181 protein-coding genes, 12 tRNA genes, 3 rRNA genes, 1 other RNA gene and 2 other annotated features (2 of these 199 running past the window's edge) are annotated in these 230,686 nt (G+C 45.5%); of the genes, 127 read left to right on the top strand and 70 right to left on the bottom strand.

What is annotated here, in order from left to right; genetic code table 11:
• Positions 1–742, bottom strand: partial view of a two-component sensor histidine kinase BarA gene (barA, locus tag L9Q39_RS12160; protein WP_237485302.1) — the start only. The gene continues 2,054 nt to the left of window position 1, outside the view; 742 of the gene's 2,796 nt are visible here — the first part of the coding sequence; the start codon lies at positions 740–742; its stop codon lies off the left edge, out of view.
• A 192-nt stretch (positions 743–934) separates the two neighbouring features.
• Here barA and rlmD point away from each other — a divergent pair, with 192 nt between their 5' ends.
• The 5 genes from rlmD to eno all read left to right on the top strand — a co-directional run bounded on the left by rlmD (position 935) and on the right by eno (position 8,717).
• Entirely contained in the window at positions 935–2,251 is a 1,317-nt protein-coding gene (rlmD, locus tag L9Q39_RS12155) for a 23S rRNA (uracil(1939)-C(5))-methyltransferase RlmD (protein ID WP_237485301.1), read from the top strand.
• Positions 2,252–2,431: 180 nt separating this feature from the next.
• A complete protein-coding gene (gene relA / locus L9Q39_RS12150; RefSeq protein ID WP_237485300.1) occupies positions 2,432–4,654 on the top strand; it encodes a GTP diphosphokinase in 2,223 nt (740 codons plus the stop codon).
• Positions 4,655–4,725: 71 nt separating this feature from the next.
• Positions 4,726–5,532: a nucleoside triphosphate pyrophosphohydrolase gene (mazG, locus tag L9Q39_RS12145; RefSeq protein WP_237485299.1), complete on the top strand. Its 807-nt coding sequence runs from the start codon at positions 4,726–4,728 to the stop codon at positions 5,530–5,532.
• A gap of 163 nt (positions 5,533–5,695) precedes the next feature.
• On the top strand, positions 5,696–7,336 hold the full coding sequence (gene pyrG, locus L9Q39_RS12140) for a CTP synthase (protein ID WP_237485298.1): 1,641 nt from the start codon (positions 5,696–5,698) through the stop codon (positions 7,334–7,336).
• A 79-nt stretch (positions 7,337–7,415) separates the two neighbouring features.
• A complete protein-coding gene (gene eno, locus L9Q39_RS12135) occupies positions 7,416–8,717 on the top strand; it encodes a phosphopyruvate hydratase (RefSeq protein ID WP_237485297.1) in 1,302 nt (433 codons plus the stop codon).
• 490 nt (positions 8,718–9,207) lie between these two features.
• Here eno and L9Q39_RS12130 read toward each other — a convergent pair whose 3' ends face one another.
• A complete protein-coding gene (locus L9Q39_RS12130) occupies positions 9,208–9,891 on the bottom strand; it encodes a GntR family transcriptional regulator (protein ID WP_237485574.1) in 684 nt (227 codons plus the stop codon).
• A 165-nt stretch (positions 9,892–10,056) separates the two neighbouring features.
• Positions 10,057–11,469, bottom strand: coding sequence for a pyruvate kinase PykF (gene pykF, locus L9Q39_RS12125; protein ID WP_237485296.1), 1,413 nt, complete (start codon positions 11,467–11,469; stop codon positions 10,057–10,059).
• Positions 11,470–11,995: 526 nt separating this feature from the next.
• Here pykF and L9Q39_RS12120 point away from each other — a divergent pair.
• The gene (locus tag L9Q39_RS12120; protein ID WP_237485295.1) at positions 11,996–12,673 is read left to right on the top strand and encodes an HAD family hydrolase; all 678 of its coding nucleotides are present in this window, start codon (positions 11,996–11,998) and stop codon (positions 12,671–12,673) included.
• 60 nt (positions 12,674–12,733) lie between these two features.
• Here the strand turns inward: L9Q39_RS12120 and L9Q39_RS12115 are convergent, their stop codons facing one another.
• On the bottom strand, positions 12,734–13,480 hold the full coding sequence (locus tag L9Q39_RS12115; RefSeq protein WP_237485294.1) for a metalloregulator ArsR/SmtB family transcription factor: 747 nt from the start codon (positions 13,478–13,480) through the stop codon (positions 12,734–12,736).
• A 266-nt stretch (positions 13,481–13,746) separates the two neighbouring features.
• On the opposite strand from L9Q39_RS12115, the gene L9Q39_RS12110 reads away from it, so the two are divergent.
• The 6 genes from L9Q39_RS12110 to arsB all read left to right on the top strand — a co-directional run bounded on the left by L9Q39_RS12110 (position 13,747) and on the right by arsB (position 18,529).
• On the top strand, positions 13,747–14,091 hold the full coding sequence (locus L9Q39_RS12110) for an ArsR/SmtB family transcription factor (protein WP_237485293.1): 345 nt from the start codon (positions 13,747–13,749) through the stop codon (positions 14,089–14,091).
• A 12-nt stretch (positions 14,092–14,103) separates the two neighbouring features.
• Entirely contained in the window at positions 14,104–15,108 is a 1,005-nt protein-coding gene (locus L9Q39_RS12105) for an ArsJ-associated glyceraldehyde-3-phosphate dehydrogenase (protein ID WP_237485292.1), read from the top strand.
• Entirely contained in the window at positions 15,108–15,605 is a 498-nt protein-coding gene (locus L9Q39_RS12100) for a phosphatase domain-containing putative toxin (RefSeq protein WP_237485291.1), read from the top strand. Before L9Q39_RS12105 ends, L9Q39_RS12100 begins: the two co-directional genes overlap by 1 nt.
• Before the next feature lie 98 nt (positions 15,606–15,703).
• Positions 15,704–16,927: an organoarsenical effux MFS transporter ArsJ gene (arsJ, locus tag L9Q39_RS12095; protein ID WP_237485290.1), complete on the top strand. Its 1,224-nt coding sequence runs from the start codon at positions 15,704–15,706 to the stop codon at positions 16,925–16,927.
• 132 nt (positions 16,928–17,059) lie between these two features.
• The gene (locus L9Q39_RS12090; protein ID WP_237485289.1) at positions 17,060–17,398 is read left to right on the top strand and encodes an ArsR/SmtB family transcription factor; all 339 of its coding nucleotides are present in this window, start codon (positions 17,060–17,062) and stop codon (positions 17,396–17,398) included.
• A gap of 81 nt (positions 17,399–17,479) precedes the next feature.
• On the top strand, positions 17,480–18,529 hold the full coding sequence (gene arsB, locus L9Q39_RS12085; protein ID WP_237485288.1) for an ACR3 family arsenite efflux transporter: 1,050 nt from the start codon (positions 17,480–17,482) through the stop codon (positions 18,527–18,529).
• On the opposite strand, the gene L9Q39_RS12080 is transcribed toward arsB, so the two are convergent.
• Entirely contained in the window at positions 18,501–20,303 is a 1,803-nt protein-coding gene (locus L9Q39_RS12080) for a bifunctional lysophospholipid acyltransferase family protein/GNAT family N-acetyltransferase (RefSeq protein ID WP_237485287.1), read from the bottom strand. The two genes, arsB and L9Q39_RS12080, sit on opposite strands and share 29 nt — an antisense overlap.
• A 335-nt stretch (positions 20,304–20,638) precedes the next feature.
• Between L9Q39_RS12080 and ftsB the strand changes: the two genes are divergently transcribed.
• From ftsB to rpoS, 8 genes are all read left to right on the top strand, one after another.
• On the top strand, positions 20,639–20,920 hold the full coding sequence (gene ftsB, locus L9Q39_RS12075; RefSeq protein ID WP_237485286.1) for a cell division protein FtsB: 282 nt from the start codon (positions 20,639–20,641) through the stop codon (positions 20,918–20,920).
• Positions 20,917–21,627, top strand: a complete 711-nt coding sequence (gene ispD, locus L9Q39_RS12070; protein ID WP_237485285.1) for a 2-C-methyl-D-erythritol 4-phosphate cytidylyltransferase — start codon at positions 20,917–20,919, stop codon at positions 21,625–21,627. The genes ftsB and ispD overlap by 4 nt, the downstream gene beginning before the upstream one ends.
• Positions 21,624–22,103 (top strand): 2-C-methyl-D-erythritol 2,4-cyclodiphosphate synthase, encoded by a 480-nt coding sequence (gene ispF, locus L9Q39_RS12065; RefSeq protein ID WP_237485284.1) that lies wholly within the window; start codon positions 21,624–21,626, stop codon positions 22,101–22,103. The genes ispD and ispF overlap by 4 nt, the downstream gene beginning before the upstream one ends.
• Positions 22,104–22,115: 12 nt before the next feature.
• Complete coding sequence (gene truD / locus L9Q39_RS12060) at positions 22,116–23,141, top strand: tRNA pseudouridine(13) synthase TruD (protein ID WP_237485283.1); 1,026 nt, start codon at positions 22,116–22,118, stop codon at positions 23,139–23,141.
• A gap of 5 nt (positions 23,142–23,146) precedes the next feature.
• Positions 23,147–23,914, top strand: coding sequence for a 5'/3'-nucleotidase SurE (surE, locus tag L9Q39_RS12055; RefSeq protein WP_435532838.1), 768 nt, complete (start codon positions 23,147–23,149; stop codon positions 23,912–23,914).
• A complete protein-coding gene (locus tag L9Q39_RS12050; protein WP_237485281.1) occupies positions 23,911–24,534 on the top strand; it encodes a protein-L-isoaspartate(D-aspartate) O-methyltransferase in 624 nt (207 codons plus the stop codon). The genes surE and L9Q39_RS12050 overlap by 4 nt, the downstream gene beginning before the upstream one ends.
• The gene (gene nlpD / locus L9Q39_RS12045; protein ID WP_237485280.1) at positions 24,535–25,461 is read left to right on the top strand and encodes a murein hydrolase activator NlpD; all 927 of its coding nucleotides are present in this window, start codon (positions 24,535–24,537) and stop codon (positions 25,459–25,461) included.
• A 91-nt stretch (positions 25,462–25,552) separates the two neighbouring features.
• Positions 25,553–26,494 carry an RNA polymerase sigma factor RpoS gene (rpoS, locus tag L9Q39_RS12040; protein ID WP_237485279.1) on the top strand — a complete coding sequence of 314 codons (942 nt, stop codon included), beginning with the start codon at positions 25,553–25,555 and terminating at the stop codon, positions 26,492–26,494.
• 158 nt (positions 26,495–26,652) lie between these two features.
• Here rpoS and L9Q39_RS12035 read toward each other — a convergent pair whose 3' ends face one another.
• The 3 genes from L9Q39_RS12035 to L9Q39_RS12025 all read right to left on the bottom strand — a co-directional run bounded on the left by L9Q39_RS12035 (position 26,653) and on the right by L9Q39_RS12025 (position 29,486).
• Positions 26,653–27,264, bottom strand: a complete 612-nt coding sequence (locus tag L9Q39_RS12035) for a TIGR04211 family SH3 domain-containing protein (RefSeq protein ID WP_237485278.1) — start codon at positions 27,262–27,264, stop codon at positions 26,653–26,655.
• Between the two features lie 149 nt (positions 27,265–27,413).
• Positions 27,414–28,676 carry an inorganic phosphate transporter gene (locus L9Q39_RS12030; RefSeq protein WP_237485277.1) on the bottom strand — a complete coding sequence of 421 codons (1,263 nt, stop codon included), beginning with the start codon at positions 28,674–28,676 and terminating at the stop codon, positions 27,414–27,416.
• 129 nt (positions 28,677–28,805) lie between these two features.
• Positions 28,806–29,486, bottom strand: a complete 681-nt coding sequence (locus tag L9Q39_RS12025; protein WP_237485276.1) for a TIGR00153 family protein — start codon at positions 29,484–29,486, stop codon at positions 28,806–28,808.
• Positions 29,487–29,701: 215 nt separating this feature from the next.
• On the opposite strand from L9Q39_RS12025, the gene L9Q39_RS12020 reads away from it, so the two are divergent.
• Both L9Q39_RS12020 and L9Q39_RS12015 read left to right on the top strand, forming a co-directional pair.
• Positions 29,702–31,225, top strand: coding sequence for a CYTH and CHAD domain-containing protein (locus L9Q39_RS12020; protein WP_237485275.1), 1,524 nt, complete (start codon positions 29,702–29,704; stop codon positions 31,223–31,225).
• A gap of 414 nt (positions 31,226–31,639) precedes the next feature.
• Positions 31,640–32,896 (top strand): methyl-accepting chemotaxis protein, encoded by a 1,257-nt coding sequence (locus tag L9Q39_RS12015; RefSeq protein WP_237485274.1) that lies wholly within the window; start codon positions 31,640–31,642, stop codon positions 32,894–32,896.
• An 88-nt stretch (positions 32,897–32,984) separates the two neighbouring features.
• Here the strand turns inward: L9Q39_RS12015 and panC are convergent, their stop codons facing one another.
• The 7 genes from panC to sfsA form a co-directional block, all read right to left on the bottom strand.
• A complete protein-coding gene (panC, locus tag L9Q39_RS12010) occupies positions 32,985–33,878 on the bottom strand; it encodes a pantoate--beta-alanine ligase (protein ID WP_237485273.1) in 894 nt (297 codons plus the stop codon).
• A gap of 8 nt (positions 33,879–33,886) precedes the next feature.
• Positions 33,887–34,681 (bottom strand): 3-methyl-2-oxobutanoate hydroxymethyltransferase, encoded by a 795-nt coding sequence (gene panB / locus L9Q39_RS12005; protein ID WP_237485272.1) that lies wholly within the window; start codon positions 34,679–34,681, stop codon positions 33,887–33,889.
• Positions 34,682–34,706: 25 nt separating this feature from the next.
• Positions 34,707–35,192, bottom strand: coding sequence for a 2-amino-4-hydroxy-6-hydroxymethyldihydropteridine diphosphokinase (folK, locus tag L9Q39_RS12000; protein WP_237485271.1), 486 nt, complete (start codon positions 35,190–35,192; stop codon positions 34,707–34,709).
• Positions 35,192–36,556 carry a polynucleotide adenylyltransferase PcnB gene (pcnB, locus tag L9Q39_RS11995; protein ID WP_237485270.1) on the bottom strand — a complete coding sequence of 455 codons (1,365 nt, stop codon included), beginning with the start codon at positions 36,554–36,556 and terminating at the stop codon, positions 35,192–35,194. The genes folK and pcnB overlap by 1 nt, the downstream gene beginning before the upstream one ends.
• An 87-nt stretch (positions 36,557–36,643) precedes the next feature.
• Positions 36,644–37,531: a tRNA glutamyl-Q(34) synthetase GluQRS gene (gene gluQRS / locus L9Q39_RS11990; RefSeq protein WP_237485269.1), complete on the bottom strand. Its 888-nt coding sequence runs from the start codon at positions 37,529–37,531 to the stop codon at positions 36,644–36,646.
• Positions 37,532–37,660: 129 nt separating this feature from the next.
• Positions 37,661–38,107 carry an RNA polymerase-binding protein DksA gene (gene dksA / locus L9Q39_RS11985; RefSeq protein WP_237485268.1) on the bottom strand — a complete coding sequence of 149 codons (447 nt, stop codon included), beginning with the start codon at positions 38,105–38,107 and terminating at the stop codon, positions 37,661–37,663.
• 128 nt (positions 38,108–38,235) lie between these two features.
• Positions 38,236–38,952, bottom strand: a complete 717-nt coding sequence (sfsA, locus tag L9Q39_RS11980) for a DNA/RNA nuclease SfsA (protein ID WP_237485267.1) — start codon at positions 38,950–38,952, stop codon at positions 38,236–38,238.
• Between the two features lie 55 nt (positions 38,953–39,007).
• On the opposite strand from sfsA, the gene hrpB reads away from it, so the two are divergent.
• From hrpB to acnB, 4 genes are all read left to right on the top strand, one after another.
• A complete protein-coding gene (hrpB, locus tag L9Q39_RS11975) occupies positions 39,008–41,518 on the top strand; it encodes an ATP-dependent helicase HrpB (protein ID WP_237485266.1) in 2,511 nt (836 codons plus the stop codon).
• Entirely contained in the window at positions 41,518–43,914 is a 2,397-nt protein-coding gene (gene mrcB / locus L9Q39_RS11970; protein ID WP_237485573.1) for a penicillin-binding protein 1B, read from the top strand. Before hrpB ends, mrcB begins: the two co-directional genes overlap by 1 nt.
• A 196-nt stretch (positions 43,915–44,110) precedes the next feature.
• A complete protein-coding gene (locus L9Q39_RS11965; protein WP_237485265.1) occupies positions 44,111–46,426 on the top strand; it encodes a patatin-like phospholipase family protein in 2,316 nt (771 codons plus the stop codon).
• Between the two features lie 309 nt (positions 46,427–46,735).
• Complete coding sequence (acnB, locus tag L9Q39_RS11960) at positions 46,736–49,333, top strand: bifunctional aconitate hydratase 2/2-methylisocitrate dehydratase (RefSeq protein WP_237485264.1); 2,598 nt, start codon at positions 46,736–46,738, stop codon at positions 49,331–49,333.
• Positions 49,334–49,428: 95 nt separating this feature from the next.
• On the opposite strand, the gene L9Q39_RS20665 is transcribed toward acnB, so the two are convergent.
• The 3 genes from L9Q39_RS20665 to L9Q39_RS11945 all read right to left on the bottom strand — a co-directional run bounded on the left by L9Q39_RS20665 (position 49,429) and on the right by L9Q39_RS11945 (position 52,493).
• On the bottom strand, positions 49,429–50,124 hold the full coding sequence (locus L9Q39_RS20665) for a hypothetical protein (protein ID WP_290369147.1): 696 nt from the start codon (positions 50,122–50,124) through the stop codon (positions 49,429–49,431).
• Positions 50,125–50,311: 187 nt separating this feature from the next.
• A complete protein-coding gene (gene rsmC / locus L9Q39_RS11950; RefSeq protein WP_237485572.1) occupies positions 50,312–51,334 on the bottom strand; it encodes a 16S rRNA (guanine(1207)-N(2))-methyltransferase RsmC in 1,023 nt (340 codons plus the stop codon).
• Between the two features lie 73 nt (positions 51,335–51,407).
• Positions 51,408–52,493: an AI-2E family transporter gene (locus L9Q39_RS11945; RefSeq protein WP_237485263.1), complete on the bottom strand. Its 1,086-nt coding sequence runs from the start codon at positions 52,491–52,493 to the stop codon at positions 51,408–51,410.
• Between the two features lie 140 nt (positions 52,494–52,633).
• Between L9Q39_RS11945 and L9Q39_RS20660 the strand changes: the two genes are divergently transcribed.
• A complete protein-coding gene (locus L9Q39_RS20660; RefSeq protein WP_290369146.1) occupies positions 52,634–52,756 on the top strand; it encodes a hypothetical protein in 123 nt (40 codons plus the stop codon).
• Positions 52,757–52,994: 238 nt separating this feature from the next.
• On the opposite strand, the gene hemL is transcribed toward L9Q39_RS20660, so the two are convergent.
• Positions 52,995–54,287, bottom strand: coding sequence for a glutamate-1-semialdehyde 2,1-aminomutase (gene hemL, locus L9Q39_RS11940; RefSeq protein ID WP_237485262.1), 1,293 nt, complete (start codon positions 54,285–54,287; stop codon positions 52,995–52,997).
• A 293-nt stretch (positions 54,288–54,580) separates the two neighbouring features.
• Here hemL and erpA point away from each other — a divergent pair, with 293 nt between their 5' ends.
• The 5 genes from erpA (at position 54,581) to ilvN (ending at position 61,881) form a co-directional block, all read left to right on the top strand.
• The gene (erpA, locus tag L9Q39_RS11935; RefSeq protein ID WP_237485261.1) at positions 54,581–54,922 is read left to right on the top strand and encodes an iron-sulfur cluster insertion protein ErpA; all 342 of its coding nucleotides are present in this window, start codon (positions 54,581–54,583) and stop codon (positions 54,920–54,922) included.
• Positions 54,923–55,080: 158 nt separating this feature from the next.
• A complete protein-coding gene (locus L9Q39_RS11930; protein WP_237485260.1) occupies positions 55,081–56,217 on the top strand; it encodes an efflux RND transporter periplasmic adaptor subunit in 1,137 nt (378 codons plus the stop codon).
• 15 nt (positions 56,218–56,232) lie between these two features.
• Positions 56,233–59,331 carry an efflux RND transporter permease subunit gene (locus tag L9Q39_RS11925; protein ID WP_237485259.1) on the top strand — a complete coding sequence of 1,033 codons (3,099 nt, stop codon included), beginning with the start codon at positions 56,233–56,235 and terminating at the stop codon, positions 59,329–59,331.
• A gap of 302 nt (positions 59,332–59,633) precedes the next feature.
• Complete coding sequence (locus L9Q39_RS11920; RefSeq protein ID WP_237485258.1) at positions 59,634–61,385, top strand: acetolactate synthase 3 large subunit; 1,752 nt, start codon at positions 59,634–59,636, stop codon at positions 61,383–61,385.
• A gap of 1 nt (position 61,386) precedes the next feature.
• Positions 61,387–61,881 (top strand): acetolactate synthase small subunit, encoded by a 495-nt coding sequence (gene ilvN / locus L9Q39_RS11915; RefSeq protein WP_237485257.1) that lies wholly within the window; start codon positions 61,387–61,389, stop codon positions 61,879–61,881.
• A gap of 104 nt (positions 61,882–61,985) precedes the next feature.
• Here the strand turns inward: ilvN and L9Q39_RS11910 are convergent, their stop codons facing one another.
• Genes L9Q39_RS11910 through L9Q39_RS11895 form a run of 4 tightly spaced genes read right to left on the bottom strand, consistent with a single transcriptional unit; the run spans position 61,986 to position 65,574 of the window.
• Positions 61,986–62,717, bottom strand: a complete 732-nt coding sequence (locus L9Q39_RS11910) for a BON domain-containing protein (RefSeq protein WP_435532819.1) — start codon at positions 62,715–62,717, stop codon at positions 61,986–61,988.
• Positions 62,707–63,297, bottom strand: coding sequence for a phosphoheptose isomerase (locus L9Q39_RS11905; protein WP_237485255.1), 591 nt, complete (start codon positions 63,295–63,297; stop codon positions 62,707–62,709). Before L9Q39_RS11905 ends, L9Q39_RS11910 begins: the two co-directional genes overlap by 11 nt.
• Positions 63,298–63,299: 2 nt before the next feature.
• Complete coding sequence (locus L9Q39_RS11900) at positions 63,300–63,689, bottom strand: YraN family protein (RefSeq protein WP_237485254.1); 390 nt, start codon at positions 63,687–63,689, stop codon at positions 63,300–63,302.
• Positions 63,652–65,574, bottom strand: a complete 1,923-nt coding sequence (locus tag L9Q39_RS11895) for a penicillin-binding protein activator (RefSeq protein WP_237485253.1) — start codon at positions 65,572–65,574, stop codon at positions 63,652–63,654. Before L9Q39_RS11895 ends, L9Q39_RS11900 begins: the two co-directional genes overlap by 38 nt.
• A 68-nt stretch (positions 65,575–65,642) precedes the next feature.
• Here L9Q39_RS11895 and rsmI point away from each other — a divergent pair, with 68 nt between their 5' ends.
• The 21 genes from rsmI (at position 65,643) to carB (ending at position 93,572) form a co-directional block, all read left to right on the top strand.
• Positions 65,643–66,506: a 16S rRNA (cytidine(1402)-2'-O)-methyltransferase gene (rsmI, locus tag L9Q39_RS11890; protein WP_237485252.1), complete on the top strand. Its 864-nt coding sequence runs from the start codon at positions 65,643–65,645 to the stop codon at positions 66,504–66,506.
• A 29-nt stretch (positions 66,507–66,535) separates the two neighbouring features.
• Positions 66,536–66,926: RNase P RNA component class A (gene rnpB / locus L9Q39_RS11885), an RNA gene on the top strand.
• A gap of 371 nt (positions 66,927–67,297) precedes the next feature.
• Positions 67,298–68,248: a 16S rRNA (cytosine(1402)-N(4))-methyltransferase RsmH gene (rsmH, locus tag L9Q39_RS11880; RefSeq protein WP_237485251.1), complete on the top strand. Its 951-nt coding sequence runs from the start codon at positions 67,298–67,300 to the stop codon at positions 68,246–68,248.
• 29 nt (positions 68,249–68,277) lie between these two features.
• Entirely contained in the window at positions 68,278–68,598 is a 321-nt protein-coding gene (gene ftsL / locus L9Q39_RS11875; protein ID WP_237485250.1) for a cell division protein FtsL, read from the top strand.
• On the top strand, positions 68,595–70,325 hold the full coding sequence (locus tag L9Q39_RS11870) for a penicillin-binding transpeptidase domain-containing protein (RefSeq protein ID WP_237485249.1): 1,731 nt from the start codon (positions 68,595–68,597) through the stop codon (positions 70,323–70,325). The genes ftsL and L9Q39_RS11870 overlap by 4 nt, the downstream gene beginning before the upstream one ends.
• Before the next feature lie 10 nt (positions 70,326–70,335).
• Positions 70,336–71,820, top strand: coding sequence for a UDP-N-acetylmuramoyl-L-alanyl-D-glutamate--2,6-diaminopimelate ligase (murE, locus tag L9Q39_RS11865; protein ID WP_237485248.1), 1,485 nt, complete (start codon positions 70,336–70,338; stop codon positions 71,818–71,820).
• Complete coding sequence (locus L9Q39_RS11860) at positions 71,817–73,178, top strand: UDP-N-acetylmuramoyl-tripeptide--D-alanyl-D-alanine ligase (RefSeq protein WP_237485247.1); 1,362 nt, start codon at positions 71,817–71,819, stop codon at positions 73,176–73,178. Before murE ends, L9Q39_RS11860 begins: the two co-directional genes overlap by 4 nt.
• Positions 73,175–74,257, top strand: a complete 1,083-nt coding sequence (gene mraY, locus L9Q39_RS11855) for a phospho-N-acetylmuramoyl-pentapeptide-transferase (RefSeq protein ID WP_237485246.1) — start codon at positions 73,175–73,177, stop codon at positions 74,255–74,257. Before L9Q39_RS11860 ends, mraY begins: the two co-directional genes overlap by 4 nt.
• A gap of 23 nt (positions 74,258–74,280) precedes the next feature.
• Positions 74,281–75,633 carry a UDP-N-acetylmuramoyl-L-alanine--D-glutamate ligase gene (gene murD / locus L9Q39_RS11850; protein ID WP_237485245.1) on the top strand — a complete coding sequence of 451 codons (1,353 nt, stop codon included), beginning with the start codon at positions 74,281–74,283 and terminating at the stop codon, positions 75,631–75,633.
• Between the two features lie 9 nt (positions 75,634–75,642).
• Positions 75,643–76,872, top strand: coding sequence for a cell division protein FtsW (ftsW, locus tag L9Q39_RS11845; protein ID WP_237485244.1), 1,230 nt, complete (start codon positions 75,643–75,645; stop codon positions 76,870–76,872).
• Positions 76,859–77,920, top strand: coding sequence for an undecaprenyldiphospho-muramoylpentapeptide beta-N-acetylglucosaminyltransferase (murG, locus tag L9Q39_RS11840; protein ID WP_237485243.1), 1,062 nt, complete (start codon positions 76,859–76,861; stop codon positions 77,918–77,920). The genes ftsW and murG overlap by 14 nt, the downstream gene beginning before the upstream one ends.
• A gap of 18 nt (positions 77,921–77,938) precedes the next feature.
• Positions 77,939–79,399, top strand: a complete 1,461-nt coding sequence (murC, locus tag L9Q39_RS11835) for a UDP-N-acetylmuramate--L-alanine ligase (protein WP_237485242.1) — start codon at positions 77,939–77,941, stop codon at positions 79,397–79,399.
• 250 nt (positions 79,400–79,649) lie between these two features.
• Positions 79,650–80,438 (top strand): cell division protein FtsQ/DivIB, encoded by a 789-nt coding sequence (locus tag L9Q39_RS11830; RefSeq protein ID WP_237485241.1) that lies wholly within the window; start codon positions 79,650–79,652, stop codon positions 80,436–80,438.
• An 87-nt stretch (positions 80,439–80,525) separates the two neighbouring features.
• Positions 80,526–81,788 (top strand): cell division protein FtsA, encoded by a 1,263-nt coding sequence (gene ftsA / locus L9Q39_RS11825; protein WP_237485240.1) that lies wholly within the window; start codon positions 80,526–80,528, stop codon positions 81,786–81,788.
• Between the two features lie 29 nt (positions 81,789–81,817).
• Positions 81,818–83,050, top strand: coding sequence for a cell division protein FtsZ (gene ftsZ, locus L9Q39_RS11820; RefSeq protein ID WP_237485239.1), 1,233 nt, complete (start codon positions 81,818–81,820; stop codon positions 83,048–83,050).
• Positions 83,051–83,151: 101 nt separating this feature from the next.
• Positions 83,152–84,069: a UDP-3-O-acyl-N-acetylglucosamine deacetylase gene (gene lpxC, locus L9Q39_RS11815; protein ID WP_237485238.1), complete on the top strand. Its 918-nt coding sequence runs from the start codon at positions 83,152–83,154 to the stop codon at positions 84,067–84,069.
• A gap of 441 nt (positions 84,070–84,510) precedes the next feature.
• Positions 84,511–87,237, top strand: coding sequence for a preprotein translocase subunit SecA (gene secA / locus L9Q39_RS11810; protein ID WP_237485237.1), 2,727 nt, complete (start codon positions 84,511–84,513; stop codon positions 87,235–87,237).
• A gap of 121 nt (positions 87,238–87,358) precedes the next feature.
• Positions 87,359–87,757: an 8-oxo-dGTP diphosphatase MutT gene (gene mutT / locus L9Q39_RS11805; RefSeq protein WP_237485236.1), complete on the top strand. Its 399-nt coding sequence runs from the start codon at positions 87,359–87,361 to the stop codon at positions 87,755–87,757.
• A 73-nt stretch (positions 87,758–87,830) separates the two neighbouring features.
• Positions 87,831–88,640 (top strand): 4-hydroxy-tetrahydrodipicolinate reductase, encoded by an 810-nt coding sequence (dapB, locus tag L9Q39_RS11800; RefSeq protein WP_237485235.1) that lies wholly within the window; start codon positions 87,831–87,833, stop codon positions 88,638–88,640.
• 551 nt (positions 88,641–89,191) lie between these two features.
• Complete coding sequence (gene carA / locus L9Q39_RS11795; protein ID WP_237485234.1) at positions 89,192–90,331, top strand: glutamine-hydrolyzing carbamoyl-phosphate synthase small subunit; 1,140 nt, start codon at positions 89,192–89,194, stop codon at positions 90,329–90,331.
• 16 nt (positions 90,332–90,347) lie between these two features.
• Positions 90,348–93,572, top strand: coding sequence for a carbamoyl-phosphate synthase large subunit (gene carB / locus L9Q39_RS11790; RefSeq protein ID WP_237485233.1), 3,225 nt, complete (start codon positions 90,348–90,350; stop codon positions 93,570–93,572).
• 69 nt (positions 93,573–93,641) lie between these two features.
• On the opposite strand, the gene L9Q39_RS11785 is transcribed toward carB, so the two are convergent.
• The 10 genes from L9Q39_RS11785 to gltB (L9Q39_RS11740) all read right to left on the bottom strand — a co-directional run bounded on the left by L9Q39_RS11785 (position 93,642) and on the right by gltB (L9Q39_RS11740) (position 111,530).
• Complete coding sequence (locus L9Q39_RS11785) at positions 93,642–95,111, bottom strand: ATP-binding cassette domain-containing protein (RefSeq protein ID WP_237485232.1); 1,470 nt, start codon at positions 95,109–95,111, stop codon at positions 93,642–93,644.
• A gap of 334 nt (positions 95,112–95,445) precedes the next feature.
• The gene (locus tag L9Q39_RS11780) at positions 95,446–96,063 is read right to left on the bottom strand and encodes a TRIC cation channel family protein (protein ID WP_237485231.1); all 618 of its coding nucleotides are present in this window, start codon (positions 96,061–96,063) and stop codon (positions 95,446–95,448) included.
• 134 nt (positions 96,064–96,197) lie between these two features.
• A complete protein-coding gene (btuF, locus tag L9Q39_RS11775; protein ID WP_237485230.1) occupies positions 96,198–97,031 on the bottom strand; it encodes a vitamin B12 ABC transporter substrate-binding protein BtuF in 834 nt (277 codons plus the stop codon).
• A 1-nt stretch (position 97,032) separates the two neighbouring features.
• Positions 97,033–97,986: a cobalamin biosynthesis family protein gene (locus L9Q39_RS11770; protein ID WP_237485229.1), complete on the bottom strand. Its 954-nt coding sequence runs from the start codon at positions 97,984–97,986 to the stop codon at positions 97,033–97,035.
• A 27-nt stretch (positions 97,987–98,013) separates the two neighbouring features.
• Positions 98,014–98,718 (bottom strand): 5'-methylthioadenosine/S-adenosylhomocysteine nucleosidase, encoded by a 705-nt coding sequence (gene mtnN, locus L9Q39_RS11765; RefSeq protein ID WP_237485228.1) that lies wholly within the window; start codon positions 98,716–98,718, stop codon positions 98,014–98,016.
• A gap of 113 nt (positions 98,719–98,831) precedes the next feature.
• Positions 98,832–99,290 carry a DUF1499 domain-containing protein gene (locus L9Q39_RS11760; RefSeq protein WP_435532818.1) on the bottom strand — a complete coding sequence of 153 codons (459 nt, stop codon included), beginning with the start codon at positions 99,288–99,290 and terminating at the stop codon, positions 98,832–98,834.
• Between the two features lie 49 nt (positions 99,291–99,339).
• Positions 99,340–100,752, bottom strand: coding sequence for an FAD-dependent oxidoreductase (locus L9Q39_RS11755; RefSeq protein WP_237485227.1), 1,413 nt, complete (start codon positions 100,750–100,752; stop codon positions 99,340–99,342).
• A gap of 18 nt (positions 100,753–100,770) precedes the next feature.
• Positions 100,771–105,234 carry a glutamate synthase large subunit gene (gltB, locus tag L9Q39_RS11750; RefSeq protein WP_237485226.1) on the bottom strand — a complete coding sequence of 1,488 codons (4,464 nt, stop codon included), beginning with the start codon at positions 105,232–105,234 and terminating at the stop codon, positions 100,771–100,773.
• A gap of 289 nt (positions 105,235–105,523) precedes the next feature.
• Positions 105,524–106,993, bottom strand: a complete 1,470-nt coding sequence (locus L9Q39_RS11745) for a glutamate synthase subunit beta (RefSeq protein ID WP_237485225.1) — start codon at positions 106,991–106,993, stop codon at positions 105,524–105,526.
• 1 nt (position 106,994) lies between these two features.
• Positions 106,995–111,530, bottom strand: a complete 4,536-nt coding sequence (gene gltB, locus L9Q39_RS11740) for a glutamate synthase large subunit (RefSeq protein ID WP_237485224.1) — start codon at positions 111,528–111,530, stop codon at positions 106,995–106,997.
• A 544-nt stretch (positions 111,531–112,074) separates the two neighbouring features.
• On the opposite strand from gltB (L9Q39_RS11740), the gene mnmL reads away from it, so the two are divergent.
• The 4 genes from mnmL (at position 112,075) to L9Q39_RS11720 (ending at position 117,175) form a co-directional block, all read left to right on the top strand.
• A complete protein-coding gene (gene mnmL / locus L9Q39_RS11735) occupies positions 112,075–113,013 on the top strand; it encodes a tRNA modification radical SAM protein MnmL/YtqA (protein ID WP_237485223.1) in 939 nt (312 codons plus the stop codon).
• 67 nt (positions 113,014–113,080) lie between these two features.
• Positions 113,081–115,438 (top strand): aerobic respiration two-component sensor histidine kinase ArcB, encoded by a 2,358-nt coding sequence (gene arcB / locus L9Q39_RS11730; RefSeq protein ID WP_237485222.1) that lies wholly within the window; start codon positions 113,081–113,083, stop codon positions 115,436–115,438.
• The gene (locus L9Q39_RS11725) at positions 115,435–115,899 is read left to right on the top strand and encodes a hypothetical protein (protein ID WP_237485221.1); all 465 of its coding nucleotides are present in this window, start codon (positions 115,435–115,437) and stop codon (positions 115,897–115,899) included. Before arcB ends, L9Q39_RS11725 begins: the two co-directional genes overlap by 4 nt.
• A gap of 334 nt (positions 115,900–116,233) precedes the next feature.
• Positions 116,234–117,175: a polysaccharide lyase family 7 protein gene (locus tag L9Q39_RS11720; protein ID WP_237485220.1), complete on the top strand. Its 942-nt coding sequence runs from the start codon at positions 116,234–116,236 to the stop codon at positions 117,173–117,175.
• Between the two features lie 373 nt (positions 117,176–117,548).
• On the opposite strand, the gene arcA is transcribed toward L9Q39_RS11720, so the two are convergent.
• Complete coding sequence (gene arcA / locus L9Q39_RS11715; RefSeq protein ID WP_237485219.1) at positions 117,549–118,265, bottom strand: two-component system response regulator ArcA; 717 nt, start codon at positions 118,263–118,265, stop codon at positions 117,549–117,551.
• Positions 118,266–118,762: 497 nt separating this feature from the next.
• On the opposite strand from arcA, the gene L9Q39_RS11710 reads away from it, so the two are divergent.
• The gene (locus L9Q39_RS11710; protein WP_237485218.1) at positions 118,763–119,245 is read left to right on the top strand and encodes a putative 4-hydroxy-4-methyl-2-oxoglutarate aldolase; all 483 of its coding nucleotides are present in this window, start codon (positions 118,763–118,765) and stop codon (positions 119,243–119,245) included.
• Between the two features lie 23 nt (positions 119,246–119,268).
• Here the strand turns inward: L9Q39_RS11710 and L9Q39_RS11705 are convergent, their stop codons facing one another.
• Positions 119,269–119,754 carry an outer membrane protein gene (locus tag L9Q39_RS11705; RefSeq protein ID WP_237485217.1) on the bottom strand — a complete coding sequence of 162 codons (486 nt, stop codon included), beginning with the start codon at positions 119,752–119,754 and terminating at the stop codon, positions 119,269–119,271.
• A 474-nt stretch (positions 119,755–120,228) separates the two neighbouring features.
• Positions 120,229–120,344 (top strand) — a sequence feature (Thr leader region).
• Positions 120,345–120,371: 27 nt separating this feature from the next.
• On the opposite strand from L9Q39_RS11705, the gene thrA reads away from it, so the two are divergent.
• Genes thrA through thrC form a run of 3 tightly spaced genes read left to right on the top strand, consistent with a single transcriptional unit; the run spans position 120,372 to position 125,075 of the window.
• The gene (thrA, locus tag L9Q39_RS11700; protein ID WP_237485216.1) at positions 120,372–122,831 is read left to right on the top strand and encodes a bifunctional aspartate kinase/homoserine dehydrogenase I; all 2,460 of its coding nucleotides are present in this window, start codon (positions 120,372–120,374) and stop codon (positions 122,829–122,831) included.
• A 1-nt stretch (position 122,832) separates the two neighbouring features.
• The gene (gene thrB / locus L9Q39_RS11695; protein ID WP_237485215.1) at positions 122,833–123,795 is read left to right on the top strand and encodes a homoserine kinase; all 963 of its coding nucleotides are present in this window, start codon (positions 122,833–122,835) and stop codon (positions 123,793–123,795) included.
• Positions 123,792–125,075, top strand: coding sequence for a threonine synthase (thrC, locus tag L9Q39_RS11690; protein ID WP_237485214.1), 1,284 nt, complete (start codon positions 123,792–123,794; stop codon positions 125,073–125,075). The genes thrB and thrC overlap by 4 nt, the downstream gene beginning before the upstream one ends.
• 115 nt (positions 125,076–125,190) lie before the next feature.
• Here the strand turns inward: thrC and L9Q39_RS11685 are convergent, their stop codons facing one another.
• Positions 125,191–126,681 carry a carbon starvation CstA family protein gene (locus L9Q39_RS11685; RefSeq protein ID WP_237485213.1) on the bottom strand — a complete coding sequence of 497 codons (1,491 nt, stop codon included), beginning with the start codon at positions 126,679–126,681 and terminating at the stop codon, positions 125,191–125,193.
• A 285-nt stretch (positions 126,682–126,966) separates the two neighbouring features.
• Between L9Q39_RS11685 and L9Q39_RS11680 the strand changes: the two genes are divergently transcribed.
• Positions 126,967–127,311: a DUF2799 domain-containing protein gene (locus L9Q39_RS11680; RefSeq protein WP_237485212.1), complete on the top strand. Its 345-nt coding sequence runs from the start codon at positions 126,967–126,969 to the stop codon at positions 127,309–127,311.
• Between the two features lie 107 nt (positions 127,312–127,418).
• Here L9Q39_RS11680 and murQ read toward each other — a convergent pair whose 3' ends face one another.
• Entirely contained in the window at positions 127,419–128,333 is a 915-nt protein-coding gene (murQ, locus tag L9Q39_RS11675) for an N-acetylmuramic acid 6-phosphate etherase (RefSeq protein WP_237485211.1), read from the bottom strand.
• Between the two features lie 8 nt (positions 128,334–128,341).
• Positions 128,342–129,463, bottom strand: a complete 1,122-nt coding sequence (locus L9Q39_RS11670; RefSeq protein WP_237485210.1) for an anhydro-N-acetylmuramic acid kinase — start codon at positions 129,461–129,463, stop codon at positions 128,342–128,344.
• A gap of 96 nt (positions 129,464–129,559) precedes the next feature.
• Here L9Q39_RS11670 and nagZ point away from each other — a divergent pair, with 96 nt between their 5' ends.
• Complete coding sequence (gene nagZ, locus L9Q39_RS11665; protein WP_237485209.1) at positions 129,560–130,543, top strand: beta-N-acetylhexosaminidase; 984 nt, start codon at positions 129,560–129,562, stop codon at positions 130,541–130,543.
• Positions 130,544–130,629: 86 nt separating this feature from the next.
• Here the strand turns inward: nagZ and btsR are convergent, their stop codons facing one another.
• Positions 130,630–131,352: a two-component system response regulator BtsR gene (gene btsR / locus L9Q39_RS11660; protein ID WP_237485570.1), complete on the bottom strand. Its 723-nt coding sequence runs from the start codon at positions 131,350–131,352 to the stop codon at positions 130,630–130,632.
• 5 nt (positions 131,353–131,357) lie between these two features.
• Positions 131,358–133,052: a sensor histidine kinase gene (locus tag L9Q39_RS11655; RefSeq protein ID WP_237485208.1), complete on the bottom strand. Its 1,695-nt coding sequence runs from the start codon at positions 133,050–133,052 to the stop codon at positions 131,358–131,360.
• A gap of 231 nt (positions 133,053–133,283) precedes the next feature.
• On the opposite strand from L9Q39_RS11655, the gene L9Q39_RS11650 reads away from it, so the two are divergent.
• Together L9Q39_RS11650 and tyrA are read left to right on the top strand one after the other, a co-directional pair.
• Positions 133,284–134,357, top strand: coding sequence for a 3-deoxy-7-phosphoheptulonate synthase (locus tag L9Q39_RS11650; protein ID WP_237485207.1), 1,074 nt, complete (start codon positions 133,284–133,286; stop codon positions 134,355–134,357).
• Positions 134,358–134,365: 8 nt separating this feature from the next.
• Positions 134,366–135,493: a bifunctional chorismate mutase/prephenate dehydrogenase gene (gene tyrA / locus L9Q39_RS11645; RefSeq protein ID WP_237485206.1), complete on the top strand. Its 1,128-nt coding sequence runs from the start codon at positions 134,366–134,368 to the stop codon at positions 135,491–135,493.
• 76 nt (positions 135,494–135,569) lie between these two features.
• Here the strand turns inward: tyrA and L9Q39_RS11640 are convergent, their stop codons facing one another.
• Both L9Q39_RS11640 and ettA read right to left on the bottom strand, forming a co-directional pair.
• The gene (locus L9Q39_RS11640) at positions 135,570–136,565 is read right to left on the bottom strand and encodes a M23 family metallopeptidase (RefSeq protein WP_237485205.1); all 996 of its coding nucleotides are present in this window, start codon (positions 136,563–136,565) and stop codon (positions 135,570–135,572) included.
• Between the two features lie 116 nt (positions 136,566–136,681).
• Positions 136,682–138,349 carry an energy-dependent translational throttle protein EttA gene (ettA, locus tag L9Q39_RS11635; protein WP_237485204.1) on the bottom strand — a complete coding sequence of 556 codons (1,668 nt, stop codon included), beginning with the start codon at positions 138,347–138,349 and terminating at the stop codon, positions 136,682–136,684.
• 249 nt (positions 138,350–138,598) lie between these two features.
• Here ettA and sltY point away from each other — a divergent pair, with 249 nt between their 5' ends.
• Together sltY and trpR are read left to right on the top strand one after the other, a co-directional pair.
• Positions 138,599–140,536: a murein transglycosylase gene (gene sltY / locus L9Q39_RS11630; protein ID WP_237485203.1), complete on the top strand. Its 1,938-nt coding sequence runs from the start codon at positions 138,599–138,601 to the stop codon at positions 140,534–140,536.
• 65 nt (positions 140,537–140,601) lie between these two features.
• Complete coding sequence (trpR, locus tag L9Q39_RS11625) at positions 140,602–140,895, top strand: trp operon repressor (protein ID WP_237485202.1); 294 nt, start codon at positions 140,602–140,604, stop codon at positions 140,893–140,895.
• Between the two features lie 7 nt (positions 140,896–140,902).
• On the opposite strand, the gene yjjX is transcribed toward trpR, so the two are convergent.
• The 5 genes from yjjX to bamD all read right to left on the bottom strand — a co-directional run bounded on the left by yjjX (position 140,903) and on the right by bamD (position 145,794).
• On the bottom strand, positions 140,903–141,415 hold the full coding sequence (gene yjjX / locus L9Q39_RS11620; RefSeq protein WP_237485201.1) for an inosine/xanthosine triphosphatase: 513 nt from the start codon (positions 141,413–141,415) through the stop codon (positions 140,903–140,905).
• A gap of 37 nt (positions 141,416–141,452) precedes the next feature.
• On the bottom strand, positions 141,453–142,634 hold the full coding sequence (gene pheA, locus L9Q39_RS11615) for a prephenate dehydratase (protein WP_237485200.1): 1,182 nt from the start codon (positions 142,632–142,634) through the stop codon (positions 141,453–141,455).
• A gap of 11 nt (positions 142,635–142,645) precedes the next feature.
• Positions 142,646–142,766 (bottom strand) — a sequence feature (Phe leader region).
• Positions 142,767–142,877: 111 nt separating this feature from the next.
• Positions 142,878–143,204, bottom strand: coding sequence for a ribosome hibernation-promoting factor, HPF/YfiA family (gene hpf / locus L9Q39_RS11610; protein ID WP_237485199.1), 327 nt, complete (start codon positions 143,202–143,204; stop codon positions 142,878–142,880).
• 295 nt (positions 143,205–143,499) lie between these two features.
• The gene (locus L9Q39_RS11605) at positions 143,500–144,963 is read right to left on the bottom strand and encodes an MltF family protein (protein ID WP_237485198.1); all 1,464 of its coding nucleotides are present in this window, start codon (positions 144,961–144,963) and stop codon (positions 143,500–143,502) included.
• Positions 144,964–145,068: 105 nt separating this feature from the next.
• Positions 145,069–145,794: an outer membrane protein assembly factor BamD gene (gene bamD / locus L9Q39_RS11600; RefSeq protein ID WP_237485197.1), complete on the bottom strand. Its 726-nt coding sequence runs from the start codon at positions 145,792–145,794 to the stop codon at positions 145,069–145,071.
• A gap of 130 nt (positions 145,795–145,924) precedes the next feature.
• Between bamD and rluD the strand changes: the two genes are divergently transcribed.
• The 14 genes from rluD to L9Q39_RS11530 all read left to right on the top strand — a co-directional run bounded on the left by rluD (position 145,925) and on the right by L9Q39_RS11530 (position 157,512).
• Positions 145,925–146,899 carry a 23S rRNA pseudouridine(1911/1915/1917) synthase RluD gene (rluD, locus tag L9Q39_RS11595; protein ID WP_237485196.1) on the top strand — a complete coding sequence of 325 codons (975 nt, stop codon included), beginning with the start codon at positions 145,925–145,927 and terminating at the stop codon, positions 146,897–146,899.
• Positions 146,899–147,630, top strand: coding sequence for a peptidoglycan editing factor PgeF (gene pgeF / locus L9Q39_RS11590; protein ID WP_237485195.1), 732 nt, complete (start codon positions 146,899–146,901; stop codon positions 147,628–147,630). The genes rluD and pgeF overlap by 1 nt, the downstream gene beginning before the upstream one ends.
• 83 nt (positions 147,631–147,713) lie before the next feature.
• A complete protein-coding gene (clpB, locus tag L9Q39_RS11585) occupies positions 147,714–150,287 on the top strand; it encodes an ATP-dependent chaperone ClpB (RefSeq protein ID WP_237485194.1) in 2,574 nt (857 codons plus the stop codon).
• Between the two features lie 554 nt (positions 150,288–150,841).
• Positions 150,842–152,394, top strand: a 16S ribosomal RNA gene (locus tag L9Q39_RS11580).
• Between the two features lie 63 nt (positions 152,395–152,457).
• Positions 152,458–152,534 (top strand) — tRNA-Ile (locus L9Q39_RS11575).
• Between the two features lie 41 nt (positions 152,535–152,575).
• Positions 152,576–152,651: transfer RNA gene (locus L9Q39_RS11570), tRNA-Ala, on the top strand.
• 398 nt (positions 152,652–153,049) lie between these two features.
• A 23S ribosomal RNA gene (locus L9Q39_RS11565) occupies positions 153,050–155,938 on the top strand.
• A 120-nt stretch (positions 155,939–156,058) separates the two neighbouring features.
• Positions 156,059–156,174: ribosomal RNA gene (rrf, locus tag L9Q39_RS11560) — 5S ribosomal RNA — on the top strand.
• The 16S, 23S and 5S rRNA genes sit together here with 3 tRNA genes alongside, the layout of an rRNA operon.
• Before the next feature lie 57 nt (positions 156,175–156,231).
• Positions 156,232–156,308: transfer RNA gene (locus L9Q39_RS11555), tRNA-Asp, on the top strand.
• Positions 156,309–157,024: 716 nt separating this feature from the next.
• Positions 157,025–157,100: transfer RNA gene (locus tag L9Q39_RS11550), tRNA-Phe, on the top strand.
• A 56-nt stretch (positions 157,101–157,156) separates the two neighbouring features.
• Positions 157,157–157,232, top strand: a tRNA-Thr gene (locus tag L9Q39_RS11545).
• A 10-nt stretch (positions 157,233–157,242) separates the two neighbouring features.
• Positions 157,243–157,318, top strand: a tRNA-Asn gene (locus L9Q39_RS11540).
• Between the two features lie 32 nt (positions 157,319–157,350).
• A tRNA-Thr gene (locus L9Q39_RS11535) sits at positions 157,351–157,426 on the top strand.
• Positions 157,427–157,436: 10 nt separating this feature from the next.
• A tRNA-Asn gene (locus L9Q39_RS11530) sits at positions 157,437–157,512 on the top strand.
• 69 nt (positions 157,513–157,581) lie between these two features.
• Here L9Q39_RS11530 and L9Q39_RS11525 read toward each other — a convergent pair.
• Positions 157,582–158,694, bottom strand: a complete 1,113-nt coding sequence (locus L9Q39_RS11525; RefSeq protein WP_237485193.1) for a PilT/PilU family type 4a pilus ATPase — start codon at positions 158,692–158,694, stop codon at positions 157,582–157,584.
• A 15-nt stretch (positions 158,695–158,709) separates the two neighbouring features.
• Positions 158,710–159,747: a type IV pilus twitching motility protein PilT gene (locus L9Q39_RS11520; RefSeq protein WP_237485192.1), complete on the bottom strand. Its 1,038-nt coding sequence runs from the start codon at positions 159,745–159,747 to the stop codon at positions 158,710–158,712.
• A 25-nt stretch (positions 159,748–159,772) separates the two neighbouring features.
• Here L9Q39_RS11520 and L9Q39_RS11515 point away from each other — a divergent pair, with 25 nt between their 5' ends.
• The 7 genes from L9Q39_RS11515 to hemW are packed head-to-tail and all read left to right on the top strand — an operon-like array spanning position 159,773 to position 164,455.
• Positions 159,773–160,483, top strand: a complete 711-nt coding sequence (locus tag L9Q39_RS11515) for a YggS family pyridoxal phosphate-dependent enzyme (protein ID WP_237485191.1) — start codon at positions 159,773–159,775, stop codon at positions 160,481–160,483.
• 48 nt (positions 160,484–160,531) lie between these two features.
• On the top strand, positions 160,532–161,350 hold the full coding sequence (proC, locus tag L9Q39_RS11510; RefSeq protein ID WP_237485190.1) for a pyrroline-5-carboxylate reductase: 819 nt from the start codon (positions 160,532–160,534) through the stop codon (positions 161,348–161,350).
• A gap of 31 nt (positions 161,351–161,381) precedes the next feature.
• Positions 161,382–161,939 (top strand): YggT family protein, encoded by a 558-nt coding sequence (locus tag L9Q39_RS11505; protein ID WP_237485189.1) that lies wholly within the window; start codon positions 161,382–161,384, stop codon positions 161,937–161,939.
• Positions 161,939–162,226 carry a DUF167 family protein YggU gene (gene yggU, locus L9Q39_RS11500; RefSeq protein WP_237485188.1) on the top strand — a complete coding sequence of 96 codons (288 nt, stop codon included), beginning with the start codon at positions 161,939–161,941 and terminating at the stop codon, positions 162,224–162,226. The genes L9Q39_RS11505 and yggU overlap by 1 nt, the downstream gene beginning before the upstream one ends.
• Before the next feature lie 24 nt (positions 162,227–162,250).
• The gene (locus L9Q39_RS11495) at positions 162,251–162,679 is read left to right on the top strand and encodes a DUF4426 domain-containing protein (protein WP_237485569.1); all 429 of its coding nucleotides are present in this window, start codon (positions 162,251–162,253) and stop codon (positions 162,677–162,679) included.
• A 24-nt stretch (positions 162,680–162,703) separates the two neighbouring features.
• Complete coding sequence (locus L9Q39_RS11490) at positions 162,704–163,306, top strand: XTP/dITP diphosphatase (RefSeq protein WP_237485187.1); 603 nt, start codon at positions 162,704–162,706, stop codon at positions 163,304–163,306.
• A gap of 3 nt (positions 163,307–163,309) precedes the next feature.
• On the top strand, positions 163,310–164,455 hold the full coding sequence (gene hemW / locus L9Q39_RS11485) for a radical SAM family heme chaperone HemW (protein WP_237485186.1): 1,146 nt from the start codon (positions 163,310–163,312) through the stop codon (positions 164,453–164,455).
• Positions 164,456–164,533: 78 nt separating this feature from the next.
• Here the strand turns inward: hemW and glsB are convergent, their stop codons facing one another.
• Both glsB and trmB read right to left on the bottom strand, forming a co-directional pair.
• Positions 164,534–165,454: a glutaminase B gene (gene glsB / locus L9Q39_RS11480; RefSeq protein ID WP_237485185.1), complete on the bottom strand. Its 921-nt coding sequence runs from the start codon at positions 165,452–165,454 to the stop codon at positions 164,534–164,536.
• An 89-nt stretch (positions 165,455–165,543) separates the two neighbouring features.
• Positions 165,544–166,263, bottom strand: a complete 720-nt coding sequence (gene trmB / locus L9Q39_RS11475) for a tRNA (guanosine(46)-N7)-methyltransferase TrmB (RefSeq protein ID WP_237485184.1) — start codon at positions 166,261–166,263, stop codon at positions 165,544–165,546.
• Between the two features lie 155 nt (positions 166,264–166,418).
• Here trmB and mutY point away from each other — a divergent pair, with 155 nt between their 5' ends.
• From mutY to L9Q39_RS11440, 7 genes are all read left to right on the top strand, one after another.
• A complete protein-coding gene (gene mutY, locus L9Q39_RS11470) occupies positions 166,419–167,465 on the top strand; it encodes an A/G-specific adenine glycosylase (protein WP_237485183.1) in 1,047 nt (348 codons plus the stop codon).
• Positions 167,466–167,479: 14 nt separating this feature from the next.
• Complete coding sequence (locus tag L9Q39_RS11465; protein WP_237485182.1) at positions 167,480–167,752, top strand: oxidative damage protection protein; 273 nt, start codon at positions 167,480–167,482, stop codon at positions 167,750–167,752.
• A 52-nt stretch (positions 167,753–167,804) separates the two neighbouring features.
• Positions 167,805–168,938: a membrane-bound lytic murein transglycosylase MltC gene (mltC, locus tag L9Q39_RS11460; RefSeq protein WP_237485181.1), complete on the top strand. Its 1,134-nt coding sequence runs from the start codon at positions 167,805–167,807 to the stop codon at positions 168,936–168,938.
• 103 nt (positions 168,939–169,041) lie between these two features.
• Positions 169,042–169,117, top strand: a tRNA-Phe gene (locus L9Q39_RS11455).
• Between the two features lie 56 nt (positions 169,118–169,173).
• A tRNA-Thr gene (locus tag L9Q39_RS11450) sits at positions 169,174–169,249 on the top strand.
• Between the two features lie 7 nt (positions 169,250–169,256).
• Positions 169,257–169,332 (top strand) — tRNA-Phe (locus L9Q39_RS11445).
• A 56-nt stretch (positions 169,333–169,388) separates the two neighbouring features.
• Positions 169,389–169,464: transfer RNA gene (locus tag L9Q39_RS11440), tRNA-Asn, on the top strand.
• Positions 169,465–169,572: 108 nt separating this feature from the next.
• On the opposite strand, the gene L9Q39_RS11435 is transcribed toward L9Q39_RS11440, so the two are convergent.
• The gene (locus L9Q39_RS11435) at positions 169,573–170,847 is read right to left on the bottom strand and encodes a cation:proton antiporter (protein WP_237485180.1); all 1,275 of its coding nucleotides are present in this window, start codon (positions 170,845–170,847) and stop codon (positions 169,573–169,575) included.
• A 294-nt stretch (positions 170,848–171,141) separates the two neighbouring features.
• On the opposite strand from L9Q39_RS11435, the gene metH reads away from it, so the two are divergent.
• The 3 genes from metH to L9Q39_RS11420 all read left to right on the top strand — a co-directional run bounded on the left by metH (position 171,142) and on the right by L9Q39_RS11420 (position 179,162).
• Entirely contained in the window at positions 171,142–174,819 is a 3,678-nt protein-coding gene (gene metH, locus L9Q39_RS11430) for a methionine synthase (RefSeq protein ID WP_237485179.1), read from the top strand.
• A gap of 199 nt (positions 174,820–175,018) precedes the next feature.
• Positions 175,019–176,263, top strand: a complete 1,245-nt coding sequence (locus L9Q39_RS11425) for an acyl-homoserine-lactone synthase (protein ID WP_237485178.1) — start codon at positions 175,019–175,021, stop codon at positions 176,261–176,263.
• Positions 176,256–179,162: a hybrid sensor histidine kinase/response regulator gene (locus L9Q39_RS11420; protein WP_237485177.1), complete on the top strand. Its 2,907-nt coding sequence runs from the start codon at positions 176,256–176,258 to the stop codon at positions 179,160–179,162. The genes L9Q39_RS11425 and L9Q39_RS11420 overlap by 8 nt, the downstream gene beginning before the upstream one ends.
• A gap of 6 nt (positions 179,163–179,168) precedes the next feature.
• Here L9Q39_RS11420 and L9Q39_RS11415 read toward each other — a convergent pair whose 3' ends face one another.
• Together L9Q39_RS11415 and L9Q39_RS11410 are read right to left on the bottom strand one after the other, a co-directional pair.
• Entirely contained in the window at positions 179,169–180,440 is a 1,272-nt protein-coding gene (locus tag L9Q39_RS11415; protein WP_237485176.1) for an HlyC/CorC family transporter, read from the bottom strand.
• Between the two features lie 110 nt (positions 180,441–180,550).
• Complete coding sequence (locus L9Q39_RS11410) at positions 180,551–181,345, bottom strand: cytochrome C assembly family protein (RefSeq protein WP_237485175.1); 795 nt, start codon at positions 181,343–181,345, stop codon at positions 180,551–180,553.
• Between the two features lie 211 nt (positions 181,346–181,556).
• Between L9Q39_RS11410 and ffh the strand changes: the two genes are divergently transcribed.
• From ffh to rplS, 5 genes are all read left to right on the top strand, one after another.
• Complete coding sequence (gene ffh, locus L9Q39_RS11405; protein ID WP_237485174.1) at positions 181,557–182,951, top strand: signal recognition particle protein; 1,395 nt, start codon at positions 181,557–181,559, stop codon at positions 182,949–182,951.
• 200 nt (positions 182,952–183,151) lie between these two features.
• Positions 183,152–183,400 carry a 30S ribosomal protein S16 gene (gene rpsP / locus L9Q39_RS11400; RefSeq protein WP_117233716.1) on the top strand — a complete coding sequence of 83 codons (249 nt, stop codon included), beginning with the start codon at positions 183,152–183,154 and terminating at the stop codon, positions 183,398–183,400.
• 22 nt (positions 183,401–183,422) lie between these two features.
• Positions 183,423–183,977: a ribosome maturation factor RimM gene (gene rimM / locus L9Q39_RS11395; protein ID WP_237485173.1), complete on the top strand. Its 555-nt coding sequence runs from the start codon at positions 183,423–183,425 to the stop codon at positions 183,975–183,977.
• A gap of 35 nt (positions 183,978–184,012) precedes the next feature.
• A complete protein-coding gene (gene trmD / locus L9Q39_RS11390; RefSeq protein ID WP_237485172.1) occupies positions 184,013–184,762 on the top strand; it encodes a tRNA (guanosine(37)-N1)-methyltransferase TrmD in 750 nt (249 codons plus the stop codon).
• Positions 184,763–184,804: 42 nt separating this feature from the next.
• On the top strand, positions 184,805–185,158 hold the full coding sequence (rplS, locus tag L9Q39_RS11385; protein ID WP_237485171.1) for a 50S ribosomal protein L19: 354 nt from the start codon (positions 184,805–184,807) through the stop codon (positions 185,156–185,158).
• A gap of 89 nt (positions 185,159–185,247) precedes the next feature.
• Here the strand turns inward: rplS and yacG are convergent, their stop codons facing one another.
• The 8 genes from yacG to nadC form a co-directional block, all read right to left on the bottom strand.
• Positions 185,248–185,442 (bottom strand): DNA gyrase inhibitor YacG, encoded by a 195-nt coding sequence (gene yacG, locus L9Q39_RS11380; protein WP_237485170.1) that lies wholly within the window; start codon positions 185,440–185,442, stop codon positions 185,248–185,250.
• Between the two features lie 50 nt (positions 185,443–185,492).
• On the bottom strand, positions 185,493–186,233 hold the full coding sequence (zapD, locus tag L9Q39_RS11375) for a cell division protein ZapD (RefSeq protein WP_237485169.1): 741 nt from the start codon (positions 186,231–186,233) through the stop codon (positions 185,493–185,495).
• 32 nt (positions 186,234–186,265) lie between these two features.
• Positions 186,266–186,874: a dephospho-CoA kinase gene (gene coaE, locus L9Q39_RS11370; RefSeq protein ID WP_237485168.1), complete on the bottom strand. Its 609-nt coding sequence runs from the start codon at positions 186,872–186,874 to the stop codon at positions 186,266–186,268.
• Between the two features lie 2 nt (positions 186,875–186,876).
• A complete protein-coding gene (locus tag L9Q39_RS11365; protein ID WP_290369145.1) occupies positions 186,877–187,746 on the bottom strand; it encodes a prepilin peptidase in 870 nt (289 codons plus the stop codon).
• A 40-nt stretch (positions 187,747–187,786) separates the two neighbouring features.
• Positions 187,787–189,013 (bottom strand): type II secretion system F family protein, encoded by a 1,227-nt coding sequence (locus tag L9Q39_RS11360; RefSeq protein ID WP_237485166.1) that lies wholly within the window; start codon positions 189,011–189,013, stop codon positions 187,787–187,789.
• 8 nt (positions 189,014–189,021) lie between these two features.
• Positions 189,022–190,740, bottom strand: a complete 1,719-nt coding sequence (locus tag L9Q39_RS11355) for a GspE/PulE family protein (RefSeq protein ID WP_237485568.1) — start codon at positions 190,738–190,740, stop codon at positions 189,022–189,024.
• 13 nt (positions 190,741–190,753) lie between these two features.
• Positions 190,754–191,176, bottom strand: coding sequence for a pilin (locus L9Q39_RS11350; RefSeq protein WP_237485165.1), 423 nt, complete (start codon positions 191,174–191,176; stop codon positions 190,754–190,756).
• Between the two features lie 260 nt (positions 191,177–191,436).
• Positions 191,437–192,327 (bottom strand): carboxylating nicotinate-nucleotide diphosphorylase, encoded by an 891-nt coding sequence (nadC, locus tag L9Q39_RS11345; RefSeq protein WP_237485567.1) that lies wholly within the window; start codon positions 192,325–192,327, stop codon positions 191,437–191,439.
• Positions 192,328–192,466: 139 nt separating this feature from the next.
• Between nadC and ampD the strand changes: the two genes are divergently transcribed.
• The 5 genes from ampD (at position 192,467) to lpdA (ending at position 200,753) form a co-directional block, all read left to right on the top strand.
• Positions 192,467–193,066, top strand: a complete 600-nt coding sequence (gene ampD, locus L9Q39_RS11340) for a 1,6-anhydro-N-acetylmuramyl-L-alanine amidase AmpD (protein ID WP_237485164.1) — start codon at positions 192,467–192,469, stop codon at positions 193,064–193,066.
• Positions 193,067–193,682: 616 nt separating this feature from the next.
• The gene (pdhR, locus tag L9Q39_RS11335) at positions 193,683–194,453 is read left to right on the top strand and encodes a pyruvate dehydrogenase complex transcriptional repressor PdhR (protein ID WP_237485163.1); all 771 of its coding nucleotides are present in this window, start codon (positions 193,683–193,685) and stop codon (positions 194,451–194,453) included.
• Positions 194,454–194,502: 49 nt separating this feature from the next.
• Positions 194,503–197,169 carry a pyruvate dehydrogenase (acetyl-transferring), homodimeric type gene (aceE, locus tag L9Q39_RS11330; RefSeq protein ID WP_237485162.1) on the top strand — a complete coding sequence of 889 codons (2,667 nt, stop codon included), beginning with the start codon at positions 194,503–194,505 and terminating at the stop codon, positions 197,167–197,169.
• A 19-nt stretch (positions 197,170–197,188) separates the two neighbouring features.
• Positions 197,189–199,078, top strand: a complete 1,890-nt coding sequence (gene aceF, locus L9Q39_RS11325; protein ID WP_237485161.1) for a pyruvate dehydrogenase complex dihydrolipoyllysine-residue acetyltransferase — start codon at positions 197,189–197,191, stop codon at positions 199,076–199,078.
• Positions 199,079–199,325: 247 nt separating this feature from the next.
• Positions 199,326–200,753 (top strand): dihydrolipoyl dehydrogenase, encoded by a 1,428-nt coding sequence (gene lpdA, locus L9Q39_RS11320; RefSeq protein ID WP_237485160.1) that lies wholly within the window; start codon positions 199,326–199,328, stop codon positions 200,751–200,753.
• Positions 200,754–200,944: 191 nt separating this feature from the next.
• On the opposite strand, the gene L9Q39_RS11315 is transcribed toward lpdA, so the two are convergent.
• Positions 200,945–201,553: a TetR/AcrR family transcriptional regulator gene (locus L9Q39_RS11315; RefSeq protein WP_237485159.1), complete on the bottom strand. Its 609-nt coding sequence runs from the start codon at positions 201,551–201,553 to the stop codon at positions 200,945–200,947.
• A gap of 585 nt (positions 201,554–202,138) precedes the next feature.
• On the opposite strand from L9Q39_RS11315, the gene hpt reads away from it, so the two are divergent.
• Complete coding sequence (hpt, locus tag L9Q39_RS11310; RefSeq protein WP_237485158.1) at positions 202,139–202,669, top strand: hypoxanthine phosphoribosyltransferase; 531 nt, start codon at positions 202,139–202,141, stop codon at positions 202,667–202,669.
• A 108-nt stretch (positions 202,670–202,777) separates the two neighbouring features.
• Here the strand turns inward: hpt and can are convergent, their stop codons facing one another.
• Positions 202,778–203,437, bottom strand: coding sequence for a carbonate dehydratase (can, locus tag L9Q39_RS11305; RefSeq protein ID WP_237485157.1), 660 nt, complete (start codon positions 203,435–203,437; stop codon positions 202,778–202,780).
• Between the two features lie 295 nt (positions 203,438–203,732).
• Here can and L9Q39_RS11300 point away from each other — a divergent pair, with 295 nt between their 5' ends.
• From L9Q39_RS11300 to hldE, 4 genes are all read left to right on the top strand, one after another.
• Positions 203,733–204,653 carry an ABC transporter ATP-binding protein gene (locus L9Q39_RS11300; RefSeq protein ID WP_237485156.1) on the top strand — a complete coding sequence of 307 codons (921 nt, stop codon included), beginning with the start codon at positions 203,733–203,735 and terminating at the stop codon, positions 204,651–204,653.
• Between the two features lie 7 nt (positions 204,654–204,660).
• The gene (locus L9Q39_RS11295; protein WP_237485566.1) at positions 204,661–205,431 is read left to right on the top strand and encodes an ABC transporter permease; all 771 of its coding nucleotides are present in this window, start codon (positions 204,661–204,663) and stop codon (positions 205,429–205,431) included.
• Between the two features lie 104 nt (positions 205,432–205,535).
• Positions 205,536–208,397 (top strand): bifunctional [glutamate--ammonia ligase]-adenylyl-L-tyrosine phosphorylase/[glutamate--ammonia-ligase] adenylyltransferase, encoded by a 2,862-nt coding sequence (gene glnE / locus L9Q39_RS11290; RefSeq protein ID WP_237485155.1) that lies wholly within the window; start codon positions 205,536–205,538, stop codon positions 208,395–208,397.
• A 94-nt stretch (positions 208,398–208,491) separates the two neighbouring features.
• Complete coding sequence (gene hldE, locus L9Q39_RS11285; protein ID WP_237485154.1) at positions 208,492–209,922, top strand: bifunctional D-glycero-beta-D-manno-heptose-7-phosphate kinase/D-glycero-beta-D-manno-heptose 1-phosphate adenylyltransferase HldE; 1,431 nt, start codon at positions 208,492–208,494, stop codon at positions 209,920–209,922.
• Between the two features lie 168 nt (positions 209,923–210,090).
• Here the strand turns inward: hldE and tolC are convergent, their stop codons facing one another.
• Positions 210,091–211,404: an outer membrane channel protein TolC gene (gene tolC / locus L9Q39_RS11280; RefSeq protein WP_237485153.1), complete on the bottom strand. Its 1,314-nt coding sequence runs from the start codon at positions 211,402–211,404 to the stop codon at positions 210,091–210,093.
• A 238-nt stretch (positions 211,405–211,642) separates the two neighbouring features.
• Between tolC and nudF the strand changes: the two genes are divergently transcribed.
• The 6 genes from nudF to parC all read left to right on the top strand — a co-directional run bounded on the left by nudF (position 211,643) and on the right by parC (position 218,559).
• Positions 211,643–212,272 carry an ADP-ribose diphosphatase gene (gene nudF, locus L9Q39_RS11275; RefSeq protein WP_237485152.1) on the top strand — a complete coding sequence of 210 codons (630 nt, stop codon included), beginning with the start codon at positions 211,643–211,645 and terminating at the stop codon, positions 212,270–212,272.
• A 14-nt stretch (positions 212,273–212,286) separates the two neighbouring features.
• Positions 212,287–212,724 carry a DUF1249 family protein gene (locus L9Q39_RS11270; protein WP_435532837.1) on the top strand — a complete coding sequence of 146 codons (438 nt, stop codon included), beginning with the start codon at positions 212,287–212,289 and terminating at the stop codon, positions 212,722–212,724.
• A 27-nt stretch (positions 212,725–212,751) separates the two neighbouring features.
• A complete protein-coding gene (gene cpdA, locus L9Q39_RS11265; RefSeq protein WP_237485151.1) occupies positions 212,752–213,576 on the top strand; it encodes a 3',5'-cyclic-AMP phosphodiesterase in 825 nt (274 codons plus the stop codon).
• On the top strand, positions 213,577–214,164 hold the full coding sequence (gene yqiA, locus L9Q39_RS11260) for an esterase YqiA (RefSeq protein WP_237485150.1): 588 nt from the start codon (positions 213,577–213,579) through the stop codon (positions 214,162–214,164).
• Between the two features lie 234 nt (positions 214,165–214,398).
• The gene (gene parE, locus L9Q39_RS11255; RefSeq protein ID WP_237485149.1) at positions 214,399–216,279 is read left to right on the top strand and encodes a DNA topoisomerase IV subunit B; all 1,881 of its coding nucleotides are present in this window, start codon (positions 214,399–214,401) and stop codon (positions 216,277–216,279) included.
• A gap of 3 nt (positions 216,280–216,282) precedes the next feature.
• A complete protein-coding gene (gene parC, locus L9Q39_RS11250) occupies positions 216,283–218,559 on the top strand; it encodes a DNA topoisomerase IV subunit A (protein WP_237485148.1) in 2,277 nt (758 codons plus the stop codon).
• A 99-nt stretch (positions 218,560–218,658) separates the two neighbouring features.
• Here the strand turns inward: parC and degS are convergent, their stop codons facing one another.
• The 3 genes from degS to zapG form a co-directional block, all read right to left on the bottom strand.
• Entirely contained in the window at positions 218,659–219,714 is a 1,056-nt protein-coding gene (degS, locus tag L9Q39_RS11245; RefSeq protein ID WP_237485147.1) for an outer membrane-stress sensor serine endopeptidase DegS, read from the bottom strand.
• A 226-nt stretch (positions 219,715–219,940) separates the two neighbouring features.
• Entirely contained in the window at positions 219,941–221,308 is a 1,368-nt protein-coding gene (locus L9Q39_RS11240) for a Do family serine endopeptidase (RefSeq protein WP_237485146.1), read from the bottom strand.
• 118 nt (positions 221,309–221,426) lie between these two features.
• On the bottom strand, positions 221,427–221,915 hold the full coding sequence (gene zapG, locus L9Q39_RS11235; protein ID WP_237485145.1) for a Z-ring associated protein ZapG: 489 nt from the start codon (positions 221,913–221,915) through the stop codon (positions 221,427–221,429).
• 141 nt (positions 221,916–222,056) lie between these two features.
• Between zapG and zapE the strand changes: the two genes are divergently transcribed.
• The 8 genes from zapE (at position 222,057) to sspB (ending at position 228,493) form a co-directional block, all read left to right on the top strand.
• Complete coding sequence (gene zapE, locus L9Q39_RS11230) at positions 222,057–223,160, top strand: cell division protein ZapE (protein WP_237485144.1); 1,104 nt, start codon at positions 222,057–222,059, stop codon at positions 223,158–223,160.
• Positions 223,161–223,373: 213 nt separating this feature from the next.
• Positions 223,374–223,802, top strand: coding sequence for a 50S ribosomal protein L13 (gene rplM / locus L9Q39_RS11225; protein WP_006075739.1), 429 nt, complete (start codon positions 223,374–223,376; stop codon positions 223,800–223,802).
• A gap of 15 nt (positions 223,803–223,817) precedes the next feature.
• Positions 223,818–224,210 carry a 30S ribosomal protein S9 gene (gene rpsI / locus L9Q39_RS11220; RefSeq protein ID WP_237485143.1) on the top strand — a complete coding sequence of 131 codons (393 nt, stop codon included), beginning with the start codon at positions 223,818–223,820 and terminating at the stop codon, positions 224,208–224,210.
• Positions 224,211–224,671: 461 nt separating this feature from the next.
• Complete coding sequence (gene petA, locus L9Q39_RS11215; RefSeq protein ID WP_237485142.1) at positions 224,672–225,262, top strand: ubiquinol-cytochrome c reductase iron-sulfur subunit; 591 nt, start codon at positions 224,672–224,674, stop codon at positions 225,260–225,262.
• Positions 225,262–226,527: a cytochrome b gene (locus L9Q39_RS11210; protein WP_237485141.1), complete on the top strand. Its 1,266-nt coding sequence runs from the start codon at positions 225,262–225,264 to the stop codon at positions 226,525–226,527. The genes petA and L9Q39_RS11210 overlap by 1 nt, the downstream gene beginning before the upstream one ends.
• On the top strand, positions 226,524–227,261 hold the full coding sequence (locus tag L9Q39_RS11205; RefSeq protein ID WP_237485140.1) for a cytochrome c1: 738 nt from the start codon (positions 226,524–226,526) through the stop codon (positions 227,259–227,261). Before L9Q39_RS11210 ends, L9Q39_RS11205 begins: the two co-directional genes overlap by 4 nt.
• 88 nt (positions 227,262–227,349) lie before the next feature.
• A complete protein-coding gene (sspA, locus tag L9Q39_RS11200) occupies positions 227,350–227,985 on the top strand; it encodes a stringent starvation protein SspA (RefSeq protein WP_237485139.1) in 636 nt (211 codons plus the stop codon).
• Positions 227,986–227,998: 13 nt separating this feature from the next.
• On the top strand, positions 227,999–228,493 hold the full coding sequence (sspB, locus tag L9Q39_RS11195) for a ClpXP protease specificity-enhancing factor (protein WP_237485138.1): 495 nt from the start codon (positions 227,999–228,001) through the stop codon (positions 228,491–228,493).
• 101 nt (positions 228,494–228,594) lie between these two features.
• On the opposite strand, the gene L9Q39_RS11190 is transcribed toward sspB, so the two are convergent.
• A complete protein-coding gene (locus tag L9Q39_RS11190) occupies positions 228,595–229,737 on the bottom strand; it encodes a glycerate kinase (RefSeq protein WP_237485137.1) in 1,143 nt (380 codons plus the stop codon).
• Positions 229,738–229,747: 10 nt separating this feature from the next.
• Positions 229,748–230,686, bottom strand: the 3' portion of a protein-coding gene (locus tag L9Q39_RS11185; RefSeq protein WP_237485136.1) for a GntP family permease. The gene runs 327 nt beyond the window's last position; 939 of the gene's 1,266 nt are visible here — the last part of the coding sequence; its start codon lies beyond the right edge, outside the window; it ends in the stop codon at positions 229,748–229,750.

Raw genomic sequence — 230,686 nt, 5'->3', positions numbered from 1 at the left:
ATTCAGACAGAGACACCGCCATCGCATTGATACCTTTTTTGAGTGAGTCCAACTCACCGTGCATCTTGCCTTCAATACGCACATCTAAGTGACCGCGACGAATGCGATCCACCATGTTCTGCATGTGTGAAATAGGGCGTGTCACATCATGCATTAATTGATAGGCGAAGAAGCCCGCCAACACCAATCCAAAGACTAACACCAAAAAGGCGAAGAAGACTTCTTGATATTGCTGCAAGCGTAGTGATGAAAGATCGAGTTCAACCGCAACATAACCAAGGGTCTTGCTGCTAGAGGTGATCTCCGTACTGCCGGAGACTAACTGGCTTTCTGCGATAATCGGTGTACGAAGGATCAGCGTGTTGGCGTTGAGTTCTGAGGAGCTAAGAAAAGGAATCGGCTTTTCTTTGGGAAAGGTCAGCGCATCAAAATTAGGGTGAAAGTTGGACGTGACAAACAGCTCATGGTTGGCATCAAACACCGCAATGCTGCGTACCACTTTGGAATTTTTGCGATGCGCGTAGCTTATCAAGCGGCGAACCGATTCCCGACTATGATTAATGAGTCCCTGTTCACTTGCAATGGCAAGTGGTTCAATGATCCCGGCACCGGCATTGACGACTTGTGTTTCAAGATCGTGGTAGCGGTTGTAGGAAAAGAATGCACTAAGCACAAGACCAATAATTAGGGTCGGTGCCAGCGTTAATGTCATTACTCGAGCGCGGAGGCCGTATCTTGTCATTTTAGTTTGAAGTCATTATTTGTCTGGAATGATTATGTGGATATGGGACAATACCCAACACTGCATCACTTGGATGACGTAAGCTTAATCAAAGCGAGTCTGTTCGACAATCTCTGTTCGACAGAATAGTGAGACATAGACACATTTTTACGCTTTGAATTAACACTCCTTTTTTAGCACCGGATAATAGATATGGCACGTTTTTTTAAACCCACCAAGAAAACCTCTTTTTCTAGTAAGCATCAAGAAATGATGATTGAGCGTATGGATCATCAAGGAGCAGGCATCGCTTATCAGAATAAAAAGCCAGTTTTTATTGAAGGGGCAATAGAAGGTGAGAAGGTACTTGCGCAGTTAACCGAGAGTAAAAGTAAATTTGCCAAAGCGCAGTTGATTAAGGTGCTTCAAGCATCGGAGACGCGCGTTGAGCCATTTTGCCCTCATTACGAACAGTGTGGAGGCTGTAACCAGCAACACTTGAATAATGACGCTCAACGGGAGTATAAGCAGCAGGCGCTGAGTCAGTTGATGAGCAAGTTTGCTAACCAAACGCTGACGTTGTCCCCTTCAATTGAGTCCCAAGACAAAGCCTATCGCCGTCGTGCTCGTTTAAGTATCAAATTGAACAAGAAAAACCGTCAATTGGTAATGGGATTCCGTCGTAAACGCAGTAACGAGTTGGTGGACATTAATCACTGCCCAGTGTTACTTGATTCATTAAATGCGCGCATCCCTGAATTGCGAGAGATACTCACTCAATTCTCTAATCCAGCCGCTTTGGGGCACATAGAGCTAGTTCAAGCCGACAACACATCGGTTGTGGTGCTGAGACATACGCAAAAACTGTCAGAAAAAGACCTGCAATCGCTGACCTCATATTCTGAAAAGAATCAGATCTGCTTGTATTTGATGCCTGAGGCAGGTCAGTTGCAGCATGTTACCGGTGAGCAGCCTTATTATTCGGAATTAGGGTTGGCGTTGCCATTTCTACCCTCACACTTTATTCAAGTGAATCAAGAGATTAATAAGAAGATGGTGGCGCAGGCGATGGCGTGGCTTAGCCCACAATCGCAAGATAGAGTGCTAGATTTATTCTGCGGACTTGGTAATTTCACCTTGCCATTGGCACAGGTTTGTCAAAAAGTGGTCGGTGTTGAAGGTGTGCAAGACATGGTCGATTGGGCAAGTCATAATGCGCTTCACAACCAACTGTTTAACGTCGAGTTTTATCAAGCGAACCTTGAACAAGATTGGCAAGATCTCGTTTGGACCCGCGAACAATTCGATAAAATACTGCTCGATCCCGCCCGTGCAGGGGCAAGCGGTATTATTGACAAAGTCTCACAGTTGGGAGCCTCAAGAGTGCTTTATGTTTCTTGTAATCCTGCTACTCTAGCCAGAGACAGTCAAAGCCTGATTGAACAAGGTTATCAATTGGTGAAACTGGGAATGTTAGATATGTTTCCACACACCAGTCACTTAGAATCTATGGCGCTGTTTGAGAAATAACAGCCCATGCTCCGATGCCCAAAAGCGAACACTCCCTAGAGGTTGAGTTGGCTTGGGTAGTCGCAAGAACAATTAACGGAATAACAACAATTCACGCGCCGCAATACGCAAAAATAAGTAAAGATATATCAAGCGTAAAGTGGTGGGTGGGTGAATAAATAGGATTGGGAAGATTAGACGATGGTTGCGGTTAGAAGCGCACATTTAAATCCGGATGAAAAGTTCGATTTAGACAAGTGGATAGCATCTCTGAAGCAGGAAAAGGGCACAGCGAAAAGGCTCAAAGAAGTTTACCAGCGGTGTGCTCAGGTTCTCGACGGGAATGAACAAGGCAATTTACTGCTTTGGCGTGGTCGGGAGATGATAGAAATCCTAGTCACTCTGTCTATGGACAAAGCAACGTTGGTGGCGGCGTTACTTTATCCGCTGGTGGCTGAGGGCGCGTATCCACAAGAACAGCTAGAAGAAGATCACGGTAAAGCTATCATCAAGATGATTGATGGTGTAGCAGAAATGGCGGCTATCGGGCAGTTGAACGTGACCCTCGATGGTTCAGAGGCTTCAGGGCAAGTGGATAATGTGCGTCGCATGTTATTGGCGATGGTGGATGATTTTCGCTGTGTGGTCATTAAGTTGGCTGAGCGCATAAGTAATCTGCGAGAAGTCAAAGATGAATCGGATGAAGTGCGCAGAGCCGCAGCGAAAGAGTGTGCCAATATCTACGCACCGCTCGCGAACCGTCTTGGTATCGGTCAGTTAAAGTGGGAAATTGAAGACTACGCTTTTCGCTACCAACACCCGCAAACCTACAAGCAGATTGCGAAACAACTTTCCGAACGTCGAATCGTCCGTGAACAGTACATTAAAGATTTTGTCGATGACTTAACTGCCGAAATGCAAGCTTCAAGCATTCTTGCCGAAGTGAGTGGTCGACCTAAGCACATCTACAGCATCTGGCGCAAAATGCAGAAAAAAGGTCTCGCCTTTGATGAACTATTTGATGTGCGCGCAGTACGAATTATTGCTGAGCGACTTCAGGATTGTTACGCCGCACTAGGGATAGTTCATACCAAATATAAGCACTTACCTAGTGAGTTTGACGACTACGTTGCCAACCCAAAACCTAACGGCTATCAATCGATCCATACTGTGATCCTTGGTCCAGAAGGTAAAACCATTGAGATCCAGATCCGCACCAAACAGATGCACGAAGACTCTGAATTAGGGGTGGCCGCGCACTGGAAATATAAAGAAGGTGCGAGCTCTGGTCGCAGCGGCTACGACGAGAAAATTACTTGGCTGCGTAAACTGCTTGATTGGCAAGAAGAGATGTCAGACTCGGGCGAAATGCTCGATGAACTTCGTAGTCAGGTATTTGATGATCGAGTTTATGCCTTCACCCCGCGTGGTGATGTCGTTGATTTACCAATGGGCGCAACACCGCTTGATTTTGCTTACCATATTCACTCAGAAGTCGGACATCGCTGTATTGGAGCCAAAGTGGCAGGACGTATCGTGCCCTTTACTCACAAACTGACCATGGGTGATCAGGTAGAGATTATTACCGCCAAAGAACCAAACCCGTCTCGCGACTGGCTAAACCCCTCTTTAGGATTTGTTCACTCCGGTCGTGCCCGCGCCAAGATCAATGCGTGGTTCAGAAAGCAGAGCCGAGAGAAGAACCTAGAAGCCGGTAAAGAAATCCTCGAATCGGAACTGCATAAGATAGGGGCAACACTCAAAGATGCTGAGCAGTATGCCCTCAAGCGTTTCAACGTCAATACGCCAGATGAACTGTATGTTGGTGTGGGTAGCGGTGACCTGCGTATTAATCAGGTTATCAACCATATTAATGCGCTGGTGAATAAGCCGACGGCTGAAGAAGAAGACCAGCAAGCGTTGGAGAAACTGCAAGAATCGGGCACTAAGAATACCAGTCAAAGTCGTCCTCACAAAGATGCGGTTGTCGTAGAAGGGGTTGATAACCTGATGACTCACCTTGCGCGCTGTTGTCAGCCTATTCCTGGTGATCAGATTAAGGGTTACATTACCCAAGGGCGCGGTATTTCGGTTCACCGAGCGGATTGTGAACAGCTCGATGAACTCAGTCATCATGCGCCTGAACGTATCATTGATACTGTTTGGGGCAGTGGTTTTGTCGGTTCTTATATTCTGACGATTCGTGTAGAAGCCCTTGAACGAGGTGGCTTACTTAAAGATGTCACCACACTGCTGACGAATGAGAAAGTCAAAGTCGTGACCATGAAGAGCCGGAGTGACTACAAGCGACAGTTAACGATTATGGACTTTGATCTCGAGGTCAATAATATAGAAATTCTGTCTCGCGTGATCACTCGTGTTGAGCAAATTAAAGATGTGATGAGCGTTAAGCGCCTCGGCTAGTGGGCGACTAAAATTAATAAAGGGTTGGCGTGCCAACCCTTTTTTGTTGAATCAATTTATCGGAGTGAATAATGAGCCAAGCCGTTCACCAACTGCTGAACATCATGAGCCAACTGCGCGATCCAGAGCAAGGTTGCCCTTGGGATAAAAAACAGACTTTTGAGACGATTGTGCCTTATACGATTGAAGAGACGTTTGAGGTTGCGGATGCCATACACAATCAGGATTGGGTCAACCTGCAAGAGGAGTTAGGTGATCTATTATTCCAAGTCATTTTTTATAGTCAGATGGCGAAAGAGCAGCAGTTATTTGATTTTGAAGACGTTGTTGAGGGCTTAAATAACAAGCTGACTCGACGTCATCCACATGTATTCTCTGACGTGGAGTTTGATGACGAAGCGTCGATTCAAGCCAATTGGGAAGCGGAAAAACGGAAAGAAAAAACCGCATTAGGTAAAACCGAGCAAAGTATTCTAGACTCTATACCAAACTCTCTTCCAGCCCTCTCTAAAGCGAATAAAATCCAGAAACGTTGTGCCAAATATGGGTTTGATTGGGATACGCTGGAACCTGTGATTGATAAGGTCAAGGAAGAGTTGGAAGAGGTTCGGGTCGAAGCAATCCAATCACCAATCTCTGACGATAAAGTACAGGAAGAAGTGGGTGACTTGCTATTTGCTGCTGTGAATCTTGCGAGACACTTGGGGCAGGACCCGGAGACAGCGTTGAGTCAGGCAAATAATAAGTTTATGCGCCGCTTCAAAGGCGTCGAATGTAAAGCGGCACAACAGGGTGGAGCGTTGACGGACTATAGCTTAGCGCAGTTAGATGGTTTCTGGGATCAGGTGAAGCAAGAGGAAAAGCAGGACAAAACGTGAGTGAAATTTGAGTCTGCGACTGTTTCGGTATTGATTTGAAGCAAAAAATAAAAATCATCGATGTGATAAGTTTCACGTTGTGACAGTAGAGGGCTTCTGGTATATTTTCATCCCGTCCAGAAGAAATCCGTTTTTCCCTCATTCAACCAATTTCAGGTTAAACATGACAACAAATTACATTTTTGTTACTGGCGGGGTTGTATCCTCTCTAGGTAAAGGTATTGCAGCAGCATCATTGGCCGCAATTTTAGAAGCTCGTGGTCTTAAAGTGACCATGATGAAGCTTGACCCTTACATCAACGTTGATCCGGGTACAATGAGCCCGATTCAGCACGGAGAAGTTTTTGTTACTGAAGATGGCGCAGAGACAGACCTTGACTTAGGTCACTATGAGCGTTTCATCCGTACCAAAATGTCCAAGCGCAACAACTTCACCGCAGGTCGTGTTTATGCCGACGTTCTACGTAAAGAGCGTCGCGGTGACTACCTAGGTGCAACCATTCAGGTTATCCCTCATATCACTAACGAAATCAAAGATCGTGTTATCGATGGCGCAGAAGGTCATGATATCGCTATCGTTGAAGTTGGCGGTACAGTGGGTGATATCGAGTCATTGCCATTTATGGAAGCGATTCGTCAACTAGCCGTTGAGCTAGGCCGAGAGCGTGCGATGTTTATGCACCTGACACTCGTTCCTTATCTAGCCGCTGCGGGCGAAGTGAAAACTAAGCCAACGCAACACTCGGTAAAAGAACTGCTTTCTATCGGTATCCAGCCAGATATTCTGATTTGTCGTAGCGACCGCGTGGTCCCTGCAAACGAACGTCGCAAGATCGCACTTTTCTGTAACGTACAGGAAAAAGCGGTTATCTCAATGAAAGACGTTGATTCCATCTATAAGATCCCTCAGCTAGTGAAATCACAAGGTCTTGATGATCTTGTTTGTACTCGTTTTGGTATTAAAGCACCAGAAGCGGATCTTTCTGAGTGGGAGCAAGTTATCTATGAAGAAGCGAATCCGACTGGTGAAGTCACGATTGGTATGGTCGGTAAATACATCGAATTACCAGATGCTTACAAGTCGGTTAACGAAGCATTGAAACATGCAGGCTTGAAAAATCGCCTAAACGTTAATATTAAGTATGTAGATTCACAAGATGTGGAGTCTAAGGGCGAAGAAGCGCTTGTAGGTCTTGATGCGATTCTTGTTCCTGGTGGCTTCGGTGACCGTGGTGTTGAAGGTAAGATCCGTGCAGCACAATATGCGCGTGAAAATAAGATCCCTTACCTAGGTATCTGTCTAGGCATGCAAGTGGCACTTATTGAGTATGCTCGCAACGTTGCTGGCATGAAAGGCGCACATTCAACAGAATTTAACAAAGAGACCAAATACCCTGTGGTAGGCTTGATCACCGAATGGGTTGATGGCGAAGGTAAAGTGGAAGAGCGCACCGAAACCTCAGATCTTGGTGGTACCATGCGTCTAGGTTCGCAACTTTGCCACTTAGAGAAAGGCACTAAAGCTTACGAGATGTACGGTAGCGAGCAAATTCATGAGCGTCACCGTCACCGTTACGAAGTCAATAACGTACTTCGTCCGAAGATCGAAAAAGCAGGATTAAAAGTTTCTGGTTTGTCAGCAGACAAGAAACTGGTTGAAGTAATTGAGAACCCAGCTCACCCATTCTTTGTGGCAGCTCAGTTCCACCCTGAATTTACTTCAACACCTCGCGACGGCCACCCTCTATTTAGCGGCTTTGTTAAAGCGGCGGGTGAGTTCCAAAGCGGAAAATTAGAGAAGTAATATAAAAGGATACGGGCGGTTGCGAAGGTTGTGCAGCTGCCCTTAATTTGACATTTAAATTCAATGAGAGGAAACATTAATGTCTAAGATCGTTAAAGTTCTAGGTCGTGAAATCATCGACTCACGTGGTAACCCAACTGTAGAAGCTGAAGTACACCTAGAAGGTGGTTTCGTAGGTATGGCTGCTGCTCCATCTGGTGCATCTACTGGTTCTCGTGAGGCGCTTGAGCTACGCGACGGCGACAAAGCACGTTTCCTAGGTAAAGGTGTTCTTAAAGCTGTTGAAGCTGTTAACGGTGCAATCGCAGAAGCTCTAGTGGGTCAAGATGCGAAAGCTCAAGCTGACGTTGACCAAGTGATGATCGACCTTGACGGTACTGAGAACAAGTCAAAGTTCGGTGCTAACGCAATCCTAGCGGTATCTCTAGCGAACGCTAAAGCGGCAGCAGCGGCTAAAGGCATGCCTTTGTTCGAGCACATCGCTGAGCTAAACGGCACTGCAGGCGTATTCTCTATGCCTCTACCAATGATGAACATCATCAACGGTGGTGAGCACGCAGATAACAACGTTGATATCCAAGAGTTCATGATCCAACCTGTTGGCGCTAAGACTCTTAAAGAAGGTCTACGTATCGGTGCAGAAGTATTCCACAACCTAGCTAAAGTTCTTAAGTCTAAAGGCTACAGCACTGCAGTTGGTGACGAAGGTGGTTTCGCTCCTAACCTTAAGTCTAACGCAGAAGCTCTAGAAGTTATCGCAGAAGCGGTTGCAGCTGCTGGTTACGAACTAGGTAAAGATGTAACTCTTGCTATGGACTGTGCAGCATCTGAGTTCTTCGACAAAGAAGCTGGCATCTACAACATGAAGGGCGAAGGTAAAACTTTCACTTCTGAAGAGTTCAACCACTACCTAGCTGAGCTAGCGAGCAAGTTCCCAATCGTTTCTATCGAAGACGGTTTGGACGAGTCAGATTGGGATGGCTTCAAGCACCAAACTGAACTACTAGGCGACAAGCTTCAACTAGTTGGTGACGATCTATTCGTTACTAACACTAAGATCCTTGCAGAAGGTATCGAGAAAGGCGTAGCTAACTCTATCCTTATCAAGTTCAACCAAATCGGTTCTCTAACTGAGACTCTAGCTGCTATCAAGATGGCTAAAGACGCAGGTTACACAGCAGTAATCTCTCACCGTTCAGGCGAAACTGAAGATGCAACTATCGCTGATCTAGCGGTAGGTACTGCTGCAGGTCAAATCAAGACGGGTTCTATGAGCCGTTCTGACCGTGTTGCTAAGTACAACCAGCTAATTCGTATCGAAGAAGCGCTAGGTGCTAAAGCACCATACAATGGTCTAAAAGAAGTGAAAGGCCAAGCTTAATTCGTTACTGAATAAGTTAGTTCCAGCTTTATGCTGACAAAAACACCTCGCAAAGCGAGGTGTTTTTTTATTTGCAGCGAATTGATTTGATCTTAGACTTTAGTCTAAGACTTGGCTAATGCTTGACCGCCTTTGGCGAAAGAGTATACTGACCGACCTACAAATTCTGTCACTATCAGATGACTGATATTGACTGAGCGAGTGAATGGAATTCATCTGCTTTTAAAAAAACTCTATGGAAATTAACATATTGAGTGCAGAGGTTTACCATGTTCAATCCTTTCCTTGTCAGACTTACCGTAGGTACACTTGCGATCCTTGGTATCAAACTTAGCGCGTTATACTTTTTGCTTATGGTGCTGCTTTTAAACACTCATCACAGAGAGTTTTTCGGTTGGTAAGTAACGAATAAGAAAAGGGCCATTGATAAACAATGGCCCTTTTCTTATTCGTTTGTTTGGTACTGAAAGTCGTTGAGAGCGTGATGCACTTACGCCATTTCGATATTGTCTACCGTCGGTTCAATCTCTTTCATCATGCTTGTTAGATAACTCTCGAGTTGCTGTTTCGCACCTTCATAGTCTTTATCGAGCGTTAGTTTCATGATTTTCTCGTGCTGCTCAATTTGGAACATCTGTTCGAAGTTCATCGGTGAATAACTTAAAGAAATGCTACGATAGCGTTTGATTTGACGGATGATATCGTCAAAAAATTGCAGCATATTCTTTGAGAAACAGCCTTTGAGCAGTGACGTATAGAAGGCTTCTTGTCTCTCTTCCCAATCCTGCCAGTTGAAGTTATCGCCTTGAAATTTAAAGCGAGACAGTTTGTGGTATTCCGTCAGAATTTCAAGCTCCCAACTTTCACTGCCTTCACGAATGGATTTTTCTAGTAACACAGAAGAAACGATTTTGAGGCTCTCATATAAATCGTAGAGTTCCAACTTGGAGATTGGTGCGACCCAGCATCCTTTCTGTGGCTCAAGTTTTACGTACTTAATCCAAGATAGTTGAATGAGAGCTTCTCGAATAGGTGAGGCACCAACATCGTATTTCTCTTTAAGATCTGATACGACAAGCTTTTGATTAGGTTTGAGTTCCCCAGACAAGATGTCTTGGCAAATCTGCTTTGCTACCTTATCTGTCAATGTTGGACTTGACACAATATACCTCACAACGAAATAGAATTTGTATAAGCAAAACCAAAGGTATGCCATATTGTAAATTCATTTAATGGTACATCGTGTGGAAAAGTTGAGCAAGAGGTAATCTAGAAAGAATTGATAAAAAAAGAGGGCCGAAGCCCTCTTTTTGTAGATAAGTCTATAATTCTTGGAAAATTATAGTACGTGTACAGATGCAGTGTTTGTTGTACCAGATGCCACTAGAGCACCAGAAACCATTACTACGATGTCGCCTTTCTTACCTAGACCAGTTTCAAGAGCGATCTCTTTACCTGTTACGTAGAAAGCATCAGTGCTGTTGATTGAATCAACAACAACTGGAGTAACACCTTTAGTAAGAACAAGCTGAGCAGCTGTCTTAGTGTTAGTTGTTACAGCGATGATGTTTGCCGTTGGGAAGTACTTACGTACAGAACGTGCAGATTTACCCGCTTCAGTGGCTACAACGATCAGTGGAGCCGCTAGTTTTTCAGCTGTGTCTACAGCGCCTTTACATACTGCTTCAGTGATGCGTAGGCGTGGGCTGTCTAGACGAGAACCTAGCTCAGCTTTTAGAGCGCCATCTGTACGAGCACAGATTTGAGCCATGATAGTGACTGCTTCAACAGGGTACTTACCTTTTGCAGTTTCGCCAGAAAGCATAACTGCATCAGTACCGTCCATAACCGCGTTCGCAACGTCGCCAGCTTCAGCACGAGTTGGGCGTGGGTTTTGGATCATAGAATCTAGCATTTGAGTTGCAGTGATAACCATCTTACGAGCACGGTTACACTTCTCAATCATCATTTTCTGAGCGAAGATAACTTCTTCAGCTGGGATCTCAACACCTAGGTCACCACGAGCAACCATGATACCGTCAGAAGCTTCTAGAATAGCGTCGAAGTTATCAACACCTTCTTGGTTTTCGATCTTAGAGATGATGTGGATGTTTTCGCCACCGTTCGCATCTAGAAGAGTACGGATTTCTTTAACGTCTTCTTCTTTACGGATGAAAGAAGCAGCAACGAAGTCAACGCCTTGCTCACAACCAAATTTAAGGTCAGCTTTATCTTTTTCAGATAGCGCAGGAAGTTGAACAGAAACGCCAGGAAGGTTAACACCTTTGTTTTCACCTAGAGCACCGTTGTTAAGAACTTTACACTTAACTTCAGTTTCAGTCGTTGAGATAACTTCCATCTCGATTAGACCATCATCAACTAGGATAGTGTTGCCTGCTGTCAGGTCGTTTGCGAAACCTGTGTAAGTGACAGCAACGATATCTTTGTTACCTACAACTGAAGCGTCAGTTGTGAAAGTGAACTCTTGACCAGCCACTAGATCAACGTCGTTGCCGCCTTCTAGTTTGATAGTACGAATTTCTGGACCTTTAGTATCTAGAAGGATAGCTAGCTGCTTGCCAGTGTTAGCCATAACTTCACGGTAGTTGTCGATACGCGCAGCGTGCTCTTCAAAGTTACCGTGAGAGAAGTTAAGACGCATAACATTCATGCCAGCGTTTACAAGTTCAGTTAGCTTCTCTACAGATTCAGTTTTTGGGCCAATCGTACATACGATTTTGGTCTTTTTCATGGAAGATATTCTCCGGTGAATAATGTTAAAAATTGAAAGTTAGTATAGTCTCTAGAAGCCTAGCAGCGCCCAAAATTCATCTTCATTGAGCTTTCATTGAGTCTAGTCTTTTCTTCTAGAGTTGAAAGTCTTACGGCTAATCAGTCGTCAAATGACGCTTTTGCTTACGTAAAAGGTTAGTTTTCTGTGATATAGCCCACTTTATAACAGTAAGGTTGCAGAAAAATAACGTCTAATTCTGTAATTAATTTTCTTTTCGGGGGCGGATTCTACCATTGAATTGATCAAAATTCACGATATAGAACTTGTTTTAGAGCAATGTTTCTTCGCTTTCTATTTAATTTTTACTTCAAAATAAATACTTTTCGTTCGATTTTGTGTTTTGTAACTTTTTTTCATGTGATGAGATTTTTTCGCTCAATTCGTTATCTTTATACAACTTGTCACCGCTTAATCCTTGATGGTGTCTACGACAGAATCTTGCTAGTCTAAAACTCATTCACCTTGCTCTCAAAAGGACCTGCGAGTGACAGCAACCAATCCGATCCAGTGCGTCATCTTTGATTGTGACGGTACATTAATTGACAGTGAGCGTCTCTGTTTACAAGCGCTAGTGCAAACCCTTGCCGAGGTCGGAACCAAAATCGACTACGAAGCGCTAAAGCGTGACTACCAAGGCATCAAAATACATATTGTGTTGGGCAGTTTAGTTGAAGACAAAAACGTGATAGCAGGGGACGGGATGGAACAGTTAATCGCCCGCTATCGAGTGATAAGCAACGAACTCTTTACTCGTTACCTGACAACGATGGACGGCGTTGAAGTATTACTTGAGAGCTTGATAGCGAAAGGCATCAAGATCTGTATCGCTTCCAACGCGCCTCACGAAAAGATGCAGGTGACGCTGCCCTTGACCAACCTCGACCGTTACTTTGAAGGGACGGTATTCAGTGCATTTGATGCTCAAGCCTGGAAACCTGACCCCAAAATGCTCGAGTACGTGATGGATAAAATGCAGGTAAAAGCAGAGCAGTGCCTGTTTATTGATGATTCAATCGTGGGTGTTCAAGCTGGTGTGTCTGCTGGAATTAAGACGCTCTATTTTGCCCATGATGAAGACCCGGATAATCCCTGTACTATCGACAGTCCCAACCTGGTGAGAATTGAACACTTAGGTGAACTAGAAAATCATCTAAGCCTATAACCAAAAAGTGAACAGGGCGTTACTTATAATGTTAAGCCTTATCAAATATGTAAAGGGGCGTTATAAATGCTTATAGGGACGTTCGGCTTGGTTGAGCAATTGTATCGCCGCGACCAGCGAGGGTTTAACACTTCTCAATGATGCATCAAGAACTTCAATCGCCCAAAGCGGTAACTGTTTCGATATCGAATAAAATGCCCATTGTCCTTTTCGACGGTCAGTGACCAGTCCACAATTACGCAAAATAGCGAGCGCTCTGGATATCTTGGGTTGTGACTCCTGCAACGCTTGGCATAACTCGCCCACACTGAGTTCAACCTCACTGAATATCATTAAGGTGATCATCAAGCGCGTTCTATCACTAAGACATTTGTGCAGGGTCATGGGATCAAAGTCGAGATCTTTGCTGTCGCTGTGAACGTTAACAAACAATTCTATTCGTTTTTGTAAATCGTATAGCGAACTCTCAAAACTCGATGATGAAAGCGTGGTTGGACTTGGTAGATCCCAGAAAATGTTTTCATCGGTGTTATGAAATACCCCGCATTCTTGCTGAGCAGAAGAGCAGAGCGTGATGACATAGTCAAAATGCTCGCCAGCAAACTCATCGACGGATTTTGAGCGTAGATTATGCGTGTTATATCCGGCTTGAGTTAGCGTTTCTATGGTGCGCTTATCGACTTCACCTGGGGTGCTACCTGCACTAAATGCTTGATAAAGATCGGCATAATCTTGATTGACAATCGCTTCCGCTAGCTGTGAACGTGCCGAGTTGCCTCGACAAACAAAGAGTATTTTTTTGCCCATGTCTGTTTTCCAAGATTCCCATATTCAAGTCAATGTTGGGTTTAGCGACTATTATGGAAGTTACGCAGATGGAATGAAAGAGCTTTATCTGTAGTACGACTAGGTGTAGGGACATTTGGGAAGTGACTTGAACGGTGAGGGGGCTTTACTCGAGTAAAGTGTGCCTTAATAAAAATGAAACTTTTATGACAATCAGCGATTAGTGCTTGACGAATTAAATGTGGAAATTAATATATACGCATATCCATATATAAGGATGTGACTATATGTTGCCTCATGATTTCTTCAAACTGATGTCAGATGAAACCAGAATTCGTATTTTGCTTTGGATTCATGCCCATGAATCCGTCAGCGTAAATAGCCTCGTGGCGGCATTGAATGAGAGTCAGCCAAAAGTGTCAAGACACCTAGCGACACTGAGACAGGCTGGAGTTATCAAAGATAATAGACAGGGACAGAAAGTTTTTTACTGCTTGGCGAATGAGTTGCCAGGTTGGTTGTATCGAACCCTACAAGGACTCCAGCAATCCAATTGTTTGCAGAGTGCTTATCAATTAAATTTTAACGACGTTGTGTCATCATTAGAGACACAACACGTGACAACACAATAAAGAGATTAAGTGATGACTATTAAAGTAGGTATTAACGGTTTTGGTCGAATTGGTCGCCTAGCACTGCGTGCGGCATTTGATTGGCAAGAACTCGAATTCGTAAAAATTAATGATGTAGCAGGTGATGCAAAAACGCTCGGTCATCTACTTGAGTTCGATTCAGTTCAAGGTCGCTGGCACCATGAAGTCGCCGTAGAAGGCAACGAACTTATTATCAATGGTCAGCGTGTTGCGACGACACAAGAGCGCGAGATTGACGCGGTCGATTGGTCAGATTGTGATGTGGTCATTGAAGCTACCGGTGTTCACCGTAAGACTTCATTCCTTAACCAATATTTACAGCAAGGCGTAAAGCGTGTTGTGGTTTCGGCACCGGTAAAAGAAGAAGGCATTGCTAATATCGTTGTTGGTGTTAACGACCATATCTTTGACCCAGCGGTTCATCGTATTGTGACTGCGGCATCGTGCACCACCAACTGTATTGCGCCTGTGGTCAAAGTGATCCATGAGAAACTTGGTATTGAGCAGTCCTCATTTACCACGATTCACGATCTTACCAATACGCAGACTATTTTGGATGCGCCTCATAAAGATCTACGTCGCGCTCGCGCATGTGGTATGAGCTTGATCCCAACCACAACCGGCAGTGCAACGGCAATCGTTGAAATCTTCCCTGAGCTAAAAGGCAAGATTAATGGTCACGCCGTTCGAGTTCCTCTGGCGAATGCGTCGCTGACCGATATCATCTTTGATGTGAAAAAAGACACTACAGCAGAAGAAGTAAATGCTTTGCTAAAAGAAGCGTCTGAAGGTGAGCTCAAAGGTATTCTTGGTTTTGAAGATCGCCCATTGGTGTCTATTGATTACAAAGGTGACCAACGCTCGACCATCGTTGATGCGATGTCAACCATGGTGGTGGGTTCTCGCATGGTTAAAATCTATGCGTGGTATGACAATGAAATGGGCTATGCAACTCGCACAGCTGAATTGGTTCGTAAAGTAGGTTTAGTAGGGTAATGACAATGCATCCAACATGGGAATTAAAAGTTAATAACGCAGCGCTGGTACTGACTCCGTGTCCAGGTACCAAAGACTTGGGTCTTGATGACTCTTTAGAGCAGCTTAAGCAGCAAGGCGTGACGGTGATCGTTACTGCTCTTGATAGCCATGAGTTAACCGAAGCGGGTGTTGCTGAGCTTGGTGAAAAAACAAAAGCGCTGGGAATGAAGTGGTTTCAAACGCCGATTGAAGATGACCGTGCGCCGGGTGACGAGTTTGCTGCGCAGTGGCAAGCGATTTCACCAGAGCTTCACCAAGCGGTCGAAGCGGGTGAGAAGATTGCGATGCATTGCATGGGAGGTTCTGGTCGTACAGGCTTATTGGCAGCAAACCTGCTGCTAGAGCTTGGTTGGGAACTGGATAAGGTTCGCAGTGAAGTTCAAGCATTGCGTCCGGGTGCCTTTACCAAAGCACCGCAAATTGTTTATGTAGAACAATTGGCGAAAGGTTTTTAAACCATAATCCAGCACACTGTTTGGGGCTCACGGCTTGACTTAAGAGCCCCGTATTGAGTTCAGGCTTGATACCTCTATTCTAATCAGGCAGAAAGCGTATGTTGTCTAATCTAAGCAAAAGCGTTCGTCAGTATATGCTGGTGACGTTTAATTACTGGAATTTTACCATCACAGATGGTGCCCTCAGAATGCTGGTGGTGCTTTACTTCTATGACTTGGGGTATAGCTCACTAGAGATCGCTTCTCTTTTTCTCTTCTATGAATTTTTTGGCGTCGTGACCAACTTAGTGGGTGGCTGGCTAGGCGCTCGACTTGGCTTAAATCGCACCATGAATGTCGGCTTGGGGATGCAGATTTTTGCGTTACTCATGCTTGCTGTGCCTAACGCATGGTTGACCATACCTTGGGTCATGGCCGCTCAAGCGCTCTCCGGTATTGCTAAAGATCTGAATAAAATGAGTGCCAAGAGTGCCATTAAAACCTTGGTGCCTGATGAACAGCAAGGGGCGCTTTATAAGTGGATAGCGATCCTGACCGGTTCTAAAAACGCGCTAAAAGGGGCGGGTTTCTTTATTGGTGGTCTGCTGTTAACGGTCATGGGATTCCAATACGCCGTGGCAGCCATGGCAGGAGTTTTGACCTTAGTGTTTATTGGCAGTGTTCTGACTTTAGAAAATGATATGGGCAAGGCAAAGTCGAAGCCTAAGTTCAATCAAATTTTCTCTAAGTCGGAGAGTATTAACATTCTTTCAGCTGCGCGTATGTTCCTATTTGGCGCGCGTGATGTTTGGTTTGTTGTCGCTTTGCCTATCTATCTCGGTACCGTGTTTGGCTGGAATCACTCGTGGGTGGGTGGCTTTCTGGCGTTATGGGTTATCGCTTATGGATTTGTGCAAGGTATCGCACCTAAGATCACGGGTAAAGCCCAAGGTCGAGTTCCCGATGGTAGCGCAGCAATGTGGTGGGCATTTGCCCTTGCTATCGTCACGGGAATCATTGCCTATTGTGTACAGCAAGAATGGTATCCGCAAATCGTGATTGTGGTTGGTCTGCTGATTTTCGGTGCTATTTTTGCGGTTAACTCATCGCTGCATAGCTACCTAATTGTTAGCTATGCCAAAGGCGACGGTGTTTCTCTCGATGTTGGTTTCTACTATATGGCGAATGCGATGGGGCGTTTAATCGGCACTGTACTGTCAGGTTGGGTTTTCCAGATGGCCGGTCTTTCTGCGTGTTTATGGGTTTCGTTTGCCTTCTTGGTGTTGACGACGATCATATCGATTCGTCTACCCGGAGCGCCTAAGTCGAAGCTCGCCAACTAGCTCTGATTTCATCATTCTACTTCGCTATTAAGTGTCGTTACCAAATAGAGAAAAGAGTCAATCGTGAAAAAACGATTGACTCTTTTTTTATTCGGAGTAAATTAATCGTTAAAAGACGATAGGAGTCAGGCCGTGAACCGTTGTAATCCAAACAGCCAAGATATTTTTGCCGTCACCGAGGCTCAGCTGGCTGACGAAAAAGCTATCGCTTCACAAGCAAAAGCTTTATCCCATCCGGCAAGATTGCGAATTTTGAAAATACTATCGGATCTTGAGCGTCAGGGCGGTTGTTTAAATAGTGACCTGGTGTCGCAGCTGGGGTTAGCCCAATCAACGGTGTCGGAACACCTGAGAATTCTTAAGGTAGCAGGGTTTATTCACGCAGAAGCGATGCCGCCTAAGGTCTGTTATCGCATAGATAGAGAAGCGTTTAATCGTTTTTCACTGTTTACACAAACCTTGTTTGACTGATTTTTATACTGCCGACAGTGTCGGCATTTTTTAAACTAAAATGCATCGCTTTTCGACGATTGACGATGCCGGAGAGTTAACATGACGACCCAAATTGCAGAGGAACCTAAAAAATTAGGCTTTCTTGACCGCTTCCTCACTTTGTGGATTTTTGTCGCTATGGGTATCGGTGTTGCCTTAGGGGTGGCATTCCCGTCGCAGATCGAGTCTCTTAATGCCTCGATGACAATGGGGAATACCAATATTCCATTGGCTATTGGCTTAATTTTGATGATGTATCCGCCGTTAGCAAAAGTGAACTACGGCTTGATGGGCACCGTGCTTCAAGACAAAAAAGCGGTGACCTTATCACTGGTGATGAACTGGTTAGTCGGTCCGATTCTGATGTTTGTTTTGGCATTGGTCTTTTTGGGTGATGAACCGAGTTTGATGACCGGTGTGATTCTTATCGGTCTTGCTCGCTGTATTGCGATGGTGCTGGTTTGGAATGACATTGGTGGTGGTAATAAAGAGTATGGTGCGGCGCTGGTAGCGCTAAACAGCGTATTCCAAATTATCACATACAGTTTCTTAGCTTGGTTGTTTATCACTGTCTTGCCGCCAAAGTTGGGCTTCCAAGGTCAAGTGGTGAATATTTCCATGGGTGAGATCGCCGAAAGCGTGATGATTTACCTAGGTATACCATTCTTAGCCGGCTTCCTGAGCCGCAAGATCTTAGTCGCGAAGAAAGGCGAGCAGTGGTACAACGACAAGTTTGTACCGGCTATTTCACCGATCACTTTAGTGGCACTATTAGCGACCATCGTGCTGATGTTCAGCTTGAAGGGTGAGATGATTGTGGAACTGCCGATGCAGGTGGTGCGTGTTGCGATTCCATTGACCATCTACTTTTTCTTGATGTTCTTTATCAGTTTCTTTGTCGCAAAGAGAATGGGTGTGCCATTTGATAAGAATGCATCGATTGCTTACACAGCAACAGGCAACAACTTTGAACTCGCGATTGCTGTTGCTATTGCTGTGTTTGGTCTCAATTCTCCAGAGGCGTTTGCGGGTGTCATTGGTCCACTGATTGAGGTGCCGGTGCTTATCGCATTAGTGAACTTTACACTGAAGATGAAGTCTCGTTACTAGACTCCTCAACACCAGAGAAAGAGTGATGCGCGCAGAGATACTGCTTGGCATTCTCTGACCCCATATAGCGTGCCAAAGATTTCTGAGGCACGCTTCTTAGATCAACAACAATCAATCCATCGAGCGCATTATTAAAGTCGGGATCGACATTAAAGCTCACCAGTTTGCCATTAAGGCTCAGGTATTGGCGCAGCAGCACGGGTACTCCCTTTCCTTGATCAAGTCGAGAGATGACTCTAGAGAGCAACTGCATATCGGCCAGTGCGGTGAGTAACTGGGTATTCCAACTCGGTTGTTGCGCTAATTTAGGTGGATTGGGTGCGGTGACATAACGGGCACCGACGTTGTCGTAGTGATGCAGGGTCATGGTATCGGTCAAGAGTTGTCTCGCCACTTCACTGTAATCGCTACTAATGCTCACTGGACCAAAAAGGTGAGTATAGCTCGGGTTTCGATAGACAAACTCAGCAATGCCTTTCCATAAAAGCAGTAGCGAGGACATGCTTTTTTGATACTCTTGCGCGACAACCGAACGTCCCATCTCAATTGATTTTCCCATGGTCTCTAAGAATGGGGATCCATAATGAAATAGAGTGCGAGAATAGAGTCCTTCAGTGCCAAACCTTTCCGTTAATTCATCGACCAAACCGAGGCGGTACGCTCCGAGCAAGCATTGCTGTTGGCGATCCCACACAAATAAGTGGTGATAGGTTTTATCAAACGAATCAATATCTAACGAAAGCCCTGTGCCTTCTCCCACCTCACGAAAGTTGATTTCCCTGAGACGGCCAATTTCATGAATCACCGATGGAATATGATCCATCGTAGTACAGTAGACCTCAAAATCACCGCTCGTCAGTAGATGATGCTGTTTCGGTAGCTGCTCAATATCTTTTAATAACTCAGCAGTAGACAGCGCGGGCGCAATCTCTTGATAATCAAGCATTGCAGAGGTGGTGTGTTGTTCCTCTGTTTGGGCACGGCTAAGTAGGTAGGTATTGAGCCTGAGATAATTGACCAACTGACGATTGTCTAGCTTGCTCACTTCTTTATATTTAATGCTGTCACCAATAGAGATGGTGATCGGTTTATCTTTCTTATTCAATAGCTCTCGCCCGAGCATAGCGGTTCGTAGCATAGGGTGAACCTTGCTAGCGAGGTAGAAGTGTTTGGAGTTGAGTCCACCAATATGAATCGGCACCGAGGTGGCTTTGTTTCTTTTGATTAAGGTCGCGACTGAACGACTCCACTCTTTATCTTCTATGCGTAATGTTCTTCTATCGACCAGTTGGGAAACCTCACCCGCAGGAAACACCAACAGTAAGCCACTATTTTCAAGATGCTGATTAGCCTGTCGCAAGGCTCGGGTATTAGCACGGTGCGCGTTTTGTCCTTCAAACACATCCACACCAATAAACAGCGAAGCGATCTCGGGAACTAATTTGAGATATTCGTTGGCGAGAATCTTGACGTCTTTACGCTGTCTTAGCAGTAGTTCTGCCAATATCACACCCTCGACGCAGCCAAGAGGATGATTGGCGACCACAATCGTCGCACCAGCTTTGGGAATTGGATTGAGCGCTCCCGAGGTTATTTGGTAATCAATATTTAATACATCAAGTGCGTATCTTAGAAAGCTTTCGGTATCGCAATTGACAGGGCGCTGAGCGTAAAGCTTATCGAGCAAGGACAAGCCGGTTGCCCATTCAGCCACATTTTCGGCTAGTCCAAAAGGGGATTTCCTTGGTAAACGAAACGGACTCTTGATTTCCATAACCACCTCAAAGTCATACTATTTTTCAACGTGAAAATGGTATGACGCTGATATGTCAAATTGACGTCTTTTCGATTGAGAAAGGGTGACGAATCAGTGTCGAATTGATGACACCCTTATTGGTGTCATTAAGCGGTTGAGTTCTTTAACGGGAAAGAAAGCCGATGAGAAGTGCTCAGGGCCCAGCCTTGGGGTTATTCCAACAGGCAATTTATGCTATATATAGCAATATTGTTTACAGTTGTAACCCAAGCTGTTTTTTCGGCAAACCTCGCGTTTATTCGGAACAAATGTTGGGCGATAAACACACTCATTGGAATGGAATATCATCAACGATGCGCAAGTTGACGTTTTTACTGTTGGTTGTTTTAGGTTGGTTGCAATATACCCTTTGGTTTGGAAAAAATGGCATTGCAGACTTTAATCAAGTGAGCAGTGAAATTGAGATCCAAAATCAAGTGAACACTAACCTACAGACTCGCAACAACAATATGTTTGCGGAGATTGATGATTTAAGACAGGGACTCGATGCCATCGAAGAGAGAGCAAGGCATGAACTTGGCTTAGTGCAAGATGGTGAAACCTTCTATCGTATCATTGGGGAGGAAAACCAATGATTCCTGAACAACACCCTATTATCGCTATTGTGCCTGCTGCCGGCGTTGGCAAACGTATGCAGAGTGAGCGACCAAAGCAGTATCTAGAAATTAACCACAAAACGTTACTTCAGCATACGGTCAACAAATTACTTTCCCACCCAAGTGTGGAGTGTGTTGTCGTTGCAGTCAGTCAAGATGACCCATACTATGACCGGCAAATTTTTGATGCTGGCAAATCGGTGATTAAGGTTATCGGTGGCTCAGAGCGCGCTGACTCTGTTTTAGCTGCCGTCGATTATGTCCAGCAACGTATCCCCAATGCTTGGTGTTTAGTACACGATGCCGCACGGCCGTGTGTCACGTTGACAGACATCAGTAAACTGATTTATCAAGCTAGCACTCACCCTGTCGGTGGCATACTGGCATCGCCAGTCAAAGACACCATGAAGCGCGCCAATGATGCCCACTGTATTGACCACACGGTTGAGCGTGCTGAACTCTGGCATGCGCTCACCCCCCAAATGTTTAAAGCAGAATTACTGCAAAGTGCACTTTCTAGTGCGCTGAGTGAGGGCGCGGTGATGACAGATGAAGCCTCTGCGATTGAGTGGATGGGGTTGGCTCCTCTATTGGTAGAAGGGCGAAGCGACAATATAAAAGTAACTCGACCAGAAGATCTATCGCTAGCCGAGTTTTACCTGATTCAAGAGGAAAAAAATCAATGAGAATAGGCCACGGCTTTGATGTTCATAAGTTTGGCGGTGACGGTCCAGTGATCATTGGCGGGGTTGAAGTCCCTTATAGCCAAGGTTTGGTCGCACATTCAGATGGTGATGTTGCACTGCACGCGCTTTGCGATGCACTCCTCGGTGCCGTTGCACTGGGCGATATTGGTCGCCATTTTCCTGATACCGATGACGCTTGGAAAGGAGCGGACAGTCGTGAATTATTGAAAGATGTGTATCAAAAAGTACAGGACAAAGGCTATCAACTGGTGAATGCCGATATCACCATTATTGCGCAAGCCCCTAAAATGGCGTCTCATATCGAAGCCATGTGCCAATGCATTGCTCAAGTCCTAAATACTGATCGCGATGATATCAATGTGAAAGCGACAACCTCAGAGCGCCTTGGTTTTACTGGACGCAAAGAAGGCATTGCGACTGAAGCCGTCGTGCTTATTGAAAAAGTCTCCCGTTAACGAGCCCTATAAATGACAGATATCCTAGAAAATCTCGCTTACCTCAATGGTAAGCCTCAACTTACCGCCAATTACAAAGCACAGAATCAAGACTTCATTGTGAAAGAAGTCCTCGGTTTTCCTTTTAGCGGAGAAGGCGAACACCTTATGGTTCGCATCCGTAAAAATGGCGAGAACACCAGCTTTGTTGCCAATGAGTTGGCAAAAGTGTGCGGTGTTAAATCCAAAGATATTGGTTGGGCAGGCTTGAAAGATCGCCATGCGATTACCGAGCAGTGGTTGAGTGTCCACCTTCCTAAGAAGCAACTCCCAGATTTTGGCGCTTTTCAGCAACAATATCCAAGTATCGAAGTACTTGCGACAGATTGGCACAATAAGAAATTGCGCCCAGGTGACTTGATAGGTAATGAATTTGAAATTCGCCTTACGTCAGTGTCAGACATGGATGCGTTGGTCGCGCGCTTAGCGTTAGTGACCCGTGCTGGGGTGCCAAACTACTTTGGTGAGCAGCGTTTTGGTCATGAAGGCAATAATGTCACCGAAGCGAGACGCTGGGGACGAGACAATGTCCGTACGCGAAATCAAAACAAACGTAGTTTGTACCTCTCCGCTGCCCGCTCATGGATTTTCAATCACATTGTGTCCAAGCGATTGAATCAAGGTTGTTTTGACCAAACGATAGCGGGTGATATGATTGAATTTGATGGGCAATTTGTACTGGCTAGTGAGGTGGATTTAGCGAGTCGAGAGGACTGGAATATCACCGCGGCGATGGCGGGTGACAATGCGCTGCCCACTCAAGAGCAAGCTTTAGAATTAGAGCAGTCGATTGTCGATCAAGAACCGGATCTAATGAAACTGATTCGTGGTAATCGAATGAGACACGATCGTAGAAACATTGTGCTGTTACCACAGCAGTTTAGCTATCAAGCTGAGGAAAATAGTGTTGTTCTCAAATTCTTCTTAGATTCTGGTAGCTTTGCCACTTCAGTTCTACGAGAATTAGCGCAACTGCAACAGGTAGAAAGACAATTTTAATGGCTATGGATAAGCAAAAAACGCTTAAGATTCTTATCAGTAATGATGATGGCGTACACGCACAAGGTATTCGTGCATTGGGCAAAGCATTGAGTGACATTGCTCAGGTCACGATTGTGGCTCCTGATCGTAATCGCTCTGGGGCATCCAACTCACTGACATTGGAGCAAGCACTGCGAGTCTCTGAGATAGAGCCTAACGTCTATTCCGTTCAGGGCACACCGACAGATTGTGTCCATTTCGCACTGAATGAATTAATGAAAGATGATCTACCCGATATCGTCGTATCGGGTATTAATCATGGTGCGAACTTGGGTGATGATGTGCTGTATTCCGGCACGGTGGCAGCGGCAATGGAAGGGCACTTTCTCGGGGTTCAGTCGATCGCATTTAGCTTAGTTGGCAATCAGAACTTTGATACCGCGGCGATGATTGCGCGTCAGTTAGTTGAGCGACATTTGAGCCACCGTATTCCAACCAATCGCCTGTTAAATATTAATATTCCCGATAAAACCGAACTCAGCTTAGATGACATCGAAGTGACTCGCTTAGGTGCAAGACATCACGCGGAGAATATGATCAAGCAACTCGATCCGCGTGGACATGAAATCTATTGGCTAGGGCCTCCGGGTAAAGAGCAAGATGCTGGTGCAGGAACGGATTTTTACGCGATTGAACAAGGCAATATTTCCATTACACCTTTACAGGTTGATCTGACAGCCCATGAGTCTATTGGTGCCATGGAGCGATGGATAAGCGGGAGTGAAAAATGAATCCGCAAGCGGCGAGATTAGTTGAATTTATTCGTCAGTATGGCGTCAAGGATGAGAATGTTCTAACGGCTATCGCCAATGTGCCAAGAGAGCTGTTTGTCTCTCAAGCAATGGCTCATCAAGCTTATGATAACAATGCACTGCCGATAGGCAGCGGCCAGACGATTTCTCAGCCCTATATTGTGGCAAAAATGACTCAACTATTAGAGTTAAATCCACAAACAAAAGTGCTAGAAATTGGAACGGGTTCAGGTTATCAAACCGCGGTACTGGCACAGCTCGTTGACCATGTTTACTCAGTGGAGAGAATTAAAGCTCTACAGTGGGAAGCAAAACGTCGTCTTAAGCGTATTGACATCTATAATGTTTCCACTAAACATGGTGATGGTTGGCAAGGCTGGAGCTCTAAAGCGCCCTTTGATGCCATTATCGTTACCGCTGCAGCTGCGTCGGTACCGGAGCAATTATTGATGCAATTATCAGACAACGGTCGCTTGGTGATCCCGGTGGGTGATAATGAACAGCAGTTGTTAAAAATTACCCGAAAAGGTGATAGCTTTACTACTCAAGTGGTTGAATTAGTGAATTTTGTCCCTTTGATTGCAGGTGAGTTGGCGTAAATGAATAAGGTTTGGAGAAGAGTCGTAGGAATCACATTGTTGCCTCTAGCACTACTTGGTTGTGCTGAGCATGTGTCTGCGCCTGTCTCCGATGTCGGTGGAGGGAAATACGACAATATATCTCGCGGTAGCTATCGAGGGAATTACTATGTCGTAGAAAAAGGCGATACCCTCTATTTTATTTCTTACGTCACTAATAAAGATGTTAAAGAATTGATTAGTTTGAATAAACTGTCTCCTCCATACACGATTCATCCTGGTCAACGCCTTAACCTTTGGCGTCCCGTTTATAAAGCGCCAACCGTCGCTCCCGCAGCCAAGGCGTCAGTATCTACTGCGGCTGCAGCCACTGCCACAGCGAGTGCTCAGGCTTCCAATGCCAGCACAAAACCAAAAACGTCAAGCCAACCTAAAGCCGTAACAACCGCGAAAAAGCCTGTTGAAAAATCAACCACAAAGGGAGTTGCCAATTCCAAAACAAAGGAGTATGGTGAGGCTAAAGGTAAACAAAATGTTAATTATAAGGCGCCTGTCACACCCAAACCCACCGCTAATACAAAGGTATCGAAGTGGATTTGGCCGACAAAAGGGCGTGTCATAAAGAATTTCTCTGCAGGTAACCAAGGAAACAAGGGGATAGATATTGCTGGTCAACGTGGACAAGCAATTATCGCCACTGCAGGGGGAACCGTGGTTTATTCGGGTAACGCACTGCGGGGCTATGGCAACTTAGTCATCGTAAAACACAACGACAGTTACTTAAGTGCTTACGCCCATAACGATCGGTTATTAGTAACGGAAGGACAGAGTGTCAAAGCCGGGCAGAAAATCGCAACGATGGGAAGTTCGGGGACAAGCAGTGTTAGATTGCACTTTGAGATCCGTTACAAAGGGAAGTCCGTAAATCCTAAACGGTACTTACCTTAATTGCTTGCACATTGAATACATAATGAGAAGAAGCTAGTCATGACGTCAAGTGACGTTTAATCGTCATACTAGCTCGCCAGGGGGAGGCGCTATGAGTATCAGTAATGCAGTATCCAAAGATGAAAATTTTTCCAACAATGAAACGATTACCGAAACCGAAGACAAGGAACTGTACGATGCATCGGCGAAAAGCTTAGATGCAACACAACTTTATCTCGGTGAGATCGGTTTCTCGCCACTACTCACCGCCGAAGAAGAAGTTCTCTACGCTCGACGCGCCCTGAAAGGGGACGAGGCCGCTCGTAAGAGAATGATAGAAAGTAACCTTCGATTGGTGGTGAAGATCTCAAGACGTTATAGCAACCGTGGATTAGCACTACTGGATCTGATCGAAGAGGGTAACCTTGGTTTGATCCGCGCAGTAGAAAAATTCGATCCAGAGCGTGGCTTTAGGTTTTCAACTTATGCGACTTGGTGGATCCGCCAAACCATCGAACGAGCTTTGATGAATCAAACGCGTACCATTCGTTTGCCCATTCATGTCGTGAAAGAGCTGAATATCTACCTTAGAACCGCGAGAGAGTTATCTCAAAAGTTGGATCACGAACCGACCGCTGAAGAGATTGCGCAGCAACTTGATAAGCCAGTTGGGGATGTATCCAAGATGCTTCGTCTTAATGAGCGCATTAGTTCAGTGGACACGCCAATTGGCGGGGATGGTGAGAAAGCGTTGTTGGATATTATTCCAGATTCGACCCACTCCGATCCTGAAGTATCAACCCAAGACGATGACATTAAGAGTTCATTGATTCATTGGCTTGATGAGCTGAATCCAAAACAGAAAGAGGTACTTGCACGCCGCTTTGGATTGCTAGGCTATGAACCATCAACGCTAGAAGAAGTGGGGAGAGAGATCAGTCTGACTCGTGAACGCGTTCGACAAATTCAAGTGGAAGGTTTGCGCCGCTTAAGAGATATCTTGGTTAAGCAGGGCTTAAATATGGAGTCTCTATTTAATTTTAATGATGATTAATTATTCGTCATTGTTGGTATTTAAATACCATTAAATAAAAAAACCGCCTTGGCGGTTTTTTTTATTAGCGATAACATTCATTATATCGCGACACATTGTTTCTCGACATAATTTAGTTTCGCGACATAACTGCTTGTTTGGAATTAACTCGTTTTGTGTTAATTCCAGCCACTAGGACTCTTTTTGCGGCGTGGAATTAAGTGCGGAAGCAGTAGACCAAAAATTAGCCCCGCTCCAGCAACACCACCGCCATACATAAAGTAGCGTAATAGAAGGTCTTCTTTTTGAGTGTCCAACTTCGCTCTTAGTTCGCGAACTTCGCTTTGTGAACTATTGAGCTGATTGCTGATATCCGAATAGTTTTGCTCGAGTTCAGCAATTTGTGAATTTCTAGCATCAAGGGAAGTCAATAAGCCGCTTTTCTCGCTATCAGCGCTCTGTTGAGCATTGGCTAGCAGAGACTTAACCTCAGAAAGCTCTTTCTCAAGCTTAGGTAATCGAACCGCCATGCTTTCTTGGCGGGTTACAAATTTGGATTCTACCCAACCTTTACGACCACGAGCATCTTCAATTTGTGAAAAGCCATTCTCTTTGTTGGATGCAATAAGCTGAACTTTATCGCCTGCATTGATGCTGCCAATAATGCGGAATTGATTGCTTGGGCCAGAATGAATATAGGTGTAAAGCTTGTCAGCGATATAGTATTCCTGTGCAAATGCCATTGGCGTTGCAACAAGGGAGACTAAGATCATGCAGAGCAGTTTTTTCACGGTATGTCTCTTAAGTTCGAATTAGTGGGAAAAGCAAATAATATGAAGTTTCTTCGTCGGGTGCAACAAAGAAGGGAGGCAATGCCCCCCTTCTTTTCGATTTGCGTTAATTATGACGTCGTGTTCACAATATATTGACTTTAGTTAGTTTAGCCGCCAAAGACAGCTTGCATTGCGTAGTAGAACACCACAGCCAGTAGAGCACCGGCAGGCAGTGTAACGACCCAAGATGCCACAATGTTACGCACGACACTTAAGTTCAGAGCGGCAATACCACGAGCAAAACCAACACCTAATACCGCACCAACAAGGGTTTGAGTAGTCGAAATAGGTAAGCCAGTACCTGAAGCTAGTACCACTGTACATGCGGTCGCAAGCTGTGCAGCGAAGCCACGGCTAGGAGTTAGCTCGGTAATACCAGTGCCAACAGTCGCCATTACTTTATGACCCATGGTCGCCAGACCAACAACGATACCAAAACCGCCAAGAGGTAGAATCCACCAAGCGATAGAAGCTTTAGACGAGATCTCACCAGCGTGTTCAATCGTGCTAACCACGGCAGACAGAGGACCAATCGCGTTGGCTACATCGTTAGAACCGTGAGCAAATGCCATGGCGCAAGCCGTAATAACCATCAGTACGCTAAAGATACCTTCAACACCGTTAAAGCCATGCTCTTCTTTACGGTTAGCAAATTTACGCTGGATATAGAGATAACCACCCACCATAACAAGCGCTGATACACCCGCAGACCATACCCACGCCTCAACGTTGCTTAGGTGTAAACCAACGTGTTTAAGACCTTTCTTAATGGTAACGAGTGCGATAACCATCGTAGTAAGGAACATGTACACAGGCACAAAACGTTTGGCGTTAAATAATGGCTTTTCGGTATCGAAGATCAGGCGTTGTGCACTGATAAAGATCACGTAGGCGAATAGACCGGAGATAACGGGTGTGATGACCCAACTACCAACAATGCCTTTTACTGAACCCCAGTCAACCGCTTCTGTGCCGACAGAGACACAGGCGAAGCCAATGATGGCACCGATGATTGAGTGGGTGGTAGAAACAGGCCAGCCCATAAAAGACGCTAACAGTAGCCACGTCCCTGCCGCAAGCAGAGATGACATCATACCGAACACAAGAACATCAGGTTGATGTGCAAATAGAGAAGTCTCAATCACCCCTTTACGGATCGTGTCTGTGACTTCACCACCGGCTAAGTAAGCCCCCGCGAACTCGAAGATCATCGCGATAATGATGGCTTGTTTTACTGTTAGAGCTTTAGAGCCAACAGAAGTACCCATTGCATTGGCAACATCATTCGCACCAATACCGATAGCCATAAGGAAACCGAATACTGCTGCCGTGATAATTAGGATAGTGCCGTATTGTGCAAGAATATCCATTGTAATACCTAGTTGTTTTTCTGAACAAGCGGAGCAACACCCTACGCGAAGACGATCGCCGTCTACAACTGTAGTCGGTAATCCCTCTTTGTAAGTTTTTACTCTTTGTTACATTGTGAATGTAGTGATTTATGAACGAGACAGCATTAATTCAAGTCGCGCACCAACACGCTGAGCTTGATCGGCAATGCCACCAATCCATTCAAGAATTTTATACAAGAACATGATATCGATAGGATTGTAATCCGCTTCGATTTTCAGCAGTTGCTGACGAAGTTGGATCTGCATCGCATCGGTGTCATCTTCAATGGTATCTAGTTGATGAATCATCTCAGCAACCAACGTCACTTCACGACCTTTGAAGCCTGTTTCAAGCAACTCATCTAGCTCATTAATGACTTTTTGAGCTTGATTTGCAGCATCAAGACAGCGACTAACATAGGCAATAAAGTTAGTTTGCATTGGTTGTGGGATAATCAGCTGGCGTCCGTAAACACGGCCAGCGATATCTTTGGCAAGGTTTGCAAGCTTATCTTGCTGCGTCAGTAGCTCCAACATGTCGCTACGGTCAACAGGCAAAAACAGCCCACGCGGAAGTTTAAGGCGAATTTCACGCTTTAAAACGTCCGCTTCTTTCTCTAGGTGAGAGATCTGCGCACGAATTTCGTCCGCCTTCTCCCAATCACCTTGGAAACTGGTTTCAAAAAAGTTCACCAAGTGTGAGCAACACTCTGTTACGCACACAACGTGTCTTTGCAAAGGTTTGATTGGGGACTTTGCAAACAACCCCATAATTGTATTTACTGGCATGGTCATTCAACCTAAAGCTATAACCTAATAATTAACATTCACCCTATAAGCATAGGTCATGGTGAAATGTTGAGCGATGGCTATAAAGACGCGCATGTTAACCGAATCAAACACTGATTTAAACTGTTTTAGATCATGATTTCGGTGATATTTGTGACTTGCCGGATTAAACAATTGCTCATATCCTGTGAGAAGTGTCCTTTAAAGGTAAAACTATGGAAACCGAGATAGAACTGAAGTTTTTTGTTTCTCCTGAATTTTCAGAGATTTTGCGACAAAAAATCTTAGAGACGAAAGTCCTTCAGCACAGTTGTCGTGAGTTAGGAAACACTTACTTCGATACCCCAGACAATTGGCTTAGGCAACACGACATTGGTCTGCGTATTCGCCGTTTTGATGATGTGTTTGTACAGACCATAAAAACGGCAGGTCGGGTCGTCGCTGGATTGCATCAGCGTCCAGAATTTAATGCCGAACATTCATGCAACGAGCCACTTCTTACTCTCCACCCGGCAGAAATTTATCCTGAAGGGCGTTCTATAGAGATTTTGCAGCAGCAGCTTATCCCGCTTTTTTCTACCGATTTCACCCGTGAGCAGTGGTTGATTGGCATGCCTGATGGCAGTCAAATCGAGGTCGCTTTTGATCAAGGTTCGGTCTCTTCTGGGGATCTTTCTGATCCTATCTGCGAAGTCGAGTTAGAGTTAAAATCTGGGCAAACCGATGCCTTGTTTACGTTAGCTCGTACCTTAAGTGAGTATGGTGGCATTCGCCTGGGTAATCTTAGCAAGGCCGCGCGAGGTTATCGGTTAGCCGGAGGTTATACCGGTAGCCCAATCAAGCCGTTGTCATTGGTAGATACCCACGCGGATGATAGCGTAGAGGCTTGTTTGATCAACTCTCTAGAGCATGCGTTAGAGCATTGGCATTATCATGAGCAGATCTATATCGAGAGTGACTCGTCACTGCTTGCGCTGCATGAGATAAGCCACGCTATCAGTTTTATTCGTCAAACGTTGACCGTCTATGGTGGCATCGTTCCTCGTCGAGCGAGTGCTATCTTGCGCCAAGAGCTTAAGTGGCTAGAAGAAGAATTGGACTGGCTAAAGAGTTATGACTATCTGAAAGGTCTGTTAGAAGATAAGGGGCATGTGCTGCGTAAACTCGACGCACGCAAGTTCTTGGTATCCGAACTTACCGAGATCACGCAAGATCTTCCATCTAGAGAAGATATGCTAAAACTTATCCTTTCATCTCGCTACACTGGGTTACTTTTGGATCTGAGTCGCTGGATCCTATCCCGAGGCTGGCAGCCTTTCCTTGATGAAAAAGCACAGCAGAGAATGTCACGCCCGATCAAGCCTTTTTCGGCTAAGCAACTTGAGCGAACTTGGCTTGAGCTCTTAGCGGCGTTTCCGCCAGAAAAAGAGATCTCTCGACAAGAGTATGTTGATCAACAATATCGACTGACGCGTAATCTGTATACCGGAGTGAGTTTTGCAAGTCTGTATAGTGCCGATGAGCGAAACAGTTTTAGGCTCCCTTGGACAGATTTGTTGCAAGGTATTGATGATTTGTTGATGTTAGAGCAATTGGAATCATTGGTACCTAAGCTCGAAGGTGAGCAGCAAGATCAACTGGTTAGATGGTTGACTCGCCAAGAAAATTCGATATTACATGCCATGGAACAGACACGACAGATCAGTATTGAAGTTCAATCCTATTGGAACCAAGATTAACAATCCCTCCTTCTTAACGGGAGGCTTATGTCTCCCGTTGCTCCTATCGAATACAGCAAAAATCACCGCATTGCTTCTAGTCTTTTGGTCCCTGTGTGGGCTAGGTCACTACTTGTGAAAATTTGCCACTCCCACCTCTTCAGTTAATCAATGGTTGGTCGATATAAAAGTATCTGTCAGATTGCTGGATGAGTGGTGTTGTATTGTTATCACTAATTACATGAATAATGACAGAATTAGTGACCGAATACTCAATGAGTTAGGTTCGGTTCTGATAAAATAAACCCTTAAAGCGGTATCCCACTGTCATCCTTGTATTCTGCGAATCACTTTTTTTGACAGGTAAGATGCGATTGAGTTGTAGTAAAAGTGACGGCTAAGCCCTAGCTTAATAATAAAAATGGAGAATGGATAATGGCAACATTGGTGTTTAAACCTTGGCAAAAGGTTATCTCAGATGTTCGATTGGTGCCAAAGTTATTGATTTTAACCGTAGTGAGTGCAGTGCTACTTATCTGTAAGCAGCTTTGGGATGCCAGTACTTTCCATGATGCCTTACTGGCGGCAACTCAAAATGCACAGGTAGCGCAGCAGCATTATGATGCTTATCTTATGCATATGCTGTGGCAGACGGTGATTATGATTGGCATCGCTGTGTTTGTTTTTGTCTTCGCGGCAAAAGTGATGGCAATGCAAACCAATTATCTTAGCGATTCGATTAAGCGTATGGCTGGCAAAGATTTGACGGTTCCAGTGGTTATGGAGTCAAAAGATGAGTTTGGTGAGGTTGCCAAAGAGCTGGAAACGACACGAAGCCAACTGCAAGAAATCATTAAAACTCAGGTGACAATGTCTCAAGAGTTGATTGCGTTAACAGAAGCCATGACCATGAGCATGTCAGAGACCAAACAGTCGTCAATGGAAGAGTTCCAAGAGATTGATATGTTGGCGACCGCAATGAGCGAAATGACATCAACAGTGCAAACTGTGGCTGATCATGCAAGGAGTGCATCTGAATTAACCGAGCAAGCTTCGGGTCAGGCGCAAACTGGTCAACGCTTTGTTCAAGGCACTGTAACTAAGATGAGTGAATTGTCTACTGACATCTCAGCGTCAGCTCAAGCGGTTAATCAAGTTGAAGAGCGCGTAGAATCGATTGGTAGCGTTGTTGGCACCATCCAAGGTATCTCAGAGCAAACCAACCTTCTAGCACTTAACGCAGCGATTGAAGCGGCACGTGCTGGTGAAGCAGGTCGCGGTTTTGCGGTAGTTGCGGATGAGGTTCGTAACCTAGCGCAAAGAACGCAGCAAGCGACGGTTGAGATCCAAGATATGATTACCCAACTACAAAACAGCGCAAACTCAGCCGTCGGTCTGATGGAGAAGAGTGTTGTTGAGGCAGCGGAAGGGGTTGAATTGGTCACCAACGCAGGCACAGAGCTAGACGGCATTGTAAACCAAGTGAACCAAATCAATGATATGAACTTCCAGATTGCGACGGCTGCGGGTCAGCAGAGCAGCGTTGCGGAAGAAATGAACCAGAATCTAACCAATGTCAGAAAACTGGTAGAAGCGTCAGTGACTGTGATTACTGAACTGCTTGCAACATCAGAATCTATGCAGCGCAGTGCGCAAGATTTGGATGGCAAGCTGAATTCATACAAAGTATAACCGGCTTAGCAATCACAAAAAAACGCAGCTCAAGGGCTGCGTTTTTTTATCTCTCGACTTCCTTTTGGTATCGGGAAATCGACATGACCTAAGCTGGGGTCGTTGACTCAGAGTTTGTCTCGTTTGACGCTGGCACTAAATCCAGCACTTGGTTATCAATCAATCTTGCTTTACCTAGGTAAGCCGACATTAGGATAACCGCTTGCGACGTATCAGCGCTCACAGGCAGTAGGGTTTTGGCATCGCGAACAAAAATCTCATCAGGGACTAAGCCAGCGGCACGAAGTTGGTCACTGGCATCTTCAATAACAGAATCGAAGTCATTGCGTCCACCTCGAATCGCACTGCTGATCCAACGCATGGTTTTTGCGAGAACAGGGGCACGTTGGCGCTCATCCATCGTCAGATAACCATTGCGAGAACTCATGGCTAAGCCATCCATTTCACGGATTGTCGGTACACCAACGATCTCGATGTTCATCGCTAGGTCTGCCACCATTTGACGAATAACCGCTAACTGTTGGAAATCTTTTTCACCAAAGCAGGCGACGTCTGGCTGCACAATATTGAACAGTTTAGTGACAATGGTTGCTACGCCTCGAAAGTGCCCCGGTCTGGATGTGCCTTCAAGCATGTGTGAGATCCCAGGCACTTCAACAAACGTTTGGCTCTCAAGACCTTGTGGGTACATGATTTCTGGCGTTGGTGTAAATACTAACTCTACGTTCTCAGAAGCCAATTTATTGAGGTCATCTTCTAAAGTACGTGGGTAGTTATTGAGGTCATCTGCACGGTCAAACTGCATTGGGTTAACAAAAATGCTTACCACGACCATATCAGCGTGCTCACGAGCCTTGCGAACCAAGGTTAGGTGACCGTCATGTAGATTACCCATAGTCGGTACAAACGCGATACGTTTCTGTTCACGCTTTGCTTGGACAAGCTGTTGTCTTAACTCGGTAATATCAGCAAAAGTTTGCATGATTCCCCCTAGGCAATCGTATGAGCTTCATCTGGGAAAGCGCCGCTTTCCACATCCGAGATATATTTAGTAACGGCTTGGCGCATGTCACCGGTCTCAGCCAAGAAGTTTTTAGAAAACTTAGGCATGTAATTGGCAGAGATACCAAACATGTCATGCATGACTAGAATCTGACCATCGGTCACATTCCCCGCACCAATGCCAATAACCGGGACATCAAGTACCTCAGTAATACGTTTAGCCAACTCTTGAGGAACACATTCTAATAGGACAATCTGCGCTCCTGCGTCTTGTAGAGCAAGGGCATCACGAACCATTTGATCCGCTTGTTTCTGATCGCGACCTTGAACCTTGTAACCACCAAAAATGTTAACGCTTTGTGGCGTGAGTCCAAGGTGAGCACACACAGGAACGGCACGTTCAGTCAGGGTTTTGATGGTATCAACCAACCATTCACCACCCTCAATTTTTACCATGTTAGCGCCGGCACGCATCAGCTTAGCGGCGTTTTCACAAGCTTGTTCTGGGGTGGCATAACTCATAAACGGCATATCTGCCATTAATAAGCAATTTGGGCTACCTGCACGCACACTGCGTGTGTGGTAAGCAATCTCTTCTACAGTCACTGGCAGCGTGTCGTTTTGACCTTGAAGCACCATACCTAATGAGTCGCCAACCAGTAAAACAGGCATCTCTTGACTCTCAAATAGACCAGCAAAACTCGCATCATAAGCGGTTGAAGATGCAAATTTACGACCTTCTTGTTTGCATTTCATTAGGTCGTTAATGGTGATTTTTTTCATTTTATTTCCTTACTAGGGGGTTTGGTCAGTCTGACCAAACAGTCAGCCCGTTACGATCGACCTGTGAAATGAGGTCTTCGAGCTTAGTCCCATCAGGGAGTTGTAAATTTGGTGCGATGTCCAACAGCGGATAGAGAACAAACTCTCTCTGCTTCATTCCATAATGGGGAATGGTCAGGCGCTCGGAATCTAACACCTCATTGCCGAAAAGAATAATGTCGAGATCTAAGGTTCTAGGTCCCCAACGTTCATCTTTACGGACACGCCCTTGCTCTAACTCGATAGCTTGGGTGCAATCAAGGAGTTCAAGTGGCGTTAATTCTGTCGTAATTTCGACCACCGCGTTGATATAATCCGGTTGATCGCTCGGTCCCATAGGCTGACTACTGTAGAGGGAAGATTGGGCAGTCAGCTGACTTTTCGGCAGCATTTTGAGCGCATCAATGGCTGCTTTAGCTTGAGCTACGGGATCCGATAGGTTGCTGCCAATGGCAATAAAACAGCTTGTCATTATTTATTGCCTTTTGCGGCTTTACTTTTTGCAGGTCGCTTGCGACGGTAGTTCGATTTGGAGCCAGAACCCGCTCCACCAAGATCGTTCACCATCGCTTGACGCATATTGCGCCCCGCGGTTTGGAAAGTTCCCCACCACTTAGCTAATTCCTCGATCTCTTTGCCTTCTATTTGGGCGCGCATCTCTAGGAAGTCAAAACCCGCTCTAAACTTGTTTAGCTCCATCAAACGGTAAGCGCGTTTGCCAGTACGACGAGGCAGACGAAATTGAAGTTGCCATATCTCGCGAATGGTTGCGGTATGGCGTCTAGGAATCGCTGTCGACTTGATTTGCTGTTCAATGATGATATTACTCGCTTCCATCATTGCGTCGTAGTCAGAGAGTCCCACGGAGTCCATAAGCTGTTTAGTGAGTCCCATCATTGGGTACCAAAGCAGAGCCGCAAACATAAACGCAGGGTTGACGCGTTTGCCTTCATCAATGCGTATATCGGTTGCATCCAGAACCAGATCCAACATCTGCTCAGTGTGCGAATCATATTCCGAGGTGAAATAGGGCGCAATCACAGGGAACAACTGTTGGAATAGATTGTACTCACGCAGTAGATGGTAGGTTTCTAAACCATGACCCGCTTGCAGCAATTTAAGTGACTCTTCATAAAGACGAGCGGCTGGAATATCGACCAGCAAGGGCGCAAGATGTTCAATCGGTTCGCCGGTCTCTTCTTCAATGTCGAAGTCGAGTTTTGCCGCAAAACGTATGGCTCTGAGCATACGCACGGGATCTTCGCGGTAACGTGTTTCAGGATCGCCAATCAGACGGATAAGACGCTCTTCTAGATCTTCCACACCACCCGCGTAGTCATGCACCGCGTAATCTGAGATGTTGTAATACATCGCATTGATAGTGAAATCTCGACGTTCAGCATCTTCGTCAATAGAGCCGTAGACATTATCACGCAATAACATGCCGTCTTTGCTCTGTTGTGAAATGTTCTTTTCCGCTTCCTGATGGTGACCACGGAACGTCGCCACCTCGATGATATCGCGACCGAACATAATATGAGCCAGACGGAAGCGTCGACCAATCAGGCGACAGTTGCGAAAGAGCTTTTTGATCTGCTCTGGTGTTGCATTGGTTGCGATGTCGAAATCTTTTGGCTGCTGTTTTAGCAGTAGGTCGCGAACCCCACCGCCAACAAGATACGCGTCATAACCAGCGCCGTTCAATCGATATAGGACCTTTAAAGCGTTGTCGCTTATCTGTTTGCGAGAAATAGTATGCTCATCGCGAGTATGGATCTGCAAAGAGATATCCTCATATGATTGATGGATTATTTGATGATTTTCGTTTTTATTCATAATGTTAACGCAATTTTACTTGTCGATTAGGTGCAATTCAGTGAACCGTTTCGTGCATGTCGTATGAATTTTGCCGCTAATAATAGCCTAGAGCGCACCATTTGAGAATGGTGGCTTGATTTTGAGCGTTTTTGGCAGTTGGGATAAATGCCAATTTTTGACGCCCCAGTCGAGTATATTATCCATACTTTCGTTGCATAGAGATGGATCGATAGTAAAACCTAAGAAACGCATCGCTTCCAGCAATGTCTTTTTTGGGTTCTCTGTATCAATCGCTTTTGCATGGTTCTGTTTAGACAGTTTGTTGCCATTGTCGTCGAGCGCAAGTGGCAGATGCACATAGCTTATCGGTGTTTTATCCAATGTTTTATACAGGCTAATTTGACGTCCAGTTGGCTCAATCAAATCGGCACCTCGAACCACCTCGGTGACGCCTTGGTAGATATCGTCCAGTACCACCGCTAAGTTATACGCGAATAAACCATCACGACGTTTAATAATGAAGTCTTCATGGGCTAAATCACGATTGATAGCAAACGTTCCATAGGCTTCATCATCGAAAGATTCGACCGGATGATTCATGACCAAGCGAATCGCACACTCTTGAGCGTTAGTCAGATGTTTGTCTCGACATACCCCTTGATAAAATCCACCTGAAGCTTTGATTTGCTTACGGGTACATTGACACAAATAGGCTTGATTATGGTTCAGCCATTGATCAAGTTGCTGCTGATAAGCATCCAAACGATCACTTTGATACAGCACATCCTCATCCCAATACAGATGATAAGCTTCGAGTGTATTTAAAATGAGTTTATCCGCACCGGGCATTTCTCTGGGAGGATCGATATCCTCAATTCGAACTAGCCACTTACCTTGATTCGCTTTGGCTTGAAAGTAACTTCCAAGTGCTGCAATCAGGGAGCCAAAGTGGAGTGGACCGGATGGGGAAGGTGCGAAGCGACCTATGTACATATTGCTGTTGCGCCTTTGCCTATATTGCCTTTGCCTATATTGCCTATATTGCCTATATTGCCTATGCCTATATTGCTCAATAAGGCTGTTGATCAAAAAAGGGAGCCTTAGCTCCCTTTTCGGTTTCGGTTAGCCTTGCATCTGTCTTTCTTTAATTTCTGCGAGTGTTTTGCAGTCGATGCATAGGTCAGCCGTCGGTCTAGCTTCTAGGCGACGAATACCGATCTCGATACCGCAAGATTCACAAAAGCCGAAATCGTCTTCTTCGATCTTGTTCAGTGTCTTTTCAATCTTCTTGATTAGACGACGTTCACGATCACGGTTACGCAGTTCCAAGCTGAACTCTTCTTCTTGCGAAGCGCGGTCAACGGGATCTGGGAAGTTCGCCGCTTCATCTTGCATATGGTGTACAGTGCGATCAACTTCTTCTCTCAGTTGATTGCGCCAAGCACCTAAGATCAATTTGAAATGGTCTAACTGGGCTTGAGACATATACTCTTCGCCCGCTTTTTCTTGATAAGGCTCAACGCCTGCAATGGCTAGGATGCCTAGCGCTTTTTTCTTTGATTCTGGCATGCAGCATCTCCTACTTACACCTAGTCAACTGTGCGAACAGTTAATTTTGAGGCGGGTATCTATAGCAAAAAGAAAACACTGTGGCAATTGAAGTTTGTTAAAGTTGTTATCAATGTGAGATTTAGTCACTATTGATTGAAATCGATTCGAGACAACAGCGATATTTCATCTTTGGTGAAATTCGCCTTATAACAAATTACTTCTACCCCTGCTTCCCTTGCCTGTTCAAGTAATTGTGAATATCGTGCATCTATATGGTGTGCCGCTGAGACTTTTTCAATCCCTGAATGTAAAACAGCGAAAAATAATACTGCACGGTTACCAGATGTTACCATTTCGGTAAGCTCTCGTAGATGTTTTTGTCCCCTAACTGTGGTCGTGTCAGGAAAAAATCCCTGTCCATCACCTTGGTCAGAATCCAGCAGTGTGACACTTTTTACTTCTATATAGCAATCGCTGTTATCACTATCTTGTAGTAAAACATCGATACGGCTGTTCTCACTGCCGTATTTCACTTCCGTTCGCAATTGCTGATAACCGACGAGTTCTGGAATGCGATTCTGTTTTATTGCTTCGACAACCAACGTATTGGCTCGAGCGGTATTTACACAAATGGAATGCCCCGCTTCGGTTTGGGTCAGTTCCCAACTGTGTGGGTATTTTCTTTTTGGGTTGTCAGAAGTGGAGTAATAAACTCGAGAACCAGGCGTTGCGCAGCCGGTCATCGCACCGGTATTGGCGCAATGTATAGTGAATGTTTCACCGTCATCGGTAATGACATCAGCAAGAAAGCGTTTATAGCGTTTAATGAGCTTTGCGTATTTAAGTGGCGGATCAAACTGCATTTGTTGAGCATTTTTATTAGAATGAGTAGCTTCATTACAACACAAGGTCATTCCGTTGTCACAACTTCCCATCCAACAAGTACTTGCTGAGCTTTTTTCTGCGATAGAAGTGAGTAATCAGGTGATCCTTAAGGCCGCTACAGGGGCGGGTAAATCCACCTATTTCCCTTTGCAACTGCTGCTTGAGCGCCATATTGACGGTAAGATCATTATGTTGGAGCCAAGACGAGTGGCAGCGAAAAGTATCGCTAGTTATTTGGCGCAGTGTCTTGATGAGCCAGTAGGGCAAAGAGTGGGCTACCGAATTCGTGGTGACAACCGAGTCAGCAACGCGACCCAACTTGAAATCGTCACTGAAGGGGTTTTGACTCGAATGCTGCAGACTGACCCTGAGCTTGAAGGGGTTGGCGCCATTCTATTTGATGAGTTTCACGAGCGAAGTTTGCATGCCGATACTGCTTTGGCATTTACCTTAGAAATTCAAGAAGCCCTGCGAGATGACCTAAAAATTGTAGTTATGTCAGCCACACTTGAAGCCGATGACTTGCTGGCTATCTTGCCACAAGCGAGGTTTATCGAGTCTCAAGGACGCAGTTATCCGGTAGAGGTGCAATATCAACCTTTAGGCGCCAATGAGCATTTACCGCAAGCCATGTCAAAGCAAATACAGCGGTTGCTTCAACAACAGCAAGGCTCTTTACTTGCTTTCCTTCCTGGTGTCGGCGCAATAAAACGTATTGCGGAATTGCTTCGTGAGGCAAACATTGAGGCGGAAATTTGCCCCCTTTATGGACAGCTCGATCTTTCTAGCCAGCAAAAAGCGCTGCGACCTGCACCGACGGGTCAGCGTAAGGTGGTGCTGGCAACCAATATCGCTGAAACCTCACTCACTATTGAGGGAGTGCGTATGGTGGTCGATTCGGGATTGGAGAATCTTGCGACTTTTGATATTCGCTCAGGGATCACGAAATTAGAGCCAGCCAGAATCGCTCAATCATCAGCGATACAGCGAGCAGGTCGTGCCGGGCGTTTAGAGCCGGGGATCTGTGTTCGCCTTTATAGTGAATCTCAATTCCAATCTCAGTCTAAGCAGAGTGAACCAGAGATAGTGCGTAGCGACTTAACTCAGCTGCAATTGGAATTGATCAAATGGGGATGCAGTGATGTGAATCAACTGCATTGGATTGATGTTCCCAATGCTGCCAGCCTAGAGCGAGCGCAGCAGTTACTTACCCAACTGCAACTCATCGACAATCGTACTCAATTGACCACGCTTGGTACTCAAGCGTATGGATTAGGGGTCGATGCACGTTGGGCGAGCATTCTTTTACAGTGTCAGCTTTTACAACGTCAACTTTCACAAAGCCAACGGTCACAGTGTCAACAGCAAGGTGGGCAGCCACTTTCTACAGCGATTGCGCTGTGTGTGTTAATGGAAGAGCCAGAACGTTCCGTGATTGATTTGTCCCTTTCTCTGCATCGTTGGCAGGTGAAAACCCACCCAAGACATCAGATGTTGTCGAAACGAGCCAAAGCCTTAGCGGAGCGACTACAGCACACATTTCAACTGCAACAAGTGGATGAAAGCTTGTTGGGAATGATTGCCGCTTTAGGCTACCCCGATCGAATCGCGAATCAGCGTCATAAAGAGTCGGGTCAGTACTTACTCTCAAGTGGTCACGGTGCGTCTTTAAACATTGAAGATAAACTCTCTGAACAACGCTATTTAGTGGCGCTAAACCTGATGCGAACCAGCGTGGGTAGCAGCCAGATATTTCAGGCGCTCCCCCTCGATATTGAGCAACTTTTAACAAGCTACCCTCAGCTTTTTGTTTCGCAAGATATTGTTGAATGGGATGATAGCAAAGGTAAGTTTGTGGCTTACCATCGATGCCAGCTCGGTCGCATTACCGTACATCAAAAGAGTGTTCCGGTGCCCGAAGATGCGGATGTTGAACGTGCCTTAGTGGATTATGTTAGGCGAAAAGGTTTGGCGATCTTAAATTGGACAGCAGAGTCTAAGGCGTTTGTGGAGCGTGTCGAGTGTGCGAGACAATGGTTGCCCGAATATGGTTGGTCGTCTTTGTCTGATCAGGCTTTGCTGGACGATCTCGAGCAATGGTTAGCGCCGTATATGAGCCAAACTAAGAGCGTGAAGCAACTTCAGCAGATTCGGTTACTGGAAGCATTGCAAGCTCGATTGGGATGGGAATTGCAAACTCGACTCGATGAATGGTTACCGACACATATTCAGGTTGCCTCAGGGAACCGTCACAAGATTCGCTATCAATTTGGACAACCCCCTATGTTGTCGGTGAAGCTACAAGAAATGTTTGGAGAAAAAAGCTCGCCTATGATCGCACAGGGTCAGCAAGCCGTTGTGCTTGAACTGTTATCGCCAGCGCAACGACCATTGCAAATTACTCAAGACCTAGCTGCGTTTTGGCAAGGTGCTTATAAAGAGGTGCAAAAAGAGATGAAAGGTCGTTATCCCAAACACCCGTGGCCAGATGATCCCGTGAATCATCAAGCGACCAGTAAAACCAAAAGACAATTAAAATCATGATGAACAAAATAAAGCGAGCGGCAAGCAGTAAAAAACCGACTCCGCCAAAAGCGAAAACCAAGACTTCGTCTCGAAGCACGAGCGCAAAGCGACGTTCAAGCAACAAATCAGCGTCACCTAAGCGCACCAATAAAGCTAAGCCCTCTTGGTTAAAGCGTCTGTTTTCTATCGGTTGGAAGTTGACTCTCGTTTGCTTGGTGGCATTGGCTGCGGTCGGTTTTTATCTCGACCAATTGATCAAACAGCGCTTTGAAGGCGCGCTGTTTGAGTTGCCAACTGTGGTGTATGCAAGATCACTTAACTTGTCGATTGGAGACGCCATTTCGTTAAAAGAAGTGCGCAATGAACTGGATACCCTGAATTACCGAAAAGTGACTCAGCCGAGATACCCTGGGGAATATGCGGCTTCTTCAACTAAGATCGAGTTGATCCGCCGTCCATTTGAGTTTGCTGATGGGCCTGAGCCGGATCGCCATGTGATGCTCTATTTTGCCGACAGCAGTTTGACAAGAATCCAGTCTCTGGAGCAATCGGGTGATCTGGGCTATTTGCAGATCGAGCCGAAGATGCTGGGTATGTTGGAGAAAAAGCAGGATGAGCAACGACTGTTTTTGCGTCGAGAGCAGTTTCCAGAGTTAATGATTGATGCTTTGCTGGCGACAGAAGATCGCAATTTCTATCAACACGATGGGGTTTCCCCGACGGCGATTGCCCGTGCATTCTTTGCCAATATTCGCGCAGGAAGAACGGTTCAAGGCGGCAGTACGTTAACTCAGCAGCTAGTCAAAAACCTATTCCTGTCGAGTGAGCGAACCTTGTGGCGTAAGCTAAGAGAGGTGTATATCGCCTTGATCCTCGATTATCGCTACAGCAAAGATCAAATCTTAGAAGCCTACCTAAATGAAGTCTATTTGGGGCAGAGTGCGGGTGAAGCCATTCATGGCTTTGGCTTAGCGTCGCGCTACTATTTTGGACAACCGATCCAAGAGCTGCGCATTGATCAGTTAGCTTTGCTGGTGGGCATGGTTAAAGGTCCCTCTTACTACAATCCTATTCGTCATCCAGAGCGAGCGCAGAAACGACGTGACTTGGTCTTAAAGCTGATGATGGATCAAGGCATGCTTACCGGTGAGCAATTTAATGCGTTAGCCAGTCGCTCTCTTGATCTACAAAAAGCACCGCAGGTAGCCAGTCGTCAGCCAGCTTATTTCCAACAGCTCAAATTAGAGTTGCAGCAGAAGCTCGATGGAAAATTGCCAAAGGGTGAAGGTATCAAGGTGTTTACTTCTCTGGATCCCGTGTCACAAACCATGTTGGAAAAAGCGATACAAAAACGTTTACCACAGTTAGAAAAACAGGTGGGCAAAGGGCTTGAGGCGGCCGCCGTCGCCGTTGATCGCAATAGTGGCGAGATCCGAGCCATGGTTGGAGGCAAGCGTGCCAATTACAGCGGATTTAACCGAGCGTTGAATGCCCGACGCCCTATTGGTTCTTTGGTTAAACCTGCTGTCTATTTGACCGCGTTAGAAAAACCAGAGCAATATCAGCTGACTTCGACCTTGGATGACTCGCCTCTGACGCTAAAAGGTAGCCAAGGCAATCTGTGGAAGCCACGCAACTATGATCGAAAATTTAGAGGTCCTGTGCCTTTGTATCGCTCTTTGGCTCAGTCACTGAATGTTCCCACAGTTCGTCTAGGGATGGCATTAGGAATAGACAATGTAGCGAGCAATTTAGTGCAACTTGGTGTTGATCCCAAAGAGATCAACCCAGTCCCTTCGATGTTTTTAGGTTCAACATCATTGACTCCCTTTGAGGTGGCTCAGATGTACCAGACCATTGCTAATTCGGGACGACAGGCGCAACTCTCTGCATTACGCTCGGTTGTAACGGTAGAAGGCGAAGTCGTGTATCGCTCATTGCCTAAATCAACTCCCAAGGTTCCGCAGCAAGCGGCTTGGTTAACGATGTTTGCAATGAAAAAAGGTGTCTCTGAAGGGACGGGACGTTATCTAAATAGCCAATTTCCTCAAGCGATGCTTGCAGGGAAAACGGGAACCAGTAACGATACAAGAGACAGTTGGTTTGTTGGTGTCGATGGGCGAGAAGTGACGACAATTTGGATTGGTCGAGATGATAACAAAGCCATGAAGCTGACGGGTTCAAGCGGTGCATTGCGGGTCTATTCTGATTATCTCCATCATCGTATCCCACAGCAATTGGTCCTGCCTTGGCCGAAAAATATCACCATGCTTGGTTATACCGCGAACGCGCAAGGAGAGTGGACTATCGACTGCGGCAGTCAAACTCAGTTCCCAGTTTGGGATCCACAAGGAAAAATTAAACAACAGTGTGAAAATTCAAAGCCTTGGCTACGAGAACTTTTCAGTTGGTGATCTATCCTTGTATATAGCCAATTCTGCTCAAGCAGCTAGGTTTAGTGAGAATGCTTTGGTAGGCAATAACAAGGTTAGAGAAGGATAGCCTTAACGGAATAGTTGTGTGAATATGATGCGTCTTGAGCTTATTAAGCGATAGATGGATAATGTAACTGACTGATATTCTTTGTTAAGCGCGAGGTTAAGGATAGATATGATACGCTTTACTAATTGGGTAATCGCTGCTTTATGTATTTCGAGTGGCTTTGCTGTCAATGCCGAACAAATTCAAACGTCAGCAAAACATCAGACTGATAAGCAAAGACCCACAATAGGAGTGGTATTAGCGGGTGGTGGTGCGAAAGGTGCGGCTCATATTGGTGTTTTAAAAGCGCTCGAAGAGATGCAGATACCCGTTGATATCCTCACAGGAACCAGCATGGGCGCCTATGTCGGTGGTTTGTATGCGACGGGCATGAGTGCTGATGAAATTGAAAGTTTTATCTATACCGTTAACTGGAATGACGGCTATGTGGATCGCGTCGATCGTAGCCAAAGAAAAATCCGTGACAAAGAAAACGAAGACCGCTACCAAATCCGCACCGACCTCGGGCTTCATCTGACCTCGGTTGAAGCACCAAAAGGTGTCGTTCAGGGACAAAATATGCTGCGCATTCTGCGCCAAACCACGGGCAATCTGCCAGCATTTGATTCTTTCGACCACCTTGCCATTCCTTATCGTTCCGTCGCAACCGATATTCTTAAGCTTGAGCCAGTGGTGATCGACAAAGGTCACTTAGTTGACGCTATGATGGCGAGTATGTCGGTACCCGGTGCATTGCCACCTTATGAACTCAATGGTGATTTGTTAGTTGATGGTGGTGTCACCAATAACATGCCAGTTGAGTTAGCCAAGGCGATGGGTGCAGATATTATTATCGCGGTTGATATCAGTAGCGACTATAAGACGCGTGAAGACTTCAATAGTGTGTTTACTGTGGGTGAGCAATTGTCGAACTACTTAGTACGACGCAGCACTGAAGATCAGATGCAATCACTTAGCGATCAAGATATCTATTTGCATCCGGGGGTTGGGCAGATCTCAACCACGGATTTTCCACGTATGCCAGAAGCTTATGAGCTTGGGTATGACTTTGCGGTCAATAACGCCGATCAATTATCTCACCTGTCGGTTAATGCCGCGCAATACCAAGCCTATATCGACCATAAACAAGCGTTTCGCAGAACGTTGCAATACGGTGATGAAACCAAAGTTGATAAGATCGTCATCAATAACCAGAGCCATTATAGCGATGAGTTAATCAAAGAGCGCCTCGGGTTAACGCCAAATCAGGTGTTTAAAACCAAAGAAATAGAACAGAAAGTCGCAGAGCTTTATGCCCTAGATCGCTTTGAGTTGATTACTTATCAGTATGAGAATAAAGACGATGAGACCACACTCAACGTCAATATCGAGGAAAAGTCTTGGGGCCCGAACTATATGGACTTTCGATTCTTTCTTGAAGAAGATTTTGATACCAACAGTTTCTATGCCCTTGGTGTGACGACTAACTTTACTGATTTGAACGATCGAGGAGGGGAGTTACGCCTTAATGTGGAATTCGGTACTGACAAGCGGGTTGAGGCTGAGTTTTATTCCCCTTTCTTTCTTCACCAAGACCTGTTTTCTTTATTGGGCGTTACCTATACCAATGAAAAACGCAACGTGTTGTGTGAGTTGGATAGTGTAAAACAGTCATGCACCACGCCAGCACTTGAAGGTGGGAGTGACTACATTCCCATTTCTTACCAGAGATGGGAAGCAGAAGCCGCAGTGGGTTACCAGATTAGGCTTTGGCAGACGTTTCAAGTCGGAGCAAGGTTTAGTAAAGGTGAGTCGTTTATCACTTCGCTACCGTCAACGGGGGTGTTCGACTTTGAACGCAAAGGGGTATTTGTGAATTATAAAATTGATACCTTGGATAACTTCACGTTGCCGACCAAAGGTTGGTACTTAAATGCGGAATATCTACTATCAAAAGACACGGCGACAGACAGTATCACCAACGAATATGATTTATCTGACAACGCCAATGAGATCACTTTAGAGACGATATACGCCCATACCTTTGGACGTAATACCTTAGTTGCGTCATTAGATTATGGTATTATCGACACCGAAAACGACACTCTGCCAGTCAACCCAAGGGAATTGGGCGGCTTTTTAAATATGTCAGGGGTACCGAGAAGCAGTCTGGTAGCGCAAAATGTGGCGTATTCAAACCTAGTCTATCGTTACCGATGGTTTGACAACGATTTTGGTATGTTTAAATCACCAGTCTATCTTGGTGCTTCAGTAGAGTATGGTGGCGTATGGGATGGTGATGATAAATTACCAGGCTCAGAGCTATTTTGGGCCGGTTCACTATTTGCAGGAATAGATTCACCAATTGGTCCAATCATGTTGTCTTATGGTCGTGTAGAAACTGGATTGGATTCGGTCTACTTGATTATCGGCGCAACCTATTAAGCGTTTTTGTTCATTGTTTTTGCTTCTCTAGCCATTGATGCTAGAGGGCTTGTGTCGATAGTAAAAATCATCATTAGCAGACGATTTTGCATTAAATTTGACCACTTTTCGACAAAGTTGCAATGTTGGTCAATATGATGAGATTTTAATTTTTGGTTAAATTTGCTATCGTTCACGCCACAGTTTGGCCTATCTGGTGCTGCAGATTCTGTTCATGAAGATAATGGATAGCTAGGAAAGGCCAAGATTCCAAGGATGTCCACTCCTATTCTAACAATACAGGAGGGACCGTAATGAGAGGAAAAAGTCGTGCTTGAAGCTTATCGTAAACACGTCGAAGAGCGTGCTGCCCAAGGTGTTGTCCCTACCCCACTTAATGCTGAACAAGTTGCTCAATTAGTTGAGCTACTTAAAGTGCCACCTCAAGGTGAAGAAGAGTTTATTCTTGATCTGCTAGAAAATCGTATTCCTCCCGGTGTCGATGAAGCGGCTTATGTTAAGGCAGGTTTTCTTACCGCACTAACAAAAGGCGAAGTGAGTTCTCCACTTGTGACTCCAGCAAAAGCGGCTGAGCTACTGGGTACAATGCAAGGCGGTTACAACATTGAGCCATTGATTTCTCTGCTTGAAGATGCCGAGTTGGCACCGATTGCCGTGAATGCGCTATCTCATACCTTGCTTATGTTTGATGCTTTCTATGATGTGGAAGAGAAAGTGAAAGCGGGCAACGCCTATGCAAAACAAGTGATGACCTCTTGGGCGGAAGCCGAGTGGTTCTTATCTAAGCCTGAACTTGCCTCTAAGATCACTTTGACCGTATTTAAAGTGACTGGCGAGACTAACACCGATGATCTTTCGCCAGCACCTGATGCTTGGTCGCGTCCAGATATCCCGGTACACGCATTGGCAATGCTCAAAAATGAGCGTGAAGGTATCGTTCCGGATCAGCAAGGCAGCGTTGGTCCAATCAACCAAATTGAAGTACTAAAACAAAAAGGTCACCAATTGGTGTACGTGGGCGATGTTGTGGGTACGGGTTCTTCACGTAAATCAGCGACTAACTCTGTGCTTTGGTTTATGGGCGATGATATTCCTTATGTGCCTAACAAGCGCGCAGGGGGTTATGTTCTCGGCGGTAAAATTGCCCCAATCTTCTTCAATACCATGGAAGATGCTGGCGCACTTCCGATTGAAGTCGATGTGACCAAACTGAATATGGGTGACGTGATTGACGTGTATCCATTTGAAGGCAAAGTCTGCAACCATGAAACCGGTGAGACTCTGGCGGAATTTGCCCTTAAAACCGACGTGCTGATCGACGAAGTTCGTGCTGGTGGTCGTATTCCTTTGATTGTTGGTCGTGGTCTGACTGACCGTGCGCGTCAATCGCTTGGTCTTGCGCCTTCGGAAGTCTTCCGTCGTCCTGTGGCGGTTGAAGATACCGGTAAAGGTTACAGCCTTGCCCAGAAGATGGTCGGTAAAGCGTGTGGTGTTGAGGGTGTACGCCCAGGCACTTACTGTGAGCCTAAGATGACCACCGTGGGTTCTCAAGATACGACCGGTCCTATGACCCGTGATGAGTTAAAAGACTTAGCTTGTCTCGGTTTCTCTGCCGACTTGGTGATGCAGTCTTTCTGTCATACCTCTGCTTATCCAAAACCAGTAGACGTGAATACGCACCATACCTTGCCAGATTTCATTATGAACCGTGCGGGTGTTTCACTGCGTCCTGGTGATGGCGTGATTCACTCATGGCTAAACCGTATGTTGCTACCAGATACCGTCGGTACGGGTGGTGATTCGCATACTCGTTTCCCACTGGGGATCTCTTTCCCTGCGGGTTCGGGACTGGTTGCATTTGCAGCCGCGACAGGTGTTATGCCGTTGGATATGCCGGAGTCTATTTTGGTTCGTTTCAAAGGCGAGATGCAGCCGGGTATTACTCTGCGTGATCTTGTCCATGCGATCCCTTACTACGCTATTCAGCAAGGTCTATTGACGGTAGAGAAAGCGGGTAAGATCAATGAATTCTCTGGTCGTATTCTAGAAATTGAAGGGGTTGAACACCTGACGGTTGAGCAAGCATTTGAGCTGTCTGATGCCTCCGCAGAGCGTAGTGCTGCCGGTTGTACGGTTAAGTTGTCGCAAGCGTCAATTGAAGAGTACCTAAGCTCGAATATCACGATGCTTAAGTGGATGATTTCTGAAGGCTATGGCGACCGTCGCACGATTGAGCGTCGTATCGTGTCAATGCAAGAGTGGCTTGAGAATCCAGAACTCATGGAATCGGATAGCGATGCGGAATATGCCCATGTGATCGAGATTGATCTTGCTGATATCCATGAGCCAATTCTTTGCGCGCCCAACGATCCGGATGATGCGCGTCTGCTTTCAGAAGTGCAGGGAACCGAGATCAACGAAGTCTTTATCGGTTCATGTATGACCAACATTGGTCACTTCCGTGCCGCAGGTAAATTGCTGGATAAGTTCAATGGTCAATTGGACACGCGCCTATGGGTAGCGCCACCAACTAAGATGGATAAAGACCAACTGACCGAAGAAGGCTATTACGGTATCTTTGGTCGTGCTGGTGTTCGTATTGAAACTCCGGGATGTTCGCTGTGTATGGGTAACCAAGCGCGTGTTGCTGATAAAGCTACGGTGATGTCGACATCAACACGTAACTTCCCGAACCGTCTTGGTACCGGTGCCAATGTTTACCTGGCTTCAGCCGAACTCTCTTCTGTGGGTGCAATCCTAGGTCGTATTCCAACCAAGGAAGAGTATCTTGCTTATATGGAGCAGATTGACCCGACCGCTGCTGATACTTATCGTTACCTCAACTTCCATAGAATGGGTGAGTATACAGCGAAAGCAGAGACGGTTATTTTCCAAGAGCCAGCGTGAGTGGATTGACGGATTAACCTTGTCTAATCTTAAATAACCAAGCCGCCAGAACCTACTTGTTCTGGCGGCTTTTTATTGACTTGTGTGTGACAAAATTAGTAAAGCTGTCGCGACAGTTTTTGCTGCAACGCAATAAGCTTTTCTCGGTCTAAATTCTCGATCTGGCAGTGCTGCAAGATGTAATCAATCGAGTGTAATACGCGACGCCAGCGTGGTGACATCGGCAAAGTCTCTTGGTTGAGATACTTATCGAGTGTCCGAGTCTGTGGCGTTCCTCTATCAATGTAAACCCGCCATAAACCGCTCTTGGTGGCGAAAGTTACTTTGTTCTCTTGTGGCTGACTTTGCCAATATTTTAGCGCTAGGTTCATTGCCGAAACTAACTCTTGCCTTGTCTTTTGCTGTAACTGTTTAGGTTCCGTGTTTTGCTGTGGTTTCTGTGCATCAGCCAACCATTGTTGTTGCTCTTGGGAGAGTTTTGCCACCAGACGTTCTAACTGGTGGATTCTGTCTTTGAGCGCCAATTGCTGTTGCTGGTGCTGGTCGAGCAGAATGGTTTGTCGCTGAAGCTGTTGTTGCTGGGCGGCGAGAGCGGAGTGACTGCGTTGTAGTTCCCGAGTCAATAATACAAAGTGACCATAGATCCGTTGCGGAACGCTGCCATCAAGCCATTCTCGTCCGTTGAGAGGTAAATTTTGCCTCAAGTAGAAGCGGTCAATTTTGATCAACAGAGCGGAAAAGGGACGAGAGTGCAACGTCAGCTTTACTTGTGCAATGAGTTTAGACAGCAACACAACAACCTTATAGGGATAATAAGTCTGTCTAATGTAGGAGAGTGTTTAGAATGTGCAAATTAATCAATATTATATGAGGATAAACGCACAGATATCGCGTTGAGCTGGGTCCGAGAGTTTCATCTTAAAATCACTTGGACCAAGCCGTCAGGGTTATTCAGTCAGGGTTGTTACTCAGTCAGAGTTATTTGGTCGCAGAGTAAATAGCAAACTTGCGGTTTTTATCTAGGGTGTGACAGTGACCAAAGTGCTGCTCAATGATCGGCGGATATTTTAAGAAGCTGTTAGCAACGATGGTTAATTGACCTTGGCGGTTTAGATGATCTGGAGCCTGAGCTAACAACGTTTCTGTGGCTGAGTAGCTCGTGTCTAAACCAGAGTGAAACGGGGGATTGCTAATAATAAAGTCGAAATCAGACTCAATATCTGAGTAGACATCGGACGCAAACACGCGACCCGAAAGACCGTTGGCAATCAGCGTTTGTTTACTCGATTCAATAGCAAAGGCATTAATGTCGCACATATTAAGCTGAATATCAGGGGCGGTTTTCCCCATATAGGCGCCAATAATGCCAGCACCACAGCCAAAATCGAGAACTTTCCCGGACAGCTTTGGCAGGTTATTCAGTAGTAGTTGGCTACCAAGATCAAACTCGCCATGGCTAAAGACGCCCGGCAGACTTTTAATCGTCAGACTCTCTCCAGCCACCTCGACGTGGTAGCTCTTAAACCAATCGTCAAGCTTGAAGCTTGTGGGTGGCGTTTGGCAGACGCCCCAGTAGAAAGAGCAGCGTCTAGCTGAATCGTACTTATTGATAGGACCATAAGGCGCAAACATTTTTTCTACACTTTTTACTCCCGAGCGATTTTCACCGACCACAACGACCTCGGTCTCCTTACCTAATTTGCTCAGTACCATCTCCAACAACATTTGTGCTTCTGCTTTGGCTTTAGGCCAATAGATCATCACCAAACTGGCTTCGATATCATCCGGGAGTTGCGCGCCAAATAGGGTATCAATAGCCGATGAACGCGAGAGTTGGCGGTAGGCAATATAGTTGCTGGTGAACACGGTGACTTTGTCGCAGTGCTTGCTTAGCTCGATGGGAAATTGATCTTCAATCTCACCAATCACCAATACGGTTTGGTTAGCAAAGTATTCAAGCTGCCTTTCGGCGATTTGGCTGGGAGCGATAAAGGTCGACATGTCGCAACGGTCTCGTAGTGTAGAAAAATAGGTGGGCGATTCTCTCATAAACCCACCAAGCAAAAAAGTAGCCTTAGCTGTTATCTTGGCTGTTTAAGAAGTCTTTAAACTCTTCTTCATACATGGTGAACAGTACCATGGTGAGCGCAAAGATAAGCGGACCGTAAATCAAGCCGATAAGCCCAAACAGGTGAATACCACCAAGTAGCGAGAAAAAGATCATCAGGGTATTCATTCCTGCGCTGCCTTGCATTAACAGCGGACGCAAGATGTTGTCGATAGAACCCACCACTGCAATGCTCCATACCGCAAGGAAGATGCCCCAAGAAGTATCACCAGTGATAAACAGATAAGCCGTTGCTGGAATCCAGATCAGTGCGGTGCCGACAACTGGGATAAATGACGCAAAGCCCATCATGGTTCCCCAGAACAGTCCCGGAAAGCCAGCTAACCACATACCGAGACCACCCGCGATACCTTGAGCGATGGCCGTTAGGAATGAGCCCATCACTGCAGATTTGGAGACTTTTTCAATCTCAGACAACAGGCGATCTTCTTGACTGCGTGAGAAGGGAAGAATATGTCGTAGTGCCGAAATCAGTTTGTCGTGGTCGCGTAGCAAGAAGAACAGCACAAACAGCATGAGGAAGAAATCCATCAAGAAGTTAGTGGCATCGCCTAGTACTTTGGCGCTGATGGCAACCAGATTAGAGCCTAGACTGGTGGCAAATTCTGCGGCTTTTTGGGCAATACCTTGCGGATCAATCGTGTCAAACGGCAGATAGGTGTTAACGATAGACAAACCTTTGACCACCCAAGGATGAGCAAACATTTCTTGAATACCGCCCCCCGTCACCCATTGATACATATTCTGTGAAAACACAGACCCCTGCTGGACGATCGCGCTAAACACCAACAGCAATGGAATAACAATAATGAAAGTTAATACAAGACAAGACAGAAACGCGACGATGTTCTTGTACTTAGGGAGTTTTGCTTCAATCCATTCATGGATAGGAAACATGAGCAATGACAAGATAAATGCCATTACAATAGAGTTAATATAGGGTTCGATAAGTAAGTAACAGGCAAAAGCCGCGAACAAAAGCGCAAGTATTAACACTCTGTGGCTAGCCGTTACATTTAGGGTGTTTTTCACGTGGATTCCTTTGTTTTATAGGATCAACAGCGTGGCGCTATATCCTAGTTTCCATCAGGGAACTAGGATATATAATGGACGCAAAACATAGAGTTAGCAATTTATAATTATGAAGCTTTTATGCTAAAACAGGAGCGGCTATGGGATGTTGTGGAGAGAAAAAAACCTGTAAAAACGGCAGCAAAGCCAAGCGAAAAATCCCTTGGTTTTCACTGACGATTGCGATTCTAGTGGTTTTGGTGGTATTGAACTGGCAGGGATAACTAAGATAACGATTTGATTATTATAAAAAGCTTGGTCAATCAGCATTTGGTCAATCAATACAAGATGCCTGGGTACTTCTCCATACGCTGATACTGTGCCTATGCAGAAAACACCTTGCTTATGATTAACCAAACGCTTTTTTAGTTGAGAGTTATTTTTGGTTGAGAGCTATTTGGCTTTATCTCTCAACGGTTATTTTTTGCTCTTCATTCTCAGTTGATCAGTTGCAACGAGCAATTAAGCCTCTTGCGCCAGTACAGCGAAGCAGCGGTCAGCCGCTTCCAGCGTGGCTTCGATCTCTTTATCACCATGAGCAAGAGAGGTAAAGCTGGCTTCAAATGCCGATGGAGCAAGGTAAACACCGTGCTCAAGCATCAAGTGGAAGAAACGCTTGAAGCGCTCAACATCGCACTTAGCCACGTCTTCATAACAAGTCACAGAGGTTTGCTCGGTAAAGAAGAAACCAAACATCCCACCCACTTGGTTTACAAGTAGCGGGATGCCGTGCTTGTCGGCTGCCGCTTTGAAGCCATTAGCAAGGATCTGTGTCTTCTTCGCAAGACGCTTTTCATTGCCTTCTTGAGCGAGGACGCTCAGGCAAGCGTAGCCCGCAGCCATTGCAATCGGGTTGCCAGAAAGCGTACCCGCTTGATAAACCGGTCCTGTTGGTGCGATGTACTGCATCACTTCTTTGCGACCACCGAATGCGCCCACAGGCATACCACCACCAATAACTTTACCAAGTGTGGTTAGGTCAGGTTTGATGTTGTAGTAAGCTTGCGCGCCACCTTGAGCAACACGAAAGCCGGTCATCACTTCATCAAAGATCAGCAGAGCGCCTTCTTGATCACACAGTTCACGCAGTCCCTCATGGAAGCCTTCAACAGGAGGAATACAGTTCATATTGCCAGCAACAGGTTCAACGATGATACAGGCGATCTCATCTTTGTTGGCGGCAAACAATTCTTTCACTGAGTCTAGGTCGTTAAAGCGAGCGGTTAAGGTGTATTTGGCAAAATCAGCAGGGACACCCGGAGAGCTTGGTTGACCAAGGGTTAAGGCACCAGAACCTGCTTTAACCAGCAAGCTGTCAGCATGACCGTGGTAACAACCCTCAAACTTAATGATTTTATCGCGGTTGGTATAACCACGAGCCAAACGGATAGCACTCATCGTCGCTTCGGTACCTGAACTTACCATGCGCAGTTGTTCCATTGATGGAACAAGTTTACGCACCAATTCAGCCATGTTGATCTCCATTTCGGTTGGCGCACCGAAACTCAGACCTCTTTGCGCCGCATTGATCACGGCTTCGCGAATAGCAACGTGATTGTGACCCAGGATCATCGGACCCCAAGAGCCAACATAATCAATATAGGCTTTGCCATCGGCATCAAAAATCAACGGACCATCGGCTCGTTCAATGAAAATCGGCGAACCACCCACCCCGTTGAACGCACGTACTGGAGAGTTAACACCACCGGGAATAGTTTGCTGAGCCTTTTGATATAGCTCCGTTGATTTGGTCATGAAAAGTTCCTCTTTACTGATTTTGTTCGGACCAATTGAGGGGCATTGTAACCTCAACTTGCATTGTGTGACTAGGGATAGCCGAGCATAGTTACGGTTAGTTGGACCTAAATACTTGAACGAAGTAGTCAAGTATTAGATAATCTTCCGATTACGATACGTGTTTGTACCAATACAGACCAGACGATTTTATTCGCAGTGCCGCTTTTATAAACGACTAATAGTAGTGATAAACGACTGATAGTGCGTGTGTAGAGCGTGGGCTGTGAGCAGAAATAGCAAGAGAGGTTCCTGTGAGCGATGTAGCTATTCCGTTAAGTTTTTCTGACGCAGCAGCAACACGAGTTAAGTTGCTGATTGATGAAGAAGAAAATCCAGAACTAAAACTGCGAGTGTATATCACTGGTGGTGGCTGTAGTGGTTTCCAATATGGTTTTACCTTCGATGAAAGCGTGAACGAGGGTGATACCACGATTGAAAAGTGTGGTGTCACTTTAGTGGTTGATCCGATGAGTCTTCAATATCTTATCGGTGGTGTTGTGGATTATACCGAGGGTCTTGAAGGCTCGCGTTTCTTCGTCAACAACCCAAATGCGACCACAACCTGTGGCTGCGGCGCATCATTTAGCGTCTAGATCATTCAGTATCTAGATCATGTAGCGTCTAGACCACGATTTAGCAGATAGTGATTCCAAACCCCACCGAAACGGTGGGTTTTTTGTTTTGTTTGTAAAAAAAACGTTGTAAATTATGCTTTAACGTTGTTGTTCTAGGTTGGCGAAAGGAGTGGTAGATGCCACAGCAAAGCATAATGAAGGCAGTGAGTCAGCGCCCTTGGTTAATTTCTCTTTTTTGTATGGTATTGCTGTCGATTTGGCTGGGGTTAGGAGTATTAAAGGCTGAAGAACCGCAACCTCAAACTGTTCCTTCACAAGCGCCGCTAGCGCGTGTTGTCTACCAGAATTTTACCGCTACTCAGGTGGATAAACAGCTCGATCTTTATGGTCGCACCGCTACCGACCGTACCGCAACGTTAGGGGCGGAAGTCGCAGGAAAAATCGTCAAACTTAACATTAAGAAAGGAGATTATGTCAAAGTCGGTCAAGGGATTGCTCAGATTGACCAAGGTGATCTACCACTACAAGTTGAGCGTGCCAACGCGATGCTCAATGTCCGTCAACAAGAGTACAACGCCTCGCTGTCACTGAAAAAACGTGGTTTGCAAGGGGAAGTCGCCTATGCCACCGCCGCCGCTAACCTTGCGGAAGCAAAAGCGATGCTTCGTAGCGCTAGACTTGCACTGGCAAACTCGACGGTATTAGCGCCTTTCAGTGGCATCGTCGATCACTTGTACATTGAATTAGGGGATTTTGTCGCTGTCGGTGATCCGATTGCTAAGGCTATCGATCTAAAAGTCCTTGTGATAGAAGCCGATGTGAGTGAGCGTCATGTGCAAAAACTGACCCCTAATCAGACCGCCAATATTCGTTTTTCTGACGGAAGCTCGGCTAAAGGCGTGGTTCGCTATATCTCTAGAGTCGCATCGACCACCACCAACACTTTTCCGATAGAAATCGCCATAGACAATCCAAATCAAGGGATTCCCGCAGGCATCAGTGCTGAAGTTGAGCTCGTGATCGATACTCAAGCGGCAATTAAAGTCACGCCCGCCATGTTAGCGTTAGATGAACAGGGCGATCTCGGCGTAAAAACATTAGTGGACGACCATATCAAGTTTGTTCCTATTCAACTGGTTAAGGCTGAACAGGATGGTGTGTGGCTTACTGGCTTAGGTCAGCAAGTGGATATTGTTATTTTGGGGCAAGGCTTTGTTCGTGATGGCGATAGGGTTGAAGCCATTAGCGTCGCTGAAGCGAATAAAATTTCGACCGCCCAGCATTCAACCGCACAGAACGCGACCGAACAATAAAAAGAGGGTATCACCATGTATGGATTAATTGATGCCGCTTTGTCGCGAGCAAGAACCATGGTCAGTCTGCTGCTGTTTATCTTGGTTGCCGGTATCTTCACGTATCACTCCATTCCTAAAGAGTCGAGCCCTGATATCACTATTCCAGTGATTTATGTTTCCGTTAGTCACCAAGGTATTTCACCGACGGACAGTGAGCGGCTTTTGGTGCGTCCTTTAGAAAATGAGCTGCGTTCCATTGAAGGGGTGAAAGAGATGACCGCCATTGCGTCTGAAGGGCATGGTTCGGTCACACTGGAGTTTAACGTCGGTGTTGATCTCACTAAAGCGATGGCCGATGTGCGCGATGCCGTCGATTTAGCTAAACCTAAACTGCCTGACGATAGCGATGAGCCGACCGTCAACGAAGTCACTTTTGCCTCAATGGATTCGGTGTTATCCGTGGTGCTCTACGGCACAGTCCCTGAACGAACGATCGTTTATCTGGCTCGTCAGTTAAGAGATAAGCTGGAAAGTTATCGTCAGGTGTTAGAAGTCGATATAGCGGGTGACCGAGAGGATATTGTTGAGATCGTCGTCGATCCTTTGCTCATGGAGAGCTATGGGTTAGACCAAGGAGATATTTACAATCTGATTGCCTTGAATAATCGAGTGGTGGCAGCGGGTTTTGTTGATACCGGTTATGGACGCTTCTCGGTTAAAGTCCCCTCCGTATTTGATAGCCTCAAAGATGTGCTTGAGTTGCCCGTCAAAGTAGACGGCAAGCAGGTAATTACCTTTGGTGATGTAGCAAAAGTGCGCCGTGCATTTCGTGATCCAGAAAGCTTTGCTCGTTTGGATGGTAACTCTGCGGTGGTTCTCGATATCAAAAAGCGCGCAGGTGAAAATATTATCGAAACGGTGGAATTGGTCAAAGAAGTAATGCGTCAAGCGCAAACCCGAGACGAATGGCCAAACAACCTACAGGTTCGCTACACCAAAGATCAATCAAAAGACGTTAAGATTATGCTTAACGACCTGCAAAACAATATTTTATCCGCCATTATCTTAGTGGTGATCGTCATCATCGCGATATTGGGAGTGAGAACCGCGCTCCTCGTGGGCGTTTCGATTCCCGGCTCGTTTTTAACTGGCTTGTTAGTGTTATCCGTATTTGGTCTCACCGTTAATATCATCGTGCTATTTTCGCTGATTATGGCGGTCGGCATGCTGGTGGATGGTGCGATTGTGGTGACGGAGTTCGCGGATAGACGAATGCAGGAAGGAACCGAGCGCAAACAAGCCTACCGTGATGCCGCTAAACGTATGGCGTGGCCGATTACCGCATCGACAGCAACCACATTAGCGGCTTTTGCGCCGTTGCTGTTTTGGCCTGATATAACAGGTGAGTTTATGAAGTACTTGCCTCTTACTCTTATCGCCACCCTTATCGCTTCATTGGCGATGGCGTTACTGTTTGTGCCTGTATTAGGAGGCATATTCGGTAAGCCACAAGTGGTCTCAGTGCAGCAGCAGAAAATGATGCAGGCGCTGCAAGAAGGGGATTTCACTCAAGCAACAGGCATTACCAAGCTTTATTACCACACACTCCGTATTGCCTTGGGTCATCCGTTAAAGATATTGCTGCTGGCGATCTTAATGGCGATAGGGGTAGGATTTGCTTATAACAAAGCGGGTTTGGGCGCGGAGTTTTTCCCTGAAGTGGATCCGCCGTATTTCAATGTCAAAGTCCGCTCACATGGTGATCTTTCGATTCAAGAACAAGATCAGGTCATGCGTGTGATTGAACAAGTGATGCTAAATCATGATGAGCTTGAAAGTGTGTACACCAAAACCGGTGGACAAGATGAGATTGGAATTATCCAGATCACGCCCGTTGATTGGCAAGATCGACGTCCCGTTAATAAGATCATCGAAGAGCTCGCGCAGACGACCGATCAATTTGCCGGAGTGGAAATTGAATATAAATTCCCAGATGCCGGACCACCAGTTGAAAATGATCTGGTGATCGAGCTATCCGCTCGTTTTCCTGAGCGCTTGGATCAAGCCGCAAAAATGGTGCGGGAATGGGCAGACAGTAATGGCATGTTAATCAATGTGAGTGACACTTCAAGCAAACCGGGTATTGATTGGCAGATTGATGTGCGCAGAGATGATGCTGCGCGTTTTTCTGCTGATGCGACGCTGGTCGGTAATACGGTTCAGTTCGTGACGAACGGTCTTAAAATTGGTGATTACTTACCGGATGATTCGACCGAAGAAGTGGATATTTTGGTGCGCTATCCAAAAGAAAAACGAGACATTGGTCGTTTCGATGAATTGCGAGTGAAAACGCCCGCGGGTTTGGTGCCGATCACCAATTTTGCCGAGATTATTCCCAAACCTAAACAGGACACGATCAATCGTATGGATGGTGTCAGGGTGATCAGCGTGAAAGCCGATATGGCGGAAGGTTATAATCTGACCCTTGAATTGCCGGGATTTGAACAGGGGTTATCGGAATTAGCATTGCCTGATGGCATTGAATTTAAGATCCGAGGGCAGAACGAAGAGCAAAAAAATTCTGCCGAGTTTTTGCAGTCGGCATTTTTGGTCGCATTGGTCGTAATGGCTTTGATTCTCGTGACTCAATTTAATAGTTTTTATCAGGCCTTGCTAATACTGAGTGCGGTGATCTTTTCAACCGTTGGTGTGTTTGCGGGTCTACTGATTTTCCAACGTCCGTTTGGTGTGGTGATGTCGGGTATTGGCGTTATCGCACTGGCGGGTATTGTCGTCAACAACAACATCGTATTGATTGATACCTACAATCAATTGGTCAAACGCGGGTTGGATAAGCATGAAGCGATTTTAAGGACAGGTGTACAGCGTTTGCGTCCGGTATTACTGACGACAGTCACCACCATACTGGGTTTATTACCAATGGTGTTGGAAATGAACATCGACCTGCTTAATCAGAAAATTGAGTTCGGAGCTCCAAGCACTCAATGGTGGTCACAACTAGCAACTGCAGTGGCGGGTGGACTCGCCTTTGCCACGGTACTAACGCTGGTGTTAACGCCTTGTTTATTGATGTTGGGAAACAGAATTACCTTGAGGCGAAGTTCTAGGTAAACAAAATTATCTATCAAACTTTGTTAGATGGTAATCAAAATGACCAAGATGTGGTCAACAATTAGTGAATATGTTGTTTATTAATTTTAAATGCAGAGTTCTACGCAAATGGTCATTTTAACCAGTTCGATCTTATGAGAATAACGAGTTAAAGTGAACCTTGGAGATGGGTGGTGAGTTATGACTTGCCACGCAACATAGCCGAAAGTGAGTGATTTCGATTTAGGCTACAAATAAGACCTAACTATGTAAAACCAGTCCCTCGAATATCCTGCGAAGGGAGTGCTGGTTAAGGAGACAATATGGCAGAAACAACCCCAGAAATGCTATCTGGCGCAGAGATGATTGTGCAGTCATTGATTGATGAAGGTGTACAACAGATCTTTGGTTACCCAGGTGGTTCCGTCCTCGACATCTACGATGCGCTGCACGCCAAGACAGAATCAATCCAACACGTATTAGTGAGACATGAACAAGCGGCAACCCATATGGCGGACGGCTACGCCCGTGCCACGGGTAAGCCAGGTGTGGTGCTTGTCTGTTCTGGTCCGGGTGCGACCAACACGATTACCGGTATTGCCACTGCTTATATGGATTCAATTCCAATGGTAGTGTTATCGGGCAACGTGCCGAACAACCTGATCGGTAATGACGCATTCCAAGAGTGTGATATGGTCGGTGTTTCACGACCTGTAGTAAAACATAGCTTTTTGCTGCAGCGTGCAGAAGACATTCCAGAAACCTTGAAAAAAGCGTTCTATATCGCGTCAACAGGTCGACCGGGTCCTGTGGTGGTGGATATTCCAAAAGATGTTATGAATCCACAGATTAAGTTTCCTTACCAGTATCCTGAAAGCATCAAGATGCGTTCTTACAACCCAACAACCACTGGGCATAAAGGACAGATCAAAAAAGCTTTAAAAGCCATTCTTGAAGCCAAGAAACCCGTCTTGTATGTCGGCGGCGGCGCTGTGATCTCTGAAGCAGAGCAACAGGTGATCAAACTGGCTAAAACACTGAATTTGCCGGTCGTCAGTACTTTGATGGGGCTGGGTGCTTTCCCTGGCACCGATAAACAAGCCTTGGGTATGCTTGGGATGCACGGCACTTATGAAGCGAACTTAGCGATGCACAACGCAGATCTTATCTTTGGTGTTGGCGTTCGCTTCGATGACCGTACCACGAATAATTTAGATAAATATTGTCCAGACGCTAAAGTGGTTCACATCGATATTGATCCATCGTCTATCTCAAAAAATGTCCGTGTTGATCTGCCAATTGTTGGCTCAGCCAATGTCGTGTTGGACAGTATGCTTAAGCTATTGGAAGATAGGCTATTGGAAGATCAAAATCACGAGCGAGATCCACAATATCTGTCTGCTTGGTGGGACGATATTGCCACTTGGCGTCAACGTAACTGCTTAAGTTATGAAACATCGGAAGAGCGTATTAAGCCTCAACAAGTGATAGAAGTGCTGCACAAGTTGACGGGTGGTGATGCATTTGTGGCTTCTGATGTGGGTCAGCATCAGATGTTTGCCGCCCTGTACTATCCATTTAACAAGCCAAGACGTTGGATTAATTCTGGTGGCTTAGGCACGATGGGCTTTGGTTTCCCTGCGGCTATCGGTGTTAAGTTTGCGTACCCAGATGAAGAAGTGGTGTGTGTGACAGGGGATGGCAGTATTCAGATGAATATTCAGGAACTGTCTACGGCAATGCAGTATCAAGTGCCGGTTAAAATCATTAACCTGAACAACCGTTTCTTAGGCATGGTGAAGCAGTGGCAAGACATTATCTATCAAGGTCGTCACTCTAACTCTTACATGGACTCCGTGCCAGATTTTGCCGCGATTGCAGAGGCGTACGGTCATGTCGGTATCCGTATTTCTAAGCCAAGTGAACTAGAAGCGGGTCTGAAAAAAGCGCTGGAGATGAAAGACCGTCTGGTGTTTGTTGATATCAACGTTGACGAAACTGAGCATGTTTACCCAATGCAAATTAAAGGCGAGGGTATGGATAAGATGTGGCTAAGCAAGACGGAGAGAACCTAATATGAGACACATTATTTCGCTATTAATGGAAAACCAACCCGGTGCTTTGTCTCGAGTTGTCGGTCTATTTTCTCAACGTGGCTACAATATCGAATCTTTGAACGTTTCGCCGACGGATGATGAAACACTGTCTCGTCTGAACATCACCACGGAATCCGATAAGTTGGAGCTTGAGCAGATCCAGAAGCAACTGCATAAATTAATTGATGTGCTGAAGGTTCAGGAAGTGACGGAGTTTGAGCATATCGAGCGTGAATTGATGATGGTGAAAGTTAAGGCAGACGGCTTTGCTCGCGCTGAGGTGAAACGTACTGCAGATATCTTCCGAGGACAGATCGTCGATGTGACTGCCGGGCAATATACAGTTCAATTAGCTGGAACCAGTGAGAAGTTAGATGCCTTTGTTTCTGCGTTAACTGAAGTGACGGATGTTATTGAGGTGGCGAGAAGTGGTATTGTCGGTATCGCTCGCGGAGAAAGAGCCTTAAAACCTTAAACGGCTAAAGTTCAGCAGGATAACGCTTCAGTTGAATAAAGTGGATAGTAAAAAGCGAGCTAACAAAGCTCGCTTTTTTAGTTTCTGGTGGTTAAGTATCAAGATTAACCTTCGACTTCCAAGAATGGTGCTGGCTCTTCCACAATAGGCTGTGGCGCGTCAGAAGTAGGTTGAGGCGAACTATTAATATCATTCACCGGAGCAGGCACTGGCTCTGCTTCTTGTTGCGATTCAGTGTTTAGACGCTCTTCGTCTTCACTGTACTGAAATGCACGAACGACCTGTTTAACACCAGAGGTATTACGAGCAATGTCCGTGGCAATATCGCCATTTTCTTTTGATACATAACCGAGTAGGAAGACCTCACTGTCTTCAGTAATGACTTTAATTTTAATGCCACTTAAACGCTTGTCTGTGAGCACCGAAGACTTGATTTTAGTTGTCAACCAAGTGTCATTGCTCATTGCCGCAAGATCGATAGGTGCTTTAATACGCATCTGATTGTAGACACGTTTTACGTCGCTAATTTTCTCTACTTGTTGGGCGACTTGATTGCTCAACTCTTGGGTTTTCGCTTGTCCCATCAGTACAACTGTGCCGCGTTGTGAGCTGGCGACAACTCGAACTTGTCCAACATAAGGTTGTTTGTTGCTCAGACCCGCGACTTCAGATTCGATAGCGTTATCGACCCAAATTTCTTTACTGCTACGAGTATCAGTAACAAGGTTAACGGTTGTCGCTGCACCAGCAACAAAGACGCCGGCACAACCAGACAGTAAGCTAGCTGATAACAGCAGAGCAATAGCATAATATTTTTTCATCGTTTTACTCTTCATGAGCGGGGAATAGAACTTGATCAATAAGATCACATAAGCAGTGCAGTGTCACCATATGGACTTCATGTATTCTAGCGGTGCGATGTGACGGTATTCTGATCTCAACATCATTTTCACCCAGTAAACCTGCCATTTCACCGCCATCTTTGCCTGTGAAAGCAATGATAGTCATATCACGTGTTACGGCTGCTTCCATCGCTTTAATGACATTCTTGCTGTTACCGCTGGTGGATATGGCAAGCAAGATATCGTTGGCCTGCCCAAATGCTCTCACCTGTTTGGCAAAGATGTCGGCAAAGTTATAGTCGTTGGCGACGGCGGTCATGGTGATATTGTCGGTCGTTAGCGCAAGAGCAGGTAAGCTCGGGCGCTCAGTTTCGAAACGGTTAAGTAAACAAGAAACAAATTGCTGAGCATTAGACGCAGAACCGCCATTGCCACAGCAGAGGATCTTATTGCCATTTAGCAATGTCGCCACCATGGCTTGAGCAGCATGGGTGATGACGTCCGGCAGCGCTTCAGCAGCGGCGATTTGAATCTGAATACTCTCAGTAAAGCTTTCTTTAATGCTATCGCGCATGGTTATCCTTGAGTTATCGCGTTTTGGATCCAGTTGATATCATGGCCGTTATTGTGAATGGCAACGATATCAAAACGAAATTCTGTGGTATAGGGTGATAAACCTTGATTCATCAACCATAAAGTGGCCGTTTTTTGTAATTTTCTCGCCTTGCTGGCCGTGACCATTTCCTGTGCTAAACCGAAATGGCGGTTTTGGCGATACTTGACTTCAATAAACACAATGCACTCCAAATCACGCATGATAAGGTCGATTTCGCCACATTTAGCATTGAAGTTGTCTGCAACTTCAATTAGCCCTTGCTGCGTTAAATGGCGCTTGGCAAGGGCTTCATAATGGTTACCTATCTGGCGTTTATTGGTTGCTTTCGGTGTTGTCCAAAGTTGTTTCATTACTGCCAGTCTCCACGGTCGACTCTGCAGGGGCAGTAACCTCATTAGCTTCTGGTTCAACTATGACTGCAGGGGTAACTGGCTCTTTGCCATATTCCGCCCAAGCAACTTGTCGCTGAATAACACAGTTGTCGCCAATGGATAGATCTCCGGTTTGGCCTTGCACTTGATAGCCTTGAACCGCTTTTAGCTGCGGCAACTCTTTGGTTAAAGCATACGCGTCCATACCCAAGGCTCTTAGACGGGTTTCGACGTTAGAGCTTTTCGGCCAAAGCTCAGTCATTTGAGCGTTAAGGTTTGCAGGATCTTCAATCAACAAAGGAATATCACTATAAATGACCCCGGTAAGATCTTCATATTGACGCTTGCTCGTATGGCTATGAGAGTCAGCAAACAGCTGAGGCTGTTTCGTATCTGGGTTAATCGCCACCTCGATAAATGGCTTAATCAAGGTGAGATCGGCATTATTGGCGACGATATAAACAGAATCGATATCTCGGCGACTTCTTGGTTGATTTTCTAGTTTCATACCAACAAGAGCTTCCATTTGTGCAATACGCTGTTGGCTTTCTTGGAGACCAAACACTTGATTAACGGTTTTTTGTAGCTGAGTGCGGTTGGTGTATTGCGCTACCGCCACTTTATGATCGCTTAACGTAGCCCACTCTTGTTTAAACGCGCTCACCGCGCGATCACCTAAGCTCCCTTTCGGAACGATAATCAGTGGGTATTGATATTCTTGCTGATTAAGATGCTGAGCGGCTTGAGCGACCTCTTGTTCCGGAGAGAGTGTGAGATAGCACATCATATTTGATGCCTCTAACTCACTCGGGATATTCAGTGCGAGTGCTGGAATAGGGGTGACCGCTGTTGCTTGTGCATTTTGTAATTTTTCGACATTTTCTTTGATTAGCGGACCGACAATAAAATCGACATTATTGGTGGCTAAGCGTTGTTTGATCGCCGAAGGCGCGGTCTCATTGGTATCAACAATGGTGAACACCGCTTGTGGATCGCGTTGGTTATCATTCATCATCGCCATCATAAAACCGTCACGCACGAACTGAGCCTGCTTGGCATATTTGCCCGTTAGAGGTAACAGTAAGGCTGTGCTGTGTGGGGTTGAGATCTCAAGTTGAAGGATGTCAGTAATCGTTTGTGGTGTGTATAAAGCCGCAGGGTGGTTTGGGTTCTCTGCCAACCAATTCTTCAGACTTGTTTGTAACTGAGGCAGGCTGCCAGTCAATGCTTTCATATAGGCAGCCAGTTGTACCCAACCATCTAGCACATCTTCATCGGCTTTTACGTCGAATGAATTGAGTTGTTGAGGCGAATAGCGTTCCAAATTAGCCCAGATTTCATCATTTGCTGATTTCTGTTGGGAAAGTGGCGCATATTGGGTCATCGCGACTAACTCTCTGCTCGCTTCAAAATAGCGTTGCAATTGGGTTAGCGCGTCGGCGCGTGAACGATGGTATTGCTGCCACTGACTCGGACTTAATGGCCATGAATTCGGAAAATTAAGCTCTAAGAAAGCCGCTTCAGGGTTGTTGGTGGCAAGATTGAGCTGCGAACGAACCAGTTGCCACTCGGCTTGTTGAATAGTGGTGAGGTTCTGCTTGCTGAGCCGATTCGATAGCGATTCGGCTTTTTGATAATCTCGCTCTTCTAGAGCGGCTTTAAACGCTAAGATAAGCCATTCGTTAGCGAACCCACCTTGATTGGCATCGGCGCGCATAATGTAGGTTTCAGAAGAGGCACTAGGAGCCTGAGTAAAATCGACATAAGTAGGTGCGGGTGGCTGACTCGAACAAGCCGCAATGGTCAAAGCCAATGCGATTGGAGTCAGCAGACGTGTTACACTATTTCTCTTAGGGTTCATCATTACCGTGGGCTCTTTAATCACTATTCGTGTAAAATCATTATATTAATCGTTGAAGTGCTGGTAAACAAATGACAAGCAACAAATCCATCCATATTGAACAACCTACGCTGTTTATTGTACCGACTCCTATTGGAAATCTCGGTGATATTACACAAAGATCACTCGATGTTCTGCAAAGTGTCGACATAATTGCGGCAGAGGACACTCGTCATACAGGTAAATTATTGTCTCACTTCAATATTCAAACTAGAACCTTTGCTCTGCATGACCATAATGAACAGCAAAAAGCTCAGGTGTTAGTTGGCAAATTACTCGCCGGTGAGTCGATTGCTTTGGTCTCTGATGCTGGAACACCGCTTATCAGTGATCCAGGGTATCACTTAGTCACGCAGTGTCGTCAAGCCGGCGTTAAAGTTGTCCCTCTGCCGGGCGCTTGTGCCGTGATTACCGCATTGAGTGCCTCTGGTTTACCGTCAGATCGTTTTAGTTTCGAGGGATTTCTTCCAGCGAAGAGCAAAGGGCGTAAAGATAAATTTTTAGAAATTGCCAAAGCAGAGCGTACCTGTATTTTCTATGAGTCGCCACATCGAATTACCGAATCTCTGGCAGACATGCTGTCAGTATTGGGCGCAGAGCGAGAAGTGGTCTTGGCTAGAGAGTTAACCAAAACCTATGAAACGATTCAAGGCTTACCGCTTGGTGAGTTGGTTGAGTGGATTGAAGAAGATGACAACCGAAAGCGTGGTGAAATGGTTCTTTTGATTCACGGTTATCGCGAACAGAGTTCAGAGACGCTTCCTGATGAGGCGACACGTACCTTGGGTATCTTGGTTAAAGAGTTGCCATTGAAGAAAGCTGCTGCGATGACGGCGGAAATTTATAACCTGAAAAAGAACGCGTTATACAAATGGGGACTAGAAAACCTTGAGTAATCGCTCAGTCTTGGTTACAATCCGCGCCCGAAGTTGACCGGATAGTCGCTGCTTCATTGATGTCCCTTGAGCTTGCTCGGGGAGACTGATGGAGGGGAGGAAAGTCCGGGCTCCATAGAGCAGGGTGCCAGGTAACGCCTGGGAGGCTAAAGCCTACGACAAGTGCAGCAGAGAGAAGACCGCCGATGGCCTTAGGGCACAGGTAAGGGTGAAAGGGTGCGGTAAGAGCGCACCGGACGGCTGGCAACAGTTCGTTGCAAGGTAAACTCCACCCGGAGCAAGACCAAATAGGCCCCCACATTGCGTGGCTCGCGTAAGGGGGCGGGTAGGTTGCTTGAGCCAGTGAGCGATTGCTGGCCTAGACGAATGACTATCACCGTTTCGACGGTACAGAACCCGGCTTACAGGTCAACTTCACCTCCTTTATTTACAAGACCTCGCAAATGCTGCGAGGTCTTGTAATATCAACAGATATACCCTTTCCTCAACCTTAATCTTACGCTGATATATTCCCATCGTTTTCCTCAGTTATTTTCTCGCCTACAAACCGAGCAATTCTCTTTGAACTTCATATCTGAGGTCAGTTGGGAACAAGCTGCGGAGTGCGCTGAGTCGATGATGTGTTAGATGAGCCTGACAATTTATGCATCAAATTGAACCTTAGAATGACATCTAAAGTCGATATTGTGTTTTTTGATCACTAATTTATACCAATGACGGATTCTTGCAGTGACGTCATTGTTGGAAATCAGTAAACTTACCACTTTGCATTACAAGCCTTGAGAGCAGCCATGAGCGAATCTTTTCAACACATTTCGGTATTACTTCATGAATCCATTGATGGTTTAGCGATAAAACCCGATGGTACTTACATTGATGGAACCTTTGGTCGTGGTGGTCACAGTCGTCAGATTTTGGCGAAACTGGGCGAGAATGGTAGTTTGTTTAGTATTGACCGTGATCCTCAGGCGATAGAAGAAGCAAGCAAGATTCAAGACCCTCGCTTTACCATAGTGCATGGACCATTTTCTGGTATTGCTGACTATGCCGAACGCTATGATCTGGTTGGTAAGGTAGACGGTGTGCTTTTTGACCTCGGGGTGTCATCACCTCAACTTGATGATGCAGAGCGTGGCTTTAGCTTTATGAAAGATGGTCCACTTGATATGCGTATGGATCCAACCAGTGGTATGCCCGTCTCTGAATGGCTAGCGGAAGCCGACCTTGATGATATTACTTGGGTGATTCGTGAGTTTGGTGAGGACAAACATGCACGTCGCATCGCCAAAGCGATCGTGGCGCATCGTGAAAATGAAGACAAAGAGCCACTAACGCGTACCAGTCATTTGGCGAAACTTATTTCTGAAGCGGCTCCAAAAAGCTTTAAAGAGAAAAAGCACCCTGCGACCCGTGCCTTTCAAGCCTTCCGTATTTATATCAATAGTGAACTTGAGGAAATCGACACGGCATTAAAAGGTGCCGCGAGTATATTAGCGCCGCAAGGTCGATTGTCAGTGATCAGCTTCCATTCGCTTGAAGATAGAATGGTGAAGCGCTTTATGCGTAAAGAGAGTCAAGGACCTCAAGTACCACACGGTATCCCGATGACGGAAGCGCAGATCCAAGCCTTAGGCAGCGCGAACCTAAAAACGGTAGGCAAAGCACTCAAACCAACATCAGAAGAAATTGAAGTGAACGCGCGCTCAAGAAGTTCGGTTCTTCGTGTCGCTGAAAAACTGTAATTTTGATTCAAGGGATTGAGCCAGCAGGTATGACGCAGCAACAAAAACACAACTTAGCCAAAATCATTGCCAAGGATCTTATTACGGTCGGTAAAGTACCGTTAGCGATTCTGGTCGTGATTTTTATTTCAGCAATGTCAGTTGTATTTGCTACTCACCATACGCGTCAAGCCATCAATGAGAAAGATGTCGCTCAACAAGAGCGAGAGCGCTTAGACGATGAATGGCGAAATCTTTTGTTAGAAGAGAATGCGCTCGCGGAACATAGCCGCGTTCAAGCTATTGCCGATGAAGAGTTACAAATGAAGCGTCCTGATGCTGACAAGGAAGTGGTGGTCAACCTGAAATGAACGCCAATAAAAACAGTAAATTAGCCAATAAAAAGAAAGTTCAAAAACAAAAGCCGTTGTTGATTCCTTGGCGTTTTCGCTTAGTGCTCGGAACGGTATTGATCATTTTTGGCGCTCTTATTGCGCGTATTGGCTACCTACAAGTTATCGAACCCGATAATCTGATAAAACAAGGTGATATGCGCTCTGTTCGTGTGAAAGCTCTGCATTCAGCGCGCGGTATTATCTCTGATCGCAACGACAATCCACTGGCGGTGAGTGTACCGGTTCAGGCGGTATGGGCAGACCCTTTCACCATTTTTAAAGAAGGTGGATTTGAAGAACGCGAACGATGGTTTGCACTAGCCGATGTATTGGGCCTTGAACGTCAAGATTTGATCGAAAAGATAGAAAAAAATCGCACACGCCGTTTTATCTATTTACAGCGTCAAGTTAGCCCTGCCATGGCAAAATATATCAAAGAGTTGAAGCTCGCTGGGGTTGGGTTAAAAGCAGAGTCCAGACGCTATTACCCAGCGGGTGAAGTCAGTGCCCATTTAGTTGGTGTGACGGGTATTGATGGTCACGGTCTTGAAGGTGTTGAGCGCAGTTATGATAAGTGGCTAACTGGCGAAGCGGGTAAACGTATTATTCGTAAAGACCGCTTTGGTCGTGTTGTTGAGAATATTGCTCTTGAAGAACGCGAGCAAGGTAAACCGCTTAAATTAACCATTGATCAAAGACTGCAAGCAATCGCTTATCGTGCCATCAAGCAGGCAGTTGCCGACCACCGAGCGACGTCAGGCAGTGCTGTACTGATTGATGTCAAAACAGGCGCGGTGCTGGCGATGGTGAATGCCCCTTCTTATAACCCCAATAATCGATCTTCCCGCCAATCTTTTACCATGCGAAATCGAGTGATTACTGACGCGATGGAGCCGGGCTCTACTGTGAAGCCATTTGTGGTTTTAGCCGCATTAGAGGCCGGTATCGCCGATACGGAAACCATCATAGATACCGGGAATGGCATTATGCAGATTGGCGGCAGCCGAGTGCGTGATACGTCGAAAGTCGGTAAGGCTAATCTGGCGAAGATCCTTCAAAAGTCGAGTAATATCGGTGTCGCTAAGCTCGGTCTTGATATGCCTCTCGAAGCCTTGTTAGGTATGTATAGCTCGATTGGCTTTGGTCAGTTATCTGGGCTGAACTTAATCGGTGAAACAACCGGTATTTTCCCCAATCGCCGTCGTTGGTCTTCTTTTGAAATTGCCACACTGACCTTTGGTTATGGCCTTTCAATCACACCATTGCAGCTTGCTCACGCCTACGCGACCTTAGGAAATTCTGGCGAATATAAGCCAATTTATATCATAGAGAATAACCAACAGGATCTTTCCAAGCAGGTACTCGATAGAGAACATGCCAACACCGTATTGGGTATGCTAGAAGCCGTAACTCAGCCTGGAGGCACTGCAACGCGAGCTGCTGTACCGGGTTACCGAATTGCCGCCAAAACAGGAACGTCGAGAAAAGCGACGTCTGGCGGTTATAGTGATGAGTATGTTGCATTAACAGTAGGCGTTGCGCCGGTGAGTAACCCAAGGGTATCGCTGGTGGTGGTGATCAATGAGCCACAAGGTGATCAATATTACGGTGGTTCAGTCGCTGCCCCCGTTTTCTCCGAAATTATGAAAGGCGCATTACAGATTTTAAATGTCGCCCCAGACGAAAACCAGTTCCAACAGTAGGACCATGAGTATGCGAACTAGCATGACATTAGCATCACTTCTTAAGCCTTGGCTAACCGCCAGTGACTCACCGCTTTGTGACATTCCAGTCAATCAGTTGATTTTAGACAGTCGAACGGTAGCAGAGGGCGATACTTTTGTTGCTGTCATCGGTCATGCCGTAGATGGTCGATTGTTTATTGAACGTGCGATTGACGCTGGCGCAAACTCGGTGATCGCGCAAGCCGATAGTGAGCATAAGCACGGTGAGGTGCAATGGCATCAAGATGTGCCAATTGTTCATATTCATGGTTTGGATAGTTTACTTTCGGTGATCGCAGCTCGCTTATACCACTACGATCAGCAGGTGATCGGGGTGACCGGAACCAATGGCAAAACCACGATCACTCAGTTGATTGCACAATGGATAGAGTTACTCGATCAAAAAGCAGCGGTGATGGGAACCACAGGAAATGGTTTCTTGCATCAACTTGAGGAAGCGAAAAACACCACAGGCAGCGCGATTGATGTTCAGAGAAGTTTAGCGGAACTTGATGGCAAAGGTGCGGTTTATACCGCAATGGAAGTGTCTTCACATGGCTTGGTTCAGGGGCGCGTTGCAGCTGTGCCTTTTAAGCTTGGCGTATTTACTAACCTGAGTCGTGATCATTTGGATTATCACGGAAATATGCAAGGTTATGAAGCTGCGAAAAAACTGCTTTTCACCGGACACCATTGTGAACTTGCTGTCCTTAATATTGATGATGAAGTCGGTGAGCGTTGGCTTGCCGATCGTCGTGATGCGATCGCGGTGTCGGTTGAAGGTAAGCGTGTGGATCAAAATGGTTTATGGGCGACGCAGGTTGATTACAGTGATAAGGGGATTGCACTAAATTTTGCTGGGCATTTTGGTGAGGGAGCGTTGAGCGCGCCTCTTATCGGTCAGTTTAATGCCAGCAATCTGATGCTGGCTTTTGCCTCTTTGCTTTCTCTGGGTTTCGATATTAAACAATTACAACAAACAGCAAGCCAATTGCAGCCTGTGCTAGGAAGAATGGAGCTGTTCCACACCTTGGGTAAGCCAAAGGTAGTGGTCGATTATGCTCATACGCCAGATGCATTAGAAAAAGCGTTGCAAGCTTTGCGCGTCCATTGTGAGGGTAAACTCTGGGTCGTCGTTGGATGCGGTGGTGATAGAGATAAGGGCAAACGCCCTATGATGGCGGCCATTGCTGAGCAACTCGCCGATCAGGTTATCTTAAGTGATGACAATCCTCGTAGTGAAGATCCTGCGCTCATCATCGACGACATGCTCGCGGGAATGCAGCAACCTCAACAAGCAAAGATTGAACATAGTCGTTATCAGGCAGCAAACTATGCTGTGAAGCACGCTGGTGCTCAGGATATCATCCTGCTTGCTGGTAAAGGTCATGAAGACTACCAAGTGGTCGGTAGAGAGTCTATCCACTATTCTGATCGTGAATCTGCCGCGGCTTTGTTAGGATTAACATTATGATTAATTTAACGCTTTCTGAAATTTCATCGATTGTGAGTGGTCAACTGATAGGCAAAGAGTGCGAGATTACTCATGTGACCACTGACACTCGAGCGATCACGCAAGGCTCGCTATTTATTGCTCTGATTGGCGAGCGGTTTGATGCACACGACTTCGCACAGCAAGCACTGGATAATGGCGCGGTCGCAATGATTGTCCAGCGTCCAGTTGACGTTGAGGTGGCACAAATCTTGGTAACGGATACTAAGTTGGCACTTGGAGCGTTAGGGGCTGAAGTTCATCGTCGTTGTGATAGCAAAACCATTGCGATCACCGGCAGTTGCGGTAAAACGACAGTAAAAGAGATGGTCGCTGCCATTTTAGGTCAACAGGCTAATGTGCTGTACACGGATGGTAACTTTAATAATGACATCGGTGTGCCTTTAACGTTATTACGCAATCAGCCAAGTGATGACTATTCGGTCATCGAATTGGGTGCGAATCATATCGGAGAGATCGCTTACACCACTCAACTGACTCGACCAGATATTGCATTAGTTAATAATGTCGCAGAAGCACACCTTGAAGGTTTTGGCTCGCTTGATGGTGTAAAACAAGCGAAAGGTGAGATATATCAAGGTCTGTCTTCTGACGGAATTGCGATTGTTAATTTAGACAGTCAAGGAGAAGGCTATTGGCAGCCAGTGCTGGCAGATAAACAGGTGACGACGATTTCTGCCACTCATTGTGAGGCAGATTTTTACGCCTCTGACATAACCCTGTCATCTGAAGCGACCTCTTCTTTTACACTCCACACCCCTTTGGGAACGAGCCATGTAGAACTTAGCCTATTGGGTTCCCATAATGTGGTCAATGCTATTGCTGCCAGCGCGATTGCCTATCACTGTGGAATTGAATTAAGTCAAATTCAAACTGGTTTGCAGTCTCTCAGCAAAGTGAAGCGTCGAGTCGAGGTTGAGAAGTTAACTCAACAGATCACCCTTATTGATGATAGCTACAACGCCAGCGTGCCCGCGATGAAAGCGGCGGTTGACTTGTTGTCGTCCTTTACTGACGAGCGATGGTTGATTTTGGGAAATATGGCAGAATTGGGGCATGAAAGCCTTGCACTTCATAGCGAAGTCGGACAACATGCTGCACCTTTTGCGTTTGAACATGTACTGACCTTTGGTGACGATGCCAGAGTGATCAGTGAAATTTGTGGTGGTCAACACTTTGCCGATCATGACAGCATGTTTGCGTATATTGTTAAAACTTTAGAACAGTTAAATCAGACTCCTCATACTATGTTAGTTAAAGGGGCGTTAAGTGCGGGCATGTACACGATTGCCAAAGCACTGAAGGAGAATTACTCATGATTATTTGGCTTTCGGAACTACTCCAGCCATATTTTTCTTTTTTTCGTTTATTCGAATATTTGTCTTTTCGAGCGATTGTTAGCATTTTAACCGCGCTGAGCCTTTCGCTATGGATGGGACCCAAACTGATTGCCAAGTTGCAGATGCTGCAGATCGGTCAAGTGGTACGAAACGAAGGTCCAGAGTCCCACTTTAGTAAACGTGGTACGCCTACAATGGGTGGGGTGATGATCCTTGCTGCTATTGTCATTACCGTGTTGCTTTGGGCAAATTTGAGTAATCCCTATGTTTGGGCAGTATTGTTTGTGCTGTTGGGTTATGGCACGGTTGGTTTTGTCGATGATTACCGCAAAGTGGTGCGTAAAAATACCGACGGACTGATCGCTCGCTGGAAGTATTTTTGGCAGTCAGTCATCGCACTGGTTGCCGCCTTTGCGTTGTATGCGCATGGTCATGATACTGCGGCGACCCAATTGGTGGTTCCTTTCTTTAAAGATGTGATGCCTCAACTGGGGTTATTTTATATTGTCTTTACCTATTTTGTTATTGTTGGTACCAGTAATGCCGTTAACTTAACTGATGGTTTAGATGGTCTGGCGATTATGCCAACGGTGTTGGTTTCGGCCGGTTTTGCGGCAATCGCTTGGGCAACGGGTAATGTTAACTTTGCCAGCTATCTGCATATTCCTCATATTCCACTTGCCTCTGAACTTGTTGTGGTTTGTACCGCGATTGTTGGAGCCGGTCTGGGTTTCTTGTGGTTTAACACCTATCCAGCTCAAGTGTTTATGGGCGATGTTGGTTCGCTAGCGTTAGGTGGCGCATTAGGCGTTATTGCGGTGCTGGTTCGTCAAGAATTTGTATTGGTGATCATGGGCGGCGTGTTCGTCATGGAAACCTTATCGGTGATTTTGCAGGTCGGTTCGTATAAGTTGCGCGGTCAACGTATTTTCCGTATGGCTCCGATTCATCATCATTACGAATTAAAAGGTTGGCCAGAACCAAGAGTTATCGTACGTTTTTGGATTATCTCTATCGTGCTAGTGCTCATTGGCTTGGCAACGTTGAAAGTTCGATAAGGCAAGTTCAAGGACTAGGACTCATGGAACGTTGGCAAAATATCAACAATCTCGTCGTCGTAGGGCTCGGTATTACCGGGCTCTCTGTCGTTCAACACGTCACTAAACGTTATCCTCATGTGACGGTTCGCGTGATGGATTCGCGAGACAATCCTCCTGGCAAAGACGAATTGCCCTCTAATGTGGCGCTCCACTCGGGAAGCTTTAATTTAGAGTGGCTGCTGAATGCTGATCTCGTGGTCTGCAATCCGGGGATTGCTTTAGCGACGCCTGAGATTACAGCTGCAATACAGGCGAATGTGCCAGTTGTCGGTGATATTGAGTTATTTGCTTGGAGCAATAGCAAACCGGTTATTGCGATTACTGGATCAAACGGAAAAAGTACCGTGACGGATCTTACTGGCGTTTTGGCTCGTGCCGCCGGTTTGAATGTCGGGGTCGGTGGGAATATCGGTGTTCCAGCCTTAGATTTATTGGATATTGACGCTGATTTGTATGTGTTGGAACTCTCCAGCTTCCAGCTTGAAACAACGTCGAGTTTGCGAACCCGAGTGTCCGCATTCCTCAATCTGTCTGAAGACCATATGGATCGCTATCAGGGCATGGAAGATTATGCGCAAGCCAAGCGCCGTATTTTCACCCACGCTGAACATCTATTGGTGAATCGTGACGAGCCAGAGACTTACCCAAACACAGACGCTATTCAAGGCAGATTACATCAAGGTAAATTACATACCTTTGGTTCAGATGCGAATGACTTTGGTATGCAAATCTCCGAGCACGAAACAGGGTTGCTGGATCAGGGTGAGCTAATTGTTCAGGCTCAACAGCTGAAGTTGATAGGAAAGCATAATTGGTCCAACGCCTTGGTGGCTTGTGCGCTGTTGAAGTTGGCCGGTATTGATTATCGTAACAGCCTAACAGCCTTAAAAGATTACTCAGGTCTTAGCCATCGATGCCAAGTCGTTGCCCAGAGAGATAGCGTCACTTGGGTCAACGACTCCAAAGCAACCAATGTTGCAAGCACTTTGGCGGCTTTGTCAGGTTTGCAGTTGGAAGGTAAGCTTTACCTGCTAGTCGGTGGTGTCGGTAAAGGCGCCGATTTTTCCGATCTTAAACCTGCGCTTTCCTCTCTGAATGTGGCTTTATGCTGCTTTGGTAAGGATGGGCAAGCGTTCTTGGATTTACACTCAAGTGCCAAGTTATACGACAGCATGGATGAAGTCATTGATTTAGTGACACCTCAACTAAAAGCGGGAGATATGGTCATGCTCTCTCCTGCGTGTGCCAGTTTTGATCAGTTTGCTAACTTTATGGCTCGAGGTGATCATTTTACCACCTTGGCTGAACACTATTCTCAAAATGTGAATGAGTAGGTGGTGGCGATGATAGCGAAGCTATGGAATAACCGCCTATGGTGGCAAGAGAGCAAAAGCCCAATTGAGCCTCTGTATGATAGACAGTTGGTCTGGTTAGCGTTTGCTTTAATGATCACTGGGCTAGTTATGGTGACATCTGCTTCTTTTCCTATCAGTACCCGACTGACGGATCAGCCATTTCATTTTATGATCCGTCATGCTGTCTTTCTGGTTTTGGCTTTAGGTGTATCCGGTGTGGTCTTGGTGATACCCAGCCAAAAATGGTTTCAATATAGCTCTCATTTGTTGGCGATCGCCATTGGCTTATTAATTGTGGTTTTGCTGGTGGGTAAGTCAGTTAACGGAGCATCTCGCTGGATCCCTTTGGGGCTTTTTAACTTACAGCCAGCAGAAGTCGCCAAATTGTCGCTGTTTATTTTTATGTCGAGTTATCTTGTTCGCAAGCAAGATGAGGTGCGCCACTCTTTCTTTGGCGGCTTTATTAAGCCGATCATTATTTTTGTTACTCTGGCGGTATTGCTACTGGGTCAACCTGACTTGGGAACCGTGGTGGTGATGTTGGTAACCTTGTTTGGAATGCTGTTTATCGCGGGTGCCAAACTATACCAATTTATCGCGTTGCTGGTGGCGGGGCTGTCTGCTGTTATCGGGTTGATTTTAATTGAACCCTATCGTATCAGGCGTGTGACTTCTTTCTTGGACCCATGGGAAGAGCCCTTTGGTAGTGGCTATCAATTGACCCAGTCATTAATGGCATTTGGTCGTGGTCACTGGACGGGGCAAGGGTTGGGTAACTCGGTACAGAAACTTGAGTACTTGCCTGAAGCGCATACGGACTTTGTGTTTGCAGTTTTAGCTGAAGAACTGGGTTTTATCGGCGTGACTCTAGTGTTAATGCTCGTGTTTGCTTTAGTGCTAAAGGCGCTCTACATCGGTAAACGCGCTTTTGATAATAAACAGCTATTCGGTGGATACCTCGCTTTTGCTATCGGTATTTGGTTTGCTTTCCAAACATTAGTGAATGTCGGCGCAGCTTCGGGTATGGTGCCGACCAAAGGTCTAACGCTGCCGCTGATCAGTTACGGCGGTTCCAGTTTGATTGTTATGGCGACGGCGGTCTCCATATTGCTCAGAATAGATTTTGAATGTCGCTTATTAGCAGTCAGTCCGAACAAGGCGACTCCGAAAAAAGCGCCAGTGAATGAACAAGAGTCCGAATTAGATGACAAAGAATAAGCGTTTGATGGTGATGGCTGGAGGTACTGGCGGACACGTGTTTCCTGGTTTATCTGTAGCCAAAAGACTACAGCAGGAAGGCTGGGAGATCCGCTGGTTGGGTACAGCCGATCGAATGGAAGCCGATCTCGTCCCCAAATATGGTATTGAGATCGATTTCATTAAGGTCAAAGGATTACGAGGGCAAAGTTTAGCTAAGCTAATCAGCGCCCCTTGGCAGATTTTAAATGCGGTTTTACAGGCGCGTAAGCATCTGAAGCATTGGCAGCCTGATGCCGTCCTCGGTATGGGAGGATATGTTAGTGGTCCTGGTGGCTTAGCTGCATGGACATTAGGTATTCCCGTTATTCTGCATGAGCAGAATGGCGTAGCAGGTTTAACCAATAAATGGCTGTCAAAAATCGCTACTAAGGTGTTTCAAGCATTTCCCGGCGCCTTTGCTAACGCTGAAGTGGTTGGTAATCCGGTTCGCCAAGATTTACTGACTCTTGACTCACCACAGCAGAGGTTCGCAGATAGACAAGGACCTATCAGAATTCTGGTGATGGGCGGCAGTCAAGGCGCGCGTATTTTGAACCAAACCCTTCCTGAGGTAATGGCACTCTTGGGGCGCGATTATCAGATCTTGCATCAAGTTGGTGCGGGAAATCAGCAGCAGGTTGAGGCGGACTATCAGCAAAAACAGATAACAACAGCCGAAGTCACAGAGTTTATTGATGACGTCGCGCAAGCCTATACATGGGCGGATATCGTGATTTGTCGCTCTGGCGCATTAACGGTATCAGAACTGGCTGCAGTTGGCTTGGGCGCGATATTTATCCCGTTTATGCACAAAGATCGTCAGCAAGCCCTAAATGGCGATTATCTTGTAGAAAAAAATGCGGCGTATATGATTGAACAGTCGGAATTAACAGCCGAAAAGTTGGCCTCGCAAATTCAGCAATTAAATCGTCAGCAGTTGCAGACCTTAGCGGAGAACGCGAAAGCGGCGGCTAAGCCAGAGGCAGATATTCAAGTTGCACAAGCAATCAAAGAACTCACTAAATAACTTAACGAGACACATTCCATGACACAGCAACATAAACAAGACTTAGCGCAAATCCGTGCCTTGGTGCCTGAGATGAGAAGAGTGAAGAGTATTCACTTTGTCGGCATCGGTGGTGCAGGTATGAGCGGTATTGCGGAAGTTCTGCTTAATGAAGGCTACCAGATCACAGGTTCTGATTTGGCAGAAAATGCTGTGACAGAGAGCTTAAAGCAGAAAGGTGCCACGATTTATATTGGTCATCAAACATCAAATGTTGAGCAAGCGAGTGTGGTCGTGGTTTCGACCGCGATCGACATTAAAAACCCTGAATTGATCGCGGCAAAAGAGCTTCGGATCCCAGTCGTGCGTCGTGCTGAGATGTTAGCGGAATTAATGCGATTTCGTCATGGGATCGCGGTTGCTGGCACGCATGGTAAAACAACCACGACTGCCCTTGTGACTCAGATTTACTCTGAGGCTGGAATGGATCCGACGTTTGTTAATGGTGGTTTAGTTAAGAGTGCGGGTACCAATGCTCGTTTAGGTTCAAGTCGGATATTGATTGCAGAAGCGGACGAAAGTGATGCTTCATTCTTGCACCTGCAACCGATGGTTAGCATTGTTACCAACATCGAAGCGGATCACATGGATACCTATGGTGGTGACTTTGAAACCTTAAAGCAGACGTTTGTTGATTTCTTGCATAATCTACCATTTTACGGTCAGGCGGTGCTGTGTATTGATGATCCTGTGGTGCGTGAATTAATCCCTAGAATTAGTCGCCATGTGATTACCTATGGTTTCTCCGATGATGCGGATGTGCGCATTGAAAACTATCGTCAACAAGGTCAGCAAGGCAAATTTACCGTGGTTCGAGAAGCGAAAGACGATCTCGAAATTACCTTAAATATACCGGGTCAACACAATGCATTGAATGCGGCGGCGGCTATCGCAGTAGCAACCGATGACAACATCAGTGACGATGCTATTTTGAGTGCCATGCTAGGCACTCAAGGTACAGGACGCCGCTTTGATCATCTTGGCGAGTTTGATACCGGTAATGGTCAAGTTATGTTGGTTGACGACTATGGTCATCATCCAACCGAAGTGGATGTGACGATTAAAGCGGCCCGAAGTGGTTGGCAGGATCGCCGTTTAGTGATGGTTTTTCAGCCGCATCGCTATAGCAGAACACGAGATCTTTATGATGATTTCGCCAATGTATTGGAACAGGTTGATGTTTTAGTGATGTTAGATGTCTATGCAGCAGGGGAAGCGCCTATTTCCGGTGCCGATGGACGTGCCTTATGCCGTACCATTCGAGCAAGAGGTAAAATCGATCCTGTTTTTGTTCCTGACGTCGCGGCATTACCGTCGGTGCTCTCAAATTTGATCCAAGAAGGCGATCTTGTTTTAACTCAAGGTGCAGGTGATATTGGTAAGGTAGCGAAACAACTGCAGCAGATGCAACTCAACATTCATACAATGAGTAACAGTTAATTTTTATCTTTAAAAGTTACCTGCTTGTTAAGCCTCTGCGCTTGTGGCATTGTTATTCGTTTGAAGTATCGCAACCAGTAAAAGAGTTTGCCGCCAAAACGCTTATGGTGACAAATGGTCTTTTATGGTGCATATAGTTGGATAGTTTAGTTTTCGTGAGTATAATCGGTCGATATCTCAATTTGACTTGAGCTTTTATTTGGTATTGTTATCAGAAATAGTCACAGAAAGTGGGTAAGGAAACAGAAGCTTGGCAAATACTTCATACCTCAGTGATGAAAAAGCACATCCTATTCCTCTGTTATCAAAACACGGAATCGGAGCTGTTTTTTTAGTTACGGTTATTGCAGTAATTGCTTGGCTGCTCTATTCGACAATAAGCTGGATGCTAGACGATCAACGGCTACCACTGTCGAAGATTGTGCTACAAGGTGAACTTACTCACGTTAGTGCTGCGGATGTTCAAGACGCTTTTGGACAGTTGGAGCATATTGGCAGTTTTATGTCGCAAGATATCAATGTTCTGCAACACAGTGTTGAGCAGATCCCGTGGGTTTCGCAGGCATCGGTCCGTAAACAGTGGCCAGACACAGTAAAAGTATTTTTAACAGAGTATCAAGCAGTCGCTATTTGGAATGGCATAAGCCTATTAGACGTTAATGGTGTTGTGTTTAATGGCGACCTAACTCAATTGGAGCAAGAGCAGGCTAAGCTCTATGGTCCAGATGGTTCTCAAGTGGATGTATTAAGCACTTATCGAGATAGTAATAATTCACTCAAGCAATTGGGATTATCTATCTCTTCATTGGTGCTCAATGATCGAAGAGCTTGGCAAATTATTTTGGATAATGGGATACGCCTTGAACTCGGTAAAGACTCGTTAAAAGAAAGATTGTTGCGTTTTATTGCGCTTTATCAAGAGTTAGGAGATAAAGCGAGTAAAGTTAGCTACATTGATTTACGATACGATACTGGCGCAGCGGTTGGTTGGTATCAAGACTTACAGGATGAACTCCAAGACGGAACTCAAACCAAGTAGTCAGTGCATTAAGTTAGTTATCACTCATTGGAAGATGGGTGATAACTAACTTTATGTCTAAGCGAAAACCAAGATAAGAGAGAAAAGATGACGAAGGCCATGGATGACAATATTATTGTCGGTCTTGATATCGGCACTGCCACTGTGTCTGCTCTGGTAGGTGAAGTTCTACCGGATGGGCAGGTGAATATCATTGGTGCTGGAACCAGTCCCTCAAGGGGAATGGACAAAGGTGGCGTTAACGACCTTGAGTCGGTAGTAAAATCTGTACAGCGCGCGATCGATCAAGCAGAACTTATGGCCGAATGCCAAATTAGTAATGTGTTTCTCTCACTTTCTGGCAAGCATATTGCTAGTCGTATTGAAAAAGGTATGGGAACCATTTCCGAAGAGGAAGTGTCTCAAGAAGATATGGATCGCGCGATCCATACCGCTAAATCGATCAAAATTGGCGATGAACAGCGTATTCTTCATGTGATTCCGCAAGAATTTACCATAGACTATCAAGAAGGCATCAAAAATCCGCTTGGTTTATCAGGTGTGAGAATGGAAGTTAGTGTTCACTTAATTTCCTGCCACAATGATATGGCAAGAAATATCATTAAGGCTGTTGAGCGTTGTGGTCTTAAAGTGGAGCAGTTGGTTTTCTCAGGTCTGGCGTCGAGTAATGCCGTAATCACAGAAGACGAACGTGAACTTGGTGTGTGTGTGGTTGATATTGGCGCTGGGACGATGGATGTTTCTATTTGGACCGGTGGCGCTTTAAGGCACACTGAAGTGTTCTCTTATGCTGGCAATGCGGTGACGAGTGATATCGCATTTGCATTCGGTACGCCAATTAGTGATGCTGAAGAAATCAAGGTCAAATATGGCTGCGCATTAAGCGAGTTGGTCAGCAAAGATGACACAGTAAATGTACCTAGTGTCGGTGGTCGTCCATCACGAAGCCTACAGCGTCAAATGCTGGCAGAAGTGATCGAGCCCCGATATACAGAATTGATGGGACTTGTTAATCAAACAATTGACAATGTTCAAGCTAAACTTAGAGACAGTGGTGTTAAACACCATCTGGCTGCGGGCATAGTCTTAACAGGCGGTGCCGCACAACTAAAAGGGGTTGAGGAGTGCGCTGAACGCGTGTTTCGCAACCAGGTTCGTATTGGCAAACCTTTAGAGGTGAGTGGCCTTACGGACTACGTTAAAGAGCCGTATCATTCTACGGCAGTAGGATTACTTCATTATGCAAGAGATAGCCAGATTAATGATGACAACGATTACAGCGAACCAAAGCGCCAATCGGTAACATCATTATTTGGAAAATTGCGTAACTGGATACAAAAAGAGTTTTAACCTGAGTTGCAGGAAAACGGAGATAACAAATGTTTGAACCGATGATGGAAATGTCTGACGAAGCGGTAATTAAAGTTGTTGGCGTCGGTGGTGGCGGTGGTAACGCTGTAGAACACATGGTTCGCGAATCTATTGAAGGCGTTGAGTTTATCAGTGTTAACACTGATGCTCAGGCGTTGAAAAAGACGAGCATTAACAGTGTGATCCAAATTGGTGGTGATATCACTAAAGGTCTTGGTGCGGGTGCAAACCCTCAAGTTGGACGTGATTCTGCTCTAGAAGACAAAGAAAGAATTAAAGAAAGCATTGCTGGCGCCGATATGGTGTTTATAGCAGCTGGCATGGGCGGCGGTACGGGTACTGGTGCAGCGCCTGTTATTGCTGAAGTAGCTAAAGAGCTTGGAATCTTAACGGTAGCGGTGGTGACTAAGCCATTTAGCTTCGAAGGTAAAAAGCGTCTTGCATTTGCGGAACAGGGTATCGAAGAGCTGTCAAAGCACGTTGATTCTCTAATCACGATTCCAAATGAAAAGCTACTTAAGGTTCTAGGTCGTGGTGTTACTTTATTAGAAGCTTTTGCAAGTGCCAATGATGTACTCAAAAATGCAGTACAAGGTATTGCAGAGTTGATTACTCGCCCTGGCATGATTAACGTCGACTTTGCTGATGTAAGAACAGTGATGTCGGAAATGGGTCATGCGATGATGGGTAGCGGTATTGCTAAAGGCGAAGACCGTGCTGAAGAAGCTTCAGAGATGGCAATTTCTAGCCCTCTTTTAGAAGATATCGACTTAGCGGGAGCTCGCGGTGTGCTGGTTAACATCACAGCGGGTCTCGATATGCGCCTAGACGAGTTCGAGACGGTGGGTAACACAGTTAAAGCTTTTGCTTCTGACAATGCAACAGTGGTTATCGGTACTTCTCTAGACCCAGATATGAGCGATGAAATTCGTGTGACTGTGGTCGCGACAGGTATTGGAAACGAGCGCAAACCAGATATCACTTTAGTGACTGGCGGTAAAGCGCAAACAGCACCTGCTCAAACGACAGCACCGGCAACGCCAGCAGCAAGTATGGAAGACAACAAGGCACAAACATTGCATGTTAATGCCAAAGGTAGCACAGAGGCGAAACCTCAAACTGCGGCACAGACGCCATCTCAAGGCTCGCCGTCAGCAGGTAGCGCAGCGGTTGCTAACAAGCCAGAGAAAGAAAGTGGCTACTTGGATATCCCTGCATTTTTGCGTCGTCAAGCTGACTGAACACTTGGTCAAATTTGACATAGCTCAAAAAACTGGGTAGGATTCGCGCTTGCTTACATTATCATCAGTGATATTTGTAGCGTAGATTGAGAGGTTTTCAGATGATCAGACAACGTACGCTTAAAGAAATAGTGACTACAGTAGGGGTGGGTCTCCATTCTGGCCGTAAAGTAACACTAACTTTGCGTCCAGCTGCTGCTAATACAGGTATCGTTTACCGTCGTACTGACGTAAACCCACCGGTAGATTTCCCAGCTGATCCTCTCTCTGTACGAGATACTATGCTTTGTACTGCATTGGTCAACGATGAAGGTGTTCGTATTTCAACAGTAGAACACTTAAACGCAGCGCTTGCTGGTATGGGTATCGATAACTTAGTTATTGAAGTTGATGCTCCAGAAATTCCAATTATGGATGGCAGTGCAAGCCCGTTCGTTTATCTGCTGCAACAAGCAGGTATTGAGATGCAGAATGCACCGAAGCGATTCATTCGTATTAAGAAGCCTGTGCGCTTTGAAGATGGTGATAAGTGGGCTGAGCTAAAACCTTATAACGGTTTTAGAATGGATTTCGAAATCGAATTCAATCACCCAGCCATTGATGCTGATGAACAGAGACTTGTTTTTGACTTCTCTAGCCAAGGCTTTATTAAAGAGATCTCTCGCGCTCGTACCTTTGGTTTTATGCGTGATATCGAGTATCTTCAATCACAAAACTTGGTGTTAGGTGGCAGTTTCGATAATGCAATCGTACTGGACGAGTACCGAATCCTGAACGAAGAAGGTCTACGTTTCGAGAATGAATTCGTGACTCACAAGGTTCTTGATGCGATTGGTGACCTTTATATGGCTGGTCATGCCATTCTTGGTGATTTCTCGGCGTATAAATCTGGTCACGGTCTAAACAACCAATTATTGCGTGCGGTATTGGCTGACCAAGAAGCTTGGGAATGGGCAACCTTCGAACAAGAAGTCGAGTCCCCTGTCGCTTTTGCCGACCCAACGATGGTTCTTGCATAAATGGTTCTTGCGTAATTGAAATTCAGCATATGAATTAACAGAAAATCAGGCTCTTGAGCCTGATTTTTTTATACCTAAATTAGTGTTAACTCCGCGTAAAGCGGCAATTTTTTGCCTCTCTATTTGTCTTTCTAACAATAAGCGGCAAGCTTTGATTTGATAATCTGCATTAATAATTGTGCAATTCTTCTTCGATCTCGCCATAAAAGTTCTAAATACATCAAACTAATGGCGGATAGTATGTCTTGATGCTTTGTTGTTCGCTTAAAAATTCCTTACACTATGTGCCATTAATTGATATGAGCACCTTGAAATTTCAACCTTCGGACTCAATATCAGCAGAAGTGGATATGATCTCAGTATGGTTCAGTGACCTAAATCGAGACGGAAGGCATTTAAAATAGATCATTACGATCTAATGGTAGAGAGAAATAAAATACAATGATTACTAAGCTACTGACCAAGGTCATTGGTAGTCGCAACGACAGAACATTGCGTCGACTAAGAAAAATCGTAAAACAGATTAATAACTACGAGCCACAGTTCGAAGCGTTGTCTGACGAAGAATTAAAAGCGAAAACAATTGAATTTCGTGAGCGTTTAGATAAAGGCGAAACACTCGATCATATTCTACCAGAAGCATTTGCTACCGTTCGCGAAGCATCTAAGCGTGTGTTTGGCATGCGTCACTTCGATGTGCAGTTAATCGGTGGTATGGTTCTCGAAAGTGGTCAAATTGCAGAGATGCGTACTGGTGAAGGTAAAACGCTGACAGCAACACTACCAGCTTATTTAAATGCTCTTCCAAGCAAAGGCGTACATGTCGTTACCGTTAACGATTATCTAGCGAAGCGAGATGCTGAAACGAACCGACCTTTATTTGAATTCCTAGGCATGACGGTTGGCGTTAACGTACCCAACATGGCGCCACACGATAAAAAAGCGGCATATCAAGCGGATATTCTTTACGGAACAAACAACGAATTTGGTTTCGATTACCTGCGTGACAATATGGCCTTCCGTGCAGAAGACCGCGTACAGCGCGAGCGTTTCTTTGCGGTAATCGATGAAGTTGACTCGATCTTAATCGATGAAGCGCGTACGCCGTTGATCATTTCCGGTCCAGCAGAAGATAGCTCCGAACTCTACAGCCAAATTAACCTGCTGATCCCTAAACTTGAGCGTCAAGATAAAGAAGATTCAGAAGAGTATCGCGGCGATGGTCACTATACCGTTGACGAGAAATCGAAACAGGTTCACCTGACTGAAACGGGTCAAGAATTTGTTGAACAGTTACTGATGGATAACGACCTGATGGAAGAGGGAGACACCCTTTACTCTCCAACTAACATCAGCCTACTTCACCACGTAAATGCCGCTCTTCGTGCTCATGTGCTGTTTGAAAAAGATGTTGATTATATCGTCAGTGAAGAAGGCGAAGTGGTTATCGTTGACGAACACACTGGTCGTACTATGCCAGGTCGTCGTTGGTCTGAAGGTTTACACCAAGCGGTAGAAGCAAAAGAAGGGGTTCAAATTCAGAATGAAAACCAAACTCTTGCTTCGATTACTTTCCAGAACTACTTCCGTCTGTACGAAAAATTATCAGGTATGACGGGTACCGCTGATACCGAAGCGTTTGAATTCCAGTCAATCTACGGCTTAGATACCGTGGTTATCCCAACCAACAAGCCGATGGTTCGTGATGATATGCCTGACATGGTTTATCGTACTGAAACGGAAAAATTCAACGCGATTATTGAAGATATTAAAGAGCGCTCAGTAAAAGGTCAGCCTATCTTGGTGGGCACGGTATCGATTGAAAAATCGGAACTCCTTTCTAACGCTTTGAAGCAAGCTAAGATCAAGCACAGTGTTCTAAACGCAAAATTCCACGAGAAAGAAGCGGAAATCGTTGAGCAAGCGGGTACGCCAGGCGCGGTCACTATCGCAACTAACATGGCTGGTCGTGGTACTGATATTGTGTTGGGTGGTAGTTGGCAGGCAAAAGTCGACCAAATCGAAAACCCGACTCCAGAGCAGATCGCAGCGATTAAAGCTGAATGGAAAGAAGTCCATGACAAGGTACTTGAAGCTGGTGGTCTACACATCATTGGTACTGAGCGCCATGAATCGCGTCGTATCGATAACCAGCTACGTGGTCGTTCTGGTCGTCAGGGTGATGCGGGTTCTTCACGTTTCTACTTATCAATGGAAGACACGCTATTGCGTATCTTTACTTCTGACCGTATGGCAAGCCTGATTCAAAGCGGTATGGAAGAAGGTGAAGCGATCGAGAGTAAGATGCTTTCTCGTTCCATTGAAAAAGCACAGCGTAAAGTCGAAGGTCGTAACTTCGATATCCGTAAACAGCTACTAGAGTTTGATGACGTTGCCAACGACCAGCGTAAAGTGGTTTATGAACTGCGTGATGAGCTAATGAGTGCGGATGATATCAGCGATATGCTGGCTCACAACCGTCAAGATGTGTTCACCTTGGTCATGGATGAGTATATCCCGCCACAATCTTTAGAAGACATGTGGGACATTGCAGGTCTGCAAGAGCGTTTGAAGAATGATTTCGATCTTGAGCTTCCAATTCAATCTTGGTTGGAAGAAGACGATAAACTCTATGAAGAAGCACTACGTGAGAAGATCCTTGAAAATGCAGTGACTGTATACAAGGAGAAAGAACAAGTCGTTGGTGCGGAAGTGCTGCGTAACTTTGAAAAGTCAGTCATGCTGCAAACCTTGGACACTTTGTGGAAAGAGCACTTGGCTGCAATGGATCATCTTCGTCAAGGTATCCACTTGCGTGGTTATGCACAGAAGAACCCGAAACAAGAGTACAAGCGTGAATCGTTTGAGCTATTTGAGCAATTGTTAGACTCACTGAAGATGGACGTGATTACTATCTTGTCTAAAGTTCGAGTGCAACAGCAAGAAGAGGTTGAGCGTATGGAAGCTCAGCGTCAAGCTCAGGCTGAAGCCGCAGCACGTTTAGCAAAAGCTCAACATGCTGAAGCGGAAAATCAGCTTGCCGATGGCGACGCGACGGATGATTCACACCAACCAATGGTTCGTGAAGATCGCAAAGTCGGTCGTAATGAGCCATGCCCGTGCGGATCCGGTAAGAAGTACAAACAGTGTCACGGTAAGATTGCATAATCTTGCTAGACCGATGAAAAGAAGAGTCGCTATATAGCGGCTCTTTTTTTACTTGTTGTCTTGCATTTTAGTCTTAACTGGCGCTAGTGTGGACGACAAGATTTATCTTTGAGAACACATTGTGAAACGAACACATATTGTTGCTGCCATTATCCTTAACTCGGCAAAGACGCACCTTTTTATCACTAAACGCCCAGACCATGTACACAAAGGTGGCTTTTGGGAGTTTCCCGGTGGGAAAGTAGAGAGTGATGAAACCTCACAGCAAGCTATGAAGCGTGAACTGTTTGAAGAGTTGGGTATAGAGGTGACTGAGTTGAGCCTTTTTGAACAATTTAGCTTTGATTACCCCGAAAAGAAACTTAAGTTCGACTTCTATGAAGTGACACAATTTAATGCTGAACCTTATGGAAAAGAGGGGCAAGAGAGTCAGTGGGTAGCGATTGAAACACTTGCTCAATTTACCTTCCCAGAAGCGAATCGTCCGATTGTAGAAAAAGTTCAGAAAAAGTATCGCTAAACTCTTCACACTACTGGCGACCCCGATACGTTTACGCTACATTGGTAGCAAAATCACAAAGGAGAATAACGCAATGGTACGAATTGCGATTGCAGGAGCCGCTGGCCGTATGGGCCGCAACCTCGTAAAAGCAACTTTTCACAATAAGCAATCCCAAGTAGGTGCGGCTTCAGAGCGACCAGAGTCGTCTTTAGTTGGTGTCGATGTGGGTGAGCTTTGTGGTGAAGGGCGATTTGATGTAGCCCTTGTTGAAGACCTCAATAAATCGATTGAAGCGTTTGACGTCATTATTGACTTCACTACACCAAAAACGACCCTTGCGAATATTGAACTTTGTAAGACATATGGCAAAAAGATTGTTATCGGTACAACGGGTTTCTCTGAAGAAGAGCGTGCCTTGATCGACAGTGCTGCCAAAGATGTCTCTATTGTTATGGCCCCAAACTACAGTGTTGGCGTTAACCTAGTCTTTAAATTACTAGAGAAAGCGGCGAAAGTGATGGGTGACTATACTGATATCGAAATCGTTGAAGCACATCACCGTCATAAAGTGGATGCACCATCAGGAACGGCGATTGGTATGGGTGAAGCCATTGCCAATGCGATGGGCAATGAACTGAGTGATGTCGCTGTTTATGCTCGTGAGGGCATTACCGGTGAAAGAAGTCGAGATGAAATCGGTTTTGCTACCATTCGAGCTGGGGACATCATTGGCGAGCATACTGCCATGTTTGCTGATATTGGTGAACGTGTTGAGATTACACACAAAGCGACGGATAGAATGACCTTTGCTAACGGTGCAGTGAGAGCCGCCGTATGGTTAGACAGTAAACCTGCCGGTTTCTACACCATGACTGAGGTTCTCGGTTTAGACAGTATTTAATGAAAAGCGCCTATCGGCGCTTTTTTTATGCCGTTAGCCTTTTTATTCCCATTAGCGCTGATGACATAACTATTCGTTTCCCATTTAGTTATAGGGTGGTGTACGTAATATCTCTGTTTTAGTGTGAGTTGCGCTGTTTGAGTAAAAAAACATCACTATCGTTGCTTTTTGTTGTGGTAAATGGAGTCTTAATGGCTGATTTGTTCATTTTGCTCCATTTATAGCAAAAAAGTGACTTTGGTAAGCGTTTGCGCAAAAGTTGAAATTCTTAACGTTGATTTGAGGATTGCTAAACGTAGTAATTAGGTATGCTAAGCCTTAACTGGTGAAAAAATGCACCTTAAATGTAGTTTTTTAGAGGTTTAATGCCAATTTTTGCTGAATCATAGAAAAAATTAATTTTATTTTTCTGCAATTATTGACAGTTGTGATCTGCGTCATTAGAATACCGCCAATTTGTCTGCACTATCTAAAACGCATAGTTAACGCGTCAAGGAAGGCAAATTTGCAATTTAATTTTAAATTTATGCATTTTTATTCTGGAGGTTGTCTTGAGTAAATCAGCACTGTTAGTCCTAGAAGATGGGACAGTGTTCCGCGGTGTTTCCATTGGAGCAGATGGTTTATCCGTTGGTGAAGTTGTTTTTAATACCTCGATGACGGGGTACCAAGAAATCCTCACTGATCCTTCCTATTCTCAACAGATCGTCACCCTTACTTATCCACACATTGGCAATACTGGTACTAACTCAGAAGATGAAGAATCTTCAGCTATCCACGCACAAGGCCTTGTGATTCGCGATCTTCCCCTTATCGCTTCAAATTTCCGTAATGAACAGTCTCTTTCAGATTATCTGAAGTCACAAAATATTGTGGGTATCGCTGATATCGATACGCGCAAATTGACTCGTTTGTTGCGTGAAAAAGGTGCCCAAAACGGCTGTATCGTTGCAGGTAACAACTTAGATGAAGCACTGGCGTTAGCGAAGGCGAAAGAGTTTCCTGGTCTGAAAGGCATGGATCTTGCGAAAGAAGTGACGACTCAAGAGAGTTATCAATGGAAGCAAGGTTCTTGGACGTTAACCGGTGGTCTACCTGAAGCAAAAGCCGATAGTGACTTGCCTTTCCATGTCGTTGCCTACGATTTTGGTGCTAAGCGTAACATCCTACGCATGCTTGTTGACCGTGGTTGTCGCCTAACGGTGGTACCGGCACAAACGCCTGCAGAAGAAGTGCTTGCACTTAATCCAGACGGTGTCTTCCTTTCTAACGGTCCTGGTGACCCAGCGCCTTGTACTTACGCGATTGAAGCGACAAAAGTATTCCTAGAAAAAGGTCTGCCTATCTTCGGTATTTGTTTAGGTCACCAGATCCTTGCGCTTGCTTCTGGCGCGCAGACAGTGAAAATGAAGTTTGGTCACCACGGTGCTAACCACCCGGTTAAAGATCTTGACCGCGATGTGGTCATGATTACTTCTCAGAACCACGGTTTCGCTGCTGACGAAGAGACGCTACCTGCAACCCTTCGTGCAACGCATAAGTCACTGTTTGACGGTACTCTGCAAGGTATCCACCGCACAGATAAGCCAGCGTTCAGCTTCCAAGGTCACCCTGAAGCGAGCCCAGGTCCACACGATGCAGCGCCATTGTTTGACCACTTCATTGAACTCATTAAAGAACATAAAGCGTAATTCGGAGTAGTTGAGAATGCCAAAACGTACTGACTTAAAAAGTATTCTAATTCTTGGTGCTGGCCCAATTGTTATCGGTCAGGCTTGTGAGTTTGACTACTCTGGCGCCCAAGCGTGTAAAGCGCTACGCGAAGAGGGTTACCGAGTTATTCTAGTTAACTCTAACCCAGCAACGATCATGACTGACCCTGATATGGCAGATGCGACTTATATCGAGCCAATTCAATGGGAAGTCGTGCGCAAGATCATCGAAAAAGAGCGTCCAGATGCGGTACTACCGACTATGGGTGGTCAGACTGCGCTTAACTGTGCGCTTGAACTAGAGCGTCAAGGCGTTCTTGAAGAGTTTGGCGTTGAGATGATTGGTGCAACGGCGGATGCGATTGATAAAGCAGAAGACCGTTCACGTTTTGATAAAGCGATGAAATCAATCGGCCTTGATTGTCCTCGTGCCGATACCGCGAAAACCATGGAAGAGGCTTATAAAGTCCTCGATATGGTTGGTTTCCCATGTATCATCCGTCCATCATTTACGATGGGTGGTACCGGTGGTGGTATCGCTTATAACAAAGAAGAATTCGAAGAGATCTGCCGTCGTGGTTTAGACCTTTCCCCAACTAACGAGCTGCTGATTGATGAGTCGCTAATCGGTTGGAAAGAGTACGAAATGGAAGTGGTTCGTGACAAAGCGGACAACTGTATCATCGTATGTGCGATTGAAAACTTCGACCCTATGGGTATCCACACTGGTGACTCAATCACAGTTGCACCGGCTCAGACTCTAACAGATAAAGAGTACCAACTAATGCGTAACGCTTCTTTAGCGGTACTGCGTGAGATTGGTGTTGAGACTGGTGGTTCTAACGTACAGTTTGGTATTAACCCGAAAGATGGCCGTATGGTTATCATCGAGATGAACCCACGTGTATCTCGCTCTTCAGCTCTAGCCTCTAAAGCAACGGGTTTCCCAATTGCGAAAATCGCGGCCAAACTGGCGGTAGGTTTCACTCTAGATGAGTTGATGAATGACATCACTGGTGGCGCGACGCCAGCATCGTTTGAGCCAACTATCGACTACGTTGTGACTAAGATCCCTCGCTTTAACTTCGAGAAGTTTGCCGGTGCTAACGACCGTCTAACCACGCAGATGAAGTCAGTGGGTGAGGTAATGGCGATTGGTCGTAACCAGCAAGAGTCACTACAAAAAGCACTCCGCGGTCTAGAAGTCGGTGTGAATGGCTTTGACGAGATGGTAGACCTAGATTCTCCAGATGCACTGTCTAAGATTCGTCACGAGCTTAAAGAAGCGGGTGCAGAGCGTATCTGGTATATCGCCGATGCATTCCGTGCTGGTCTATCAGTTGACGGTGTTTTCAACCTAACGCAAGTTGACCGCTGGTTCCTCGTTCAAATTGAAGAACTCGTGAAGCTGGAAGACCAAGTGAAAGCCGGTGGCTTTGCGGGTCTAACTGAAAGCGTTCTGCGTACTATGAAGCGCAAAGGTTTCTCTGACGCTCGTCTATCAACACTATTAGGTGTCGCTGAAAGCGAAATCCGTCGTCTGCGTGACCAGTACGATATTCACCCTGTTTACAAGCGTGTGGATACTTGTGCTGCTGAGTTCTCATCAGACACCGCTTACATGTACTCATCTTACGATGAAGAGTGTGAAGCACAGCCTACCGATAAAGACAAAATCATGGTTCTGGGCGGTGGTCCAAACCGTATCGGTCAAGGTATCGAATTCGATTACTGTTGTGTACATGCGTCACTAGCACTGCGTGAAGATGGTTACGAGACCATTATGGTTAACTGTAACCCAGAGACCGTATCAACGGACTACGACACATCGGATCGTCTGTACTTTGAACCCGTCACGTTAGAAGATGTTCTTGCTATCGTCCGTGTCGAAAAGCCAAAAGGTGTGATTGTTCAGTACGGTGGTCAAACGCCATTGAAACTGGCTCGTGCACTTGAAGCGGCGGGCGTGCCAATTATCGGTACAAGTCCAGATGCTATTGACCGTGCAGAAGACCGTGAGCGTTTCCAAGCTGCGGTTGAGCGTTTAGGGCTACTACAGCCAGAAAACGCAACAGTCACAACTATGGAGCAAGCGGTTGAGAAGTCTAAAGAAATTGGCTTCCCATTGGTTGTTCGCCCATCTTATGTTCTTGGTGGTCGTGCGATGGAAATCGTGTATGACGAGCAAGATCTGCGTCGTTACTTTAACGAAGCGGTAAGCGTATCGAATGAGTCTCCAGTACTACTAGACCGTTTCCTTGATGATGCAACTGAAGTAGACATCGACGCTATCTGTGACGGTGAGCGTGTGGTGATCGGCGGTATCATGGAACACATCGAACAAGCGGGTGTTCACTCAGGTGACTCGGCATGTTCTCTACCGGCTTACACGCTAAGCCAAGAGATTCAAGATGTGATGCGTGAACAGGTTGAGAAACTGGCATTTGAACTCGGTGTTCGTGGTCTTATGAATACTCAGTTTGCAGTGAAAGGCAACGATGTTTACTTAATCGAGGTCAACCCTCGTGCCGCTCGTACGGTACCGTTTGTGTCTAAAGCAACTGGTGCACCACTGGCTAAGATTGCCGCGCGTGTGATGGCTGGTCAATCTCTTGAGTCGCAAGGCTTCACCAAAGAGATTATTCCTCCTTATTACTCGGTGAAAGAAGTGGTTCTGCCATTCAACAAGTTCCCGGGTGTTGATCCACTATTAGGTCCAGAAATGCGCTCTACTGGTGAAGTGATGGGTGTCGGTGCCACTTTTGCTGAAGCTTATGCGAAAGCAGAACTCGGTTGTGGCAATATTTACCCTGAAGGTGGCCGTGCGCTACTGTCTGTTCGCGAAGGCGACAAACAGCGCGTTGTAGACCTAGCGTCTAAGCTAACTAAGCTTGGTTACCAATTGGATGCGACACACGGTACTGCGGTTATTCTTGGTGAAGCGGGCATTAACCCTCGTCTCGTTAACAAGGTGCACGAAGGTCGTCCACACATTCTTGACCGTATCAAGAACAATGAGTACACCTATATCGTCAACACCGCAGCGGGTCGTCAAGCGATTGAAGACTCAAAAGTTCTACGTCGCGGTGCGTTGGCTGAGAAAGTGAACTATACCACAACGCTAAATGCGGCATTTGCTACATGCATGTCTCATACTGCGGATGCAAAAGCGTCAGTGACATCCGTTCAAGAGCTTCACGCTCAGGTGAACAAGGCTTAATCAATAAAGCTGAATAGAGATAAAAACTAAGGGGCAGGTGACTGCCCCTAAGACAACCTCTTTGCCCACTTAAATAAGTGGGCTTTTTTGTGCCTGATGGATCACAAGGGAGTAGCATGCTTGCTGTGGACGATATTCAAAGTCAGCAAAATACTCGATGCTGGGAAGGGTATCTTCCTTGTGATGTGAGACGTAGAGTAATTGGCTGAGGTTTTCTTGCGCAATCATATCCAAGGTATTCATCACCAACTGTCGACCTAGGAAGTCTAGACCTTGGTAAGGCTCATCAACAATCAATAAACAAGGCTGCTTAATAATGGCTCGTGCGATAAGCAGCAGACGTTGTTGGCTGTACTCGAATGATTTGAAACCTTGTTGAGCGAGATGTTGTAGATGCAATATCGTCAGCCATTCATTCGCGGTTTGAATCTGGCGCTTGCTGGGGTTGTCATACAGACCAATCGAGTCATAGAAACCCGACAACAGCACTTCGAGTGCGCTACAGTTCACTTTATATTGAGCGTGTAGAGCGCTGGATACCATGCCGGTGTGTTTTTTGATATCCCAAACGGTTTCGCCACTGCCCCGCTGCATCCCATAGATCTGGATATCATTGCTGTAGCATTGTGGGTGATCACCAAAGATCAGTCCCAACAGAGTACTTTTGCCACAACCATTAGGTCCACGGATTTGCCAGTGTTCGCCACGTTTGATCTGCCAATTCACATTGGTAAAGATTGTCTGATCGACGTATTCAACCTTACCATCCGTGATCGAGACTAAGGGATCATTGAACTGATGTTGTTGCTTATGCTTACGAATAAGTGTTAACCAGTGTTGACTCTGTTCGGCAGATTGCGCTTTTAAGTGAGCAATGACGGGATGGTTTTGCCATTCAACAAAGCTCAGAACCTGATCTAATGTTCCACCATTGAATAAAGCGACCTGATCAATCCAACGAGGAATTTCATCTTGTCGTGAGGTTATGACGATCATCTGAATGTGGATCGAGAGAGAGTAGAGGTATTCAGATAATAGTTTTCGATGGTGGATATCTAATCCGGAAAAAGGATCGTGTAAAACCAGCAAGTCTGGTGCTTTCGATATGGCGATAGCGATCATCAGGCGGCGAGATTCACCAGTGGAAAGTTGCTTGATGCCACGCTCACGCAAAGGGATCAGGTTGAGATCTTGTAGTAACTGCTCAGCGACTCGCTCATTCTGCGCATGCTCGTAGACAAGTGTATGAACCGTTCGCCCATAATCAATGCGGTCGAGAAAGTCAGTGTCATCATTGGCATCTTCATGATCGAGTAAACGTTGTAAAGATTGTAGAGACACTTGCTCAATATGACGCTTACCTGCATCAATATTGCCCTGTTGAGGCATCAATTCACCACAAAGTAAGTCTGCGATTGAAGCGCCTACTTTGTTTTGTGTTTCAAAAATTGCCCAGTGTTGACCTTGCTTGAGTTGCCAATAAGGAATACTTAATTCTCTTGGGTCACTGAGTTTTATGTTGGAAAAAGTAATGTCCATTTATTTCGATTTCCTGCTCTATTAAAAGGGTTCCCTGCGGCGAGTTTGCTTGGTAGCTTATGTTTGATAGCGATCAAACAACATCTCGCTGAACCTCGTGTCGTTCGGTGACTTGGATATGAAAAATCAGTTATAAAAAAGTTAGGTATAAAACAACATACTAAACGGAGAGCAAGAATAATAGCGCTTGAACACGGGGATCTGACAAACTCTGACAAATTACCTGAGTAGATATGAATAAGCCTTCTTTCTCAGAAGGCTTATTCACGCAGTTTGGGGCTGTGATTAGCGGTTAATCCGCATCGGATGCTTAGTTATCTTTCCAAAGCATTAGTTATCTTTCCAAAGCAAAAGTAGGCAGAGATAGCTGCCAGCGAATCGCGCCCAGTCGAATCACCAAGGTGGCAATGATACTGCTCAAAAATGCTGACTCTTGAGAAGCGCCAAGTGACAGGGCACAGGTGTGGAATACGCCACCGATGATACAAGCCGTCGCATAGACTTCTCGGCGCAGAACCATAGGCACTTCACGCGCTAAAATATCGCGAATAATACCACCACCACAACCGGTGATAACGCCCATGATGACAGCGACAAGATAAGAGTCTTGGAATGTTAACGCTTTTTCTACCCCAATGCCGACGAACACCGCAAGACCGATGGCGTCGCAGACAGGCAGCACCCACCAAGGAAGTCGTCTGGGATGTCTCACCAACAGCATAGTTATAATACAAGTGATGATAATGACCCATAAATAAGTGGTATCGGTGATCCAGAAAACAGGCGTCGCGCCGAGAGTTAGATCTCTAATCGTACCGCCACCAATCGCCGTTACGGCACCCAGCACAGTGACACCAAAGGGGTCCATCCTTAAACGTCCAGCAAGCAACACACCTGAAATAGCAAAAATAGCCGTTCCGAATAAATCGACGAAATAGAGCATGGAATCCACGGTTTAAGACTCATAAAAAGAAATAATGAAGTAGGCGGATTTTACGCAACTTCTTTTATTTACGCAGCCTTTGTTTGCAAATTTTCTATGCGCATTTCTTTATGGGATGGCTGGTTACTTGAGGGGAAGCTCCGTTAATCTTTAGCGAGGTTAGATTCTCTGATGGTGTCAAAGTGTTGGCAGACTTCTTTGATAGCCAAAAGAGTACGAGGTGTTGGGCGATTTAGCCAGTCAGACGTAAGTGACCAGATATGATTTTTCGATACTGCTGGTAGTTCATTGGACCATTTCAGCCACCATTGATGATGCGCAATGGCATGTTCAGAGGTGAAGATAGCTTGAGGTTTGGCAACAATGATTTGTTCCATATTGACTTGAGGATAGGGAGCTTTGCTCTGCGCAAATATGTTTTTACCGCCACAAAACTCAAATACTTCATTAGGCCAGCTTTTACCGCCTAAGGTAATCATCGGCTTTTCGCTCAGTTGGTAAAAATAGGAAACCGGCTCTTTCGAGTGAGTGTTGGATTCGATTTCTGCCAGCTGCGTTCTGAAATCACGAGCTGCCTTCAGACCAATTTGAGGATCATCGGCGTAGTGACTCAGTCGCTCTAGATTCTCAGCGATCTTTTCTAACGATCCTGTTGAAGAGTAGAAAATTTCAAAGCCTAATTTTTCCAGCTTTTCTAGCTCTCTTTGGGCGTTGCCTACCGGCCATGCCAATATAAGATCTGGGTTTAGGGTAACAATTCGTTCTAAGTTGATGCCCTGATAATTAGCGACTCTTTCAAGTTCTAATGCGGCTTCTGGATAGTCACTGTAGTCACTGGCGGCAATCATGCTGTCACCTAAGCCAGCGGCGTAAGCTAACTCGGTGGTATGGGGTGCAAGGCTGATAACACGTTGTGCCGCAGCAAAAGCAGCCTGACTTGCCAGTAGACTCGTTATTAATAAGATGATGCTTCTCATTCTAAAATCCTTGATGAATGACAACCAAAATTAGGCTTTGTAGGGTAAGCCAAATATAAAGGCGGGTTGAGAGGTGCTTATGTACCTGAGCCAAGTGGTAAGTCGCAGGGGCAACTTTTCCGCCAATTCTTGCCCGTTGCAGTTTCTCTTCGCCATACATAGCAGGTCCGCCCAATGAAAGCTCAAACTTATTGCCGTAGCCGGTCAGTAGCCAAGCGGTCGCGTGGTTATGCCATGCTTTGCTCTGTATTAGCGATTGCTTGATCACAGACACTGAGCTTCCCAGCAGCGCTAACATTGAAAACAATTTTTGAGGGAGATAGTCCATAAGGATAAACAGGTGATGTGTCGCCGACGAGAAGTGTTGATAGCGGGGTTTGTATGGACTCCATAGGCGAGCGAGTTCGAGTAGCAAGCGATAAAATAGCGCACCAATGCCTCCCGCTAACGCATACCAAAATAGGACACCAATCACTTGTCGTGAAAAGCTCAGAATCATTGTCTCAGCCCCCGCTTTGCCTAAGCCAAGCAATGAAAGGCTGGTGGTTTCGCGGTTGCACTTCTGCTCTAGGAGTCGTCGGGTCTCGGTCTTATCTTCTTTGGACATAAATTGGATCAATTGACGTGAAAATAGCTCAGTGTTGCGCCAGTCCATTGCGAGAATCAGCAAGGCTAATTGATAAAGGTTTTGTTGCCACACTAAAGGCTCAAGAGCCAATAATACCGCTAGGGCGGGCAACATAAGCAAGGCTAGCGCCAAGGTGCCAGCCAAAGTTTGCTGTGAAGCACTGGCGTTCGCTTGATTAACTTTGTTCGAGACGAGCTCAGCGATTTGTCGCCACCAATGGATGGGATGCAGAGTGGTTGGAATAGGGAGTAGTAGGTTTGTAATCAGCGCACCCCATAAAATCAGCAGTGCGCCGCCACCATAAAAACTCTCAAATAAAGAGTTCATCAAAGTTCCTTGTGATACAGCGAAGGATTAAGCTGCGGTTTTAAGCAGTTCAACCATCTTAACTACCATCTCAGAAGAGCTTTTCGCTGCTAGTGGTAAGAATTCTTCAAAACTCATTGGTGACTCTTTATCGGCGACATCAGAAATGGCGCGAACCACAACAAAGGGGGTGTTGAATTGGTGACATGTTTGCGCGATGGCCGATGCTTCCATCTCAACAGCAATGACGCCCGGGAAGTGGTTGCGGATCGCTGCTTGGCGCTCTGGACGGCAAACAAATTCATCACCCGTGCAGATCAAACCACGAACCGCGTGGGTATCTTCCATTTGTGCTAACGCTTGTTCAGCAACTTGCATTAGGCGGTCGTCAGCGATAAATGCGGCAGGTTGTCCCGCCATCTGACCAATTTCGTAACCGAAAGCGGTCACATCGGCATCGTGGTGACGAACTTCAGTCGAGATAACCACGTCGCCAAGGTTGAGCGATGACTCAAAGCCACCCGCTGAACCGGTGTTAATCACCACATCTGGTTGGTAATCACTCAGTAATAGGCTGGTTCCGATAGCTGCAGCAACCTTACCAATGCCTGATTGCAGCAAGACAACCTCAGCACCATTGAGTGAGCCAGTAAAGAAGGTACAACCGCCTTTTTTGATCTCTTGTTGCTCAGTCAGCTGAGATTTAAGGATGGCGACTTCCTGTTCCATCGCACCAATAATACCGATTTTCATAGTGATTCTCTTGAATAATGGGAATTTGTTGGCGGCTAGTATATACCCAAGTTACCTCAAGATGCGAGGTAACTTGGGCATATCAGTAGTTGTGGCATTGGTGCAGTGCCAAACTAATGGTTGTCAGCAAAGATAAGATCCGCTTGCAGTAACTTGTCCCGCAAAGCATCTGCACGCTTACGATTGACATTAAAATCTGAATAACCGGTGCGAGACTCAGAGCGCACAAGCAACTGACCATCTTCGATTCTCATCTCCATATCGTCAACAAAGCGGAACACTTTTGAACGATATTCCACGCGCAGATAGTGGCTCTCTTTAGTCGCGACTGTTGCTCTTGGAAAACTAAGGGCGATGGACTCAATCTGATCGATGCTGACGTCCCCTTTTAATGGATAAGGGGCGAGATTAAAGTCTGCTCGGCTATCTTGAGTCGAGACACAATTTGGTTTGTCTCCACAGGGAGAGTGACTGCGGTCAGGCATGGTATCCACCTTGTTACTGCATGCTGTGATAAGTAGTGTTGTTGCCATAAGAGAGGCGATTTTTATTGTTGTATGATGCTTGTTCATAGTTAGCCTAAAAGCCCAGCGAAACTGGGCATATGTTAAGTCGATAGAGCTAAACCTCTAAAAAGTCTAGTATACCTTCAGCCGCCTTGCGTCCTTCATCGATAGCGGTGACGACTAAATCTGAGCCTCTCACCGCATCACCACCCGCAAAGATTTTTTCATTACTGGTTTGATAAGCAAAGGTTTGCTGCGTCGCCGCTTTGATTCTGCCCCAGTCGTCTAATTCTACCCCAAAAGGTTCTAGCCAAGACATAGTGTGGGGTTGGAAACCAAACGCCATGATAATGGCATCCGCTGGCAGTCTATGTTCACTGCCCTCAATAGGTTGAGGACGACGACGACCTGCGGCATCGGGTTCACCGAGCTCAGTTTTCACCACCTTGACGCCATTGACCTGCCCAGAACTATTTAATTCAATGCCGATCGGTTGCAGGTTGAACATAAACTCCACGCCCTCTTCTCGAGCATTTTTTACTTCTCGACGTGAACCCGGCATATTCGCCTCATCACGACGATAAGCACAGATAACATGTTCTGCGTTTTGACGAATAGAGGTGCGCACGCAGTCCATCGCGGTATCACCACCACCGAGTACCACCACTTTTTTATCTTTCATATCGATAAAGCTATTTGGGTCATCGAGCCCCATGACGCGGTAGGTGTTGGAGATAAGAAATGGCAGGGCGTCATACACACCCGGAGCCTCTTCGTTGTCTAATCCAGCTCGCATATTCTTATAGGTACCAACACCAAGGAACACCGCATCATAGTCTTGAATTAAGGTGGACATTTCGATGTCTTTTCCGACCTCAGTATTAAGCTGAAACTCCACGCCCATTTCAGTAAAGATCTGACGGCGATTGAGCATCACTTCTTTTTCTAGCTTGAAAGAGGGAATGCCGAAAGTCAGCAATCCGCCAATCTCAGGATAGCGGTCGAAAACCACCGCTTTGACACCGTTGCGAACTAAAATGTCAGCCGCCGCGAGACCAGCAGGACCTGCGCCGATAATCGCGACTTTTTTATCAGTCCACTGCACATGGGACATATCTGGCTTCCATCCCATTTTAAATGCTTTGTCCGTGATGTATTTTTCGATATTACCAATGGTGACCGCACCAAAGTCATCGTTTAGGGTACATGAACCTTCACACAAGCGATCTTGCGGGCACACTCGACCACACACCTCGGGTAAGCTGTTGGTTTGATGCGACAGTTCCGCCGCCTCAATGATCCGTCCCTCATTGGCGAGTTTTAACCATTGTGGGATGTAGTTATGGACCGGGCACTTCCATTCACAATATGGATTGCCACAATCTAAGCAGCGATCGGCTTGTGCTGTCGCCTGTTGTTTGGTGAACGGCTCATAGATCTCAACAAACTCGATCTTGCGGATCTTTAGCGGCTTTTTGGCTGGGTCGATGCGATTCACATCGATAAACTGGTAAACGTTCTGGCTCATAATATTGGCTCCTTCCAATTATTGCGCTTGAACACGCAGCTCTGCAGCGCTTCGGCTCTGATGCCCTAATAGGGTGTTGAGATCCGCAGCTTTCGGTTTCACCAAATAGAACTTTGGAATCCATTGATCAAAGTTCGCCAATATCTCTTCTGCGTGAATAGATTGAGTTGCCGTTAGGTGTTCATCAATCAGGCCGCGTAAATGTTCTTGATGGATGTAGAGTTGGGATAAGGAAATCGCTTCTACCGACTCGTTATTCACTCTGCCAGAAAAATTATCATTACTGTCCATGATATAGGCAAAGCCGCCAGTCATACCGGCACCAAAGTTCACGCCGGTTGCGCCTAAAATAGCCACGATACCGCCGGTCATATATTCACAAGCATTGTCGCCGGCTCCTTCAATAACCGCGATAGTTCCTGAGTTGCGCACCGCAAAACGTTCGCCAGCGCTACCGGCTGCAAACAGTTTGCCCCCCGTTGCGCCATATAAGCAGGTATTACCAATGATGCTGGCTTCATTGCTTCTATAAGCCGTGCCAACATGAGGCTTGATCGCAATCACGCCCCCCGCCATGCCTTTACCCACATAGTCATTGGCATCGCCCGTCAGCGTGATTTCTACACCCCCCGCATTCCATACGCCGAGCGATTGACCCGCCGTGCCATTAAGATGCAGTTTGATTGGCGAGCTCACCAGTCCTTGATTACCGTAGCGTTTGGCAATTTCACCAGACAACCTAGCGCCAATCGAACGATCGGTGTTTTTGACATCGTAGAAGTAGCTCGATGTGGTTTGGCTATTCACGGCATCTAGGGCTTCATCAACAATTTTTTGGTTCAATTCCCCTTTATCAAACGGATGATTGGGTTCAGTCCAATAAACGGGCGCATTAATCGGTGAGATGGGTTGCTCAAGGATAGGCGAGAGATCCAGTTTAGCCTGCTTGGCACTGAACCCTTCCAATGCGGTTAACAGGTCAGTGCGTCCAATTAAGTCGGTTAATTGCTTCACACCTAACTCGGCGAGTAACCCTCTTACTTCATTGGCAAGACCGGTAAAATAGTTGACGACCATCTCAGGAAGCCCTTTGAAATACTCTTTTCTCAAGGTTTCATCTTGGGTCGCAACACCCGTTGCACAGTTGTTGAGATGGCAAATACGTAAGAATTTGCATCCCATTGCGACCATCGGCGCAGTACCAAAACCGAAACTTTCCGCGCCCAATATTGCCGCTTTTACCACATCTAAGCCTGTTTTTAGTCCACCGTCGACTTGTAAGCGGATCTTGTGTCTTAGATTATTGGCAACTAAGGCTTGTTGGGTTTCGGCAAGACCTAACTCCCATGGGCAACCAGCATACTTAACGGAGGTCAGCGGGCTCGCTGCTGTACCGCCATCATATCCAGAGATAGTGATTAGGTCGGCATAGGCTTTAGCCACGCCTGTGGCAATCGTACCGACGCCGGGCTCTGAGACCAGTTTGACGGAAACCAAAGCCTCTGGGTTGACCTGCTTGAGGTCAAAAATAAGCTGTGCTAAATCTTCAATGGAATAAATATCATGGTGTGGAGGCGGAGAGATAAGAGTGACGCCTTGCACCGAGTAGCGTAATTTAGCGATCTCCGCCGTGACTTTATGCCCCGGTAATTGACCGCCTTCTCCCGGCTTGGCACCTTGAGCGACCTTTATCTGCAATACATCGGCGTTAGCGAGGTAGTGAGGGGTAACCCCAAATCGACCCGAAGCAATTTGCTTGATGCGAGAGTTGCGATGGGTACCAAAGCGACGCGGATCTTCCCCACCTTCACCTGAATTAGAGTAACCCCCAAGTTGATTCATCGCCATGGCCAAGGCTTCATGGGCTTCAGGGCTTAACGCACCAATTGACATTGCCGCGGAATCAAACCGTTTGAAGAGCTCGCTGTTGGGTTCAATTTGCTCTAACGGCAGTGGCTGAGCCGCTTTATTTAAACGGAGTAGATCACGTAGCATGGCAACTGGACGATCATTCACTTGCTTAGCATAGCTTTGATAATCGTTACTTTCGCCCGATTTAACGGCTTGTTGGAGCGTGCTCACGACATCGGGGTTATAAGCGTGATACTCACCATTGTGAACATATTTAAGTAAACCCCCATGTTCAAGCGGCTTGCGTGCCGTCCATGCGGTTCGAGATAAGTTAAATAAATCTTGCTGGAAGTCATCAAAATTTGCGCCTTGAATCCGCGTTGTCACCCCCTCAAAGCAGAGGTCGACCACATCATTATGCAGACCGACTGCCTCAAACAATTGTGAACAGCGATAGGAAGCGACCGTTGAGATCCCCATTTTAGACATGATCTTATACAGACCTTTATTGATGCCAATTTGGTAATTTTGCATCGCTTTGCGATAGCTATGTTTAAGTGCGCCACTATCGATTAACTTGCCCAGCACTTCATAGGCGAGGTAAGGGTAGATGGCGGTAGCACCAAACCCGAGCAGCACAGCAAACTGGTGCGGATCTCGTGCTGCTGCGGTTTCGATAACAATGTTGGCATCGCAGCGCAGATTGGCTTTAGCCAGTCGAGTCTGAACCGCTCCAACCGCCATCGCGGCGGGAATGGGAAGGCGATCTTTCACTAATGCTCGATCAGATAAAATAAGAATAACCGTGCCTTTTTGTACCACCTCTTCCGCGCGATCACATAAGTCGATAATGGCTTGTTTTAGATCCTGTTTGTGTGGATCGTAGTTAATGTCTAAGAGGGTATTCTGATAATGTTGCCCTGTTAGCCCTAAGAGTTGCTGCATATCGGAATAAAGCAGGATAGGACTATCGAACGTTACCCTATGGGCGTGGCCATCGGTTTCATTAAATATATTCATCTCTTGCCCCATGCTGGTGGCAAGGGACATGACGTGTTTCTCTCTTAATGGGTCGATAGGTGGGTTGGTCACCTGCGCGAACTTTTGACGGAAATAGTCAGTCACTAAACGCGCTTTTGACGACAGCACCGCCATTGGGGTGTCGTCCCCCATAGAGCCTACCGCTTCTTGACCAAGGTCGGCCAACACTTGCAAGACTTGCTCTATCTCCTCATTGCTCATCGCAAACTGTTTTTGATAGGTTTTTAATTGCGAGTCATCAAAACTGCGTTCACCAACTTGGGCGTCCGGTAGCAGATCAAGCGGTGTGAGTTTATGAACATTGTGTTCCATCCACTGACGATAGGGGTGGCGACTTTTTAGATCGTTGTCGATCTCTGAAGAGTGCCAAACCTTGCCCAGCTTAGTATCGATAACCAATAATTCGCCTGGACCGACTCGACCTTTTTCTGCCACCTCATCGGGAGCGTAATCCCAGATCCCCACTTCCGAAGCAAGGGTAATCAGTTTGTCTTTGGTAATCACATAGCGAGCCGGGCGTAAGCCGTTGCGGTCAAGGTTACAAGCCGCATGTCGTCCATCGGATAACACGATCCCCGCCGGACCATCCCATGGTTCCATATGTTTGGAGTTAAAGTCATAGAAGGCTTTCAGATCCTCATCCATATCGGGATGATTTTGCCATGCTGGCGGCACTAACATTCTCATGGCTCTGAAAATATCCATACCGCCCGCGAGGAACAGCTCTAACATGTTGTCGAGGTTGGATGAATCTGAGCCGGATTCATTGACAAATGGCGCAGCTGATTGCAAATCTGGCAGGAGAGGCGAAGCAAATTTGTAACCCCTTGCTTTTGCCCATTGTCGGTTGCCCTCAATGGTGTTGATCTCTCCGTTGTGGGCGAGATATCGGAAAGGCTGAGCCAATGGCCAACGAGGTTGGGTGTTGGTTGAGAAACGCTGGTGGAATAAGCAGATCGCTGACTCCATACGGAGATCGGCAAGATCGAGATAGAAGCGCGGTAGATCCGCGGGCATACATAGCCCTTTATAAACGATCACTTGTGTCGATAAGCTGCAGATATAGAAGTTGTCGTCATCGGTAATACGTTTTTCAATTCGTCGTCGTGCAATATAGAGGCGACGTTCGATATCTTGCTGACGCCAACCCGCGGGAGCGGAGACAAAAAACTGGACAATATTAGGAACCGATTGTTTAGCGATCGGACCGAGGACATCGCTATTGGTTGGTACATCTCGCCAACCGGAAATCGAGAGCGTTTCTTGTGATAGCTCTTGCACTATGATGTCTTTAGCCGACTGTGCTTTGACGGGATCGGGTGAAAGAAACAGCATGCCGACGGCATATTGCTTGCCAAGATTCCATTGGTTATCAGCGGCGAGTAATCGAAAATAAGAGTCTGGTTTTTGCAGTAGCAAACCGCAGCCATCACCGGTTTTTCCGTCAGCAGCGATGCCTCCGCGGTGTGTCATGCGATCCAGTGCCGAAATGGCCGTTCTGACTAATTTATGGCTAGGTTGACCTTCGGTATGTGCAATCAGACCGAAGCCACAGTTGTCTTTTTCAAGACTCGGATCGTAAAGAGCCATTGCCTTTCTCCCTCTCAACTTGCTGTCATCCTGACAGTAATAGACTGGTTTTTTTATAGTTTTAATGGTTGGTTAGATGAATTACCACCGTTTATTAACATTTTATCTTTATTAAAATATCTTTGGTGTTACAAATTATCCTTTGTGTGGTCAAAGATCAAGCATTGAGGGAGGGGCAGTTGAAGGATCAAAAGAGGCTTTTCATTGCGGATAAAAAAGGCCAGCTAAAAAAGCTGGCCAAATATGGAAGGAAAATTATTGATTACTTATCGATGTAATCATTTGTTATTTAGGCTGATAGCATTAAAGAATTAGCTTTAGCTTCAAGGTTGGTGTTGCCCATTAGGTAGCTATCGATAGCACGAGCACATTCACGACCTTCGTTGATACAACGAACCACCAGTGACTGACCTGTGCGCATATCGCCGGCTGCGAAGACACCTTCTTGGTTGGTTTGGAACTCTTGAGTCGCCACGTTGCCACGCTCATCAAGGGCAATATCAAGTTGTGCTAAGACACCGGTTGGTTCTGGGTGTAAGAAGCCCATTGCTAGGAACGCCATATCACATGGGATAACACGTTCGCTGCCTGCAACTTCTTCAAACGATGGGCGCTCACCAGGAGCGGCATCTTTCCAGACGATATCTGCAATACGAAGACCGGTGACTTCACCTTTATCGTTGCCGATAAACGCTTTGGTCAGAATGTTCCAGTGACGTTCACAACCCTCTTCGTGAGACGTTGTGGTCTTCATAATCATTGGATATTGCGGCCAAGGCATGTTTGCAGGACGCTTCTCTGGTGGAATCGGCATGATCTCAACCTGAGTGACGCTTTTCGCGCCATGGCGGTTAGAAGTACCCACGCAGTCAGAACCGGTATCACCACCACCGATAACCACAACGTGTTTATCGGCAGCGTGGATTTCTTCACCTTTTAATTCCATGTCGTTGGCACGGCGGTTATTTTGCGCTAGAAATTCCATCGCAAAGTGGACGCCTTGTAGTTCACGACCTGTAACAGGAAGATCACGAGGAACGGTAGAGCCGCCAGTTAGAAGCACTACATCGTGTTCTTGACGTAGTTGCTGTGCGTTAACGTCAACGCCGATGTGAGCATTAACCACAAAGTTAACGCCCGCTTCCGCCATAAGGTTGATCTTACGGTCAATAACATCCATGCCTAGTTTGAAGTCAGGGATACCAAAACGCAGCAGACCACCGACTTTTTCGTCACGCTCGTACACGGTCACATGGTGACCAGCACTGTTCAGTTGCTCTGCAGCCGCAAGACCAGCTGGACCACTACCGATAATCGCCACCGATTTACCGGTGCGAGAACGCGGTGTTTTTGGTTTCGCGTAGCCTTCGCGGTATGCCGTCTCAACGATGGTTTTCTCGATGTTACAGATAGTGATTGGATCTTGGTTGATACCCAGTACACAAGCACTTTCACACGGAGCTGGACAAACACGTCCAGTAAACTCGGGGAAGTTGTTCGTGGTACTTAGGATATTCCAAGCTTCTTCCCAACTATCACGGAATACCGCGTCGTTAAACTCTGGGATGATGTTGCCGATTGGGCAACCGTTATGACAAAACGGCACACCACAATCCATACAACGAGATGCTTGAGTATTGATTTTGTCGCCAAACTCTTCGTTTAGCACAAATTCTTTGTTGTTTTGAATACGCTCAGATGGTTCGATCTTACCTGGTAGTTCACGACCATGCTCTAAAAATCCAGTAGGCTTACCCATTTTATACGGCCTCCACTTCTTTTTGTTGCTCAGCTTTGCGTTTCTCTAGTACCGCTTTGTAGTCACGAGGCATAACTTTAACCATTGCGCCAAGGTTTGCTTCAAAGTCAGCTAGGAAAGACTTAGCAACTTCACTTCCTGTGAATTCAACCTGCTTAGTGAGCATGTCATGCAGCAAGTCTTTGTCTTCTTGTTCAATCGGATCAAGGTCCACGAGTTCAGCGTTCAGTTTGCTTTCGAAGTCACCGTCACGGTTCCATACATAAGCCACACCGCCACTCATACCAGCAGCAAAGTTTCTGCCTGTAGAGCCAAGAATCACAGCCACACCGCCAGTCATGTACTCACAACCGTGGTCACCAACGCCTTCAACAACAACTTTGGCGCCTGAGTTACGAACACAGAAGCGCTCGCCAGCGAGACCGCGGATGTAAGATTCACCAGAGGTTGCACCGTAGAAACATACGTTACCAACCACGATGTTATCTTCCGCTACAATCGAAGATTTCGCATCTGGATAAAGCACTAGCGTACCGCCAGATAGACCTTTACCCCAGTAGTCGTTGGCATCGCCTTCCACTTCAAACTTCACGCCTTTAGCAAGGAAAGCACCAAACGATTGACCCGCACTACCGTAGAACTTAACGTTCATTGGCTGTGGTAGACCTTGGTCTTGGTAAACCTTAGAAATTTCGTTCGACAACATAGTACCCGCACTGCGGTCAGTGTTGACGATTGGGAATTCTGCGCTTACCGCTTCACCACGTTCAAGAGCCGGTTGCGCGGCTGCAATGAGCTTGCGGTCTAGCACTGACTCTAGGTTATGGTTCTGTTTAGTCTGGTTGTAGATACCATCTTCTGCACGAGGCTTCTCAATGAATAGCACCGGAGATAGATCAAGGTTCTTATACTTCCAGTGAGTCTCATCTTGACGTACACGCAGTTTGTGCGATTGACCAATCATCTCATCGATGGTTTTAAAGCCAAGCTCAGCCATGATTTCACGTAGACCTTCAGCCATATAGGTGAAGAAAGTCACCACGTCTTCAACACGACCGTCAAAGCGTTCACGTAGCGTCTTGTTCTGGGTTGCAATACCGACTGGGCAAGTGTTCTTGTGACACTTACGCATCATGATACAGCCTTCAACAACCAATGCGGCTGTAGCTACACCCCACTCTTCGGCACCTAAAAGTGTCGCGATAGCGATGTCACGAGGTGTCTTCATCTGACCATCTGCTTGAACAACGATACGGTTACGTAGACCATTCTTCAGTAGCGTTTGGTGCGTTTCTGCCAAGCCAAGCTCCCAAGGAAGACCTGTGTGGCGAATCGATGAAATAGGTGATGCACCTGTACCACCGTCATAGCCTGCAATCAGAACAACGTCAGCTTTTGCTTTAGCGACACCGGAAGCGATAGTACCAACGCCCGCTTCTGATACCAATTTAACGTTTACACGACCTTCGCGGTTGGCGTTTTTCAGATCGTAGATCAGCTGAGCCAAATCTTCGATTGAGTAAATATCATGGTGTGGCGGTGGAGAAATCAAGCCAACTCCTGGAGTGGAGTGACGAGTGGCACCGATCCAGTCATCAACTTTATCACCGGGTAGCTGACCACCTTCGCCTGGCTTCGCACCTTGTGCCATCTTGATCTGAATTTCATCAGAGTTGGTTAGGTAGTATGACGTCACACCGAAGCGACCAGATGCGACCTGTTTGATCGCTGAACGCTCAGAGTCACCGTTTTCTTTTGGTGTGAAACGAATTGGGTCTTCACCACCTTCACCAGAGTTCGACTTAGCACCAAGGCGGTTCATCGCAACTGCCAGTGTTGAGTGCGCTTCGTACGAAATAGAACCGAATGACATTGCACCAGTGGCAAAGCGCTTAACGATGTTCTCGATTGGCTCCACTTCTTCTAGTGGAATGGAACCCGCTGGGTTTTTCACAAACTCAAGTTGGCTACGAAGGGTAACGGCTTTGCTACCTTGCGCGTCAACTTCGCTTGCGTATTGCTTAAACTGATCAAAGTCTTTGTTGCGTGTTGATTGTTGCAGCAGAGAAATAGTTTCTGGGTTGAACAGGTGTTTTTCGCCACGCTGTTTCCACTGGTAAACCCCACCCACATCTAGGACTTGAACTGGGATTTCGCGAGTCGGGTAACCCGTGCGGTGACGGACCAGAACTTCTTTGGCGATGTCATCCAGAGTTAAACCTTGGATACGGCTGACGGTGCCAGTGAAGTATTTCTCAACCACAGATTTGCTAATACCCAGCGCTTCAAAAATCTGCGCACCGTGATAAGACTGTAGCGTAGAGATACCCATCTTAGAGAAGATCTTCAACAGACCGCCGTTGACACCTTTGCGATAGTTATCGAAGTAAGTATCCACCGACACTTCTGCGTCCAGCTTCTTGATGCGCTGTAGTTCAACGATCGTTTCCGTGACTAGGTATGGGTTAACCGCGTTAGCACCATAGCCGACTAAAGTGGCAAAGTGGTGAGTTTCACGAGCGTCACCGGTTTCTACCACAATACCGCATTTAGCACGAAGACCTTTACGGATTAGGTGGTGGTGAACCGCACCCACAGCAAGCATCGCTGGGATAGAGGCGTGGTTGGAGTTTACGGCACGGTCAGTCAGTAGAATGATAGAGTAACCGTCATTCACTGCGTCTTCTGCATATTGGCAGATACGTTTCAGTGCACGTTCCAGCTTACCTTCGTCTTCACTTGCTTGGAAAACGATATCTAGTGTTTTCGCTTGTAAGTGCTCGTTATCAATCGCACGCAGCTTTTCTAGCTCGGCGTTAGAGATAACAGGCGACTCAAGTTCTACTTTACGACAGTGAGCAGGAGACTCTGCAAGCAGGTTCTGATCCTTACCGATGTAAGTGTTCAGAGACATAACCATACGCTCACGAATCGGGTCGATAGGCGGGTTAGTGACCTGAGCAAACAGCTGCTTAAAGTAGTTTGATAGATGTTGAGACTGGTGAGACAGTACCGCAACCGGCCAGTCAGCACCCATTGAACCTAACGGCTCATAGGCTGTTTTGGCAAGCGGAAGAATGATCTCATTCACTTCTTCGCTGCTCACACCAAACGAAAGCTGTCTGTGCAGTAGACGCTCTGGAGAAGGTTGGCTGTGGACGTTATCCGCCTCTGGAAGAGACTTAAGGCTAAGTAGGTTCTCTTCGACCCATTTCTCATAAGGTTGCGCGTTGGCGATATCGTCTTTGACTTCTTCATCAGAGATGATGCGACCTTGTTCTAGATCGGCAACAAAGATACGACCTGGCTGTAGACGACCACGGTATTCGACATTTTCTGGTGCAATATCAACCACACCAGATTCAGAAGCCATCACTAGGAAGTCATCTTTGGTCACAGTATAACGAGATGGACGTAGACCATTACGGTCAAGGGTTGCACCCACTTGAACACCATCGGTAAAACATACCGACGCGGGACCGTCCCATGGTTCCATGATACTGGCGTGATATTGATAGAACGCACGACGTTTTGGATCCATGTTTTTATTTTCTTGCCACGCTTCAGGAATCATCATCATAAGAGCATGTGGCAGGGTGCGGCCAGATAGAACGAGAAGTTCTAATACCATGTCAAAGTTAGAGGAATCTGAACTGCCTTCTTGGCAGATCGGTAGCAGCATATCCACTTCAGCTTTCGTGAATAGGCTAGATTCTAGAATTGCTTCACGCGCTTTCATCCAGTTAAGGTTACCGCGAACGGTGTTGATTTCACCGTTGTGAGCAATATAACGGAAAGGCTGCGCTAGACGCCATTTAGGGAAAGTATTGGTAGAGAAACGCGAGTGAACTAGGGCCAAGGCTGTGACCATAGTTGGGTTTTGCAGGTCTAAGAAGTATTGAGGAACCTGCTCAGTTGTTAGCTGACCTTTATAAACCAGAGTTTTGTATGACATTGAGTTGATGTAGAAATCATCACCAATGTTAGACACACTCTCTAGGCAAACACGCACCGTATAGTTACGAAGTACATACAGTTTGCGCTCAAGTTCTTCTGGAGTTGTACCGGCAGGACCACTGATAAATACATGCTCGAATTGTGGCTCTGTACTGAGTGGATCTGCGCCGATCATAGAGTTATCGGTTGGCAAAACACGGTAACCAATGACTTCAAGATCAAGACGGCGAGCGTTACGCTCTAAAATGTCTCGGCATTGAGCGCGTTTGTGTTCATCTTTAGGGAAAAGAACAACACCGACGCCGTACTTTTCAAAAGATGGCAGTTTAATTCCTGCCTTTACCGCTTCTTCTAGTAAAAACTCATGAGGTTTTTGCAGTAAGATACCAGCACCATCACCGCTACATGGATCGCAACCTTGTCCGCCACGGTGTTCCATACGAGCTAGCATATCGAGGGCTTGGGTCACTACTTCATGCGATTTACGGTTTTTTAGGTGAGCAACGAAACCGATACCACAAGCATCATGCTCCAATTCTGGAGTATACAGACCTTGTGTACTCTGCTCTCTATCTACCATAGATACTTCCTTCCAGTTAAATCTAGACACTGAACATGGTATTCATACATGAATCCGACTTGTTAGTGTCTTGTCCTTTGTAATTTTGATTCTTGACTGCCAGAGGGGGCAGTGTTCGAGTCCTTTCTGCATCTCGCGGGAAATGTAGTGCGAGAAAAACAATCCTTAGTGATATTTCATGACTTTTATTCACTATGTAGTGAATTATGTTGGTGGGAGTGAAATATCAACTATTAACTGACTAATTCATGCTGAACTTTGACGTCAAATCCAGCAGAATTGTGTAAGTATCCTACAATTTTGTGATGTGTAATTCCAACGAAACTTACCTTTGTTAAGTATTTTTTTTTGAGTGTATTGCATGACAAATATAACAAACCGGCAACACTTGCGCTTTTTCTGGTTATTTTTTGCATATTTATTGATTTTGGATAATCCAAATGTCAATTTGCACTGATAGCCTTGCCGACCGCTTTTTGCAGGGATGTAATTAAGTTTCAGAATCTAGATTGAGATTCATTCTTATTTATTGGGTTATAAAGATATGCAATTACATGAGTTGGTCAATACCATCGGGCAAGATTTGCAGCGTCGCTATGGTGAGAAAGTCCATAAGTTGACTTTGCATGGTGGCTTTAGTTGTCCAAACCGAGACGGCACGATTGGTCGTGGCGGTTGCACCTTTTGTAATGTCGCCTCCTTTGCCAATGAAGAGACTCAAATCCAATCCATTCATGATCAGCTCACCGATCGTGCGGGTGAAGTAAAGAGAGCGAAAAAGTATTTGGCTTACTTTCAGGCTTACACCAGTACTTACGCTGAAGTACAAGTTCTCAAAAATATGTATGAAGAAGCCCTCAAATATGCTGACATTGTTGGGCTATGCGTGGGAACGCGTCCTGACTGTGTGCCAGATTCTGTCCTTGAATTATTGTCTGGCTATGTTCAGCAAGGCTATGAGATTTGGCTAGAACTCGGTCTACAAACCGCCAACAATAATACGTTAAAACGAATCAATCGTGGTCACGACTTTGAAGTTTATGACCAGATCACTCGACGTGCGAGAGCGTTGGGCATTAAGGTTTGTACTCATTTGATCGTGGGTCTTCCCAATGAAACCAAACACGATAACCTACAGACATTAGAAAAGGTGCTGGAAACAGGTACGGACGGTATCAAACTTCACGGCTTGCATATTGTCGAGGGCAGCACCATGGCGAAAGCGTGGCGCGCGGGTCGTCTAGAGGCGCCAACACTAGAGTTCTATTTAGACGTGGCGAGTGAAATGATTCGCCGAACTCCCGCTGAGATTGTCTTTCACCGAGTGTCTTCTTCTGCAAGGCGACCGACACTTCTTTCCCCTCTGTGGTGTGAAAACCGATGGTTAGCCATGACGGAATTGGGGCGCTTGCTAACAGAGCAGGGCGCACAGGGCTCAGTCATCGACAATCCATTTATTTATCACAAACCCATCCTCAAATAGTACGCGATTCGTGTATCCCCTTTGCCTTGGTGCTAAACTGGGCGAAGTTGTGATACACGGAGTGCACATGAAGCCCATCAAAAATCTCGCCCAGTACTATGTCGACCTTCTGGTCAAATTGGGCATTGTTCGATTCTCTATTCTTCTCGCTCTTGCCTTAGTCGCGCTGGCGGTTGTCGTACAAGTCGCCATTACCTTGGTGTTAAAAGGCAGTGTCGATAATCTTGATCTTGTCCGTTCCGTATTTTTTGGTTTATTGATAACACCTTGGGCGGTTTACTTTCTTTCCGTGGTGGTTGATCAGTTGGAAGAGTCTCGTCAACGTCTGGCTAAAATGGTGTCTAAGCTTAAAGATATGCGCGCCCGCGACCATGAGTTGAATATTCAGTTGCAACAAAACATCACTAAGCTCAATCAAGAGATAGAAGAACGCCAAAAAGCAGAGGAAGCGAGAGAAGAGGCGATGAATGATCTCGAAACCGAAGTGTATCAAAGAGAGCGCACTCAGGTTGAGTTAGCAGAGCGTACCGCGCTACTCCGCTCTTTTATTGATGCGTCTCCAGATTTGATCTATTACCGCAACGCAGAGGGTGTGTTCTCGGGGTGTAATAAAGCAATGGAAGAATTGACGGGTAAGAAAGAGAAACAACTTGTCGGCCTAACCCCGTGGGAAGTGTATTCGGAAGAAGTGGCAAAGCAAGTGGTTGAAACTGACCGTGAGGTGATGACCAATAACGTCGCCATGACTTATGAACAATGGTTAGATTATCCTGATGGCAGCAAGTACTACTTTGAGTTGCGTAAGGTGCCTTTTTATAGCAAGGATGGTCGTCACCTTGGCTTGGTGGGTTTTGGTCGAGATATTACAGAAAGAAAACAGAACCAAGAATCCTTGGAAAAGGCCAGCCGAGACAAAACCACCTTTATTTCAACCATTAGCCATGAGCTACGCACGCCGTTGAATGGCATTGTGGGTCTTAGTCGCATGCTATTGGATAGTCCGCTCAACACAGAGCAACGCAAGCAAATGCAAACCATCAATGTGAGCGCTGTGACCTTAGGGAATATCTTTAACGATATTATTGATATGGATAAGTTTGATCGTCGAAAACTTGAACTGTTTCCAGAACCCCTTAACTTTGAAGACTTTGTAGTTGAAATTGAAAACCTATCGGCGCTTATGGCCGAGCAGAAAGGGTTGCGGTTTGATCTTGAACGTCTGACTGACTTACCTAAAGGGATCATGGTGGATGCGACTCGTTTGCGCCAAGTGATTTGGAACTTGGTGAGCAACGCCGTTAAGTTTACCAAGCAGGGTGGCGTGGTGATGACGGTCAGCAGTGATATCGAAGACGACCAAGCCCACATTACCATGGAAATCGAAGATACCGGTGTGGGTATTCCTCAAGCTGAGTTGGAAAAGATCTTCGCGATGTATTATCAAGTGAAATCTTCCAGCGACAATTTGCATGCGGTTGGAACCGGAATCGGTTTAGCGGTTTCCCAACAGCTGATTCAAATGATGAATGGCGATATTGCCGTCGACAGCGAAGAGGGCTTTGGCAGTACGTTTACCGTAAACATTCAAGTCCCTTACGTGCCGGAATACGAGTTGGAACAGTCGGGTGTGCCAGCGACGACATCGAGTTTAAATATCTTCCTTTTGGAAGACATAGAACTCAATGTCACCGTCGCTTGTTCATTGCTGGAGAGCTTAGGACATACCGTCACGGTTGCCATGACAGGTCAAGAGGCGCTTGATACGTTTGAACCAGAGCGCTTCGATCTGGCTTTGCTTGATATTCAGTTGCCAGACATGACAGGTTTTGATGTTGCGAATCGTCTGAGAGAGCAGTACACAACCCTGCCACCGTTAGTGGCTTTAACCGCCAATGTACTAAAAGATAAGAATGAGTATCTTGTTAAAGGGATGGACGAAGCATTAAGTAAGCCTCTTAACGTCAAAGCATTATCTGAAGTGTTGAATCAGTTTTTTGTTGCCGATAAAACCCAAGCAGTCGCTAAGCTACCAGAGAGGTTGCCGTCTAATGATGTCAATGCGGCGCTATTTAGCCGATTACTCGATCTCGATATGCTAGATTCCTACGTGGATATTGTTGGCACCGCACCCGTGTATGACAACATTAAAATGTTTGTAGAGTTGATGCCAAGCTATTTAGATATCCTAGACTCTAATATGGTGGCAAGAGATCAGGCTGGCATCGCTTCTGAAGCCCATAAGATAAAAGGAGCGGCGGGTTCTGTTGGATTAAAACACATTCAGTCCGTTGCTCAAAAAGCCCAATCACCAGAAATGCCCGCTTGGTGGGAAAATATTGATGATTGGGTCGAAGAGATAAAAAATGAATATCAACACGATGTTGATGTATTAAAAATATGGCTAGAAAGTAAGGGAAATAAATGAAAAAAATAATTTCTGCCGCACTGTTTTCAGCAGTTTTGATGGGTTGCTCGGTATCTCATGACAGTTCAACTTGGCAAGCTAATAATGCGGCTTCTATCGCGACTCAAACCGTCAAATTAGAATCAAATCTTTGGATTGATTTGATGCCTCAAATTGGTCAAAGCATGCCATTAACCAAAGAGCAGAATCTACATGGCGCATTAAACCTGACGTCACCGCAACAGTTACCAGCAGAAATGGATGTTTCACAAGTGGTACTTAAGCAAGCTGATAATACCTGGGAGTTGGATAGTAAGGATTTTGACTTACGAAACCATTCGGAAACACATTGGGAAATCGCATTTAAATGGCAAGTCAATGTGAATAGTACCGCGCCGGTTGATGTTGCGGTTCAATTGGTGAGTGGCAGTGATAAGGTGTGGGTTGCCAACAAGCAAGTGACAATTGATACGGTATACTAAGTTTTGTTGAGAGGTCTTGTTGCATTGTGACAAGACCTTTTGCGTTTTCAGCCATCAATTTTTTGTCATTGCTCGTACAAAATCGCGGTAAAGGGCGTTTTCTACCCGTTGTTATTATTTCAGTTTGTAATTATGTCGCTCAATACATTGCATTGCCCTTAAAGTGATTGCTTTAAATTACCAAAATATCAACTGGTTAGCGTTGATTCTTGCTTTAATACACATCTCATTTCCTTATGTCACACTTAGTAATAATCCATATCACATACAAAATATAGCGTGTTCAATTAACATATTTGTCATACATAACAATTGTGTTGTTTAGGATACTTATATGAATACTTTCAATAAAATCGCCATTGGCGTTCTTTCTACCTTCGCCGCATCTTCAGTTATCGCAGCTCCTGCACCAAAGGATGTACTCGATCTTAGTTGCTGGAAAGTGACACTGCCTGTTTCGCTAACGGGTGGAGACAAACCTACTGAGTTTGAAGAAAAAGAGATTGCTGGGGGAGCTCAGCATCCGGAGTATTTCTATGTTAATGAAGCTGGAGATGGTGTGGTATTCCGCTCTCCGGTTTCTGGTGTGAAAACCTCAGAAAACACGAAGTATATTCGTACCGAACTTCGTCAAATGATGCGCTGTGGCGATACCTCGGTTAAGACTCGTGGCACCAACCAGAATAACTGGGTCTTTGGTTCTGCTCCTGAAGAGGACCAAAAGAAAGTCGGTGGAGTTAATGGACGTTTAGAAGTCACCATGTCGGTTGATGAAGTGACAACAACAGGCGTTGATTGGCAGCAGGGTCGTGTCATTATCGGTCAAATTCACGCGCCAAAAGATGAACCGATTAAAGTTTACTATCGCAAACTTCCTCACCACGAAACAGGTTCTATTTGGTTTAATATTGAACCTGACCGCCGTTCAGGTCTAAAAGATGGCGACATTACTTTCCCAGTTCTTGGATCAACAAAACCAAACTACTGGCGAAATGGTGAGAAAAATACCCCTAAATCTTTTGATGACGGTATTGCACTGGGTGAAAAGTTCTCTTATGCCATTGATGTTCAAGACAGCATTCTGACGTTTGAGCTTTATCAGGAAGGCCAAGATGCTCGCAAGGTTTCAGTGGATTTAGATATTTATGGTGTAAGCCTAAAAGATAGCTGGAACTACTTCAAAGCGGGAGTCTATGTTCAGAATCGTACGGGTGAAGCTGACGACTATACTGCTGCCACTATTTACGACTTAAAAGTCACTCACGATAAGAAGTAGCAAGACAACTAATAGCAGAGATAGGTATAGAGACTAACAGCAGTAGTTACACCCTTCGCTACTCCTGTTAGCGCTCAATACTACTCTATATTGTTTACTAGCTGCCACCCAGACCTTGTCTTAACAGACAAGGTCTTTTTTATGGCTGTAGGTAAGCAAGCTTTCGGTTTCTTTGAATCGATGATACGGATTCCGTCTCTTGAACATATGCCGTTGGCATTAGTCTGTTCAGTTTTCGACGATACAAAAAAATCCGAGTGCGCTATTCACACTCGGATTTGGAATTTGTTCTTGGACGGCAAAGCTACTTACTTAGCGCTTACTAGATGGATACCAATAGTAATGCATCTATTTTCTGTCGCTGAGCAAGCAATTATTGCTCTAAGTCACCACAGAAGCGGTAGCCTTCACCGTGGATCGTCGCAATGATTTCTGGTGTACCAGACACTGATTCAAAGTGCTTACGGATACGGCGAATTGTGACGTCAACAGTACGGTCATGTGGCTTAAGCTCACGACCTGTCATCTTCTTCAGTAGATCAGCACGTGTTTGGATCTTGCCTGGGTTTTCACAGAAGTGCAGTAGAGCACGGAATTCCGAACGTGGTAGCTTATAGCTATCACCTTCAGGGCTAACTAGTGAGCGGCTATTGATATCCAATACCCAACCGTTGAACTCATACTTTTCTACACTACGCTTTTCTTCTTGAGTACTGCTTGCGTTCATTGAACGGCTTAGCAGGTTGCGAGCACGGATAGTCAGTTCACGTGGGTTGAACGGCTTAGTAATATAGTCGTCAGCACCAATTTCTAGACCTAAGATCTTGTCAACTTCGTTGTCGCGACCAGTTAAGAACATAAGCGCAACGTTAGCTTGTTCACGTAGTTCGCGAGCCAACAGAAGACCATTCTTACCTGGTAGGTTAATATCCATGATTACAAGATTAACAGAGTTTTCTTGCATAACCTGATGCATTTCTTGGCCGTCGCTTGCTTCAAACACAGCGTAGCCTTCCGCTTCAAAAATACTTTTCAGGGTGTTACGTGTTACTTGCTCATCTTCAACAATAAGAATCTGCGGGCTTTGCATTAGCGATACCTAAATTTAACGGGTGATAATTCTGTCTATAGTAGAATAAATGTTAGGCAAAAAGTTAACGTATAGGTAATGTTTTATGAAATGTTATACCAACGATCATAGAAACACTCTACTTCGTTACGCCGTTATCCATGATGTTGCCAAAAGCGAGAAATCCTTTGAGTCTCTGATTATTCTGCTATCTATTTGACGCGGATTCTACAATGTTAACACCATGCTAACAATGGTCAAATGTTAATTCAGAATACTTTCTTGATTTAAATCAAGCGCTATGCCATAGAAGCTTAACCATAATCAAGTAGGGACTCTATATTAACAGGCTAATTTTTATTTCATTAACCTAAATGATAGACGCAATGTTGGTTAATGTTTAGTCTTAAGCTCGCTGACTTAGCCTAGTTTTTAGAGTAGGAACGATAATTTAGGATTAACGTTTTAAAGATAAATGATTAAATAACAATGGATTATAGCTTGCACAAGGAGAGAAGATGAGTGATTTAACCCCAGATATTTGTGATAAATATGAAGATAAAGTAACGCTATTATCTTTGCCATTGAGTAATTTTGGTCAAAGAGATGCCTTTTGGGGACAGGTTGTTACGGTGCGCTGCTATCAAGATAATTCAAAGGTGCGTGAAACTCTGCAACAAGAAGGCAAAGGTAAGGTGTTAGTCGTGGATGGTAATGGGTCTTGTGCTTACGCATTACTCGGTGACCAACTTGCGATGATGGCGGCTGAAAATCACTGGGAAGGGATTATCATTAATGGAGCAGTGCGAGACGTTGCCATGCTATCGCAGATCGACATAGGCGTGAAAGCCATAGGAACATGCCCATTTAAAACGGAAAAGAAAGGGGCGGGAGAGCAACAGGTTTCTTTGTGTATCAATCGACAGTTGATTCAGCCTGGGCAATATGTCTATGCCGATTGGAATGGCGTGCTTATCTCAGATCACTTGCTAGAAGTGTAATTGGGTGATCGTTTCAAATTGGCTTAGAAGCGAAAACCTAAGCCAACCTCAACCCCTTGTTGGATTTTATGAAAGTCAAAAGTGGCGTGGACATCAAGGTTGTCAGAAATTTTAACTCGACTGGAAATTTCTGCCGCCATACCATCGTGAGTTGTTTCTTTATCTTCGTATTGGTAGCCGCGCAGAGAGCTTTTGACTGAAACACGTTCTGATACCTTGTAGCTGACGCCGCTCAAAAATCCATTATTTGTCGAACTTTCAGCGTTATCAAGACGTGCACCAATATAGATATCAAGGGATTCATGGATGGAGTATGAGTAGCCACTGTCTATCGTCCATACTTCAAACTGCTCAGAGTTGGTTTGAGTATCTGAATACATAAAGAATTTATGCGGCGACACTTCATCTTTAGAGTGGAGAGAAGGTAACTCTGTGGCGTAAGTTGACGAGCATACACAAAGCAGCATGAGCCACAGTATCTTTTTACAAACTGCTTGTATTGCCTCCATATCACCACTCCTTTGTTTTATTTGTTTTTTTATTTTCTACACAATCATAGTCTAGTCACTATAAATTAAAAAGTTATTGTTGTTTATATAGCGAATTGTTATTTACTTATAGCTAAGGTGCTTAAAGGCAAGTAATCACAGTATAATGATGGAACCTCAGCGGCTTAGTTTGTTGAGATGCCGACAATATGATTAATGCCTCCAGAGTCTTGTCGATATAAAAAGTCATTTTGAATTATACAGTTACCGATACGTTACTTTTGAACTATTTTACAGTCAGTGATACTAATTATTTATCACGCTGCGATTGAGTTATTTATACGAGCATCGGTAGCTAAAACGACGACTTTGAATAAAAAAATGTATAAAACCCAAGAAAAGTACATTTTTTGATTGACTAGCTTAACATAAATAAGGTAAACGTAGTGTTAAGCACATCAAGGATTAATGAAAGCACCATGGACCACTGCCTCCGCACAGTAATCACCACCACGATTATTATTACCGACATGACCATTGTTGGGGCGGCCTGGTAGACGAAATAAATTCAAAAACAAGGCCTGTATCCCCAAGATACGGGCCTTTTTTTTACCTGTTTTGAGCATTTGGAGGAAAGGATGCGAGTATTAAAATTTGGAGGTTCGTCGTTGGCGGATGCTGATCGTTTTTTACGAGCGGCAGATATTATTGCTAACAACGCCCAGCAGGAAAATTTGGCTGTCGTTCTATCGGCACCGGGCAAAACAACCAATAAGTTGGTTGCGATTATTGAAGCGGCTCTTAGCAACAATGAGGTAGAGCTGCAAATTTCAGAATTAGAAACATCGTTTAATCAATTGTTTTCTGATATCGCACAATTGGTGCCAAATATTGAACGAACGGATTTTGACAATCAGGTCAAAACCTCTTTATTCCAATTGCACCAATTTATCCACGGTATTCGTTTGCTCGGTACCTGTCCTGACCACGTCAATGCTCGCATTATTTCTAAAGGCGAACGTGTCTCGATTCAATTGATGAAAGCGGTATTGATTGCAAAAGGTCAGCCGGCTGAGTTGATTGACCCAGTGCAGTATCTGTATGCCAAAGGCAGTCACTTAGAAGCCATGGTTGACGTTGAGGTATCAACGCTTAACTTCCAAGCGCATCCGCTTCAAGATGGTGTTGTGCATATTATGCCAGGCTTCACTGCGGGTAATGATAAAGGCGAATTGGTCACTCTTGGTCGTAATGGTTCTGACTACTCAGCCGCTGTACTTGCCGCCTGTTTGCGTGCCGACTGCTGTGAAATCTGGACCGACGTAGACGGAGTTTATAACTGCGATCCGCGCTTAGTGGATGATGCTCGCCTGTTGAAATCACTTAGCTACCAAGAAGCGATGGAGCTTTCCTATTTTGGTGCCTCAGTTCTGCATCCAAAAACCATCGCACCGATTGCTCAATTCCACATTCCTTGTTTAATTAAAAACTCATTTAACCCTCAGGGAGCCGGGACGCTCATCGGTCAAGACACCGGTGAAGATAACCTGCCGATTAAAGGGATTACTACACTCTCCAACCTTATCATGGTTAACGTCTCCGGTCCGGGGATGAAAGGCATGGTTGGCATGGCAAGTCGCGTATTTAGTGCCATGTCTTCTGCGGGCGTATCGATTGTGCTGATTACTCAATCCTCATCTGAGTACAGTATCAGCTTCTGTATCGAAGAAGAGGACAAGCTTAACGCCGAGCGTGTACTCGCCGAAGAATTTGAGCTTGAGTTGAAAAACGGCTTGCTAGAGCCAGTTGAATTTATGGATGACGTTGCCATTGTCACTCTTGTTGGTGATGGTATGCGAACCTCTCGCGGTGTTGCCTCTCAGTTCTTTATGTCTCTGGCTCAGGTTAACGTCAATATTGTTGCCATTGCTCAAGGCTCCTCAGAGCGTGCTATTTCTGCGGTTATCCCAGAAGATAAAATCTCTGAAGCGATCAAGGCGTGTCATGAGAACCTATTTAACTCCAAGCACTTCCTTGACGTATTTGTTGTCGGTGTCGGTGGCGTTGGTGGTGAGTTGGTTGATCAAATTGAAAGACAGCAAGCGAAACTGGCCCAGAAAGGCATCATTATTCGAGTCTGTGGTTTAGCAAACAGCAAAGGCGTATTGCTAGACGGTAAAGGTCTGCCGCTTGAGCAATGGCGTGACCGCCTGGCGAATGTGTCAGAAAAATTCTCGGTGGCAAATCTATCGGCGGTGGTGCAGCGCAATCACATCATTAACCCAGTGCTTGTCGATTGTACGTCGAGTGAAGCGATTGCTAACCAATATACCGACTTCCTGTCTGCTGGTTTCCACGTCGTCACACCAAACAAGAAAGCCAATACCGCTAGCATGGCTTACTATCACCAATTGCGCGATGTGGCGCGTCATTCGCGTCGTAAGTTGATGTATGAAACAACCGTTGGTGCAGGTCTGCCAGTCATTGAAAACCTACAGAACTTAATTTCTGCTGGTGATGAATTAGAGAAATTCAACGGCATTCTTTCTGGTTCACTGTCGTTTATCTTCGGCAAGCTAGACGAAGGTTTAACATTAAGCCAAGCGACACAGATTGCGAAAGATAAGGGCTTTACTGAGCCAGATCCTCGCGACGATCTCTCCGGTATGGATGTGGCTCGTAAGCTACTTATATTGGCTCGTGAAGCGGGTATGGCGTTAGAACTTGAAGATGTTGAAGTCGATCAAGCATTGCCACCGGGCTTTGACGACAGCGGCAGTATCGAAGAATTTATGGCTCGACTGCCAGAAGCGGATGCTTACTTCAGTCAATTAATTGAAGACGCCGATAAAGAAGGCAAGGTATTGCGCTATGTTGGCGAAATCACCGATGGTAAATGTCGTGTGCACATTGCAGCCGTGGGTGAAGACGACCCAATGTTTAAGATCAAAGATGGTGAAAATGCACTTGCGTTCTATAGCCGATACTATCAACCGATTCCACTGGTGCTTCGAGGTTATGGTGCCGGCACAGAGGTCACCGCTGCTGGGGTATTCTCTGACGTGATGCGTACCTTGGGTTGGAAATTAGGAGTCTAAGATGAGCCAAAGTGTTGTTGTTTACGCGCCTGCTTCCATTGGTAATGTTAGCGTTGGATTTGACGTTCTAGGGGCCGCCGTGTCACCTATCGACGGTACTCGTCTAGGAGATTGCGTTGAAGTGAAGCTGGGTCAAGAACCTTTCACACTCGCCACCAAAGGCAGCTTTGTGAGTAAGCTGCCGACTGAGCCCAAAGAGAACATTGTTTACCAATGCTGGGTGGTATTTGCTCGTGAGTTGGATAAAAAAGGCCTTGAATTAAAGCCAGTTGCCATGACTCTTGAAAAAAATATGCCCATCGGCTCAGGTCTTGGATCGAGTGCTTGCTCAATTGTGGCGGCACTGGACGCACTGAATCAATTCCATAACAACCCGCTGTCTGAAATGGAGTTGCTGGCTTTGATGGGCGAGATGGAAGGTCAAATTTCCGGTGGTATCCATTACGACAATGTGGCACCTTGTTATCTGGGTGGTTTACAGTTGATGCTGGAACAACTCGGCATCATTAGCCAAGAAGTGCCATGTTTTGATGATTGGTATTGGGTCATGGCTTATCCAGGTATCAAGGTTTCGACTGCGGAAGCGCGAGAAATCTTACCTTCCCAGTACCGCCGCCAAGATATTATTGCTCACGGTCGCCATCTGGGTGGTTTTATCCACGCGTGCCATTCAGGTCAGCCTGAACTGGCGGCTAAAATGATCAAAGATGTTATCGCAGAACCATATCGTGCTAAGCTGCTCCCTGGTTTTGCTCAGGCAAGAGAATATGCCGAGACTGCTGGTGCATTAGCAACGGGGATCTCTGGCAGTGGACCAACCCTTTTTAGCATCTGTAAAGATAAAGATGTAGCAGAGCGCATTGCTCGTTGGTTAGAAGAAAATTACGTACAAAATAGTGAAGGATTCGTGCATGTTTGTCGCCTCGATAAGCAAGGCTCGAAATTAACAGGAAGTGAGCTATGAAGCTTTACAACATCAAAGAAAATGATGAACAAGTATCATTTGGCCAAGCCGTACGCCAAGGGCTAGGTCGTAATCAAGGTCTATTTTTCCCATCATCGCTGCCAAAATTTGACGATATTGATCAACTGTTGGCAGAAGATTTTGTGCCTCGCAGCGCCAAGATCTTATCTGCATTGATTGGAGACGAGTTGCCTGAAGAGAAAGTTCTAGAGATGGTTGATAATGCCTTTCAATTTGCTGCCCCTATCAAAGAGGTGAAAGCTGGCGTTTACGCACTGGAACTGTTCCACGGTCCAACCTTGGCATTCAAAGATTTTGGTGGCCGTTTTATGGCTCAATCTCTAGCCGCAGTGTCTGATGATGGCAAGATCACCATTTTAACCGCAACTTCTGGCGATACTGGCGCAGCCGTTGCTCATGCGTTTTATGGTATGGAAAACATCAATGTTGTGATTCTATATCCAAAAGGCAAGATCAGCCCTCTACAAGAGAAACTGTTCTGTACGCTAGGTAAAAATATTCATACTGTTGCCATCAATAGTGATTTTGATGCTTGCCAAGCTTTAGTTAAGCAAGCGTTTGATGACGAAGCGCTGCGTAAAGAGATCGGTCTTAACTCCGCAAACTCGATCAATATCAGTCGCTTGATGGCGCAGATCTGCTATTACTTCGAAGCTGCGTCTCAAATGACCAAACAGCAGCGTGAGAATTTAGTTATATCCGTACCAAGTGGTAACTTTGGTAACCTGACGGCGGGTCTATTAGCAAAAGCGTTGGGCTTGCCAATTAAACGCTTTATTGCCGCAACCAACGCCAACGATACGGTGCCTCGTTATCTGGAGACTGGCCAGTGGGATCCTAAGCCTACAGTAGCGACAACATCAAACGCGATGGATGTCAGTCAGCCAAACAACTGGCCTCGTATCGAAGAACTTTGCCAAATTAAAGAGTGGGGTCTAGATACACTCGGTAAAGGCGCAGTGACCGATGAACAGAGCGCAGAGTCGGTGCGTGAACTGTATAACGCCGGTTACTTGTGTGAGCCTCATGGAGCGATTGCTTACCGTGTTCTCGAACAACAACTGCAGCCAGGTGAAACAGGTCTATTCTTGTGTACTGCACACCCAGCTAAGTTTAAAGATGTGGTTGATGATGTGCTTGGAACCGATATTGAGCTTCCAGGTCCGCTCGCGAAACACGCAGTAATGGAACTGTTATCAGAAGAGTTGGATAACGATTTTGAAGCATTGAAGCAAGTGTTGCGTCGAGTTCAGCCATAATTGATTGATCAATACAGCATTGATTCTTAAATAGAAGAAAGCCCCCAAACAGTCGATGTTTGGGGGCTTTTTTTCACGTTATTGTTTTTATAAGTTTCTAGTTTCTATTAGTATCTTAGGCGTTTTTTACCTGCGATTTCGCTTCAGTTTCACGCTCTTCTGGAAGTTCTCTCTCGCCTTTGCCTTTAGAGATTCGAATCACGTAAGCGGTGATAGCCAGTGTTGTCACAATGCCGACTAGAGTCGAAATTTGCATTGGCAAGCCAAAGCCGAGCGAACTGTTGTTAAGAATGAAAGTAATACAGACCGTGGTCATAAACATCGCCGGAATCGTGGTGATCCAGTGCAGTTTATTATGGCGTAGCAAGTAAGCTGAAGCAGTCCAAAGCATCATCACCGCGGTTGACTGGTTAGCGAAACCAAAGTAACGCCAGATAATACCAAAGTCGACCTGAGTTAAAATGCCACCAAGAACGAACAGAGGCAGAGCCATGAGCAGGCGGTTACGCAGCGACTTTTGCTCCATATTGAAGTACTCCGCAAGAATGAGTCGGCTTGAGCGGAACGCGGTGTCACCCGAGGTAATCGGTAGAATCACCACACCAAGGAAAGCCAGAATGCCGCCAAACACACCCAGCAGACCAAAAGAGGCACTGTAAACCACGTTACCCGGTCCGCCATTTTTCACCGCTTCAGCTAAAGAGTCGATAGAGCCAAAGAAGGACAGAGCAAGCGCGCACCAGATTAGCGCAATCACACCTTCACCAATCATCGCCCCATAGAAGACAAAGCGACCGTTTTTCTCATTCTCCATACAACGCGCCATTAGTGGAGATTGAGTGGCATGGAAGCCAGAGATAGCACCGCAAGCGATAGTAATAAATAGAGCCGGCCAAAGCGGAAGATCGTTAGGGTTCATATTGGTAAACATATCACTGAACTGGAAATCACCCATGACGGTATGCTCACTCGATACGGCGACGGCGGTCATTAGACCGACAGACATAAAGATAAGCAGCGCACCAAATAGTGGGTAGAAGCGACCAATGATCTTATCAACTGGAACGATCGTCGCGATGATGTAGTAAGCAAAGATGATCACAACCATGGACGTCATCGTGATGGACATATCGAACTGATCGTTGACTAGATTAGTAATCATCCCTGCAGGTGCAGATACGAACACCACACCAACCAGTAACAGCAGAACAATGGCAAAGATATTCATAAAGTGTTTTGCGCCATTGCCCAAGTAGCGACCGGTAATCGACGGGACAGAAGCGCCACCATTTCTTACTGATAACATGCCTGAGAAGTAGTCATGCACCGCCCCTGCAAAAATACAACCGATCACGATCCAGAGCATTGCCGCAGGACCATATAACGCGCCCATAATGGGACCAAATATCGGACCAACGCCAGCAATGTTGAGGAGTTGTACTAAGTAAACCTTTTTGGTCGACATTGGCACATAGTCCACACCATCGGTTTTGGTGTAAGCCGGAGTTTGACGGTTAGCATTAATTCCAAACACCTTTTCAATAAAGGCGCCATAAATAAAGTAACCACCAATAAGAGCTGCAACGCAGGTTAAAAACCACAACATAGTTCTCTGTCCTTTTTAAGTGATATGTAAGTAAAAATTTCTGTGGTTAATTTTACTGGCTTGCGGTTGGTTTGATGGTGAGGATTGGTTGAGTGGTTATCTTGCGAGTTAAGTGGTCGATATAGAAACTAAGTGGTTTTATGAGCGGTTCAGTGGTGCGTCAGCAAGGTAATCAAACTGTGAGAGCCATCAAGTTCAGCGCTCAGAGTAGTATTCGAAGACATTAACTGGCATTGTATACCGATTCCATTTCCAGCTTGAAAATACCCAGACGAAAGGATGAATATGAAATTACTACCGTGGATTGTCGTGTCCCTGCTGCTTACTGGTTGCGCGCCGAGCCTAGATGAGTTAGCAAAAGAGGGTGACTGGCAACAAATTGGCTATCAAGACGGTGTAAGAGGGCAACTAGCAAGAAGCTACAGCGACTTAAATCAGTATGGTGCAACGGTGATGTCTGACTATCAACAAGGTTATGAGCAAGGCGTCGCAGAGTTCTGTGATGTGAGGTTTGCTTATCAGATAGGTTTATCTGGGCAGTATTACACCGGAGCTTGTGATGGCTTGCCCGATGCACAGCGTTTCAGAATGGAGTGGCAGCGCGGTTGGCAAGATTACTCTAGTCGATAAAACTAAAACGGAGCTTAAATGCTCCGTTTTAGTTAATGCTTCGTTTTAGTTAATGCCCAGTTTTAGTCTCTGCACCAAATTCAATAACTCAAAGGCGATAACTTGACCTAGCTTTCAACAGCTTTGCGTAAAAAGCCGTTGTGTTGGCTTAGTTGTTGGTTCGCATCTGTTTTATCTAATCCGGTTAGAATCATTAGGATCGCCAGTTTGGCGTTATAGTCTGCCGCTTCGAGTGTCTGGGTTGCTTGGGCATGGTCGCAATCTGTTGCTTGTATAACGATTCTCTGTGCTCGTGCGACTAACTTTTCATTGGTCGCTTTTACATCCACCATTAAGTTTTGGTAGCTTTTACCCAAGCGAATCATACTGGCAGTAGTGAGCATATTCAGTACCAATTTTTGCGCAGTGCCTGCCTTCAACCGAGTCGAACCCGTCAACGCCTCCGGACCCACGATAGGAGTGATTGCAATATTGGCAATCGCGGCGATATCAGAGTCAGGGTTGCACGAGACAGAGACAGTGGGTGAGCCGATGGAATTGGCATATTGCAGCGCTCCGATAACATATGGCGTTCGACCGCTCGCTGCAATACCAACGACCACATCCTTGCTGCTAAGCTTATGCTGGATGAGATCTTCTTTTGCCAAGGTGAGACTATCTTCAGCCCCTTCTTTAGCGCGAAACATCGCATCCTGACCGCCAGCGATAATTCCGACCACCATTTGTTCATCTACGCCAAAGGTGGGTGGACATTCAGAGGCATCGAGTACGCCCAAGCGACCGCTAGTGCCTGCGCCTAAATAGATCAGTCGTCCACCGTTTTGGAAGGCTAAGGTGATGGCGTCGACGGCTTTTGCTATCTCTGGCAATACTTTCTCAATGGCAATTGGAACCAGTGTGTCTTGTTGGTTGATACGCTTAACAATGTCATACGAAGAAAGTAGATCGATATCCATAGTGTCTGGATTTCTGCCTTCAGAAACCATTTTTGATAGGGTTTCAATCAAGGTGTTGTCGGTCATAAGGTATCCTAATCTGGTGAGTAACAGACGCCGAGAGGAACCGATTTTTTGGCTCCGGTGACGGATGGGAGGTTACTCGGAATGTGATTGAGATGGCAGTGAGCTAACCACGCAAATGCCATTGCTTCCATATAATCGCCGCTAATCGCCTGATGGTCAGTGGTCGCTACCTCCCAATCAGGCAAGTGGTTTTGTAGTGCTTGCATGATCAGAGGGTTATTTGCGCCTCCGCCACAAACAAGCAACTGACAAGGCGAGCCACTTTGATAAGGTTTGATCGCTTTCGCTACGCAACGGGCGGTAAACTCAGTCAAAGTACGCAAGATGTCATAATCAGAGACAAGGGAAGAGCATGACTGTAGCTGTTCTTCAAGCCATTGAAAGTGGTAATGCTCTCTTCCGGTACTTTTAGGCGCAGGTCTTGCTAAATAAGGGTCTTGGCTGAGGTGATTTAACAGCATTTGGTCAATTTTACCCTGATAAGCCAATGCCGCATCTTGGTCATAAGCGAGGTTAAATTTATGACTGCACCAGAGATCGATCAATACATTTCCTGGACCGGTATCAAAGCCAATCACTTCTCCATTAGGTTGTAAGATTGAGACATTGGCAATACCCCCAATATTGAGAATCACTTGGGTTGCTGTTTGTTTGGCAAACAGGTAACGATGAAAAGCAGGAACAAGTGGTGCCCCTTGTCCTCCCAATGCCATATCCTTACGTCTAAAGTCACCGATGACCGAGATCCCGCTACGAACCGCCAGAATATGGTTATCGCCCAATTGCGTGGTAAACGGATAAGGACCATCAGGTTGATGGAACACGGTCTGTCCATGATTGCCAATCGCCAAAATGTCAGCGGCGCTTTTGTTTGACTTCGCCAGTAACTGCTCAACCGCTTCTGCATAGAGGTGACCTAACTGATGGTCAAGCTCCCCGATTGAGGAAATGGATGTGGATTGACCTTGGCATATCGCCAGCACTTGTTGTTTGAGTGCTGGAGGATAGGGCAAAACATCATTCACTATCAGGCGAATCTGTTGACCATCGATAGAAACAAGCGCGGTATCCACGCCATCGAGGCTGGTGCCCGACATAATGCCAATATAGAGTCCCTGAATGTTTGTCATAAACTTGCTCCGTTTTTACATCGATATATTGTAAATCAAAAACAATAGGAATAACCTCGCACATGAGTATTTAAACCAATTTTTTGAGGTGTAATTATGGGACCACTCTGGGTTGATGTTGATGGCTTTGAACTTACTGCAGAAGACCGGGAGATTCTTGAGCATCCGACCGTTGGCGGTTTGATTCTATTTGGTCGTAACTATCACGATTCTGAGCAATTATCTGAATTGACCAGACAGATCCGCCAAGCAGCAAAGAAGCCGATCCTCATCGGTGTCGACCAAGAAGGGGGGCGAGTTCAGCGTTTTAGAGAGGGATTTACCCTACTGCCGCCGGCTCAACGTTACGCCGAGTTGGGTGATGAATCGTTGGCGCAACAAGCGGGTTGGTTGATGGCAGCGGAGATCATTGCTCACGATATCGATGTCAGTTTTGCTCCAGTTCTTGACCAAGGACACCAATCTAAAGCTATCGGAAATCGCGCTTTTGGTGAAGATTTTGATTCGGTGATCCGCTACTCAACAGCTTTTATGTCAGGCATGAAGCAAGCCGGGATGGCGACCACGGGTAAACACTTTCCGGGTCATGGCGGTGTACTTAGCGACTCTCACTATGAAACGCCTTTCGACTTACGCAGTGATATTTTTGAACATGATATGCGTATTTTTACCGCACAAATTCAGGCGGGCGTGTTAGATGCCATGATGCCGGCTCATGTAGTATTTCCCCACTATGATCAACGCCCAGCAAGTGGTTCTCCGTACTGGTTAAAGCAGATTTTACGTCAGCAATTAGGCTTTAAGGGTTTAGTGTTTTCTGATGATCTATCCATGGAAGGTGCAGCGATTATGGGTGGACCAGCAGCGCGTGCACAAGCAGCACTCGATGCTGGCTGCGATATGCTATTGATGTGCAATAACAGACAATCGTCAATTGAAGTGTTGGATAGTCTGAGCATTAGCTCAGTCGCCTTGGCGACCAGCATGCAAAAGCGTGACAGTTATACGGTTGCAGAACTTAAGTCGAGTGAGCAATGGAAGCAGGCTCATAAGCGAGTATTATCAGCACTAGAACAGTAACGCTGATTAAGTTTCTCCCCATTCCCTATTTGCTGATAGACATTAGATAAGTGAGCTCGACTAGGCTCACTTTTTTGTATCCCAAATTAATGAAACCCCAGCGTTTCTTTTAATGCTTTGAGATAACGGCGGCTAACCGGAATAGGGTGACCACTGAGCGTGATGATTTCGGCCAAGCCATTATCAAGCAGTTTGATCTCTTTGATCGCTTTGATGTTCACCAAGAATTGTCGGTGGCAGCGAATAAGGGGCGTTTTGTCCTCAATAACTTTTAGGGTGAGCTGTGAGGTAGCTTTTTGTGTTGCCGTTTGAATATGCACGCCAGAAAGATCGCTATAGGCAAATTCCACATCATGAGAGGCGATAATCACGATCCTGTTGTGACCAGAACAAGGGATTTGTTCTAACTGCGCGGGGGCAATCTTATCGATCTCAGTTTGCACCGTGCCGTGTTTTTCTAACCGTTGAATCGTTTTATTTAGTCGGCAGGGATCAACCGGTTTCAGCAAATAATCGAAAGCATTATCTTCAAATGCTTGGATGGCATATTGATCATAAGCCGTAACAAATACAATATGCGGACGGTGCTCCGGATCGAGCATAGTCAGGAGTTCTATTCCCGTAATCTGAGGCATTTGAATATCAAGGAAAGCCACATCAGGTTTGAGTTGATTGAGCAGCTTTAGACCTTCGATAGCATGACTGGCTTTGCCTACCACCGTTACTTGCCCCGTTTCTTCTAGCAATTGCGCCAACTCTTCGCGGGCAAAAAGTTCATCATCAATAATTAATGCGCGTAGTGGTTTCATCACGACTAAGCAATCCTTTCGTTTTGGGATACAACGGCATCCGGAATGATAAAGCTCATTCGCGTGTATTGGTGCTGTTCAACTTCAATTTTAAGCGCTGAATCACGACCAAATTTATTTTGTAGTCGGCGATCGACGATTTGTATGCCCAAACCAGCATGTTCCTTCTTGGGCGGAGCGTACTCACCGGCGTTATCTTCAACAATAATCCGATAGCCTTGCTCGCTGTTTTGACTGTAGATACGAACCCAACCAGAACTGAGCAACTGAGAGACACCATGCTTAATCGCATTCTCTACCAGCGGTTGCAGGGTAAAGCTAGGAAGTTCCAATTGCAGCAGTTCTGGTGCAATGTCGAACTCTACTTCTAGGCGATCACTAAAGCGCGCCTTCTCGATGGTGAGATAGGCATTAACGTGCGCCAGTTCCTCTTTGAGCGTCACGGTTTCGATATTCTGTTTTAGGTTACTTCTAAAGAATTGGGACAGGTGCTGAATAAGTTCACGCGCTTTATCAGGATCTCGACGGGTAATCGCGCTAATGGTGTTGAGGGCATTAAACAGAAAATGGGGATTGACTTGAGCATGCAATAGTTTGATTTCGGCTTGGTTTAACAAAGCCTGTTTGTTGAGGTACTCGCTATGTAAGATCTGGCTAGATAGCAATTGAGCGATCCCTTCAGCCATGGACATATTGATGGTAGAAATAAGCTTGCGTTTCGGTTCATACAGCTTAATGGTGCCGATTACTGTATCCCCAGTTCGCAGCGGAATGATTAAAGCAGAGCCAAGTTTACAATCCGCAGATAATGAGCATTGATAAGGGGTTTCTTTACCATCAAGGTAGATGATTTCGTTATTCGTCATCGCGTTGAGCGTACTTTTTGACGAGATCGGTCGATTGCGTAAGTGGTGGTCAGCGCCAATGCCGACAAATGCCAGTATCTTTTCATGGTCAGTGATAGCGACTGCCCCGACGTTGGTTTCTTCATAAATAATATTGGCTATCTTGCTAGCATTTTGAGAGTCAAAGCCGTTCACCAGGATACCAACGGAGCGCTCGGCAATATTTAAAGCTCTCCTAGAAAAAGTGGCGGAATACTCTTCAAAGATGGTTTTTCTATCGACCAAAATATTCATAAACAGGGCGGCACCGATAGAGTTCGCGATGATCATTGGGGCGGCAATATTTGAAACCAGTGTTGAGGCTTGCTCATAGGGTTGAGCGACCAGCAAAATAATCAGCATTTGTAGCATCTCAGCCCCAAGGGTGACTTGGAAGACCACTAAGGGATTGAATAGCTGTTCTGAGCGCTGTTTTTTTACAAAGTAGAGATGAATGAGTCCGCCGACAATACCTTCTGAAGTGGTCGAGATGGCACAAGCCAAATCGGTAAACCCGCCGAGAGAGTAGCGGTGCATTCCTCCCGTCAATCCCACCAAAAAGCCAACAATAGGTCCTCCAAATAACCCGCCCATAACGGCACCAATTGCGCGCGTGTTAGCTATCGCATCATCAATTTGCAACCCAAGGTAGGTGCCTAAAATACAGAACGATGAAAACAGCACATAGATACTGAATTTGTGGCTTAAGCGTTTAGATACACTAAACAAAGGGATAAACAGCGGCGTCTTACTTAGCATATAAGCTAACATAAGATAAACGCACATCTGTTGTAGCAAAGAGAGAATTAAGTCCATAAGGGGCTCGTATTGTCGCGATTACCCTTAGTGTATACAAGGACGATAGAGATAGCACCTTCGTGTTTCTTGGCGCGTAAAGCATTAACTGTAAGGTTAAATTTACAGTTAATGCTTTTTCTTGTTTACACTTGATTGTGTTTATTTTATCTGTATATTAGCTGTTAATTCTTAAGCAAGGTTGGATTGGTAACAGCTTGCTGTAATAAAAAGTTTACAGGTGTAATGGTTATGAAAAAGAGTGAATTGAGCAATATTAATATCAGTGATGAACAGGTACTGATTACTCCAGAGCAGTTAAAACAGAAACTACCTCTAAGTGAAAAAGCTCGTAAGTTTATCCAAGAGTCTCGTCAAACCATTGCCGACATTATTCATAAGAAAGATCATCGCCTATTGGTGGTATGCGGTCCTTGTTCGATTCATGATGTTGAGGCAGCAAAAGAGTACGCTAAGCGCCTTAAGCAGCTTTCAGAGCAATTGAGCGATCAACTCTACATAGTAATGCGAGTGTACTTTGAGAAACCTCGTACGACGGTAGGTTGGAAAGGCTTGATCAACGACCCACAACTTGACGGTACTTTTGACATCGAGCATGGTCTGCATGTTGGACGCCAACTGCTGGTTGAATTGGCAGAGATGGATATCCCACTGGCGACAGAAGCGCTGGATCCAATCAGCCCTCAATACCTAGCGGATACCTTCTCATGGGCAGCGATTGGTGCTCGTACTACCGAATCACAAACGCACCGCGAAATGGCGAGTGGTCTATCAATGCCAATTGGTTTTAAAAACGGCACGGATGGAAGCCTATCTACCGCGATCAATGCGATGCAAGCGGCCTCTTCAAGTCACCGTTTCATGGGGATTAACCATGAAGGACAAGTAGCACTGCTGACCACGCAAGGCAATGCCAACGGTCATGTGATCTTACGTGGTGGTAAGCAAACCAACTACGATTCAGTCTCTGTTGCCGAGTGCGAACAAGAGCTGGCGAAATCGAATTTAGATGCTTCTTTGATGATTGATTGCAGCCATGCCAACTCTCGCAAAGACTATCGTCGTCAACCTTTGGTGGCGGAGGATGCGCTCCATCAGATCCGCGAAGGCAACAAATCAATCATTGGTCTGATGATTGAAAGTCACCTAAATGAAGGCAGCCAAAGCTCAGATATTCCTCTAAATGAGATGAAATACGGAGTTTCTATCACCGATGCTTGTATTAATTGGGATACAACTGAGACACTATTGCGTCATGCTCATAAAGAGCTGGTCCCATTCTTGGAAAATCGTATTAAGGAATAATCACATCTATGGCTGCTGAATTAACTGCGTTGCGCGACAAAATTGATGAAGTTGACAAGCAAATGCTTGATTTGTTGGCACAACGCCTTTCTCTTGTTGAGCAAGTGGGTGAAGTAAAAAGCAAACACGGTTTACCCATTTATGCCCCAGATAGGGAAGCCGCGATGCTGGCTTCTCGTCGTGCGGAAGCAGAGAAGAAAGGCGTTCCACCTCAGTTGATTGAAGATATTCTTCGCAGAACGATGCGCGAGTCATACGCAAGTGAGAAAGACTCAGGCTTCAAGCGTTTAAACCCAGAGTTGCGTTCGGTGGTGATCGTTGGCGGTAAAGGTCAGTTAGGTGGCTTGTTTGGTCGCATGTTTACCTTATCAGGTTACCAAGTGAAAATCCTTGGCAGCCAAGATTGGGATCGCGCCGATGAGATGCTAAGCGATGCGGGTCTGGTTGTGGTGACTGTACCGATCAATCGCACTCAAGGCGTGATCGAAAAGCTCAATCAATTGCCAGAGGATTGTATCCTATGCGATTTAACCTCGATTAAATCTAAGCCTCTTGAGGCGATGATGAAAACACATAAAGGACCGGTTGTGGGTTTACACCCGATGTTTGGTCCGGATGTCTCGAGTCTCGCTAAACAAGTCATCGTTTACTGTGATGGACGAGGCGAGAATGAGTACCAATGGTTACTTGAGCAGTTTAAGATCTGGGGCGCATCGCTGTGCCAGATCTCAGCGCAAGAGCATGACAAAGGGATGACATTGATTCAGGCATTGCGCCACTTTACCTCTTTTGCTTATGGTCTGCATTTAAGTAAACAAAACCCAAATATTGATACCTTGATGAAATTAAGCTCACCGATTTATCGTTTAGAACTTGCTATGGTAGGGCGTCTATTTGGACAAGATCCGAATCTATACGGAGATATTATTCTGTCGTCGGATGAAAATATTGAGATGATCAGACGCTTCCACCAACAGTTTGGCGATGCTTTGGCTTTACTTGATGGAAAAGATAAAACACGTTTTGTCGAAGAGTTTAATCAAGTTAGTGATTGGTTTGGCGATTACTCAAGGCAGTTTATGTTAGAGAGTCAAAACTTACTTAAACAAGCCAATGATGCGATTCATCGCGGTTAATTAAAGAAAAAACAGCCTAGCAATGCTAGGCTGTTTTTTTATCTTCTTATGTTCCTGTAAAATACTAGCCAACTCTTTAAGGTGTCTCCTCGGCTTGTTTTGTTTCTTCAGTCACAGCGGTATTTATCGACGCATCAGTATAAGGCACATTGGTTAAATTAACCTGCAGTTTGACCATACTGGTAATGATTTCGACCAAGGGTGCCCATTGGACTTTTTTCTCTTTCTTAAATACATAATCAAAGTTTTCAGGCGTCCAATCGATCAAATATTGTGGATTCAATGAGCGTCCTAAAAAACGCACTTCATAGTGCAGGTGAGGACCGGTAGAGTTACCGCTGTTTCCGCAGGTCGCAACCACATCGCCTTTACTAACAAACTGACCGTGTTTGGTTTTGAAGTGCTTCAGGTGAGCGTAAGAGCTCATAAACCCAAAAGCGTGTCGAATGGTGAGATAGTTACCATAGCCTTGCTTGCTTGGTCGCACGGTTTCGATCACACCATCTGCGGGTGCCAGAATATGTTCACCGGGTTTACAGGTGAGATCGATACCAGTATGAAATTGAGTTTTGCCGGAAATAGGATTAGTGCGTCGCCCCCAAGAAGAGGAGATGCGTTGGTAAGTGACTGGGCTATCATTCGGAATGAGCCGAAACATAGTCGCTCTTACCGCAGAATCAATCGCTGCTGCATCAATTCTTTGCTCAAGTGAGTCAGTGCTTACTTCCTCCTCACCTAAACCTAATACGGCTTCAACATCTTCAATACGCTTACCAAGAAGTTGCAGTTGATCGTGTTTCTTTTGCAGTTCTTGAGTGAGATCGTGAGCGTTATCTGTCTGCTGTTGCAACTCTGTTTCCAGCACCGACTTCTCTTGCTGTAAGTCGGATAAAGAAAGCGTCGTCATGGATAACTGACTTTGGCTCTGCGTATAAGAATACCCCACCAAACCAAGGGCGATAGGTAATAGAACCGTGATCGTTAGAAAGGTAATTGAACGCTTTTTCCCTAAGCGAATTGTTTTTTTCTGTCCTTGTTTTTTGGGTATAACTACATGAATTTTGTTAGGCATAAGAAAATTTACAAGCTATTTATAAACTCTGAGAACAGACGTTAATATAAATAACATTATTTAAAAAAACAGAGGTCGCCAATACTAGCGACCTCTGTTAAAAACACAAGAGTCAATTATTTAGATATGCGTTTATATTTGATTCTGTGAGGCTCAGCAGCCTGAGGCCCCAGTGTTTTCTTCAACCATTCCATATATTCGGTGTAGTTACCTTCGTAGAAGTTAACTTGACCTTCATCGCGGTAGTCAATGATATGGGTTGCAATACGGTCAAGGAACCAACGGTCGTGGGAAATAACCATGGCACAGCCTGGGAATTCAAGCAGTGCTTCTTCCAATGCACGTAGAGTTTCTACATCAAGGTCGTTGGTTGGCTCATCGAGTAGCAACACGTTACCGCCCGCTTTGAGCAGTTTCGCAAGGTGTACACGGTTACGCTCACCACCAGATAGCTCGCCAATCACTTTTTGTTGGTCCACACCTTTGAAGTTAAAGCGAGAGCAGTAGGCACGCGCTGGGATTTCAAAGTTGTTGATCTTGATGATGTCAGCGCCTTCAGAGATCTCTTGGAATACCGTGTTGGTATCGTTCATCGAGTCACGGAACTGCTCAACAGACGCCAACTTAACCGTATCACCTAACTCAATCGAACCTGAATCTGGCTGCTCTGTACCGCTTAGCATCTTGAACAGCGTCGATTTACCGGCACCGTTGGCACCGATGATGCCCACAATTGCCCCTTTAGGGATGCTGAATGAAAGATCATCAATCAGAACGCGACCATCGAATGACTTAGTTAGGTTGTTAACTTCAACAACCTTGTCACCTAAGCGCTCGCCTGGTGGAATAAACAGCTCGTTGGTTTCGTTACGCTTCTGGTGATCAGAGTTTTGTAGTTCTTCAAAGCGAGCCATACGCGCTTTCGATTTCGCCTGACGACCTTTAGGGTTTTGACGAACCCATTCAAGTTCTTTCTCAATGGTTTTTTGGCGAGCTTTCTCTTGCGATGACTCTTGTTGTAGACGAGCATCTTTCTGCTCTAGCCACGATGTATAGTTACCTTCCCATGGAATACCTTCACCACGGTCAAGTTCTAAGATCCAGCCTGCAGCATTATCTAGGAAGTAGCGGTCGTGGGTAATCGCCACCACGGTTCCTGTGTAGTCAACGAGGAAGCGCTCTAGCCAAGCCACCGATTCTGCATCAAGGTGGTTGGTCGGTTCGTCAAGCAATAGCATGTCCGGTTTTTCGAGCAATAGGCGACAGATAGCAACACGACGACGTTCACCACCGGAAAGATACTGAATTTTTGCATCCCATTCTGGTAGACGTAGGGCATCCGCAGCACGCTCTAACGTATTATCTAGGTTATGCCCATCTTTTGCTTGAATCAGCGCTTCAAGCTCGCCTTGCTCTTTAGCCAGAGCATCAAAGTCAGCGTCTGGTTCAGCGTATGCCGCATAAACCGCATCGAGTCGCTTCATTGCATCGGCAACATCCGATACCGCTTCTTCAACGATTTCACGAACGGTTTTTGATTCATCAAGAACCGGTTCTTGTGGAAGATAGCCCACGTTAAGACCAGGTTGAGGGCGAGCTTCGCCATCAATATCGGTATCAATACCTGCCATGATACGAAGAAGAGTCGATTTACCCGCGCCGTTAAGACCTAGTACACCAATTTTTGCACCAGGGAAAAAGCTTAACGAGATGTCCTTAAGAATTTGTCGCTTAGGTGGCACAATTTTGCTCACTCGCGACATGGTATAGACGTATTCAGCCATTGCCGATCGTTCCTAATTTTTATTGACCAAAGACCTTTATTTTATACTCAAGTGAGTCAATTATGCTAGGCAATGGCGGGAATAGTGAGCGTGAGGCGTAGGACAGTACGGATTTAGTGTGATCGTGGCGTGACAATTATTGAAATAAATTTTGATTTGGCAGACTGTTTCATAATGTCTTAAATTGAGACTGTTAGGGTGTCGTATTGTGTGACAGCCCATCTATTATAAGTTCAAGGATCGATATCTATGTTTTCTTTCTCCAAAGCTAGGTACTGCGTTACGTTATTTGCAGGGATTTTATTAGCGCCTAGCAGTTTGGCTGCCGAAGATGATGTTGTTAACCAGCAGCGAGAGCTTTACGATCAAGCCCAGTCTTTAATTGATCAAAAAAAGTTGTCCGAGGCGAAGCGCATTACTCGCAGAATTTCAGACTATCCCTTAACGCCTTACTTACACTATCGCCTATTTAGCGCGGAGCTAAAAGACAAGTCACCTCAGCAGGTCGAGGCTTTTATTGAGCAGTTTCAATCTTTGCCTTTCTCAACTCGCATCAGAGCGCCCTATTTAGATCATCTTTATCGCCAAAATAAGTGGCAAACCATCGCTGACTTTCAACCTAGTGAGCCTTCTGGCGAGCGCTATCAATGTATTTACTACTATGCGCAACTGAAAGTTGGCGAGCAAAAGTTAGCTTATTCTGGAGCTGATAAACTTTGGAATAGTGGAAAAAGCGTTTCAGATCGCTGCGATGCTTTATTTGCCGATTGGAATAAAGCTGGATTGAGGACTGACGATAAGGTCCTCGAACGAATGGAACTCGCTTTTCAGCAGAGAAATGATTCGCTGATCCGCTATCTCAATAAGCAACTAAAAACACAGTCAGGACAGGCACAAGGTAAGGCATTGGCTGCATTGTTTAATGATCCAAAAACGGTGACCAGTTTTGCGAGTAAAAATTACCAAGATCTGAGTCGTGAGAATCTTGCTAAACTCGCCTTCGAAAAGTACGCAAGACAGGATAGCCAACAAGCGAGGCAAGTACTGGAACAACTTAAGCAGCAAGGCAACCTGTCAGAACATAGCTATACGCAAATGGAAAACTATTTAGCCGCGAGATATATGTCTACCGACTCTGCCTTAGATGCAGCCTGGCGAGATAAGGTTCTGAGTAAAACGACCAATCAAACCTCTTTGGAGCGTCGCACTCGGCTAGCCATTACTAATGCCGATTGGCAAGGCATTGCTCAATGGATCGCTTTAATGGCTGAGGAAGAAAGAGACAGCATTCGTTGGCAATATTGGTTAGCACGCTCAGAAATCGGTAGCGGTAAACAACAACAGGGAGAACAACGCCTCAACGCGATTATGGGGCAGAGAAACTTTTACAGTGCCGCTGCTGCGACTTATTTTGGCGTGCCGATTCAATATCCCGTGACCTCGACCACATACCAAAAAGAGCGGCTCGCACCCTATCAGACCTCGCTGCTGCGAATCGACGAGTTGATCAAGCAGGATAAAATTACTGCCGCTAAATCAGAATGGCGTTATTTGCTATCTCGTGTCGATAAAACAAATAAGCAACAACTCGCAGCTTATGCCGCTAATCAGAACTGGCATCACTTAACGGTGGTCGCAACCATCTCGGCTAAAATGTGGGACAACCTCGGACTTCGTTTTCCGGTGGCTCATAAGTGGTGGTTTGATTTCTATGCTAAACGCTTGGAATTGGATCCTACGCTGCTGATGTCACTGGCAAGGCAGGAGAGTGCCATGGATGTTGAAGCTCGATCTCCCGTGGGAGCGAGAGGGATCATGCAGATTATGCCTAAAACGGCGCGATATACTGCGAAGAAACATAACATTAGCTATCAAGGTGCCAGTCAGTTATACAGCGTCGGTAAGAATATTGAGATCGGCTCAAACTACCTTAACGATTTATTGCAGCAGTACGAGGGCAACCGTATTTTTGCTCTAGCGGCGTATAACGCGGGTCCATCTCGTGTCAAACGCTGGCGAGAGAACTCATCTCAGCAACTCGATGCGATTGCGTTCGTTGAAGCGATACCCTTCAGAGAGACACGCGGTTACGTGCAAAATATTTTGATGTTTCAGGTCTATTATTATCAATTGATGGCAAATACTTCGCCGCTATTGACTCAACAAGAGGCAAAACTACGATATTAATAGACTACCAATCTTCAAAGGCTTAGGGTTAAAATGTTGAACCGCAAGTTTTTATAGGTGAGTGTATGAAGCCTCAGTACCAAGATTGGTCTCAAATTTTGCAACTGATTGAGCGTTCACATGATGACGACTTACAATCGACATTATTAACGCTGCTGCTAACTCCAGATGAAAGAGAAGCCGTGACCGCTCGGGTAAATATTGTTAGTGAGTTGCTTAAAGGTGAGCTTTCACAGCGCCAGATCAGTCAGTTATTGGGCGTAGGCGTCGCAACCATTACGCGTGGCTCTGCAGAAGTGAAGCGGCTTTCTGATGACGATAAAGCCGCTTTATTGCGTATTCTTGACCAATCTGAGTAAAGAGCGCTTAAAAGTGCTCTGAATTGATAAAGGGAATAAGAGCGAGAATCAACGCTTGGTGATAGACCGAGCTTCTGGTTAACTCGCCCTTGGTCAACAAAGAGATCGCCCCACCTTGTTGCTTGATGTTTTGGGTGCCAAAGGTCGCATCCATCACATTGCCCAACTCATTAGTGGCTGACAACTGCTCGACAACCGCGGGCGGTAGCATAAGGCTAGCGCTTCTTGATTGTCCAATGATGCCGTTAGACTCAATAATCATCCAAGCAAATGTTGAACTTCCTTCAAGTCCTGCCTCAATACCCACATAAAAATCGGCTTGCAGTGCCGCTTTGGCGTTACTGACACGGTTTCTAGCACCGAGCAACGTCTCCTCGTTGCTCATAGGTTGGTCTGCGACTTCACTAGGGACGTCGATGCCACTAAATTCAAATTCATCCTGTTCAAACACAGCCAAGAATGCGCTTTTTACAGCGTTGATTTTGGCTGGGTTTAGAGAGGCGATCAGCACTTTTTTCATTAATTTTTCCATCTTTATCAACGAAATAGAGGGCGTGTTAAGCCATGACGTCAGGAATCACAGGCTTAACGTTATCCGTTGGATAACAACCAAGAACTTTAAGATACTTGGTTATCTTCATTAGTTCTTGTAGCGCACTTTGCATATTGTCTGAATCTTTGTGAGCTTCGACATCCACATAGAACATCTCTTCCCATGGATTCCCCATAATTGGACGCGATTCAAGCTTGGTCATATTGATGTTGTAGCGCTGTAAAACCAACAAGGTTTCAACCAAAGAGCCCGCTTGCTGTGATGTCGACATGATGAAGGTGGTCTTGGCTGGAATTTGCGTAGAGACCTCCACCGGCTTTCTAGCGACCACAATAAAGCGCGTATGGTTTTCGGTCTGATTAGCGATATTGCCTTTGATAGACTGCAAGCCATAAAGCTTGCCACTCGCCGCATGACCGATTGCAGCGACATCATCACGAGAAAGCTGCTGCACTTTTTTCATGGCATCAGCCGTGCTGGCACATGACTCTAACGTAACGCCATCGAGTCGACTCAAAAATTCACTGCATTGCTGGTGCGGTTGAGGATGAGAGTAAAGGACTTTAATTTGTTCCAGAGGCATCTCTTTTGTGGCAACTAGGCAATGTTCAATAGGCTGAGTTAATTCGCCTACGATATGTAATGTCGTATGTTGCAGCAAATCATAGACTTCATTGATCGAACCTGAGCTGGTGTTTTCAATGGGTAAAACACCATAGTCAGCATGACCTGACTCAACGGTTTTGATCACTTCTTTGAAATGTTCGCAATTCAGATCCACCAAGGACATATTCTTTCGAGAAAAATACTCGCGACTTGCTAAATGAGAGTAGGAACCTTTCGAGCCTAAAAATGCCACTCGAGCGACTGGTTGACGGCTTTGTGATGGATTAGCGAGGTTTTGCAAATAAGTCTGCTGGAGTAGTACCGAGTCTTCAATGATGGTATGAAAAATTTTGGTGATGTAGTTCGCATCGAGTTGATATTTCTCTTTGCCATTATTGATGAGTTTGACCAAAAGTTGCTGTTCACGAGCAGCATCACGAACTGGTTTAGAGGTTTGTACTTTGCTTTTGGCGACTTCCGTGCTGAGCTCGCGGCGCTCAGAGAGCAGGCTTAGCAGTTGGTCATCAAGTTCATTAAGACGAAGACGAATTTCATCTAGAGAATACTGTGGTTCTGTCATCAAATTTTCCTTATAAAAAAACCTCCCTTGTGGGAGGCCTTCCGTTCGTTTTTGACTTTTCTTTTAAAACGACGCAGCCTCCAAGCCTAGTGGAGAAAAAAGAAGTCAAAAAAGAACAGCGGTTTGCAAATCATTGTTCGGTTATTCCAGTCGTTTACTAGCATCAACAATAAGCAAGCACTCTCTAAGCGTCAAGCAAAAAAATAGCGCCTCAAGGCGCTATTCAAATGTTTTATTGAATTATTATTCAATTTCTTCTTCAGGCTCAGGCTTCTCGGCTCTTCGTGCCTCAGGCTTATGTCTGAGCTTGTTTAGCTGACGTTCAAGTTTTTGTTCTACTTCATTAACGGCAGCATATAAATCTTCATGAACAGCGGAAGCGACAAGTTTGCCTTTGGGTACCGTAATCGACGCTTCGAATTTCTTCTGTTTGTTCGGCTCTTCACTAAAAGCAGTTTGGCAACTGATGATGTCTACTTGCCACTTTTCTAGCTTTTTAAATTTGCTCTCAATGTGCTCACGGATTGCAGAGGTGATCTCAATGTTTTTACCAGTAATGTTTACTCTCATATTTCTTTTCCTCTGTGGCATCCCTCATGGGTTAACTCCAGATTACTGAAATAAGGCAAAATAAATGTGATTCAGATCACTAAATTCGCGGGAAAAATGCAGCTGAGATTCATTTGTGATCGACTGCAAATCTTTTTCTAATATTGTAGAAAAAAGACTATCATTTCTCGAAAAAGTGTATAAATTTGAAAGGAGTAGTACGCTAAAAATGACTCGTTTTTGGGGAGTTTTTACGAATCCAATTTCATTGCTGCTCAGTAAATCACCACCTCATTTCTTTGAACTCCCTCACTTATTATTCAATCGTTGCGTTGCGATAGAGATCCAACAAAGCCGAAGGATGACCATCACTGTTATTGGCTTGCTGTTCACGACGAATCTGTTGTAGCGAGGCTAACTGTTTGTATATCACGTAATACCGATTGATATTGGCGACATAGGTAATGGGCTCTGAACCAATATAGCGTCGTGTTATCACTTCTACATGATTAAACCATCGATTAGGGTCATAGCCTTGTTGTTTTGCCAGTGTTCTCATACGACTGATATTACCTGGACCCGCATTATAGGCCGCGAGTGATAGGTAGACACGATCGTCATCGCTTATTTCAGGGTCGCTAAAATATCGGTCTTCAAGAAAGCGCAGGTATTTGGTGCCAGCATGGATATTGTTCTCAACATTGTTGATGTTGCCGATATTGACGTTTGGATCTTTCGCTGTGCTTGGCAGAATTTGCATGATACCGACAGCACCTTTTGCCGATACGGTATTTTGATTGAGTTTTGACTCTTGAAATGCCATTGCTCCTAACATTAAAAAGTCAAAGTCATACATATCCGCGTACTTTTTAAACAGTGAGGCTAGTTTTTCTAATTGCGCTATATGACTGGGCGCTAGTACTCTAGAGAACCAAGACGTACTTTCCATGTATCTTTGATAGATGACATTACCGAGCAAGGTGCCTTCTTTCGCTGTTTTGATAAAACCGTTGATCACTTTGAGTAGGTCAGGAGAGTTTTTTCGTATTGCCCAGGCGATTTGGCCGTCAGTTCGAATGGGAATATCTTGATGAATATTGAGATCTTCAAAGGTTTTTTTCCAGAAAAAGGCTTTGTGGCTATCTAATACGGTTGCACTGATATAATCGAGTTTCAGCATCTCTATCAACTCATAGTCTTGTATTGTTTCCTCTAGATATTTGATGAATATGGGCGTTTTGCCTTGTTGTTGAAGTTGCTGGTTGATCTGTTGCAGGCTCTCGAAGTAGCTGGAACTTCCTCGTACCCACACTTCTTTACCACTCAAGTCGTAGGCGGATTCAAGGTTAGGGTAGTCGGAGCCAGTCACAATAAACTCACTGATGTTTTGAACCGCAGGATCGCTAAACTCGACAAACTCTTTTCGTTGCGGGGTGATGGTGAGATTGGCAACCACCAGATCGCCGTAGCCATTCACCAAGGAAGGCAGTAGATCATCTCTGGGTACAGGGATCACTTGTACTTTTACTTTGGGATGCTGTTTTTGCAAACTGCTCTCAAAATGGGATAGCAACTCCGCTCCGACCCCTTTCGGTTGTCCTTTTTCGATATAGTAAAAACCAAGATCTGCAGAAACTAACACTCGTACTACCCGTTTTTCTACGAGAGTATCAAGGTCTCCAGTATAGGGAGTATTCCCCAGAGGGGTAAGCTCAAGTGCGGAAACAGGAAGGGAGGACAGCAAAACACATAAGCTGAGGAGGATAGCTTTCACAGACAACTCTTATACTTCGTAAGTGATGTGTTTAACTATATGAATGAATGCGTACTTTCGCCACTGATAGACAATAAAAAAGCGCTGAATGTTCAGCGCTTTGCAGAGATATTATTGAGGGTTGAGCGCCATAAGTTCTTCTGTGCGCTTAACTTGTTCGTCCATTCCTAACTGTTGGTATGCCTCTTTTTGGATCTCGAGCGATTTACGCGCGGCTTCCGTGTTAGGGTAGGTTTTCTGTAATTCTTGGCTGCGGTTAATAGCGGCAACCCAGGCTTCACGGCGTAGATAGAAATCCGCAGTAGCTAGGTCATAGTTCGCTAAACGATTCTTGAGCGCGACCATACGAAATTGTGCATCTTTGGCGTAAGCACTGTTTGGATAACGCTCTAGCAAACGATCAAAATCAGAAAATGCTGCGCGAACGGGTTCAGGATCTCTGTCATCACGATTAACATTAAGCACATCGTGCAGGAAGTTACGATCTTGCGCCATGTGAGTTAGACCGCGCATATACAACACCCAGTCAGAACGAGGATGGGTTGGATTTAGGCGTGAGAATCGTTCGATGGTGGCTAAGCCAAGGGCAAGATCGTCATTTTTGTAATAGGCATAGATGAGATCCAATTGTACCTGCTCGGTATAGGCACCGAACGGGTAACGAGAGTCCAACGCTTCAAGACGCTCAATTGCCGTAGACCAACTACCACCTTGCAGCGCTTGCTGCGCGTCAGCGTACAGTTGAGATGGTGGAACATCTGGGACGGCGACTTCTTTGTCAGCACAACCAAACAACAAAGCTAACGACAATAAGCTTGTTAGTTTAAGGAGTTTCATACTAAAACCAATTTCCTTGAAGTAATTATTTTTCCGCGTCCATTACTTTTTACCTAAGTAACAGATACAATGATGGGCTATATTATCCACACTCGTGGTATTAGTCCCAAGGTTTTTTAAAAAGTTCGATATGGCTCAGCAGATTGAATTAACAAATACAGTAAAAGATAGCCAGCTAGGTCAACGTTTAGATCAAGCGGTAGCAGAACTCTTCACCGATTTCTCCCGTTCTAGACTCAAAGAGTGGCTACTAGATGGCAAAATTTCGGTTAACGGAGAGGTTATCACAAAACCACGCACGAAAGTGATGGGTGGCGAGGTGATTGCTGTTTTAGCAGAGCTAGAAGATGAAGAACGTTTCGAAGCTCAAGACATTCCGTTAGATATTGTTTACGAAGATGATGACATTCTTGTGATCAACAAACCAAGAGGCTTTGTTGTTCACCCTGGTGCAGGAACACCGGATGGTACCGTGCTAAACGCATTGCTACATCATTTTCCTGCCATTGCAGAAGTGCCTCGTGCTGGTATTGTGCATCGTTTAGATAAAGACACCACAGGTCTTATGGTGGTAGCGAAAACGGTTCCTGCACAAACACGCTTGGTCAGAGCGCTACAGAAACGCAATATTACTCGTGAATATGAAGCGATAGCGATCGGTAAAATGACCGCGGGTGGAATGGTGGATAAGGCGATTGGTCGTCATTCAACTAAGCGCGTATTAATGGCAGTGAACGAACTGGGTAAACCTGCGGTGACTCACTACCGTGTGGCGGAACATTTCCGCGAACATACCCGTATTCGTTTACGTCTAGAGACCGGGCGTACTCACCAGATCCGTGTCCATATGTCCTACTTGCAGCATCCTCTTCTCGGTGACACTGCTTATGGTGGTCGAGCAAGGATCCCGCGCGGAGCCAGTGAAGAATTAACAGAAATGATTCGCGCCTTTGACCGACAAGCCCTACACGCAGTGATGTTAAGGTTTGAACACCCTGTTTCCGGTGAAGAGATGGAGTTTCATGCCCCCGTACCGGATGACATGGTTGCAATGACAGAAGCGTTACGAGAAGACACTAAACTCAATAAGGAAGAAGAGTATTAATGCCTTTCTTTAAGCCGGATTGGAAAACGGCGGCACAGGTAACTGCAATCAGTTCAACTCGAAATGGCGGTGTATCCAAGCCGCCTTTCGACAGTATGAACCTCGGCAACCACGTTGGGGATGATCCCGATAAGGTAATGCAAAACCGTCGTCGTCTTCAGCGGGTGGCTAACATGCCCTCAGCACCGATCTGGCTTAATCAAACTCACTCCACCCATGTTGAAGTACTGACTCAGTCGACTGTTCAAGTGATAGACGCAGATGCCACTTACACTGAAGTACCCAATTTGGTGCTGTCGGTGATGACGGCAGATTGTTTACCGATACTCATCGCCGCGAAAGATGGCAGTGCAGTCGCTGCGGTACATGCGGGTTGGCGAGGTCTGGCTGATGGCATTGTAGAAAACACCTTGTCTCTGTTTAAATCAGAAGTACAAGCGTGGATCGGTCCAGCGATTGGCGCAGATGCGTTTGAAGTGGGGGACGATGTTAAGCAGGCTTTTTGTTACTCAGCGCCTGAATTAGCCTCAGCGTTTAAAACTCATCCCGCTCATCACGATAAATGGCTTGCCGATTTGCCCCGCATTGCAGCCTATAAACTGAATAAGCTTGGTGTAGAAGCGGTAGAGTTCAGCGGGCACTGTACCTATTCAGAACCCGAGCAATTCTTCTCTTATCGCCGCGATGGTGTGACGGGGAGAATCGCCAGTTTCATCTGGTTGACGGATTGATTTTTACTTTCCTATCTTGAAATCACGCCTCTTAGTAACCATCTTAATTGCATATCTTGATTGAATGTTATTAGGGGGTTGCTATGCGCCTTGACCGATTTACTAGCAAGTTCCAAATCGCTATTTCTGATGCCCAATCTTTGGCATTAGGACGCGACCATCACTACATTGAACCCACACACCTTATGGTTGCGCTATTAAACCAAGAAGGCAGTGCTATCCGTTCATTGCTCACTATGCTCAACGTTGATGTGGTGCAGATGCGCTCAAAGTTGGCTGAGATCTTAGACAAGTTGCCAAAAGTAACCGGAATAGGTGGTGATGTTCAGTTATCGAGCGCGATGGGACAGTTGTTCAACCTATGCGATAAAGTGGCTCAAAAACGCCAAGATGCCTATATCTCGTCTGAAATTTTCTTATTAGCCGCGATAGAAGATAAAGGGAGTCTTGGGCAGCTGTTGAAGCAGTTTGACTTAACGGAAGCCAAAATCAATCAAGCGATTGAGCAGATCCGTGGTGGGCAAAAAGTTGAAGATCCCAATGCAGAAGACAAACGCCAAGCGCTGGAAAAATTCACTATCGATCTCACAGAAAGAGCTGAGCAGGGTAAATTGGATCCTGTCATTGGTCGTGATGATGAAATTCGCCGAACAATTCAAGTTTTACAACGTCGTACCAAAAATAACCCAGTGATCATCGGCGAGCCCGGGGTGGGTAAAACCGCTATCGTGGAAGGATTGGCGCAGCGCATCATTAATAGTGAAGTGCCAGAAGGCTTACGCGGCAAACGAGTCTTGTCCTTAGATATGGGGTCATTAGTGGCGGGAGCGAAATATCGAGGTGAATTTGAAGAGCGTTTAAAATCCGTTCTTAACGAACTGGCAAAAGAAGAGGGTAACGTCATTCTCTTCATTGACGAATTGCACACTATGGTCGGAGCCGGTAAAGGCGAAGGCTCGATGGATGCAGGTAACATGTTAAAGCCGGCACTTGCCCGCGGTGAGCTTCACTGCGTAGGCGCGACTACTCTTGACGAATATCGCCAGTATATTGAAAAAGATGCCGCACTAGAACGACGCTTCCAAAAAGTGATCGTGGATGAGCCATCAGTTGAAGATACGGTGGCTATCTTGCGTGGATTAAAAGAGCGTTATGAATTACACCACCATGTCGAGATCACCGATCCAGCGATTGTCGCGGCGGCGCGTTTATCTCATCGCTATGTCACTGATAGACAACTTCCAGATAAAGCCATTGATCTCATCGACGAAGCGGCGTCGAGTATTCGTTTACAAATCGACTCCAAACCAGAATCGCTCGATAAACTAGAGCGAAAAATCATTCAGCTAAAAATAGAGCAGCAGGCTCTAGAGAAAGAGCATGATGAAGCCAGTGAAAAACGTTTGCTGGTGCTTAATGAAGAATTGCACACCAAAGAACGCGACTATGCAGAACTTGACGAGGTTTGGAATGCCGAAAAAGCCGCGCTTTCAGGCACTCAGCATATCAAGTCAGCATTAGAGCAGGCGCGTATGGATATGGATATTGCTCGCAGAGCTGGCGACCTAAACCGCATGTCAGAATTGCAGTATGGTCGTATTCCAGAATTAGAGAAGCAACTTGATCTGGCAACGCAAGCCGAAATGCAGGAGATGAGCTTGCTGCGTAATAAGGTCACCGAAGCTGAGATCGCAGACGTGCTGTCTAAACAGACGGGAATTCCGGTAGCCAAAATGCTAGAAGCAGAAAAAGAGAAGCTTCTAAAAATGGAACAAGTGTTACACCAGAGAGTCATTGGCCAAAACGAAGCAGTAGAAGCCGTATCGGATGCGATCCGACGCAGTCGAGCAGGTTTGGCGGATCCAAACAAACCGATTGGCTCATTTTTATTCCTAGGACCAACGGGTGTCGGTAAGACCGAGCTCTGCAAAACCCTTGCAAACTTTATGTTTGATAGCGAAGAAGCCATGGTGCGCATCGACATGTCCGAGTTTATGGAAAAGCACTCAGTCGCCAGGTTAGTGGGCGCGCCTCCGGGATATGTCGGCTATGAAGAAGGGGGTTACCTCACCGAGGCAGTAAGAAGAAAGCCTTACTCCGTCATATTGCTTGATGAAGTAGAAAAAGCGCATCCGGATGTGTTTAACATTTTATTGCAGGTTCTGGATGATGGTCGTTTGACGGATGGACAAGGTCGCACGGTCGATTTTCGCAATACCGTCGTCATTATGACTTCGAACTTGGGTTCTTCGCGTATTCAAGAGAACTTCCAAGTTTTAGACTATCAGGGAATAAAGCAAGAAGTGATGAATGTCGTGACTTCCCACTTTAGACCTGAGTTTCTTAACCGTGTTGACGAAAGTGTGGTTTTCCATCCGCTGGGTAAAGAGCACATTAAATCCATCGTTGATATCCAGTTACAGAGTCTAGCGAAACGAATGCAAGAGAGCGGTTATCAATTGTCATTGTCGAATGAAGCTTTGGATTACATCGCCAATATAGGTTATGACCCGGTTTATGGTGCAAGACCTTTGAAACGCGCAATTCAACAAAACGTTGAGAATCCATTAGCGAAGCAGATTTTGGCCGGTAAAGTCGATATTTCTAAACCCATTAGATTGATCGTTAGCGGTGAAAAGATAGCAATTGCCCAGTAATAGATGTGAAATGGCGAGTTAAAAAGGGAGCTTTGCTCCCTTTTTTGTTGTTAATTTGTCCTTATTGGTGGATTTGTGTGCGAACAATATAAAAAAGCGTTTTTTTCTCAAATTAGTCCTTGCCAAGATGAATCCGATCTCTATAATGCACCCTCGCTGACACGGGAACGAGGCATTAAAACCTCTACCAAATCAGTGATAGGTCAACCTCCTAGAGGTTAGAGAAATTAAGTTGAAAAAAGTGGTTGACACAACAACTTATCTCGCTAAAATGGCCGTCCGTTTTGAGAGAAGCTCAAAACAAGCTCTTTAACAATATAAACCTATCAATCTGTGTGGGCACTCGTTGATGATAATCAAAAAGAGATACTTCGGTATCCACTTAGATTTCAATGAACTGAGTGACCAAGCAAGTCGAAAGACTTGGCACAGTCAATTCATTATCATTCTGTTGGAATGGTAATAGCTTTAAAATTACTTCTTACTTTCGAGTAAGGACAGTTTTGAAGTCAGTATTCGTTGAGTCTCCCCTATTTATAGGGAATCAAAATCTTAAATTGAAGAGTTTGATCATGGCTCAGATTGAACGCTGGCGGCAGGCCTAACACATGCAAGTCGAGCGGAAACGAGTTATCTGACCCTTCGGGGAACGATAGCGGCGTCGAGCGGCGGACGGGTGAGTAATGCCTGGGAATATGCCTTGATGTGGGGGATAACCATTGGAAACGATGGCTAATACCGCATAATGCCTTCGGGCCAAAGAGGGGGATCTTCGGACCTCTCGCGTCAAGATTAGCCCAGGTGGGATTAGCTAGTTGGTGAGGTAATGGCTCACCAAGGCGACGATCCCTAGCTGGTCTGAGAGGATGATCAGCCACACTGGAACTGAGACACGGTCCAGACTCCTACGGGAGGCAGCAGTGGGGAATATTGCACAATGGGCGCAAGCCTGATGCAGCCATGCCGCGTGTGTGAAGAAGGCCTTCGGGTTGTAAAGCACTTTCAGTCGTGAGGAAGGGGTATGCGTTAATAGTGTATATCTTTGACGTTAGCGACAGAAGAAGCACCGGCTAACTCCGTGCCAGCAGCCGCGGTAATACGGAGGGTGCGAGCGTTAATCGGAATTACTGGGCGTAAAGCGCATGCAGGTGGTTCGTTAAGTCAGATGTGAAAGCCCGGGGCTCAACCTCGGAACTGCATTTGAAACTGGCGGACTAGAGTACTGTAGAGGGGGGTAGAATTTCAGGTGTAGCGGTGAAATGCGTAGAGATCTGAAGGAATACCGGTGGCGAAGGCGGCCCCCTGGACAGATACTGACACTCAGATGCGAAAGCGTGGGGAGCAAACAGGATTAGATACCCTGGTAGTCCACGCCGTAAACGATGTCTACTTGGAGGTTGTTCCCTTGAGGAGTGGCTTTCGGAGCTAACGCGTTAAGTAGACCGCCTGGGGAGTACGGTCGCAAGATTAAAACTCAAATGAATTGACGGGGGCCCGCACAAGCGGTGGAGCATGTGGTTTAATTCGATGCAACGCGAAGAACCTTACCTACTCTTGACATCCAGAGAAGCCGGAAGAGATTCTGGTGTGCCTTCGGGAGCTCTGAGACAGGTGCTGCATGGCTGTCGTCAGCTCGTGTTGTGAAATGTTGGGTTAAGTCCCGCAACGAGCGCAACCCTTATCCTTGTTTGCCAGCGAGTAATGTCGGGAACTCCAGGGAGACTGCCGGTGATAAACCGGAGGAAGGTGGGGACGACGTCAAGTCATCATGGCCCTTACGAGTAGGGCTACACACGTGCTACAATGGCGCATACAGAGGGCGGCCAACCAGCGATGGTGAGCGAATCCCAAAAAGTGCGTCGTAGTCCGGATTGGAGTCTGCAACTCGACTCCATGAAGTCGGAATCGCTAGTAATCGTAGATCAGAATGCTACGGTGAATACGTTCCCGGGCCTTGTACACACCGCCCGTCACACCATGGGAGTGGGCTGCAAAAGAAGTGGGTAGTTTAACCTTCGGGAGGACGCTCACCACTTTGTGGTTCATGACTGGGGTGAAGTCGTAACAAGGTAGCGCTAGGGGAACCTGGCGCTGGATCACCTCCTTAACGATAAGATTATTGCGATGAGTGTTCACACAGATTGATGGTTTATAGATTAAAGACGATACTGGGTCTGTAGCTCAGGTGGTTAGAGCGTTCGCCTGATAAGCGAGAGGTCGGTGGTTCAAGTCCACTCAGACCCACCAATACTCCTAACGGATTTTGGCATACAGTATCAACACCTGATGGGGCTATAGCTCAGCTGGGAGAGCGCCTGCCTTGCACGCAGGAGGTCTGCGGTTCGATCCCGCATAGCTCCACCATCTTTAAGCGCATTAGTGATAGTGTCTTTAGAAATGGTTTCCTTCTTTATAGAGAAGGTGAAACATTGCTCTTTAACAATTTGGAAAGCTGACGAATAACAACAATCCCCTTATCTTTAGATAAGCGTTGTTATTCAAATAAAAGTTCTCAAATCCTAGTGATTCTTTTCAATAAAGAATGATTAGGTACCAACACACATTCAAGTGTTCTTGGAAACAACATAACTTCGGTTGTGTTTGTTCACTTTTTGCTTCTGCTTTTTTATAAAAAGCGGAAATAAAGAGTTATTTGAGTCCGGCAAAATCAAAGCTATCTCGCTCATTCAAATAATGAGATAGCGACTTTGGTTGTTTAACGACAGCGCCAAGATTTCTTTAGAAACTCTTTGGGGTTGTATGGTTAAGTGACTAAGCGTACACGGTGGATGCCTTGGCAGTCAGAGGCGATGAAAGACGTAGTAACTTGCGATAAGCCCAGATTAGGTAGTAACAACCTGTGAGTCTGGGATGTCTGAATGGGGAAACCCACTAGCACAAGCTAGTATCATTAACTGAATACATAGGTTAATGAGGCGAACCGGGGGAACTGAAACATCTAAGTACCCCGAGGAAAAGAAATCAACCGAGATTCCGAAAGTAGCGGCGAGCGAAATTGGATTAGCCCTTAAGCTTTTAGCACGTCAGGTGAAGAGTCTGGAAAGTCTCGCAATAAAGGGTGATAGCCCCGTAACCGACAACGTGCAATCAGTGAAAACGAGTAGGGCGGGACACGTGATATCCTGTCTGAATATGGGGGGACCATCCTCCAAGGCTAAATACTCCTGACTGACCGATAGTGAACCAGTACCGTGAGGGAAAGGCGAAAAGAACCCCTGTGAGGGGAGTGAAATAGAACCTGAAACCGTGTACGTACAAGCAGTAGGAGCCTCCTTTGTGGGGTGACTGCGTACCTTTTGTATAATGGGTCAGCGACTTATATTCAGTAGCAAGGTTAACCGAATAGGGGAGCCGTAGAGAAATCGAGTCTTAACTGGGCGTCGAGTTGCTGGATATAGACCCGAAACCAGGTGATCTAGCCATGGGCAGGTTGAAGGTTGAGTAACATCAACTGGAGGACCGAACCGACTAATGTTGAAAAATTAGCGGATGACTTGTGGCTAGGGGTGAAAGGCCAATCAAACCTGGAGATAGCTGGTTCTCCCCGAAAGCTATTTAGGTAGCGCCTCGGACGAATACTACTGGGGGTAGAGCACTGTTAAGGCTAGGGGGTCATCCCGACTTACCAACCCTTTGCAAACTCCGAATACCAGTAAGTACTATCCGGGAGACACACGGCGGGTGCTAACGTCCGTCGTGGAGAGGGAAACAACCCAGACCGCCAGCTAAGGTCCCAAAGTATAGCTAAGTGGGAAACGATGTGGGAAGGCTTAGACAGCTAGGATGTTGGCTTAGAAGCAGCCATCATTTAAAGAAAGCGTAATAGCTCACTAGTCGAGTCGGCCTGCGCGGAAGATGTAACGGGGCTAAGCTATACACCGAAGCTGCGGCAATAACTTTTAGTTATTGGGTAGGGGAGCGTTCTGTAAGCCGTTGAAGGTGAACTGTAAGGTTTGCTGGAGGTATCAGAAGTGCGAATGCTGACATGAGTAACGATAAAGGGGGTGAAAAACCTCCTCGCCGGAAGACCAAGGGTTCCTGTCCAACGTTAATCGGGGCAGGGTGAGTCGACTCCTAAGGCGAGGCCGAAAGGCGTAGTCGATGGGAAACGGGTTAATATTCCCGTACTTCTTACAATTGCGATGGGGGGACGGAGAAGGCTAGGTGGGCCTGGCGATGGTTGTCCAGGTTCAAGTGCGTAGGCTGAAGGTTTAGGTAAATCCGGACCTTCTTAAGGCTGAGACACGATGTCGAGCATCTACGGATGTGAAGTCATTGATGCCATGCTTCCAGGAAAAGCCTCTAAGCTTCAGATTGTAAGGAATCGTACCCCAAACCGACACAGGTGGTCGGGTAGAGAATACCAAGGCGCTTGAGAGAACTCGGGTGAAGGAACTAGGCAAAATGGTACCGTAACTTCGGGAGAAGGTACGCTCTTAGCGGTGAAGTCCCTAGCGGATGGAGCGGCCGAGAGTCGCAGATACCAGGTGGCTGCAACTGTTTATTAAAAACACAGCACTGTGCAAAATCGTAAGATGACGTATACGGTGTGACGCCTGCCCGGTGCCGGAAGGTTAATTGATGGGGTTAGACTTAGGTCGAAGCTCTTGATCGAAGCCCCGGTAAACGGCGGCCGTAACTATAACGGTCCTAAGGTAGCGAAATTCCTTGTCGGGTAAGTTCCGACCTGCACGAATGGCGTAATGATGGCCACGCTGTCTCCACCCGAGACTCAGTGAAATTGAAATCGCTGTGAAGATGCAGTGTACCCGCGGCTAGACGGAAAGACCCCGTGAACCTTTACTACAGCTTGGCACTGAACATTGACCCTACATGTGTAGGATAGGTGGGAGGCTTTGAAGACGGTACGCTAGTATCGTTGGAGCCGTCCTTGAAATACCACCCTTGTAGTGTTGATGTTCTAACTTAGCCCCCTTATCGGGGGTGAGGACAGTGCCTGGTGGGTAGTTTGACTGGGGCGGTCTCCTCCCAAAGAGTAACGGAGGAGCACGAAGGTGGGCTAATCACGGTTGGACATCGTGAGGTTAGTGCAATGGCATAAGCCCGCTTGACTGCGAGAATGACAATTCGAGCAGGTGCGAAAGCAGGTCATAGTGATCCGGTGGTTCTGAATGGAAGGGCCATCGCTCAACGGATAAAAGGTACTCCGGGGATAACAGGCTGATACCGCCCAAGAGTTCATATCGACGGCGGTGTTTGGCACCTCGATGTCGGCTCATCACATCCTGGGGCTGAAGTCGGTCCCAAGGGTATGGCTGTTCGCCATTTAAAGTGGTACGCGAGCTGGGTTTAGAACGTCGTGAGACAGTTCGGTCCCTATCTGCCGTGGGCGTTGGAAGATTGAAGGGGGCTGCTCCTAGTACGAGAGGACCGGAGTGGACGAACCTCTGGTGTTCGGGTTGTCATGCCAATGGCATTGCCCGGTAGCTAAGTTCGGAATCGATAACCGCTGAAAGCATCTAAGCGGGAAGCGAGCCCTGAGATGAGTCTTCCCTGGCACTTTAAGTGTCCTAAAGGGTTGTTCGAGACTAGAACGTTGATAGGCAGGGTGTGTAAGCGTTGTGAGGCGTTGAGCTAACCTGTACTAATTGCCCGTGAGGCTTAACCATACAACACCCAAAGGGTTTTGATGGACTCAAAGCAAGAACAGATTGAATGTGTGAGAATTTGAACAGCTTTCCAGATTTTTACCTTTAGCTTTTTAAAGCTGAAAGTAAGCAAGAATTTTGCTTGGCGACCATAGCGTTTTGGACCCACCTGATTCCATTCCGAACTCAGAAGTGAAACGAAACAGCGCCGATGGTAGTGTGGGGCTTCCCCATGTGAGAGTAGGTCATCGCCAGGCTTTGAATATTGTCTATTTAAAGCCCTTTTTTGGTCAGACTTTAGATAGTACCACTGCGGAGTGGTAGTTCAGTTGGTTAGAATACCGGCCTGTCACGCCGGGGGTCGCGGGTTCGAGTCCCGTCCACTCCGCCACTTATTTAGAAAAAGCCCTAGCAGCAATGCTAGGGCTTTTTCGTGTCTGTTGCTTTTGTGATGTCAGAGAATTTATGTCAATTACATTCATTAATTGCTCAATTTTGTCCAGCCTCGAAAGTTGAGTGACATTGCCGTACTTTGTTTTCCACAAAATGATTCCAAGCAGCATAGACACTATCAACAATTTCTTCATAACTATCGAAGCATCGATTAGCTAATACATTATGTCGTAGCCAACACAATACTTGTTCTGTTGGATTTAGCTGAGGTGAATACGCTGGGATAGGGCGTTTGGTATTGGCTTTTTCGCGTGATCTAATTGTAAGTCACGTTTATCACTACTCTATGAGCGGACTCCCTTGAGGTGCTCGATTAAGAGACGTTAGCGGTGTTAATATGAGTGGCTAGGTGAATTAATATTAATTAAATTCCAGCGTATTGATATTTGGTAGTATAGAAAGGGTTTAAGTGCTTAAAGCTATTTGGTCTTTGAGACAACGTTTAATGAAGTAAAAGCCAAGAGAACATGAAGTTTTTTGCAAATAATGGCCTTTATTTTTTAGGTGGCGAACCTACTCAACTTAGCTGAGGGCTTGTTTTTAGGCACTAAATGAATAAAAACAGTACGCTAAGTATAGAAAAGCACCAAACGATATTTTTTTTGCATTTTTGTGTTGACGTTAAGACCGAAAAACCGTTTAATACACCCCGTCGCCCGGATAGCTCAGTCGGTAGAGCAGAGGATTGAAAATCCTCGTGTCGGTGGTTCGATTCCGCCTCCGGGCACCACAATTTAGATTGTTGGTGCTTAGACAAAATAAGCATGACAATAAAGTATATAGTGCGCCGACTTAGCTCAGTAGGTAGAGCAACTGACTTGTAATCAGTAGGTCACCAGTTCGATTCCGGTAGTCGGCACCACTTATATAATTCCCCCTTAGTTCAGTTGGTAGAACGGCGGACTGTTAATCCGTATGTCGCAGGTTCGAGTCCCGCAGGGGGAGCCACTTTTAAGAAGTGAGTTTGACTGACTTCTTGTGCCGACTTAGCTCAGTAGGTAGAGCAACTGACTTGTAATCAGTAGGTCACCAGTTCGATTCCGGTAGTCGGCACCACTTATACAATTCCCCCTTAGTTCAGTTGGTAGAACGGCGGACTGTTAATCCGTATGTCGCAGGTTCGAGTCCCGCAGGGGGAGCCACATTAAAAAAGCCTTATCGAAAGATAAGGCTTTTTGCTTTCTAGCTTTTGAGCATTTCCATTTACAACTCTAGCTCATATCGATCTGAACATTATCAAAGGGTGAGCTTTGCGTTTGTGCTTGTTCGGAATTACCGAGCTTGAGCATTAATCTGAGATCGTTTGGCGAGTCGGCACTGTGCAGCGCCTCTTCATAAGTGATCTTGTCGTTATTCACCAAGTCGAACAGAGCCTGATCGAAAGTTTGCATGCCTAACTCACGTGACTTCGACATGGCTGGTTTGATCTCTTGCAGTTCCCCTTTGCGGATTAACTCTGAAATCCTCGGGCTATTTAGCAATATCTCGAATACGCCATGCCGCCCACCCCCTTCTTTGTCACGTACTAACTGCTGACCAATGATTCCTTTCAGGTTTGAAGACAGGTCATAAAGAAATTGTTCTTTCTGCTCCTTTGGAACTAGGTGCAGGATACGCTCCAAGGCTTGACTGGCATTGTTGGCGTGCAGCGTCGCCATACACAAGTGACCGGTTTCAGCAAACGCCATTGCATACTCCATGGTTTCACGGCTGCGTATTTCGCCGATGAGAATCATATCCGGTGCTTGTCTTAATGAGTTCTTGAGTGCAACTTCATAACTTTCCGTGTCTAGCCCCACCTCTCTCTGTGTCACAATGCAGTTCTTGTGTTGATGAACAAACTCAATAGGATCTTCAACCGTTAAGATATGCCCCGAATGCTCTTGGTTCCTATAGCCAGTCATTGCTGCCATCGTTGTCGATTTACCAGAGCCAGTTGCTCCGACAACTAATACTAATCCTCGTTTCGCTGTTGCTAAGCTTCGTAGAGGGTCAGGGAGAGACAGTTCCTCAAAGGTAGGGATTTGGGTCTCAATACGACGTATGACCGCCCCAGGCAGTTCTCTTTGAAAGAAGGCGCTGACACGAAAGCGCCCAAAAGGACGTACGACAGCGAAATTGGCTTCTTTTGATGTCCGGTACTCTTGGTACTTCTCAACGCTCATAAGAGCTTCTAGGAGCGAATAAACGCTACTCTCATCGAGAACCACACCTTCTGGATTTAATCGACCATCCACACGATGAAGAACCGGTGAATCGACGGTGATATAGAGGTCAGACGCTTTCTTATCCAGCATCTGTTTTAGAATCGTATCTATGTGCATCAATTTATACCGACTTTAGAATAACGCATTGTTCTGTTCGATTTTCTGGTTTACTTCTTCGAGATCGACAAGTCCTTGTGATAGCAATGTTTTGGCATGTTGCTCCATTGTTTGCATGCCATTGGCAGCACCGGTTTGTATGATGGAGTACATTTGAGCCACCTTGTCTTCTCGAATAAGGTTGCGTATCGCTGGCGTTGCTATCATGACTTCATGGCAAGCGACTCGCCCACCTCCAACCCGCTTAAGGAGCTTTTGTGCAATCACCGCTCTTAACGATTCAGAAAGCATGGAGCGAACCATCCCTTTATCCTGCCCCGGGAATACATCAATAATACGGTCAATCGTTTTAGCGGCTGAACTGGTGTGCAAGGTTCCAAACACAAGGTGCCCAGTTTCTGCTGCGGTAAGTGCTAGGCTAATAGTTTCTTGATCTCGTAACTCACCGACTAGAATAATATCTGGATCTTCGCGAAGTGCTGAACGGAGCGCATTTTGGAAACTGTGAGTATCACGATGCACTTCCCGTTGGTTAATCAGACACTTTTTATTGTGGTGAACGAATTCAATCGGATCTTCAATCGTTAGAATATGTTTGTTGTGGTGTTGGTTTATATGATCAACCATAGCCGCAAGGGTGGTTGATTTGCCTGAGCCCGTTGGACCGGTCACCAGAACTAACCCTCGTTCTAGATTAGCGATTTCAGTAAACTTGTCGGGTGCGTTGAGTTGTTCCAGTGATGGAATTTCCGTTGGGATAGTACGGAACACCGCTGAGCATCCTCTAGACTGATTAAATGCATTGACACGAAAGCGGCCAACATTAGGGACTTCAAATGAGAAGTCGGTTTCTAGGTGTTGTTCGTACTCGCTTCTCTGCTTATCTGTCATGATATCGAAGATCAATTTATGCACTTCGGAGTGGTCTAGCTCTGGAATGCCAAGCTTTCGGACTTCACCATCAATACGTACCATGGGAGATACGCCTGCGGAAAGGTGTAGATCTGATGCGTTATGCTTTACACTAAAGGCTAGTAACTCAGTGATATCCATTCATTTTCCTTTTGATTTATTCGCTATGACTCATATTCAACAAAATATACACCGAATTACCACTCAGATTACACAATTAGAACAAAAGTTTGCTCGACAGCAAGGTGAGGTTCAATTGTTGGCAGTGAGTAAAACCAAACCCATTGAGATGATCTTAGACGCTTATCAAGCGGATCAAAGAAGCTTTGGTGAAAACTACGTACAAGAGGGAGTCTCTAAAGTAGTTTGGTTTAATGCACATCATCCAGAAATGACCATTGATTGGCACTTTATTGGTCCTATTCAGTCAAACAAAACTCGCCAAGTCGCTGAACACTTTGATTGGGTGCATACCATAGATAGAAGTAAAACAGCTCAACGCTTAAATGACCAGCGCCCTGCTGATATGGCACCGCTGCAGGTATTGATTCAGGTGAATACGAGTGATGAAGAAAGTAAGTCAGGGGTGATGAAAGAGGAAGTATTTGAGTTGGCCCAATTGATTTCTTCATTACCAAACCTCACCTTAAGAGGTGTGATGTCGATTCCAGCGAATGTGAATGACTATGCGAGTCAATTGCAAGCATTCCAAGCTTTGCAGCAGATTAAGGCACAACTGGCTGATAAATACCCGAGCGTGGATACGCTTTCTATGGGGATGAGTGGTGATATGGAAGCGGCGATCGAAGCTGGTAGTACCATTGTTAGGATTGGTACTGCGATTTTTGGCGCCAGAGATTACGCAAACAAACAATAAACTCCCGATTAAAATAAGTATTGACGGCCTGCTAGATTAGGAACTTATATGGAACATAGAAAAATTGCTTTTATCGGAGCGGGTAATATGGCCCGTTCCATTATCGCGGGTTTGGTCGCGAGCGAGTACCCAGCGGAGGCTATCATTGCAACGGGACCAAATCAGGACAAAATTGACGTGCTTCATCAACAGTATGGCGTCAATGTTACCACGGACAATCTTGTCGCCGTGCAACAAGCTGATGTGGTGGTCTTAGCGGTAAAGCCGCAATTAATGGAACAGGTTATTTCTGAGTTGAAAGCCGTCGATGTTAGCAATAAATTGGTTATCTCTATTGCTGCCGGCATTGCAGTTGAGCGCTTAGAGCAGATGTTCGAATCTAAGCTAAACATTGTGCGTGTGATGCCTAATACTCCTTCTTTGGTCAGCCGAGGTATGAGCGGTCTATATGCTAAACCCCAACTGGCTGAAGTTGATAAGCAATTTGCCTCTCAATTAATGCAAGCTGTGGGTGAAACCTGTTGGGTAGAGCAAGAGTCTGGCATCAATAACATTATTGCCGCTGCGGGAAGCGCTCCAGCGTATTTTTTCTTGTTTATGGAAGCGATACAGCAAGAAGCCATTCGTAGTGGTTTTGATAAACAGACGGCACGATTGTTGGTGCAACAAACTGCGCTAGGTGCTGCTGAAATGGTGGTTGCCAATCCAGATATCGAGCTCGATACGTTGAGATCGCAAGTGACATCAAAAGGCGGCACGACCGCAGAAGCAATCCGTACCTTTGAAGAAAGCGATATCCGTGGCATTGTGGCAAGATCAATGCAGGCTGCGGTAAATCGAGCGCAAGAGATGGAAAAATTATTTTAGGGCAACAGTCATAAAACAATAAGGTTAATTTATGAACGCTATGAGCTTTTTGGTTTCAACCCTGTTCGACCTCTATATTATGGTCGTGATATTACGAATTTGGCTACAGGCTGCGAGAGCGGATTTCTACAACCCATTCTCGCAGTTTATCGTTAAATCGACTCAACCAATAGTTGGTCCGCTGAGACGTGTGATCCCGTCTATTGGCAGTATTGATGTCGCAACGCTTCTGTTCGCCTATGTGCTTTGTGTCGGCAAGTTTGTTGCGCTTTTTTTGATTGCTTCTGGCGGCAGCTTTACCTTCAGTGCAGACTTTTTATTCTTTGGACTTCTATCTTTGCTCAAGGCTGCCGGAGGCCTGTTATTCTGGGTACTTTTGATTCGTGCTATTTTAAGTTGGGTCAGCCAAGGTCGCAGCCCAATTGAATATGTGTTCCATCAGTTAACGGAACCTATGTTGGCACCAATACGACGCATACTCCCAGCAATGGGTGGCTTTGACCTAAGTGTGTTAGTGCTGTTTATTGTGCTGCAGTTTGCTAACTTTTTGATGGGTGACTTCGTAGGACCGATCTGGTTCCGTTTGTAATGGCAGCAGTGCTATTCGACGGTGATGATTTATTGCTGCGGGTGTACGTTCAACCCAAGGCAAGTCGGGATAAATTGGTAGGAGAACATGGTGAAGAGTTCAAGATCGCCATTACCGCGCCACCGATAGACGGAAAAGCGAATAGTCACCTAAGTAAGTTTCTCGCTAAGCAATTTAAAGTCCCAAAAGGACAAATTGTGATAGAAAAAGGAGAGTTGGGTCGGCATAAACTGATACGCGTCGTCGCGCCAGCGCTGATCCCAAACGAGTTTCGAGCCCTCTTATGAGGGCTTTTTTGAAGGAGAAGTATGATGTGTCGCTTATTGATAACATTCGCCTGCTTGTTGTGGTCCTTTGTCGCCACCGCAGAGCAATTCAAAGCCATAAAAGATATAGAAGCGCACTACGTAGTGTTTAACTCCACTTTTTTGACACCCAAGGTGGCAAGAGCCTACGATTTGAAACGTAATGAATACACCGCGATTGTCAATATTAGCTTGTTGGATCGTTTGAGTGTGGGTAAGCCAGTCTTAGCGGGCAAAGTCAAAGGCACTGCTATGAACCTTTTGGGGCAGAGCAAAGTGCTCGAATTTAGAGAAGTTCGTGAAGGCAATGCGATCTACTATTTAGCTCAGTTTTCCATTGTAAACCAAGAGCTATATCGCTTTACCATTGATGTCGATGCCGGAATCAAGGGCAAGGGTCAGATTAAATTTAACCAAACCCTGTATGCAGAATAGCAGGGCATAAGCAGAGATAAACAGATGAACAAGAAGATTGTGCTAGCCACGGGTAATCAAGGCAAAGTAAAAGAAATGGCAGATCTGCTGTCAGATTTTGGGTTTGAAGTAAATGCACAGAGCGAGTTTCAGGTTTCCGAAGTCGCAGAAACAGGCACAACCTTTATCGAGAACGCGATTATCAAAGCGAGACACGCGGCTCAGGCAACGGGCATGCCAGCGATTGCGGACGATTCAGGGCTCGAGGTTGATTATCTAAAAGGAGCGCCAGGCATTTACTCTGCGCGTTACTCCGGTGAGGGAGCGACCGACCAGCGCAACCTAGAAAAGTTACTTGCGAACATGCAAGGCGTCCCTGAAGAACAGAGAAGCGCTCGTTTTCATTGCGTATTAGTCTTGATGCGTCATGCTGACGATCCAACACCGATTGTTTGTCACGGTAAATGGGAAGGGCGTATCTTAACGGAAGCCAGTGGTGACAATGGCTTTGGGTATGATCCCATATTCTTTGTTCCTGAGGACAACTGCAGTTCCGCTCAACTAGAACCTGTGCGTAAAAAACAATTATCTCATCGCGGTAAAGCGCTTAAACAGCTTTTTGCGACAGTAGAGGCTCAAGGTCTGTAAGTTATGTTAATACCACCGCCACTAAGCTTATACATTCATATCCCTTGGTGTGTGCAGAAGTGCCCTTATTGCGACTTCAACTCTCATGCACAAAAAGGAGAGATCCCACAACAGGCCTATATTACAGCGCTTTTGGAAGATCTTGATCAAGATATTGAACACTTTGAACTCGATCAGAGTCGCTCTTTGCACTCTATTTTTATTGGTGGTGGCACGCCAAGTTTGATTGAGCCGGAATATATCGAACAGCTGTTAACGCAAGTCGCGCAGCGTATCCCTTTCCGTGAAGGGATTGAGATTACGATGGAAGCTAATCCAGGCACCATTGAAGCCAAACGCTTTGAAAAATATCGTCAAGTGGGTGTTACTCGTATCTCCATTGGTGTTCAGAGCTTTCAAGATGAGAAGCTATCTAGGCTAGGACGTATTCACGGCAAGAGCGAGGCAGTCGCTGCTGCCGAGTTGGCTCATATCATAGGGTTAAATAGCTTCAATTTAGACTTGATGCATGGACTACCCGATCAGTCAGTTGAAGACGCGCTTGGTGATTTACAGCGGGCTATCTCGTTGCAACCACCGCATTTGTCTTGGTATCAGTTGACGATTGAGCCTAACACGTTGTTCTACTCAAAGCCGCCAGTGCTGCCGGATGATGATGATTTGTGGGATATCTTCGAGCAAGGGCACAAGATGTTGCAGCAAGCAGGGTACGTGCAATACGAAACATCGGGTTACAGCAAACCGGAGTTTCAATGCCAACATAACCTCAACTATTGGCGTTTTGGCGACTACTTGGGGATTGGCTGTGGGGCGCATGGCAAGCTCAGTTTTGCAGATGGTCGTATTGTAAGAACAACCAAGGTTAAGCATCCTAGAGGTTATCTCAACATGCTTAAGCCGTACCTGAGTGATGACGTTGAGGTGGCAGAAGAAGATAGACCATTTGAGTTCTTTATGAACCGATTTAGACTACTAGAACCTTGTCCTAGAATCGAGTTTTCTCAGCGAACGGGTCTTGATGAAGGCTTCATTGCTGACAAAATTGAGTGGGCTATTAATAAAGGCTACATTGATCAGACCGTAAGTCATTGGCAGGTAACAGAGAAGGGACGTTTGTTTCTTAATGACTTACTTGAAGGGTTTATGTAAAAGAAAGGGTTTATGTAAAAGAAAGGGTTTATGTAAAAGAAAAGAGAGGCATCGCCTCTCTTCCACTTTGTGAGCTACCTAAAAGATCGAGCGACCAATACGCTCTGACAGCAACTCTAGTGCACGAGTACCAGCCAGAGAGTTGCCCGATTTATCCAATTCAGGAGACCAAACGGCGATAGTCATTTCCCCCGGTACGACAGCAATAATACCGCCACCTACCCCAGACTTACCTGGCATCCCGACGCGGTAAGCAAATTCACCAGCACCATCATAAAGACCACACGTTGCTAACAGTGAGTTTAATTGCTTGCTTTGTGTCGCGGTAACAACCTGTTTTTTTGTATGAACACACTGACCTTTGTTCGCGAGATAGCTAAAGGTTTTAGCCAAATCGACACAGTTCATCTTGAGCGCACACGCATGAAAATAGTTGTTCAGTACTGGAATGACATCATTATCGAAATTACCAAATGAACGCATAAGATAGGCAATCGCGGCATTGCGATCGCTGTGCATCATTTCTGACGCGGCGACGACTTTGTCGTAAACCACATGAGCATCACCGGACAACTGACGTACAAACTCTAACAAGCGCTGCCTTGGGGCGGACAGTCGGCTTTGTAGTAAGTCTGCAACGACGATAGCACCCGCATTGATAAACGGATTGCGAGGAATACCTTGTTCCATCTCCAACTGGATCATGGAGTTAAAGGCTTGCCCTGATGGTTCCTTACCGACACGTTTCCAGATCTCCTCGGGCTTGTAGAGCATCATCGCCAAAGTAAGACTTAAAGCTTTTGAGATCGACTGAATAGAGAAAGCCTCTTGAGCATCTCCAGCGGTAATGATCTCACCTTCATTGGTGTAGACAGCGATGCCCAGCTTATTGTTTGGCACTCTAGCCAATGCCGGGATATAGTCGGCAACTTTTCCTTGTCCCAAAAGCTCAGAGGCTTCGGCAAGGATTTGTGACAAGATCGATTGTGTTGGTTTCATAGTTCGATTTCTCCCAACGATAGCGCTAAAAAAAGCCAACATAACGTTGGCTTAATATCATCCGCTTAGTTTTAACTATAGCTAAAAAGTTAAGCGGTTCTGCGGTATTTGATGTCCCATACACCGTGACCTAATCTATGACCACGAGCTTCAAATTTGGTCAGAGGGCGGTCTTCTGGACGAGGAATAAAGTCGCCTTGCTCGGCAATATTGCTATAGCCCGGAGCTTGGTTCATCACCTCAATCATATGTTCAGCATAGTTTTCCCAGTCTGTTGCCATATGGAAAATACCCGAATCAAGGTTCAGCTTGCTTCTTACCATCTCTGCAAAGTCTAATTGAACAATGCGGCGCTTGTGGTGGCGTTTCTTGTGCCATGGGTCAGGGAAGAAGAGTTGAACTGCACTTAGGCTACCTTCAGGGATCATGTTGGCGAACACTTCTACGGCATCGTGGCACATGACTCTTAGATTGGTAACACCAGCATCGCGCGCCGCTGACAGACAAGCACCCACACCTGGGCTGTGTACTTCAATACCGATGAAGTTTTTCTCAGGCGCATTTTTAGCCATTTCAACTAATGAGGCACCCATACCGAAGCCAATTTCTAGAACAACCGGGTTGTTGTTGCCAAACACTTGCTCCCAATCTAGCAGTGACGCTTGATAGTCGATACCCATCGTTGGCCAACACGCTTCCATTGCCAACTCTTGGCCTTTGGTTAGTCGTCCTTCACGACGAACAAAACTGCGCACTTTGCGGATCAGTTTGCCATCTTCTGTGTATTCGTTTGTGGTCACTTCACTCATGGGATGTTTGCCTGTTCAATCAATAATCAGAGCGGGAATTATCCAAAGAATTCGCCGTCAAGCAAGCATTATTCGATAAGAAATTCACGCAGTTTTACTTCTTTTACTAAGTGTGGTGCAATTTGCGGCAAATTATAAGATAAATGAGACGAATAGTGACGCCTTTTGCACGCTCAATATTGGATTGGTACCAATTGTACGGTCGGAAAGAGTTGCCTTGGCAACAAGATAAGACCGCCTACAAGGTATGGCTATCAGAGATTATGCTTCAGCAAACACAGGTAGCAACGGTGATTCCATATTATCATCGCTTCTTGGAACATTTCCCAACTGTTGAATCCTTAGCAAACGCACCGCAAGATGAGGTGCTACATCTTTGGACAGGGTTGGGTTACTACGCTCGAGCAAGAAACTTACATAAAGCTGCAAAGGTAGTAGTCGAGCAGTATGCTGGTGAATTCCCGCAAGATCTTGAGCAGATGGTTTCGCTACCGGGTGTTGGACGCTCGACGGGAGCGGCGGTGTTATCGTCGGTTTACAAGCTTCCTATGACGATCTTAGATGGTAATGTAAAGCGCACTCTAGCACGATGCTTTGCCGTTGAAGGTTGGCCGGGGCAAAAGAAGGTAGAGAACCAATTGTGGTCCATTGCTGAGCAACATACTCCTAATGAAGATACAGACCAATACAACCAAGCTATGATGGACATGGGGGCGATGGTTTGCACGCGCAGTAAACCTAAATGCTCACTGTGCCCGGTATCAGATTTGTGTGTCGCGAATAAACAAGGTAATCCATTAGACTATCCGGGTAAAAAGCCTAAGAAGCAGAAACCAGAAAAAGAGACCTGGTTTGTGATCATCAAATACCAACAGCAGGTATTCTTGGCTCAACGTCCACCGACGGGAATTTGGGGGGGCTTATTTTGCTTTCCTGAGAGTGCATCATCGGATATTTCGTCTTCACTGGCCGACTTGGGAGTGCGGGAACAAGATATTTGCTCACAACAGATTGGGATCGCATTTCGTCATACTTTTAGCCATTACCATTTAGATATCACACCGTTTGTCGTGACTGTCGACAGACAACCCACAATGGTAATGGAACAGTCGAAAGGTCTTTGGTATAACATTAACCAACCCGATAAGGTAGGCTTAGCTGCTCCAGTAAAACAGCTAATCGACACCTTAACACGTGAATAATTGAGGATAACATTATGAGCCGTATGGTTTTTTGCGCTCGACTTCAGAAAGAAGCAGAAGGTCTAGACTTCCAACTTTACCCTGGCGATTTGGGTAAGCGTATTTTTGACAATATTTGTAAGGAAGCTTGGGGACAATGGCAGGCTAAGCAAACCATGCTGATCAATGAGAAAAAACTCAACATGATGGATCCTGAGCACCGCAAGCTACTTGAGACCGAGATGGTAAACTTCTTGTTCGAAGGCAAAGATGTTGTCATTGATGGCTATACGCCACCGTCAGAATAATTGATTTGGAATCGTCAAACACCACCGTAAGGTGGTGTTTTTAATGCTGTCTATGAAAAAAATAATTTACTTTTTGTTGCCCATTTTACTATTGGGCTGTAGTCGAGAGTTTATTGAAGGCATCTATGATGTGAATTATGAACCGACTAACCGTTTTGCTAAAAACCTGGCGGAGCTCCCCGGTCAATATGTCAAAGATACTGCGGCACTGGATGCGTTGATCAATAGTTTCAGTGGCAATATTGAAAAACGGTGGGGTAGTCGAGAGGTTAAGTTTGCAGGCAAGAGCAACTATGTCAAATACATAGACAACTATCTGAGTCGTGCTGAGGTTAACTTTAGTTCGGGCTTGATAACGATTGAAACGGTATCGCCAACAGAGCCAGAAAAGCACCTAAAAGCGGCCATCATCACAACGTTACTGACACCTGATGACCCTTCAAGTGTGGACTTATTTTCTTCTAAAGAGATTAAGTTGGAGGGGCAGCCGTTCCTATATAATCAAGTTGTAGACCAGGAAAAAAAGCCGATCCAGTGGTCTTGGCGCGCCAGTCGCTTTGCTGACTACCTGATTGCGAATAAGATCAAAACCAAGAAAGTGGATTATAAACAGGCCTACTATGTTGAAATCCCGCTGGTGGCGGATCACTTTCAACAGCGCAGTTACCAATACTCAGATATTGTTCGACGCGCTTCACAGCGTTACGATATTCCTGAAGATCTAATCTATGCCATCATCAAAACGGAAAGCAGTTTTAACCCTTATGCAGTGAGTTGGGCTAATGCGTATGGTCTAATGCAAGTTGTACCGAAAACGGCCGGCAGAGACGTGTTTAAGCTCGTCAAGAATCGCTCTGGGGAGCCTACGCCTGAGTATCTGTTTAATCCTGAGCAAAATATTGATACTGGTACAGCGTATTTCTATATCCTTAAAAATCGCTACCTGAAAGAGGTGAGTCATCCTCTCTCGTTAGAGTACAGCATGATTTCTGCCTACAACGGTGGCTCGGGTGGGGTGCTAAAAACTTTCCACTCGGACAGAAAGCGAGCGATGCGAGATCTTAACTCGCTACAACCGAGTCAAGTCTATTGGGCGTTAACAAAAAAACATCCAAATTCGGAAGCGCGTAGATACCTAGAAAAAGTAACAAAATTCAAAAAAGATTTTAACGCCGGCAAGGGCTAATAAGTGAATTTGCCGAAAAATACAGCACTTGCACGTTTTTTTGAATTTTTTTTTAAAAACAAGTTGACGGGAGGACGGAAAATCCGTTTAATAGCGCTCCGTTGCCCGGATAGCTCAGTCGGTAGAGCAGAGGATTGAAAATCCTCGTGTCGGTGGTTCGATTCCGCCTCCGGGCACCACAATTTAGATTGTTGGTGCTTTGAAAAACAAGTAGCAGCGATAAAGCATTTAGTGTGCCGACTTAGCTCAGTAGGTAGAGCAACTGACTTGTAATCAGTAGGTCACCAGTTCGATTCCGGTAGTCGGCACCATTAATTTGCCTCGATAGCTCAGTCGGTAGAGCAGAGGATTGAAAATCCTCGTGTCGGTGGTTCGATTCCGCCTCGAGGCACCATTATTTGGTGCTAAACACAATAGATTGCCGTAAGGCATTGTGTTGACACAAATAATTCCCCCTTAGTTCAGTTGGTAGAACGGCGGACTGTTAATCCGTATGTCGCAGGTTCGAGTCCCGCAGGGGGAGCCACTTTAGAAAAGCCTCATCGAAAGATGAGGCTTTTTGCTTTCTAGCGTTTGGAGATTCCTAGCGTCTAGCGATTTCTAACGTTTGTTCATTTCATCTGCCATCTGCACATCAATCTTTCTCAGCCTGTTTAGCTCGTTCAATGAGAGGAGTAATCGTTGAGCCCTGAATGAGGATAGAGAAGACAACCACTGAGTAGGTCATCACCAAAATGATCTCTTTGACATCGATGAGCTTCTCTTCAATGACCCAGATACCGGAAGGGATAGAGAGCGCCATTGCCATTGCTAAGCCGCCTCTAAGTCCACCCCAAGTTAGAATTTTTATTGACCAAGGGTTATAGCTTCGATAACGCTCAAAGCCTTGATAAGCGAGTTTGACGCTAAGGTATCGAGCGACCAGTACTAATGGAATAGAAAAGGCCATCAATACAAAGTCCTCTTTATGGAACTGAAACAGTAGCATTGACATACCGATAAGTAAAAATAGGATGCTGTTGAGAAACTCATCGACAAGTTCCCAAAAATGGTCGAGATGATATTCCGACTCCTTGGTAAATCCTCGTTCACGAGTCCAGTTACCGACCATAATGCCAGACACGACCATAGCGAGAGGTCCTGACACTTCTAATACTTCAGCAAGTGCGTAACCTGCGGTAGGTATCGCAGTGGTAAAAAGCAGTGCCATGGTGGAATCATCCGTCGCACTAATCAGAGAGTGGAAAAATATCCCAAGCACCAGACCATATAAAATACCGCCACCTGTTTCTTGTAAAAACAGCAATGCCACAGTGCTTGCATTAGGTAGTTCGGTGCCAAAGGCGATAGAGAACAGGGTAATGAAGATCACTAAACCGAAACCATCATTAAATAAAGACTCGCCTTCTATTTGAGTAGAAATACGCTTTGGGGCGTGCAGTTTTTTTACAATGGCCAATACAGCGATGGGATCGGTAGGAGAGATCAGGGCGCCAAACAACAAGCAGTAAATCAGGTCAAACTTGATACCAATGACGAAGCAGAAACCATAGAGACCAAAGCCAATAAAAAAGGTAGAAAATAGAGTAGCGCCTAATGCTAAGACGGTGATCTCCCATTTTTGGTCTTTTAAGTTCGGTAATTTAATACCTAACCCGCCACCAAACAGCAAAAAGGCTAAGATCCCTTGCAATAAAAAGTCTTCAAAGTCGATTTCAGTCATGACCTTGGTGGCGAGTTGTGTCAATTGAAACCAATCATTTTGACCAGCAATTAAAATCAGTAGAGACAGCAGCATAGATCCTGCCGTAATTGCTATGGTGGTCTGCATTTTTCCCACCTTATGGTTGATGAAAGCGATCAGCATGGCTGCTGCGGACAGAAAACAGAAAGTTTGATATACGGTCATTTTTTTACCCAGCTTTAACTTGTCTTAGTTTGGCTTTGATTGCAGTTAAGTCGAGCCACCTCTGTCATTAAGATTAGTGCTGTTTACCCAAAACTGTTTATTACCCAAGCTGTTTATTTTTGTTGTTCATTGCTTTGCACCGTAAAGGTGTGTCGATAACAGAAACACTTGCTCTAGTTTGGTGGGTTGGTTACTGTGAAGCGCTAAGGAAGCAATCAAAAAGTATTTTAGACGTCTAGATTTCTAAAATATCTGTGATACGATGACAAAATCATCATGGAACGAGGCAGTATCGTGGCAAGTAATAAAAGACAGCAGGTTGAAGCTCAATTGAAACAACGCATTCTTCTGATTGACGGAGGAATGGGCACAATGATTCAAGATTATAAATTGGAAGAGCAGGACTATCGAGGTGAGCGATTTGCTGACTGGCATAGTGACTTGAAAGGAAATAACGATCTTTTAGTGCTGACTCAACCAGAGTTGATCCATAACATCCATAACGCTTACCTCGAAGCCGGTGCGGATATTCTTGAAACTAATACCTTCAACGCTACCACGATTGCGATGGCTGACTATGACATGGAGTCTTTGAGTGCTGAGATTAACTACCAAGCGGCTAAGCTTGCTAAAGCAGCAGCTGATGAGTGGACAGCAAAGACACCAGAGAAACCACGTTATGTTGCGGGTGTTTTAGGTCCCACCAACCGCACTTGCTCAATTTCTCCAGATGTGAATGATCCAGGCTACCGTAACGTCTCTTTTGATGAACTGGTTACCGCTTACTCTGAATCGACTCGTGAGCTTATTCGTGGCGGCTCCGATCTTATCCTAATTGAAACCATTTTCGATACCTTGAATGCCAAGGCGTGTGCATTTGCGGTTGAAACCGTGTTTGAGGAATTAGGTATCACGCTCCCCGTGATGATTTCAGGCACGATTACCGATGCTTCTGGTCGCACATTATCAGGACAGACAACAGAAGCATTCTATAACGCGCTTAGACACATCAATCCAATATCCTTTGGTTTAAACTGCGCATTGGGTCCTGATGAATTGCGCCAATATGTGGCAGAGTTATCACGCATTAGCGAGAGCTTTGTCTCTGCGCACCCTAATGCGGGGCTTCCCAATGCATTTGGTGAATATGACCTATCTCCAGAGGATATGGCACAACACATTGCTGAGTGGGCACAAAGTGGTTTCCTGAACCTTGTCGGTGGCTGTTGCGGTACAACGCCAGAACATATTCGCCAAATGGCGCGAGCGGTTGAGGGAGTGAAACCGCGTTCACTGCCTGAGATACCGGTAGCGTGTCGGTTATCGGGTCTGGAACCACTCACGATTGAAAAAGAGAGCCTATTCATCAATGTCGGTGAGCGAACTAATGTTACCGGCTCTGCCCGCTTTAAACGCTTAATCAAAGAAGAGTTATACGATGAAGCGTTAGAGGTGGCTCGTCAGCAAGTTGAAAATGGTGCCCAGATCATCGATATCAACATGGATGAAGGCATGCTTGATGCTGAAGCTTGTATGGTGCGCTTCTTAAAACTGTGCGCTTCTGAGCCAGAAATTTCCAAAGTGCCTATCATGGTGGATTCTTCTAAATGGGAAGTGATGGAGGCGGGCTTAAAGTGTATCCAAGGCAAGGGGATCGTTAACTCTATCTCGCTCAAAGAGGGCAAAGAGAAGTTTGTTGAGCAGGCTAAGTTAATTCGTCGCTACGGTGCAGCCGTGATTGTGATGGCTTTCGATGAACTTGGTCAGGCTGAAACCAGAGGGCGCAAGTTAGAGATTTGTAGCAAGGCGTATCGAATTCTTGTCGACGAAGTCGGTTTCCCACCAGAAGATATTATTTTTGACCCCAACATTTTTGCAGTCGCCACGGGTATTGATGAGCACAATAATTACGCCGTCGACTTTATTGAGGCTGTGGCTGATATCAAGCGAGATTTACCTCATGCCATGATTTCTGGTGGTGTGTCCAACGTCTCATTCTCGTTCCGCGGTAATAACTATGTGCGTGAAGCTATCCACGCGGTATTCCTCTATCACTGTTTTAAAAACGGCATGGATATGGGGATCGTGAATGCGGGTCAGTTGGAGGTTTACGACAATGTGCCGACGGAACTAAGAGAAGCGGTTGAAGATGTGGTGTTAAACCGTCGAGATGATGGCACGGAACGCTTGCTCGATATTGCGGCGCAGTATGCGAATAAGGGCGTCGGCAAAGAGGATGATGCTTCCGCTTTAGAGTGGCGTACTTGGCCGGTTGCCAAACGCCTTGAGCATGCACTCGTTAAAGGGATTACAGAGTACATTGTTGAGGACACAGAAGAGGCTCGCCTGCAAGCTTCTAAGCCTTTAGAGGTGATTGAAGGACCTCTAATGGATGGTATGAATGTGGTGGGGGATCTGTTTGGTGAAGGGAAAATGTTCCTGCCACAGGTGGTTAAATCCGCGCGAGTGATGAAACAAGCCGTTGCTCATTTAGAGCCATTTATTAACGCTGGAAAAGAAGCGGGCAGATCTAACGGTAAAATTCTATTAGCCACCGTGAAAGGAGATGTTCACGATATCGGTAAGAACATTGTCGGTGTGGTTCTGCAGTGCAATAATTTTGAGATTATAGACCTAGGAGTAATGGTTCCTTGCGAGACTATTCTTAAAGTCGCCAAAGAAGAAAACGTCGATATCATCGGTCTTTCAGGCTTAATCACCCCTTCTCTTGATGAAATGGTACATGTGGCAAAAGAGATGGAACGCCAAGGTTTTGATGTTCCATTATTAATCGGTGGCGCAACCACTTCAAAAGCCCACACCGCGGTTAAAATTGAGCAAAACTATCGCGAGCCAGTGGTGTACGTGAACAACGCATCACGCGCAGTAGGGGTTTGTACTTCCTTGTTATCCAATGAGTTGAAGCCCGCTTTTACCGAGAAGCTCGATCTTGATTATGAACGCGTACGAGATCAGCATAATCGCAAGAAACCACGTACTAAACCGGTCACCTTGGAGCAGGCTCGCGCCAATAAAGTCGCCATTGATTGGCAAACCTACACGCCGCCTGTACCGGTCAAACCTGGAGTACATGTGTTTGAGAATTTCGACGTAGCAACGCTAAGAGGCTATATCGATTGGACGCCATTCTTTATGACGTGGTCGCTGGTGGGCAAATTCCCCGCTATTTTTGAGCATGAAGAAGTGGGTGAGGAGGCTAAGCGTCTCTATCAAGATGCCAATGAGTTACTCGATCGGGTAGAAAGAGAAGGCTTGCTTAAGGCAAGCGGCATGGCGGCGCTTTTCCCTGCAGCGTCTGTCGGCGATGATATTGAGGTCTACACCGATGAATCGCGAACTCAAGTTCGTAAGGTGCTTCATAACTTACGTCAACAGACTGAGAAACCTAAAGGGTATAACTATTGTCTTTCTGACTATATTGCGCCTAAAGAGAGTGGCAAAGCCGATTGGATTGGTGCATTTGCCGTGACCGGTGGGATTGGAGAACGAGAGTTAGCGGATGAATATAAAGCGCAGGGTGATGACTACAATGCCATTATGATTCAAGCGGTAGCGGATAGATTAGCCGAAGCTTTTGCCGAATATCTTCACGAAAAAATGAGAAAAGAAATCTGGGGTTATTCGTCAGACGAATCACTGAACAATGAGGAACTGATTCGAGAGAAGTATCAAGGGATCCGTCCAGCACCGGGTTATCCGGCTTGTCCTGAGCATACTGAAAAAGGCGCACTGTGGGACATCTTAGAAGTAGAGCAGACGATAGGCATGTCTCTAACAACGAGCTATGCGATGTGGCCGGGAGCCGCTGTATCAGGCTGGTATTTCTCCCATCCAGACTCTCGCTATTTTGCCATTGCGCAGATCCAAGAAGATCAGTTGCAGAGTTATGCGGATCGTAAAGGTTGGGATCGTCTTGAAGCTGAGAAGTGGTTAGGTCCCAATATTAGCTAAAATTTTTTGATAGCATAAAATGTTTAACGCCCTTGTTTGTGAAAGCAAACAAGGGCTTTTTATATTAATTATGATCTCAAATTTAAAATAATGTGGTGTGTACCTTGGTGGCTGACTCTCATGTTGATATAAGCCTCAATGTGAAACTTGTTGTCTAGTTTACGCTGACTCTTTTCAACCATAGAAAGAGAGGCTAGCGATGAACAACGCCAAGCAAATTTTAAAGCAAATACAGCAACTTCCTTTACACCCTCAATGCTTAGAGGAGAGAGAGCATTTTTTATCACTGATACATCAATACATACAAGCGTCTGGTGATTCCGATGTATTTGCCAAGATAGTCGATTATCGAGCTTTTGAAATCCGAGAATTGGCCAATGATGACGACAATACTGATAACTTGAAGCACACTTTCACCTGCTCTACCGCTAAGTACCTTATCTCCCACTCCTCACTACCCACCTTTCCCGTTCATTACTCCCATATTGAATGTCTTGCCAATGTGTATTTCGACCACATTCTTGATTGTTGGGCTGAATACCTTGTATTTTCAATCCACTATCGAGCTAAGAACATGGATGAAGCCGTCGCTGAATACAATGAATCAATAGTAGATAGTGATGACCATTATCATAGCGAGGTTGTTGATGATATTTCTCTGGATGAGCGACGGTTTTTGACCTGTTTTTCTAATCAACTACTTAGCCTTTCTGACGCCAATGTTTTGATAAATATAGAAACATTCATCAAGCGTGAGGGGTGGTATGAGATGTTGTACGATATGGAGATCTCAGCCAGAGGTGAGCACTTTATTTTATATCAAAAAGTGGCCGAAACCATGCTAATATGCAGTAGTGTGAATATTAGGCGTTGGGGGAATAAGCAGACTTGGCTGGCTTTTTCTCCCTTTTTTCAAAGCGCCAAATGGAGCATGAAGCTTGATGAAAATAAACTGCGCAGTTTGGAGTTTTTTGGCTTGTTGGGTTCTGGTTCGTCCAATGATTTGAGTATGGATTCGATCGATAAGTTTGATAGAAGTCTAATACAGAGCATTAGTAATCAAGATGCCATGTGTGAAGTGATAAGATTAGCGATAGCCGCACCGGCTAGAAAATTAAACCAGCTGTTGTTCGAAATGACCAAGGCACTAATGATAGCGTTAGACCAACTTGGATTTCAGGCGGTTTATATCATTACAGAGCAGCCTGCTATTAGGTACTTTTTTGAATCAGTCAATAACGCATATGCTGATGTTAGCCCTTATGTGTCTGTGTGCGAATTCAAAGTGTCTGAATATGCGCCAGTGACAGAGCAGGGCATTTACTTTAGTCATCCTATGAGTCAAGCAATATCTCAGTGCGATTACAAAGGTTATTACCAAAGAGTGTTATCGGTGCGAAAGCAGATGAAATTAAATACAAGGAATATGTTGGCGGATGAATAGTAGGGTGATGGATGCCTTTTCTCATTTTTCGGGTGTCTTTCTCATTTTGGTTGCTTTGGCGCTGTTATTTTGGCTGCCGTATTTGCGTTATGCATTTTCGGCTAGCCAAGTAAAAAGTCGTCAAATCACCCATCGATTTTACTACTGTTACACGGTATCCATAGCAATATGGATACTTTCCAATGCTTACTTCCAAAGTGACTTGTTGGTTAATCATTCAGAGCAGGTGGCCATTTCGATGGCCATCATAGCGAATTTATTCTGCTTCTTTGCTTTGTTATTTGGTTATCTTTTTTCTGCCAGCCTCAGAGAAACTGAAAGTGATGTCGCTATTGGGGATTGGCAAAAGATACTCTCAGTGATTCTTATTAGTCTGGCGTTAATTCTCAATTTAACACCAGGGCTCACTGTTCATGCTGTTGATATTATATCGGCAGGCAACTTCGTGATTGAGTTTGGTCCCTATAATGGGTTGTTTTTCTTATCTGCTCCAATTCTTATTTCTCTCACGCTGATTAACTTCTTCACACTGAGACAAAAGGGGCAGTTGTTACTGCGCCAGAAGTCATCTTATATGATCGCGGGTGTACTGATTTTTATGAGTTCGACGCTGGTCGTTTTGGTCGTAATTCCTGTTGTATTCCATAACTTTGCTTTCGTCTGGTTACCGCCAGCTCTATCTGTCACTCAGGCGTTATTTATTGGCTATGCTTTGCGCAATACCGTCTTTTTCAGCTTCCGCTATTTGGCTGTGTTTGTATTGAGTCGAGTTCTGAATGGTTTGTTATACCTACTGCCGATTTTCTTTATTGCTAAAACCAGCATTGATAACAGTTACCTGGTGTTCTTTTGTTTGTGGACTTTAGTGACCGGTATTGCGTGGCATCACACAGCCAAGTTGAGCAATCTGTTACTCGGACATGTTGTGTACTTTGGGCAAGCGAATAAAGTTCAACAGATACATGAATTGGTGGATATTTTCCAGTTCTCTACCGAGCAAGGGATTATAGAGCTAGAGAAAATATTAGCACGGGGTTCAATAAAGATTGAGCGTGCAAACAATAGTTACGTTCAGCAATTAGTCCCCTATTTTAATGGTCCCAACAGTGTGTTGATCAAGGCTGAGATTGAATACAAACTGACACACATAGATTACCAACTGCAGCATGAGACGTTACAGCAGTTGCTGCAATTAATGAATGCAAGGAAGTTGTGTTTATTGCTGCCAATGTATGATGAAAACGGTGGTTTAAGTCATATTTTGATGGTGGAACAACAGGATGAATTAGAACGATTAACCTCGGTTGAGGAAGTTCAAGCTTTGCAACTGCTGTTCAAGAAAGCCCGTTATTTTATTGCAGCGCAAGATCAGGTGAATAAATCCAAAGGGTTGGTGGGTTCTATGGCCCATGAGATTCGTAATCCTCTGAGCAAATTGAGTTATCACTTCGAACGCATGAATAAAAGTATACTCTCATCCCCCAGTTCATCATCGATGAAGTTGGTCTACGATGAGTTGTTCGAAAGTAAAAAAGCGGTATTACTTGGTGCTAAATTCATTGAAGCCATACTGAGTGAGGCCAATGGTGATGGCATCAATAGCGAGCAATTTGAATACTACTCTTTGGCAAAAGAGACACTGAAAGCTATTGATGAATTCAGTTTTGACTCGCCGATTTATCGTCAGAGAGTTAGCTGCAATTTTGAAGCGGATTTTGTGTTTAAAGGTAATGATACCTTTTACTGTTTTGTGATTTTTAATTTACTTAAAAATGCCTCTCACTATTTTTCCAGTCATCCAGACAGCAGGATCACCGTGAGCACACACAGCGGTGAGGACTTTAACCGATTAGAGGTGTTGGATACGGGACCGGGTATTGCTGCGGAATACCTAGCGAACATATTTGATGACTATTTTACGCATGGTAAGCCTCAGGGAAGCGGGTTAGGTTTAGCTTATTGTAAGAAAGTCATTGAATCCTTTGGTGGAATGATCCGTTGTGAGAGTGAAGTCGGTCGATACAGTAAGTTTATTATTGAACTGCCTGATGTTGAGCAGCAATGGTTTGAGTCTAAGGCGTTTGAAGTCACACAGCAGCAAATGTCATGTAAGATTTTGATCGTTGGTGACTATCAATCTTATTCTGAGTTGCGGCATTACCTGCAGCCTATGCAGGGTATTGAGACTTACTGGCAGCAAAGCGTCAGTTCTATCCCTATCGAGTTGTTTGATACGGACTTTAGACTCATTTTGATTGCGGGTGATTCCTTAGCCGGCTCAATTAGCGAAGCCAATCAGATCAAGAGTGGGGCGCTAGGTCAGAAAGCACAAACTAAGCCATTGCTCTTTGTTGCCAACAGCCAAGATGAACAGCCAATTATCAGTAGTGAAGATAGGTATGTATTCCATGCAGAGATCTACACGGGAGGAAATCAGGTTGTTTTCTTAAACGAACTGGTGAAAGTGATTGCGCATCCATCGTTTAATGACGCCGGAAAGCTAGTCGGTAAACGAGTATTGGTGGTGGATGACATGGTCTCGAATCAGATGTTGGTGCAAACCTATTTATCGCAAGAGCAAGTGAAAGTTGATTTTGCAAGCAGTGGTATGGAGGCGGTAGAAAAGGCTCATGCCAACCAATATGACGCGATACTGATGGATACTCGAATGCCGCCGGGTATTGATGGGATTGAAGCTACACGTTTGATTCGCCTCTTTAATTCAGATGTGCCTATTTTGTCTCTTTCTGGTGAATCAATACCAGAAATTAAGTTACAAATAAAAGCGAGTATGAACGACTATTTGGATAAACCAGTAGACAAAAAACAGCTGGTAGAGAAGTTAGTAAAATGGAGCACACAAAGGCATGCTCCATTGGGACTGGATCGTAAGATGTAAGTGACCTTAAGAGTGCGCCTGTTTCGGGAAGACTTTGACCACTTTAATGCGGTTTTCTTCCAACTCGATGATCTCCATCTGGTGTTCTGCAACATGCACACTCAGGTGACTTTCTGGAATATCCTCAAGGTATTCCAGAATTAAACCGTTTAGAGTTCTTGGACCATCCGTCGGTAGCGTCCATTTAAGTCCTTTGTTGATATCACGGATATTGGCGCTGCCTTCAATGAGGAAGCTGCCATCTCCTTGAGGGGTGATTTCATCAGAAAGATTCGGTGACATAGAAGTGGTAAATTCGCCAACGATCTCTTCAAGAATATCCTCAAGAGTAATCAAACCAATGATGTCACCATATTCATCAACAATAAGACCGATACGCTCCTTATTTCGTTGGAACTTCAGCATCTGTACGTTGAGTGGCGTTCCCTCTGGAATAAAGTAAATCTCGTCAGCACTACGCAGCAGAGTCTCTTTGGTGAATTCATTCTTCTCTAGCATTAGGCGATAAGACTCTCTTAAGCGCAGCATGCCGACTACTTCGTCAATCTGGTCACGATAAAGGACCACTCGACCATGAGGAGAGTGAGTGAGCTGGCGGACAATAGATTTCCAATCATCATTAATATTAATGCCAGTGATCTCGTTCCGAGGGATCATAATATCGTTAACCGTCACATGCTCTAAATCTAGAATAGAGATCAACATATCTTGGTGACGTGTTGGTATCAGTGAGCCAGCCTCGTTTACCACGGTCCTTAACTCCTCAGAGCTGAGATGATCCTCATCATTATGGCTTGCTTTAACACCTAACAAGCGAATAAAGCCGTTGGTAATGAAGTTGACCAAGATCACGAGAGGCGATAGCAGCTTCATTAGCGCAGTCAAAACAATACTGCTGGTGAATGACACGCGTTCAGGGTAAAGGGTTGCTAGAGTTTTTGGTGTAACTTCCGCAAAAACCAAAATAACTAAGGTGAGGATACCGGTGGCGATAGCGACGCCTAAGTCACCATAAAGGCGTAAGCCAAGGACGGTAGCGATGGCTGAGGCAAGAATATTGACTAAGTTGTTACCAATAAGGATCAGACCGATCAGGCGGTCGGGGCGGTTGAGTAGCTTTTCTACTCGTTTAGCGCCGCGATGCCCAGTTTTGGAAAGGTGTTTAAGTCGATACCGGTTCAAAGACATCATCCCTGTCTCTGAGCCTGAAAAGTATCCGGAAATTACAATGAGACCTGCAAGAATCGCAAATAAAATACCGGTCGAAATGTCGTCCAAAACGCAAAAATTCCTTTAGTTGAGAGTGAGTTAATTAAGTGGTGGTCAAAGTCTAACCTTTTGTCAATCCAAATAGGGCGCGCTAGCTCCCATTCCATTGACTTCAATATTTAGCCTAAGATGATTTCACGTACAAAGCGACTGCCAAAGTAGGCTAAGCTCAGCAGTAAAGCGCCAGCTAGAGCAAACCAGGTGACTTTTTTACCACGCCAACCTTTGTGATAATGACCCCAAAGCAATATGCAATAAATTACCCAGGCAATACAAGACAGTATGCCCTTATGTGCTTTACCTTGCGCGAACATATCTTGTACAAACACAAAACCTGTGATCAAGGTTACAGTTAGTAATCCTGTTCCTACCAAAATGATCTTGAAAAGCTGCCTTTCAATCATCATTAATGGAGGAAGGTTAGGGTTTATCCCAAGCGCCTTTTTAGTCTTAAGCTTGTGATCTAACCAAGCCAATTGCAGTGCATAGAGGGCACCGATTGAGAGAGTAGAATACGAAAACAACGCTAAAGAAATATGAATTAATAATTTAGGGTTGTGTTCAAGGTGGGTAATAAATGCGGTAGGAACAAACGTAGCCGCTGCTAAGTTAATCGCAGCAAAGCTGTAGACCACGGGCAATAAAAACCAAATCCTTGTTTTTAGCATGGCAACACTCATAAATAGCGAAATAATAAAGCTAATTAATGAGGCGACATTGAGGATACTGAGATTTTGTCCATTGCCACTGAGAATAAGATCGCCAAGCAACCACGCGTGAAACACTAGGGCAAGGCATGCACTAGCGAGTACGGTTTTAGCGCGTATTCCAACCTGTTGCACTAGGCTTGGAATAATAGTGGCAATAGCAAGACCATATAAAATGACGGCCGCAATGGCAATTAGACTGTCCATCGTAACAAGAGAGTGATTTAAAAAAGGAATTATACCTTGCAATGCCCCTGCGGGCTATGTCGGATGTGAAAACAATTGACTTACTATTGAAAAATGCGGCAAGTAACAAAGCCAAGGTATGGTGATGACTGACTGAGACCGACTTGGGTATATGATGTGGCTAAGGTATACTCAGCGTAATTGATCGCATTAATTGAGCGAAGAGAAACAAATGTTTGAGAATTTAACCGACCGTCTGTCGAGTACGCTGAAGAATATCAGCGGAAAAGGACGCCTGACGGAAGACAATATTAAAGAGACGCTGCGTGAAGTGCGCATGGCACTGTTAGAGGCTGACGTTGCTCTACCTGTTGTTCGTGACTTTATTAAAGGTGTGAAAGAGCGCGCTGTCGGTGTCGAGGTTTCTAAATCTCTGACTCCAGGGCAAGAATTTATCAAGATTGTTCAAGCTGAGCTTGAATCCGTGATGGGCGCATCCAATGAAGCCCTTGATCTCGCGGCTCAGCCTCCAGCTGTGATCTTGATGGCGGGTTTACAAGGTGCAGGTAAAACGACCAGTGTTGGTAAACTCTCTAAGCTTCTTAATGAAAGAGACAAGAAGAAAGTCTTAGTTGTCTCTGCTGACGTTTATCGCCCTGCGGCGATTAAACAGCTAGAGACATTGGCGCAAGATGTGGGTGTTGATTTCTTCCCATCAACGCCAGATCAAAAGCCAATCGACATTGCCAACGCTGCCATCGAGCATGCTAAGAAGAAATTCTACGATGTGCTTATTGTCGATACCGCCGGTCGCCTCGCGGTTGACCATGAAATGATGGAAGAAATCCAAGCGCTGCATAATGCGGTTAATCCAGTTGAAACCCTGTTTGTTGTTGATGCAATGACGGGGCAAGATGCGGCGAATACTGCGAAAGCGTTTGGTGATGCGCTACCACTAACGGGTGTGATTCTAACCAAGGTTGATGGTGATGCTCGTGGTGGTGCTGCGTTATCAGTACGTCACATTACCGGTAAGCCCCTTAAATTTATGGGTGTGGGTGAGAAAACTGACGCCCTTGAACCTTTCCATCCTGACCGTGTGGCTTCACGTATCTTGGGCATGGGTGACGTTCTGTCGCTTATTGAAGACTTGCAACGTAATGTTGACCAAGAACAAGCTCAGAAAATGGCGAAGAAGTTCAAGGAGAAAAAAGGTTTCGACCTAGAAGACTTCCGTGAACAACTGGGCCAAATGCAAAACATGGGCGGCATGATGGGAATGATGGACAAGCTACCTGGCATGTCTAATCTTCCTGCGGATGTAAAAGATAAAGTTGATGACAAGATGTTTAAGCAGATGGAAGCGATCATCAACTCCATGACGATGAAAGAACGTCAACGCCCGGAATTGATCAAAGGCTCGCGTAAAAAGCGTATTGCTGCGGGTTCAGGCACTCAGGTACAAGACGTTAACCGTCTACTTAAGCAGTTCACTCAGATGCAAAAGATGATGAAAAAAATGCAGAAAGGTGGCATGCGCGGCATGATGCGTAACATGCAAGGTATGATGGGTGGCATGGGCGGAATGGGTGGCGGTGGCGGCGGTTTCAATCCATTTGGTCGATAATTACTCAGGTAGTTCGATTAGATTTCAAACTGTTACCTATATCACACTAGAACCACTGGTGAAAAAATAGCTAAAAGCCTTGCATTGCCTCGGAATAAGAGTAAAATTCCGAGGCTTTATTTTGGCACGAGACCTCAGGTTGCTCATTTGAGAAACAATTCTGAGGTCATTTTTATTATTGAGAAAGCAAAGAGGACGACATGGTAACCATTCGTTTGGCACGTCACGGCGCTAAAAAGCGTCCATTTTATCAAATCGTAGTAGCGGACAGCCGCAATGCTGCAACTGGCCGTTTCATCGAGAAAGTAGGTTTCTTTAACCCAACTGCTACTGGTCAAGAAGAAGGTCTACGTCTAGACCTAGACCGCGTTAACCACTGGGTTGGTCAAGGCGCGTCTCTATCTGACCGCGTTGCTAAGCTAGTTAAAGACGCTCAAAAAGCGGCTTAATTGTTAGCGAAGTAAAAGCAGTATGTCGATGAAAGGTAATGAAACAATGAGCGAACAAAACGAAAGAATTGTTGTAGGTAAATTTGGTTCTACTTATGGCATTCGTGGTTGGCTTAAGGTTTTTTCCTACACAGACAATCCTGAAAGCTTATTCGATTATAGCCCTTGGTATATTAACCAAAAGGGCAAATGGGTTGAGTACAAGGTTGAAAGTTGGAAGCGCCATAACAAAGGTATGGTGTGTAAATTAGAAGGTTTTGAGGTTCGTGAAGAAGCTCACCTGCTAACTAACTTTGAAATCGCAATTGACCCGACTGTACTACCTGAATTGTCAGAAGATGAATTCTACTGGCGTGAATTGTTTGGCATGCAAGTAGTAACCACAAAAGGTTATGACTTGGGTGAAGTGACCGATATGTTGGAAACGGGTTCAAACGATGTTCTTGTAGTAAAGGCTAATCTGAAAGACGCTTTTGGGCAAAAGGAACGGTTGATACCGTACCTTGAAGAGCAAGTGATCAAGAAAGTTGATCGCGAAGCTCAACGGATCGAAGTTGACTGGGATCCTGGATTCTAATCCATACATTAGTAACTAATAGAGCGAGAGAACAGATGTGGGTCGGCATTATTAGCCTTTTTCCAGACATGTTCCGCAGCGTTACTGATTATGGAGTAACAGGTCAAGCGGTTAAAAAAGGTCTATTGTCGATTGAGACTTGGAATCCTCGAGATTTCACTCACGACAAGCATCGAACTGTCGATGACAGACCTTACGGTGGTGGTCCTGGAATGTTGATGATGGTACAGCCTTTGCGCGATGCCATTACTGCAGCCAAGAACGCTTCACCGGGTAAGACGAAAGTCATTTACCTCTCTCCTCAAGGTCGTAAACTCGACCAACAAGGAGTTGAAGAGTTAGCGAAAAACGACAACCTCGTGTTGATTTGTGGACGCTACGAAGGGGTAGATGAGCGTATCATCCAAACCGAGGTTGACGAAGAATGGTCAATCGGGGATTTTGTGATGACGGGTGGGGAAATCCCAGCCATGACGTTAATTGATTCGGTTTCTAGGTTTGTTCCTGGAGTGCTTGGAGATTTTGCGTCGGCAGAGGAAGATTCTTTTGCTAATGGCTTGTTGGACTGTCCACACTTCACGCGTCCGGAAGTGCTTGACGGATTAGAGGTACCGAGTGTACTCAAATCTGGTAACCACAAGGATATTCGTCGCTGGCGACTGAAACAGTCGTTAGGCCGTACTTGGCTAAGAAGACCAGAACTCCTGGAAAACCTAGCTCTGACTGACGAACAGGAACAATTACTTGCCGAGTTCATTAAAGAACATCGAGATAATAGCAAGTAACCTATTTTATTTAGTATCAGTTTATTCTAGGAATTTAAGAACATGAGTAACATCATCAAGGCTCTTGAAGAAGAGCAAATGAAATCAGGCCTACCTAAATTTGCACCAGGTGACACTGTTGTAGTTCAGGTTAAAGTAAAAGAAGGTGACCGTGAGCGTCTACAGGCTTACGAAGGTGTTGTAATCGGCATCCGTAACCGTGGTCTACACTCTGCATTCACAGTTCGTAAAATCTCGAACGGTGAAGGTGTTGAGCGTACGTTCCAAACTCACTCTCCAATCGTTGATAGCATCGAAGTTAAGCGTCGTGGTGCAGTACGTCGTGCCAAGTTGTACTACCTACGTGAACGCTCTGGTAAGTCTGCTCGTATTAAAGAGAAACTTGCTAAGAAGTAATGCTATTAGATTAGCGTTCTCAAGAAGAAAAACGGAGTCCATTTGGACTCCGTTTTTTTATGCTTGTTGGTCGATTAATCAGAACAAATTTAGTAGTCGTTCTCAGACCAACCATCACTGTCTGACATATCAGGTGCGCCGGGAATAGAGTTTTCTTCGTCAGCCCATTCACCAAAATCGATCATTTGGCACTGCTTTGAGCAGAAAGGTCTAAATGGGCTATCTTTACTCCATACCACCTCTTGTTTACATTGAGGGCATGGGACAATAGTGGGTTTACTCATAATGGTTCCAGAGTTTTATTTCGGTAGTGGTAAATAGGTAGTAGTAAAATCTAGCTGCAAACGGCAAGTTCAAACTCGACATCTTTCGGGTAAGCTTGTCCGGATTCAAACGAGATAAACTTGATAGCAAAGCGGTTTTTGTGCCCAGAAATCATCGGATAGACGCCGTATTCCATTGGGATGGTTAATCGTAGAATATTGGCTTCTTCGGCATCACTTTGTAAAAATCCGGCTCGTGCAATTTGCGGTTTAAAGCGACCAGTTTCGCGAGTTAGCTTTAACCAAAGTTGTAGCGCATTCATTAATGGCTTGAGCGAGACCAACCATTTCTGCGCATCGTGATTTCTTTTTTCGAGAGGAAGGTGCAGCCAATAGTGCAATGATGGAAGATCGAAGCAGCAAGAACCACCCGGAAGTCCGAATCTTTGTCTAATAGCGCTAAGAAACTTATCTTCTTTCAGTGCTTGACCAAAGCGGTCTGCATTCATCAAATCTTTATGCACATCGTCTAAGCTATCAAGAATAGTATTCAGCGTTTCTTGATCGACCCCTTCGACATTGAGCCAGGCACGATACATGAGGCGCTGCTTTTCCAGGTCTTTTGCAAGTTCACTTTTCAGTTGGATCTGTTCAAAAATTTCCAACAGGTCGAATAACGATTTAAAAAACAGCAAGTACTGTGAATTATCTGAAAATGCCGAAGATTGCTGAAGCTGCCTCAACAGAGATTCAATTCTTAGGTATATTCTGGTTTTTTCGTTAAGAGGATGCTCGAATCTATTTGTGGTCATTGAATTAGCCTTTGTACACTTAGCGAGTATTTTCACAGATTTTCACTGCTTAATGCCAGATACTTTTTGTGTAATTGCGTGACTTGGGACATAAGTTGTGCGTTTTGAATATTATTATCAATAATATCATCGGCATGAGCCAGTCTTGTTTGTCTACTTGCTTGTGATTTGAGTATAGAACGGACTTGACCTTCAGGCACATTATCACGTGTTATAGTTCGGTCAATTTGTGTTTGTTCACTCACATCAACGACAAGTACTCGGTCTGCTAACGATTGTAATCCATTTTCAATCAGCAAAGGAACCACCAAAAGGGTATAAGGGCTTTGTGACTTGGCAAGCGCCTCCACCATACGTTGGCGAATGATTGGATGGAGAGTGCTATTGACCCATAACTTATCGTCTTCATTAGCAAAAATGATGTTTCTGAGTTTCGCTCGATCTAAGCTGCCATCAGGCTGCAAGATACGATCACCAAAGCGTTGACTTAGAGCAAGGAGACCTTCGGAACCTTTCTCTACCACCTCTCTGGCAATAACATCAGCATCGACCAATTCAATCGAAAAGTGTTGATGAAAAAGATTAGCCACCGTCGTTTTACCACTGGCAATCCCCCCGGTTAAACCGACGATAAGGCTCATACCTAGATACCTACGACACGAGTTAAATAATAATTGATAATCAGATCTCCCCACAAAGCGGCAACCCACCCCGCAATCGCAAGATAAGGACCAAACGGAAAAGCGACCTCAACCCCTTTGTTTTGCAAACGCAGTTGTATTAAGCCAAACATGATGCCAACGACCGATGAAAGTAAGATAATGAGCGGTAATTGCTGCCATCCAAGCCAAGCACCAAGAGCGGCGAGTAATTTGAAATCACCATAACCCATGCCTTCCTTACCGGTTAGCAGTTTGAACGCCCAATAGAGAGACCAAAGGCAGAGGTAGCCAATCATGGCTCCAACAATAGAATCCTGTAGAGAGACCGGTGAGATACCTAATGTTGCTAATAATATCCCCGCCCACATAAGAGGCAGTGTCAATTGATCAGGCAGCAACATGGTATCCAAATCAATAAAAGTGGCTGAGATTAAAATAAAAGTAAAAGCAATAAGCGCTAGGCTATATTCGCTGTAGCCAGTCGTGAAAGCCACAGTGAAAGCCAGCGTGGCGGTCAGTAATTCGATCAAGGGATAGCGCGCACTGATTTTAGCTTTACAGTGATGACATTTCCCCCCCAATATCAGCCAGCTGATGACAGGAATATTGTCTTGAATACGGATGTGAGTTTGACACTTAGGACAACGGGAGTGTGGTAGGTTGAGGTTAAATTTCCCCTTTGGAGGCGTAATCTTGTATTCGGGAAACGCTTCTGCACACTCTTGTCGCCAAGCTCGTTCCATCATGATCGGTAGGCGATGAATCACAACATTCAGGAAGCTTCCGACAATTAAGCCGAAAATAGCGGCAAATAAAGGATACAACCAAGGGTAATAAACAAACACATCCATGAGGGTCATCATAAGGTCAATAATTTAAACTGCGACTATCTTAGCCTAATACCGACAATAAGTTAAAGAGGGGGAGATACATTGCCAATACCAGTCCGCCAATAATGACGCCCAAAATAATCACAATGAAAGGTTCTAGTACTTGGTTAAGATTATCAACGACTTGCTCGATATCCAGTTCATAACGTTGAATGAGGTGCGTAAGCGTCTTTTCTAGCTGACCTGATTCTTCTCCAATCATCACCATTTGCAATAGCATTTCTGGAAAGGCTTGTGTTGTTCGCATCGCTGAATGGATGGCGGTGCCTGCGCTCACTTCGCTTTCCACCTGTTTTAATTGCTCAGCAACATAGCGATTGGTGAGTAACTGATAGCTTAGCTGCAATCCAGATAATAAAGGCAAGCCTGACTGAGTACAGATAACCAAAGTTCGAGCAACTTGTACGACGATGGATTTTAATAATAGTGACCCAAATAGAGGCAGTGTTAAAACATAGTGATGTACTCGGCGCTGAGTGGCTAAGTGATGACGATATATCAACCCAAGTAATGTGACGGTTATCCCGATGATCATTGCTGCGTGGGTTCCATGAGCGCTGACCCAAGCAGAGGCGTAGATCACGGTCTGAGTCAGTTTTGGCAGCGGTGCATCGAATTGCGCGAACATGGTCTCAAACTGTGGAATGACTTTGGTGAGCATAATGTAACAAACGATGACAGCAGCTAATAATACCGTTATCGGGTAGATAAAGGCTTTGGTGATTTTAGCCCGCATCATTTGCTGTTTTTCTCGATAGAGATTGATAAGACATAGTGTTTCACTAAGTTTTCCGGTCTGTTCTCCGGTTGTCACCATCTGAACAAAAAATTGATCAAAACATGTGTGAAACTCGCGCAGTGCTTCTGACAGGGTAAGTCCAGCCGTTATCTTACAATGGAGTCGATAGAGCAATAATTTAACGCTGTATTTATTATGAGTGTGCTCAATGAGCTTAATGGCATAGTCAATATTCACTCCAGCCTCAAGCATCGTTGCGAGTTGATTAGCGATCAGAGTGACATCGGTGCGATTGACGGGGTTAAATACACTCTTGAGTTTGGAGAAGCGACGTTTAGAGAGGGTTGTCATCTCGATTCGATGTTGACGTAATTGCTGTTGCAGTTCGTCACTGGATGAGGAAAACCACTCGCCTTGATGCGTCACACCATTGTTGTCATAGCCTTCCCAGTGGAAGAGTTGTATTGGATTTGATGCTGTATCAGCCATAGGCGTACTCAAGTGTTAGTTGGATTGTTTATTTGTGAGCGGGGCAGTTGCAAGTCAAAAGAAAACTCAAGGACTCGGAGTAGTTCTTGTTGACTCGTAATCCCTGATTCAAGGAGTTGAGCGGCAGAGTGAGAAATCGGGGTAAACCCTTCCTGTTTAGCTATCTGCTCAATCTGGTGCGGTAGCAGTTTCTGGTTCATCGCTTCGATGATTTTGGGAGTGATAATTAACAGTTCATACAGTCCGACCCGACCCAGATAGCCCTTGTGACAGTGGGAGCATCCTTTGGGGTTTGCATCGAAGCGCGTAGAGTGTGGTTGTTGGCAGTCCGGTTGGATTGGCAGTTTGCAGTGTGAACATAAACGGCGAACCAGTCTCTGAGATATGACCAAATTGAGTGCGGAGGCGAGATTGAAGCTATCGATTCCCATGCTACTTAAGCGTGCAAGGGTTTCTAATGCGGAGTTAGTATGTAAGGTTGCTAGAACCAAGTGACCGGTATTAGCAGCACGTAATGCCATTTCGGCAGTTTCTTTATCACGAACCTCACCCAACATAATGATATCGGGATCTTGCCTGAGAAAAGCACGCAGTGCTTGGGCAAAACCAAACTCGATCCCATGATTGATCTGAACTTGATTGACGCCATGCAGGTTGATTTCAACAGGGTCCTCTGCGGTTAGGATATTTTTCTCTGTTTGATTGATTGCATTCAATCCCGCATAAAGTGATACCGTTTTTCCACTTCCTGTTGGTCCGGTAACGAGGATCATGCCTTGTGGTTGTTTTAGCGCTGTTCGATACCATTCTTGTTGTTGCTGATTTAAGCCGAGTTGTTCGATTTCGAGCTGATTGGCGCTGCCATAAAGAAGCCGTAGAACGATCTTTTCTCCCCATGTAGTAGGCAATGTGGAAACTCGAATATCTATGCTTCGAGAGGATGAGATCTTGAGCCTAATTCGCCCATCTTGTGGTCGCCTTCGCTCGGCGATATCAAGACTGGCGAGGACCTTGATTCTGGCACTGAGTCGACGATGAAGATGGTGAGCCAATTGGTAAGCTTCAAACAACAATCCGTCACAGCGAATTCTAATACGATAATTCTTTTCACATGGCTCGAAATGAATATCAGAGGCGCGTTTATTGATAGCATCAATGATGATGGAATGAATAAAACGGCTAATTGGAGAAGAGTTGGAGTCTGAGTTGGGATCGAGTTCAGAATCATTGCTGGTGTGTTGGCTTAGATCTTCAAGCTCGCGATCAGTCAGTGCCGTATTATCGGTTAACTCTATGCTCGATTGATAATGCGGCAGCGTTTTAATGCACTCTTGAATCGCTTGTCGATCAGCAAGCACAAGAGAGGTCTCTAGCCCGGTAACAAATTGAAAGTCGGACTCTATACCAGGACGAGTTGGATCAAACACAGCGAGGGTTATTTTCGCGTGATCTGAGAGGATTGGCAGAGCCTGATGATGAAAAATCAATGCACTAACCTCTTGAAGCTCACAGATTTTGAGGGGGCTGTATTGGTGAATCGTCATCAGAGGTAGATCGAGGAGCTTGGCTAATTCGGTCAGAAGTTCATGTTCAGACATGATCCCCAAGCGAGCTAAGCTCTCATTAACTGAACACTGCTCTTTCTCAACGGTTTGCTTGAGTAGGGTTAATCCCTCTTGGGAAATTAGATTGGCTTGAAACAATAGATAAGCGAGATTGGAGTTCATCATGCTTAACCCCTTAATTCTCACAACGACTGAGTACAGCTGCTGTATTGGTAAATTGGCTCTCGCATACCCAATCACCATCGGCACTGCGCTTAAGACGAATGGTTTGTCCTGCTAATTGGCTATTTGCTGAAGCACTAAAGGTAAAAATCAGCTCCCCGGAAGAATCAATGCTAGAGGAGGTCGTCGTGATGGAGGATGATAAAGAGCTTGGAATAGTAAGATCACCCGATGAGGGGAATTTCCCATGTTGCAACACATAATACTCAGATTGGGTTTTGAGGGCAGAAAGTGAGGCTAGGGCAGACGTTGCTTCACTTTTTAATATATAGCCTTGATAACTGGGGATCGCCACGGCTGATAAAACGCCAATGATAGTCACTACGATCATGAGTTCGATCAGAGTGAAGCCAAGGTTTGATTTGATTCGATACATAATGTATTTCCCCGCATTGTTGGTAAGGAAAAATTACGTATTTGTTATCAAACAGAGAATCACCTTGAGTACAGCTTACGATCGAGGACGCACTAATCAGATTAGCGTTGAAACTAACAATGATTATTTGTGATTGGCTAGAAAGTTCGAGTTTTACAACTTGAGGGGGATGTGTGAGTCAACTGCGATGAATATGAGAATGAGAAAAAAAGAGGCGTAGAAACGCCTCTTGGTTTAGGTTCTAACTTTGTGTTCGATGATTAGTCTTGGAAACGCATAGATAAATCTAAGGCAACAAGATGCTTGGTTAACGCGCCTACAGATATGTAATCGACGCCTGTCTCTGCAAACTCTTTAATGGTTTCTAGCGTGACATTACCAGAATTCTCCAATGCAGCACGGCCAGCGTTAATCTTCACCGCTTCACGCATCATCTCTTTAGTGAAGTTATCAAGCATGATGATGTCTGCGCCAGCATCAATAGCTTGTCTTAACTCATCGAGAGATTCTGTTTCAACTTCAACTGGCTTACCTGGGTTGAGTTGCTTTGCCGTTGCAATAGCTTTATTAATACCACCACAAGCGATGATGTGGTTTTCTTTAATCAGGTAAGCATCAAAAACACCAATACGATGGTTATAGCCACCACCACATGCGACAGCATACTTCAAGGCACTGCGTAGACCTGGAATGGTTTTGCGAGTATCAAGTAAACGGCACGGTGTATGAGCAATCTGCTCTGCATATTGAGCAACAACACTGGCACAACCTGACAGCGTTTGGATGAAGTTCATCGCGTTACGCTCACCGGTCAACAGAATACGTGCAGGACCCGTAAGGGTGCATAGCGTTTGATTCGGAACTACTTTATCGCCATCTTTAACATGCCACTCAATCGACACTTGACTGCCTAGTTGCTTGAACACTTCATCGGCCCACGCTTGCCCACAAAAAACACCATGCTCACGAGTGATGATGGTTGCTGTGTTGTGTGCATCTTCAGGAATAAGGCTAGCGGTAATGTCGGCAGAGACGTCGAGAGTGCCACCAAGATCTTCACGCAGAGTATCGGCAACGGCTCTGGTAATTTCTAGAGGAAGCTGTTTTTTAAGATACTCAAGGCGTTCTTGGCTATTATGTGTGTTCTTCATCGCTTGTGCTGTCTGTGTAGATAAAATCAAAGTGGGCATGATACTCTTGCTGGTGTGGAATTTCAGCATCAATTCTCGTATTTTTTATTGCTGTGCTATCTCTCCTTCACATCAACAACTATGGTGGATAAGTGTCAATATGGCTATCGAACTCGCGTCGACCACAACCGTGAATAAGCAAATAGATGCTAAAGGCTGGTATAAAGCAGCTAGGCATGTACCCAGTCCCCACTTTGATGCTCGTCCTGTCCAGCAGGATGTTTCTTTGTTGGTGATTCATAATATTAGTCTACCTCCGGGGCAATTTGGAGGTCCTCATATCGAAGCCTTTTTTCAGGGCACTCTAGATCAAGATTTGCATCCATTCTTTAAAGTGATTAAGCCGATGAGAGTATCGGCTCACTGTTTGATCAGGCGATGTGGTGAGGTGGTTCAGTTTGTCTCTTTTAAACATAGAGCTTGGCATGCCGGACAATCGAGCTTTGCTGGTCGCGAGCGATGCAATGATTACTCTATCGGTATTGAACTAGAGGGAACGGAATTTACTTCATATACGCAGCAGCAGTATCAGAGCCTATCGACACTCACTCGCGCCATCACCACCGACTATCCTCAAATTACTTCTCAGCGCATTACGGGTCATCAGTATATTGCACCGCTGCGTAAAACCGATCCCGGTCTGAGTTTTGACTGGGTTCGTTATAGAGCGGCGATGAAACTCGACCAAATTGAAAAGTGATTCAAGTTTTCGACGTACTTAGGGGCTAAAAACAATAAATACCGATGAAGCGCGCTCGATAGAAAAAGCGAAATGACGGTCTTGGTTTGGTACCAATCTTATGGAATATCACTGAAGAGCGTAATTTGCGTGTTGGGTAACAGTGAAGCAGGAGTACGTTACGTATTATGCGAAGTGTTGCATTGGTATTTAGCCCCAAAGAGGTATTGGTTTTTTCGTTTAATCAAATGGTTACAAAATCGGCATAAAGAACAAGTCGGTTCGGGTTATTTGTAATATTTATTTTGTTTTCCAAAATATTACGACTTTCTCCCAAAGATTTAGTTTATGATTTTACAGCATTTTTGTGGGGTAAAGATGTGCCATGCCCGCTTGTTGTTGATTTTAAACAATTTTATTTGTCAGACAATTGCTCCGTGGTTGAAATATTGTAATTGGTATGACCTTTGGTGTTGGCGTTTTAATGAACTTATGTTTAATTAGTGTTAACGCGAGGCTCGTTCTATGATTTGAATCAATTTTTCTCTAGACATCACTGTTTTAAATGTGTTAATTTTTACCCCATCTTGAAATTGGTAATACCAATTCACAGTGAGAGAAAGGTAGGTTTTTGCCTATGGCTTATCAAAGGATTCGTCAGCCGAAATTAGCCGATGTGATTGAACAGGAGCTAGAACGACTGATAGTAGAGGGAATACTCTCCCCGGGCCAGCAACTTCCTCCTGAGCGAGAACTAGCAAAGCAGTTCGATGTGTCTCGCCCTTCCGTTCGAGAAGCCATTCAGCGTTTAGAAGCTAAGCGCCTGCTTACTCGTCGCCAAGGAGGTGGCACATTCATTAGTGAAAACATTTGGAAAAGTTTTTCCGATCCTTTATTGGAACTCTTGTCTTCACATAATGAAACCCGTCTAGATTTGCTTGAAGCTCGTCATGCAATGGAAGGCATCTCTGCGTATTTTGCAGCGTTGCGCGGTACGGAAGAAGATTTTGCTCAAATAGAAACGTGCCTTAAACATATTTGTTTAGCCCAAAAGGCGGGGGACGTTGAAGCTGAAGCTTCTGCTGTAATGGCATTCCTAATTGCGCTTACCGAGGCTGCTCATAATGTAGTTTTACTGCATATTATAAGAAGTTTAGCGCCTCTGTTAGAGCAGAATGTCTTACAAAACTTAAAGCTATTACATCGCCGTGATGAAGCGGTCGAAAAAGTCAGTATACACCGAGCTAATATTGTTGAAGCGATTGTTTCTGGGGAGCCAGAAAAAGCCCGAGAAATGTCGCATTCTCATTTAGCTTACATTGAAGAAACATTGTTGGATTTGACTAGAGAAGATTCTCGGAGAGAGCGTTCTCTAAGACGAATTCAACAGGGTAACGATCCGCAATAATGCGGGTTGGTACATGTCAGTAGATCCCAAACCAAAAGGATAGATCGCCATGTCTGAAGTCATGAAACATGACGTTGATGCACTGGAAACGCAAGAGTGGTTACAAGCACTTGAATCTGTAGTGAAAGAAGAAGGTGTAGAACGTGCTCAATTCTTACTTGAACAAGTGCTAGATAAAGCTCGTCTAGATGGTGTTGATATGCCAACAGGCATTACAACCAACTACATCAATACAATTCCAGCCGATCAGGAACCAGCTTACCCTGGTGACACAACGCTTGAGCGCCGTATTCGTGCCATCATTCGTTGGAACGCAGTAATGATTGTTCTGCGTGCTTCTAAAAAGGATTTGGAGCTGGGTGGCCACATGGCATCTTTCCAATCTTCAGCAGCCTTCTATGAAACATGTTTTAACCACTTCTTCCGTGCTCCAAACGAGAAAGACGGTGGCGACCTCGTTTACTATCAAGGTCATATCTCTCCAGGTATCTACTCACGTGCATTCGTTGAAGGTCGTCTAACTGAAGACCAGCTAGACAACTTCCGTCAAGAAGTAGACGGTAAAGGTATCCCATCATACCCACACCCTAAACTGATGCCTGAGTTCTGGCAGTTCCCTACTGTCTCTATGGGTCTAGGTCCAATCTCTGCGATCTATCAAGCTCGTTTCCTTAAGTACCTAGACGGTCGTGGCATGAAAGACACGTCTGAGCAGCGCGTATACGCGTTCCTAGGTGACGGTGAGATGGATGAGCCAGAATCACGTGGTGCGATTTCTTTCGCTGCGCGTGAGAAGCTAGACAACCTATGTTTCCTAATCAACTGTAACCTACAGCGCCTAGACGGTCCTGTAATGGGTAACGGTAAGATCATTCAAGAACTTGAAGGTCTATTCAAAGGTGCAGGTTGGAACGTAGTGAAAGTCATCTGGGGTAACAACTGGGATTCACTACTTGCTAAAGATACCACGGGTAAGCTGCTACAGCTTATGAACGAAACTATCGATGGCGACTATCAGACATTTAAAGCGAAAGATGGCGCGTACGTACGTGAGCACTTCTTTGGTAAATATCCAGAAACGGCTGCACTTGTAGCAGACATGACTGACGACGAAATCTTCGCACTTAAGCGTGGTGGTCACGAGTCTTCTAAACTTTACGCAGCATACAAAAACGCAGAGCAGACCAAAGGTCGTCCAACTGTGATCCTAGCTAAGACGGTTAAAGGTTACGGCATGGGTGAAGCAGCGGAAGGTAAGAACATCGCTCACCAAGTTAAGAAGATGGATATGACACACGTACTACACCTACGTGATCGTCTAGGTCTTCAAGACATCCTAACTGATGAAGCAGTGAAAGAACTTCCGTACCTGAAACTTGAAGAAGGTTCAAAAGAGTACGATTACCTACACGCTCGTCGTAAAGCACTCCACGGTTACACGCCACAGCGTCTGCCAAACTTCACTCAAGACCTAGTGGTTCCTGAGCTAGAAGAATTTAAGCCGCTACTAGAAGAACAGAAGCGTGATATTTCTTCGACTATGGCATTTGTGCGTGCTCTAAACGTGCTACTTAAGAACAAGAGCATCGGTAAGAACATCGTTCCAATCATTGCCGACGAAGCTCGTACATTTGGTATGGAAGGTTTGTTCCGTCAAATCGGTATCTACAACCCGCACGGCCAGAACTACACACCTCAAGACCGTGACATCGTTTCTTACTACAAAGAAGCAACGTCAGGTCAGGTACTACAAGAAGGTATCAACGAGCTAGGTGCTATGTCTTCATGGGTTGCAGCGGCAACGTCATACTCGACAAACGACCTACCAATGATTCCGTTCTACATCTACTACTCAATGTTCGGCTTCCAACGTGTTGGCGACATGGCGTGGATGGCAGGCGACCAACAAGCTCGTGGTTTCCTATTGGGTGCTACTGCTGGTCGTACAACGCTAAACGGTGAAGGTCTACAGCACGAAGACGGTCACTCGCACATCATGGCGGGTACGGTTCCAAACTGTATTTCTTACGACCCAACATTCGCTTACGAAGTTGCGGTAATCATGCAAGACGGTATCCGTCGCATGTACGGTGAGAACCAAGAGAACGTGTTCTACTACCTAACGCTGATGAACGAAAACTACGCCATGCCAGCCATGCCAGAAGGCGCGGAAGAAGGCATCCGTAAAGGTATCTACAAGTTAGAAACTTACACGGGCGCGAAAGGTAAAGTTCAGCTAATGAGTTCAGGTACTATCATGAACGAAGTACGTAAAGCAGCTCAAATCCTAAGCGATGAGTACGGCGTAGCGTCTGATGTTTACTCTGTAACCTCATTCAACGAAGTGACTCGTGACGGTCAAGCGGCAGAGCGTTTCAACATGCTTCACCCAGAAGCTGAAGCGCAAGTTCCTTACATTGAGCAAGTCATGGGTACTGAGCCAGCGATCGCAGCTACTGACTACATGAAGAACTACGCAGAGCAGGTTCGTGCATACATTCCTGCTGAGTCTTATAAAGTTCTAGGTACTGACGGCTTTGGTCGTTCAGACAGTCGTGAAAACCTACGTCGTCACTTCGAAGTGAACGCAGGTTACGTGGTAGTTGCAGCGCTAACTGAACTAGCGAAACGTGGCGAAGTTGAAAAGTCTGTGATTGCAGAAGCAATCAAGAAGTTCGACATCGACACTGAGAAAACTAACCCGCTATACGCTTAATTAAGAAGGTAGATAAGAAATGGCAATCGAAATTAATGTACCAGACATCGGTGCGGATGAGGTTGAAGTTACTGAGATTCTTGTAAGCGTTGGTGACAAGGTTGAAGAAGAGCAGTCTCTGATCACTGTTGAAGGCGATAAGGCTTCAATGGAAGTTCCAGCCTCTCAAGCGGGTATCGTTAAAGAAATCAAAGTGGCTGAAGGCGACACGGTTTCTACTGGTTCACTCATTATGACTTTCGAAGCCGAGGGTGCAGCTACTGCTGCACCTGCTCCTGCGGCAGAAGCAGCTCCAGTAGCAGCTCCTGCGGCGGCAGCAGCGGCAGAATTGAAACAAGTTAATGTTCCAGACATCGGCGGTGATGAAGTTGAAGTCACTGAAATCATGGTTGCGGTTGGCGACAGCATTGAAGAAGAGCAGTCTCTTCTGACGGTTGAAGGTGACAAAGCGTCGATGGAAGTGCCAGCACCATTCGCAGGTACTCTGAAAGAGATCAAAGTTGCAGCTGGTGACAAAGTGACAACCGGTTCACTTATCATGGTATTTGAAGTTGCAGGCTCTGGCTCACCAGCGGCAACTGCCCCTGTAGCAGAAGCAGCTCCAGCAGTGCCTGCCGCATCAGCAGTACAAGAAGTTAATGTACCTGATATCGGTGGCGATGAAGTTGAAGTGACTGAAATCATGGTATCGGTTGGTGATACGGTTGAAGAAGAGCAATCTCTAATCGCCGTAGAAGGCGACAAAGCTTCAATGGAAGTTCCAGCGCCGTTCTCTGGTACAGTGAAAGAGATCAAAGTAGCAGAAGGCGACAAGGTTTCTACTGGCTCTCTAATCATGGTATTTGAAGTTGCGGGTGCAGCACCAGCAGCGGCTCCAGCGCAAGCAGCACCATCTGCTGCGGCACCTGCTCCTGTGGCAGCGGCTAAAGCTGAAGCGCCAGCAGCACCAGCTACGGCAGGTGATTTCAAAGAGAACAATGAGTACGCACACGCGTCTCCGGTGGTTCGTCGTCTAGCGCGTGAATTTGGCGTTAACCTTTCCAAGGTTAAAGGGTCTGGTCGTAAGAGCCGTATCCTTAAAGAAGACGTTCAAAGTTATGTGAAAGAGGCGCTGAAACGCCTTGAGTCTGGTGCTGCGGCATCAGGTAAAGGTGATGGCAGCGCACTTGGTCTACTGCCTTGGCCTAACATCGACTTTAGTAAGTTTGGTGAAACTGAAACTAAGCCTCTGTCTCGTATTAAGAAGATCTCTGGTGCTAACCTTCACCGTAACTGGGTAATGATCCCGCATGTTACTCAGTGGGATAACGCAGATATCACTGAACTCGAGAGATTCCGTAAAGAGCAAAATGCGATTGAAGCGAAGAAAGACTCTGGTATGAAGATCACGCCACTAGTGTTCATCATGAAAGCCGTCGCGAAAGCACTAGAAGCCTTCCCAGCGTTTAACTCATCGCTATCTGAAGATGGTGAAAGCCTAATTCTGAAGAAGTATGTGAACGTAGGTATCGCAGTGGATACGCCAAATGGTCTTGTTGTTCCAGTATTTAAAGACGTGAACAAAAAAGGCATTTACGATCTTTCTGAAGAGCTAATGGCGGTATCTAAGAAAGCACGTGCTGGTAAGCTAACAGCGGCTGATATGCAGGGTGGTTGTTTCACTATCTCAAGCCTTGGCGGTATCGGTGGTACAGCGTTTACTCCAATCGTAAACGCACCAGAAGTGGGTATCCTTGGTGTTTCTAAGTCTGAGATGAAACCAGTATGGAACGGCAAAGAATTTGAGCCGCGTCTACAACTGCCATTATCACTGTCTTACGATCACCGCGTGATCGATGGTGCTGAAGGTGCTCGCTTTATTACCTACCTAAACGGTTGTCTAAGTGACATTCGCCGTCTGGTTCTGTAAAGATAGCATTAAAATATAGGGCGGCGAGAGCCGCCTTATTTAACGAATAAGTAACAACAAGTGTTAATTTGAAGACATTTTCAGATTGATTTGTTGTCTAGCTCACAGGCTAACTTGATTTACTTTTCTCTCCGTTAACATCTCTGTAAACTGTTTGCGTTGAGAATTTGATTAACAAATCAAAATTAAAGTAGAACAAATTCAATACTCTTAAGCCTGTTAGGGATAATGACTACAAGAGGTCAAAATGAGCAAAGAAATTAAAGCCCAAGTTGTTGTACTTGGTGCCGGTCCAGCAGGTTACTCTGCTGCTTTCCGCTGTGCAGATTTAGGTTTGGAAACGGTTCTTATCGAGCGTTATAGCACGCTTGGTGGTGTTTGTTTGAACGTTGGTTGTATTCCATCTAAAGCACTCCTTCACGTAGCAAAAGTTATCGAAGAAGCGAAAGCTCTAGCTGAACACGGTATCGTATTTGGTGAGCCAAAAACGGACATCGACAAGATCCGCCTTTGGAAAGAAAAAGTAATCAACCAACTTACTGGCGGTCTTGGCGGTATGGCTAAGATGCGTAAAGTTACTGTCGTTAACGGCTATGGTAAATTCACAGGTCCTAACACTGTTGAAGTAGACGGTGAAGATGGTAAGACAGTCGTTAACTTTGATAACGCAATCGTAGCGGCAGGTTCTCGTCCAATTAAACTGCCATTCATCCCGCATGATGATCCACGTATTTGGGACTCAACAGACGCGCTTGAGCTGAATGAAGTACCAGAAAAACTGCTTATCATGGGTGGCGGTATCATCGGTCTAGAAATGGGCACGGTTTACCACTCACTAGGCTCTAAGGTTGACGTTGTTGAGATGTTTGACCAAGTGATCCCAGCTGCGGATAAAGATATCGTTAAGGTTTATACCAAGCGTATTAAAGACAAGTTCAATCTAATGCTTGAAACTAAGGTAACAGCAGTTGAAGCAAAAGAAGACGGTATCTATGTCTCAATGGAAGGCAAGAAAGCACCAGCCGATGCTGAGCGCTACGATGCTGTTCTTGTTGCTATCGGTCGTGTTCCAAACGGTAAGCTGATTGACGGTGAACAAGCCGGTATCGAAATCGACGAGCGCGGCTTTATCAACGTTGACAAGCAGATGCGTACTAACGTACCACATATCTTTGCTATCGGTGACATCGTTGGTCAACCAATGCTTGCTCACAAAGGTGTGCATGAAGGTCACGTTGCGGCGGAAGTTATCTCTGGTAAGAAGCACTACTTCGATCCTAAAGTTATTCCTTCAATCGCTTACACTGAGCCAGAAGTTGCATGGGTTGGTAAGACCGAGAAAGAAGCGAAAGCAGAAGGCATCAACTACGAAGTGGCGACATTCCCATGGGCAGCTTCAGGTCGTGCAATCGCTTCTGACTGTGCAGACGGTATGACTAAGCTTATCTTCGATAAAGAGTCTCATCGAGTGATTGGTGGTGCTATCGTCGGTACTAACGGTGGTGAATTACTAGGTGAAATCGGTCTTGCTATCGAGATGGGTTGTGATGCTGAAGATATTGCACTGACTATCCATGCTCACCCAACATTGCATGAATCAGTGGGTCTTGCAGCGGAAGTATTTGAAGGTACGATCACTGACCTTCCAAATGCAAAAGCTAAGAAAAAGAAATAATCGATCAGGTAATGATTTAGTGATCGTTACTTGATACTAAGTTACTTGATAATAAAAAGCTCCCACACTGAAAAGGTTGGGAGCTTTTTTATTCGGCAATAGAAAATGTATTCGACAACAAAAACAGCTAAGGGCAAGCATTCGCTTACCCTTACGTTTTTAGCATGCGCTTAGTTTTTCGTATCCGTTGATTAGCATGGCTTGTTACAAACCATATCGATAAAGGTTTGTGATAGATATTTAAGCGTGTTTGGATCCGCCTCTCGATTTGCTTCAACGAAAACCGAGTAACTTACGCCATGAAGTAGGCTAGTGAGTGCCTTGGGCTGATGCATATTAGAAATGTCGCCATTATCGATAGCGGCTTGAAAGAGGTTCTCAAGCAGCGATTGGCTTGTTTCGTTTGAGCTTAAAAACAGCGCCCACACTTCGTCGCGTGTTGAAGTACTCCATTCAAACCAAACTTTATTCCAATGACAATCACAAATGGAAAGCTCAACAATACCGTCGAGAAGGTTTTGTAAGTTGTCTTGAATCGAGTTATCAGGATCAATGGTGTTTGAGATGAAGTTTGAATACTGAGAAACCACATCGTTTAGCACCTCATCAACCAAGTCCTCACGGGTAGGAAAATAGTTGAACACGGTCGCGACTGATACCTGTGCAACATCGGCGATGTCCGCGTGACCAGCACGACCGATACCGCGCTTAGCAAACACCTCTTGGGCGATCTCCATCAATTGCAGCTTGCGTTTTTCTGGACTTAATCGAGTCCTGGGCCTTTTGGTAATTGATTCCATATTTTAGTTTCCTTACTAACGTTGTTATTGCTGATGGTTTTATAAGCCTCAGCGTTTTTAATAGTCATCATGTTCTAAGGTCTAACGCCTTAGTTTTGCTTACTTCTAAACGGATTGATTTAGAAGTTGATTTAAATTTCCATAATGGAAATACGTGACTGTTATATTTCTTATACCGTATAAGTGTAATGGTGCATATACTGTTTGGTCAATATGCCAACACTGATAATATACATATTTAGTGGTTATTAATTCGCCAGTCACAGTTTTTTATGAAACTAAATGTTTATTTCACAAAGAAATCTTAATTTGGCTGTTCAAATTATTTCAACTGACCTACGACAAAAGGCAGAAACGATGGCCTGAATGGTGATGTTCAGTTAGTGGCTAAAGTGATACTATTGCGCACTTATTTTTGTTCTACACTTAACTGCAATCGAATATCTAGAGTGAGATATTAACTCAATTGCCTAATTGCTTTGACCGATGGATGTAAGAGTTACGTGGTTAATTTGCAATGGAATCAGGAAATCAGCGGGTAGAAAGTGTAGGCAATGTTCAATCGTCAACTTATTTGAGATTACTATGAAACATACAGTTGAAGTCATGATTTCTGAGAAAGAAGTTCATGAGCGTGTACAGGCTATCGGTCGCGAGATCACTGCACATTATCAAGGTAGTGAAGATCTAGTTTTGGTCGGCTTGTTGCGCGGCTCTTTTGTGTTTATGGCAGACCTTGCTCGAGCTATTGACCTGACCCACTGTGTCGACTTTATGACGGCTTCTAGCTATGGCAACGGCATGGAGAGTTCGAGAGATGTACGTATCTTAAAAGATTTAGACGACGACATTAAAGGCAAAGATGTGCTGCTAGTTGAAGATATTATCGACACCGGCAATACCTTAAACAAGGTAAAAGAGATCCTTTCTCTTCGAGAACCAAAGTCGATCAGAATCTGTACGCTGCTTGATAAGCCATCACGTCGTGAGGTCGCTGTCGATGTAGACTGGTTGGGCTTTGAGATCCCGGATGAGTTTGTTGTTGGCGTGGGTATCGATTACGCGCAGAAATACCGTCATCTGCCGTATATTGGTAAAGTCGTACCTCAAGAGTAACTGAACGACTTGTTAACAGAAAAGGCCGTGTAATGTTGAAGCATTTCACGGCCTTTTCTTTTCTATCGCTAGTTTGTTCTAAAGCTAGTCTGTTCTATAGCGAGCGATCTATTTTAAGATACCGCTATTAAGAATCGTCTTCATGGCACTGGTGTAGTTGGCCTCTAGTGATTCTCTGTTATAGCATCGCACGCCCAAATCTTGCAATTTTCCATCGCCAATACCATAAACGACGCCATGAATTTCAACCTCTTGACCTCTTTCCCAAGCATTTTGCATTATGGTTGAGTTGCCTAGATTGTAGACTTGTTCCGCGACGTTTATCTCGCACAACTTATCGCCCCACAATTCACGTGGTAAGTCTGATAGCCAGTTTTTGTGTTTTAGATATAAATCACGAATATGCAATAGCCAGTTATTGATCAAACCCAATTGAGGGTTATCAATCGCGGCATTAACACCACCACAGCCATAGTGACCACAAACGATAATGTGCTTTACCTTTAATACGTCAACCGCATATTGAACCACAGATAAGCAGTTTAAATCGGTATGAATCACTTGGTTTGCCACGTTGCGATGAACAAAAAGTTCACCGGAATATAAGCCAGTCAGGCGCTCGGCAGGCACTCGACTGTCAGAGCAACCTATCCATAGGAAACCTGGGCTCTGACCCTCTTCAAGCTTGGTAAAGTACTCTGGTCGCTCAGACCTGAGTTGCTCGGACCAAAGAGAGTTGTTTTCAAAAAGTTGTTTAATTTCTGGCATATCACGTCCCTTCAATAAGTGGAGAATACTATACACAAAGTTGTTTATAGACGCTCAATAAATTATACCTTGTTCAAACTCATCTGAGCTGTTGCTAGGCATAGTGCCCAGACAGTCAAATCAAGGGCATACTACCCATTAATCCATGGTTGAAGAATATATCCTAAAATCACGAGCTATGATTAAACAGGCGTTGAAAAGGCTTTGATTATATAAGCTAGGATCGGTTACAATTCATCCTTCGATATACTTGGAAATATCAAAGCATTTAGTGAACACTAATCCGGAAAAGCACATGTTTGCATTAGAGATAGAGCAACTTAGAAAGACATACGCAGGGGGCTTTGAGGCTCTTAAAGGTGTGAGTTTGACGGTCGAGCAGGGCGACTTTTATGCGCTGCTGGGGCCGAATGGCGCGGGAAAATCGACCACCATTGGTATTATTACCTCCTTAGTGAACAAAACTTCAGGCAAAGTGTCTGTGTTTGGGCATGATATTGACCAAGAGTTAGAATTGGCAAAGCAGCAATTAGGTCTGGTTCCGCAAGAGTTTAACTTCAATCAGTTTGAAACTGTCGAACAGATTGTCCTTCAGCAAGCTGGCTATTATGGTGTGCCGAAAGCGGTGGCTAAGCAGCGTGCAGAAAAGTACCTCTCGCAACTCGACCTATGGGACAAACGTTCAGAGCGTGCGCGTAACCTGTCAGGTGGTATGAAGCGTCGCTTAATGATCGCTCGCGCCCTTATGCATGAGCCAAAACTATTGATTTTGGATGAGCCAACAGCAGGGGTGGATATAGAACTTCGCCGTTCAATGTGGGACTTTCTCAAACAAATTAACCAGCAAGGTATTACGATTATTTTGACGACCCACTATCTTGAAGAAGCTGAGTTGCTGTGTCGCAATATCGGTATCATTCAACGTGGGGAGTTGATTGAAAATACCTCCATGAAAGCCCTGTTATCGAAACTGCATGTTGAGACGTTTGTACTTGATATTGAATTTGAAGGGGAACTGCCCAACCTGGCACAGGTGAATTCGCAAAAGTTAGTCAATGGTTCGCTAGAGATAGAAGTAGAAAAAACACAGGGATTAAACCCGATTTTTACTCAGTTAACTCAATCTGGGGTAAAGGTATTATCGATGAGAAACAAAGCGAACCGACTCGAAGAGTTGTTCGTCTCCATTGTTCGCGAACAGGTAAAGGCAGACTAAAATGAATATGTATGGTCTCTATTGGACAGCTTTTAAAAGTCTGTTAACCAAAGAAATTAATCGCTTTACCCGTATTTGGGTTCAAACCTTAGTACCACCAGCGATCACCATGACGCTGTACTTTATTATTTTCGGTAACTTGATTGGGTCTCGCATCGGTCAAATGGGCGGCTTTAGTTACATGGAATATATTGTACCGGGTCTGATTATGATGTCGATTATCACTAACTCGTACTCCAACGTCGCGTCTTCATTTTTTAGTGCCAAGTTCCAACGCAACATAGAAGAGTTATTGGTCGCTCCTGTTCCTAACTACATTATCATTGCCGGTTTTGTTATGGGAGGAGTGGTGCGAGGACTCTTAGTCGCGTCTATTGTCACCTTTGTTTCGCTGTTCTTTGTTGATCTGCAAGTGCAACATTGGGGCATCATTATCGCAACGGTATTGATGACGTCTGTGTTGTTTTCACTGGGTGGTCTTATCAATGCAATATATGCCAAGACGTTTGATGACATCTCTATTATTCCGACGTTTGTATTGACCCCGCTGACCTATTTGGGTGGTGTTTTTTACTCAATCAGTCTGTTGCCTGAGTTTTGGCAAGGCGTGTCTAAGATCAACCCAATCGTCTATATGATCAATGCATTTCGTTACGGATTTCTAGGGGTTTCTGATGTCGGTATTGTGACATCTTTTGGCGTACTTACCGTGTTTATCGTGTTACTTTATGGGGTAGCACACCATTTGGTTACCAAGGGCATTGGTCTTAGAAGTTGATAGCGTTTGCCGTTATCCAGCGTTGACCATGCTCGTGTCAATTAATCGATTTAAAATGGTGGCTTAGGCCGCCATTTTTATTTTTCGCTATACAAGGAAGAAGCATGCAACCATTGCCTGAGATGCTGAAAACTCATAGTCGTTCTGCTTTAGAAACGCTCTATAACGAACACCCACAGCTGAATGATTGGTCTGATGAACTAAAACAGCAACTGTCTCAAGTTGTCTCTTTGAGTGATTTTATCTATGACGCTTTGCAAACAGACAGCGAATTGGTTGAGCAGCTTCCTAAGATGTTAATACAAGCCAGTCGCATTGATGGTTATCGTTATCGCCTGAGTGATTTACTCAAACTGTGTGCGTCCGAGCAGGAGGGGCATAAGGTACTCCGTCAATTCCGAAGCCGAGAAATGGTCTATATTGCTTGGCGCGATATGGTGGGGAGTTGGTCACTGGAACAGAGCCTGAATCATCTTTCTATGTTAGCCGAGGCGATGATTGTTGAGACTTACCAGTGGCAATATCAAACCTGTTGCCAAGAGTGGGGAACACCCACCAATGCTGCGGGCGAACCTCAGCCGATGTTGATTATTGGTATGGGTAAACTGGGAGGCGGTGAGTTAAATTTCTCTTCTGATATCGATCTTATCTTCACCTATCCAGAAAATGGTGAAACACAGGGAGCTCGACGCTCGATTGCCAATGCGCAGTTTTTCACTCGTTTAGGTCAGCGACTGATTAAAGCCCTTGATCAACAAACCTTTGATGGATTTTGCTATCGCGTCGATATGCGCCTTAGACCCTTTGGTGAAAGTGGACCTTTGGTGATGAGCTATGCTGCTCTTGAGGATTATTACCAAGAGCAGGGGCGTGATTGGGAGCGTTACGCCATGATCAAAGCCCGCGTTATGGGGCGAGAGATGTACCCTGAGTATCAAGAGCTGCGAAAGATGCTACGTCCCTTTGTCTTTAGGCGTTATATCGATTTCAGTGCTATTCAATCGCTCAGACGTATGAAAGCGATGATCAGCAGTGAAGTGCGTCGTCGTGGTTTATGGAGCAATATTAAGCTGGGACCGGGCGGCATTCGTGAAGTTGAATTTATCGCTCAAGTATTCCAGTTGATCCGAGGTGGACGAGAGCCAAGTTTACGCCGTCGTGGCTTGTTAGAAACCTTAGAGGCCATTGGTTCGTTGCAACTGTTGGACGCGAACGAGGTCACACAATTGACAGAGGCATATAAGTTCTTACGCAGACAAGAAAATATCCTCCAAGCGATCAATGATAAACAGACACAAACATTGCCTGATAAAGATGTTGATCAACTGCGCCTTGCTTGCGCACTCGGCTTTGATGATTGGGAGTCTATGCTTGAGGTCACTCAACAACATATGCTCAATGTGCATCAGGTTTTTGCTAACCTGATTGGTGATGAAGAAGACGAAGAAGAAACCCAAACCGTTGCTAAACACTTTAGCGAACTTTGGGATATGGCGCATAAACCCGATGTTCTTGAGCATATTCTGCAAAACGATATTAAAGCCGCTGAACCGGAGCAAAAGCGTCAACAAATTTCCGATTTTAAATCCGATTTAGCCAAGAAAACCTTAGGTCCAAGAGGGCGTGAGGTTTTGAATCGTTTAATGCCAAAAGTATTCAGCACCATTTACGCTAACAAAGATGCGGAATTTGGTTTGCCAAGAGTGCTACACGTTTTGCGGGCAGTGGTGACGAGAACGACTTATTTAGAGTTGTTAGATGAGCACCCAGCTGCTTTGATTCAATTAGTACGCCTGTGTACCGCCAGTCCGATGATCTCGGAAAAATTGGCGCGTTACCCGATTTTGTTAGATGAACTTCTTGACCCTGCTCATCTTTACCACCCGGTTGCGCTCGATTCATATAAAACCGAGCTTAGGGACTATCTAGCTCGTATCCCAGAAGAGGATATGGAGCAACAGATGGAAGCGCTACGTCAATTCAAGCAGACTTGTATTTTGCGTATTGCTGCTGCCGACATTGCTGGTGTACTTCCTGTGATGAAAGTCAGTGACCATCTAACCTACTTAGCTGAAGCCATCGTAGAGGCGGTGATCAACCAAGCCTGGTTGCAGGTAAGTAGCAAATATGGTGAGCCAACCCATTTAAAAGAGCGCGGCAGTAAGGGGTTTGCAGTGATTGGCTACGGCAAGGTTGGCGGTTGGGAGCTAGGCTACAATTCGGATCTTGATATTGTGTTCACCCATGATTGTCCAAACAACGTTTATACCGATGGTCACAAAGAAATTGATGCCCGCCAGTTTTATCTGCGCTTGGCACAGCGCATCATTCATATTTTCTCGACTCGTACCGCTTCGGGCATTCTTTATGAAGTCGATACGCGTCTACGTCCTTCTGGTGTCTCTGGCTTGTTGGTGAGTCCGACGGATGCTTTTGATGAGTACCAACATAAAGAAGCATGGACATGGGAACATCAAGCTTTGGTGCGAGCTCGGGTAATTTATGGCGATTCGGCACTGCAACAAGCCTTTGAGCAGACTCGCGTTGATATTTTGTGTAAAGAGCGCGAAGAGAAGCAATTGAAGCAGCAAGTCGTCGACATGCGAGAGAAGATGCGCTCACATTTGGGTGGCAAAAAGCAAGGGCGCTTTATGCTTAAACAAGATGCGGGTGGGATTACCGATATTGAGTTTTTGGCCCAATACTTGGTATTGCAATTCAGTCATCAAAAGCCAAAGCTGACTCGATGGTCAGACAACGTCCGTATTTTTGAGTCTATGATGGCGCAAGGCGTTATGGATGAGACTCAAGCCATGGTGCTAACTAACGCCTACACAGCCATTCGCAATGAAATTCATCACCGAAATTTGCTTAATTTGGACGCGGATGTCGATGAAAATAAATTTGTTAGTGAGAGGCAAGTGGTGATAGATGCTTGGCAACAGTGGATGACCCTGGAGAGTTAGCAAATCGCCCTTTTACTTTGGAAGAGTGCTAAAGAGTTGTGCTACTATCCATTCAATGACTTAGCTAGGTTAACTATGTATTCGGAGTGAACAAATGAAACCCATCCTACCTAATTACAGTGATGCTGGTGTACTTATCGTAGGCGATGTAATGTTAGATCGCTATTGGTATGGTCCGACAGGACGAATTTCACCAGAAGCTCCAGTGCCTGTAGTGAAAGTAGAAAACAACGAAGAGCGTCCTGGTGGTGCTGCAAACGTGGCGATGAACATCGCGTCTCTTGGTGGTAGCGCACACACGATCGGTCTTGTTGGTATGGATGAGCCAGCAAAAGTACTTACGGAAACATTGACCTCATTGAAGGTTCACTGTGACTTTGTGGCTCTGCCAAACTACCCAACCATTACTAAGTTACGTGTACTGAGTCGTGGTCAACAACTGATTCGTTTAGATTTCGAAGATAAGTTTGAAAACACCGATGCGGAATTGATTCTTGCTAAGATGGAACAAGCCCTGCCCACCATGGGCGCAGTGGTGCTGTCAGACTATGCGAAAGGTGCCTTGGAGCATGTTAAAGCCTATATTCAAAAAGCAAAGGCAGCAGGTGTTCCCGTCTTTATTGACCCTAAGGGCGCAGACTTTGAGCGTTATCGTGGTGCCACGCTTCTAACGCCGAATATGTCAGAGTTTGAAACCGTTGTTGGTAAAGTAAAAGATGACCAAGATTTGGTTGAAAAAGGTCACGCCTTAATTAAGCAGTTTGATTTTGAAGCTCTGCTTGTGACCCGTAGTGAACATGGTATGACTCTACTGAGAAAAGACCAAAAACCTTTCCATTTACCAACCCAAGCGAAAGAAGTCTACGATGTGACCGGTGCTGGTGACACGGTTATCTCGGTACTTGCGGCTTCGGTATCTGCGGGTAAACCTTTAGATGAAGCTTGTGCGCTGGCGAATGCCGCTGCGGGCGTAGTGGTTGGAAAACTTGGTACTTCAACACTGTCTACGATCGAATTGGCAGAGGCAGTACACGGCAGTCGCGATACTGACTATGGCGTAACGACAGAAGCCGATCTCATTGAAGCGGTTAAGAAAGCCCAAGCCAAGGGTGAAAAAGTGGTGATGACCAATGGGTGCTTCGACATTCTGCATGCTGGGCATGTCTCTTACCTCAATCATGCTGCTGAGTTGGGCGATCGCCTGATTGTTGCCGTGAATACCGATGACTCAGTGAAGCAACTTAAAGGTCCTGGTCGTCCGGTTAACCCAACGGATCGTCGTATGGCGGTACTGGCAGGGCTAGGCGCGGTTGACTGGGTGGTTCCATTCACTGAACAGACACCGCGCCGTTTAATTTCGGAGGTGTTGCCAGATTTATTGGTCAAAGGTGGTGACTACAAGCCAGAAGAGATTGAAGGTGGTAAAGAGGTTATTGCCGCGGGTGGTGAAGTGAAGGTGCTTAATTTTGAAGATGGTTGCTCAACGACGGAAATCATCGAAGCGATCAAAGGTGGTAAGGGTTAAGCACTCTTAATACGCTGTTTGGTAGCGGTAAAAATTTTGATAAGCATAGTTTTGATAACCTTAGTTTTGATAACCATAGTTTGATGAGCATAGCTTGATGAGCATAGCTTGATAACAATAAAAAAGGACGCATGTGCGTCCTTTTTTGATCTCAATGTCAGGCTCTGATTAGTTACTCTTTTTCAGACCTGCATTGATATCGATAATGTCTTGCTCGCTCAGCGTACCAACAGATTGGCGTAGGTTGAGGATGCTCACGATATAGTCATAACGCGCATTTGATAGGTTACGACCAGCATCGTAAAGTGCTTGAGTTGCTTCAAGTACGTCAACGATAGTACGTGTACCCACATCAAACCCTGCTTTTGTCGCTTCTAGCGCAGATTCTGCAGAGACGACCGTCTGTTCATAAGCGCGGATTGCACCGATAGAGGAGTTGATATTGTTGTTGTTAGCTCGAACATTTTTCACCACAGAGCGGTAAGTCTGTTCCAGTTGTTCACTGGCTGACACGTAAGCAAATTCCGCTTGTTTGGTTTGCGACGTGATATTACCACCTGTGTACAAAGGCACAGAGAGGTTGATACCTGCGTTGAACACATTAGTGCCGTCATAGTCATACGCACTGTTATTGTTGTTGAACTCATGACCGTAGCTATAGCCGCCGTCGAGTGTCAACTTAGGTAGATGACCAGAGCTGGCAAGAGAAATGTTATCTTTGGCGATATCTTGACCGATACGCGCAGACAGCAAGCTCAAGTTTTGGGTTTGTGCTTGATCTAACATCGTGGTCAATGTTTCTGTCGGGCGCTCTGCTGCGAAACGGTCGGTATCTAAAATGTCGATATCTTTGTGTTCTTGCCCCGTAATTTCACGCAGTGCTTCGTATTGGTTTAGTAGATCGTTTTCAGCTACGACTTCATCTGCTAATACGCGGTCATATTGCGCTTGAGCATCATGAACGTCGGTAATCGCTGATAGACCGACCTCAAAACGTTGCTTGGTTTGTTCTAACTGGCGAGCGACCGCAGCTTTGTTGGAACGAACAAATTCTAGGCTGTCTTTTGAGCGCAATACTTCAAAATAAGCTTGTGCGGTACGCAGGATAAGGTCTTGTTGAGCTGCAGCATATTGAGAATCCGCTTGGCGAGCTGTTTTCTCAGCGGTGTCTAATGTGATCCAACTTGTACGATTGTATAGCTCTTGAGAGAAGCTAACACCCGCTCCGAGATCGTCGCTATCACCACTGCTATAATCCGCACGAGTAAAATCATAGCTTGCAGTTAGGTTAATTTGTGGAAGTAGAGAAGATCTTGCTGAATTAATGGCTTCAAAAGCTTGATCACGATCGGCCGCCGCACGCAGTAGCTGAGGATCGTTTTCTTTTGCTTGATTGTAGATCTCAGTTAGAGAATCAGCCCAAGATGCTGCACTTACGCTTCCTAATGCAGCTGAGATAAATAATGGAAGCAGTTTTTTCATTTGTCCTAATCCTGCTAGTAATACTGGTTAAGGGTATGAATCACAGTTTAACTTAAAATGACCGTAATTCACTCGAAACTTTGCACTTTTTTACGTTACCAAGAACAAAATTGAGACAAATAATTATTCAAAATCAAATAAAAGTTGAATTATTGCATCAAAAGTTGAACCTGATGGTTGGTAGAATGGTCAATCGTTGAGTAGACTATAACACTTACTCGATTTAAAGAGACCGGATATGCAACCCAGCGATAAAGCCAACAACAAATTAAATGTTGATGATATTGAGATCCATTCAAAACAAACTGTATTTAAAGGTTTTTTTGAGATGGTAAAGTATCGTTTCAAACATCGTTTGTTTGAGGGTGGCTGGAGTCATGTCATCGAGCGAGAGATGTTTGTTCGCTCTGAAGCAGCAGCGATGCTGCCTTATGATCCTATTCGAGACCAAGTTGTTTTGATCGAACAGATTCGAGTTGGTGCACTGGAACACGCTAATCCGTGGCAAATAGAAATCGTTGCAGGCATTGTCGATAAAGACGAATCTGTTGAAGAATTAGTGAGGCGTGAGTCAGAAGAAGAAGCGGGTGTCACCGTTGATAAATTGGCTTATATCACCTCTTATTACCCTTCTTCTGGAGGATGTAATGAGAAAATTGCTCTTTTTGTGGGCAAGGTGGATGCATCGCTTGCTGATGGGGTTCATGGTCTAGAGTCAGAGGGAGAGGATATTCGTGTTAGCGTGGTTTCAAGGGAGCAAGCTTACCAATTGGTAGAAAGCGGCGTGATTGAAAATGGGGCATCAATTATGGCCTTGCAGTGGCTGCAGTTAAATTACAACAGGCTACAGCAGGAGTGGCAGCAATAATGAAAGCCATGCGAATGACTGATACTAACCCATACCATGTTGATCTGGCGGAATTGATGCGGGTTTATGAAACCAACTACGCAAAGCTCAATCGATTACTGCCGCCAAATGCGTTAGTCGGTGATACTCGTTGTTATCAAGCTGCACAATTAACCTACCAACTAGAAGTACTGGAAGTGACCAAGTACACAACATTGGTTGAAATTTTGCAGGATGACGAGCTTCATCTTTTCCCTTTGCCTAAAATGACGGTACGTTTATATCACGACGCACGAGTGGCAGAAGTGAGCCACTGTGAGCAAACCGCACGTGTTAAAGCACGATATGATTACCCAAATGCGAAAATGCTCCAGCGAGACGAAAAATTTCAGTTCAATCAATTTCTCAGTGATTGGCTGACATTTTGTTTAAAAAATGGAATTAGTAGAGCTCCGATAGATTATCGTAGCTAACAATTGTGAAGTTCAGGTTTTAGTATTTTGAAGACAACACCCAGTGATGAATCTCAGTTAAGTAGCATCAGGTTACTGCAATTAACCGATACCCATCTATTTGCTCCTCATGATGGCTGCTTACTGAGTGTTAATACGCAAGACAGCTTTAATGCGGTGGTGTCCGAAGTGATGACGCAAGGTGCACATTTTGATGCGCTGCTTGCGACTGGCGATATCTCGCAAGATCACACGGAAGAATCGTATCAAAAATTTATAAAAGGGATAGAGCCACTGGATCTCCCTTGTTTTTGGCTGCCTGGAAACCACGATTATAAGCCAAGTATGGGTAGTGTTGTTGATTCACCATTGATCATGGATGCAAACCACAAACTGCTCGGTGATCATTGGCAAGTGATTTTACTTGATTCTCAAGTCGTCGGTGTACCCCATGGAAAATTGAGCAATGAACAGCTGAATTTATTGGACCAAATGCTTGGCGACTATCCCGATAGACACAGTTTGATTCTGTTGCATCACCATCCGGTATTGGTGAACAGTGCTTGGTTAGATCAGCACTGTTTGAAAGATGCACAAGAGTTTTGGCAAGTGGCAGCGAAACATAACAACGTCAACGCCGTGCTTTGCGGTCATATCCATCAAGAGTTGGATATACTGCATGAAGGTGTTCGGGTTCTTGCGACGCCATCGACCTGTGTGCAGTTTAAGCCTAATTCGAATGAATTTGCTTTAGATACTCGTGCTCCTGGTTGGAGAGAGTTGGAGTTGTGTCGTGATGGTCGTTTAAACACGCAAGTACATCGACTGCCTCACGGAGCGTTTCGTCCTGACTTTAATGCTGATGGATATTAAATGAATACTAAGCCGTCTTTACTGTTGTATATCCATGGCTTTAACAGTTCGCCGCTGTCTTATAAAGCTCAAGTAGTGTGCAACTATTGTCAGCAGCACCGGCCCGATATAAAAGTGGTTGTGCCTCAGGTACCTTGTTATCCAGAAGAAGCCGCTGAAACCTTAAAGAATTTGGTCAATCAATTACAAAGCGAATACAATATCGCTTTGGTAGGCAGTTCTCTGGGGGGATACCTTTCTACCTGGTTAAATCACCATTTTGGTTTTAAAGCGGTGCTGGTGAATCCGGCGGTAAGACCTTATGAATTGTTACAAGATTATTTAGGACCACAACAAAACCCTTATACTCATGAGCAATACACGCTAGAACAACAGCATATCGTTCAACTTCGAGCGCTTGATATTGCTCATATCCAGAATCCAGACGATTTTTGGTTGTTGCAGCAAGAGGGCGATGAGGTACTAGACTACCGCCAAGCGGTGGAGAAGTATCGAGACAGTAAACAAACAGTAGAATCGGGAGGTGATCACAGCTTCGTTGGTTTTGAGCGTTTTGCTGCGGATATAGTAACCTTTCTTTCCCTCTAGTATTTGATGAATTCCTCAACTCGCTGAGGACACAATCATAAAAATCTATCCTACTTTCCTAGGAAACTTGACAACATTCGCTTAGCACCAGAGTATGTTGTCACTGAATTTGCGTCTTGGCAGACAAAGTTGACCAGAGATTTCGTTAACTGTTTGGCTCATTGAGAATTTTCATTCTCTTAGTGGTCTATTTGTCGCGACGCCGCAATCTTTATTCGAGAAATTTTCCGTATTATGACAGAACAATATAATGCTGGGGCCATTGAGGTTCTCAATGGTTTGGAACCGGTACGTCGCCGACCAGGGATGTATACGGATACCGTCCGCCCCAACCACTTGGGGCAAGAGGTTATCGATAACAGTGTCGATGAAGCCTTAGCTGGACACGCCTCCAAAGTACAAGTGATTTTGCACGCCGACCAATCTCTAGAAGTGATTGATGATGGGCGTGGTATGCCTGTCGATATTCACCCAGAAGAGAAAGTCTCTGGCGTGGAATTGATTCTTTGTAAACTGCATGCTGGTGGTAAGTTCTCTAACAAAAACTATCAATTCTCCGGTGGTTTGCACGGTGTTGGTATTTCGGTCGTTAATGCGTTATCCAAACGTGTTGAAGTGACCGTGCGTCGTGATGGTCAGATATATGAGATCGCCTTTGAACATGGCGAAAAAGTGATGGACCTAACTGTGACCGGGACATGTGGTCGTCGTAATCGAGGTACCAGTGTTCACTTTTGGCCAGATGGCAGCTATTTCGACTCGCCTAACTTCTCAGTGACCCGCCTAGTCAACAATCTGCGAGCGAAAGCGGTCCTTTGTCCTGGACTGGAGATCACGTTCAGCGACAAGGTCAACAATGAAGAATATAAATGGTTCTATGAAGATGGTCTGAAAGACTACCTTGCGGAAGGCGTTAAGGGTTACACGCTGCTTCCTGAAGAACCATTTACCGGTGAGTTTTCTGCTGAGACAGAAGCTGCAACTTGGGCGGTGATCTGGCAGCCGGAAGGTGGTGAAATGATCACCGAAAGCTACGTTAACTTGATCCCAACCGCACAAGGCGGTACTCACGTTAATGGTTTACGCCAAGGTTTATTAGATGCGATGCGTGAGTTCTGTGAGTTTCGTAACTTACTGCCGCGTGGCGTTAAGCTCACAGGCGAAGACGTCTTTGATCGCTGTTCTTATGTTCTGTCGATCAAAATGCAAGATCCGCAATTTGCGGGTCAGACCAAAGAGCGCCTTTCTTCGCGCCAATGTGCCGCGTTTGTATCTGGTGTCGTCAAGGATGCCTTTAGCTTGTGGTTGAATGAAAAACCACAGTTAGCCGAACAGCTAGCCGAAGTCTGTATCGCTAATGCTCACCGCCGCATGCGTGCCAGCAAAAAAGTAGTGCGTAAGAAAGTCGCCTCAGGACCAGCGCTACCGGGTAAACTCACCGACTGTTCGCAACAAGACCTCAGCCGTACCGAAATCTTCTTTGTAGAGGGTGACTCGGCAGGAGGCAGTGCCAAACAAGCTCGTGATCGTGAATTCCAAGCGGTGATGCCACTGCGCGGTAAAATTCTCAATACTTGGGAAGTCGCGGCTGACCAAGTGCTCGCTTCGCAAGAAGTACATGATATTTCAGTGGCTCTGGGAATCGACCCGGATAACGATAACCTTGACACTCTTCGCTACGGTAAAATCTGTATCCTAGCGGATGCGGACTCGGATGGTTTACACATCGCCACACTATTGTGTGCGTTATTTACCAAGCACTTTAGTGCGTTAGTAGCGGCGGGTCACGTCTATGTTGCGATGCCACCTCTCTATCGAATCGACTGTGGTAAAGAAGTGTTTTACGCACTGGACGATGGGGAAAAAGATGGCATCCTTGAGCGTTTGAGTAAGAAAAAAGCCAAGATTAACGTGCAACGATTCAAAGGTCTGGGTGAGATGAACCCACTGCAGTTGCGTGAAACTACCATGGATCCGAATACCCGTAGATTGGTACAGTTGACCATTGATGATGTGGAAGCGACCAACGAAATGATGGATATGCTGCTGGGCAAAAAACGTGCGGATGACCGTCGTAGCTGGCTGCAAAACAACGGCGATATGGCAGAGGTATAACAAATGTCGAGTGAAATGTCTTTTGATGGTGTTGAACAGCTGCCGCTGCGAAAGTTTACCGAAGACGCCTATCTAAATTATTCAATGTACGTGATTATGGATCGTGCATTGCCTTATATCGGTGACGGTCTCAAGCCTGTACAACGTCGTATTATTTACGCGATGTCGGAGCTGGGCTTATCCGCATCCGCAAAGTATAAGAAATCAGCGCGTACCGTTGGTGATGTGCTGGGTAAGTACCATCCGCATGGTGACACAGCGTGTTATGAAGCGATGGTTCTGATGGCTCAGCCCTTCTCTTACCGTTATCCACTGGTAGACGGTCAAGGGAACTGGGGTGCGCCGGATGATCCTAAGTCGTTCGCGGCAATGCGTTATACCGAAGCAAAGCTTTCTAAGTTCGCGGAAGTGTTATTAGGTGAAGTGGGTCAAGGTACGGTTGACTGGCAGCCAAACTTTGACGGCACCATGAAAGAGCCAAAGATTTTGCCAGCGCGTCTACCGCATATCTTATTAAATGGTATTACGGGTATCGCTGTTGGTATGGCGACCGATATTCCTCCTCATAATATGCGTGAAATTGCCGATGCGACCATTCATTTGATCGACAATCCAAAGGCGGAACTCACGGATGTCATGGAGTTTGTGAAAGGTCCAGACTATCCGACAGAAGCCGAAATTATTTCTCCTTCGGCGGATTTAGAAAAGATCTATCGCACTGGTCGTGGCTCTGTGAAGATGCGTGCGGTTTGGCATAAAGAGGGCAGTGATATCGTGATTACGGCACTGCCGCATCAAGTCTCTGGAGCCAAACTGCTTGAGCAGATTGCTAACCAGATGCGAGCGAAAAAGTTGCCTATGGTTGATGATCTGCGCGATGAGTCGGATCATGAGAACCCAACACGAATCGTCATTGTTCCTCGATCGAATCGTATTGATTGCGATCAGCTAATGAACCACTTGTTTGCTTCGACAGATCTTGAGAAAAACTTCCGTGTAAACCTAAACATGATTGGTTTGGATAGTCGTCCTCAAGTCAAAGGTCTGGTGAAGATCTTGAGTGAGTGGATTGAATATCGTCGTGCAACAGTACGCAAGCGTCTGCAATATCGATTGGATAAGATCTTAGCTCGCCTACACATCTTAGAGGGTTTGTTGGTTGCTTACCTTAACCTTGATGAGGTGATTGAGATCATCCGAACTGAGGATGAACCTAAAGCGGTATTAATGTCGCGATTTGGTATCACGGATATTCAAGCGGATGCCATTCTTGATACCAAGCTTCGTCATCTTGCTAAATTGGAAGAGATGAAGATCCGCGGAGAGCAGGAAGAGTTAGAAAAAGAGCGTGAAAAGCTTGAGACACTTCTTGGTTCTGAGCGCCGTATGAATACGTTGCTAAAGAAAGAGATCAAAGCGGATGCTGATAAATATGGCGATGATCGTCGTTCTCCATTAGTTGAGCGCGCCGAGGCGAAAGCCTTAACTGAGCGTGATCTTATCCCAAGTGAACCGATTACTGTGGTACTTTCTGAGAAAGGCTGGATTCGTCATGCGAAAGGTCATGATGTGGATGCGTCGGGGCTAAACTATAAATCCGGTGATAACTACCTCGCGAGTGCGCGTGGTAAGAGCAACCAACCTGCGGTCTTCTTTGGTAGCGATGGTCGCAGTTATTCACTTGAGTCTCATTCTTTACCGTCAGCGCGAAGTCAAGGTGAGCCGATAACGGGTCGTTTGAATATCAGTGCTGGCAGTACTATCCGACAAGTCATCATGAGTGAACCGGATCAGCTGTGGCTGGTGGGCTCTGATGCAGGGTACGGTTTCGTTTGTAAAGGTGCTGACCTGTTGTCTAAGAACCGCAGCGGTAAAGCGTTGGTAACCTTACCACAAGCTGCTGAAGTGATAGCGCCTTCAGCGGTCAATGATCTGGATGCGGATGAAATCTTGGCGATAACTAACCAAGGACGTATGTTACTGTTCCCGATTAAAGACCTACCTCATCTGAGCAAAGGTAAAGGTAATAAGATCATCAATATTCCATCGGCAAAAGCGAAAGCAAGAGAAGAGTTTGTTTCTCATCTGATCGCCTTGCCTCAAGCTGCGACCATTACTCTCTATGCCGGTAAGCGCAAGTTGGGTCTGAAGCCTGCTGATCTGGATAACTATCGCGGTGAGCGTGGACGACGTGGAGGCTTACTTCCTCGCGGATTGCAGCGTGTCACACGTATTGAAGTGGACGCTAATACACCGTTAGCGGATGAATCTGAGTCGTGACTTGCCTCTATTAGCTAGAGCATTAGATACAAAAATGGTTCCAGAAATGGAACCATTTTTTTATGCCTTGAATGGCACTGAGTAAAACCAGACCGCAATTTATTCGTTAGGATCTTCTCCAACGACAATAGGCAGAGTCAGTTCTTGTCCGTTTCTAAGGAGTTTGACATCAATGTTGGTGCCTGGTCTCAGGTTGGTTACGAGATCAAAAACGGCTTGGCGTCCATCCAGTTTTCTTCCGGCAATACTGGTAATAATATCTTGTGCTTGAATACCAGCTTTGTCTGCGGGACCTGTTGGATCGACCGAGAGTACGATGATTCCACCAGCCTGTTCAAGCCTAGCGGTACGTGAACCAATATCTTGACCATTGATACCAATGTAGCCACGAATCACACGTCCATCGGCAATGATTTTTTCCATGACTTGCTGGGCAAGCTTTATTGGAATAGCAAATGAGATACCATAGCTTTCGACTTCTTTTGTTTGTTGAAACGAAGCCGTATTAATCCCTACCAGTTCACCGTTTGAATTGACTAATGCCCCACCAGAATTACCTTTGTTGATAGCAGCATCGGTTTGAATAAAAGCTTGAATACCGTCAGCACTAATCGAAGAGCGACCTGTCGCCGAGATGATACCAAAGGTCGTGGTTTGTCCTAAGTTATACGGATTACCAATCGCCATGACCACATCACCAACTTTGGGGCTATATTCTGGGTTGAGTGGTATAACCGGTAGGCTTTCACCTTCAACGCGCAAAATAGCAATATCGGTACGTTGATCTGTGCCAACGAGTTGTGCCGCTGCCGCTCTGCCGTCTTGCAACGCAACGATAATTTGGTCGGCATTGGCAATAACATGGTAGTTGGTAATGATGTAACCTTTATTGCTGACGATGACACCGGAGCCTAGCCCTTGGACCAGTAGCGCTTGACGATCATCTTCTGAATATTGGCGGCTATAAATATTGACCACGGCAGGTGCCGCTTTACGCACGGCTTGGTTGAAAGAGAGTTGAACGGAAGTGCCTGTCTGAGGCTGTTCGTTCAAAGGTTGAGTAATAATGCTCTGTCGTAAAGAGGGCATGGCAAGCAACACGATGAGTGCAGTAATAAGGCCCATGGAGACGGATCGGATTAAAAAGTTAAGCATTATTCCCTCAAGCGTATTCGCAGCGACAGGCATTGCCAATTATGTCGTTGCGACGTAATACCAAGTTTGAAATGACTCGCTAGGCGTTTGATAGCAAATCAAATAACCCGCATGACTTGTTCGAAATTGACAGATAATCATAGAATACCACCGATAAGCGATCAAAAAAAAGGGCTCCTGAAAATGAGAGCCCGCTTTATGTGAGTTTTGACGCTAAGTTTACTGGTTAGCGAACAACGAGATAAATCGTGCGATCACCACGCTGTACGTTCAGTGCAAGTACGCTCGGTTTGTTTTCTAGGATCTTGCGTAACTCTCCTAGGTTCTTCACGCGTTTGCGGTTTACGCCAATAATGATATCACCTGTTGCCAATTCGTATTGGGCGGCTGCCGAGTTTTCAGCAACGGAGGTTACCTTAACCCCTTCAACTGGATCGTTTTTGTCGGTATTAGCAAACTCTGCACCGGATAGGCCGGCATGCAGTTTATCGGCGCGAGTGATGGATTTCTCCGCCTCTTGCAAAGTGACATCGAATGACATCTCTTTGCCATCTCGTATCACTCCCAGCTTGACTGTCTTACCCGCACCTAAAGTGGCGACCTTAGCACGCAGTTCACTAAAGGTTGAGATCTTGTTCTCATTGATTGAAACGATAATATCACCAGCTTGTAAGCCACCTTTATCCGCGGCACTGCTTGGAATGACTTGGCTAACAAATGCCCCTTTACTGGATTCATAACCCAGAGCTTCGGCAAGTTCAGAAGTTACTTCTCCCCCTTGAACCCCCAACATTCCGCGTTTGACTTCGCCGAATTCGATGATTTGATCCGTTAGATTTTTCATCATATTGGACGGAATGGCAAAGCCAATACCTACATTGCCGCCATTGGGACCGAGGATAGCGGTATTGATACCAACCAACTCACCCTTCAGATTGACTAATGCACCCCCAGAGTTACCACTATTGATCGCTGCGTCGGTTTGAATAAAGTTCTCGAAGTTTTCGATGTTTAAGCCGCTGCGACCGAGTGCAGAAACAATCCCTGAAGTGACGGTTTGACCTAAGCCAAATGGGTTACCAATAGCGACAGTGAAATCACCGACTCGCAAATGGTCAGAGTCCGCCACCCTAATTTCTGTTAAGCCTTTTACGTCATCGACTTTGAGTAAAGCAATATCAGACATTTCGTCACCGCCAACGAGTTCTGCATCGTATTCACGACCATCGTTCAGCTTGATGCGGATTTTTTCAGCACCATTAATGACGTGATAGTTGGTGACCATGTAGCCTTTATCAGCATCAATCACAACACCTGAGCCAAGACCTCTAAATGGTCTTTCCTGTACTTGCTCAGAGGGAAAGTCGGGGCCAAAGAAGAATCGGAATTGATCGGGTAAACGTTGGCGCGATACCTGTGTTCCTTCCACCGAAATACTCACTACAGCCGGTGTGACTTTCTCTAACATGGGAGCCAAGCTAGGGACTTGCTCTCCATTGACATATAGTGGCAGTGCAGCGGATGCTGAGAGCGGCATAAACGCTGCGCTTAGACTTAGAGATAAGGCCGTTAAAGTAAGCAAAGGCTTTTTCATCATATTACTCCTTATTGGTTCATTAACGGTTATGACTGACCAGGATGGTTAAAGTTCATCGTTGAATAATGAAAAAAGCCATCAAGGTAAACTTTGATGGCTTTCAATTTGGAATTGTTTAAGACGCTTTAGCAGCTATAGGCTCTTGAGTAACAGGCTCTTGATTTACCGCTTCCGGTCCTTCGACTGACTCTTTGACTTCCTCTCGAAGCAAACCTGTCGCTCCATTCGCGTAGTCTTTGGGTTGCGTGCTGGCATCACCTTCTGCAGCTTCTATAGCGTTGGACTCTATTACCTCATTGTGTTCTGCAATTTTTTTGAAGAACGGGTTATCTTGTTCCGGAAGATTTGGCAGAAATTCCGATGAGGTCTTAGCCATATGTTGATACAGCTTTGTATAGTCTTTACCTAAGGTATCGAGCATCTCGGCGGTTTGCGCGAAATGGTCTGATAATTCCTGTCGTTGCTGTTCAAGAGCAAACTTTGCCGCTTCCAGGTCTTTTTGAATTGTTTTTTGCTTCTTGTATTGGGGAGTTGTTAATCGAGAGATGATTACTCCAATAATGGCGCCAACCAGTAAGCCGACAACCGCGTAAATCCAAGGCATAACCGCTCCTTTTCTATAATGTTTATTAACATGCGCGTTACCTGACAGTTACACGCGCCGTTTCCTCATGTTACTATGAGATATTGAGCCTATCAAAGAAAAAACGTCAGCAGACGTAAGAATTAGCTAAAGCAAACCCTTATGACGCCCATAGAAAAATATAAGAAAGATATTGCTGAAAATGGTTTTCAATCTGATCCAGCCCAGCGCACAGCCGTTGATGCCTTAGACGTTCTGTATCAAGAACTGCTTCAATTTCATGCGTATGTCCCGCCTGAACCGAGTTTGTTGCAGAAGTTAATGGGTCAAAAGCCACCACAAGCCAAAACGCCTCAAGGTCTCTATTTTTGGGGCGGGGTTGGCAGAGGTAAAACTTACTTAATGGATAGCTTTTTTGATGGTTTACCCAGTGATAAGAAGCTAAGGCTGCACTTTCATCGTTTTATGCACCGTGTTCATGATGAACTTAAAGTGCTTGGAGAGATTGAAGATCCCTTAGAGCATGTAGCGCAAACGTTAAGTGAAGAAGCCAAAGTCATCTGTTTTGATGAGTTTTATGTTTCAGATATTACTGATGCTATGATTTTGGCTACCCTGCTTAAAGCACTGTTTAAGCGAGGTGTTGTATTGGTCGCAACTTCGAATATTCCACCAACAGAGCTATACCGTAATGGATTACAGCGAGCTCGGTTTTTGCCAGCTATCGACTTGATTGAGACCCATTGCCAAATCCTTAATGTCGATAGTGGAACGGACTATCGTTTGCGAACGTTAGAGCAAGCGGAAATTTTCCATTTCCCCCTCGACGAGCAAGCGACAACAAATTTGCACAACTATTTTGCTCAGTTAGTAAATAAAGACAGCAGCCCCAAACAGAGTGTAGACATTAATCATAGAGAGATTGAGGTCATCGCAGCTGAAGAGGGGGTGTTGTACGCCAGTTTTGCACAGTTATGTCAAACCATGCGTAGTCAAAATGATTATATAGAGCTATCCAAGGTTTATCATACGGTGTTGCTTGCTGATGTGCCTCAGTTGAGTCTCGCATTGGATGATGCGGCAAGGCGCTTTTTGGCTCTGGTGGATGAGTTTTATGAGCGCAAGGTGAAATTAATTATTTCTTGCCAGGTGGAGCTTGAGTCCATTTATCGTCAGGGGCAGTTGGAATTTGAGTTTAAGCGTTGTATTTCGAGATTGACAGAAATGCAGAGCCATGAATATTTGGCAAGTGAACATCTTCCATAGCGGGAAAAAGGCTGGTTTTCGGAAATTAATCCAAAAAATAGATGATTTTTTCTGCTGGCTTCTCTATAATCCTGCGACCCACCGTTACTGCAGGCGAATTTCTTCGGAAATAAAGCCGAGAGTTTCAACACTCGAAGGGGTGATGTATGGGCTCTTAGACAGTGGGAGCGAAAGCTCCTTAAGTGTAAATTTAATTAACGGGTTATTATTAGCATGAAAACTTTCGTTGCTAAACCAGAAACTGTAAAACGCGACTGGTACGTTGTAGACGCTGAAGGTAAAACTCTTGGTCGTCTAGCAAGTGAAATTGCATCTCGCCTACGTGGCAAACATAAAGCTGAATACACTCCACACGTTGACACTGGTGATTACATCATCGTTGTAAACGCGGAGAAAGTTACTGTAACTGGTAACAAGGCTAAGAACAAAGTTTACTACCGTCACTCTGAGTTCCCAGGTGGCCTAAAATCTATCACTTTTGAAAAGTTGATCGATCGTAAGCCTGAAATGGCTCTTGAGCTAGCGGTTAAAGGTATGCTACCACGTGGTCCTCTAGGCCGTGCTATGTACCGTAAGCTGAAAGTTTACGCTGGCGCTGAGCACAACCATGTTGCTCAACAACCACAAGTACTAGACATCTAATCGGGGATTTCGAAAATGGCAGAGAATCAATACTACGGCACTGGCCGTCGCAAAAGCTCAGCTGCTCGTGTTTTCATCAAACCAGGCACTGGCAACATCGTAGTTAACAAGCGTGAACTAGAAACTTATTTCGGTCGCGAAACATCTTGCATGGTAGTTCGTCAGCCTCTTGAGCTAACTGAACTAGCAGAGAAACTAGACCTATTCGTCACTGTTAAAGGTGGTGGTATTTCTGGTCAAGCAGGTGCTATCCGTCACGGTATCACTCGCGCACTAATGGAATACGATGAATCTCTACGTCCTGCGCTACGTGCAGCTGGCTACGTTACTCGCGACGCTCGTTGCGTTGAGCGTAAGAAAGTTGGTCTACGTAAAGCACGTCGTCGTCCACAGTTCTCTAAGCGTTAATTTACTCTTCACAGAGAAAATTATGCTTGCCAGTTTTATACTGGGATGTGGTTCAAAAGCTCAGCCTTGTGCTGGGCTTTTTTGTATTTACGACTTTTAAATTTTTATTCCTTTCTTCGACTTTCCCTTCCTATAAACACCTTTCGTCTCCTTTTGTGAACTAACAAACGAATTAGTGCTACATATGTTACAAAAACGTAGCTTTATCTTGTCATAAAGTGGGGTTTTATTTATCATTTGCTATCAAATAAATACAACTAATAACTGGTATTTTGTTAGCCATGCTCTACTGGACATCACGGATGTCGGAGTTGAGTCGGGTTGCTCAAATAATGCAAATAGCTGCCCTTGTTTATTTCAACGACAATAACGAATAAAGGCAAAACAAGCTATTAAACAGTCAATGAGCAACACGGATCCGCTCGGTATTGGCCCAAAGGAGCAAATGGGAGAATTGTTGGATGAGCAATGCGTCATTAAATAACGGTCGCAGGCGTTTTCTTACGGCGACAACAGCGGTTGTCGGCGGTTTGGGAGCAGTCGCTGTTGCCGTGCCTTTTATCAAATCATGGAACCCAAGTGCCAGAGCGAAAGCCGCTGGTGCGCCTGTTGAAGTGGACGTAAGTAAACTTGAAGAAGGGCAAATGGTCCGTGTTGAGTGGCAGGGTAAACCTGTCTGGGTGGTTAGACGAGCGCAAGCCGTGCTCGATAATCTAAGCCAAATTGGAGGTCAGGTGAGCGACCCTGACTCTAAGGAAGAGCAGCAACCAGAGTATGCGCAAAACACTTTTCGCTCTATCAAGCCTGAGTACTTTATTGCTGTCGGTTTCTGTACTCACCTAGGATGCTCACCCACTTACCTTGCTGATTCTTTTAGTGAGCAAGTTCAAGGCGTGAAATCTGGGTTTTTCTGTCCTTGTCATGGTTCAAAGTTTGATATGGCTGGACGCGTGTTCCAAAACGTACCAGCACCACTTAATCTAGTGGTTCCTAAGCACATGTATCTTAGTGACACTAAGATCCTAATCGGTGTTGATGAGGGAGATGCCTAATGCAAGCGCTACTTGATTGGGTAGAGAAACGTCTACCCGCAATGAATGCCTACAAAAAGCATTTATCTGAATATCCAATGCCAAAGAACTTCAACTTTTGGTACTTCTTTGGCTCTCTTGCGATGCTTGTCTTGGTTAACCAAATCCTAACGGGGATTTGGTTAACCATGAACTATGTGCCTTCGGGAGAGGGTGCCTTTGCTTCGGTAGAATACATCATGCGTGATGTGGAATATGGCTGGTTGTTACGCTATATGCACTCTACGGGGGCTTCGGCATTCTTTGTCGTCATTTATCTGCATATGTTCCGTGGTCTAATCTACGGTTCCTACCAAAAGCCCCGTGAACTCCTTTGGGTGTTTGGTATGCTGATCTTCTTGGTGCTGATGGCTGAAGCCTTTATGGGATATCTGCTGCCATGGGGGCAGATGTCATACTGGGGCGCGCAGGTGATTATTTCTTTGTTTGGTGCGATTCCATTTATTGGTGATGATCTGACGCTATGGATTCGTGGTGACTATATTATCTCCGGAGCAACGCTCAACCGCTTCTTTGCATTGCACGTGATTGCATTACCGATTGTGCTATTACTTTTGGTGGTATTACACGTGTTGGCACTGCATGAAGTGGGTTCAAACAACCCAGACGGTATTGAAACTAAGCTTCCTAAAGGCAGTATGGGTGAGGATTACAACACCCAATTTAAATTCCATGACTACTACACCAAGAAATATGACATTATCGATTCGGTTCCATTTCACCCTTATGGAACGGTTAAAGATCTGATTGGTATCGCAGGTTTCTTCTTCTTATTCAGTTATGTCTTATTCTTTAATCCAGAGATGGGGGGCTATTTTTTAGAGCCGCCTAACTTTGAAGCCGCTAACCCATTGAAGACTCCAGAACATATCGCGCCAGTTTGGTATTTCACCCCTTTCTACGCAATTTTAAGGGCGGTGCCTCATAAGTTGCTAGGGGTTGTGGCGATGGGTGCCTCTATTGTGTTCCTGTTCCTTCTTCCTTGGTTTGATCGTTGTAAAGTCCGTTCATACCGTTACAGAAGTAAGCTCCACTTGCTCAACATTATCCAGTTCACAATTAGCTTTATTGCCTTGGGTATTTTAGGGGCATTGCCGGCGACGCCGACGTATACCTTATTGGCTCAGATCTTTAGTCTAGGTTACTTTATGTTCTTCATTTTCCTGTTCTTCTACAGCAAAAATGAGAAAACAAAACCATTACCGAAGAGGGTGACATTCAAATGAAAAAGTGGATTGTAGTACTGTTTGCACTGTTACCTTCACTTGTGCTGGCGGCAGGAGGTAACGTTCATCTGGATAAGGCAAATAATGATTTAACTGACCAAGCTTCGTTACAGAATGGCGCTAAGTTGTTTATGAATTATTGCTTTGGTTGCCATTCAACTCAATACCAGCGCTATGAACGTATCGCCAATGATTTAGGTATTCCGGTCGAGCTAGCAAAAGAGAATCTAGTGTTTGATCCTAACGCTAAGATTGGTGACCTTATGGTTAACTCTATGCCACAGAAGCAAGCGGCTGCTTGGTTTGGTGCAGCTCCGCCGGATCTAACGCTTGTGGCACGAGTGCGTGGTGTTGATTGGTTATACACCTACTTACGTTCTTTCTATGCCGATCCAAGTCGTCCTTTTGGGGTTAACAATATCACTTTCCCTAATGTCGGTATGCCTCATGTTTTAGAAGAGTTGCAAGGTATTCCAATGCCTGTTTATGAAACTGAGGTTGTTGATGGTGAAGAGGTACAGGTTATTGTTGGAACTAAGAGCAATGGTCGTGGTGAACTGAGTGAGGGAGAGTATGATGAGGCTGTCCGTGATTTAGTTAACTTCCTTGAGTACTCGGGTGATCCGGTGAAGCTAGAGCGTCATGCGTTAGGTTGGTGGGTAATGGGTTTTCTCGTAATTTTCTCCATCATTGTTGTGCTTCTCAAGAAAGAGTATTGGCGAGATGTACACTGATTATGCTATAATGTCGTGCTAATTCCAAATTTGTTGACAATGGAGGCGAGGCCTCCATTGTTTTTTTGTAAGTATCCCGGAGGGCTCCATGGCTGTAGCTGCCAACAAACGTTCTGTGATGACTCTTTTTTCTAGTGCTACTGATTTATATAGCCATCAGGTACGTATCGTTCTTGCGGAAAAAGGTGTAAGTGTTGAAGTTGAACTTGTTGACGATGTCAATATTCCAGCTGAACTTGCTGAATTAAATCCATACAAAACTGTTCCTACTCTAGTCGATCGTGAACTTGCCCTTTACGACTCTAAGATCATTATGGAATACCTTGATGAGCGTTTTCCTCATCCACCTCTAATGCCTGTATACCCAGTTGCTCGTGGTAACAGCCGCTTAATGATCTATCGTATTGAGCGTAACTGGTACACTTTGGCAGAAAAAGTGGTTAAAGGAAATGCGGAAGAGTCTGAGACGGCACGTAATAAACTGCGTAACGATCTACTTACTCTTGCCCCTATCTTTGCAGAGTACGAGTACTTCATGAGTGAAGAGTTCAGCTTGATCGATTGCTACCTAGCTCCACTACTATGGCGCTTACCTGAAATGGGTATCGAATTAGTGGGTCCAGGCTCTAAAGAGATTAAAGTCTACATGAACCGTGTGTTTGAGCGCGATTCATTCCTAGCTTCACTAACGGAAGCAGAACGCGAGATGCGTTTAGTTCGCTAAGCTCTAGAACGATATGGATATTTCTAAGATGACACCTCGCCGCCCATATTTGCTTCGTGCATTTTATGATTGGTTGGTAGAGAACGACTTAACCCCGCATATTGTTGTCGACGCTGTTCTACCGGGTGTAAGAGTGCCTCAGGAGTTTATCCAAGATGGCCAGATTATTCTGAATGTAGCACCCAGAGCGGTGGGTCAATTGGAGTTAGGTAATGATGCCATTACTTTCCATGCCCGTTTTGGGGGGAAACCACATTCAGTGATCGTCCCTCTGTATGCAGTGCAAGCGATATATGCTCGCGAAAATGGTGCCGGTACTATGTTTGAGCCTGAAGATGGGTATCAATCCATCGACGAGGAAGAAGAACAAAGTGCTTCCCCTGTGGTTGGTCTGTCGGTCGCTTCGGAATCAAAAGTAGATGATGAAGAGTCAGTGAGTTCGGAGCCTGAAGGTGATGATGAACCACCGAGAACCAAAGGTAGACCAAGCTTACGCGTGGTTAAATGATCAAAATAATATAAAAAAGACTGCCAAAGGCAGTCTTTTTTTTGTTTCAGTATTTTTTGTTTCAGTAAAAGCGTCAGGATAAAACTGACGCTTTAGTTTGATTATCTGTTTAAGCTAGAGATAGCCAATGTCGCCGCGACATTGCGTGACGTGATCTCCACGTTTTGCTTTGCTTCTTTTAGTGCGGTTGGTAAATCTGTAGCACCTAACACAACGCTGTACGCAGCATCAATCCCGTACTCGTGTACAACCGAGTAGTCTTTAGCTACTGAGCCTGCAATCGCAATCACAGGTACCGCAAATTGCTTGGCTGTTTTCGCGACACCACAGGGTGTTTTACCAAAAATAGTCTGGCTATCAATGCGTCCTTCACCGGTAATAACCAGATCGGCATCTTGGACATGCGTTGCAAGCTGTGCAGCATCGATAACAATTTGAATACCAGGGCGCAATTCGGCACCTAATAAACCAAGCAAAGCCGCACCAAGACCACCTGCAGCACCGGCTCCTTTGGCATCAACAACATCTTTGCCAGTTGTAGCTTTAATGACTGATGCATAGTGAGCAAGGTTCGCATCCAGCGTCGCCACCATTTCTGGCGTGGCGCCTTTTTGTGGTCCAAATACAGCGGCAGCGCCTTTCGGTCCACACAGTGGGTTGTCTACATCACACGCCACTTCGAGCTTAACATCAGCGAGACGAGTATCCATTTCACTGAGGTCGATAGTGTGTAGCTGACTGAGGGCACCACCACCAAAACCTAGCGACTGACCTTGTGAATCAAGAAGCTTAATTCCTAGCGCTTGTGCCATACCAAGACCGCCATCATTAGTCGCACTGCCACCAATTCCGATAATGATATGTTTAACGTTAAGATCGAGGGCTGCTTTAATCAGCTCACCAGTTCCAAACGTGGTAGTCACTAAAGGATTGCGTTGATCGAAAGGCACCAGATGCAGACCTGATGCTGCTGCCATTTCAATGATGGCTGTGGAGCCATCACCAACGAGTCCAAGGAACCCTTCAACGTTTTGACCAAGCGGTCCCGTAACTGGCACTTCAATGATCTTGCCACTGGTTGCATCAACGAGGGACTGAACCGTCCCTTCACCGCCGTCCGCCATCGGTATTTTGACATACTCAGCATCTGGGAAAATATTTGCGAAGCCATTTTCGATGGCTTGTGCCACTTCCATTGCGGTTAAGCTTTCTTTATATGAATCTGGAGCGATAACAATTTTCATAACTAAACCCTTATACAAACAAACCGAAGACACCAAAGATCATCACCGAGACAAAGGCGATCACTAGACCTACTGCTGATTCATAAGGAATCAGTTTTAAACGCTCACGAATATCCATATGAACCGCACCACCAGTAGCATGGAAGAAGCTACCATGAGGCATATGATCCAGTACGGTTGCGCCTGAGTGAATCATGGCTGCACCCGCCAGGGCAGGAACGCCTAATTCAAGAATGGTCGAGCTGAATACGCTTGCTGCAACAGCGGTACCCGCGGTCGTGGAAGCGGTCGCCAGTGACATAAGGGCACCAGAGATAGGGGCAAGTAAGAAAGATGGCAATCCAGACGAAGTGAGTACCTCAATTAGGCCACCTTTTAATCCTGAGTTTGCGATGATGCCAGCAAGAGTACCGGTACCAAGGAGCATCACAGCAACCGGTGCCATACGACTTAGACCAGAAACGGCGAAGTGATTGGTGTCACGGAAGCGACCCATCACGACGGCACCGATAAGACCGCCTAAAGGCAGAGCAATTAGCGGGTCGACATTAATGTCAGCAATAGGGCGCAGTGATAGCAAAGCAATCGCAACCAATGGAGCGATGATCGCCGCTTGGAATGTCGGTAGCTTTGAATGGTCAACAGCAACTACCTCAGATTCTGCTACTTTTGAACCTTTGTTGATCAGCTTTTTCGCTAGGAAATAGGCAAACACCATACCGATAAGACCCGGAATAACACCCGCAGCCATTACGGAAGTCAGGGGGACATTGAACGCATCAGCAGCAGCGATCGCATTTGGGTTAGGAGACATGACGTTACCCGCTTTACCACCCCCCACCATGGCGAGCAAAATAGCTGCTTTAGAAATATCAGCTCGACGAGCAATCGCGAGTGCAATGGGTGAAACGGTAATCACCGCTACGTCAACAAAGACGCCAACGGCGGT

It is taken from the genome of Vibrio hippocampi, from assembly GCF_921292975.1.
GTDB classification, from domain to species: domain Bacteria; phylum Pseudomonadota; class Gammaproteobacteria; order Enterobacterales; family Vibrionaceae; genus Vibrio; species Vibrio hippocampi.
This window is presented reverse-complemented; position numbering and strand designations above follow the sequence as displayed.

Coding starts and splice junctions, on each gene's coding strand:
- rlmD (WP_237485301.1), top strand. CDS start 935: ATGGCACGTTTTTTTAAACCCACCAAGAAAACCTCTTTTTCTAGTAAG.
- relA (WP_237485300.1), top strand. CDS start 2,432: ATGGTTGCGGTTAGAAGCGCACATTTAAATCCGGATGAAAAGTTCGAT.
- mazG (WP_237485299.1), top strand. CDS start 4,726: ATGAGCCAAGCCGTTCACCAACTGCTGAACATCATGAGCCAACTGCGC.
- pyrG (WP_237485298.1), top strand. CDS start 5,696: ATGACAACAAATTACATTTTTGTTACTGGCGGGGTTGTATCCTCTCTA.
- eno (WP_237485297.1), top strand. CDS start 7,416: ATGTCTAAGATCGTTAAAGTTCTAGGTCGTGAAATCATCGACTCACGT.
- pykF (WP_237485296.1), bottom strand. CDS start 11,469: ATGAAAAAGACCAAAATCGTATGTACGATTGGCCCAAAAACTGAATCT.
- L9Q39_RS12115 (WP_237485294.1), bottom strand. CDS start 13,480: ATGGGCAAAAAAATACTCTTTGTTTGTCGAGGCAACTCGGCACGTTCA.
- L9Q39_RS12110 (WP_237485293.1), top strand. CDS start 13,747: ATGTTGCCTCATGATTTCTTCAAACTGATGTCAGATGAAACCAGAATT.
- L9Q39_RS12105 (WP_237485292.1), top strand. CDS start 14,104: ATGACTATTAAAGTAGGTATTAACGGTTTTGGTCGAATTGGTCGCCTA.
- L9Q39_RS12100 (WP_237485291.1), top strand. CDS start 15,108: ATGACAATGCATCCAACATGGGAATTAAAAGTTAATAACGCAGCGCTG.
- arsJ (WP_237485290.1), top strand. CDS start 15,704: ATGTTGTCTAATCTAAGCAAAAGCGTTCGTCAGTATATGCTGGTGACG.
- arsB (WP_237485288.1), top strand. CDS start 17,480: ATGACGACCCAAATTGCAGAGGAACCTAAAAAATTAGGCTTTCTTGAC.
- L9Q39_RS12080 (WP_237485287.1), bottom strand. CDS start 20,303: ATGGAAATCAAGAGTCCGTTTCGTTTACCAAGGAAATCCCCTTTTGGA.
- ftsB (WP_237485286.1), top strand. CDS start 20,639: ATGCGCAAGTTGACGTTTTTACTGTTGGTTGTTTTAGGTTGGTTGCAA.
- ispD (WP_237485285.1), top strand. CDS start 20,917: ATGATTCCTGAACAACACCCTATTATCGCTATTGTGCCTGCTGCCGGC.
- ispF (WP_237485284.1), top strand. CDS start 21,624: ATGAGAATAGGCCACGGCTTTGATGTTCATAAGTTTGGCGGTGACGGT.
- truD (WP_237485283.1), top strand. CDS start 22,116: ATGACAGATATCCTAGAAAATCTCGCTTACCTCAATGGTAAGCCTCAA.
- surE (WP_435532838.1), top strand. CDS start 23,147: ATGGATAAGCAAAAAACGCTTAAGATTCTTATCAGTAATGATGATGGC.
- L9Q39_RS12050 (WP_237485281.1), top strand. CDS start 23,911: ATGAATCCGCAAGCGGCGAGATTAGTTGAATTTATTCGTCAGTATGGC.
- nlpD (WP_237485280.1), top strand. CDS start 24,535: ATGAATAAGGTTTGGAGAAGAGTCGTAGGAATCACATTGTTGCCTCTA.
- rpoS (WP_237485279.1), top strand. CDS start 25,553: ATGAGTATCAGTAATGCAGTATCCAAAGATGAAAATTTTTCCAACAAT.
- L9Q39_RS12030 (WP_237485277.1), bottom strand. CDS start 28,676: ATGGATATTCTTGCACAATACGGCACTATCCTAATTATCACGGCAGCA.
- L9Q39_RS12025 (WP_237485276.1), bottom strand. CDS start 29,486: ATGCCAGTAAATACAATTATGGGGTTGTTTGCAAAGTCCCCAATCAAA.
- L9Q39_RS12020 (WP_237485275.1), top strand. CDS start 29,702: ATGGAAACCGAGATAGAACTGAAGTTTTTTGTTTCTCCTGAATTTTCA.
- L9Q39_RS12015 (WP_237485274.1), top strand. CDS start 31,640: ATGGCAACATTGGTGTTTAAACCTTGGCAAAAGGTTATCTCAGATGTT.
- panC (WP_237485273.1), bottom strand. CDS start 33,878: ATGCAAACTTTTGCTGATATTACCGAGTTAAGACAACAGCTTGTCCAA.
- panB (WP_237485272.1), bottom strand. CDS start 34,681: ATGAAAAAAATCACCATTAACGACCTAATGAAATGCAAACAAGAAGGT.
- folK (WP_237485271.1), bottom strand. CDS start 35,192: ATGACAAGCTGTTTTATTGCCATTGGCAGCAACCTATCGGATCCCGTA.
- pcnB (WP_237485270.1), bottom strand. CDS start 36,556: ATGAATAAAAACGAAAATCATCAAATAATCCATCAATCATATGAGGAT.
- gluQRS (WP_237485269.1), bottom strand. CDS start 37,531: ATGTACATAGGTCGCTTCGCACCTTCCCCATCCGGTCCACTCCACTTT.
- dksA (WP_237485268.1), bottom strand. CDS start 38,107: ATGCCAGAATCAAAGAAAAAAGCGCTAGGCATCCTAGCCATTGCAGGC.
- sfsA (WP_237485267.1), bottom strand. CDS start 38,952: ATGCAGTTTGATCCGCCACTTAAATACGCAAAGCTCATTAAACGCTAT.
- mrcB (WP_237485573.1), top strand. CDS start 41,518: ATGAACAAAATAAAGCGAGCGGCAAGCAGTAAAAAACCGACTCCGCCA.
- L9Q39_RS11965 (WP_237485265.1), top strand. CDS start 44,111: ATGATACGCTTTACTAATTGGGTAATCGCTGCTTTATGTATTTCGAGT.
- rsmC (WP_237485572.1), bottom strand. CDS start 51,334: ATGTCGACCTTTATCGCTCCCAGCCAAATCGCCGAAAGGCAGCTTGAA.
- L9Q39_RS20660 (WP_290369146.1), top strand. CDS start 52,634: ATGGGATGTTGTGGAGAGAAAAAAACCTGTAAAAACGGCAGCAAAGCC.
- hemL (WP_237485262.1), bottom strand. CDS start 54,287: ATGACCAAATCAACGGAGCTATATCAAAAGGCTCAGCAAACTATTCCC.
- L9Q39_RS11930 (WP_237485260.1), top strand. CDS start 55,081: ATGCCACAGCAAAGCATAATGAAGGCAGTGAGTCAGCGCCCTTGGTTA.
- L9Q39_RS11925 (WP_237485259.1), top strand. CDS start 56,233: ATGTATGGATTAATTGATGCCGCTTTGTCGCGAGCAAGAACCATGGTC.
- L9Q39_RS11920 (WP_237485258.1), top strand. CDS start 59,634: ATGGCAGAAACAACCCCAGAAATGCTATCTGGCGCAGAGATGATTGTG.
- ilvN (WP_237485257.1), top strand. CDS start 61,387: ATGAGACACATTATTTCGCTATTAATGGAAAACCAACCCGGTGCTTTG.
- L9Q39_RS11910 (WP_435532819.1), bottom strand. CDS start 62,717: ATGAAGAGTAAAACGATGAAAAAATATTATGCTATTGCTCTGCTGTTA.
- L9Q39_RS11905 (WP_237485255.1), bottom strand. CDS start 63,297: ATGCGCGATAGCATTAAAGAAAGCTTTACTGAGAGTATTCAGATTCAA.
- L9Q39_RS11900 (WP_237485254.1), bottom strand. CDS start 63,689: ATGAAACAACTTTGGACAACACCGAAAGCAACCAATAAACGCCAGATA.
- L9Q39_RS11895 (WP_237485253.1), bottom strand. CDS start 65,574: ATGATGAACCCTAAGAGAAATAGTGTAACACGTCTGCTGACTCCAATC.
- rsmI (WP_237485252.1), top strand. CDS start 65,643: ATGACAAGCAACAAATCCATCCATATTGAACAACCTACGCTGTTTATT.
- rsmH (WP_237485251.1), top strand. CDS start 67,298: ATGAGCGAATCTTTTCAACACATTTCGGTATTACTTCATGAATCCATT.
- ftsL (WP_237485250.1), top strand. CDS start 68,278: ATGACGCAGCAACAAAAACACAACTTAGCCAAAATCATTGCCAAGGAT.
- L9Q39_RS11870 (WP_237485249.1), top strand. CDS start 68,595: ATGAACGCCAATAAAAACAGTAAATTAGCCAATAAAAAGAAAGTTCAA.
- murE (WP_237485248.1), top strand. CDS start 70,336: ATGCGAACTAGCATGACATTAGCATCACTTCTTAAGCCTTGGCTAACC.
- L9Q39_RS11860 (WP_237485247.1), top strand. CDS start 71,817: ATGATTAATTTAACGCTTTCTGAAATTTCATCGATTGTGAGTGGTCAA.
- mraY (WP_237485246.1), top strand. CDS start 73,175: ATGATTATTTGGCTTTCGGAACTACTCCAGCCATATTTTTCTTTTTTT.
- murD (WP_237485245.1), top strand. CDS start 74,281: ATGGAACGTTGGCAAAATATCAACAATCTCGTCGTCGTAGGGCTCGGT.
- ftsW (WP_237485244.1), top strand. CDS start 75,643: ATGATAGCGAAGCTATGGAATAACCGCCTATGGTGGCAAGAGAGCAAA.
- murG (WP_237485243.1), top strand. CDS start 76,859: ATGACAAAGAATAAGCGTTTGATGGTGATGGCTGGAGGTACTGGCGGA.
- murC (WP_237485242.1), top strand. CDS start 77,939: ATGACACAGCAACATAAACAAGACTTAGCGCAAATCCGTGCCTTGGTG.
- ftsA (WP_237485240.1), top strand. CDS start 80,526: ATGACGAAGGCCATGGATGACAATATTATTGTCGGTCTTGATATCGGC.
- ftsZ (WP_237485239.1), top strand. CDS start 81,818: ATGTTTGAACCGATGATGGAAATGTCTGACGAAGCGGTAATTAAAGTT.
- lpxC (WP_237485238.1), top strand. CDS start 83,152: ATGATCAGACAACGTACGCTTAAAGAAATAGTGACTACAGTAGGGGTG.
- secA (WP_237485237.1), top strand. CDS start 84,511: ATGATTACTAAGCTACTGACCAAGGTCATTGGTAGTCGCAACGACAGA.
- dapB (WP_237485235.1), top strand. CDS start 87,831: ATGGTACGAATTGCGATTGCAGGAGCCGCTGGCCGTATGGGCCGCAAC.
- carB (WP_237485233.1), top strand. CDS start 90,348: ATGCCAAAACGTACTGACTTAAAAAGTATTCTAATTCTTGGTGCTGGC.
- L9Q39_RS11785 (WP_237485232.1), bottom strand. CDS start 95,111: ATGGACATTACTTTTTCCAACATAAAACTCAGTGACCCAAGAGAATTA.
- btuF (WP_237485230.1), bottom strand. CDS start 97,031: ATGAGAAGCATCATCTTATTAATAACGAGTCTACTGGCAAGTCAGGCT.
- L9Q39_RS11770 (WP_237485229.1), bottom strand. CDS start 97,986: ATGAACTCTTTATTTGAGAGTTTTTATGGTGGCGGCGCACTGCTGATT.
- mtnN (WP_237485228.1), bottom strand. CDS start 98,718: ATGAAAATCGGTATTATTGGTGCGATGGAACAGGAAGTCGCCATCCTT.
- L9Q39_RS11760 (WP_435532818.1), bottom strand. CDS start 99,290: ATGAACAAGCATCATACAACAATAAAAATCGCCTCTCTTATGGCAACA.
- L9Q39_RS11755 (WP_237485227.1), bottom strand. CDS start 100,752: ATGAGCCAGAACGTTTACCAGTTTATCGATGTGAATCGCATCGACCCA.
- gltB (WP_237485226.1), bottom strand. CDS start 105,234: ATGGCTCTTTACGATCCGAGTCTTGAAAAAGACAACTGTGGCTTCGGT.
- L9Q39_RS11745 (WP_237485225.1), bottom strand. CDS start 106,993: ATGGGTAAGCCTACTGGATTTTTAGAGCATGGTCGTGAACTACCAGGT.
- gltB (WP_237485224.1), bottom strand. CDS start 111,530: ATGGTAGATAGAGAGCAGAGTACACAAGGTCTGTATACTCCAGAATTG.
- mnmL (WP_237485223.1), top strand. CDS start 112,075: ATGCAATTACATGAGTTGGTCAATACCATCGGGCAAGATTTGCAGCGT.
- arcB (WP_237485222.1), top strand. CDS start 113,081: ATGAAGCCCATCAAAAATCTCGCCCAGTACTATGTCGACCTTCTGGTC.
- L9Q39_RS11725 (WP_237485221.1), top strand. CDS start 115,435: ATGAAAAAAATAATTTCTGCCGCACTGTTTTCAGCAGTTTTGATGGGT.
- L9Q39_RS11720 (WP_237485220.1), top strand. CDS start 116,234: ATGAATACTTTCAATAAAATCGCCATTGGCGTTCTTTCTACCTTCGCC.
- arcA (WP_237485219.1), bottom strand. CDS start 118,265: ATGCAAAGCCCGCAGATTCTTATTGTTGAAGATGAGCAAGTAACACGT.
- L9Q39_RS11710 (WP_237485218.1), top strand. CDS start 118,763: ATGAGTGATTTAACCCCAGATATTTGTGATAAATATGAAGATAAAGTA.
- L9Q39_RS11705 (WP_237485217.1), bottom strand. CDS start 119,754: ATGGAGGCAATACAAGCAGTTTGTAAAAAGATACTGTGGCTCATGCTG.
- thrA (WP_237485216.1), top strand. CDS start 120,372: ATGCGAGTATTAAAATTTGGAGGTTCGTCGTTGGCGGATGCTGATCGT.
- thrB (WP_237485215.1), top strand. CDS start 122,833: ATGAGCCAAAGTGTTGTTGTTTACGCGCCTGCTTCCATTGGTAATGTT.
- thrC (WP_237485214.1), top strand. CDS start 123,792: ATGAAGCTTTACAACATCAAAGAAAATGATGAACAAGTATCATTTGGC.
- L9Q39_RS11685 (WP_237485213.1), bottom strand. CDS start 126,681: ATGTTGTGGTTTTTAACCTGCGTTGCAGCTCTTATTGGTGGTTACTTT.
- L9Q39_RS11680 (WP_237485212.1), top strand. CDS start 126,967: ATGAAATTACTACCGTGGATTGTCGTGTCCCTGCTGCTTACTGGTTGC.
- murQ (WP_237485211.1), bottom strand. CDS start 128,333: ATGACCGACAACACCTTGATTGAAACCCTATCAAAAATGGTTTCTGAA.
- L9Q39_RS11670 (WP_237485210.1), bottom strand. CDS start 129,463: ATGACAAACATTCAGGGACTCTATATTGGCATTATGTCGGGCACCAGC.
- nagZ (WP_237485209.1), top strand. CDS start 129,560: ATGGGACCACTCTGGGTTGATGTTGATGGCTTTGAACTTACTGCAGAA.
- btsR (WP_237485570.1), bottom strand. CDS start 131,352: ATGAAACCACTACGCGCATTAATTATTGATGATGAACTTTTTGCCCGC.
- L9Q39_RS11655 (WP_237485208.1), bottom strand. CDS start 133,052: ATGGACTTAATTCTCTCTTTGCTACAACAGATGTGCGTTTATCTTATG.
- L9Q39_RS11650 (WP_237485207.1), top strand. CDS start 133,284: ATGAAAAAGAGTGAATTGAGCAATATTAATATCAGTGATGAACAGGTA.
- tyrA (WP_237485206.1), top strand. CDS start 134,366: ATGGCTGCTGAATTAACTGCGTTGCGCGACAAAATTGATGAAGTTGAC.
- L9Q39_RS11640 (WP_237485205.1), bottom strand. CDS start 136,565: ATGCCTAACAAAATTCATGTAGTTATACCCAAAAAACAAGGACAGAAA.
- ettA (WP_237485204.1), bottom strand. CDS start 138,349: ATGGCTGAATACGTCTATACCATGTCGCGAGTGAGCAAAATTGTGCCA.
- sltY (WP_237485203.1), top strand. CDS start 138,599: ATGTTTTCTTTCTCCAAAGCTAGGTACTGCGTTACGTTATTTGCAGGG.
- trpR (WP_237485202.1), top strand. CDS start 140,602: ATGAAGCCTCAGTACCAAGATTGGTCTCAAATTTTGCAACTGATTGAG.
- yjjX (WP_237485201.1), bottom strand. CDS start 141,415: ATGAAAAAAGTGCTGATCGCCTCTCTAAACCCAGCCAAAATCAACGCT.
- pheA (WP_237485200.1), bottom strand. CDS start 142,634: ATGACAGAACCACAGTATTCTCTAGATGAAATTCGTCTTCGTCTTAAT.
- hpf (WP_237485199.1), bottom strand. CDS start 143,204: ATGAGAGTAAACATTACTGGTAAAAACATTGAGATCACCTCTGCAATC.
- bamD (WP_237485197.1), bottom strand. CDS start 145,794: ATGAAACTCCTTAAACTAACAAGCTTATTGTCGTTAGCTTTGTTGTTT.
- rluD (WP_237485196.1), top strand. CDS start 145,925: ATGGCTCAGCAGATTGAATTAACAAATACAGTAAAAGATAGCCAGCTA.
- pgeF (WP_237485195.1), top strand. CDS start 146,899: ATGCCTTTCTTTAAGCCGGATTGGAAAACGGCGGCACAGGTAACTGCA.
- clpB (WP_237485194.1), top strand. CDS start 147,714: ATGCGCCTTGACCGATTTACTAGCAAGTTCCAAATCGCTATTTCTGAT.
- L9Q39_RS11525 (WP_237485193.1), bottom strand. CDS start 158,694: ATGCACATAGATACGATTCTAAAACAGATGCTGGATAAGAAAGCGTCT.
- L9Q39_RS11520 (WP_237485192.1), bottom strand. CDS start 159,747: ATGGATATCACTGAGTTACTAGCCTTTAGTGTAAAGCATAACGCATCA.
- L9Q39_RS11515 (WP_237485191.1), top strand. CDS start 159,773: ATGACTCATATTCAACAAAATATACACCGAATTACCACTCAGATTACA.
- proC (WP_237485190.1), top strand. CDS start 160,532: ATGGAACATAGAAAAATTGCTTTTATCGGAGCGGGTAATATGGCCCGT.
- L9Q39_RS11505 (WP_237485189.1), top strand. CDS start 161,382: ATGAACGCTATGAGCTTTTTGGTTTCAACCCTGTTCGACCTCTATATT.
- yggU (WP_237485188.1), top strand. CDS start 161,939: ATGGCAGCAGTGCTATTCGACGGTGATGATTTATTGCTGCGGGTGTAC.
- L9Q39_RS11495 (WP_237485569.1), top strand. CDS start 162,251: ATGTGTCGCTTATTGATAACATTCGCCTGCTTGTTGTGGTCCTTTGTC.
- L9Q39_RS11490 (WP_237485187.1), top strand. CDS start 162,704: ATGAACAAGAAGATTGTGCTAGCCACGGGTAATCAAGGCAAAGTAAAA.
- hemW (WP_237485186.1), top strand. CDS start 163,310: ATGTTAATACCACCGCCACTAAGCTTATACATTCATATCCCTTGGTGT.
- glsB (WP_237485185.1), bottom strand. CDS start 165,454: ATGAAACCAACACAATCGATCTTGTCACAAATCCTTGCCGAAGCCTCT.
- trmB (WP_237485184.1), bottom strand. CDS start 166,263: ATGAGTGAAGTGACCACAAACGAATACACAGAAGATGGCAAACTGATC.
- L9Q39_RS11465 (WP_237485182.1), top strand. CDS start 167,480: ATGAGCCGTATGGTTTTTTGCGCTCGACTTCAGAAAGAAGCAGAAGGT.
- mltC (WP_237485181.1), top strand. CDS start 167,805: ATGAAAAAAATAATTTACTTTTTGTTGCCCATTTTACTATTGGGCTGT.
- L9Q39_RS11435 (WP_237485180.1), bottom strand. CDS start 170,847: ATGACCGTATATCAAACTTTCTGTTTTCTGTCCGCAGCAGCCATGCTG.
- L9Q39_RS11425 (WP_237485178.1), top strand. CDS start 175,019: ATGAACAACGCCAAGCAAATTTTAAAGCAAATACAGCAACTTCCTTTA.
- L9Q39_RS11420 (WP_237485177.1), top strand. CDS start 176,256: ATGAATAGTAGGGTGATGGATGCCTTTTCTCATTTTTCGGGTGTCTTT.
- L9Q39_RS11410 (WP_237485175.1), bottom strand. CDS start 181,345: ATGGACAGTCTAATTGCCATTGCGGCCGTCATTTTATATGGTCTTGCT.
- ffh (WP_237485174.1), top strand. CDS start 181,557: ATGTTTGAGAATTTAACCGACCGTCTGTCGAGTACGCTGAAGAATATC.
- rpsP (WP_117233716.1), top strand. CDS start 183,152: ATGGTAACCATTCGTTTGGCACGTCACGGCGCTAAAAAGCGTCCATTT.
- rimM (WP_237485173.1), top strand. CDS start 183,423: ATGTCGATGAAAGGTAATGAAACAATGAGCGAACAAAACGAAAGAATT.
- trmD (WP_237485172.1), top strand. CDS start 184,013: ATGTGGGTCGGCATTATTAGCCTTTTTCCAGACATGTTCCGCAGCGTT.
- rplS (WP_237485171.1), top strand. CDS start 184,805: ATGAGTAACATCATCAAGGCTCTTGAAGAAGAGCAAATGAAATCAGGC.
- yacG (WP_237485170.1), bottom strand. CDS start 185,442: ATGAGTAAACCCACTATTGTCCCATGCCCTCAATGTAAACAAGAGGTG.
- zapD (WP_237485169.1), bottom strand. CDS start 186,233: ATGACCACAAATAGATTCGAGCATCCTCTTAACGAAAAAACCAGAATA.
- coaE (WP_237485168.1), bottom strand. CDS start 186,874: ATGAGCCTTATCGTCGGTTTAACCGGGGGGATTGCCAGTGGTAAAACG.
- L9Q39_RS11365 (WP_290369145.1), bottom strand. CDS start 187,746: ATGGATGTGTTTGTTTATTACCCTTGGTTGTATCCTTTATTTGCCGCT.
- L9Q39_RS11360 (WP_237485166.1), bottom strand. CDS start 189,013: ATGGCTGATACAGCATCAAATCCAATACAACTCTTCCACTGGGAAGGC.
- L9Q39_RS11355 (WP_237485568.1), bottom strand. CDS start 190,740: ATGAACTCCAATCTCGCTTATCTATTGTTTCAAGCCAATCTAATTTCC.
- L9Q39_RS11350 (WP_237485165.1), bottom strand. CDS start 191,176: ATGTATCGAATCAAATCAAACCTTGGCTTCACTCTGATCGAACTCATG.
- nadC (WP_237485567.1), bottom strand. CDS start 192,327: ATGAAGAACACACATAATAGCCAAGAACGCCTTGAGTATCTTAAAAAA.
- ampD (WP_237485164.1), top strand. CDS start 192,467: ATGGCTATCGAACTCGCGTCGACCACAACCGTGAATAAGCAAATAGAT.
- pdhR (WP_237485163.1), top strand. CDS start 193,683: ATGGCTTATCAAAGGATTCGTCAGCCGAAATTAGCCGATGTGATTGAA.
- aceE (WP_237485162.1), top strand. CDS start 194,503: ATGTCTGAAGTCATGAAACATGACGTTGATGCACTGGAAACGCAAGAG.
- aceF (WP_237485161.1), top strand. CDS start 197,189: ATGGCAATCGAAATTAATGTACCAGACATCGGTGCGGATGAGGTTGAA.
- lpdA (WP_237485160.1), top strand. CDS start 199,326: ATGAGCAAAGAAATTAAAGCCCAAGTTGTTGTACTTGGTGCCGGTCCA.
- L9Q39_RS11315 (WP_237485159.1), bottom strand. CDS start 201,553: ATGGAATCAATTACCAAAAGGCCCAGGACTCGATTAAGTCCAGAAAAA.
- hpt (WP_237485158.1), top strand. CDS start 202,139: ATGAAACATACAGTTGAAGTCATGATTTCTGAGAAAGAAGTTCATGAG.
- can (WP_237485157.1), bottom strand. CDS start 203,437: ATGCCAGAAATTAAACAACTTTTTGAAAACAACTCTCTTTGGTCCGAG.
- L9Q39_RS11300 (WP_237485156.1), top strand. CDS start 203,733: ATGTTTGCATTAGAGATAGAGCAACTTAGAAAGACATACGCAGGGGGC.
- L9Q39_RS11295 (WP_237485566.1), top strand. CDS start 204,661: ATGTATGGTCTCTATTGGACAGCTTTTAAAAGTCTGTTAACCAAAGAA.
- glnE (WP_237485155.1), top strand. CDS start 205,536: ATGCAACCATTGCCTGAGATGCTGAAAACTCATAGTCGTTCTGCTTTA.
- hldE (WP_237485154.1), top strand. CDS start 208,492: ATGAAACCCATCCTACCTAATTACAGTGATGCTGGTGTACTTATCGTA.
- tolC (WP_237485153.1), bottom strand. CDS start 211,404: ATGAAAAAACTGCTTCCATTATTTATCTCAGCTGCATTAGGAAGCGTA.
- nudF (WP_237485152.1), top strand. CDS start 211,643: ATGCAACCCAGCGATAAAGCCAACAACAAATTAAATGTTGATGATATT.
- L9Q39_RS11270 (WP_435532837.1), top strand. CDS start 212,287: ATGACTGATACTAACCCATACCATGTTGATCTGGCGGAATTGATGCGG.
- yqiA (WP_237485150.1), top strand. CDS start 213,577: ATGAATACTAAGCCGTCTTTACTGTTGTATATCCATGGCTTTAACAGT.
- parE (WP_237485149.1), top strand. CDS start 214,399: ATGACAGAACAATATAATGCTGGGGCCATTGAGGTTCTCAATGGTTTG.
- parC (WP_237485148.1), top strand. CDS start 216,283: ATGTCGAGTGAAATGTCTTTTGATGGTGTTGAACAGCTGCCGCTGCGA.
- degS (WP_237485147.1), bottom strand. CDS start 219,714: ATGCTTAACTTTTTAATCCGATCCGTCTCCATGGGCCTTATTACTGCA.
- L9Q39_RS11240 (WP_237485146.1), bottom strand. CDS start 221,308: ATGAAAAAGCCTTTGCTTACTTTAACGGCCTTATCTCTAAGTCTAAGC.
- zapG (WP_237485145.1), bottom strand. CDS start 221,915: ATGCCTTGGATTTACGCGGTTGTCGGCTTACTGGTTGGCGCCATTATT.
- zapE (WP_237485144.1), top strand. CDS start 222,057: ATGACGCCCATAGAAAAATATAAGAAAGATATTGCTGAAAATGGTTTT.
- rplM (WP_006075739.1), top strand. CDS start 223,374: ATGAAAACTTTCGTTGCTAAACCAGAAACTGTAAAACGCGACTGGTAC.
- rpsI (WP_237485143.1), top strand. CDS start 223,818: ATGGCAGAGAATCAATACTACGGCACTGGCCGTCGCAAAAGCTCAGCT.
- petA (WP_237485142.1), top strand. CDS start 224,672: ATGAGCAATGCGTCATTAAATAACGGTCGCAGGCGTTTTCTTACGGCG.
- L9Q39_RS11210 (WP_237485141.1), top strand. CDS start 225,262: ATGCAAGCGCTACTTGATTGGGTAGAGAAACGTCTACCCGCAATGAAT.
- L9Q39_RS11205 (WP_237485140.1), top strand. CDS start 226,524: ATGAAAAAGTGGATTGTAGTACTGTTTGCACTGTTACCTTCACTTGTG.
- sspA (WP_237485139.1), top strand. CDS start 227,350: ATGGCTGTAGCTGCCAACAAACGTTCTGTGATGACTCTTTTTTCTAGT.
- sspB (WP_237485138.1), top strand. CDS start 227,999: ATGGATATTTCTAAGATGACACCTCGCCGCCCATATTTGCTTCGTGCA.
- L9Q39_RS11190 (WP_237485137.1), bottom strand. CDS start 229,737: ATGAAAATTGTTATCGCTCCAGATTCATATAAAGAAAGCTTAACCGCA.